185 protein-coding genes, 1 tRNA gene and 1 riboswitch (1 of these 187 only partly in view) are annotated in these 192,204 nt (G+C 68.7%); of the genes, 116 read left to right on the top strand and 70 right to left on the bottom strand.

Translation table 11 applies throughout. From position 1 onward, the window contains the following. Positions 1–370 precede the first annotated feature (370 nt). On the top strand, positions 371–2,254 hold the full coding sequence (gene htpG, locus AC1KAT_RS07370; protein WP_480324274.1) for a molecular chaperone HtpG: 1,884 nt from the start codon (positions 371–373) through the stop codon (positions 2,252–2,254). Positions 2,255–2,259: 5 nt separating this feature from the next. Here htpG and AC1KAT_RS07365 read toward each other — a convergent pair whose 3' ends face one another. The 3 genes from AC1KAT_RS07365 to AC1KAT_RS07355 are packed head-to-tail and all read right to left on the bottom strand — an operon-like array spanning position 2,260 to position 4,959. Beyond that, the gene (locus AC1KAT_RS07365; protein WP_480324272.1) at positions 2,260–3,309 is read right to left on the bottom strand and encodes a serine/threonine protein kinase; all 1,050 of its coding nucleotides are present in this window, start codon (positions 3,307–3,309) and stop codon (positions 2,260–2,262) included. Between the two features lie 28 nt (positions 3,310–3,337). Beyond that, a complete protein-coding gene (locus tag AC1KAT_RS07360; protein ID WP_480324270.1) occupies positions 3,338–4,132 on the bottom strand; it encodes a DUF2726 domain-containing protein in 795 nt (264 codons plus the stop codon). A gap of 44 nt (positions 4,133–4,176) precedes the next feature. Next, positions 4,177–4,959, bottom strand: a complete 783-nt coding sequence (locus AC1KAT_RS07355; RefSeq protein ID WP_480324268.1) for an N-acetyltransferase family protein — start codon at positions 4,957–4,959, stop codon at positions 4,177–4,179. 263 nt (positions 4,960–5,222) lie between these two features. Here AC1KAT_RS07355 and rplM point away from each other — a divergent pair, with 263 nt between their 5' ends. The 5 genes from rplM to erpA all read left to right on the top strand — a co-directional run bounded on the left by rplM (position 5,223) and on the right by erpA (position 7,869). Then, positions 5,223–5,651, top strand: a complete 429-nt coding sequence (rplM, locus tag AC1KAT_RS07350) for a 50S ribosomal protein L13 (protein WP_480324266.1) — start codon at positions 5,223–5,225, stop codon at positions 5,649–5,651. 9 nt (positions 5,652–5,660) lie between these two features. Beyond that, positions 5,661–6,053 carry a 30S ribosomal protein S9 gene (rpsI, locus tag AC1KAT_RS07345; protein WP_480324264.1) on the top strand — a complete coding sequence of 131 codons (393 nt, stop codon included), beginning with the start codon at positions 5,661–5,663 and terminating at the stop codon, positions 6,051–6,053. 286 nt (positions 6,054–6,339) lie between these two features. Further along, complete coding sequence (locus tag AC1KAT_RS07340) at positions 6,340–7,002, top strand: DUF6776 family protein (RefSeq protein WP_480324262.1); 663 nt, start codon at positions 6,340–6,342, stop codon at positions 7,000–7,002. Positions 7,003–7,049: 47 nt separating this feature from the next. Further along, on the top strand, positions 7,050–7,466 hold the full coding sequence (locus AC1KAT_RS07335; RefSeq protein WP_480324260.1) for a bactofilin family protein: 417 nt from the start codon (positions 7,050–7,052) through the stop codon (positions 7,464–7,466). A gap of 31 nt (positions 7,467–7,497) precedes the next feature. Next, positions 7,498–7,869 (top strand): iron-sulfur cluster insertion protein ErpA, encoded by a 372-nt coding sequence (gene erpA, locus AC1KAT_RS07330; protein ID WP_480324258.1) that lies wholly within the window; start codon positions 7,498–7,500, stop codon positions 7,867–7,869. Between the two features lie 63 nt (positions 7,870–7,932). Here the strand turns inward: erpA and AC1KAT_RS07325 are convergent, their stop codons facing one another. Both AC1KAT_RS07325 and AC1KAT_RS07320 read right to left on the bottom strand, forming a co-directional pair. Then, positions 7,933–9,051 (bottom strand): anhydro-N-acetylmuramic acid kinase, encoded by a 1,119-nt coding sequence (locus AC1KAT_RS07325; protein ID WP_480324256.1) that lies wholly within the window; start codon positions 9,049–9,051, stop codon positions 7,933–7,935. Between the two features lie 42 nt (positions 9,052–9,093). After that, complete coding sequence (locus AC1KAT_RS07320; protein WP_480324254.1) at positions 9,094–10,479, bottom strand: peptidoglycan DD-metalloendopeptidase family protein; 1,386 nt, start codon at positions 10,477–10,479, stop codon at positions 9,094–9,096. 225 nt (positions 10,480–10,704) lie between these two features. Here AC1KAT_RS07320 and tyrS point away from each other — a divergent pair, with 225 nt between their 5' ends. Together tyrS and dtd are read left to right on the top strand one after the other, a co-directional pair. Beyond that, a complete protein-coding gene (tyrS, locus tag AC1KAT_RS07315; RefSeq protein WP_480324252.1) occupies positions 10,705–11,973 on the top strand; it encodes a tyrosine--tRNA ligase in 1,269 nt (422 codons plus the stop codon). Between the two features lie 10 nt (positions 11,974–11,983). Beyond that, on the top strand, positions 11,984–12,427 hold the full coding sequence (gene dtd, locus AC1KAT_RS07310; RefSeq protein ID WP_480324250.1) for a D-aminoacyl-tRNA deacylase: 444 nt from the start codon (positions 11,984–11,986) through the stop codon (positions 12,425–12,427). Positions 12,428–12,493: 66 nt separating this feature from the next. Here the strand turns inward: dtd and AC1KAT_RS07305 are convergent, their stop codons facing one another. Continuing rightward, the gene (locus tag AC1KAT_RS07305) at positions 12,494–13,483 is read right to left on the bottom strand and encodes a tripartite tricarboxylate transporter substrate-binding protein (RefSeq protein WP_480324248.1); all 990 of its coding nucleotides are present in this window, start codon (positions 13,481–13,483) and stop codon (positions 12,494–12,496) included. 107 nt (positions 13,484–13,590) lie between these two features. Beyond that, positions 13,591–14,256: a TetR/AcrR family transcriptional regulator gene (locus AC1KAT_RS07300; RefSeq protein ID WP_480324246.1), complete on the bottom strand. Its 666-nt coding sequence runs from the start codon at positions 14,254–14,256 to the stop codon at positions 13,591–13,593. Between the two features lie 95 nt (positions 14,257–14,351). On the opposite strand from AC1KAT_RS07300, the gene AC1KAT_RS07295 reads away from it, so the two are divergent. The 14 genes from AC1KAT_RS07295 (at position 14,352) to AC1KAT_RS07230 (ending at position 25,448) form a co-directional block, all read left to right on the top strand. Further along, positions 14,352–15,281 (top strand): ABC transporter ATP-binding protein, encoded by a 930-nt coding sequence (locus tag AC1KAT_RS07295; RefSeq protein WP_480324244.1) that lies wholly within the window; start codon positions 14,352–14,354, stop codon positions 15,279–15,281. Further along, a complete protein-coding gene (locus AC1KAT_RS07290; RefSeq protein WP_480324243.1) occupies positions 15,278–16,060 on the top strand; it encodes an ABC transporter permease in 783 nt (260 codons plus the stop codon). Before AC1KAT_RS07295 ends, AC1KAT_RS07290 begins: the two co-directional genes overlap by 4 nt. Before the next feature lie 27 nt (positions 16,061–16,087). Then, entirely contained in the window at positions 16,088–16,357 is a 270-nt protein-coding gene (locus AC1KAT_RS07285) for a BolA family protein (protein ID WP_480324242.1), read from the top strand. An 83-nt stretch (positions 16,358–16,440) separates the two neighbouring features. Next, the gene (gene murA, locus AC1KAT_RS07280) at positions 16,441–17,706 is read left to right on the top strand and encodes a UDP-N-acetylglucosamine 1-carboxyvinyltransferase (RefSeq protein WP_480324240.1); all 1,266 of its coding nucleotides are present in this window, start codon (positions 16,441–16,443) and stop codon (positions 17,704–17,706) included. Continuing rightward, complete coding sequence (gene hisG, locus AC1KAT_RS07275) at positions 17,703–18,344, top strand: ATP phosphoribosyltransferase (RefSeq protein WP_480324238.1); 642 nt, start codon at positions 17,703–17,705, stop codon at positions 18,342–18,344. The genes murA and hisG overlap by 4 nt, the downstream gene beginning before the upstream one ends. 37 nt (positions 18,345–18,381) lie before the next feature. Then, on the top strand, positions 18,382–19,707 hold the full coding sequence (hisD, locus tag AC1KAT_RS07270) for a histidinol dehydrogenase (RefSeq protein ID WP_480324236.1): 1,326 nt from the start codon (positions 18,382–18,384) through the stop codon (positions 19,705–19,707). Beyond that, entirely contained in the window at positions 19,704–20,774 is a 1,071-nt protein-coding gene (gene hisC / locus AC1KAT_RS07265; RefSeq protein ID WP_480324234.1) for a histidinol-phosphate transaminase, read from the top strand. The genes hisD and hisC overlap by 4 nt, the downstream gene beginning before the upstream one ends. A gap of 19 nt (positions 20,775–20,793) precedes the next feature. Continuing rightward, complete coding sequence (gene hisB / locus AC1KAT_RS07260) at positions 20,794–21,381, top strand: imidazoleglycerol-phosphate dehydratase HisB (RefSeq protein ID WP_480324232.1); 588 nt, start codon at positions 20,794–20,796, stop codon at positions 21,379–21,381. A gap of 79 nt (positions 21,382–21,460) precedes the next feature. Beyond that, on the top strand, positions 21,461–22,108 hold the full coding sequence (gene hisH / locus AC1KAT_RS07255; protein WP_480324230.1) for an imidazole glycerol phosphate synthase subunit HisH: 648 nt from the start codon (positions 21,461–21,463) through the stop codon (positions 22,106–22,108). A 51-nt stretch (positions 22,109–22,159) separates the two neighbouring features. Then, a complete protein-coding gene (gene hisA / locus AC1KAT_RS07250; RefSeq protein ID WP_480324228.1) occupies positions 22,160–22,906 on the top strand; it encodes a 1-(5-phosphoribosyl)-5-[(5-phosphoribosylamino)methylideneamino]imidazole-4-carboxamide isomerase in 747 nt (248 codons plus the stop codon). 141 nt (positions 22,907–23,047) lie between these two features. Continuing rightward, positions 23,048–23,809, top strand: coding sequence for an imidazole glycerol phosphate synthase subunit HisF (gene hisF / locus AC1KAT_RS07245; protein WP_480324226.1), 762 nt, complete (start codon positions 23,048–23,050; stop codon positions 23,807–23,809). Next, positions 23,806–24,510 (top strand): 16S rRNA (guanine(966)-N(2))-methyltransferase RsmD, encoded by a 705-nt coding sequence (rsmD, locus tag AC1KAT_RS07240; RefSeq protein WP_480324224.1) that lies wholly within the window; start codon positions 23,806–23,808, stop codon positions 24,508–24,510. Before hisF ends, rsmD begins: the two co-directional genes overlap by 4 nt. Positions 24,511–24,537: 27 nt before the next feature. Next, entirely contained in the window at positions 24,538–25,038 is a 501-nt protein-coding gene (gene coaD, locus AC1KAT_RS07235; RefSeq protein WP_480324222.1) for a pantetheine-phosphate adenylyltransferase, read from the top strand. A 143-nt stretch (positions 25,039–25,181) separates the two neighbouring features. After that, complete coding sequence (locus tag AC1KAT_RS07230) at positions 25,182–25,448, top strand: YfhL family 4Fe-4S dicluster ferredoxin (protein ID WP_480324220.1); 267 nt, start codon at positions 25,182–25,184, stop codon at positions 25,446–25,448. 5 nt (positions 25,449–25,453) lie between these two features. On the opposite strand, the gene pth is transcribed toward AC1KAT_RS07230, so the two are convergent. The 7 genes from pth to AC1KAT_RS07195 all read right to left on the bottom strand — a co-directional run bounded on the left by pth (position 25,454) and on the right by AC1KAT_RS07195 (position 31,546). Then, on the bottom strand, positions 25,454–26,077 hold the full coding sequence (pth, locus tag AC1KAT_RS07225; RefSeq protein WP_480324219.1) for an aminoacyl-tRNA hydrolase: 624 nt from the start codon (positions 26,075–26,077) through the stop codon (positions 25,454–25,456). A 242-nt stretch (positions 26,078–26,319) separates the two neighbouring features. Further along, on the bottom strand, positions 26,320–26,961 hold the full coding sequence (locus AC1KAT_RS07220; protein WP_480324217.1) for a 50S ribosomal protein L25/general stress protein Ctc: 642 nt from the start codon (positions 26,959–26,961) through the stop codon (positions 26,320–26,322). 99 nt (positions 26,962–27,060) lie between these two features. Beyond that, positions 27,061–28,023 (bottom strand): ribose-phosphate pyrophosphokinase, encoded by a 963-nt coding sequence (locus AC1KAT_RS07215; protein WP_480324331.1) that lies wholly within the window; start codon positions 28,021–28,023, stop codon positions 27,061–27,063. 126 nt (positions 28,024–28,149) lie between these two features. Further along, positions 28,150–28,226 (bottom strand) — tRNA-Gln (locus AC1KAT_RS07210). 47 nt (positions 28,227–28,273) lie between these two features. Next, positions 28,274–29,146: a 4-(cytidine 5'-diphospho)-2-C-methyl-D-erythritol kinase gene (ispE, locus tag AC1KAT_RS07205; protein WP_480324329.1), complete on the bottom strand. Its 873-nt coding sequence runs from the start codon at positions 29,144–29,146 to the stop codon at positions 28,274–28,276. Between the two features lie 10 nt (positions 29,147–29,156). Continuing rightward, positions 29,157–29,702, bottom strand: a complete 546-nt coding sequence (locus tag AC1KAT_RS07200; protein ID WP_480324215.1) for an outer membrane lipoprotein LolB — start codon at positions 29,700–29,702, stop codon at positions 29,157–29,159. After that, entirely contained in the window at positions 29,699–31,546 is a 1,848-nt protein-coding gene (locus AC1KAT_RS07195) for a tetratricopeptide repeat protein (RefSeq protein WP_480324213.1), read from the bottom strand. The genes AC1KAT_RS07200 and AC1KAT_RS07195 overlap by 4 nt, the downstream gene beginning before the upstream one ends. 61 nt (positions 31,547–31,607) lie before the next feature. On the opposite strand from AC1KAT_RS07195, the gene mutM reads away from it, so the two are divergent. The 3 genes from mutM to mutY all read left to right on the top strand — a co-directional run bounded on the left by mutM (position 31,608) and on the right by mutY (position 35,592). Further along, the gene (mutM, locus tag AC1KAT_RS07190; protein ID WP_480324211.1) at positions 31,608–32,423 is read left to right on the top strand and encodes a bifunctional DNA-formamidopyrimidine glycosylase/DNA-(apurinic or apyrimidinic site) lyase; all 816 of its coding nucleotides are present in this window, start codon (positions 31,608–31,610) and stop codon (positions 32,421–32,423) included. 134 nt (positions 32,424–32,557) lie between these two features. Next, positions 32,558–34,534, top strand: coding sequence for a dynamin family protein (locus AC1KAT_RS07185; RefSeq protein ID WP_480324209.1), 1,977 nt, complete (start codon positions 32,558–32,560; stop codon positions 34,532–34,534). Then, positions 34,531–35,592, top strand: coding sequence for an A/G-specific adenine glycosylase (mutY, locus tag AC1KAT_RS07180; protein ID WP_480324327.1), 1,062 nt, complete (start codon positions 34,531–34,533; stop codon positions 35,590–35,592). Before AC1KAT_RS07185 ends, mutY begins: the two co-directional genes overlap by 4 nt. Positions 35,593–35,614: 22 nt before the next feature. Here the strand turns inward: mutY and lnt are convergent, their stop codons facing one another. Both lnt and AC1KAT_RS07170 read right to left on the bottom strand, forming a co-directional pair. Next, complete coding sequence (gene lnt, locus AC1KAT_RS07175) at positions 35,615–37,219, bottom strand: apolipoprotein N-acyltransferase (protein ID WP_480324207.1); 1,605 nt, start codon at positions 37,217–37,219, stop codon at positions 35,615–35,617. A 5-nt stretch (positions 37,220–37,224) separates the two neighbouring features. Further along, positions 37,225–38,118 carry an HlyC/CorC family transporter gene (locus AC1KAT_RS07170; RefSeq protein ID WP_480324205.1) on the bottom strand — a complete coding sequence of 298 codons (894 nt, stop codon included), beginning with the start codon at positions 38,116–38,118 and terminating at the stop codon, positions 37,225–37,227. 198 nt (positions 38,119–38,316) lie between these two features. Between AC1KAT_RS07170 and AC1KAT_RS07165 the strand changes: the two genes are divergently transcribed. From AC1KAT_RS07165 to hslU, 5 genes are all read left to right on the top strand, one after another. Continuing rightward, positions 38,317–39,357, top strand: a complete 1,041-nt coding sequence (locus AC1KAT_RS07165; RefSeq protein WP_480324203.1) for a CobW family GTP-binding protein — start codon at positions 38,317–38,319, stop codon at positions 39,355–39,357. Between the two features lie 511 nt (positions 39,358–39,868). Continuing rightward, positions 39,869–40,363 carry an RNA polymerase-binding protein DksA gene (dksA, locus tag AC1KAT_RS07160; protein ID WP_480324201.1) on the top strand — a complete coding sequence of 165 codons (495 nt, stop codon included), beginning with the start codon at positions 39,869–39,871 and terminating at the stop codon, positions 40,361–40,363. 48 nt (positions 40,364–40,411) lie between these two features. Next, complete coding sequence (locus AC1KAT_RS07155) at positions 40,412–42,136, top strand: hypothetical protein (protein ID WP_480324199.1); 1,725 nt, start codon at positions 40,412–40,414, stop codon at positions 42,134–42,136. Between the two features lie 247 nt (positions 42,137–42,383). Further along, complete coding sequence (gene hslV / locus AC1KAT_RS07150) at positions 42,384–42,920, top strand: ATP-dependent protease subunit HslV (RefSeq protein WP_480324197.1); 537 nt, start codon at positions 42,384–42,386, stop codon at positions 42,918–42,920. Between the two features lie 128 nt (positions 42,921–43,048). Beyond that, positions 43,049–44,383: an ATP-dependent protease ATPase subunit HslU gene (gene hslU / locus AC1KAT_RS07145; protein WP_480324195.1), complete on the top strand. Its 1,335-nt coding sequence runs from the start codon at positions 43,049–43,051 to the stop codon at positions 44,381–44,383. 127 nt (positions 44,384–44,510) lie between these two features. On the opposite strand, the gene AC1KAT_RS07140 is transcribed toward hslU, so the two are convergent. Further along, positions 44,511–45,281 (bottom strand): type III pantothenate kinase, encoded by a 771-nt coding sequence (locus AC1KAT_RS07140; protein WP_480324193.1) that lies wholly within the window; start codon positions 45,279–45,281, stop codon positions 44,511–44,513. Between the two features lie 49 nt (positions 45,282–45,330). Then, complete coding sequence (locus AC1KAT_RS07135; protein ID WP_480324191.1) at positions 45,331–46,050, bottom strand: hypothetical protein; 720 nt, start codon at positions 46,048–46,050, stop codon at positions 45,331–45,333. A 394-nt stretch (positions 46,051–46,444) separates the two neighbouring features. Here AC1KAT_RS07135 and AC1KAT_RS07130 point away from each other — a divergent pair, with 394 nt between their 5' ends. Continuing rightward, positions 46,445–46,957: a hypothetical protein gene (locus AC1KAT_RS07130; RefSeq protein ID WP_480324189.1), complete on the top strand. Its 513-nt coding sequence runs from the start codon at positions 46,445–46,447 to the stop codon at positions 46,955–46,957. Further along, positions 46,954–48,621, top strand: a complete 1,668-nt coding sequence (locus AC1KAT_RS07125; RefSeq protein ID WP_480324187.1) for a GMC family oxidoreductase N-terminal domain-containing protein — start codon at positions 46,954–46,956, stop codon at positions 48,619–48,621. The genes AC1KAT_RS07130 and AC1KAT_RS07125 overlap by 4 nt, the downstream gene beginning before the upstream one ends. A 108-nt stretch (positions 48,622–48,729) precedes the next feature. Here the strand turns inward: AC1KAT_RS07125 and AC1KAT_RS07120 are convergent, their stop codons facing one another. The 3 genes from AC1KAT_RS07120 to AC1KAT_RS07110 all read right to left on the bottom strand — a co-directional run bounded on the left by AC1KAT_RS07120 (position 48,730) and on the right by AC1KAT_RS07110 (position 52,391). Continuing rightward, positions 48,730–51,042: a hybrid sensor histidine kinase/response regulator gene (locus tag AC1KAT_RS07120; RefSeq protein ID WP_480324185.1), complete on the bottom strand. Its 2,313-nt coding sequence runs from the start codon at positions 51,040–51,042 to the stop codon at positions 48,730–48,732. 51 nt (positions 51,043–51,093) lie between these two features. Then, a complete protein-coding gene (locus AC1KAT_RS07115; protein WP_480324182.1) occupies positions 51,094–52,023 on the bottom strand; it encodes an AraC family transcriptional regulator in 930 nt (309 codons plus the stop codon). Between the two features lie 77 nt (positions 52,024–52,100). Then, on the bottom strand, positions 52,101–52,391 hold the full coding sequence (locus AC1KAT_RS07110; RefSeq protein ID WP_480324180.1) for a hypothetical protein: 291 nt from the start codon (positions 52,389–52,391) through the stop codon (positions 52,101–52,103). Positions 52,392–52,580: 189 nt separating this feature from the next. Here AC1KAT_RS07110 and AC1KAT_RS07105 point away from each other — a divergent pair, with 189 nt between their 5' ends. Both AC1KAT_RS07105 and AC1KAT_RS07100 read left to right on the top strand, forming a co-directional pair. Further along, the gene (locus AC1KAT_RS07105) at positions 52,581–53,195 is read left to right on the top strand and encodes a histidine phosphatase family protein (protein WP_480324178.1); all 615 of its coding nucleotides are present in this window, start codon (positions 52,581–52,583) and stop codon (positions 53,193–53,195) included. Positions 53,196–53,327: 132 nt separating this feature from the next. Continuing rightward, complete coding sequence (locus tag AC1KAT_RS07100) at positions 53,328–54,608, top strand: tetratricopeptide repeat protein (protein ID WP_480324176.1); 1,281 nt, start codon at positions 53,328–53,330, stop codon at positions 54,606–54,608. 22 nt (positions 54,609–54,630) lie between these two features. Here the strand turns inward: AC1KAT_RS07100 and AC1KAT_RS07095 are convergent, their stop codons facing one another. Then, a complete protein-coding gene (locus tag AC1KAT_RS07095) occupies positions 54,631–55,500 on the bottom strand; it encodes a DUF72 domain-containing protein (protein WP_480324174.1) in 870 nt (289 codons plus the stop codon). Between the two features lie 128 nt (positions 55,501–55,628). Between AC1KAT_RS07095 and sugE the strand changes: the two genes are divergently transcribed. From sugE to AC1KAT_RS07080, 3 genes are all read left to right on the top strand, one after another. Continuing rightward, the gene (sugE, locus tag AC1KAT_RS07090; protein ID WP_480324172.1) at positions 55,629–55,943 is read left to right on the top strand and encodes a quaternary ammonium compound efflux SMR transporter SugE; all 315 of its coding nucleotides are present in this window, start codon (positions 55,629–55,631) and stop codon (positions 55,941–55,943) included. A gap of 119 nt (positions 55,944–56,062) precedes the next feature. Next, the gene (locus AC1KAT_RS07085) at positions 56,063–56,254 is read left to right on the top strand and encodes a hypothetical protein (RefSeq protein WP_480324170.1); all 192 of its coding nucleotides are present in this window, start codon (positions 56,063–56,065) and stop codon (positions 56,252–56,254) included. Further along, positions 56,251–56,559, top strand: a complete 309-nt coding sequence (locus AC1KAT_RS07080) for a hypothetical protein (RefSeq protein WP_480324168.1) — start codon at positions 56,251–56,253, stop codon at positions 56,557–56,559. Before AC1KAT_RS07085 ends, AC1KAT_RS07080 begins: the two co-directional genes overlap by 4 nt. A 12-nt stretch (positions 56,560–56,571) precedes the next feature. Here AC1KAT_RS07080 and AC1KAT_RS07075 read toward each other — a convergent pair whose 3' ends face one another. Together AC1KAT_RS07075 and hrcA are read right to left on the bottom strand one after the other, a co-directional pair. Continuing rightward, positions 56,572–56,958 (bottom strand): hypothetical protein, encoded by a 387-nt coding sequence (locus AC1KAT_RS07075; RefSeq protein ID WP_480324166.1) that lies wholly within the window; start codon positions 56,956–56,958, stop codon positions 56,572–56,574. A gap of 35 nt (positions 56,959–56,993) precedes the next feature. Then, on the bottom strand, positions 56,994–58,010 hold the full coding sequence (hrcA, locus tag AC1KAT_RS07070; protein WP_480324164.1) for a heat-inducible transcriptional repressor HrcA: 1,017 nt from the start codon (positions 58,008–58,010) through the stop codon (positions 56,994–56,996). A gap of 83 nt (positions 58,011–58,093) precedes the next feature. On the opposite strand from hrcA, the gene AC1KAT_RS07065 reads away from it, so the two are divergent. The 17 genes from AC1KAT_RS07065 (at position 58,094) to ligD (ending at position 81,405) form a co-directional block, all read left to right on the top strand. Then, on the top strand, positions 58,094–58,969 hold the full coding sequence (locus AC1KAT_RS07065) for an NAD kinase (RefSeq protein ID WP_480324162.1): 876 nt from the start codon (positions 58,094–58,096) through the stop codon (positions 58,967–58,969). 205 nt (positions 58,970–59,174) lie between these two features. Further along, on the top strand, positions 59,175–60,884 hold the full coding sequence (gene recN, locus AC1KAT_RS07060; protein ID WP_480324160.1) for a DNA repair protein RecN: 1,710 nt from the start codon (positions 59,175–59,177) through the stop codon (positions 60,882–60,884). Next, the gene (rapZ, locus tag AC1KAT_RS07055; RefSeq protein ID WP_480324158.1) at positions 60,881–61,798 is read left to right on the top strand and encodes an RNase adapter RapZ; all 918 of its coding nucleotides are present in this window, start codon (positions 60,881–60,883) and stop codon (positions 61,796–61,798) included. Before recN ends, rapZ begins: the two co-directional genes overlap by 4 nt. A gap of 8 nt (positions 61,799–61,806) precedes the next feature. Next, on the top strand, positions 61,807–62,439 hold the full coding sequence (locus AC1KAT_RS07050) for an LON peptidase substrate-binding domain-containing protein (RefSeq protein WP_480324156.1): 633 nt from the start codon (positions 61,807–61,809) through the stop codon (positions 62,437–62,439). Between the two features lie 82 nt (positions 62,440–62,521). After that, positions 62,522–62,800 carry a hypothetical protein gene (locus AC1KAT_RS07045; protein ID WP_480324154.1) on the top strand — a complete coding sequence of 93 codons (279 nt, stop codon included), beginning with the start codon at positions 62,522–62,524 and terminating at the stop codon, positions 62,798–62,800. A 133-nt stretch (positions 62,801–62,933) separates the two neighbouring features. Beyond that, positions 62,934–63,854 carry a glycine--tRNA ligase subunit alpha gene (gene glyQ, locus AC1KAT_RS07040; RefSeq protein ID WP_480324152.1) on the top strand — a complete coding sequence of 307 codons (921 nt, stop codon included), beginning with the start codon at positions 62,934–62,936 and terminating at the stop codon, positions 63,852–63,854. A gap of 2 nt (positions 63,855–63,856) precedes the next feature. Further along, complete coding sequence (gene glyS / locus AC1KAT_RS07035; RefSeq protein ID WP_480324151.1) at positions 63,857–65,998, top strand: glycine--tRNA ligase subunit beta; 2,142 nt, start codon at positions 63,857–63,859, stop codon at positions 65,996–65,998. 23 nt (positions 65,999–66,021) lie between these two features. After that, positions 66,022–66,606, top strand: a complete 585-nt coding sequence (gene gmhB, locus AC1KAT_RS07030; protein ID WP_480324150.1) for a D-glycero-beta-D-manno-heptose 1,7-bisphosphate 7-phosphatase — start codon at positions 66,022–66,024, stop codon at positions 66,604–66,606. Further along, the gene (locus AC1KAT_RS07025; RefSeq protein ID WP_480324149.1) at positions 66,606–67,352 is read left to right on the top strand and encodes a lysophospholipid acyltransferase family protein; all 747 of its coding nucleotides are present in this window, start codon (positions 66,606–66,608) and stop codon (positions 67,350–67,352) included. The genes gmhB and AC1KAT_RS07025 overlap by 1 nt, the downstream gene beginning before the upstream one ends. Positions 67,353–67,363: 11 nt before the next feature. Beyond that, the gene (locus AC1KAT_RS07020) at positions 67,364–68,302 is read left to right on the top strand and encodes a M48 family metallopeptidase (RefSeq protein WP_480324147.1); all 939 of its coding nucleotides are present in this window, start codon (positions 67,364–67,366) and stop codon (positions 68,300–68,302) included. Positions 68,303–68,436: 134 nt separating this feature from the next. Continuing rightward, on the top strand, positions 68,437–69,867 hold the full coding sequence (locus AC1KAT_RS07015) for a sensor histidine kinase (protein ID WP_480324145.1): 1,431 nt from the start codon (positions 68,437–68,439) through the stop codon (positions 69,865–69,867). Beyond that, on the top strand, positions 69,857–70,513 hold the full coding sequence (locus AC1KAT_RS07010; RefSeq protein ID WP_480324143.1) for a hypothetical protein: 657 nt from the start codon (positions 69,857–69,859) through the stop codon (positions 70,511–70,513). The genes AC1KAT_RS07015 and AC1KAT_RS07010 overlap by 11 nt, the downstream gene beginning before the upstream one ends. 13 nt (positions 70,514–70,526) lie before the next feature. Continuing rightward, positions 70,527–71,885 carry a sigma 54-interacting transcriptional regulator gene (locus tag AC1KAT_RS07005; RefSeq protein ID WP_480324141.1) on the top strand — a complete coding sequence of 453 codons (1,359 nt, stop codon included), beginning with the start codon at positions 70,527–70,529 and terminating at the stop codon, positions 71,883–71,885. Between the two features lie 272 nt (positions 71,886–72,157). Next, on the top strand, positions 72,158–73,702 hold the full coding sequence (locus AC1KAT_RS07000; protein WP_480324325.1) for a glucan biosynthesis protein G: 1,545 nt from the start codon (positions 72,158–72,160) through the stop codon (positions 73,700–73,702). Beyond that, positions 73,699–75,849: a glucans biosynthesis glucosyltransferase MdoH gene (gene mdoH, locus AC1KAT_RS06995; RefSeq protein ID WP_480324139.1), complete on the top strand. Its 2,151-nt coding sequence runs from the start codon at positions 73,699–73,701 to the stop codon at positions 75,847–75,849. The genes AC1KAT_RS07000 and mdoH overlap by 4 nt, the downstream gene beginning before the upstream one ends. A 518-nt stretch (positions 75,850–76,367) precedes the next feature. Then, entirely contained in the window at positions 76,368–78,794 is a 2,427-nt protein-coding gene (locus tag AC1KAT_RS06990) for a catalase (RefSeq protein WP_480324137.1), read from the top strand. Positions 78,795–78,804: 10 nt separating this feature from the next. Further along, positions 78,805–81,405, top strand: coding sequence for a DNA ligase D (gene ligD / locus AC1KAT_RS06985; RefSeq protein ID WP_480324135.1), 2,601 nt, complete (start codon positions 78,805–78,807; stop codon positions 81,403–81,405). Positions 81,406–81,931: 526 nt separating this feature from the next. Here the strand turns inward: ligD and AC1KAT_RS06980 are convergent. Genes AC1KAT_RS06980 through AC1KAT_RS06955 form a run of 6 tightly spaced genes read right to left on the bottom strand, consistent with a single transcriptional unit; the run spans position 81,932 to position 87,785 of the window. Next, on the bottom strand, positions 81,932–82,126 hold the full coding sequence (locus AC1KAT_RS06980; RefSeq protein ID WP_480324133.1) for a DUF2905 family protein: 195 nt from the start codon (positions 82,124–82,126) through the stop codon (positions 81,932–81,934). Further along, entirely contained in the window at positions 82,123–83,241 is a 1,119-nt protein-coding gene (locus AC1KAT_RS06975; RefSeq protein WP_480324131.1) for a class I SAM-dependent methyltransferase, read from the bottom strand. Before AC1KAT_RS06975 ends, AC1KAT_RS06980 begins: the two co-directional genes overlap by 4 nt. A gap of 39 nt (positions 83,242–83,280) precedes the next feature. Then, a complete protein-coding gene (locus AC1KAT_RS06970; RefSeq protein ID WP_480324129.1) occupies positions 83,281–84,246 on the bottom strand; it encodes a helix-turn-helix transcriptional regulator in 966 nt (321 codons plus the stop codon). A 24-nt stretch (positions 84,247–84,270) separates the two neighbouring features. Beyond that, positions 84,271–85,221, bottom strand: a complete 951-nt coding sequence (locus AC1KAT_RS06965) for an XdhC family protein (protein ID WP_480324127.1) — start codon at positions 85,219–85,221, stop codon at positions 84,271–84,273. Positions 85,222–85,224: 3 nt separating this feature from the next. After that, on the bottom strand, positions 85,225–87,318 hold the full coding sequence (locus tag AC1KAT_RS06960; RefSeq protein WP_480324125.1) for a xanthine dehydrogenase family protein molybdopterin-binding subunit: 2,094 nt from the start codon (positions 87,316–87,318) through the stop codon (positions 85,225–85,227). Next, positions 87,315–87,785, bottom strand: coding sequence for a (2Fe-2S)-binding protein (locus AC1KAT_RS06955; RefSeq protein WP_480324123.1), 471 nt, complete (start codon positions 87,783–87,785; stop codon positions 87,315–87,317). The genes AC1KAT_RS06960 and AC1KAT_RS06955 overlap by 4 nt, the downstream gene beginning before the upstream one ends. A gap of 206 nt (positions 87,786–87,991) precedes the next feature. Between AC1KAT_RS06955 and AC1KAT_RS06950 the strand changes: the two genes are divergently transcribed. The 4 genes from AC1KAT_RS06950 to AC1KAT_RS06935 are packed head-to-tail and all read left to right on the top strand — an operon-like array spanning position 87,992 to position 90,836. Beyond that, positions 87,992–88,780, top strand: coding sequence for an SDR family oxidoreductase (locus AC1KAT_RS06950; RefSeq protein WP_480324121.1), 789 nt, complete (start codon positions 87,992–87,994; stop codon positions 88,778–88,780). Between the two features lie 9 nt (positions 88,781–88,789). Next, complete coding sequence (locus AC1KAT_RS06945) at positions 88,790–89,188, top strand: dihydroneopterin aldolase (protein WP_480324119.1); 399 nt, start codon at positions 88,790–88,792, stop codon at positions 89,186–89,188. Continuing rightward, positions 89,188–90,129: a tRNA 2-thiocytidine(32) synthetase TtcA gene (gene ttcA / locus AC1KAT_RS06940; protein WP_480324117.1), complete on the top strand. Its 942-nt coding sequence runs from the start codon at positions 89,188–89,190 to the stop codon at positions 90,127–90,129. The genes AC1KAT_RS06945 and ttcA overlap by 1 nt, the downstream gene beginning before the upstream one ends. A 59-nt stretch (positions 90,130–90,188) precedes the next feature. Beyond that, positions 90,189–90,836, top strand: a complete 648-nt coding sequence (locus tag AC1KAT_RS06935) for a DUF4136 domain-containing protein (protein ID WP_480324115.1) — start codon at positions 90,189–90,191, stop codon at positions 90,834–90,836. A gap of 12 nt (positions 90,837–90,848) precedes the next feature. Here AC1KAT_RS06935 and AC1KAT_RS06930 read toward each other — a convergent pair whose 3' ends face one another. After that, positions 90,849–92,147: an MFS transporter gene (locus AC1KAT_RS06930; RefSeq protein WP_480324113.1), complete on the bottom strand. Its 1,299-nt coding sequence runs from the start codon at positions 92,145–92,147 to the stop codon at positions 90,849–90,851. Between the two features lie 139 nt (positions 92,148–92,286). Continuing rightward, positions 92,287–93,051, bottom strand: a complete 765-nt coding sequence (locus AC1KAT_RS06925) for an SDR family oxidoreductase (protein ID WP_480324111.1) — start codon at positions 93,049–93,051, stop codon at positions 92,287–92,289. Positions 93,052–93,235: 184 nt separating this feature from the next. On the opposite strand from AC1KAT_RS06925, the gene AC1KAT_RS06920 reads away from it, so the two are divergent. Then, positions 93,236–94,117: an SDR family NAD(P)-dependent oxidoreductase gene (locus AC1KAT_RS06920; protein ID WP_480324109.1), complete on the top strand. Its 882-nt coding sequence runs from the start codon at positions 93,236–93,238 to the stop codon at positions 94,115–94,117. Between the two features lie 274 nt (positions 94,118–94,391). Here the strand turns inward: AC1KAT_RS06920 and AC1KAT_RS06915 are convergent, their stop codons facing one another. Next, a complete protein-coding gene (locus tag AC1KAT_RS06915) occupies positions 94,392–95,270 on the bottom strand; it encodes an alpha/beta fold hydrolase (RefSeq protein WP_480324107.1) in 879 nt (292 codons plus the stop codon). A gap of 147 nt (positions 95,271–95,417) precedes the next feature. Between AC1KAT_RS06915 and yajC the strand changes: the two genes are divergently transcribed. Genes yajC through AC1KAT_RS06895 form a run of 4 tightly spaced genes read left to right on the top strand, consistent with a single transcriptional unit; the run spans position 95,418 to position 101,117 of the window. Continuing rightward, complete coding sequence (gene yajC, locus AC1KAT_RS06910) at positions 95,418–95,744, top strand: preprotein translocase subunit YajC (RefSeq protein WP_480324105.1); 327 nt, start codon at positions 95,418–95,420, stop codon at positions 95,742–95,744. A gap of 58 nt (positions 95,745–95,802) precedes the next feature. Next, the gene (gene secD / locus AC1KAT_RS06905; protein WP_480324103.1) at positions 95,803–97,686 is read left to right on the top strand and encodes a protein translocase subunit SecD; all 1,884 of its coding nucleotides are present in this window, start codon (positions 95,803–95,805) and stop codon (positions 97,684–97,686) included. 29 nt (positions 97,687–97,715) lie between these two features. Beyond that, entirely contained in the window at positions 97,716–98,756 is a 1,041-nt protein-coding gene (secF, locus tag AC1KAT_RS06900) for a protein translocase subunit SecF (protein WP_480324101.1), read from the top strand. A 45-nt stretch (positions 98,757–98,801) separates the two neighbouring features. After that, positions 98,802–101,117, top strand: a complete 2,316-nt coding sequence (locus tag AC1KAT_RS06895) for a DUF1631 family protein (RefSeq protein ID WP_480324099.1) — start codon at positions 98,802–98,804, stop codon at positions 101,115–101,117. 73 nt (positions 101,118–101,190) lie between these two features. On the opposite strand, the gene AC1KAT_RS06890 is transcribed toward AC1KAT_RS06895, so the two are convergent. The 3 genes from AC1KAT_RS06890 to AC1KAT_RS06880 all read right to left on the bottom strand — a co-directional run bounded on the left by AC1KAT_RS06890 (position 101,191) and on the right by AC1KAT_RS06880 (position 104,068). After that, complete coding sequence (locus tag AC1KAT_RS06890) at positions 101,191–101,643, bottom strand: Smg family protein (RefSeq protein WP_480324097.1); 453 nt, start codon at positions 101,641–101,643, stop codon at positions 101,191–101,193. A gap of 77 nt (positions 101,644–101,720) precedes the next feature. Then, positions 101,721–102,848: a DNA-processing protein DprA gene (gene dprA / locus AC1KAT_RS06885; RefSeq protein WP_480324323.1), complete on the bottom strand. Its 1,128-nt coding sequence runs from the start codon at positions 102,846–102,848 to the stop codon at positions 101,721–101,723. A 50-nt stretch (positions 102,849–102,898) separates the two neighbouring features. Then, positions 102,899–104,068, bottom strand: a complete 1,170-nt coding sequence (locus tag AC1KAT_RS06880; protein ID WP_480324095.1) for a LysM peptidoglycan-binding domain-containing protein — start codon at positions 104,066–104,068, stop codon at positions 102,899–102,901. 279 nt (positions 104,069–104,347) lie between these two features. On the opposite strand from AC1KAT_RS06880, the gene def reads away from it, so the two are divergent. The 8 genes from def (at position 104,348) to pyk (ending at position 111,276) form a co-directional block, all read left to right on the top strand. After that, entirely contained in the window at positions 104,348–104,857 is a 510-nt protein-coding gene (def, locus tag AC1KAT_RS06875; protein WP_480324093.1) for a peptide deformylase, read from the top strand. A gap of 29 nt (positions 104,858–104,886) precedes the next feature. Further along, positions 104,887–105,849: a methionyl-tRNA formyltransferase gene (gene fmt, locus AC1KAT_RS06870; protein ID WP_480324091.1), complete on the top strand. Its 963-nt coding sequence runs from the start codon at positions 104,887–104,889 to the stop codon at positions 105,847–105,849. 56 nt (positions 105,850–105,905) lie between these two features. Next, positions 105,906–106,748 carry a zinc metalloprotease HtpX gene (gene htpX / locus AC1KAT_RS06865; protein ID WP_480324089.1) on the top strand — a complete coding sequence of 281 codons (843 nt, stop codon included), beginning with the start codon at positions 105,906–105,908 and terminating at the stop codon, positions 106,746–106,748. Positions 106,749–106,849: 101 nt separating this feature from the next. Next, positions 106,850–107,269, top strand: a complete 420-nt coding sequence (locus tag AC1KAT_RS06860; protein WP_480324087.1) for a hypothetical protein — start codon at positions 106,850–106,852, stop codon at positions 107,267–107,269. A gap of 64 nt (positions 107,270–107,333) precedes the next feature. Further along, a complete protein-coding gene (locus AC1KAT_RS06855) occupies positions 107,334–108,050 on the top strand; it encodes an AzlC family ABC transporter permease (protein ID WP_480324085.1) in 717 nt (238 codons plus the stop codon). Continuing rightward, positions 108,047–108,376, top strand: coding sequence for an AzlD domain-containing protein (locus tag AC1KAT_RS06850; RefSeq protein ID WP_480324083.1), 330 nt, complete (start codon positions 108,047–108,049; stop codon positions 108,374–108,376). Before AC1KAT_RS06855 ends, AC1KAT_RS06850 begins: the two co-directional genes overlap by 4 nt. A gap of 61 nt (positions 108,377–108,437) precedes the next feature. Continuing rightward, on the top strand, positions 108,438–109,664 hold the full coding sequence (locus tag AC1KAT_RS06845; RefSeq protein WP_480324081.1) for a phosphoglycerate kinase: 1,227 nt from the start codon (positions 108,438–108,440) through the stop codon (positions 109,662–109,664). A 181-nt stretch (positions 109,665–109,845) separates the two neighbouring features. After that, positions 109,846–111,276 (top strand): pyruvate kinase, encoded by a 1,431-nt coding sequence (gene pyk / locus AC1KAT_RS06840; protein WP_480324079.1) that lies wholly within the window; start codon positions 109,846–109,848, stop codon positions 111,274–111,276. 34 nt (positions 111,277–111,310) lie between these two features. On the opposite strand, the gene AC1KAT_RS06835 is transcribed toward pyk, so the two are convergent. Then, positions 111,311–112,063: a DUF481 domain-containing protein gene (locus tag AC1KAT_RS06835; protein ID WP_480324077.1), complete on the bottom strand. Its 753-nt coding sequence runs from the start codon at positions 112,061–112,063 to the stop codon at positions 111,311–111,313. A 194-nt stretch (positions 112,064–112,257) separates the two neighbouring features. Between AC1KAT_RS06835 and AC1KAT_RS06830 the strand changes: the two genes are divergently transcribed. Continuing rightward, positions 112,258–113,484, top strand: a complete 1,227-nt coding sequence (locus AC1KAT_RS06830) for a threonine ammonia-lyase (protein WP_480324075.1) — start codon at positions 112,258–112,260, stop codon at positions 113,482–113,484. A gap of 21 nt (positions 113,485–113,505) precedes the next feature. On the opposite strand, the gene AC1KAT_RS06825 is transcribed toward AC1KAT_RS06830, so the two are convergent. Continuing rightward, the gene (locus tag AC1KAT_RS06825; RefSeq protein ID WP_480324073.1) at positions 113,506–114,537 is read right to left on the bottom strand and encodes an ATP-binding protein; all 1,032 of its coding nucleotides are present in this window, start codon (positions 114,535–114,537) and stop codon (positions 113,506–113,508) included. Positions 114,538–114,814: 277 nt separating this feature from the next. Between AC1KAT_RS06825 and fba the strand changes: the two genes are divergently transcribed. The 3 genes from fba to AC1KAT_RS06810 all read left to right on the top strand — a co-directional run bounded on the left by fba (position 114,815) and on the right by AC1KAT_RS06810 (position 117,984). Then, complete coding sequence (fba, locus tag AC1KAT_RS06820) at positions 114,815–115,879, top strand: class II fructose-bisphosphate aldolase (RefSeq protein ID WP_480324071.1); 1,065 nt, start codon at positions 114,815–114,817, stop codon at positions 115,877–115,879. Between the two features lie 70 nt (positions 115,880–115,949). Beyond that, a complete protein-coding gene (locus tag AC1KAT_RS06815; protein ID WP_480324069.1) occupies positions 115,950–116,858 on the top strand; it encodes a phosphoribosylaminoimidazolesuccinocarboxamide synthase in 909 nt (302 codons plus the stop codon). Between the two features lie 4 nt (positions 116,859–116,862). Next, complete coding sequence (locus tag AC1KAT_RS06810) at positions 116,863–117,984, top strand: hypothetical protein (RefSeq protein ID WP_480324067.1); 1,122 nt, start codon at positions 116,863–116,865, stop codon at positions 117,982–117,984. Positions 117,985–118,039: 55 nt separating this feature from the next. Here AC1KAT_RS06810 and AC1KAT_RS06805 read toward each other — a convergent pair whose 3' ends face one another. Continuing rightward, the gene (locus tag AC1KAT_RS06805; protein WP_480324065.1) at positions 118,040–118,984 is read right to left on the bottom strand and encodes a tetratricopeptide repeat protein; all 945 of its coding nucleotides are present in this window, start codon (positions 118,982–118,984) and stop codon (positions 118,040–118,042) included. 147 nt (positions 118,985–119,131) lie between these two features. Here AC1KAT_RS06805 and purE point away from each other — a divergent pair, with 147 nt between their 5' ends. From purE to AC1KAT_RS06785, 4 genes are read left to right on the top strand one after another with little or no spacing between them, the layout of a single operon-like run. After that, a complete protein-coding gene (gene purE / locus AC1KAT_RS06800) occupies positions 119,132–119,596 on the top strand; it encodes a 5-(carboxyamino)imidazole ribonucleotide mutase (RefSeq protein WP_480324321.1) in 465 nt (154 codons plus the stop codon). Then, positions 119,593–120,756: a 5-(carboxyamino)imidazole ribonucleotide synthase gene (locus AC1KAT_RS06795; protein WP_480324063.1), complete on the top strand. Its 1,164-nt coding sequence runs from the start codon at positions 119,593–119,595 to the stop codon at positions 120,754–120,756. Before purE ends, AC1KAT_RS06795 begins: the two co-directional genes overlap by 4 nt. Positions 120,757–120,781: 25 nt before the next feature. After that, a complete protein-coding gene (locus AC1KAT_RS06790; RefSeq protein WP_480324061.1) occupies positions 120,782–121,762 on the top strand; it encodes an L-threonylcarbamoyladenylate synthase in 981 nt (326 codons plus the stop codon). 31 nt (positions 121,763–121,793) lie between these two features. Continuing rightward, positions 121,794–122,738 carry an SGNH/GDSL hydrolase family protein gene (locus AC1KAT_RS06785; RefSeq protein ID WP_480324059.1) on the top strand — a complete coding sequence of 315 codons (945 nt, stop codon included), beginning with the start codon at positions 121,794–121,796 and terminating at the stop codon, positions 122,736–122,738. A gap of 18 nt (positions 122,739–122,756) precedes the next feature. On the opposite strand, the gene AC1KAT_RS06780 is transcribed toward AC1KAT_RS06785, so the two are convergent. Then, positions 122,757–123,035 (bottom strand): SemiSWEET family sugar transporter, encoded by a 279-nt coding sequence (locus AC1KAT_RS06780; protein WP_480324057.1) that lies wholly within the window; start codon positions 123,033–123,035, stop codon positions 122,757–122,759. Further along, complete coding sequence (gene dacB / locus AC1KAT_RS06775) at positions 123,032–124,498, bottom strand: D-alanyl-D-alanine carboxypeptidase/D-alanyl-D-alanine endopeptidase (protein ID WP_480324055.1); 1,467 nt, start codon at positions 124,496–124,498, stop codon at positions 123,032–123,034. Before dacB ends, AC1KAT_RS06780 begins: the two co-directional genes overlap by 4 nt. Before the next feature lie 66 nt (positions 124,499–124,564). Here dacB and tsaB point away from each other — a divergent pair, with 66 nt between their 5' ends. The 5 genes from tsaB (at position 124,565) to AC1KAT_RS06750 (ending at position 130,745) form a co-directional block, all read left to right on the top strand. After that, complete coding sequence (gene tsaB / locus AC1KAT_RS06770) at positions 124,565–125,278, top strand: tRNA (adenosine(37)-N6)-threonylcarbamoyltransferase complex dimerization subunit type 1 TsaB (protein WP_480324053.1); 714 nt, start codon at positions 124,565–124,567, stop codon at positions 125,276–125,278. Positions 125,279–125,375: 97 nt separating this feature from the next. Continuing rightward, the gene (rimI, locus tag AC1KAT_RS06765; RefSeq protein WP_480324051.1) at positions 125,376–125,903 is read left to right on the top strand and encodes a ribosomal protein S18-alanine N-acetyltransferase; all 528 of its coding nucleotides are present in this window, start codon (positions 125,376–125,378) and stop codon (positions 125,901–125,903) included. Further along, entirely contained in the window at positions 125,890–126,720 is an 831-nt protein-coding gene (locus AC1KAT_RS06760) for a uracil-DNA glycosylase (RefSeq protein WP_480324049.1), read from the top strand. The genes rimI and AC1KAT_RS06760 overlap by 14 nt, the downstream gene beginning before the upstream one ends. Before the next feature lie 115 nt (positions 126,721–126,835). Continuing rightward, entirely contained in the window at positions 126,836–129,268 is a 2,433-nt protein-coding gene (locus AC1KAT_RS06755) for a putative bifunctional diguanylate cyclase/phosphodiesterase (protein WP_480324047.1), read from the top strand. A gap of 43 nt (positions 129,269–129,311) precedes the next feature. Continuing rightward, entirely contained in the window at positions 129,312–130,745 is a 1,434-nt protein-coding gene (locus AC1KAT_RS06750; protein ID WP_480324045.1) for a hypothetical protein, read from the top strand. 19 nt (positions 130,746–130,764) lie between these two features. Here AC1KAT_RS06750 and glmU read toward each other — a convergent pair whose 3' ends face one another. Continuing rightward, on the bottom strand, positions 130,765–132,144 hold the full coding sequence (gene glmU / locus AC1KAT_RS06745) for a bifunctional UDP-N-acetylglucosamine diphosphorylase/glucosamine-1-phosphate N-acetyltransferase GlmU (RefSeq protein ID WP_480324043.1): 1,380 nt from the start codon (positions 132,142–132,144) through the stop codon (positions 130,765–130,767). A 49-nt stretch (positions 132,145–132,193) separates the two neighbouring features. Here glmU and AC1KAT_RS06740 point away from each other — a divergent pair, with 49 nt between their 5' ends. Further along, entirely contained in the window at positions 132,194–133,027 is an 834-nt protein-coding gene (locus AC1KAT_RS06740; RefSeq protein WP_480324041.1) for a DUF6279 family lipoprotein, read from the top strand. Positions 133,028–133,070: 43 nt separating this feature from the next. Here the strand turns inward: AC1KAT_RS06740 and fusA are convergent, their stop codons facing one another. Then, positions 133,071–135,113 (bottom strand): elongation factor G, encoded by a 2,043-nt coding sequence (gene fusA / locus AC1KAT_RS06735; RefSeq protein ID WP_480324039.1) that lies wholly within the window; start codon positions 135,111–135,113, stop codon positions 133,071–133,073. 437 nt (positions 135,114–135,550) lie between these two features. Here fusA and AC1KAT_RS06730 point away from each other — a divergent pair, with 437 nt between their 5' ends. Beyond that, complete coding sequence (locus AC1KAT_RS06730) at positions 135,551–136,717, top strand: GGDEF domain-containing protein (RefSeq protein ID WP_480324037.1); 1,167 nt, start codon at positions 135,551–135,553, stop codon at positions 136,715–136,717. 18 nt (positions 136,718–136,735) lie between these two features. Here AC1KAT_RS06730 and AC1KAT_RS06725 read toward each other — a convergent pair whose 3' ends face one another. Beyond that, a complete protein-coding gene (locus AC1KAT_RS06725; protein WP_480324035.1) occupies positions 136,736–137,683 on the bottom strand; it encodes a LysR family transcriptional regulator in 948 nt (315 codons plus the stop codon). A gap of 92 nt (positions 137,684–137,775) precedes the next feature. Between AC1KAT_RS06725 and AC1KAT_RS06720 the strand changes: the two genes are divergently transcribed. After that, positions 137,776–139,275, top strand: a complete 1,500-nt coding sequence (locus tag AC1KAT_RS06720; protein WP_480324033.1) for an MFS transporter — start codon at positions 137,776–137,778, stop codon at positions 139,273–139,275. A 4-nt stretch (positions 139,276–139,279) separates the two neighbouring features. Here AC1KAT_RS06720 and AC1KAT_RS06715 read toward each other — a convergent pair whose 3' ends face one another. Further along, complete coding sequence (locus AC1KAT_RS06715; protein ID WP_480324031.1) at positions 139,280–140,725, bottom strand: DHA2 family efflux MFS transporter permease subunit; 1,446 nt, start codon at positions 140,723–140,725, stop codon at positions 139,280–139,282. 61 nt (positions 140,726–140,786) lie between these two features. After that, complete coding sequence (locus AC1KAT_RS06710; protein ID WP_480324029.1) at positions 140,787–141,215, bottom strand: VOC family protein; 429 nt, start codon at positions 141,213–141,215, stop codon at positions 140,787–140,789. Between the two features lie 117 nt (positions 141,216–141,332). On the opposite strand from AC1KAT_RS06710, the gene AC1KAT_RS06705 reads away from it, so the two are divergent. Further along, positions 141,333–142,022 carry a winged helix-turn-helix transcriptional regulator gene (locus AC1KAT_RS06705; protein WP_480324027.1) on the top strand — a complete coding sequence of 230 codons (690 nt, stop codon included), beginning with the start codon at positions 141,333–141,335 and terminating at the stop codon, positions 142,020–142,022. Between the two features lie 21 nt (positions 142,023–142,043). On the opposite strand, the gene AC1KAT_RS06700 is transcribed toward AC1KAT_RS06705, so the two are convergent. From AC1KAT_RS06700 to AC1KAT_RS06685, 4 genes are all read right to left on the bottom strand, one after another. Next, positions 142,044–142,616, bottom strand: a complete 573-nt coding sequence (locus AC1KAT_RS06700; RefSeq protein WP_480324025.1) for a YceI family protein — start codon at positions 142,614–142,616, stop codon at positions 142,044–142,046. Positions 142,617–142,744: 128 nt separating this feature from the next. After that, on the bottom strand, positions 142,745–143,086 hold the full coding sequence (locus tag AC1KAT_RS06695) for an H-NS histone family protein (protein WP_480324023.1): 342 nt from the start codon (positions 143,084–143,086) through the stop codon (positions 142,745–142,747). A 322-nt stretch (positions 143,087–143,408) separates the two neighbouring features. After that, a complete protein-coding gene (locus tag AC1KAT_RS06690) occupies positions 143,409–143,933 on the bottom strand; it encodes a hypothetical protein (protein ID WP_480324021.1) in 525 nt (174 codons plus the stop codon). After that, on the bottom strand, positions 143,930–144,133 hold the full coding sequence (locus AC1KAT_RS06685) for a hypothetical protein (RefSeq protein WP_480324019.1): 204 nt from the start codon (positions 144,131–144,133) through the stop codon (positions 143,930–143,932). Before AC1KAT_RS06685 ends, AC1KAT_RS06690 begins: the two co-directional genes overlap by 4 nt. 214 nt (positions 144,134–144,347) lie before the next feature. Between AC1KAT_RS06685 and AC1KAT_RS06680 the strand changes: the two genes are divergently transcribed. After that, complete coding sequence (locus tag AC1KAT_RS06680) at positions 144,348–144,998, top strand: CDP-alcohol phosphatidyltransferase family protein (RefSeq protein WP_480324017.1); 651 nt, start codon at positions 144,348–144,350, stop codon at positions 144,996–144,998. Between the two features lie 3 nt (positions 144,999–145,001). Here the strand turns inward: AC1KAT_RS06680 and AC1KAT_RS06675 are convergent, their stop codons facing one another. Then, a complete protein-coding gene (locus tag AC1KAT_RS06675; protein ID WP_480324015.1) occupies positions 145,002–145,775 on the bottom strand; it encodes a glutathione peroxidase in 774 nt (257 codons plus the stop codon). A 90-nt stretch (positions 145,776–145,865) separates the two neighbouring features. On the opposite strand from AC1KAT_RS06675, the gene trhO reads away from it, so the two are divergent. The 4 genes from trhO to AC1KAT_RS06655 all read left to right on the top strand — a co-directional run bounded on the left by trhO (position 145,866) and on the right by AC1KAT_RS06655 (position 149,005). Beyond that, positions 145,866–146,684, top strand: coding sequence for an oxygen-dependent tRNA uridine(34) hydroxylase TrhO (gene trhO / locus AC1KAT_RS06670; RefSeq protein ID WP_480324013.1), 819 nt, complete (start codon positions 145,866–145,868; stop codon positions 146,682–146,684). A gap of 18 nt (positions 146,685–146,702) precedes the next feature. Beyond that, a complete protein-coding gene (locus AC1KAT_RS06665) occupies positions 146,703–147,584 on the top strand; it encodes a pseudouridine synthase (protein WP_480324011.1) in 882 nt (293 codons plus the stop codon). 62 nt (positions 147,585–147,646) lie between these two features. Continuing rightward, a complete protein-coding gene (locus AC1KAT_RS06660) occupies positions 147,647–148,519 on the top strand; it encodes an alpha/beta fold hydrolase (protein WP_480324009.1) in 873 nt (290 codons plus the stop codon). 66 nt (positions 148,520–148,585) lie between these two features. Continuing rightward, complete coding sequence (locus AC1KAT_RS06655; protein WP_480324319.1) at positions 148,586–149,005, top strand: secondary thiamine-phosphate synthase enzyme YjbQ; 420 nt, start codon at positions 148,586–148,588, stop codon at positions 149,003–149,005. A 21-nt stretch (positions 149,006–149,026) separates the two neighbouring features. Here AC1KAT_RS06655 and AC1KAT_RS06650 read toward each other — a convergent pair whose 3' ends face one another. Next, positions 149,027–150,175 carry an acyltransferase family protein gene (locus AC1KAT_RS06650; protein ID WP_480324007.1) on the bottom strand — a complete coding sequence of 383 codons (1,149 nt, stop codon included), beginning with the start codon at positions 150,173–150,175 and terminating at the stop codon, positions 149,027–149,029. Next, positions 150,172–151,212: an NAD(P)H-dependent flavin oxidoreductase gene (locus tag AC1KAT_RS06645; RefSeq protein WP_480324005.1), complete on the bottom strand. Its 1,041-nt coding sequence runs from the start codon at positions 151,210–151,212 to the stop codon at positions 150,172–150,174. The genes AC1KAT_RS06650 and AC1KAT_RS06645 overlap by 4 nt, the downstream gene beginning before the upstream one ends. 83 nt (positions 151,213–151,295) lie before the next feature. Here AC1KAT_RS06645 and AC1KAT_RS06640 point away from each other — a divergent pair, with 83 nt between their 5' ends. Further along, the gene (locus AC1KAT_RS06640) at positions 151,296–152,228 is read left to right on the top strand and encodes a DUF6929 family protein (RefSeq protein WP_480324003.1); all 933 of its coding nucleotides are present in this window, start codon (positions 151,296–151,298) and stop codon (positions 152,226–152,228) included. A 19-nt stretch (positions 152,229–152,247) separates the two neighbouring features. On the opposite strand, the gene AC1KAT_RS06635 is transcribed toward AC1KAT_RS06640, so the two are convergent. After that, a complete protein-coding gene (locus AC1KAT_RS06635; RefSeq protein ID WP_480324001.1) occupies positions 152,248–153,780 on the bottom strand; it encodes a methyl-accepting chemotaxis protein in 1,533 nt (510 codons plus the stop codon). A 276-nt stretch (positions 153,781–154,056) separates the two neighbouring features. Here AC1KAT_RS06635 and AC1KAT_RS06630 point away from each other — a divergent pair, with 276 nt between their 5' ends. The 3 genes from AC1KAT_RS06630 (at position 154,057) to AC1KAT_RS06620 (ending at position 156,724) form a co-directional block, all read left to right on the top strand. Further along, entirely contained in the window at positions 154,057–154,743 is a 687-nt protein-coding gene (locus AC1KAT_RS06630) for a hypothetical protein (RefSeq protein WP_480323999.1), read from the top strand. A gap of 149 nt (positions 154,744–154,892) precedes the next feature. Then, positions 154,893–155,627, top strand: a complete 735-nt coding sequence (locus AC1KAT_RS06625; protein WP_480323997.1) for a GH12 family glycosyl hydrolase domain-containing protein — start codon at positions 154,893–154,895, stop codon at positions 155,625–155,627. Between the two features lie 140 nt (positions 155,628–155,767). Continuing rightward, positions 155,768–156,724, top strand: a complete 957-nt coding sequence (locus tag AC1KAT_RS06620; protein ID WP_480323995.1) for a GAF domain-containing protein — start codon at positions 155,768–155,770, stop codon at positions 156,722–156,724. Positions 156,725–156,793: 69 nt separating this feature from the next. Here the strand turns inward: AC1KAT_RS06620 and AC1KAT_RS06615 are convergent, their stop codons facing one another. Beyond that, positions 156,794–157,537 carry a lipase secretion chaperone gene (locus AC1KAT_RS06615; RefSeq protein ID WP_480323993.1) on the bottom strand — a complete coding sequence of 248 codons (744 nt, stop codon included), beginning with the start codon at positions 157,535–157,537 and terminating at the stop codon, positions 156,794–156,796. A gap of 830 nt (positions 157,538–158,367) precedes the next feature. Here AC1KAT_RS06615 and AC1KAT_RS06610 point away from each other — a divergent pair. Beyond that, positions 158,368–159,363: a hypothetical protein gene (locus tag AC1KAT_RS06610; RefSeq protein ID WP_480323991.1), complete on the top strand. Its 996-nt coding sequence runs from the start codon at positions 158,368–158,370 to the stop codon at positions 159,361–159,363. Positions 159,364–159,384: 21 nt separating this feature from the next. On the opposite strand, the gene AC1KAT_RS06605 is transcribed toward AC1KAT_RS06610, so the two are convergent. Then, positions 159,385–159,912, bottom strand: coding sequence for a chemotaxis protein CheW (locus AC1KAT_RS06605; protein WP_480323989.1), 528 nt, complete (start codon positions 159,910–159,912; stop codon positions 159,385–159,387). A 259-nt stretch (positions 159,913–160,171) separates the two neighbouring features. Between AC1KAT_RS06605 and AC1KAT_RS06600 the strand changes: the two genes are divergently transcribed. The 5 genes from AC1KAT_RS06600 (at position 160,172) to AC1KAT_RS06580 (ending at position 164,903) form a co-directional block, all read left to right on the top strand. Continuing rightward, positions 160,172–160,378 (top strand): DUF3606 domain-containing protein, encoded by a 207-nt coding sequence (locus tag AC1KAT_RS06600; RefSeq protein WP_480323987.1) that lies wholly within the window; start codon positions 160,172–160,174, stop codon positions 160,376–160,378. Positions 160,379–160,430: 52 nt separating this feature from the next. Continuing rightward, on the top strand, positions 160,431–161,681 hold the full coding sequence (locus tag AC1KAT_RS06595; RefSeq protein ID WP_480323985.1) for a PQQ-dependent sugar dehydrogenase: 1,251 nt from the start codon (positions 160,431–160,433) through the stop codon (positions 161,679–161,681). Positions 161,682–161,695: 14 nt separating this feature from the next. Continuing rightward, complete coding sequence (locus AC1KAT_RS06590; RefSeq protein ID WP_480323984.1) at positions 161,696–163,162, top strand: superoxide dismutase family protein; 1,467 nt, start codon at positions 161,696–161,698, stop codon at positions 163,160–163,162. A 31-nt stretch (positions 163,163–163,193) separates the two neighbouring features. Beyond that, complete coding sequence (locus tag AC1KAT_RS06585) at positions 163,194–164,330, top strand: mechanosensitive ion channel family protein (protein WP_480323982.1); 1,137 nt, start codon at positions 163,194–163,196, stop codon at positions 164,328–164,330. A gap of 114 nt (positions 164,331–164,444) precedes the next feature. Beyond that, entirely contained in the window at positions 164,445–164,903 is a 459-nt protein-coding gene (locus AC1KAT_RS06580; protein ID WP_480323980.1) for a host attachment protein, read from the top strand. A 15-nt stretch (positions 164,904–164,918) separates the two neighbouring features. On the opposite strand, the gene AC1KAT_RS06575 is transcribed toward AC1KAT_RS06580, so the two are convergent. From AC1KAT_RS06575 to AC1KAT_RS06555, 5 genes are all read right to left on the bottom strand, one after another. Further along, complete coding sequence (locus AC1KAT_RS06575; RefSeq protein WP_480323978.1) at positions 164,919–165,257, bottom strand: DUF2845 domain-containing protein; 339 nt, start codon at positions 165,255–165,257, stop codon at positions 164,919–164,921. Positions 165,258–165,314: 57 nt separating this feature from the next. Continuing rightward, complete coding sequence (locus AC1KAT_RS06570; protein ID WP_480323975.1) at positions 165,315–165,827, bottom strand: anthrone oxygenase family protein; 513 nt, start codon at positions 165,825–165,827, stop codon at positions 165,315–165,317. Then, on the bottom strand, positions 165,824–166,234 hold the full coding sequence (locus AC1KAT_RS06565) for a hypothetical protein (RefSeq protein ID WP_480323973.1): 411 nt from the start codon (positions 166,232–166,234) through the stop codon (positions 165,824–165,826). Before AC1KAT_RS06565 ends, AC1KAT_RS06570 begins: the two co-directional genes overlap by 4 nt. Positions 166,235–166,304: 70 nt before the next feature. Further along, positions 166,305–166,904, bottom strand: a complete 600-nt coding sequence (locus AC1KAT_RS06560) for a Crp/Fnr family transcriptional regulator (protein ID WP_480323971.1) — start codon at positions 166,902–166,904, stop codon at positions 166,305–166,307. Continuing rightward, the gene (locus AC1KAT_RS06555; protein ID WP_480323969.1) at positions 166,888–167,148 is read right to left on the bottom strand and encodes a hypothetical protein; all 261 of its coding nucleotides are present in this window, start codon (positions 167,146–167,148) and stop codon (positions 166,888–166,890) included. Before AC1KAT_RS06555 ends, AC1KAT_RS06560 begins: the two co-directional genes overlap by 17 nt. A 177-nt stretch (positions 167,149–167,325) precedes the next feature. Between AC1KAT_RS06555 and AC1KAT_RS06550 the strand changes: the two genes are divergently transcribed. Further along, positions 167,326–167,598: a GlsB/YeaQ/YmgE family stress response membrane protein gene (locus AC1KAT_RS06550; RefSeq protein ID WP_480323967.1), complete on the top strand. Its 273-nt coding sequence runs from the start codon at positions 167,326–167,328 to the stop codon at positions 167,596–167,598. A gap of 88 nt (positions 167,599–167,686) precedes the next feature. Beyond that, positions 167,687–167,929, top strand: coding sequence for a hypothetical protein (locus AC1KAT_RS06545; protein ID WP_480323966.1), 243 nt, complete (start codon positions 167,687–167,689; stop codon positions 167,927–167,929). A gap of 74 nt (positions 167,930–168,003) precedes the next feature. Here AC1KAT_RS06545 and AC1KAT_RS06540 read toward each other — a convergent pair whose 3' ends face one another. Both AC1KAT_RS06540 and AC1KAT_RS06535 read right to left on the bottom strand, forming a co-directional pair. Further along, on the bottom strand, positions 168,004–168,456 hold the full coding sequence (locus AC1KAT_RS06540) for a hypothetical protein (RefSeq protein ID WP_480323964.1): 453 nt from the start codon (positions 168,454–168,456) through the stop codon (positions 168,004–168,006). Positions 168,457–168,529: 73 nt separating this feature from the next. Further along, positions 168,530–168,961, bottom strand: coding sequence for a signal peptide prediction (locus tag AC1KAT_RS06535; protein ID WP_480323962.1), 432 nt, complete (start codon positions 168,959–168,961; stop codon positions 168,530–168,532). 71 nt (positions 168,962–169,032) lie between these two features. Between AC1KAT_RS06535 and AC1KAT_RS06530 the strand changes: the two genes are divergently transcribed. After that, a complete protein-coding gene (locus AC1KAT_RS06530; protein ID WP_480323959.1) occupies positions 169,033–169,644 on the top strand; it encodes a cysteine hydrolase family protein in 612 nt (203 codons plus the stop codon). Between the two features lie 114 nt (positions 169,645–169,758). After that, positions 169,759–170,298 carry a hemerythrin domain-containing protein gene (locus AC1KAT_RS06525; protein ID WP_480323957.1) on the top strand — a complete coding sequence of 180 codons (540 nt, stop codon included), beginning with the start codon at positions 169,759–169,761 and terminating at the stop codon, positions 170,296–170,298. 99 nt (positions 170,299–170,397) lie between these two features. Here AC1KAT_RS06525 and AC1KAT_RS06520 read toward each other — a convergent pair whose 3' ends face one another. From AC1KAT_RS06520 to AC1KAT_RS06490, 7 genes are all read right to left on the bottom strand, one after another. Next, entirely contained in the window at positions 170,398–170,796 is a 399-nt protein-coding gene (locus tag AC1KAT_RS06520) for a carboxymuconolactone decarboxylase family protein (RefSeq protein ID WP_480323955.1), read from the bottom strand. Between the two features lie 55 nt (positions 170,797–170,851). After that, the gene (locus AC1KAT_RS06515) at positions 170,852–176,629 is read right to left on the bottom strand and encodes an excinuclease ABC subunit UvrA (protein WP_480323953.1); all 5,778 of its coding nucleotides are present in this window, start codon (positions 176,627–176,629) and stop codon (positions 170,852–170,854) included. A gap of 98 nt (positions 176,630–176,727) precedes the next feature. Continuing rightward, on the bottom strand, positions 176,728–177,951 hold the full coding sequence (locus AC1KAT_RS06510; RefSeq protein WP_480323951.1) for a DUF3089 domain-containing protein: 1,224 nt from the start codon (positions 177,949–177,951) through the stop codon (positions 176,728–176,730). Positions 177,952–178,075: 124 nt separating this feature from the next. After that, on the bottom strand, positions 178,076–178,795 hold the full coding sequence (locus tag AC1KAT_RS06505; RefSeq protein ID WP_480323949.1) for a helix-turn-helix domain-containing protein: 720 nt from the start codon (positions 178,793–178,795) through the stop codon (positions 178,076–178,078). A 224-nt stretch (positions 178,796–179,019) separates the two neighbouring features. After that, positions 179,020–179,826, bottom strand: coding sequence for an AraC family transcriptional regulator (locus AC1KAT_RS06500; RefSeq protein WP_480323947.1), 807 nt, complete (start codon positions 179,824–179,826; stop codon positions 179,020–179,022). 135 nt (positions 179,827–179,961) lie between these two features. After that, positions 179,962–181,149, bottom strand: coding sequence for an extracellular catalytic domain type 2 short-chain-length polyhydroxyalkanoate depolymerase (locus tag AC1KAT_RS06495; protein WP_480323945.1), 1,188 nt, complete (start codon positions 181,147–181,149; stop codon positions 179,962–179,964). 124 nt (positions 181,150–181,273) lie between these two features. Continuing rightward, on the bottom strand, positions 181,274–182,479 hold the full coding sequence (locus AC1KAT_RS06490) for a YbfB/YjiJ family MFS transporter (RefSeq protein ID WP_480323943.1): 1,206 nt from the start codon (positions 182,477–182,479) through the stop codon (positions 181,274–181,276). Positions 182,480–182,646: 167 nt separating this feature from the next. Between AC1KAT_RS06490 and AC1KAT_RS06485 the strand changes: the two genes are divergently transcribed. The 9 genes from AC1KAT_RS06485 to AC1KAT_RS06445 all read left to right on the top strand — a co-directional run. Continuing rightward, positions 182,647–183,519 carry a transglutaminase-like domain-containing protein gene (locus AC1KAT_RS06485; protein WP_480323941.1) on the top strand — a complete coding sequence of 291 codons (873 nt, stop codon included), beginning with the start codon at positions 182,647–182,649 and terminating at the stop codon, positions 183,517–183,519. Positions 183,520–183,576: 57 nt separating this feature from the next. Next, positions 183,577–183,672, top strand: a riboswitch (S-adenosyl-L-homocysteine riboswitch). Positions 183,673–183,758: 86 nt separating this feature from the next. After that, on the top strand, positions 183,759–185,186 hold the full coding sequence (ahcY, locus tag AC1KAT_RS06480) for an adenosylhomocysteinase (protein ID WP_480323939.1): 1,428 nt from the start codon (positions 183,759–183,761) through the stop codon (positions 185,184–185,186). A 164-nt stretch (positions 185,187–185,350) separates the two neighbouring features. Further along, positions 185,351–186,109, top strand: a complete 759-nt coding sequence (locus AC1KAT_RS06475) for a TlyA family RNA methyltransferase (protein ID WP_480323937.1) — start codon at positions 185,351–185,353, stop codon at positions 186,107–186,109. A 94-nt stretch (positions 186,110–186,203) separates the two neighbouring features. Further along, complete coding sequence (metF, locus tag AC1KAT_RS06470) at positions 186,204–187,046, top strand: methylenetetrahydrofolate reductase [NAD(P)H] (RefSeq protein WP_480323935.1); 843 nt, start codon at positions 186,204–186,206, stop codon at positions 187,044–187,046. A 264-nt stretch (positions 187,047–187,310) separates the two neighbouring features. Next, a complete protein-coding gene (locus AC1KAT_RS06465; RefSeq protein ID WP_480323933.1) occupies positions 187,311–187,940 on the top strand; it encodes a ubiquinone biosynthesis protein in 630 nt (209 codons plus the stop codon). Positions 187,941–188,021: 81 nt separating this feature from the next. Continuing rightward, positions 188,022–190,244: a flotillin family protein gene (locus tag AC1KAT_RS06460; RefSeq protein ID WP_480323930.1), complete on the top strand. Its 2,223-nt coding sequence runs from the start codon at positions 188,022–188,024 to the stop codon at positions 190,242–190,244. 88 nt (positions 190,245–190,332) lie between these two features. Continuing rightward, positions 190,333–190,593, top strand: coding sequence for a hypothetical protein (locus tag AC1KAT_RS06455; protein WP_480323928.1), 261 nt, complete (start codon positions 190,333–190,335; stop codon positions 190,591–190,593). Positions 190,594–190,669: 76 nt separating this feature from the next. Further along, positions 190,670–191,224: a TFIIB-type zinc ribbon-containing protein gene (locus AC1KAT_RS06450; protein ID WP_480323926.1), complete on the top strand. Its 555-nt coding sequence runs from the start codon at positions 190,670–190,672 to the stop codon at positions 191,222–191,224. Between the two features lie 23 nt (positions 191,225–191,247). Beyond that, on the top strand, positions 191,248–192,204 hold the 5' end (the start) of the coding sequence (locus AC1KAT_RS06445) for a DNA repair ATPase (RefSeq protein WP_480323924.1). The gene runs 4,227 nt beyond the window's last position; 957 of the gene's 5,184 nt are visible here — the first part of the coding sequence; it begins with the start codon at positions 191,248–191,250; its stop codon lies beyond the right edge, outside the window.

The raw sequence follows: 192,204 nt of genomic DNA, 5'->3' as shown, positions 1-192,204 counted from the left end.
ACAGTGAAACGCCTCAGCGCCGATGATAGTGCGGATTCCCGTGTGAAAGTAGGACATTGTCAGGCTATTAATTGAATGCCCCCATCACAGCAGTGATGGGGGCATTTCTCATTGGGCAATGATTGCTTCAATTTGAACTTCGGCTTGGTCTTCCTTGTGAATACCTCTGGGCGGTGGTAATTCGAAGCGTCCGCCTATGCCTTGGCTCGGTGGAGTAATTCAGATCGTTGCCGATCCCTTGTGATGAGAAGGCTCAGTAATTTAGATTGCCGCTATGCTTGTCTTCCCGAGTTCATGTGGAAGTGGAAGAAGGGATTGAAGTCGAGGACTCCGTCCATATATCCCTGCCACCTCACTCTCAACCTGCACCATGGACACGCAAACGCTCCCCTTCCAGGCTGAAGTTCAGCAGATCCTCCATTTAGTTACTCATTCACTGTATTCCAACAAGGAAATATTCCTTCGTGAACTGATCTCGAATGCGTCAGATGCGTGCGACAAACTCCGGTTTGAGGCATTGAATGCTCCGAATCTGTACGAAAACATTCCGAACCTGGAGGTTCGGGTTAGTTTTGACAAAGAGCGGCGGACCCTGACGTTTCGGGATAACGGCATCGGTTTGTCTCTTGATGAGGCTGTTGCCAATCTCGGGACGATTGCCAAAAGTGGCACGAGAGACTTCATCGCTCAACTCAGCCAAGACCAGAAGCGCGACGCGCAGCTCATCGGCCAATTCGGCGTTGGCTTCTACAGCGGCTTCATCGTCGCGGATCGGATCACTGTCGAGTCTCGGCGGGCGGGCTTGCCTGACGAGGCGGGCGTGCGGTGGTCCTCCGACGGCTCGGGCCAGTTTGAGGTCACTCCCATCACCCGATCCGAGCGTGGTACCGATGTCATTCTTCATCTGCGAGAAGGCGAAGACGAGTTCCTGAGCACTTGGAAGCTGCGGTCCATCATCAGCAAGTACTCCGACCACATTTCGCTCCCCGTCTTGATGCGGAGGGAGGAATGGGACGCCGAAGCCCAGGCGCAACAACTTCGAGACGAGTGGGAGCCTGTGAACAAGGCTGCGGCGCTTTGGACTCGCAGCAAGGCGGAGATTACGCAAGAGCAATACGAAGATTTCTACAAGCAGATCAGCTACGACAGCGAGCCGCCGCTTGCCCTGACCCATAACCGCGTCGAAGGGCGAAGCGAGTACACGCAGCTTCTCTACGCTCCTAAGCACCCGCCGTTTGATCTGTGGAACCGCGACAAGCGTGCCGGTGTGAAGCTGTACGTGAAGCGCGTCTTCATCATGGATGACGCCCACGCGCTGATGCCGGCCTATCTGCGCTTTGTAAAGGGTGTGATCGACAGCGCCGACCTTCCGCTGAACGTTTCTCGAGAACTGCTGCAAGAAAGTCGCGACGTAAAAGCGATTCGCGAAGGATCGACCAAGCGTGTCTTGGGAATGCTTGAAGCGCTGGCGAACAGTGACGACGCGGCAGAGCGCGAAAAGTATGCGAAGTTCTGGGCTGACTTCGGAAGCGTGCTGAAGGAAGGGATCGGTGAAGACCCCGCGAATCAAGAGCGTCTGACAAAGCTGCTTCGCTTTGCCTCCACCCATGCCGACGAAGGCGTTGCGTTTGCCGACTACCTCGCGCGCATGAAGGACGGGCAGGAGGCGATCTACTACGTCACCGCTGACAGCTTGGTGGCGGCAAAGAACAGCCCTCAGCTCGAAGTCTTTCGAAAGAAGGGCATCGAAGTTTTGCTACTCGTCGATCGAGTCGACGAATGGATGCTCGCGCACCTCTTCGAGGTAGAGGGCCGCCCGCTGCAGAGCATCGCCAAGGGCGCGGTCGATCTCGGCAAGTTGCAGGACGAAGAAGAAAAAAGGCAGACCGAAGCCGCCGCTAACGAGTTCAAGGACGTATTGCAGCGACTTGGCGACGTGCTCAAGAACCGAGCCAAAGAGGTGCGTGTCAGCACACGGCTCGTCGACTCCGCGGCATGTCTGGTCGTCAGTGAGGGCGACATGAGTGGACACCTCGCCCGCTTGTTGAAGCAAGCCGGGCAAAAAGCGCCAGTGTCGCTGCCCACGCTAGAGGTGAATGTGGACCACCCGCTGGTGCGCCGCCTCGAACGCAGCGAGCACTTCGATGACCTGGCCCAGATCCTCTTTGACCAGGCGGTGTTGGCCGAGGGCGGCCAATTGGAAGACCCTGCTGCCTACGTGAAGCGAATCAATGCGTTGTTGGTGGGCGCTTGAGCTGCTCAGTGCTCGAAATCGTCGGGTGATGGGTTCGACTCGGGCTCGATCAGTTGGAGCTGTTCGCGCAGCCGCTCGGTCTGATCGGCCCAATATGCGGCGGTCCCGAACCATGGAAACGCGGCCGGGAACGCTGGATCGGCCCATCGGCGAGCCAGCCATGCGCTGTAGTGAATCATCCGCAGGCTTCGCAGGGACTCGATCAGCTGCAGTTCGCGGCGATCGAAGGCCATGAAGTCTTCGTAGCCCGCGAGGATGTCTGCCAGCTCGCGCTGAGCGGACTGCGGATCACCGGAGAGCAGCATCCAGAGGTCTTGCACTGCGGGGCCGTTCATGGCGTCATCGAGATCCACGAAGTGGGGCCCCGCGTCCGTCCACAGCACGTTTCCGAGGTGGCAGTCGCCATGAAGGCGAATGCGCGAGATCTCACCCACCGCCGCAAACTTTCGCTCGATGGCGTCGAGCAAGCGATCCACGACGTCGCGCCAAGAGGCCTGTTGGCTGGGGGGAATGAGGTCTGAGCCAGTGAGGAACTGGTGGGGTTCGCGCCCATGTGACTGGGGCGACAGGCTCACGCGATGCGTGAATCGATTGCGGGCTCCCACCGCGTGAAGCCGCCCGATGAAACGCCCCAGGCGCTCAAGGGTGTCTGGCTCTTCGAGTTCGGGCGCGCGGCCGGCGTGGCGATTCGACACTGCGAACCGGTAGGTTGACGCAGCCGTGTCGAAGGCCATGAGGGTGCTGGTCGTCAGTCCCCGGGTCAGGATCAGAGGCGGAACGACGGGAATCTCGGCGCCGTGCAATTCCAGAGCGAAGTCGTGCTCTTCGAGAATTTGCGCGTCCGACCAGCGGTGCGGCCGGTAGAACTTCGCCACCACGACGCGGCCGTCCTCCAGGAACACTTGGAACACCCGGTTCTCGTACGAATTGAGCTGCAGCAAGCGGCCATCGCCGCGCAGCCCGACGGTGTCGAGGGCGTCGAGGACGACGTTCGGCGTCAGGTCGGCGTAGGGGGCCTCGGTCGTTGCGAGGGGCGATCGTGGCGCTTCGGTCATTCCCGCATGGTACGCGGGGCACGTCAGCTCAGTGCTGGGGCAAAGGGCTCAGCCGAGGGGGTGCTTCGTCCACCACGACGGCAGCGATTTCATCGGTGCCGGGACGCGCCGCGCCGCTCATGTCGGGGTTGCTTCCAGGCAGTGTCGAGAAGTCGCTGCTGCCGAAGCCATCGAGGCGGCTGTCAGGCGCAAAGAACGAGTCCTGAAAGAGCGTCGAGTCTTGCCAAAGGGCGCTGCGCTCGGCGCGACGGTTGGCGACCGTGCTGGCCAGCGTGTCACGGGCTTGGTGCAGGCTGGGTGCCGGCGCCGGTTGAGGGGCTCGTGAAGCCGCCCCGCTGTGTGGGACCAGCAATTGCAGTTCGGCCGTGGACGGCAGATGGTCGGACGGGCAGCGCAGGTAGCGCACCCGGCATGCCTCGAGCACCGATTGCTTGATCTGCAACACGCGCCGCGAGTTGTTGCGGTCGCTCTCGAGATCGACGGCAGCCAGCACGCGACCATTGGCGCTGCACACGGCGAAGGTCACGTGATGGGCCCCCAGCAGGTCGTACCAGTACCGCACCGTGGTCGGGTCGAGGGGCTGGCAAAAGCGAACGAGTGGGAGCTTCGACAGGATGATGTGGTGGGGCAAAGCCTCACGCAGCAAGCGGTAGATGCGTCGCTCTTCGGTCGTGAACACGGGGCGCGCGGTCAGTGCCCAGTCGGTGGGCAATGGCTGCGCCGACGGCGGGCGGCGGCGACTGAACGCCCAGATCGCGAGCACGACCAACGCCAGCGCGGCTGCGGCGAGGACGAAACTCTGGGGTTCGATGTCGATGTTCACGAGCGTGGTGAGGGGGTTGAAGCAGAAGGGGCTGCGGGCCGATCCTATCGGTCACCCTTCCCCGGTGAATCCCCAGTTTGAGTGTTTGCCGCGGCGGGCGGCCCACCCAAAGCGGCGGGTTCGGTCACCGGGGGATCGCCAGCCTGCGTTGTCGCCGCGGACCAGGTGGACCAGGCCCGCTGGGCTTCAAGCGCATGCCGCTTCCAGCGGTAATTGAACTCGGCGGCCTGCTCTTCGACCATCTCGCTGACATGGGTCGCGACGTTCTCGGCTGGCAATTGCAGCCAAGCCTCGGAGTCGGGGCCATCGCGCTGCACCGTGGCACCGGCGTTGGCCGCGATCTTCAACATGGCTCCGTTCTCACTGAGCGCGTGAATCAGCATGCGCTCACATCCGCGATTGCGTGCGTGCAGGACCGCACGGTCGAACAGCCGTGCGCCATAGCCACGCCCCCGCGCCTCTGCCCTCACCGAGACGCCGAACTCCGCCATGTCGGGGTGGGACTCTGTTTTCGGCAGGAGGGCGAGGTGCGCCACGGCGAGCAACTGGAGCCGCCGGTTGAAGATTCCGAAGAGGTCGTCGCGCTCGAAATCCAGTGACATAACGTAACGCCCGATTTGCTCGTCGGTGATCGGGTGGCCGAAACGCAGGTAGCGATCGCGTTCATTCAGCGCAAGCAGGTGTCGGCCGATGCGCTCCCGATGACCAGGGCGCAACTGGCGAATCGGCACCCACTCAATGAATGAACGCACCGCCGTCCGCCACGCGGCCAGCGCAGACCAAGGCCAATCGGCCGCGTGATTGCCGGAGTTGCGCGGGGTGTTCATGGTGCTGCAGCGGCGAAAAAATCCAGTTTAGTGTTCTTGCGGTCGCCTCGAGGTGACGCAGCGCAGGCTTGGGTGTTGTCCATTCGGAGGGGCTTCGTGCATAATCGCGGGCTTTCCCCGAAACGGCTCTGGGGAATCGTGCGTCCAGACAAGTTCGGATGGTCGCGCGGCGTGTGCCTAAGAGGCCGCCTTTCACAAGCGGCACCGAACGCATCGCAACGAGCCTTGTTGCCCGCACCCGCGGGCTCATTGAAAGAAACCTCATGAAGACCTTCAGCGCCAAGCCGGCCGAAGTGACGCACGAGTGGTTTGTGATTGACGCCACCGACAAGGTGCTCGGACGTGTTGCCAGCGAAGTGGCACTCCGTTTGCGCGGCAAGCACAAGGCCATTTACACGCCTCACGTCGATACCGGTGATTTCATCGTCGTCGTCAACGCAGACAAGATCCGCGTCACCGGCAACAAGGCCAACGACAAGGTGTACTACCGTCACACGGGCTTCCCGGGCGGCATCTACGGCACCAAGTTCAAGGACATGCAAGCCAAGCATCCCGGCCGCGCGCTGGAGAAGGCCGTCAAGGGCATGCTGCCCAAGGGCCCGCTGGGCTACGCGATGGTGAAGAAGCTGAAGGTGTACGCCGGTGCCACGCATCCGCACACCGCCCAGCAGCCCAAGGCGCTGGAAATCTAAGGAGCGGTGATGATCGGAAACTGGAATTACGGAACCGGCCGCCGCAAGTCGTCGGTCGCTCGTGTCTTCATCAAGAAGGGCACGGGCCAGATCCTCGTCAACGGCCGCCCGGTCGAGCAGTACTTCGGCCGCCAAACGTCCATCATGGTCGTGCGTCAGCCGCTGGTGCTCACTGCCAACGACGCTGCCTTCGACATCAAGGTCAACGTGCACGGTGGTGGCGAATCGGGTCAAGCCGGTGCCGTCCGCCACGGCATCACCCGCGCCCTGATCGACTACGACGCGGCGCTCAAGCCCGAACTGAGCCGTGCCGGCTTCGTGACGCGCGATGCGCGTGAAGTCGAACGTAAGAAGGTCGGTCTTCACGGCGCTCGCCGCCGGAAGCAGTTCAGCAAGCGCTGATCCACCTTTGCGCGCGGCCCGGTTTCGTCGGGCAACGGGCAACAAAAAGCCGCTCATCGAGCGGCTTTTTGCTTTTCCTTTGAGCGTTGGCGAGATGCGCGCGGCGCATGCTTACGCCTGCAAGGTTTGCTCACTCGGTGGCTGAGGGCGGCTTCTAGAATCCGCCTCAACGCCCCGCCATGGGGCTTGTCGGCGGGCCACTTCTGCGCCTTGCCTCACCCAGGAGCCCAACCGCCCCATGCGCTGGAAGTTGCTACGCCGCCGCTTGTCGATCAGCGCCCCGCGCATGATCGTGCGCAGCCACTTGCCGTGGCCCTTGCGCTGGGCGGTCGCGGCGCTCGCGCTGGGTTTCTCGGCGGCGCTGGCGCTGTGGGCCTTCGAGATGGGCAAGACCCTGGCGGGCCTCGATCGCGGCGCCAAGGCCGAGTTGGCCCAACTTCGCGAAGAAGTCGCCAAGCTGCGTGACGAGCGCGAGGGCGCACAGTCGATCGCCAACACCGCCGAGAGCCTGTTGAAGGCGGAGCGCGCGGCGCAGGACAAACTGGTGCAGCAACTCAAGCAGCTCGAAGCCGAAAACGTGACGCTGAAAGCGGATCTCGGTTTTTTTGAGCGTTTGCTGCCGGCGGCGAGCAGCGATGGCCTCAACGTGCGTGGCCTGCGCGCCGATATTCCGTCGCCGGGGCAGTTGCGCTTTCAAGTGCTGGTGATGCAGATTGGCAAGACCTTGCCCGAATTCACCGGCCGGTATGAAATCGTGCTCAGTGGCAGCCAAGGCGGGCGACCCTGGACGCTGACTCAGCCGGGCGGCCCGCGGCCCCTTCAGGTCAAACAATCGCTGCGGCTCGAAGGAACGATCGAACTGCCAGAAAACGCCGTGGTCAAACAGGTGCACCTCAAGGTGACCGACAGCCAGGGCAACATCAAAGCCAGCCAGACGGCCAAGGTCTGAACGCCTGCAGGGCGGCGTGGTTGGCCCTCACCCACCGGAGACACACCATGTTCGGCAAAAAGAAAGCGCCCGCGATTCGCACCCTGATCGGCGAAGGCACCGTGATCGTCGGCGAATTGCGTTTTTCGGACGGTCTGCGCATCGATGGCGAAGTCCAGGGCGACGTCATCGCCACTGGCGAACGTTCGAGCATCCTCGTGATCAGCGAAAAAGCCCGCGTCGTGGGCCAGGTGCGGGCCGGCCACGTGATCATCAACGGCTCGGTGACAGGACCGGTGCTGTCGAGCGAACTGCTCGAGCTGCAGCCCAAGGCCAGCATCGTTGGTGACGTGAGTTACCAGTCGCTCGAAATGCACCAAGGCGCCACGATCAACGGCGAAATCCGCCCCCTGCAGCAGTCGGGCGACGATCGCCCGGCATTGAAATTGGCCTCGACCAGCGTGGCGGCCGCAGCCGGCGGATAATCGGGCCAGTTTTGTCTCAGGAGCCACTCTCATGACCGCAGTCGCCGCACAACTTTCCCCGCTGGATGCGCCCCCCGTGCCCCTGGTCTTCACCGATAGCGCGGCGAACAAGGTCAAGGAACTGGTGGACGAAGAGGGCAACCCTGAACTGAAGCTGCGCGTCTTCGTGCAAGGCGGCGGCTGCTCGGGCTTCCAGTACGGCTTCACCTTCGACGAAATCGTCAATGAAGACGACACGCAGATGAACAAGAACGGTGTGACGCTCTTGATCGACGCGATGAGCCTGCAGTACCTGGTCGGCGCCGAGATCGACTACAAGGACGATCTGCAAGGCGCCCAGTTCGTCATCAAGAACCCGAACGCCACGACCACCTGCGGCTGCGGTTCGAGCTTCTCGGTCTGATCCTCCGCCGCATGCCAAAGCAAAGGCCGCCCTCGGGCGGCCTTTGTCATGAGCGGTGGGCTTCTATCCGGCGGGGTAAAGCGCTCCCAGCACCCGGGGCCCCGCCGCGCCGGTGACGGTGCTCAGGTTTCCCGGCAGGCGGTGCGTGTGCCGGTACGCCAGCCAGGCGAAGGCGGCCGCCTCGACGTGCTGCGCGGGTAGCCCGCGGGCGTCGGTCGGCGCGACCTGCACACCGGGCAGCAGATCGGCCAGGCGCTGCATCAGGTGCGTGTTCAGCGCGCCGCCCCCGCACACCAGCAGTTCGCGGGCATCCGCCGCGTGCCGGTGGATGTCGTCGGCGCAGGTGCGTGCGGTCAGCTCGCACAGGGTGGCTTGCACGGCCGCCGGTGACACGGGCTGGGCGAAGCGCTTCAGCTTGTCGTCCAGCCAGCCGGGGTTGAAGAGGTCGCGGCCGGTGCTCTTGGGGGCGGGCAGCGAGAAGAAGGGCTCGTCGAGGAGACGGGCCAGCAGTTGGGCATCGACCTGGCCACTGGCCGCCCACGCGCCGCCAGCGTCGTAGGGGCGGCCGAGGTGCTGCTGGCACCAGTGGTCCATCAACACGTTGGCTGGGCCGCAGTCGAAGCCGCGCGTGGGTTGGTCCGGGCGCAGCACCGTGAGGTTGCTGATGCCGCCGAGGTTGAGCACGGCGCCGGTCTGGCCGGGTCGGGCGAACAGTGCGTGGTGAAAGGCGGGCACGAGTGGCGCGCCCTGGCCCCCGGCGGCGATGTCGCGCCGGCGGAAGTCGGCGATGACGTCAATGCCGCTCAGCTCGGCCAGCAGCGCCGGGTTGTCGACCTGGCAGGTGTAGCCGAGGCCGTCTTCGATGCCGGGGCGGTGGCGCACAGTCTGGCCATGGCTGCCGATGGCACGTACGGCGGTGGCGGGTGTCTCGCTCGCGCCCAGCAGGTCGGCCACGACCTGCGCATACAGCCGCGCCAAGTCGTTGGCGGCGAGGGCTGCGCGGTGGATTTCGTTGTCGCCGGGGGTGTTGAGGGCGAGCAGCGTGTCTCGCAAGGGGCCCGCAAAGGGCCGGTAGGCGTGGCTGCGGACCGACAGGTGCCCGGCGGCGTCGAAGGCGGCGAGCACGCCGTCCACGCCATCGAGCGAGGTGCCCGACATCAGCCCGATGAAGAGTTCAGACATCGGGCGATGGTGCCCGGCGTGCCTCGCGGCACACCTGGGGATTCACTCGGCGCGGGCGGTGAGGGCGCTTGCGTGCGCGGCAGCTGCTTGCAACTGGCCGCGCAGCCCCTGGGCGGCCACTTCGAATTGCGTGCGTGCCGCTGGCGACAGCACGATGGCTTCGGAGGCCTTGGCGATGACCATCGGGTCTTTGTGCTCGCCCTTGACCTTGACCTCGAAGTGCAGGTGCGGGCCGGTGGCCCAGCCGGTCGAGCCGACCGCGCCGATGCGCGCACCCTGTTCAACGGACTGGCCCTTGCGCACGTCGATGCGGCTCATGTGCGCGTACAGCGTCGTGTGGTCGTTGGCATGTCGGATCTGCACCACGTTGCCGTAGCCGTTCTGCCAGCCGGCGAACTCGACCACGCCATGTCCCACCGCGCGGATCGGCGTGCCGGTCGGTGCGCCGTAGTCCACGCCCAGGTGGGCGCGCCAGGTCTTGTGGATGGGGTGCAGGCGCATCGAGAAGCCCGAGGTCACGCGCGAGAACTCCATCGGGCTCGACAGGAACGCGCGGCGCTTGCTCTGGCCGTCGAAGCCGTAGTAGCCGCCCTTGCCGTTGGTCGGGTCCGTGAACCACACCGCCGCATGCGTTCGGCCGTTGTTGATGAACTCAGCGGCGAGCACGCGGCCCGAGGCCTGGTTCCAGGTGATGGGTTCACCGTCGGCGGTCAGCGCTTCGTAGACGACGCTGAAGGTGTCGCCCCGGCGCAGTTCGCGACGGAAGTCGATGTCGGTCGAGAACATCTCGGCGATCTGCGTGGCCACCGGGTCGGGCAGCCGGGCCTCGTCGGTCGCGGCGAACAGCGAGCTGTGGATCGTGCCGCCACCCAGGCGCACTTCGGCTGCAAGCGGCGCGGTTTCGACCTGCGCGATGAAGCTGTTCTCGAAGCGCGTGATGCGCAGGCGCGAGAAGTGGGTGTTGAACTGCTCGGCACGCTCGGCCGGGTAGCGGGCGACCAGTTCGTCGAGCTGGCCCGCCTCGCCGATGCGCACCTGCACCATCTTGCCGGCCCGGCCTTCGAGCAGGCGGCGGGCGGTCTTGTCGCTGCGCAGGAAAGCGGCGGCGCCCAGGTCGGACACGTTCAGCCGTTGCAGCAGGCTGTCGGCGGTGTCGGTGCCGCGCGTGAGGTCGTTGCGGTAGAGCTGCAGCGAGTGGTCGGCGAGCGCGTCGAGCTGTGTATCGAGCGGTTCGGTCGTGACGATTTCCGTCACCATGCGCCGTGGCAGGTCGGCCGCGTCGGGCGCCATGGGCGCAATGCCGAAGGCCGTGACACCGAAGCCGGCCAGTCCGACCACGACGGCCGAGACAACCGCCCGGTGGTGGCGGTGCAGGAACTGAAGGGTGCGTTCGCCGAAACGCGCCGCGGCGCGGTCAAGAGGATCCAAGGAGCTCAATTGTCAGAGGGGCCGAACGGCCCGAGTGTCAAGCGCGCCTGGGGGAGGCGAGCGCTTGGGGTCTGTCTTGATGCCGGCAGGCGTCCTCTAGAATCGAGCGACGCTGCGGGCCCCTGAGTGCTGGGTGGCGGCAGCCAGCCGGGGTAATGAGTCAGTATACCGACCGCCTGTTCCGTGCCCTGCGGAAAATCCCCCAGAAATTTCCGAATTCACGCCATGTCTCAGCCCTCTTCGGTGGCGCCTCGTCCGCCCGTTTCGTCGGCCCCTTCTCTTGCCCATCCGGTGACCGACAAGGTCCGCGAGGCGCTGGCCGTTTCGCGGCGCGGCGTTGACGAGCTGTTACCGGAAGCCGAGTGGGTGGCCAAGCTTGCCAAGTCTGAAGCAACGGGCGTGCCATTGCGCGTGAAGCTCGGGCTGGACCCGACCGCCCCCGACATCCACATCGGCCACACGGTCGTGCTGAACAAGCTGCGCCAGTTGCAGGACCTGGGGCACACGGTCATCTTTCTGATCGGCGACTTCACTTCGATGATCGGTGACCCGTCGGGGCGCAACACGACGCGCCCGCCGCTGACGCGCGAGCAGATCGAGGCCAACGCCGAGACCTACAAGACGCAGGCCTACAAGGTGCTCGACCCGCAGCGCACCGAGCTTCGCTACAACTCCGAATGGAGCGACCCGCTGGGCGCGCGCGGCATGATCCAGCTCGCCTCGCGCTACACGGTCGCGCGCATGATGGAGCGCGACGACTTCACCAAGCGCTACAAGGCCGGCACGCCGATCAGCGTGCACGAGTTCTTGTACCCGCTGATGCAGGGCTACGACTCGGTCGCGCTCAAGAGCGACCTCGAACTCGGCGGCACCGACCAGAAGTTCAACCTGCTGATGGGCCGCTCGCTGCAGAGCGAATACGGCCAGGAGCCGCAGTGCATCCTGACGATGCCGCTGCTCGAAGGGCTCGACGGCGTCGAGAAGATGTCCAAGAGCAAGGGCAACTACATCGGCATCACCGAAGCGCCGAACGACATGTTCGCGAAGCTGCTGAAGATCAGCGACGAGCTGATGTGGAAGTACTTCACCCTGCTGAGCTTCCGCAGCGAGGCCGAGATCGCGGCCCTGAAGGCCGAGGTCGAGGGCGGGCGCAACCCGAAGGACGCCAAAGTGATGCTCGCCAAAGAGATCACCGCGCGCTTCCATGGCGCGGCGGAGGCCGACTCGGCGGAGCAAGACTTCATCAACCGCTCGAAGGGCGGCGTGCCAGACGTGATCCCTGAGGTGTCGCTCGGCGGCGCGCCGCTGGGCATCGGTGCCTTGCTCAAGCAGGCGAACCTGGCGCCATCGACCAGTGAGGCCAACCGCCTGATCGACGGCGGCGGTGTGCGCGTGGACGGTGCCGTGGTCAGCGACAAGGGCCTGAAGCTTGGCGCCGGCACCTACGTCGTGCAGGTCGGCAAGCGCAAGTTCGCCCGCGTGACGCTCGCTTGAGCGTGCGGCCGTGATCGCGTTGATCCAGCGGGTGCGCGAGGCCCGCGTCGAGGTGGCGGGCGACACGGTCGGCGCCATCGCCCAAGGCCTGCTGGTGCTGGTGTGCGCCGAGCCTGGCGACACCGAGGCGGTGGCCGATCAGCTGGTGGCCAAGCTGCTGAAGCTGCGCATCTTCTCGGACGACGCCGGCAAGATGAACCGCAGCGTGGTCGATGTGCAGGGCGGCTTGCTGGTCGTCAGCCAGTTCACGCTGGCCGCGGACACGAGCGGCGGCAACCGGCCCAGCTTCACCGGCGCTGCGCCCGCCGAACAGGGGCGACGCCTCTACGAACGCGTGCTCGCCTCGGCACGCGCGCAGCACGGGCCGGTCGAGGCCGGGCGCTTTGGCGCGGACATGCAGGTGCACCTGGTCAACGACGGGCCGGTGACCATCCCGATGCGACTCGTGGCCTGACGCTCGCGCGCAGCCCCTATCAAAAAGGCCGCCCGAGGGCGGCCTTGGCATTGGCACGCGGTGCGCTCAATCGGCGTACTGACCGGCCGCCTTGATGATCGGCGTCCACTTGGCGATCTCGCCAGCGACGAACTTCTTGTGGTCGGCGCCGTTCACCCGCGCGTCGGCCGCCACCACGGCGCCGAGGCCTTCCTGGCGCTTGATGAAGCCTGGGTCCTTGAGGGCAACCTTCAGCGCGGCATTCACCTTGTCGAGCACGGCCTTCGGCGTGCCCTTGGGCGCGTACAGCGCATGCCAGATGGTGACGTTGAAGCCCTTGAGGCCCGACTCGTCGAGCGTGGGCAACTTGGCCAGCGCCGGCGTGGTCAGCCGCTTGGGCGTGGTCACGGCCAGGGCCTTGATCTTGCCGGCTTCGATTTGCGCGGTGGTGTTGGTGGTCTGGTCGCACATCAGATCGACCTGGCCGCCGAGCAGGTCGTTCATCGCCGGGTTGGTGCCCTTGTACGAGATCGTGGTGATGTCGAGCTTGAGCGCCGTCTGCAGCAGCAGCCCGCACAGGTGCGAGGCCGAGCCCAACCCGGCGTTGGCGAGGTTGGCCTTGCTGACGTTGGCGCGCAGCCAGGTGTTCAACTCGGTGAAGCTGTTGACGGGCAGGTTGGCGCGCGTCACCACGGTCATCGGCACTTCGTTGACGAGGCCGAGGTACTCGAAGTCGTCGAGCGGCTTGAACTGCAGGTTGCGGTACAGCGCTGGCGAGGTGGCCATGCCGATGTGCGTGAGCAGCAGCGTGTAGCCGTCGGGCGCGGCGCGTGCGGCCTTGGTGGCGCCCAGCGTGCCGCCAGCGCCGCCGACGTTGTCGATGATGATGCTCTGCGCACCGAGCGGCTTGCGCATGGCCTCGGCGAAGTCGCGCGCCACCGTGTCGGTCGGGCCGCCGGCCGCGAAGGGCACGATGATCGTGATGGGTTTGTCGGGGTACGCCGCCTGGGCGTGTGCAGGGGCTTGCACAGCCCAGGCGCCGAGGGCGGCGAGGCTGGCGATGAGGGCGCTTTTCATGGGTGTCCTTTCCAACGAAGCATGTGTTTCTTGTAGGTGTCGGGCCATGCTAGAGAAGCCCATCCCACAAGGCATGGAGGAAAGTACGTAGCCGCCCCAAGAGCACGTCAATCGTGTCGATAAGTGCCGGCCAATGTCATCAGATGCGCATGCGATTCGGGGCTCAGATGCGGCCCCAAAAGATGCAGCACATGGAAGGCGCCGCGCAGCAACGCACCCTCGGCGCGATCGGGTTCGAGCGCATGGCGCGGGTCGCGGACGTACTCGAAGCTGAGCCAGTAAGTGAGCACGACCACCATCGCGGTGGCGAGGGGTTCGGCCTCGTCGCGCGGCAGGCGGATCGCCCCCCCGGCGTTCAGTCCGCCGAGCAGGCGCTGCATGGCCTGCGACTTGTCGGCAAGCATCTGCTGGACGTGCGTCTCCAGATGTCGGTTCTTCGACAGCAGGTCGTTGAGGTCGCGGTACAGAAAGCGGTGCTGCCAGATGCGCTCGAAGAGCATGTGCAGAAAGAGCCACGCGTCTTCGACGTGTCGCACGTCTTCGGCCGCGTTGAGCAGGGTGGACAGCTCGATGCGGTAGCGGTCGAAGATCGCATTGATGAGCGCGTCTTTCGACGGGTAGTGGTAGTAGAGGTTGCCGGGGCTGATGCCCAGGTCGGCCGAGATCAGCGAGGTCGAGACATTCGGCTCGCCGAAGCGGTTGAAGAGCACGAGCGTCGCGTCGAGGATGCGCTCGGCGGTGCGGCGGGGCTTCTTGGTCGGGCGGGTCGTCATCGGGAGCGGGCGCGATTGAAGGGCGATTCACGCTAGCACCACGCGGTGACGCGTCCCAGCGAGAAAGCCCGCGCCTGCCTAGAATCGCGCGCTCCATGCCGGCCATCTCTTTCCAACACGTCAGCAAGACCTACACCGGCGCGGGCCGCACGGTGCAGGCCCTCAACGATGTCAGCTTCGACATCGAGGCCGGTGAGTTCTTCGGACTGCTCGGGCCCAATGGCGCCGGCAAGACGACGCTCATCAGCATCCTCGCCGGCCTGTCGCGCGCCAGCACCGGCCGGGTGGCGGTGCACGGCCACGACGTGGTGAGCGACTACGCGGCCGCGCGCCGGCAGCTGGGCATCGTGCCGCAAGAGCTGGTGTTCGACCCCTTCTTCAGCGTGCGCGAAACCCTGGTCATCCAGAGCGGCTATTTCGGCGTCAAGAACAACGGCGCGTGGATCGACGAGCTGCTGCACGGCCTGGGCCTGGCCGACAAGGCACACGCCAACATGCGGCAGCTGTCGGGCGGCATGAAGCGCCGCGTGCTGGTGGCGCAGGCGCTGGTGCACCGCCCGCCGGTGATCGTGCTCGACGAGCCGACGGCGGGGGTCGATGTGGAGCTGCGCCAGACGCTGTGGCAGTTCGTCGCCAAGCTCAACAAGGCCGGCCACACGGTGCTCTTGACCACCCACTACCTCGAAGAGGCCGAGGCCTTGTGCGGGCGCATCGCCATGCTCAAGCAGGGCCGCGTGGTCGCGCTCGACCGCACCTCGGCCCTGCTGGCCGGCACCGCGAGCACCATGCTGCGCTTCAAGCTGGACACCGCGCTGCCCGAGGCCCTGGCCGCGCAGTCGCGCGTCACCGGGCGCATCGTGCAGGTCAAGGCGCACGACGCGGCCGAGGTCGAGCAGATCCTCGCCACGCTGCGCGCCGCCGGCTGCCAACCCGAAGACCTGGAGATCGGCCGCGCCGACCTGGAAGACGTGTTCCTCGAAATCATGCACGGCGAGACCGTGCCGCGCGTGGAGGCCCCGGCATGACGAGCGAGGTGCGTTTCAACGTTTTCTCGGGCACGCGCACGCTGCTCTACAAAGAGATGCTGCGGTTCTGGAAGGTCAGCTTCCAGACCGTGGCCGCGCCGGTGCTCACGGCGGTGCTGTACCTGTTGATCTTCGGCCACGTGCTCGAAGACCACGTGAAGGTCTACGACAGCGTCGGCTACACGAGCTTCCTAATCCCGGGCCTGGTGATGATGAGCGTGCTGCAGAACGCCTTCGCCAACAGCAGCAGCTCGCTGATCCAGAGCAAGATCAGCGGCAACCTCGTCTTCCTGCTGGTGACGCCGCTGTCGCACTGGGCGTGGTTTCTCGCCTACGTGGGCGCGTCCGTGGTGCGCGGCCTCGTCGTCGGCGCGGGCGTGATGCTGGTCACCGTGTGGTTCGCGCCGCTCAGCTTCGCCGCGCCGGGCTGGACGCTCGTCTTCGCCATCGCCGGCGCCGCGATGATGGGCGCGCTGGGGCTGATCGCCGGGTTGTGGGCCGAGAAGTTCGACCAGATCGCGGCGTTCCAGAACTTCATCGTGATGCCCATGACCTTTCTGTCGGGCGTGTTTTATTCGGTGAAGTCGCTGCCAGCGTTCTGGCAGGGCGTGAGCCACCTGAACCCGTTCTTCTACATGATCGACGGCTTCCGGCGAGGCTTCTTCGGTGTGAGCGACGTGTCGCCGTGGACGAGCCTCGCCGTCGTCGGTGCCAGCCTCGCCGTCGTGTTCGCGCTGGCGCTGCACCTGCTGCGCACCGGCTTCAAGATTCGCCACTGAGCCCGCTGACGGATAATCCCGCCCACCATGGCCGACCCCACCCCCGACGAAGTCCGGCGCTACATCGCGCAAGGGCTGCCCTGCGAGCACCTCGAGGTCGAAGGCGACGGGCGGCACTTCTTCGCCACCATCGTGTCGGCCGAATTCGAAGGCGCGCCCCGCATCCGCCGCCACCAGCGGGTCTACCAGGCCCTGGGCGATAGAATGCGCGAGCAAATCCACGCGCTGTCCATGAAGACGCTCACCCCCGCTGAATGGGCTGCCCGCCCCGATTCGGCCCCCACCCACCACCATTGAACTTCGCCGCGGTGTTCACCGCGGCTGGCGAGCCTGCGCCAGCGGGTTCGATGGCCGTGTGAGCACTGGGCACGCCCACCCTCATGGACAAACTCCTCATCCGCGGCGGCCGCTCTCTGAAGGGCGAAGTCGTGATCTCGGGCGCCAAGAACGCGGCGCTGCCCGAGCTGTGCGCCGCGCTGCTCACCGCCGACACAGTCACGCTCTCGAACGTGCCGCGCCTGCAGGACGTGAACACCACGCTCAAGCTGCTGCGCAACATGGGTGTCGTGGCCGAGCGCAGCGAGACCCAATCCGACGTGGTGACGCTCAACGCCGCCAACCTCACGCTGCGCGAGGCCCCGTACGACCTGGTCAAGACCATGCGCGCGTCCATCCTGGTGCTGGGGCCGCTGGTGGCGCGCTTCGGCGAGGCCAAGGTGTCCTTGCCCGGCGGTTGCGCCATCGGCTCGCGTCCGGTGGACCAGCACATCAAGGGCCTGCAGGCGATGGGTGCCGAGATCGTCGTCGAGCACGGCTACATCGTCGCCAAGGCCAAGCGGCTGAGGGGCGCGCGCATCACGACTGACATGGTCACCGTGACCGGCACCGAAAACCTGCTGATGGCCGCCGCGCTGGCCGAGGGCGAGACGGTGCTCGAAAACGCCGCGCAAGAGCCCGAGATTCCCGACCTGGCCGAGATGCTGATCGCCATGGGCGCGAAGATCGAAGGCCATGGCACCAGCCGCATCCGCGTGCAGGGCGTCGAGCGCTTGCACGGCGCCGCGCACCGCATCGTGCCGGACCGCATCGAGACCGGCACCTTCCTGTGCGCCGTGGCCGCAGCGGGCGGTGAGGTGGTGCTGAAGGGCGCGCGCGCCGACCACCTCGACGCCGTGATCGACAAGCTGCGCGAAGCGGGCGCGACCATCGAGTCGGGCGACGACTGGATCCGCGTCCAGAGCGCCGGTCCCGGCGCGATGCGCAGCGTGGGCTTTCGCACCCGCGAGTACCCGGGCTTCCCGACCGACATGCAGGCGCAGTTCATGGCGCTCGATTGCATCGCGCAGGGCAGCGCCAAGGTCACCGAGACCATCTTCGAAAACCGCTTCATGCACGTGACCGAGCTGATCCGCCTGGGCGCGAAGATCGAGATCGACGGCCACACGGCGGTGATCCACGGCGTGCCCAAGCTGTCGGGCGCGACCGTGATGGCGACCGACCTGCGTGCCTCGGCCAGCCTCGTGATCGCCGGCCTGGTGGCCGAGGGCGAGACGACGGTGGACCGCATCTACCACCTCGACCGCGGCTACGACCAGATGGAAGCCAAGCTGCGTGGCATCGGCGCAGACATCGAGCGCATCAAATGATCACCTTAGCTCTGTCCAAGGGACGCATCTTCGACGACAGCCTGCCGCTGCTGAAGGCCGCCGGCATCGAGGTCGCCGAAGACCCCGAAAAGTCGCGCAAGCTCATCATCGGCACCAACCGGCCCGACGTGCGCGTGGTGCTGGTGCGGGCCACCGACGTGCCGACCTACGTGCAGCACGGCGGCGCCGACATCGGCGTGGCGGGCAAAGACATCCTGCTCGAACACGGCGGCCAGGGCCTGTACCAGCCGCTCGACCTGCAGATCGCCAATTGCCGCCTGAGCGTGGCCACGCGCGCCGACTTCGACTACGCGGCGGCCGTCAAGCAGGGCTCGCGCATCCGCGTGGCGACCAAGTACACGCAGTGCGCACGCAACCATTTCGCCGACAAGGGCGTGCACGTGGACCTGATCAAGCTCTACGGCTCGATGGAGCTCGCCCCGCTGACCGGCCTGGCCGATGCCATCGTCGATCTGGTGTCCACCGGCAGCACGCTGAAGGCCAACCACCTGGTCGAGGTCGAAGAGATCATGAAGATCTCGGCCCGGCTGGTCGTGAACCAGGCCTCGCTGAAGCTCAAGCGCGAACCGATCCGCCAGTTGATCGACGCGTTCGAGTCGGCCATTCCGAAGTCCTGACATTCCCCTGATTCCTCCACAGCTCAACCCCGACACCATGAGCGTCAACCTCCGCACCCTCGCCACCACGTCGCCGAACTTCGAGACCGAGTTCCGCCACGTGCTGCATTGGTCGGACGAGACGGACCATGCGATCGAAGAGCGCGTCGCGGCCATCCTCGGTGATGTGCAAAAGCGCGGCGACGCGGCGGTGCTCGAGTACACGCAGCGCTTCGATGGCCTGCAGGCCGGGTCGGTGGCGCAGCTCGAAATCACGCAGGCCGAACTGCAAGCCGCGTTGAACGGCCTGCCCACCGTGCAGCGCGCGGCGCTCGAAGCCGCCGCGGCCCGGGTGCGCGACTACCACCAGCGCCAGCTCGACGCCTGCGGCCGCTCGTGGTCGTACCGCGACGCCGACGGCACGCTGCTCGGCCAGAAGGTCACGCCGCTCGACCGCGTCGGCATCTACGTGCCGGGTGGCAAGGCCGCCTACCCGTCGAGCGTGCTGATGAACGCCATCCCTGCGCATGTGGCGGGCGTGCCTGAAATCATCATGGTCGTGCCCACGCCCAAGGGCGAGCGCAACGCGCTGGTGCTGGCCGCCGCGGCCGTCGCGGGCGTGAGCCGCGCCTTCACGCTGGGCGGCGCCCAGGCCATCGGCGCACTGGCCTACGGCACGACCACTGTGCCGGCGGTGGACAAGATCACCGGCCCGGGCAACGCCTACGTGGCCAGCGCCAAGCGCCGCGTGTTCGGCAAGGTCGGCATCGACATGATCGCGGGGCCGAGCGAAATCCTGGTGCTGGCCGACGGCACGACGCCGGCCGACTGGGTCGCGATGGACCTCTTCAGCCAGGCCGAGCACGACGAGCTGGCGCAGAGCATCCTGCTGTGCCCCGACGCGGCCTACATCGCCGAGGTGCGGGCCGCCATCGAGCGCCTGCTGCCCGAGATGCCGCGCCGCGAGGTCATCCGCGCCTCGCTCGAGGGCCGCGGCGCGCTGATCCACACGCGTTCGATGGAAGAAGCCTGCGAGATCAGCAACCGCATCGCGCCCGAGCATCTGGAGGTCAGTTCGCGCGACCCGCACCAGTGGGAGCCGCTGCTGCGGCATGCCGGCGCGATCTTCCTCGGCGCCTTCACCAGCGAAAGCCTGGGCGACTACTGCGCCGGCCCGAACCACGTGCTGCCGACCTCGGGCACCTCGCGCTTCTCGTCGCCGCTGGGCGTGTACGACTTCCAAAAGCGCAGCAGCCTGATCGAAGTGAGCGAAGCCGGCGCGCAGGTGCTGGGCCAGATCGCGTCGGTGCTGGCGCATGGCGAGGGCCTGCAAGCGCACGCCCGCGCCGCCGAGATGCGCCTGAAGAACGGAGGCGCACGATGAGCAAGTATTGGAGCGAGATCGTCCGCACGCTGACGCCCTACGTGCCGGGCGAACAACCCAAGATCGACGGGCTGGTGAAGCTCAACACCAACGAGTGCCCGTACCCGCCGAGTCCGAAGGTGGTGGCAGCCATCGCCGCGCAGAACGGCGACGGCCTGCGCCTCTACCCCGACCCGCAGGCCACCGCGCTGAAGGTGGCGATCGCCCGATACCACGGCCTGACGCCCGAGCAGGTGTTCGTCGGCAACGGCTCCGACGAGGTGCTGGCGCATGCCTTCATGGGCCTGCTCAAGCACGACGCGCCGCTGCTCTACCCCGACATCTCATACAGCTTTTACCCGGTCTACGCGAAGCTCTACGGCATCGAGACGCGCGAGCTGCCGCTCGATGACGCGTTCGCCATCCGCGTGGACGACTACCTCGCGGCTGGCCGCAACGGCGGCGTGATCTTCCCGAACCCGAACGCGCCCACGGCCATCGGCCTGCCGCTGGCCGAGGTGAAGCGCCTGCTGCAAGGCAACCGCGACTCGGTGGTGGTGATCGACGAGGCGTATGTCGATTTCGGCGGCGAGTCGGCCGATGGGCTGGTCAACGAATTTCCGCAACTGCTCGTCGTGCGCACGCTGTCGAAGTCGCGCGCGCTGGCCGGCCTGCGCGTCGGTTATGCGTTGGGCCACCCCGACCTGATCGAGGCGCTGGTGCGCGTCAAGGACAGCTTCAACTCCTACCCGCTCGACCGCCTGGCGATTGCCGGCGCAGTGGCGGCCATGGACGACGTGGCCTGGTTCGACGACACCACCCGCCGCACCCTGGCCACGCGCGATCGCATGGTCGCCGGCCTGGTGTCGCGTGGCTTCGAGGTGCTGCCCTCGGCCGCCAACTTCGTGTTCGCCCGCCGCCCTGGCAGCGACGCCGCCGAGCTGGCCGCTGGCCTGCGCACCCACAAGGTGCTGGTGCGGCATTTCAAGAAGCCCGAGCGCATTGCACAGTTCCTGCGCATCAGCGTGGGCACCGAATCGCAGACCGACGCCTTGCTGGCCGCGCTCGACGCGGTGCTGGGCCGCTGAACCCCTTTCGAGAATCGCCATGCGCACCGCCCAGGTCACCCGCAACACCTCCGAGACGCAGATCACCGCGTCGATCAACCTCGATGGCACCGGCACGGCCAAGCTCGCCACCGGCATCGGCTTCTTCGATCACATGCTTGACCAGATCGCCCGCCACGGGCTGATCGACCTCGACATCGACGCCAAGGGCGACCTGCACATCGACGGCCACCACACCGTCGAAGACGTGGGCATCACGCTCGGCCAGGCCTTCGCGCAAGCGGTCGGCGACAAGAAGGGCCTGCGCCGCTACGGCCACGCCTACGTGCCGCTCGACGAGGCGCTGTCGCGCGTGGTGATCGACTTCTCGGGCCGCCCGGGGCTGCACATGCGCGTCAATTTCAAGAGCGGCATGGTCGGTGGCTTCGACACGCAGCTGGCCTACGAGTTTTTCCAAGGCTTCGTGAACCACGCCGGCGTCACGCTGCACATCGACAACCTGCACGGCGACAACGCCCACCACCAGTGCGAGACGATCTTCAAGGCGTTTGCGCGCGCGTTGCGCATGGCGCTCGAGATCGACCCCCGCGCGGCCGGCGTGATCCCTTCCACCAAGGGGTCTCTGTGATGAAGCCCCCGCGCTCACGTCGTTCGCAGCCCCCCGAGGGGGCACGCAACGCCCTTGGGACGGCCCGGCGGGAGTTGCCATGACCAGCACCGTCGCGGTCGTCGATTACGGCATGGGCAACCTGCGCTCGGTGTCGCAGGCCGTCGCGCACGCGGCCAACGACGCAGGCGTGAAGGTCATCGTCACCGCCAACCCCGAAGAAGTCTTCGCGGCCGACCGCGTGGTGCTGCCCGGCCAGGGGGCGATGCCCGACTGCATGCGCGAGCTGCGCGAGTCGGGCCTGCTCGAAGCCGTGCTCGACGCCGCGGTGCGCAAGCCGCTGATGGGCGTGTGCGTGGGCATGCAGATGCTGCTGACCCGCAGCGAAGAAGGCCCGACCGAGGGGCTGAACCTCATCCCGGGCGAGGTCGTGAAGTTTCGCCTCGAAGGCCAGTTGCAGCCCGACGGCAGCCGCTACAAGGTGCCGCAGATGGGCTGGAACCGCGTCGTGCAGGCGCGCCCGCATGCGCTGTGGGCCGACATTCCCGATGGCGCGTACTTCTACTTCGTGCACAGTTTTCACGCCCATCCGGCCGACCCGCGCCACAGCGTGGGTGAAACCGACTACGGTGTGCGCTTTACCTGCGCCATCGCGCGGGATAACATTTTTGCCACTCAGTTCCACCCCGAGAAGAGCGCGGCGCACGGCTTGGCCCTGTACCGCAACTTCCTGCGTTGGAATCCCTGAACCCCCCGACCGTTCGTTCCGCGGTCTTCATTCATCACCACTGCCTCGGCCATGCTGCTGATCCCCGCGATTGACCTGAAAGACGGTCAATGTGTCCGCCTCAAACAGGGCGACATGAACGACTCCACCACCTTCGGCGAAGACCCCGCAGCGATGGCCCGACGATGGGTTGACGCCGGCGCGCGTCGGCTGCACTTGGTCGATCTGAACGGCGCTTTCGCCGGCAAGCCGGTCAACGAGGCGGCCATCAAGGCCATCCTCGCCGAGGTGGGCGACGAGATCCCCGTGCAGCTCGGCGGGGGCATCCGCGACCTCGACACCATCGAGCGCTACCTCGACGACGGCCTGAGCTTCATCATCGTCGGCACCGCCGCGGTCAAGAACCCGGGCTTCTTGAAAGACGCTTGCAGCGCCTTCGGGGGCCACATCATCGTGGGCCTCGACGCGAAAGACGGCAAGGTCGCCACCGACGGCTGGAGCAAGCTGACCGGGCATGAAGTCATCGACCTCGCCAAGAAGTTCGAGGACTACGGCGTCGAAGGCGTGATCTACACCGACATCGGTCGCGACGGCATGCTCACCGGCATCAACATCGACGCCACCGTGAAGCTCGCGCAGGCGCTGACCATCCCGGTGATCGCCTCGGGCGGCCTGTCCAATCTCGCCGACATCGAGCGGCTCTGTGCGGTCGAAAGCGAAGGCGTCGAAGGCGTCATCTGCGGTCGGGCGATCTACACGGGCGACCTCGATTTCGCGGCGGGGCAGAAGAAGGCGGACGAACTCAACGGCGGCGTCTGAGCGTCTCTGGCGCCCGCGTCTGTCGGGCCCGAGGTTCACCGCAAAGATGCCAAGAACGCAAAGTAGAAACTCCTTCTTGGCGACCTTTGCGTTCCTTGCGGTGAAAAGACCGTCGCCAACCACCGCTCTCACCAACCTCCCATGCTCGCCAAACGCATCATCCCCTGCCTCGACGTCACCGGCGGCCGCGTCGTCAAGGGCGTCAACTTCGTCGAGCTGCGTGATGCCGGCGACCCGGTCGAGATCGCGGCGCGCTACAACGAGCAGGGCGCCGACGAGCTGACCTTCCTCGACATCACTGCCACCAGCGACGGGCGCGACCTGATCCTGCACATGATCGAGGCGGTGGCCTCGCAGGTGTTCATCCCGCTCACGGTCGGCGGCGGTGTGCGCACCGTCGATGACGTGCGCCGCCTGCTCAACGCGGGCGCCGACAAGGTCAGCTTCAACTCGGCGGCGGTGGCCAACCCGCAGGTCATCAAAGACGCCTCGGCCAAGTACGGCGCGCAGTGCATCGTCGTCGCCATCGACGCCAAGGGGCGCGAAGATGGCTCGGGCTGGGACGTCTACACCCACGGCGGCCGCAAGAACACCGGCATCGACGCTGTGCAGTGGGCCCGTCAGATGGCCGAACACGGCGCGGGCGAGATCCTCCTGACCAGCATGGACCGCGACGGCACCAAGATCGGCTTCAACCTGCCGCTGACCCGGGCCGTGAGCGATGCGGTGAGCGTCCCCGTGATCGCCTCCGGCGGCGTGGGCACGCTCGAACACCTGGCCGAAGGCATCCAGATCGGCGGGGCCGATGCGGTGCTGGCCGCGAGCATCTTCCACTACGGGCAGCACACGGTGGGCGAGGCCAAGGCGCTGATGGCCAGCCGGGGGATTCCGGTCCGCCAATGAGCCGGTCGCGCCTGAAGCACCTGTCGCTCGACCGCCTGCCCGAGATTGCTGCGCAGCCACCGCGCGCGCCCGAGCCCAACAAGCCGGCCCGGGCCAGCGCTTCGGCCCCACGCGAGGTGCGCCTGATCGGCGGCCAGTGGAAGCGCAGCAAGCTGCCGGTGCTCGACGCCGAAGGCCTGCGCCCCACGCCCGACCGCGTGCGCGAAACGCTGTTCAACTGGCTCGGGCACGACCTGTCGGGCTGGCGCTGCCTCGACGCCTTTGCCGGCAGCGGTGCGCTCGGCTTCGAAGCCGCCTCGCGCGGCGCCGACGAGGTGGTGATGGTCGAGCGCGACGCGCGCCTGGTGAAATCGCTCCAGGCGGTGCAAGAGCGGCTCAAGGCCACGCAGGTGCGCATCGAGGCCTCCGACGCCCTCGGGTGGATGGCGCGCAGCGCGCCGGCCTCGTTCGAGCTGGTGTTCATCGACCCGCCCTTTGCCGCGCAGGCCTTCGAGGCGGCCGTGCGCGCGGCGCAGCGGGTGGTGGTGCCCGACGGCTTCATCTACCTTGAAGCCGACCGGGCCTTCGACGCGGCGGCCTTCGATGCCGGCCTGCGCCTGCACCGCCACGCGCGTGCCGGCGCGGTGCATTCGCACCTGTTTCAGCGTGCGAACGCGGCTGGGGCTGCGGGCTACACTCCGCCCGAAATTTCACCCGCCTGACGCATCGGGCACAGCCAAGGAAACCGCGTGACCTCTGCGACCCGCCTGACTGCCGTCTACCCTGGCACCTTCGACCCGATGACCTCGGGCCACGAAGACCTGATGCGCCGGGGCAGCACCTTGTTCGAGCGCCTGATCCTGGCCGTGGCCACCGGGCATCACAAGAAGACCATGTTCTCACTCGCCGAGCGACTCGAAATCGCGCAAGAGCTGGCCGCCAAGTACCCCAACGTCGAGGTGATCGCCTTCGACGGCCTGTTGAGCGAATTCGTCCGGCACCACGGCGGCAAGGTCGTGGTGCGTGGCCTGCGCGCCGTGAGCGACTTCGAATACGAATTCCAGATGGCCGGCATGAACCGCCACCTGATGCCCGAGGTCGAGACCGTCTTCCTGACGCCCAGCGACCAGTACCAGTTCGTCTCGGGCACCTTCGTGCGCGAGATTGCCACCCTGGGCGGTGATGTCTCGAAGTTCGTGGCACCCTCGGTGCTCGACCGGCTGAAGCGCCGCGTCAAAGCCGGCCCCTGATCCGCACTGTTTTCGAGAGATCCGTCATGGCAATCATGATCACCGACACGACCGGCGGGCTTTCGCAACGCATGCGTTGCGCCGCCGGGCGCGGCAAGCGCCCGCAAGCGCTTGCCGTATTCGTCGGAGCGTAGGAGGCCCCCATGGCGCTCATGATCACCGACGAATGCATCAACTGCGATGTGTGCGAGCCCGAGTGCCCGAACCAGGCCATCTCGCTCGGCGCGGTGATCTACGAGATCAACCCCGCCAAGTGCACCGAGTGCGTCGGCCACTTCGACGAACCGCAGTGCGTGCAGGTCTGCCCGGTCGCGTGCATCCCGGTGAACCCGCAGCACATCGAGTCCAAAGACAGCCTGTGGGCCAAGTACCGCCAGCTGCAGGGCGACCCGCCGGCGAACGGCTTCTGAGCCGCTCAGGCGTCCGACGGCGGCGCCTCGGGCTTGGGCGGCTTCGGTCGCGGTGGCTTGGCGTTGATCTTCATCGTTGCGCGTTCCATGCTGCCATCGAGGATCAGGTCCAGCGCCGTGATCGTCTTGCGGATGCTGTCTTCGATCGCCTCGCGCGCCTCGGGCTTGGGCTTGCGCAGCACGTAGTCCACCACTTCTGACTTCACGCCCGGGTGGCCGATGCCGATGCGCAGCCGCCAGTAATCGGGCGTGCCGAGTTGCGCGTGGATGTCGCGCAAGCCGTTGTGGCCGGCGTGGCCGCCGCCTTTCTTGAACTTCACCTGGCCCGGCAGCAAGTCGAGCTCGTCGTGCGCGACGAGGATCTCGTCCGGCGAGATCTTGAAGAAGCGTGCCAGCGCCGCCACCGACTTGCCCGAGAGGTTCATGTAGGTCTGCGGCTCCAGCAGCCACAGCGGCCCGGCCTCGCCGGGGCGATTCACCCGGGCGACCAAGCCGAAGTAGCTGCGGTCGGGCGAGAGCGAGGTCTTCAGCTCGCGCGCCACCGCGTCGATCCACCAGAACCCGGCGTTGTGGTTCGTGGCTTCGTATTCCGGCCCGGGGTTTCCGAGGCCCACCAGCAATCGAATCATGGGGCGGGATTATCCAAGTGCTTCGGGTCGGGCGGGTTGAGGTGATCGACAAGGCTTCACCGCCAAGACGCAAAGGCCGCCCAGAACGCAAAGCGCAATTCCCTCTTGTCGAACTCTGCGTTCTTGGCGGCTTGGCGGTGAAAAGACGGCGAGTGCACTCCGAACGCCCATGTACCGCACAAACGAAAAAGCCCCGCCGAAGCGGGGCTCCCGAGGGGCCTTGTCTCCAAGCCCGTGTCGGTTTATTTCTTGTTTTGCTTTTCGGTCTTCTTGCCCTTCGTGGGGGCGGCCTTCGGCGCGGCGGCAACCACCGGCGCTTCTTCTTCCTCGACAGGCATCGAGGTGGACACGATCACCGGGTTCGGCTTGCCTTGCGTGACGACCTTGATGCCGGCGTCCAGCTTCAGGTCGTTGACGTGCAGGGACTGGCCCTTGGCCAAGTTGCCCAGGTCCACCGTCAGGAACTCGGGCAGTTGCGAAGCCAGGCACTGGATGCGCAGTTCGGTGGCCACGTGGTTCACCAGGCACTTGTCGGTCTTGACGGCCGGCGAGTTTTCTTCGTTGATGAAGTGCAGCGGCACCTTCTTCGTGATCTTGGTGGTCGCATCGACACGTTGGAAGTCGATGTGCAGCACGATCTGGCGGAACGGGTGCATCTGGTAGTCACGCAGCAGCACCTGCTCGGTCTTGCCGTTCAGTTCCATCTCGAGGATGGACGAGTGGAACGCTTCCTTCTTCAGTGCGTGGAAGAGGGCGTTGTGATCCAGCTCGATGTTGGCCGGCGTGCCGGCGCCGTAGACGATGCCCGGCACCTTGTTGGCCAAGCGCAGGCGGCGGCTCGCTCCGGTCCCCTGCAGCTTGCGCTCAAAAGCGACAAATTTCATGGTTGGCTCCAAAAATGGAAGACGCCCGCGACCAGGCGTCTGAAACGGCCTTGCGGCCGGTGGATGCGGCGGTCGATGCTTCGACCGTCGCGTTGCGGATCAGAAGTTGTTGTTCTGCTCCGCGAACAGGGAGGTCACCGATTCACCGTCGGAAATGCGGCGGATGGTCTCGGCGAACAGGAAGGCCACCGACAGCTGGCGCACCTTCGAACATTGCTTGCCTTCGGGGCTGAGCGGAATCGTGTTGGTGATGACGACTTCGTCGAGTGCCGAACCCTTGATTCGCTCGATTGCCGGGCCCGAGAACACCGCGTGCGTGCAGTAGGCGTAGACGCTTTTCGCACCGCGCTCTTTCAGCACCTCGGCCGCCTTCACCAGCGTGCCGGCAGTGTCGATCATGTCGTCCATGATCACGCAGTTGCGGCCGTCGATCTCGCCGATGACGTGCATCACCTCGGACACATTGGCCTTCGGGCGGCGCTTGTCGATGATGGCCAGGTCGCAGCCGAGCTGCTTGGCCAGCGCGCGGGCGCGCACCACGCCGCCGACGTCGGGCGACACGACCACGAGGTCGCTGTAGCGCTTGCTCTGCAGGTCGGACAACAGCACCGGCGACGCGTAGATGTTGTCCACCGGGATGTTGAAGAAACCCTGGATCTGGTCGGCGTGCAGGTCCATCGTCAGCAGGCGTTCGACGCCCACCGCTTCGAGCATGTTGGCGACGACCTTGGCGCTGATGGGCACGCGCGTCGAGCGCGGCCGGCGGTCTTGCCGGGCGTAGCCGAAGTAGGGGATGACCGCGGTGACCCGCCGTGCGGAGGCGCGCTTGAGCGCGTCGACCATGATGCACAGCTCCATCAGGTTTTCATTCGTCGGCGCACAGGTGGGCTGGACGATGAAGATGTCGCGGGCGCGCACGTTCTGCTGGATCTCGATGGCGACTTCGCCGTCGGAGAAGCGACCCACCGAGGCCTTGCCCAACTCGATGCCGAGGTGGGTGGCGATCTCTTGCGCCAAGGCCGGGTTGGCGTTGCCGGTGAACAGAACGGTGTTGAAGAGCACATTCCCTCCGTCGAGGCTTTGTCGCGGTGCGTCAGAAGACACGCAGCACCTTATCGGTCAGCCCCGGTGTGCCCCTCGGCAGAGTTGCTCGGGCACCGGGAATCGAGCATCAAAGAAAGAAGAATTTGGCAGGGGAGGAAGGACTCGAACCCTCGAATGTCGGAATCAAAATCCGATGCCTTAACCAACTTGGCGACTCCCCTACACCGGTCGATTGCCGGCTTGCGCCTGCAACCCACCTTCAACTGGCTCAGTCGAACGTCCAACCCGCAAGCGGATGGGCACTCAGACTGCGGCACATCCGCCCCACCCAGCCCGGCGGAAGATCTGCCGGAAGCGTCGCCATGGGGTTGGCGTCTGTGCCTGCTCTTGCGAAGACCGCGCTGCCTGAGCCTGTCATGCGGCTGTTGCCGAATGAGGCCTGCAGCAGGTCGGCGGCTTGCGCCACCTGGGGGCATTGGCGTTCGGCGGGGGGCTGCAAGTCGTTGCGACCAAACCCTGCCAGAAGCTGCGAAATGCCTTCCTCCGCAAGAAAGCCCGCGAGTATAGCAGCCTTGGTGTCGCGTACCAAGTCCGGGCTTGAAAAGATGCCACGCGTTTCGATGGCCTCGGCGGGCTTGAGCACCGCCAGCCACATCGGCGGCAGCTCCAGTGGGGTGAGTTTTTCGCCGATGCCTTCGACCCACGAGTTGCGCCCACCGAGGAAGAAAGGCACGTCGGCGCCGAGGCGCAGGCCCAGCGCGAGCAGCCTCGCTCGCGGCCAGTTCAGGCCCCACAGGCGGTTGAGCGCCAAAAGCGTCGTGGCCGCGTCGGAGCTGCCGCCGCCCATGCCCGCGCCCCAGGGCACTTGCTTGTCGATGGAGAGGTCGGCGCCGAAGTTGGTGCCCGACTCGGTCTGCAGCAGGCGCGCGGCGCGCAGACACAGGTCGTCGTCGGGCAGCGTGGCACCCAGGTCGTGGCGATGCAGTTGGCCGTCGCTGCGGCGTTCGACGTGCAGGGTGTCGATCCAGTCGATCAGCACGAACACCGACTGCAGCAGGTGGTAGCCGTCGTCGCGCCGGCCGGTGATGTGCAGAAAGAGGTTCAGCTTCGCCGGTGCCGGCAGGTCGTACAGGGCGGTCAGGCTCATCGGGTCAGGGCGTGTCGATGCGGGCGCGCACGGTGACGGCCGGCGGCTGCGCGCGCTGGGCGACGACCCAGCCTTCGTCGAAGCGGGCCAGGTCCACGGCCCAGCCGAGTTGCTGAAAACCGCCGCTGGCGGGCTGGCTGGGTGCGCCGGCCCAGGGGCGGCCGCGCAGCCAGTCGAAGAGCGCGGCCACGGGCAGGCTTTCGCCGAGCATTTCGCGGGTCAGCGCGTCGAGGTCGTCGAAGGCGGTTTCGCCGGCAGGGGTGACGAGCCAGGCGCGTTGGTCGGCCCAGCGCGCCTGGGCCATCACCGTGCCCAGCGGCGAGGCGAGGTTGAGGCGGCCGGCGCGGGGCGTGCCCTGCAACTCGAAGCTGCCGCTGAGCGACTGGGCCGCAGCGCCGGGGCTGGCATCCACGCGCACGGCGAGGCGGCCCGAGATGCTGTCGCCGGCGGGGGGCGCGTCGGCACCCAGCGTGGCGCAGCCGCTGGCGATCACCACCAGCGGTGCCAGCAGCCAGCGACTGGCCGCACGGCGCAGGCCGGCGCCGGTCACAGGCTGGCCCGCAGGCGCGTCAGGGTTTCGCGCAGCACGTCATTGGCAGCGTCGCGCTGCTGGGCTTCGCGCCACACGCGCCGGGCCTCGTCGCGCTGGCCCATCACCCACAGCACCTCGCCCAGGTGCGCAGCGATCTCGACATCGGGTCGCGAGCGGTAGGCCTGTTGCAGCAGGCGCAGGGCTTCGTCGTGGTTGCCGAGGCGGAACTCGACCCACCCGAGGCTGTCGGTGATGAAGGGTTCGCCGGGCGCCAGTTCGAGCGCCTTGCGGACCAGCGCGCGCGCTTCCGGCAGGCGCTGGTTGCGATCGGCGAGCGAGTAGCCGAGCGCGTTGTACGCGTGGTGGTAGTCGGGCTTGAGCGCGATCACGCGGCGCAGCAGGCGCTCCATCTCGTCCATGCGGTTGAGCTTCTCGACGATCATCGATTGCTCGTACAGCAGATCGACATCGTCGGGGAACTGCTGGTTCGCCTTGGTCAGCACCGCCGAGGCCTCGGCCCAGCGCTTCACGTCGCGCAGCAGGTGGGCTTCGGCGACGAGCTTGGCGCGTGCGTCTTCGGGCGCCTTCTCGGGTACGCGGCGGATCAGCTCGCGCGCTTCTTTCAGCTTGCCCTGCTTGGCCATCAGCAAGGCGCGGCGCGATTGCACTTCGAGCGCGCGGTCGGGGTTCTTGACCTTGGCCAGCCAGGCTTCGGAGCCAGTGAAGTCGCGTTGCTGCTCGGCCAGGCGCGCCAGCAGCAGGTAAGCCTGGATCAGGCCCTGGTCGGGCGAGGTGGCCACGCCGTCTTCGTCGTCCCCGTCGTCGCTGCCTGGGGCGATCAACTGGGGCGCTTGCGGGCCCGCGGCAGCGCGCTCTTTCTCGGCGAGGTCCACATAGCGCAGCAGCGCGGCCTGCGCTTCCTTCGGGTGCTTCAGTTCGAGTTCGAGCGCGCCCAGCGTGAGCCACGGGGCGGTGCGCTCGGGCTCCAGTCGCGTGACCTCTTTCAGCGCCTCGACGGCCTCGGCATACCGTTGGGCCGTGCTCAGCACCCGCACGTGGACGAGCCGGATCGGGACGTTCTTCGGCGCGGCCTGCAGAAAGCCCTGCACCAGCGGCTCGGCCGCGGGCGTGGTGCCCAGCAGTTCGAGCGCCAGCAGCGCCGCGGCTTCGGACGCCGGCTCTTGCGAATGCGCCAGGCGCGCCAGCTCGAGCGCACGCGGGGCATCGCCCGCCGCCAGCGCCGCGCGGCCCAGCGCCGCGTTGGCGGCGGCGCGGGTGTCGGGCGATTGCAGCGGGGCCTGCAGCACGCGTTCGAGCACCTGCAGTGCTTGTTGCTTGTCGGTGTTGCGCGCAAACAGGGTTGGCAGCGAGCCGATGGTGGCGTTGCGCTCGGCCCGCGGGGTGATGCGCAGCAGCGCCTGCAGCGGCTCGATGGTCTCGACCCACAGGCGCTGGCTGAGCAGCACCTGCAACTGCACCTGCAAGGCGTCACGCGACTGCGGGTAGGCAATGCGCCAGGCCTTGACCGCTTCGATGGCGCGGTTGAGCGACTGCCCCATCAGCGCCACCTGCACCGCGCGCCGGAAGACCGGCTCTTCGCGCGTGCGCCGGGCGGCGTCGAGGATCAGCGGGTAGGCAGCGGCCGCGTTGCCGGCGCTCAATTCCATCTCGCCGATCAGCAGTTGATGGAACAACTCGGCGTCCATCGCCGATCGGGTGATCGGCTCGGCCGCCGCGGCACTCGCAGCAGTGGCTGGTGGTGTCGGCTGCTGTGCCAGGGGGCTGCCGTGGACCGCAGCCAGCAGGCTGGCCATCACAAGGGCAGTGCGCACCACGCCGAAACGGAAAGGAAGGGCCGACATCGATGCTGCTCCAGAAGGTCCGAACGATTCTAGGAGAGGCCCCCGCCGGGATAATTCCCCGATGCCCGAGTTACCCGAGGTCGAAGTCACACGCCGGAGCTTTGCGCAACGCATCGCCGGCGCCCGCGTCACCGCCGTGCGTGTCGGCAAGCCCTTGCGCTGGCCGCTCGGCTGCGATCCGCAGGCGCTTGTCGGCCAGACCGTGGGCGACGCCACCCGGCGTGGCAAGTACCTCTGGCTGCCCTTGTCGGACGGCGGCCTGCTGATGCACCTGGGCATGTCGGGCTCCCTGGCCTTCGGCGATCCCGCCGGCGCGCCCGGCCCGCACGACCACTTCGACCTCGTCACCACGCGCGGCAGCCTGCGGCTCACCGACCCGCGCCGCTTCGGGGCCGTCGTGTGGTCGCGCAGCCAGGTCGACGACCCGGCGGCGAAGCTGCTGCTAGGGCTGGGGCGCGAGCCCTTCGATGCGTCGTTCACCGGGGCCTACCTGCACGAGTCGCTGCAGCGGCGGCGCGTCGCGGTGAAGCAGGCGCTGCTGGCTGGTGACATCGTGGTCGGCGCCGGCAACATCTATGCGTGCGAGGCGCTGTTCGCCGCCGGCATCGACCCGCGCACGCGCAGCGACTGCATCAGCCGGCCGCGCGCCGAGCGCTTGGCCGCAGCCGTGCGCGACACGCTCGCCAACGCGCTGGCGCTGGGGGGATCGACGCTGCGCGACTTCCGCAATGCGCACGGCATGGCGGGTGAATTCCAGCTTCAGGCGCGTGTGTACGGGCGTGAACGTGAACCCTGTCACGTTTGTGGTGGGCCGATCCGGCGCATTGTTCAGGGGCAGCGTTCGACCTTCTTCTGCCCCACCTGCCAGCGTCGCTGATCGGTTCAAAGTGGGCGGATAGCCGAGCGCGTCACAAACATCAACGCGGGGTGACGATATGTTTCGGAGGCCCTTTGCAGAGGGGCCATCGGCTACCATCGTTTTCATTTTCCGGCGGGCCGGTGGATTCAGGCATGGCGTCCTCTTTTGCAAGCAGTCTCGACGAACTGAGCCAGTGGCGGGCCACGCTGGGCCGTCGCATCGACGACCTCGCCCGCTTCCTCTCCGAGCACGACCTCGCCGACCCCGCGGCCACCGAATCGCTCGACAGCCTGCGCCGCCGCCTCTCGGGTGAAAAGCTCGTGGTGGCCTTCGTCGCCGAGTTCTCGCGCGGCAAGTCCGAGTTGATCAACGCGATCTTCTTTTCAGACACCGGCCGGCGCATCCTGCCGGCCACGCCGGGTCGCACGACCATGTGCCCGGTCGAACTGGGCTACGACGCCGAAGAGCCCCCCGCGCTCGCGCTGCTGCCCATCGCCACCCGCCTCGAAGGCCTGTCGCTCACCGAGTTGCGCGACCAGCCGCGCGCCTGGAAAACCGTGCCGCTGAACGTCAACGCGGCCGACGAACTCTCGGCCTCGCTCGAAGAGGTCAAGCGCACGCAGTTCGTGTCGGTCGATGAAGCCCGTGCACTCGGCTTCTGGGACGACGAAAACGCCGCCGACAACCCGCCCATGGGCGACAACGGCCTCGTCGAGGTGCCGGCTTGGCGCCACGCGATGATCAACTACCCCCACCCGCTGCTCAAGCGCGGGCTGGTGGTGATGGACACCCCGGGCCTCAACGCCATCGGCGCCGAACCCGAGTTGACGCTGAGCCTGCTGCCCTCGGCTCACGCCACGGTGTTCATCCTCGCGGCCGACACCGGCGTCACCAAGAGCGACCTCGCCATCTGGCGCGACCACCTCGGCGCGCAGGCGCTGGCGAGCTTCGTGGTGCTCAACAAGATCGACACGCTGCTCGACCCGATGGCCACGCCCGAGCAGGTGCGCGAGCAGATCGAGCAGCAGCGCGTCAACACCGCCCGCACGTTGGAGATGCCGCTGGAGCGCGTCTTCCCGCTGTCGGCGCGTCAGGCCCTGAGTTCGCGTGTCGAAGGCGACCAGAAGGGGCTGGCCGACAGCCGCCTGCTCGACCTCGAAGCGGCGCTGGGCGAACAGCTGCTGCCGCAACGCCGCGAGGTGCTGCAAGACCTGGTGCTCGACGCCGTGCAGCGCATGGACGCGCAGGTGGCGCGCCACCTCGGCGACCGCCGCCGCCAGACCGCCGAGCAGATGCTCGAATTGCGCGGCCTGCGCGGCAAGAGCGGCGCGCGCGTGCGCATGATGCTCGAACGTGTCGATGCCGAAACCGCCGAATTCGAGCAGTGCACCCAGCGCCTGCAGGCCATGCGCACCGTGCACGCCCGCATGCTGAAGAACGCGCTGGTCGATCTGACCAGCGACAAGGTGCGCGAAGAGGTCGCCGAGATGCAAACCGCGATGAGCGCGAGCATCCTGAACCTGGGTGCGAAGAAGTCCTTCATCGGGCTGTGCAACCGGCTGCGCGACCTGCTCAAGCTGAGCCAGGTGCGCGCCGGCGAAATCCGCGACATGCTCGACGCCTCGTTCACGCTGCTCAACAGCGAGTTCGGCTTCAGCCTCGCGGTGGCCAAGGCGCCCGACCTCGAGCGCTTCATCCGCGACCTGACGCTGATCGAGCGCAACTACGTGCAGTACCTCGGGCTCACGCAGGCGCTGCGCCTGTCGCAGCCGAAGTTCCTCGACCAGTTCCGCCGCATGCTCATCAGCAAGCTGCGCGTCGTGTTCGAAAACGCCAGCAGCGAACTCGAACTCTGGAACAAGACCGCCTCGGCCCAGGTCGATTCGCAGCTGCGTGAGCGCCGCCGGGGCTTCCGCCGCCGCCGCGAAGCGCTCGAACGCATCCAGCAGGCCTCGGGCGACCTGGAGCAGCGCATCGCCGAGATCGAGGCGCAAGACGCGCAGTTCCAGCGCCTGCAGGCGCACAGCGCCGAGCTGCTGCAGCGCGTGCGCGAGCATGCCTCGTCGTCGCCCGATGCCGAGCGCCTGAGCGGCGAAGAAGCCATCAAGCGCATCGCCGCTCAAGCCTGATCCGCTTGGCGCCCCCAAGCGAAGCGCATTTCGCGCCGCGCCTCGTCGCGTGGCAGCGCACGCACGGCCGGCACACGCTTCCGTGGCAGCAGACCCGCGACCCGTACCGCGTGTGGCTGTCCGAGATCATGTTGCAGCAGACGCAGGTCTCGACCGTGCTCGGCTACTACGCGCGCTTTCTCGAACGCTGTCCCGACGTGCGGGCCCTCGCCGCGGCGACGCAAGACGAGGTGCTCGCGCTGTGGAGCGGCCTCGGCTACTACAGCCGTGCGCGCAACCTGCATGCCTGCGCGCGGGCGGTGGTCGAGTTGCATGGCGGTGAATTTCCGCGCAGCGCCGCGCAGTTGCAAACCCTGCCCGGCATCGGCCGTTCGACGGCGGCGGCGATCGCGGCCTTCTGCTTCGGTGAGCGGGTCGCCATCCTCGACGGCAACGTCAAGCGCGTGCTGGGCCGCTACCTGGCCTTCGAGGGCGACCTGGCCAGCAGCGCGCAAGAGCGTGTGCTGTGGGCCAGGGCCGAGGCCCTGCTGCCCGACGCCGGCATCGAAGCCTACACCCAGGGCTTGATGGACCTGGGCGCGACGATCTGCCTGCCGCGCGCCCCGCAGTGCCTGCTGTGCCCGGTGACGGCCGACTGCGCAGGCCGCGCGGGCGGCGCGCCCGAGCGCTACCCGATCAAGACCAAGAAGCTGAAGCGCAGCCAGCGCGACAACGCCTGGCTGTGGCTCGTGCAGGGCGAGCGGCTGTGGCTGTGCCAGCGGCCCGACTCCGGCGTGTGGGCGGGTCTGTGGAGCCTGCCCGAGTTCGATGCACCCGGCAGCCTCGAGGCCTCCTGCGCCGACTGGCCCGGTGCCGGCGAGGCGCTGCCCAGCTTCACGCACGTGCTGACGCACCTGGACTGGACGCTGCGCCCGGTGCGCTGGGTGTTGCCGGACGACACGCGAGCGGCGGTGCTCGAAGACATTGCGGCGCGCTGGCCCAGCGGGCGCTGGTTCACGCGCGACGAGGCCCTGGCCTCGGGTCTGCCTTCACCGCTGCGCAAGTTGCTGGCAGGCTGAAGGGCTGACCCGCGCGGGCGCGTCAGTCGTCTTCGCGGCGGCGCAGCGGCACCATCAGCAGCACGATGGCGCCCACCACCGCGAGCAGCGGCCACAGGCCGTACTGCGACACCCACCAGGCGTAAGGCGTGAGGCCCTCGCGGCCGGTCACCTCGGCGTCGAGCACGCCGCGCGTCAAGACGGGCAACTGGTGCGTCACCTTGCCGGTGTGGTCGATCACGGCCGTGGTGCCGGTGTTGGTGGCCCGCAGCATGGGGCGCTGGAATTCGAGCGCGCGCATGCGCGAGATGTGCAGGTGCTGCTTGAGCGCGATGGTGTCGCCGAACCAGCCGATGTTGCTGAGGTTGGCGAACATCGTCGGCGCGGTGGTCATGTCGGCGAAGCGTGCGGCCAACTCTTCGCCGAACAAGTCTTCGTAGCAGATGTTCGGTGCGATGCGCTCGCCGCGGAAGACGAACGACGAGGCCCTCAGCGGCCCGCGGTTGAAGTCGCCCAGCGGGATGTTCATCAGGTTGGTGAACCAGCGAAAGCCGCTCGGGATGAACTCGCCGAAGGGCACCAGGTGGTGCTTGTCGTAGCGGTAGAAGCCGCCGAGCTGCAGCCCGGTGTCTTTCGAGATGCCGACCACCGAGTTCGTGTAGCCGGTCTCGAAGCTGCCGAGCGGGCGGCCGATCAGCGCGGCCTGTTCGCCGCGCTGGAAGCGGCGCTGCACCGGGTCCCAATATTCCTTGGGCAACTGGTCGGGCAGCAGCGGCACCACGGTCTCGGGGCCGATGACGAGGTCGCCCTTCGCCGCGATGAGCTCACCGGCCGCCCAGGCCAGGCTCATGGGCAGGTGCTCTTCGGCGAACTTCTGGTCTTGCGGCACGTTGGTCTGCAAGAGCGTGACGCGCAGGGTGCCGGTGGGGCGTGTGTAGCTCGGCGGCTTGACCGCAGCGAGCGTGACGAAGGCGGCGATCACCACCAGCCCGCCGACCATGCCGCTGGCCACGCCGTACTGCGCGCTGCGCATGCCCAGCACCAGGGCGGCCGACAGCAGGGCCGCGACCGCGCCAATGCCGTACACGCCGATCCACGGAGCCAGCATCGCCAGCGGACCATCGACGTGCGCATAGCCGCTGGCCGCCCACGGGAAGCCCGTGAACAGCACGCCGCGGGCCAGTTCGGCCAGCAGCCAGCAGGCCGCGAACAGCGGCACGTCGAGCACCGTGCGGTGGCGGCGCATGCGGGCGAAGAGCGCCATGGCGATCGCCAGGTACAGCCCGAGGAAGGCGCTCAGCGCGAACACCGCCGAGCCGGCCAGCACCGGCGACAAGCCGCCATAGCGGTTCATGCTGATGTAGAGCCACCAGGCGCCGGCGGCGACCCAGGCCGTGCCGAAGGCCCAGCCCAGCGTCGCCGAGCGCAGCGTGCTGGCGCGGCTCACACGCCAGGCGAGGCCCGCGACGCACAGGATCTGCAGCCACCAGGCCTCGGTGTAGCTGGTGGCCACGCTGCTGGCGGCGCCGGCGGCCAGCACGAACAGCAGGTCCATCAGGAAGAGCACCGTGTCGATGCCGGCATTGCGCAGCTGGGCCACCCGAGACGACGTGGATCGGTTGGAAAAGCTGCGTTGTGCGTTCGTCATCGTCTTCAAGCTCCTTCGGCCCCGAGGGCGGCTTCTGGCGCACGGGTCACCTTGAACCAGCGCACGGCACCGCCGCGCGTGAGCATCACGGTGAACACCAGGTGGCCCACCGTCACCGACTCACCCCGGCGGGGCACGCGACCGTGTTCATGGGCGACCAGGCCGCCGATCGTGTCGAAATCGCTCATTGGCAGATCGACCGAGAACGACGTGTTCACCGCCTCGATCTCGGTGTCGCCGGCGACGCGGTGGCTGCCGTCGGCCAGCGTGTAGATGCCCGACTCGCCGTCTTTCTCGTCGAACTCGTCTTCGATCTCGCCGACGATTTCTTCGAGCACATCTTCGATGGTGATGAGCCCGGCCGTGTTACCAAATTCATCCACCACCAGCGCCAGGTGGCTGCGGTTGGAGCGGAAGTCGCGCAGCAGCTCGTTCAGACCCTTCGACTCGGGCACGAAGACCGCCGGGCGCAGCAGGGTGCGCAGGTTCAGCTCGGGCGCGCGCTGCAGCTTGAGCAGATCCTTCGCCATCAGGATGCCGATGATGTTGTCGCGGCTGCCCTCGTAGACCGGGAAGCGCGAGTGCCCGGTGTCGATCACGCCCCACAGCAACTCGTCGTAGGGCGCCTCGATGTCGAGCATGTCCATGCGCGGGGCGGCCACCATCACGTCGCCGGCCGTCAGATCGGCCATGCGGATCACGCCTTCGAGCATCATCCGCGACTCGGGGGCGATCAGCTCGCGCTGCTCGGCGTCGGCCAGGGTCTCGATCAACTCGTCGCGCGAGTCGGGGCCGGGTGAGACAAATTCGATCAGCCGTTCGAACAGGCTGCGCTTGTCGGCCTGAGGGGCATGCTTGTCGGAACCTTTGTAGGGGCGACTGGGGGTGGGGTCGGACATCGCGCCAGGGCGGAAGGCTCAGAAGGGGCCAAAGCTTAACAGGCAGCGCTGCGCCACCCAGCCGCCGTCCCCGGGGCCCGTCACCTGCTTGACAGGTGTGCTACGGTGCCTCTTGCACCGTGCCGTCGCGGCCCCATCTCATGCGACCGGCCGCATCGCCCCACTTTCACTACCCATCTCTATATAGACAGGCGTCCCATGAGTCTCATCCCCGCCACCATCCTGACCGGCTTCCTGGGCTCCGGAAAGACCACCCTGCTCAAGCGCGTGCTGACCGAGACGCACGGCCAGAAGATCGCCGTGATCGAGAACGAGTTCGGCGACGAGAACATCGACAACGAGATCCTCGTGCAGGACAGCGAAGAGCAAATCATCCAGCTCAACAACGGCTGCGTCTGTTGCACCATCCGCGAAGACCTGCGCTCGACGCTGGCCACGTTGGCCGAAAAACGCCGCAAGGGCGAGCTGAAGTTCGACCGCGTCGTGATCGAGACCACCGGCCTGGCCGACCCCGGGCCCGTCGCCCAGACCTTCTTCATGGACGACGAGATCGCCGAGACCTACCTGCTCGACTCCATCCTGACCCTGGTCGATGCCAAGCACGGCCAGAAACAGCTCGACGACCGGCAAGAAGCGCGCCGCCAGATCGGCTTCGCCGACCAGATCTTCATCAGCAAGACCGATCTGGTGGACGAGACCGAAGTCGATGACCTGGTGCACCGCATCAAGCACATGAACCCGCGCGCGCCGCAGCGTCGCGTGAATTTCGGCGACGTGCCCATCGCCCAGGTGTTCGACCTGCGCGGCTTCAACCTCAACGCCAAGCTCGAAATCGACCCCGACTTCCTGAACGACGGGCACGGCCACGGGCATGACCACCACCACGACCATGACCATGAACATGGCGAGCACTGCGACCACCCGCACCACCACGCGCACGACGACGACGTGAAGTCTTTCGTGTTCCGCTCCGACAAGGCCTTCAACCCGGCCAAGCTCGAAGACTTCCTCGGCGCCATCGTGCAGGTCTATGGCCCCAAGCTGCTGCGCTACAAGGGCGTGCTCAACATGAAGGGCAGCGACAAGAAGGTGATCTTCCAGGGCGTGCACCAGCTGATGGGCAGCGACCTCGGCCCCCTGTGGGCCAAGGGCGAAAAACGCCAGAGCAAGATGGTGTTCATCGGCATCGACCTGCCGCGTGAGATCCTGCTCCAAGGCCTGGAGCAGTGCCTGGTTTGAACCACCCCGTGATCCGAAGGATCGTGGCTACAATCCGCGCGCCCAATGTCGGCTGCGGGGCCTCCGAGCATCGTCTTCAGGCGCCCCGAAGCGGGTATAACCCTGGTACCCCTGCGAGGAGACCCCTGTGAGCAAGACGACGGCCAAGCCAGCAAGCGCAACCAAGGCACCTGCCAAGAAAGCGGCGCCCGCTGCGAAGCCCACGGCCAAATCGCCCGCCCCTCCCTCCTCGAAGACCGCCATCAAAACAACCCCCACCAAGACGCCCGCCAAGCCCGCTGCCAAGGCCGCGCCCCCTGCAAGCCCTGCGCCGAAGGTGGCAGCCAAGCCGGTGGCTGCGGCCCCTGCCCCGACCGTGGCGGCGCCGGCCCCGAAACCTGTCAAGGTGGCACAACCCAAGATGTCCGCGGCAGCTCGGGCCTCGGCCCTGGCATCCACCCCAGCGCCGGTGCCCCCGCCCACGTCGCGATTTGCAGACCGTTTCGCGCCGCCGCGTCCCCCGACCCGTCAGATGAACTCTCTCTTGATCGATACCCCGAAGCCCGAACACAAGGCCGACCCGAAACTGGCCAACGCCTGGAAGACCAAAGCCGGGCGCGACCTCACCGAAGCCGAAATACTCGCCATGCCCGAGAGCGAGTACATGAACGACAAGCAGCTCGAGTTCTTCCGCCTGAAGTTGCAGGCGCTGAAAGACGACCTGCTCAGCAACGCCGGCCAGACCACCGAGCACCTGCGCGAAGACACCTCCATCGTTCCCGACCCGGCCGACCGCGCCACCATCGAGGAAGAGCACGCGCTCGAGTTGCGCACGCGTGACCGCGAACGCAAGCTGCTGAAGAAGATCTCGCAGTCGCTCGGGCGCATCGAGGCCGGTGACTACGGCTTCTGCGACGAAACGGGCGAGCCCATCGGCCTGGGCCGCCTGATCGCCCGCCCGACCGCCACGCTGTCGCTCGAAGCGCAGCAGCGCCGCGAGCTCAAGCAGAAGATGTTCGGGGACTGACGCGCACGCCGCGTCGATCCCTCGCACCGCACCGCAACGCGCCCGCCCATGTCGGACCCGAAAGACGGCACCAGCTTCTTCCGCAAGGTGGTCAAGTTCGTGGCCAACCCGGCCACGGACTGGGCGCAGCTGTCCCAGCCCACCGACGAGTCCCGCGAGAGCGAGTACGCAAAGTCGGAACTGAAGGCGATGATCGAGCGCAAGCGGCGCAACGATTTCGTGCGCAAGCGCGAATTCGACATGCTGCGCAAGGTGCGCCGTGAGGGCCTGACGAGTGAGCAGCTGGCCGCGCTGGGTGGCTCGTCGCGGCTCGATGACTCCGAAGCGCGCATGCCCGAGAGCGGCGCCAAGCCCGACAGCGGTGTGAAGGCCAAGATCGACGAGATCGAGCAGCAAATGGTTGGCGACGGCCTGGCTGCGCCCTCGCGTCGCACCCCGGCGTTCTACGACGCCCCCACGCAGCCGGCCGCGATGGGCTACGCCAAGACCGAGCCCGACCGGGCCGGGGGCGGGGCGGCCACCGCGCCGGCGCCGCTCACGCCCGTGCCGCCCCCGCCGGGCAAGGAGCGTGACGCCACCAAGGTCACCGCCGTGATGGGCCCGGGCATGTCTCCGTTGTCACCGATGGGTACGCAGCCCACGGCCATCGACATCGCCCCGCAGTACCCGCAAGAGCAGAGCGAGATCGCGCACGACCCCGAGTTGGACGAGGCCGTGATCGCCTTCGCCAACGCCGATTTCGAAACCTGCGAGCAGTCGTTGTCGTCCTTGACGGCGGCCGGCGGTCAGCGGGCCGAGCATGCAGAGACGTGGCTCGCGCTGTTCGACCTGTACCGCGCCATCGGCCAACAGCAGAAGTTTGAAAGCCTCGCGCTCGACTATGCGCAGCAGTTCGGCTGGTCGGCACCGCAGTGGTTCTCGATGCCGCGGCTCGTGGCCGAGGCGGCCGCGGCCGAAGAGCGCGCCCCGCGCGCGCGCGCAGAAAGCCAGGTGGGTTGGTCGAGCCCGGCCATCATCGACGCCGATGCGGTGGCCCGCCTGCGCTCGCAGACCTTGCAGATGCCGCTGCCCTGGGTGTTCGACTGGAGCGCGCTCGAAAGCATTGACGCCGAAGGCTGCGCCAAGCTCTCCGAGCTGTTCCGCGGCTGGATGGGCGACAACGCGCTCGACATGCGCTGGAACGGCGGCGAGCACCTGTTGCAGGTTCTGCAAGACGCTGCGCCGACCGGCGTGCGCGACGCCGACCCCGTGTTCTGGCAACTGCGCCTCGACGTGATGCGCATGGCCAACCGGCCCGACCAGTTCGACGAAACCGCCATCGACTACTGCGTGACCTACGAGGTGTCGCCGCCGTCGTGGGAATCGGCCGCCTGCCAGGTTCGCATCAGCGGCGGCTCGAACACCAGCACGCAATCACCGCCGATGTCGGTGGTGAGCGACGTTTCGACAAGCTTCCTCGAATCGCAGATCGCCGAAGAGCCGGCCACCGTGCAGGTGGCGGGCGTCGAACTCTCGGGCCAGTTGGTCGGCGACATCAGCGGCACGCTGAACAAGATGACCGAAGAGCTGGGTGCGGCGACCATCGTCAACGTGTCCTGTGCCCGCTTGATCCGCGTGGACTTCATCGCCGCCGGTGACCTGCTCAACTGGGTGCTGGCACGCCGCGGCGAGAACCGCGCGGTGAGCTTCTCCGACTCGCACCGCCTGGTCGCGCTCTTCTTTGGTGCCATGGGCATCAACGAGCACGCCAAGGTCAAGGTGCGCTTGGTTTAGCCTTCCGCCCTGGCACTGAGACGCCTCGGCCCCACCGAGCCCGGGCTCGGTTCTTTCACCGCCAAGACGCCAAGCAAAACAGCCAAGGTCGCAAAGACTTCCTCAAAGAAATTTCTTTGCGTTCTTGGTATTCCCTTGGCGTCTTTGCGATGAAAAGACCGTGACACCTGCACCCTTGGTGTCCAAGCGCTCGTTTTCTTTTGACTCCCGGGCTTGAACCCGCCGGACTCACCCGAATCTGTTTCTGATGGACCAATATCACGGCACGACCATCCTGAGCGTGCGGCGCGGCAACGTCGTTGCCATCGGTGGCGATGGACAAGTCACGCTGGGCAACGTTGTCGTCAAGGCCACGGCCCGCAAGGTGCGCAAGCTGTACCGCGACCAGGTGCTCGCCGGTTTCGCGGGCGCGACCGCCGACGCTTTCACCCTCTTCGAACGTTTCGAGGCCAAGCTCGAAAAGCACCAGGGGCACCTGGTGCGCGCGGCCATCGAGCTGACCAAGGACTGGCGCACCGACCGCGTGCTGCGCCGGCTCGAAGCCATGCTGGCGGTGGCCGACAAAGACGCCTCGCTCATCATCACCGGCAACGGCGACGTGCTGGAGCCCGAAAAGGGCATCGTCGCCATCGGCTCGGGCGGCTCGTATGCGCAGGCCTCGGCCATCGCGCTGCTGGAACACACCGAACTCGCCCCGCGCGACATCGTCAAGCGCTCGCTCGAAATCGCGGGCGACCTGTGCATCTACACGAACCAGAACCACATCATCGAGACGCTCGACTGATGGCCGGAATGGCGCCCTCGACCGCCGCGCTCCCCAGCCGATCCCCGAGGGGATGCGGGCCGGCTTGGAGCGGCCTGGCGCTCGGCGCGCGCCGCTGAGGAATCTTCCCGTTTGAGAAAGGCTTCGCCATGAGCGCGATGACCCCGCAAGAAATCGTCTCCGAACTCGACCGCCACATCGTCGGCCAGGCCGCGGCCAAGCGCGCCGTGGCCATCGCTCTGCGCAACCGCTGGCGCCGCCAGCAGGTCGATGAAGCGCTGCGCGCCGAGATCACGCCCAAGAACATCCTGATGATCGGCCCGACCGGCGTCGGCAAGACCGAGATCGCGCGCCGCCTGGCCAAGCTGGCCGATGCGCCCTTCATCAAGGTCGAGGCGACCAAGTTCACCGAGGTCGGCTACGTCGGCAAAGACGTCGATTCGATCATCCGCGACCTGGTCGAGATGGCCGTCAAGCAAGAGCGCGAACACGCGATGCGCCGGCAGCGCACGCGCGCCGAAGACGCTGCCGAGGACCGGGTGCTCGACATCCTGGTGCCGATGCCGCGCAGCGAGTTCGGCCTCACCGCCAGCGCGCCACCCGCCGACAACACCGCCCGGCAGGTGATGCGCAAGCGCCTGCGCGAAGGCGCGCTCGACGACAAGGAAATCGAGATCGAGGTCGCCGACCCCAAGCCCACGCTCGAAATCATGAGTCCGCCCGGCATGGACGAGATGACCGAGCAGCTCAAGGGCATGTTCGCCAACCTCGGCGGGCAGCGGCGCAAGGCACGCAAGCTCAAGATCGCCGAGGCGATGAAGCTGCTGGTCGATGAAGAAGCGGCCAAGCTTGTCAACGAGGACGAGATCAAGCAGCGCGCCGTGACCAACACCGAGCAGAACGGCATCGTCTTTCTCGACGAGATCGACAAGGTGGCCTCACGCAACGAGGTCGGCGGCGCCGACGTGTCGCGCCAGGGCGTGCAGCGCGACCTGCTGCCGCTGGTCGAGGGCACGACGGTCAACACCAAGTACGGCATGGTCAAGACCGACCACATCCTCTTCATCGCCTCGGGCGCGTTTCACCTGAGCAAGCCCAGCGACCTGATTCCCGAGTTGCAAGGCCGCTTTCCGATCCGCGTCGAGTTGGGCTCGCTGAGCGTCGATGACTTCGAGGCCATCCTCACGCAGACGCATGCCAGCCTGGCCAAGCAGTACGAAGCCTTGCTGGCGACCGAGGGCGTGACGCTCGACATCACGCCCGGTGGCATTCGCCGGCTGGCGCAGATTGCCTGCGACGTGAACGAGCGCACCGAAAACATCGGCGCACGTCGCCTCTCGACAGTGATGGAGCGGCTGCTCGACGAGATCAGCTTCGACGCGCCCAACCGCAGCGGGCAGACGGTGACGCTGGGCTCTGAGGACGTCGATGCCAAGCTGGGTGAACTGGCGAAGAACGAAGACCTGTCGCGCTACATCCTCTGAAGGCGCATATCTTTCGACGGTGCGAGCACATCGTGCGTCGGCGATGCTCGCCGTACCTGCGTACGACTGATCTTCTCGACGCCAGCTGAGCCCGCTCGGGGCGACATCTTCACGCGTTCAGTGGCAATCAGAGCGCCAGCCGGTGCGACTGCAGTTCGAGCAGGCCTTCGAAGATCAGCGTGTCCACCGTTTCGAAAGGCAGGTCGGTGATGCCGGCCAGCTTGACGGCTGCACCGCCGGTCATCAGCAAGGCCGGTTCTTGGCCCGCGTGCGCACGCAGCTTGGCGTGCATCCGTTCGACCGCGCCGGCGATGGCGTTCGCGCCGCCGCTCATCAGGGCGTCGCTGGTGTTGGTGGGAAAGTCCACCACCTCGCCAGTCGGTGCCTTGAGGCCGGCAGTGCCCATCTCAAGCGCTCGAAGCATCAGCCCGAAGCCGGGCAGGATGAGCCCGCCCAGGAAGCGGCCGCTCGCGTCGATGGCATCGACCGTGACGGCCGTGCCCACCATCACCACCAGCACCGGGCGCGGCGTGGCGCCATGCGCACGCATGCGGTGCCAGGCGCCGATGGCGGCGACCCAGCGGTCGGTGCCGAGCCGATTGGGGTGGTCGTAACCGTTGATCACGCCGGCCGCGCAGGCCGAGGGCACGACCCAGCGCGGATCGATGTCCCAGATTTCCATCTGCTCTTCGACGCGACGGCGTACGCCTTCGCCGGCCACCGCGCAACCGAGCATGCTGCCGGGCGGCTTGAGGCGCTTCCAGTCGGTGTCGGCCAGGTCGTCGATGGTTTCGAGAAACACGGCGCCGTGCGCCAGCAGCGGCGCGCCCGGCAGGGGCGCCGCGTACTGCGCCCACTTGAGGCGCGTGTTGCCGATGTCGATGGCGAGAAAGCTCATTCAGCCGTGAGGTGAGGGCCCGGGTGCGTGTGCTGCGGGCCGGGGCGTGTCACGCGAAGGGCATGGGCATGGACTGCACCGCATGCGTGTGCAGCAACTCGCGGGCCCGCTCGATGGTCTGTGCGGCCCACAGCCCCTTGTTGGGTTTGGTGATGCGTTGCTCGACCTCGTCGAGCAGGGCTTCGAGGTTGTCGCGCGAGCGCGCCCGGCGCAGCCGCAGCATCGTCAAGGCGCCGGCCACCGGTGCTTCGGCGCGTACGGCGCGCAGCAGCACGTCGCGCGCTTCTTGCAGCAGGCCTTCGAGTTCGCTCAGGGGCGTGAGGTCGGAGTGCGGCATGCCGAGCGTCGAATCGGTCATCAGCGACGACTCGGGCTGCAGCGTGAGCGACGGGGGCAGCAGGCTCACGACGGAGTCGGGGGCGGGTGCGGGCTCGATCGGTGCCGCACCGGTGCTGGCGGCGGGTTCGGGTGGTGTGGACGGGACGGGGGAAGGCTCAGCCGTGGCGACCGCGGCTTCGGATGCGGCGGCGAGGGGCGCCTCGGGCGAGGGCGCCGCTTGGGGCAGGGCGATCAGGCCGAGCGCGACGAGTTCGTCGAAACAGGTCTCCGCGGCCCCCGCCTGGCTGGCCATCTGCCGCACCAGGGCCTCGTCGCGCCGGCCGTCCACCAACAGCAGCACCGTGCGGTGCCGCTGGCTGAGCTTGCGCTGGCGGCTGCTCAGTTCGGTGACGCCGTCGGGCGTCTTGAAGGGGATCTGGGGGCTCGGCACGGGGCGCTCCGTCGGGGTCGACGCAACCCAGGGGGGCTGCGGTGGGCGGGATTGTGCAGTGAAACGTTCCCTGCTAACCACCCGGGGCGGGTTGCCCTGACGCCCCCACCTGAGGGAGCGGGTTCGCCCCCGGGGCTGATCTCTGTCAAGCCCTGCGGCGCGCGCGAACCCCTCGTTTCGGTGTTCTTGCACGCGGCGTCACAAGTCGGCAACGCCATTCATGGTTTTTGTAATGAAACGTTGCCACACCCCCTGTTTTCCCCAATTCCTGAGGTTTCCCCGGGGCGTGCGGTCACATGGCTTGCATAGCATTTGTACAACCGTGCAATCGTGCGCGGCGTTTGCGGACCGTTCCACCGCCGCCTCGGAGGCCGGTTCGAACCTGGAGGAAGCAATGTTGAAACGAAGAGAGGTGCTGGTCACAGGTGTGGCCGGCGGGTCGCTGTGGGCGGCTGGTGGTCTGGGTCTTGCCCAGGCTCAGGTCATCCCCCCGGTCTCGGCGCTCGATGAAGCGTCGCTTGCCATCATCCGCGTGTGGGCGCCAGTTGTGCTCGGCAACGGGGCCTTCCCGACCGATGCAGCCGCCCGTACTGCCGCGATCGCCGTCACGGCTCAACGTGCCGGTGAGGTCGTGAGCAACTACCCCCCGCTGAACAAGGCCACGATCATCGGCCTGTTCAACACGCTCAAGCAGGGTCCGCAGATCTTCAACCCGGCCTTCCCCGCGACTTGGGAAGCCATGCCCGCCTCGGCGCTGGTCGCGCTGCTGGAAGGGCTTCGCGTGAGCACCGTCGCCAGCCAACGCGGCATCTTCAGTGCGCTGATGGGCATCATCCCGAACGGGCACTACTCGAACCCCGTTAACTGGCCCGCGATCAACTACCCCGGACCCCCGAGAATCGTATGAGCACGCCCCAAATCATCCCCATCCCGTCGCGCAAGCCCACCGACCCGTGGGTCACTGGCCCCCGTTACTACGGCTGGAAAGTCACCAACGCCTCCACCCTGACTGCCGACCAAGCCATCACGGCTGACGTCTGCATCATCGGCACGGGCGCGGGCGGTGGCATGACCGCCGAAATGCTCGCGCTGTCCGGCCTGAAGGTCGTGATCATCGAAGAAGGTGGCCTGCAGTCGTCCACCAACTTCAACATGAAGGAATCGGACGCCTACCCGGCGATGTACCAAGAAAACCTCGGCCGTCGCACGGTCGATGGTGGCGTGGGCATCCTGCAGGGCCGTACCGTCGGTGGCGGCACGGTCGTGAACTGGGCGACCAGCTTCCGCACGCCGGCTCCGGTGCTCAGCCACTGGGTCAACAACTACGGCATGGCCGGCTACAGCCGTGCAGAACTGGACCCCTGGTTCGCCGCCGTCGAAAAGCGCCTGAGCATCAAGCCCTGGGGCGGTGCGGCCAACGGCAACAACCAAGTGCTGTCGCGCGGTCTGACCCGCCTGGGCCTGAAGTGGGGCGTCATCTCCCCGAACGTCAAGGCCTGTGCCAACCTCGGCTATTGCGGCCTGGGCTGCCCGATCAACGCCAAGCAATCGACCCTGGTCGCTTCGCTGCCGGTCGCGATGGGCAAGGGCGCTCGCCTGTACCACCGCCTGCGCGCCCAGAACTTCGTGTTCAACAGCGCCAAGACGCAGATCACCTCGCTGGTGTGCGACGCGCTGGACCCGTCCGGTCTGTCGCCGAGCGGCCGCAAGGTCACGATCACGGCCAAGCACTACGTGCTGGCCGCGGGCGCGATCAACGGCCCGGCCCTGCTGCTGCGTTCGGCCGCGCCGGACCCGCACGCCACGCTGGGCAAGCGCACCTTCCTGCACCCGAGCCCCTCGGTCGGTGGCATCCACCCGGGCCAGATCAAGGCCTGGGAAGGTCTGCCGCAGTCGGTCTACTCCGACCACTACCTGGACAACAAGCCGCTGACCGGCGAGTTGGGCTGGAAGCTCGAAGTGGCCCCGCTGCACCCGGTGCTGGTCGGCGTGTCGCCCGCGTTCTTCGGTGACAACCACCTGAACGTGATGCGCAACTACGACAAGTACGCCTCGGTGATCTCGTTCATCCGTGACGGCTTCAACGCCGACAGCCCGGGCGGTCAAGTGGTTCTGCGTGCCGACGGCTCGCCGGCGGTGGACTACCCGCTGACGCCCGCCTACTTCGACACGGTGCGCAAGGCCATTCGCAGCCAGGGTGAAGTGCAGTTCGCTGCCGGCGCCACGCGCGTGTTCATCGGCCACCTGGACGCCAGCCCCCTGGGCTACGGCAGCCTGGCCGAGTTCAACGCCGCGCTGGATTCGCTCCAGATGGTCAACGGTCGCGTGCGCCTGAACTCGGCGCACCAGATGGGTGGCTGCGGCATGTCGTCGGACCCGACGAAGGGCGTGGTCAACACCAAGGGCCGTCACCACCAGATCACCAACCTGTCGGTGCACGACGGCTCGGTGTTCCCGTCGGGCATCGGCACGAACCCGCAAGAAACCATCTTCGCGATGACCGCTCGCAACACGCGCATCCTCGCGTGGGAAGTGTTCGGCAAGTACAACGCCAAGATGCAAGGCCAGTGATCGTTGGCAGGGCCGGCTTCGCGCCGGCCCGCGTCCCACGGTTCACCCCGACGCCCGGCCCTGCCGGGCGTTTTTCTTTTGGGCGCCAGCCTTCTGCTTTCGCGCGGCTCAGCGGTCTCGGGCTGCGGGCGGCACCGGGGAATCGGTGCGCCGCCGACCGCGCAGCCAGGGCCCCAGCTTGCCGGCCAGTTTTTCGACCGTGCAGGGCTTGGAGAGGTAGTCGTCCATGCCACTCACCGTGCACTGCTCGACGTTGCTGGCGAGCACGTTGGCGGTGAGGGCGACGATGGGCAGCCGTTTGCGGCCGAGGCTCGCTTCTTCGAGGCGCCAGGTGCGGGTGACGTCGTAGCCCGACATGCCCGGCAGCATGCAGTCCATCAGCACGGCGTCGAAGCGCCGCTCGCGCAGGCTGCGCAGGGCGTCTTCGCCATCGACGACGATTTCGCAGGTGCAGCCCAGGTTGGCAAGTTGCGCCTCGACGACCAGCGCGTTCACCGGGTTGTCTTCGACCACCAGCACGTGGCCGTTCAGGTGCGAAGGCCGCACGTCGGTTGGACTGGACACGGCCGAGACCAAGGGGGCTGAGCCGCTGTCGATGAAGGCGGTGGGCGCGGTGTCCTCGACCTCGGGTTCGGGCTCGGGCCGCGTGTTCGACACCGGCAGGTCCAGCTCGAACCAGAACGTGGTGCCCTGCCCGGGTGTGCTGTCGAAGTCGAGTTTGCCGCCCATCATGCGCACGAGGTGGTCCGAGATGGTGAGCCCAAGCCCGGTGCCGCCGAAGCGCTTGCCGATGCTGGCGTCCGCCTGCGCGAAGGGTCGGAAGACGCGGTCGCGTGCCTCGGGAGCGATGCCCACGCCGTGGTCCTGCACCTCGAAACGCAACCGGCAATGGGTGCCGGGCGCCCCTTCGCAGCGCATCGCCAGCAGCACGGTGCCGGTGTGCGAGAACTTGATTGCATTGCCCACCAGGTTGACCAGCACCTGGCGGATGCGGCCCAGGTCGCCCACCAGCGCGTCGGGCACGCGGTCGTCGATCTCGGGGCGCAGGCGCAAGCCCTTGGACTGCGCATAGCTGCCGAACAGGTCGGACAGGCCACCCATCATCGCGCGCGGCGAAAACGGGGCGGGTGCGAGCTGCAGTTCGCCCGCTTCGATCTTCGAGAGGTCGAGGATGTCGTTGATGATGCTCAGCAGCGTGCGGCTCGATCGCATCAGCACGTCGGCGAGGCGGCGCTGTTCGTCGCCCAGCGGCATGCGCGTCAGCAGGTCGGCGGTGCCGAGGATGCCGTTCATCGGCGTGCGGATCTCGTGGCTCATGGTGGCCAGGAAATCGGATTTCGCACGGTTGGCGGCATCGGCGGCTTCGCGCAGCCGCGCGCTCTCGGCCATCTCGTGTTCCCGGCGCATCAGTACCCGCACCAGCATGGCGACGCCGAGTGCGACAAACAGTGCCGAGGCGGCCGCGAAGCCTCCGATGGTGGCGGCCTGGCGCCGCCATCCCGCCAGGAAGACGCTGTCGCGAGCCGCCACGGCGATGCCGAGCGGAAAGGTGTCGAGCGTCTGGAACGAGAACAGCACGCCTTCGCCGCGTGCGGCGTCCCAGGCGTCGGCGGGCGTTCGTGGCGGGGCGAGGAACATGGGCGTCTCTTCGCCGAACACCAGCCGGGCGTACGAGCCGACGCGCGCCATGGGGCCGCCCAGCAGGTGGTCGTCCATCGGGCTGCGCGCCATCACCGTCAGGTCGCTGCGCAGCAGCGTGGTCGCGGTGGCGCCTGCGCGCTCGTCGCGGCGGTCCATGCGCACGGTGTTGTAGAAGCCCGAGAGGTACTCGGACGACAGGCCGACCTGGGCCACGCCGATGAAGCGCCCATCGGCCGACTTGAGCCGGCGTGACAGGTGGAAGGTCCAGCGGCCGTTGTGCCGGTTGCGCACCGGGGCCGAGATGTAGGGCTGCGTCAGGCGGTCGTCGAGCTGTGCGAGAAACGCCTCGCGTGAGCTGAAATTCTGCGGGGGGGCTGGGTGGTGGCGCGAGTAGGCGAGCAGCTCACCGTCGGCGGCGAGCAGCGACACGACCTCGATGGCCTGGAAGCTCTGCTGGCGGGCGCGCAGTTTTTCGTGGGCATCGCGGGTGGCGAAACGTTCGCGCAGGGCGTCGGCGTCGGCGAGGCCTTCCTGCGCCACCAGTTGCACGACGCTGTCGAGCACGAAGTCGGCGCCGGCCAGCACCTGGTTGGCATGCGCGGCCAGCGAGAAGGCGTGGTCTTCGACCGCGCCCTGGCCCACCTGCAGGGCCTGCTGGCGCAACTGCCAGATGGCATAGCCCGCCATCACGACGACCGCCGTGACCAGCACGCTGCCGATGGTGAGCGCGAGCCAGCTGGCCGGACGGCCGTGCAGCCAGTGCATCCGCGTGGTTGACATGCCACTGCGCTCCATCGCGCCGGTGGCCATGAACTGGCTCTGTGCGGCGCGTCAGTTGGTTGAGGAACCGGCCTGAGCCTCGGGCCGGTCCCTCCCTCCGAGGTGCGGCGATTGTGGTGCCGGGGGGGGCGAATCCACAAGGGCGCTCGCGAGCCAGGCGCGCGGTGCCGCGCCGAAGTGGGCCGTGAAGGCGCGCGACAGCGCCGAGGCGCTGCCGTAGCCCAGCTCGTCGGCAAGGGATTTGAGTGCGCGCCCGCGCAGCAGCCCCTGGCGGGCGAGCGACAGGCGCCACTGCGCCAGGTGCGCCATCGCCGTGCAGCCGAGCACCGCGCGGAAGGTCGGTGCGAACACGCTGCGCGAGAGTCCGGCCTCGCGCGCCAGGGCGGCGAGCGTCCAGGCTTCGCCGGGTCTGTCGTGCATGGCGGTCAGGGCCCGGGACAGCGCCGGGTGCGCCAAGCCCGCGAGCAGGCCGGTGGCGGGCGCGTCGGGCTGCGCCATCGACCAACGCAGCAATTGGATCAGCAGCACCTCGAACAGCCGGTCGGCCAGAAGCCGTTCACCAGCCTGCACCGCATCGGCCTCGTCGAACAGCAATTGCAGCGTCGGCGCCAGCGGCGGGGCCTCGTCCAGCGGCACCTGCATCAGCGGCGGCAGTGCCTGGTACAGCGGGTGTTGCGTGCCGCCTTGAAAGCGCACCGAGGCGCAGACCAGGTCGCAGGGGGCGTCCCGCGCGATGACGAAGTCGTGGTCGAGCGGGCGGGGGTAGAACACGAGCGTGGGCCGGTCGAGCGCGACGAGCGCGGGCACGCCGGGCAACGGCACGCGGTGGCGCAGCGTCAGCCGACCGGCCCGCAGCACGTGCAGAAAGCCCATGCCCCGCTCGGCCCCGTAATGCGACACCCCGCACAGCGGCCCGGCCTGGAACATCGAGGTGCTGACGCGAAAACGCTCGAAGAGGATCGACAGGCGGTTGAGCGTCATCGGCACGGGCAAGGCAAGGGCGGCGAAAGCCCGAGGCTAAAGCCAAGCGACGCGGCTCGCCGCCCGCGGGGGACTGCTCAATGCGGCTTGTGCGGCCGCTTGAACGACTTGGGCTTGTAAACGTTGCCTTCCCAGGTGCCGTCGGCGCGGCGCTCGCGCGCCCGGCGGATGGCTTCGTCGGCAATGCGCGCGGCGGTACGCCGCGAACGCGGCCAGCGCCAGGCGCTCATCACCCCGCTGCGCACCGCCCGCAGCGCACGCCGAGCGGCGGCATCGACGCGTGCCTGCTGCGACGCGCTCAGCCACAGGCGTGCGAGCAGCAGCACGCACACGAGGAGAACGGAACCGGCGAGCAGGGCTTGAAACACGGTGGCACCCGAGGGCGAAAGGGCGGTGCGCCCATGGTAGTCGCGCGTCCCCCGCATGGGCATGGGGCATTGCCCAATGGCCTTGTTGCCAGGCGGCACAAACGCACGCCGATGGGGCGGGCGAAGCCGTGAGGCGCGGGCGGGGCCGGACACACAATCGCTGGGTTGCCACCCCGCGCCCCCCGCACCATGACCCTCGTCCTCGTCCGCCACGGCGAAACGCTGTTGAACGTCGCCCGCACCCTGCAACCGGCCGACACCCCGCTCAGCCCGCGCGGCCTCGCGCAGGCGCGTGCGGTGGCGCAGCGCCTGGCGGGGGTGGGGCTCGGTGCTGTGCTCAGCAGCGACCTGCCGCGTGCGCTGCAAACCGCGCAGGCCATCGGCGCGGCCTGCGGCCTGCCGGTGCAGGCCTCGCCGCTGCTGCAAGAGCGCAACTACGGCGACCTGCGCGGGCGCAGCTACGACAGCCTCGGCTTCAACCCACTCACCCTGGCCGAGGCGCCGCCGGGGGGCGAATCGGCCGAGGCCTTTGCCGCGCGCGTGGCCGACGCCTTCGCCTGGATCGTCGAGATGCGCGCCGCCTGCGGGCGCCCGGTCGCGGTGGTTTCGCACGGCCTGGTGATCCACGCGATGCTCGCGCGACACGTGTGCTTCGCCGACGGGGTGAGCCTGCCGGCCCGCATGGGCAACACCTCGGTGACCGTTGTGCAGGCCGACGCGCCGCACACGGTCGAACTGGCCGACTGCACGCGCCACCTCGATGCGCTGACGCGTGACGACGCGGCCAGCCTCTCGGGCGGCTGACAGTTCCCGGCCCGACACCGAGGCACCCCCGCTTGGGGGCCCCCGTCGAAAACCGCATCCGACGCGCGGGGTGATCCGTCTGAAGGGACCGGCTGGTACGCAGCCGTTCCAACCACTTCAGAGGACTTTTCCATGACCCGCCAAGATGCCCAGGGCAACGCCCACACCCACGCCAGCGCCAGCACGCTCGACCGCTACGAGCAGGCGCTGCACCAACTGCGCTGCTACGTCGGCGACCCCGTCGCCACGCTCGACACGGCCCTGGCCGATGAGCCCGGCTTCGTGATGGGCCACGTGCTGCACGGCTACCTGCAACTCGTCGGCGCCGAGCCCGGGGGCGTGCCGGTGGCCTTGGCCGACCTGGCCCGCGCCCAGGCCCTGACTTGCAACGACCACGAGGCCGCGCACGTGCAGGCGCTCGGCCTCATGGCCCAGGGCCGCTGGCGGCAGGCCGCGCAGGTGCTCGAAGACATCGCCATCGCGCACCCGCACGACGGCGTCGCCTTGCAGGTCGGCCACCTGAGCGACTTTCTGCTCGGCGACTCGCGCATGCTGCGTGACCGCATCGCCCGCGCGCTGCCGGCCTGGTCGCCGCGCATGCCGGGCTACCACGCGCTGCTGGGCATGCACGCCTTCGGGCTGGAGGAATGCGGCCAGTACGAACGCGCCGAAGACACCGGCCGCCGCGCCATCGAGCTCGAACCACTCGACGCCTGGGCGCAGCACGCCGTGGCGCACGTGTTCGAGATGCAGGGCCGCCGCTCGCAAGGCATCGCGTGGATGCGTTCGCGCCAGCCGCAGTGGGCCGAGAACAACTTCTTCGCCGTGCACAACTGGTGGCACCTGGCGCTGTACCACCTGGGGCTGAACCAGATCGACGAGGTGCTGGCGCTCTACGACGGGCCCATCGCCGGGCCGCAGTCGCCGCTGGCCTTCGACCTCACCGATGCGTCGGCCCTGCTGTGGCGGCTGCACCTGCGCGGGGTCGACGTGGGCCCGCGCTGGCAGGCGGTGGCCGACCGCTGGGCGCCGATGGCCGATGCCGGCTGGTACGCGTTCAACGACGCGCACGCGCTGATGGCCTTCATCGGCGCCGACCGGCCGCGCCTCGTGCAGGCCGTGCTCGACGCGCAGCAGCGCGTGCTGCGCGAAGGCGGCGGCGACAACCTCGCGTTCACCCGCGACGTGGGCCTGCCGCTGTCGCAGGCGCTGGTGGCCTTCGGGGCTGGCGACCACGCGCGCTGCGTCGAGCTGTTGCGGCGCGTGCGGCCCATCGCGCACCGCTTCGGTGGCAGCCACGCGCAGCGCGACCTGATCGACCTGACGCTGATCGAAGCCGCCCGGCGCGGCGGGCACGACGCGCTGCTGCGGGCTTTGCTGTCCGAGCGGGCCCTGGCGCGCGACGAGGCCTGAACGGCGTTGCCGCCGGCGTGGCTCAGCCCGCGTCGGCCGGCGGCTGCCAGCCCAGCCGTTCGAGCAAGGCCATCGCAGCAGCCGGCGCGCGCTCTTTGGCGCCGTTGATGAAGAAGACGAACACCTCGCGCGGCGTGGCGGGGGCCGTGGTCGCGTCGTTGGCCTCGACCCGCGGCAGATCGGCCGGCTGCCCGCCGGCCGCCCAGGTGCGCGCGGCCTCGGCCCACTGGTCGAGCGCCTTCGGGCCGTAGCCCGCGCTGAACTTCGCGTCGGCACGCATCAGCCGCGCGTAGACGAAGTCGCCGGTCAGGTCGGCGAACGAGGGGTGCTCGTCCGAGTCGGTGAACACCGTGGTGACGCGGTGCCGTCGGGCAAGCGCCAGGTACTCGGCGGTCTTGAAGCTGTCGTGGCGCACGTCCAGCACGTGGCGCAATGGCAGGGCATCGGCGCTGGCCGGCAAGAGCTGCAAAAAGGCCTCGAAGTCGTCGGGCTCGAAGCGCTTGGTGGGCGCGAACTGCCAGACGATGGGGCCGAGCTTCGGGCCGAGTTCCGTCAAGCCGCTTTCGACAAAGCGCGAGATCGACTCGCCGGCTTCGGCCAGCACGCGCCGGTTGGTCGTGTAGCGCGAGGCCTTGAGCGAGAAAACAAAGTCATCCGGCGTTTCGTCGCGCCACTTGGCGAAGGTCGCGGGCTTCTGGGTGCTGTAGTAGGTGCCATTGATCTCGATGGCCGAGACATGCCGGCTGGCGTACTGCAGCTCGCGGCTGTGCGGCAGGCCCTTCGGGAAGAAGTTGTCGCGCCAGGGTTCGTAGGTCCACCCGCCGATGCCCACGCGGATGCGCTCCCCACGGGTGCTGCCGCCGCTGTTGCCGACGCTGCGTTTGCCTGCCATCGCTGCCCCTTGTCGCCCAGAGCGCGCGATCATGCCCGAGCGGGTCTTGGGTGGTTGCCGCGCCACACCGAGCCCCTGCGGCCGGCGCGCCTAGAGTTGCGCCCCTTGCTATGTTTTGTGGATGCGCCATGTCGTGGACCTTGCTTTTCATCGCCGGCTTGCTCGAGGTCGGCTGGGCCCTCGGGCTCAAGACCACCGAGGGCTTCACGCGGCCCTGGCCGACGGTGTGGACGGTGTCGGCGATGGTCGCCAGCGTGGGTCTGCTCGGGCTGGCGCTGCGCGAGCTGCCGGTGGGCACGGCCTACGCGGTGTGGACCGGCATCGGCACGCTCGGCACCGCCCTCTTCGGCATCGTGCTGATGGGCGAATCGGCCTCGCCGATGCGGCTGCTGTGCCTCGCGCTGGTGGTCGTCGGCATCGCAGGTTTGAAGCTCGCCGGCTGATGTAGGTCAACTCCTACGTGCGTGGGTTGTGCCGCCTGATGGCACACCACCGCGTGCTCGGCGCACCATCTCGTCACGCGTTCGCTGAAGGGGCGGACGCACGAGAGACGGAGGCCGCCATGGCAAGCGATACGAACTGGGTGGAAGACGTGCGGCGCTGGTACGAGGCCTCTCGGGCCGTGCGCCCCGGCGACCGCCCGGCCGCGGCGGACGAGCTTGAATCCGAACTCGGCTACGAAGCGGCCAACCCCATGCTGCAGGCCGCCCACTGGCCCGACACGCAGGCCATGGTCAAGGACTTGCCGCAATGAGCAACGCCTTCGCCCTGCGCGTGCCCGATACCCGCGTCGGCCGCGCGGACGTTCACGCGGCACGCTGGACGGCGTTTGGCGTGCTGGTCGCCCTGGCGCTGGTGTTTGCGTTCTTCTTTCGCATGGAAGAAAGCGTGGCGCAAAGCGAGGCGCAGTCGGTGGCCGATGCGGCCTGGACGCAGCGCCACTGGCAGTGCTCGGCCCTGCCGGTGATGAAGCAAGGCGCCTGCGAGGCGCAACTCGCGGGTCAGGCGACCGCGCATCCGCTGCTCAGCGAAGCAAGCCGGCTCGATACGGTGCAGTGATTCGCGGCGCGCTCAGCGCGCCAGCCAGACGATCACGCCGGCGAGCGTCACCACCACCCCTGCCCCCGCCACCAGCAAGAGCCGCGTGCGCACCCGCAGCACGTCGATGGCGCGCACCACCTGCGCGTTCTGCTCGGCCAGCGATTCGATCAGCGCCGCCGAGGCCTGCTGCTGCTCGGTGAGGGCGCTGAGTCGTTGTTCCAGTTGATGGATGCGCCGTTGCGCCAGCGCGAGCGGGTCGTCACCGGGCGTGTTGACCGGCGGCGTGGCGTCGGCCGGCGGTGGCGCGGTCTCTTGCGTTCGCGCGAAGAACTTGCGCGCACCCTTGGCCAGGGCCGGTGCGGCTTCGATCACGTCGCCCCAGGGGATGACTTTCAGTGCGGTGATCCAGCCGACCATGCGGGGCTCCTGATGTGCCCGGGGCGGGCCGTTGGCTACTTCTGGCTCAGCGCGTTGCTGACCATGCGCGCGGTGATGTCCACGATCTGGATCATCCGGTCGTAGGCCATGCGCGTGGGGCCGATGACCCCGAGCGTGCCGACCAGCTGGCCGTTGACTTCGTAGGGTGCCGAGACGACGGAAAGTTCCTCGAAGGGCACGACCTTGCTCTCGCCACCGATGTAGATGCGCACGCCCTCGGCGCGGCTCGACACGTCGAGCAGGCGCATCAGCTGCGTCTTCTGCTCGAACAGGTCGAACAGCTTGCGCAGCGAGCCCATGTCGTTCGACAGGTCTTGCACCGCGAGCAGGTTGCGTTCGCCCGAGATGACCACCTGCTCGGTGTCTTGCTCGGCCTCGCTGCCGGCCTGTACGGCGGCCTGCATCAGCGCCGCGATCTCGCCGCGCAGCGACTCGACCTCGGTCTTCAGGCGCTCGCGCACCTCTTCGATGGTGAGGCCCGCGTACTGCGCGCTCAGGTAGTTGCTGGCCTCGGTGAGCTGGCTGTGCGAATAGTCTTGGGCGGTCAGGATGACCCGGTTCTGCACGTCGCCGTCGGGCGCGACGAGGATCACCAGCACCCTCCGCTCGGACAACCGCAGGAACTCGATGTGGTGGAACACGCTCGCCTTGCGCGGTGCGGTCACCACGCCAACGAAGCTCGACAGGTTCGACAGCAGCTGCGCCGCGTTGGCGATCACGCGCTGGGGCTGGTCGGGGTGCAGCTGGGTCTCGATGGGCGACGCGGCCGACGCGAGGTTCAGTGGTTGTGCGGTCAGCATCGTGTCCACGAACAGGCGGTAGCCGCGTGCGGTGGGGATGCGACCCGCGCTGGTGTGTGGGCTTGCGATCAGTCCCAGCTCTTCGAGGTCGGCCATCACGTTGCGGATGGTCGCGGGCGACAGGTCGAGCCCTGAGGCCCGCGACAGCGTGCGCGAGCCGACGGGCTGGCCATCGGCGATGTAGCGCTCAACCAGCGCTTTCAGCAGGGTCTTGGATCGCTCGTCGAGCATGGGGCGGATTGTAGGTTTCAGCGGCCCGCCATGAGGCCCGTGATGACACAGACTGCGAGGGGTGCTGTGGTGTAATTCTGCGCATGCCAACCCGCTTCCGTCATGCCGCGCTTGTGGGCAAATACCAGGCTCGCGGCATCCGCGGCGTCCTGGAAGAGATCGCGCATTTCCTCGCCCGCCAAGGGCTCGAGGTGTCGTTCGAACGCGAGACGGCGCAAAACACCGGCATCGCCGACTACCCCGCGCTCAGCGCCATCGAGATGGGCCGCCAGTGCGACCTGGCCATCGTGGTCGGCGGCGACGGCACCATGCTCGGCATGGCCCGCCAACTGGCGCATTCGGGCATCCCGCTGGTGGGCATCAACCAGGGGCGGCTGGGCTTCATCACCGACGTGTCCATCGAGCGCTTCGCGCAGGCGCTCGCGCCCATCATCGCGGGCGACTACGAAGAAGAGCACCGCACCATGCTCGAAGGCGGCGTGTGGCGCGATGGTGAACTCATCTACGAAGGCTTCGCGGTCAACGATGTGGTGGTGAGCCGCAGCGCGACGTCGAGCATGGTCGAGCTGAAGGTGGACATCGGCACCGAGTTCGTCGCCAACCTGCGCGCCGATGGCGTGATCGTGGCCTCGCCGACCGGCTCGACGGCCTATGCGCTGTCGGCGGGCGGGCCCATCCTGCACCCGGGCATCGCGGGCTGGGTGCTGGTGCCGATCGCACCGCACGATTTGTCGAACCGGCCCATCGTGCTGCCCGACACCGGCGAGATCACCATCGAGGTCGTGGCCGGCCGCGACGCCAGCGCGAATTTCGACATGCAAGGCCTCGCCAGCCTGCTGCTCGGCGACCGCATCACCGTGCGCCGCTCGCCGCACCAGGTGCGCTTTCTGCACCCGCGCGGGTGGAGCTACTACGCGTCGCTGCGGGGCAAGTTGCATTGGAACGCTGGAACCATATGAAGCCCCCACGTCGCTTCGCTCCGCCTTGCAGGCCGCACCGGGCCAGGAGGCCCGGTCCCTCGACAGGCGTGGACAGCCCTCAGGGCTGTCCACGTCCGGTCTCGGCCCCCCGAGGGGGCGCCACGGGTCGGCCGGCAGAGCCGGTCCTCGCGTGTTGCTTGATGTGCGCTTCGCTTCGCTTGCGCGGTGCGTGGGGAGAACTCCTGTGCTGAGGCGCTTGTCTTTGCGTGACTTTGTGATCGTCACGCAGTTGGAGGTCGATCTTCAGGGCGGCTTCAGCGTGCTCACTGGCGAGACGGGCGCGGGCAAGTCCATCCTGATCGACGCCTTGCAGCTCGCGTTGGGAAGCCGGGGCGATTCCGGGGTGGTGCGCGAGGGCAGTGCGCGGGCCGACATCACGGCCGAATTCGATGTGCCGGCGAGTCTGGTGGGCTGGCTTGATGACGCCGGCTTCGAGCCGGGCGACACCTTGTTGCTGCGGCGGGTGATCGACGCGCAGGGCAAGAGCCGCGCGTGGGTCAATGGCAGCCCGGCGACGGTGGCGCAGTTGCGCGAAGCGGCCGACCACCTGGTGGACATTCATGGCCAGCACGCCTGGCAAAGCCTCACGCGGGCGGCCTCGGTGCGCGGGCTGCTCGATGCCTATGCGGGCACCGACACCTCGGCGCTCGGTGCCGCCTACAGCGCGTGGAAGGCCGCCGGCGATGCGCTCACGCAGGCGCAGGCCGCGCAATCGAGCCTCGAGCGTGAACGCGAACGCCTCGCGTGGCAGATCGGCGAGGTGGACAAGCTCGCCCCCGGCGCCGACGAGTGGGACGAGCTCAACGCCGACCACCAGCGCCTGTCGAACGCGCAGTCGCTGATGGACGCCGCGCGCACCGCGCTCGATGCGTTGAGCGAAGCCGACACCAATGCCGATGGCCTGACCTCGCGCGCGCTCGACGCGCTGCAAGACGTGTCGGCCTTCGATGCCCGCCTGGCCGCCGTGGCCGAGGTGCTGCACAGCGCGCAGGCACAGATCGAAGACGCGGCGCACACGCTCAACGGCTACCTGCACCACGCCGAGCTGGAGCCCGAGCGCCTGCGCGAACTCGACGAGCGCCTGTCGGCCTGGATGAGCCTCGCGCGCCGCTACCGCCGCACACCGGCCGAGCTGCCGGCGCTGTGGGCGCAGTGGAAAGACGAGCTGAAGGCGCTCGACGCCGCGACCGACCTCGACGCGCTGACCCAGGCCGTGCAGGCCGCCGAAGCCGCCTACCGCGCCGAAGCCAAGAAGGTGTCCAAGCAGCGCGCCAGCGCCGCGCCGCAACTTGCCGCTGCCGTCACGCAGGCCATGCAGCAACTGGGCATGGCGGGCGGGCGCTTCGAGGTCGCACTCACGGCCCAAGACGCACCACAGAGCTTCGGCCTCGAATCGGCCGAGTTCCTGGTCGCGGGCCATGCGGGCAGCACGCCCCGGCCGATGGGCAAGGTGGCCTCGGGCGGTGAGCTGTCGCGCATCGCGCTGGCCATCGCCGTCACCACCAGCCAGTTGTCGCATGCAAACGGCGAAGCGGCCGGCACGCTGATCTTCGACGAGGTCGATTCGGGCGTGGGCGGGGCCGTGGCCGAAACCGTGGGCCGACTGATGAAGCAACTGGGCCGCGACCGCCAGGTGCTGGCCGTGACGCACCTGCCGCAGGTGGCGGCCTGCGCCGACCACCACTTCGTGGTCGCCAAGCTGTCGTCGCCCGAGGGCACGCGCAGCGACGTGCAAGGCGTGCAGGGTGAGGCCCGCGTCGGCGAAATCGCGCGCATGCTGGGCGGCGAGCGCTTGTCGGGCACCAGCCTCGCGCATGCACAAGAGATGCTGTCCGTGGCCGCCGAAGCGGGGGCCGCCGCCGGCAACGGGCGCACCACCGGCAAACGCAAATGATCACCGCGCCGGCACCGCTCGACGCTGTGGCCGCACCGCACGAGGTGGTGCTGGTCACCGGCATCTCGGGCTCGGGCAAGTCGATCGCATTGCACGCGCTCGAAGACGCCGGCTTCTTCTGCGTGGACAACCTGCCGCCCGAGCTGCTTCGCGAATTCGTGCGGCTCGAACGCGCGCGCTCCGAGCGCCGCGTGGCCATCGCGGTGGACGTGCGCAGCGCCGGTTCGCTGCCGCACCTGCTGCCGCTGATCGAAGAGCTGCGCGGCGAAGGCGTGGTGATCCGCTCGGTGTTTCTCGACGCGAACACCGACGCGCTGGTGCGGCGCTTTTCCGAGTCGCGCCGCCCGCACCCGCTCACGCCACGCGAAACCTCGCCGGGCCATCCGGGCGAAGGCCACCATGCGCTGGTCGAAGCCATCGAGCTCGAACGCGAGCTGCTGTCCGAGCTGCGCGAAGTCTCGACCGTGCTCGACACCAGCCAGCTGCGCCCCGCGCAGTTGCGCCTGTGGGTGCGCGACCTGGTGCGGGCCAACGCGCATTCGCTCACGCTGGTGTTCGAGTCGTTCGCCTTCAAGCACGGCGTGCCGCGCGACGCCGACTTCGTGTTCGACGTGCGCGTGCTGCCCAACCCGTACTACATCCGCGAACTGCGCGCGCAGACGGGCCGCGACGCCGGCGTCATCGACTACCTCGAACAGCAGCCCGAGGTCGGCGAGATGCTGCAGCAGATCGAGGCCTTCATTGCACGCTGGCTGCCCGCGTTCGAGAACGACCAGCGCAGCTACCTCACCGTGGCGATCGGCTGCACCGGCGGCCAGCACCGCTCGGTGTACTTCACCGAAACCCTCGGCCGGCGTTTTGCCGACCGAAGCGTTACCCTCGTCCGGCACCGCGAACTCGACGCCCGCGATTGAACCCCCGCATGTCCTCTTCATCCGCCGACACGTCTGCGCTGTTCCAGCTGCCCCTCTTTCCGTTGCAGGCCGTGCTCTTCCCGGGCGGGCTGCTGAAGCTGAAGGTCTTCGAGGCGCGCTACCTCGACCTCATCGGCAGCTGCCTGCGCGAGGCCCAGCCCTTCGGCGTGGTCGGCCTGCGCCAGGGCGCCGAGGTGCGGCAGACGGGCGAATCGATCGCGCTCGAAAGCATCGGTGTCGTCGCCGAGCTGATCGACGTGGACAGCACGCAGCCCGGCATCCTCAACGTGCAGTGCCGGGGCACGCACCGCTTCGACGTGACATCGACCGCGCAGCAGGACGACGGGCTGTGGGTCGCCCGGGCCCGCGCCATCGCCGACGACCCGGCGGTGCTGCCGACCGACCCGATGGTCGAGACCGTGCGCGGCCTCGCCAACGCGATCGCCACGCTCAAGCGGCAGGGCACCGAGCCGTTCCTGAAGCCCTTCCAGTTCGACAACGCGGGCTGGGTCGCCAACCGCTGGTGCGAGATCCTGCCGATCTCGCGCGCCGCCAAACAGAAGCTGATGGAACTCGACGACCCCGCCGTGCGCCTGCAACTGGTGGACGAGTTCTTGCGCAGCAAGGGTGTGGTGCAGTGATCGCCTGATCGCCCGGGGCCGGCGGCGTCGCCGGTAACGCTCGGTCACGGGGCCGTGGGTGCGCGTGGCCACAATGGCGCCCATGCGCAAAGCCACCGTCACCTCTGCCCTCGCCATCGCCGGCCTCGTTGCCCTGGCCTTCGTCACCAACCCGTCGGCCGACAAGCACCGCGCCGAGATCCGCAAGGCCATGGCCGACCGCAGCCCGGTGGCCGGTTTGCTCGGCCTGGGTGCGCTGACCGCGTTCGTCTCGACCTACCACCCGCTGGGCGTGGCCTCGTACACCACGGTGGACGGCCGGGTGGTGTCGGTGGGGGCCTTTGGCCTGGTGTTCGTGCGCTCGCTGCAGCCCAAGTCCTGAGGCGCGCGGCCGGCGCCTTGCGTCGGCGCGAACACGGGCGGGCCCGGCCTCTTGCTCGCGCAGGTGGCAAGAACACCCGGGGCAGGCGCCACTGCCACCTAAAATCGCCCGTTTCCCACGCGACCCGAGCACCATGCTGACCTTCCAGCAAATCATCCTGCGCCTGCAAGACTATTGGGACCGCCAGGGCTGCGCGCTCTTGCAGCCCTACGACATGGAAGTCGGCGCGGGCACCAGCCACACCGCCACCTTCTTGCGCGCGCTGGGCCCCGAGCCCTGGAAGGCCGCCTACGTGCAGCCCAGCCGCCGCCCCAAAGACGGCCGCTACGGCAACAACCCGAACCGCCTGCAACACTACTACCAGTACCAGGTGGTGTTGAAGCCGGCACCGGCCAACATCCTCGACCTGTACCTCGGCTCGCTCGAAGCGCTGGGCTTCGACCTGCAGAGCAACGACGTGCGTTTCGTCGAAGACGACTGGGAGAACCCCACGCTCGGCGCCTGGGGCCTGGGCTGGGAGGTCTGGCTGAACGGCATGGAGGTCACGCAGTTCACCTACTTCCAGCAGGTCGGCGGCATCGAATGCCGGCCCATCACCGGTGAGATCACCTACGGCCTCGAACGCCTGGCCATGTACCTGCAAGGTGTGGACAGCGTCTACGACCTGAAGTGGACCGACACGCTCAGCTATGGCGACGTGTACCACCAGAACGAGGTCGAGCAGAGCACCTACAACTTCGAGCACAGCGATGTCGAGTTCTTGCTCGGCGCGTTCGCCAGCCACGAGAAGCAGGCCAAGCACCTGATGGAACAACAACTCGCGTTGCCGGCCTACGAGCAGGTGCTCAAGGCCGCGCACAGCTTCAACCTGCTCGATGCGCGCGGCGCGATCAGCGTGACCGAACGGGCCGCCTACATCGGCCGCATCCGCAACCTCGCCCGCAGCGTGGCGCAGAGCTACCTCGACAGCCGCGCGCGGCTGGGCTTCCCGATGGCCCCGAAGACGTGGGCCGACGAGGTCGTCGCGCAGATCAACAGCAAGAAGGCGGCTTGAGCATGTCCACCACCAAGAACCTGCTCGTCGAACTCTTCGTTGAAGAGCTGCCGCCGAAGTCGCTGAAGAAGCTGGGTGAAGAGTTCGCGCGGCTGCTGAGCGATGGGCTCAAGGCGCAAGGCCTGGCCACCGAGCACTCGGCGGTCACGCCGTTCGCATCGCCCCGGCGCCTCGCGGTGCAGATGAGTGCGGTGCGCGCGCAGGCCGACGACAAGGCCCAGTCGCAAAAGCTGATGCCGGTGAGCGTGGCGCTCAACGCCGAAGGCCAGCCGACCCCGGCCTTGCTGAAGAAGCTCGCCAGCCTGGGGCTCGATGCCGCGGTGCTGCCGCAACTCAAACGCCAGCCCGACGGCAAGGCCGAAGCCCTGTTCTTCGACAGCATCGCCAAAGGCGCAACCTTGGCCGAGGGCCTGCAAAAGGCGCTCGACGAGGCCATCGCCAAGCTGCCCATCCCGAAGGTCATGCAGTACCAGTTGGCCGACGGCTGGAGCAACGTGCACTTCGTGCGCCCCGCGCACGGCCTGGTCGCGCTGCACGGCGCCGACGTGGTGCCGGTCACCGCGCTGGGCCTGAGCGCCGGCCGTGAGACGAAGGGCCACCGCTTCGAAGCCAGCGTGGACCCGGTCGTGCTGCAAAACGCCGACCACTACGCGCAGCAGTTGCAAGAGCAAGGCGCGGTGATCGCGAGCTTCGAGCACCGCCACGCCGAGATCGTTCGCCAGCTGCAGCACGCGGCCGGCCAACAAGGCCTCACGCCCATCGACGACGCGGCCCTGCTCGACGAGGTGACGGCGCTGGTCGAGCGGCCCAACGTGCTGCTGTGCCAGTTCGAGAAAGAGTTTCTCGACGTGCCGCAGGAATGCCTGATCCTCACGATGAAGGCCAACCAGAAGTACTTTCCGCTGCTCGACGCGCAGGGCAAGCTGACGAACAAGTTCCTGATCGTCAGCAACATCCGCCCGGCCGATGCCTCGCGGGTGATCGGCGGCAACGAGCGCGTGGTGCGCCCGCGCCTGGCCGATGCGAAGTTCTTCTTCGACCAGGACCGCAAGAAGACGCTGGCCTCGCGCGTCGAAGGCCTGGGCCGCGTCGTGTACCACGGCAAGCTCGGCACGCAGGGCGACCGCGCCGAACGCGTGCGCCAGATCGCGCACGCCATCGTCAACCTGTGGCGCCTGGCCATCGTGCCCTTCACGGTCGATGACAAAGACCACTTCGACGTGCTCGACAGCAAGGTGCAAGAGGCCGCGCGACTGGCCAAGACCGACCTGCTGACCGACATGGTCGGTGAGTTCCCCGAGCTGCAAGGGATCATGGGCGGCTACTACGCACGCCACGAGGGCCTGCGCGACGGTGTGGCCATCGCCATCGAAGACCACTACAAGCCGCGCTTCGCCGGCGACGCGCTGCCGCGCAACCACACCGGCACCGTGCTCGCGCTGGCCGACAAGCTCGAAACCCTGGTCGGCCTGTTCGGCATCGGCCAGTTGCCGACCGGCGACAAAGACCCGTTCGCGCTGCGCCGCCACGCGCTGGGCGTCGTGCGCTTGGCTGTCGAAAAGCACCTGCCGCTGGACCTGGGCGCGCTGATCGACGCGGCCGTGCCGGCCTTCGGCGAGCTGATCCAGAACCCGCGCGACGCCTTGCTCGGCTTCTTCGACGACCGCCTCGCCGGCATGCTGCGCGAGCAGGGCTACAGCGCGCAAGAAGTCGATGCGGTGCTGGCGCTGCGCCCGCGCCTGGCCGAGGTGCCGCGCCACCTGGCGGCGGTGCGCGCCTTCGCGGCCCTGCCCGAAGCCGCGGCGCTGGCGGCGGCCAACAAGCGTGTCGGCAACATCCTCAAGAAAGCCGAGGGGGCGGTCGAAGCCACGGTGGACACCGCGCTGCTCGGCGAAGCCGCCGAAGCCGCGTTGTACGCCGCGCTGGTGCAGGTGAAGCCTGCGGCCGACGCCGCCTTCGAGCGCGGCGACCACACCGCGTCGCTGCAGGCGCTGGCGGCGCTTCGCACGCCGGTCGATGCCTTCTTCGACCAGGTCATGGTCAACGCCGAAGACCCGAAGCTGCGCGCCAACCGGCTGGGCCTGCTGGCCACGCTGCATGCCGCGATGAACCGCGTGGCCGACTTGTCGAAGTTGGCCACTTGAGCACGCGACCCGAGGCACGCACGATGAAACTCATCATCCTCGACCGCGACGGCACCATCAACGAAGACCGCGACGACTACGTGCGCTCGCCGGAAGAGTGGACGCCGCTGCCCGGCGCACTCGAAGCCATCGCGCGGCTCAACCACGCCGGCTGGCACACCGTGCTGGCCACCAACCAGTCGGGCCTGGGCCGGGGCCTGTTCGACATGGCGGCGCTGAACGCCATGCACGCCAAGATGCAGGCCATGCTGGCCAAGGTCGGCGGGCGCATCGACGCGGTGTTCTTCTGCCCGCACACGCCCGACGAGAACTGCACCTGCCGCAAGCCGCTGCCGGGGCTGATCGAGCAGATCGGCCAACGCTACGGCGTGGACCTGCGCACCGTGCCCATCGTGGGCGATTCGCTGCGCGACCTGCAGGCCGGCGCGGCCATGGGCTGCAAGCCGCACATGGTTCGCACCGGCAAGGGCGCGTCGCTCAACGAGGCCGAGGTGCTGCGCGACGTGCCCGGCACCGTCTTCCACGACGACCTGCCCGCGTTCGCCGAACACCTGATCCAGCAAGACCGCGCCGCCCGGGGCCTGACGACCTCGGAGGGGCTGGAGTGATGGCGCCCTTGTCTGCGTTGTTGTCCGCGGTGCGCTCGCTGTTGTTCGTGGTGTGGATGGCCGTCACGGTCATCCCCTGGGCGCTGGCCGTGCTGGTGCAGTCGATCTTCGTGCGCGGGGCGCCGGTCTACTGGTGGTGCGCCGGCTGGCTGCGCTGCGCCATCTGGGGTTGCCGCGTCATCACCGGCGTGAAGGCGCGGGTGCAGGGCATGGAGAACCTGCCCGATGGCCCGGCCATCCTGCTGCCCAAGCACCAGTCCACGTGGGAGACGTTTTTCTTCCCGACCCTGATGCCCAAGCCGCTGTGCTACGTGTTCAAGCGCGAGCTGCTGTACGTGCCCTTCTTCGGCTGGGCCATGTCGCGCATCGACATGATCCACATCGACCGCAGCAAGCGCGCCGAAGCCTGGAGCCGCGTCGCCGAACAAGGCCGCAAGCACATGGCCAACGGCAACTGGGTGATCATGTTTCCCGAGGGCACGCGCGCGCCGCGCGGCGGGCAGGGCACCTACAAGATTGGTGGCACACGGCTCGCGGTGACCACCGGGGTCCCGGTGATCCCGATCGCGGTGACCTCGGCGCGCTGCTGGCCGCGCAAGTCCTTCCTCGTGCGGCCGGGGGTGGTCGATGTGTCCATCGGCAAGCCGATCCCGTCTGCCGGGCGTGAGGCCGACGAGCTGATGCGCGAGGTCGAGGCCTGGATCGAAGCGGAAATGCGCCGCCTCGACCCCGAGGCCTATCAATAGAATTCGCGGCCATGTCACGCGCGCCCGGTCCCGACGCCCCGCAGCTTTCGCTGTTCGATGAACCGGTGTCGGCGCCCCCCGCCGCAGGGCCTGCCGAGCGGCCCAGCCCGGTGCCGCGGGTGGCCCGCCCGGCGCCCCCCACGCCTGAACTGTTGGCCACGCCGGCCGCGCCCTTGCTCGCGCCGGCCGTCTTTCGGCACCCGCAGGCGCAGCGCGAGATCCGCCTGCGTGAGCACCTCGTGGCCTACGCCTTTCGCCGCGCGCGCCGCCGCAGCATCGGCTTCGTGGTCGGCTCCGACGGCCTGAGCGTGGCTGCGCCGAAGTGGGTCAACGTCGGCGATGTCGAAGCGGCCCTGCGCGAGAAGGCCGACTGGATTCTTCGCAAGCTGCAAGAGCAGCAAGAGCGCTCGCAACGCCTGCAGGCCGCCAAGGTCGATTGGAAAGACGGCACTGGCATTCCCTTCCTCGGCGAGACGGTGATCGTGGTGCTCGACGCCCGTGCCGGCAAGGCCGGCGCGGTGCTCAACACCGACGCGACGGCGCTGCCCGGCGTGCCGCGCCTGACGCTGCACGTGGGCCTGCCGCACACGGCCACGCCCGAGCAGATCCGCGACGTGGTGCAGAGCTGGCTGCAGCGCCAGGCCAAGCGCATCTTCGAAGAGCGCTGCAGGCATTTCGCCGCGCAATTGGGCGTGCGCTACACGCGGCTGTCGCTGTCGTCGGCGCAGACGCGCTGGGGCAGCGCGAGCGCCAACGGGTCGATCCGGCTGAACTGGCGCCTGATCCACTTCGCGATGGCGACCATCGACTACGTGGTGGCGCACGAGCTGGCGCACCTGCGCGAGATGAACCACAGCCCGCGGTTCTGGGATGTGGTGCGCTCGGTGATGCCGGATTACGAGCGGGCGCGTGGGTCGTTGAAGGACGATGTGTTGCCGGTGTTTGACTGAGGGCTGAGCGCTGTCGAAGTGCCGCTCTGGCATTCATCGACCGTTCTTTCGCTGCATGAAGGCCCGCGCCGGGTTTCGCCTCGCAAGCCCTTGTGGCTCCAGCCCCGCCGCCACCCTCGGCACAATCGCCGCCGATGTTCAGCCTGCACCGCTATTCCTTTCGGCAACTGCTGCTGGTCGCTTTTCTGTTGATCGCGGCGTTGCTCGGGGCGGCGTCGTTGCGGGGGCTGGTCACGCTTGAAGGCCTGCTTCAGCGCAGCAGCGCGGGGGCGCGTGAGGCGGTGGCTTCGACGGCCACGGCGCAGCAGTTGGCTGAGCGCAGCGTGACGATGGAGCGGGCGGCGCGGCAGTACCTGGTGCTCGATGACCCGGGGCTGCGCCAACGCTTCGACGATGCGGCGCGCGAGGCGCTCGAAGCGCTGAACCGCTTGAACGACCCGCGCATTCCGCCGCAGCCGGCGCAGGCCTGGCGGCAGGCGCTGGACACGGTGCAGGCGCAGCTGCGCGGCCCCGCCAACACGCTGCGGGTGCGCGAAGCGACGCTGACGGCGGCGTTTCGTGACATCGAGGCGCTGAACGAAGCCCTGGCCGAGCAGGTGCGCATCGCGGCCGAGGTGCGCAACCAGGCGCTGCTGAACGAGCTGGAGGCGGGGCGCCTGCAACTCGGGCGGCAGGTGCTCGCGGCCATCGCCGTGGCCATCGTGCTGGCGCTGGGCTTTGGCGTCTGGCTGGCGCGGCCGCTGAAGCGGGTCGAGACGGCCATCGTCGGCCTGGGTGAGAACCGGCTCGACGAGCCGATCGAGATCCGCGGGCCCGACGACGTGCGCATGATCGGCCGCCGGCTCGAATGGCTGCGCCTGCGGCTGGCCGAACTCGACGCCGACAAGGCGCGCTTTCTGCGCCACGTGTCGCACGAGTTGAAGACGCCGCTGGCGGCACTGCGCGAAGGCGTGGCGCTGCTCGAAGACGGCGTGGCGGGCACGCTGAGCGACGACCAGCGCGAGGTCGCGCGGATCTTGCGCGACAACGCGGCGCTGCTGCAGGCGCAGATCGAAGACCTGCTGCGCTTCAATGCCGCGGCCTTCGAGGCGCGACGTCTGAGCCGCCGCAAGACCGAGCTGGTCGCGCTGGTCGGTGACCTCGTGAACCAGCAGAAGCTGCAGTGGCAGGCGCGCCAGTTGCGCGTGCAGGTCAACGGCCGGCCGCTGTGGGCCGAGGTCGATCCGGACAAGCTCGCCACGGCCTTGGGCAACCTGCTGTCGAACGCGATTCGCTTTTCACCGGTGGGGGCTACGATCCGCTTTTCGGTGAGCAGCCTGCCCGGGCGCGCGTGCATCGACATCGTGGACGCAGGCCCGGGAATTGCCTCTGCCGACCGGGCGCGCGTCTTCGAGCCGTTCTACCGCGGTGAACGCCAGCCGCGGGATGCCCCGCGCGGCAGCGGCATCGGCCTGTCCATCGTGCAGGAATACATCACCGCACACGGCGGGCACATCGAATTGATGCCCGAAAGCCCCAGCGGCTCCGGTGCCCACTTTCACATCGAGCTTCCGCATGCCTCCTGATTTGTCGTCGCGCTCCCTGTCTGCTTCGCCGCCGCGCTGGGCGGTGGCCTGGGTCGCTGCTTCGCTGCTCGCGCTGGCCTCGTGCAGCGCGCTGATGCCGCCTCCGCCGGCGCCTGCGCCGGCCCCGCCGCCGGTCGAGGCCCCCCCGCCGCCGCCGCCACCTCCGCCGCCGCAGGTCGACCCGGCCGATGTCGCCGCACGCCGCCTGCTGGCGTACCACGAGCTGATCCGACAGATGCCCGCCCCCGAGTTGGCGGCCGAGCTGACGCGCTTGAATGCGCACGTGGCCGCCACCGCCTCGGCCGCATCGCCCGCCGTGGTGCTCGAACTGGCCATGCTGCTGGCGCAGGCGCGCAGCCAGGGCGTCAACGGGGGCGACCTGGGCCGAGCGATCGCCTTGCTCGACCCGGTGACGCGTTCGAGTGCGCCTGAGCTGAAGCCCTGGCAGCCGCTCGCGCGGCTGCTGCAGGCGCGCTTGGTCGAACAGCGCAAGCTCGAAGAGCAGGTCGAGCGCCAGGCGACGCAGCTGCGTGAGGCGCAGCGCAACGTGCAGCAGCTGAACGAAAAGCTCGAAGCGCTCAAGGCCATCGAGCGCAGCCTGAATGCCCGGCCCGGGGCCGCGCCCGCGGTGCCGACCAAGCCATGAGCTGATCCCACGCATGGCCAACCTGCTTGTCGTAGACGACGACCCCGACCTGCTCAAGCTGCTGTCGATGCGCCTGGGCGCCGCCGGCCACCGCGTCACGGCGGTGGGCTCGGCCGAAGACGCGCTGGCGCAGCTGGCGGCCGCGCGCCCGCAGTTGGTGGTGAGCGACGTGCGCCTGCCCGGGCGCGACGGGCTCGCGCTGTTCGACGACATCCGTGCGCGGCACCCGTCGCTGCCGGTGATCTTGCTGACGGCGCACGGCACCATCCCCGACGCCGTCGAGGCCACGTCGCGCGGGGTGTTCACGTACCTCACAAAACCCTTCGACGGCAAGGCGCTGCTGGAGAAGATCGACGAGGCCTTGTCGCTCGCCGCGCCCGAGCCCACGCCGCACGGCCAGACCGACGAGGCCTGGCGCGCGCCCATCGTCAGCCGCTCGAACACCATGGCCGAGTTGCTGGCGCAGGCCAAGATGGTCGCGGCGTCGGATGCAAGCGTGCTGATCCACGGCGAAAGCGGCACCGGCAAAGAGCTGCTGGCCCAGGCCATCCACCAGGCCAGCCCGCGCGCCGGCAAGCCCTTCGTGGCCGTGAACTGCGGGGCCATCCCCGAAGCGCTGCTCGAATCCGAACTCTTCGGCCATGTGAAGGGCTCGTTCACCGGCGCGGTGGCCAACCACCGGGGCCTGTTTCAGGCGGCCGACGGGGGCACGCTCTTTCTCGACGAGATCGGCGACATGCCGCCCGCGCTGCAGGTCAAGCTGCTGCGCGTGCTGCAAGACCGCGCCGTGCGGCCGGTGGGCTCGCACCACACCAGCCCGATCGACGTGCGCATTCTTTCGGCCACGCACCGCGACCTCGATGCGGCGATGGCCGAGGGCCAGTTCAGAGAAGACCTGTTCTACCGGCTCAACGTGGTGGCGCTGTCGCTGCCGCCGCTTGCGCAGCGGCGTGAAGACATCCCGCTGCTGGCCAACCACTTTCTCGCCAAGCTGGCGCGCAAGTACGGCAAGCGCGTCAACGGCTTCGCACCCGAGGCGCTGAAGGCGCTGGCCACGGCGCACTGGCCGGGCAACGTGCGCCAGCTGCACAACGTGGTCGAACAGGTGAGCGCGCTGGCCACCACGCCGCTCATTCCGTTGGCCTTGGTGCAGCGCGCGCTGCGGGTGCCCAGCGTCGAGGTGCTGAGTTATGCCCAGGCCCGCGAGCGCTTCGAGCGCGACTACCTCGTGGGCCTGCTCAAGCTCACCGACGGCCATGTCGCCGACGCCGCCCGGCTGGCCGACCGCAACCGCACCGAGTTCTACCGCCTGCTGCAGAAGCACGGGCTGACGCCCGGGCTCTTTCGCGGCGACGGGCCTGTCGCCGACTAGCGACATGCACAAAATCCAGGTGCATCAACCACTTGGCGCAGATCGACCCGTGGCTTGTCGCTGATCGGCGACGCTTCGGGCCCGAAAACCGGGGTCGATCTGCCAAATAGCACCGGTGTTCGCCTGCTTGCCGTTGATTCATAACGGTTTTTTTGTGGTGGCACGGGCGTTGCGCAAGAGAGGTTCGACTTCACTGTGAAGGAGGGCCCGTTTTGCACCTGTCCGAGGTTTCATCCACCCACCGCCCCCCGGCCGCGCTGTCGCGGCATGGCGTGTTCTGGTGGCTGCTGCAAGTGGCGGTGCTGGGCGTGCTGGCCCTCGCGGCGCGCTGGGCCGACGCAGCCCCGACGAACCGCTTCGATTTCGACGACGTGGCGCGGCGTGCCCAGCAGGTCGCCGCCAAGGCCTATGTGCCCACGAAGGACACGCTGCCCGCCGAGCTGAAGAAGCTCAGCTACGACCAGCACCGCGACATCCGCTTCAACCCCGAGCGCGCGCTCTGGCGCGACCAGAAGCTGCCTTTCGAACTGCAGTTCTTCCACCTCGGCTTCTTGCAGACGCAGCCGGTGCAGATCCACGAGGTCACGCCGCAGGGCGTGAAGCACGTCGCCTTCGATGCGCGCGACTTCCACTACGGCAAGAACACGCTGAACCCTGCGAAGTGGGGCGACGTGGGCTTCGCAGGCTTTCGCATCCACCACGCGCTCAACACCCCGGCCTACAAGGACGAACTGGGTGTCTTTCTCGGTGCGAGCTATTTCCGTGTCTTGGGCAAGGGCCAGCTCTACGGCCTGTCGGCGCGCGGCCTGGCCATCGACACCGTGGGCGGGCAGGGCGAAGAGTTTCCGCGCTTCACCGAGTTCTGGATCGAGCGGCCCACGGCCAAGAGCAGCACGCTCGTCGTGTACGCGCTGATGGACTCGCCGCGTGCCGCTGGCGCCTACCGCTTCGAGCTGAAGCCCGGCGACGAGACCGTGGTCGAGGTGCGCTCGCGCCTGTACCTGCGCGCGGGGGCCAAGCCAGCCATCGCCACGCTGGGCGTCGCGCCGCTCACGAGCATGTTTCACCACGGCGAGAACCACCCGCGCGCCGACGAGTTTCGCCCCGAGGTGCACGACAGCGACGGGCTGATGATGGTGTCCGACGACGGCGAGTGGCTGTGGCGACCGCTGCTCAACCCCCGCCAGCCCCTGGCCACCTCGTTCGCCATGCAGGGCGTGAAGGGCTTCGGCCTGATGCAGCGCGACCGCCACTTCGCCAGCTACGAAGACGTCGAGGCGCGCTACGAGCGCCGCCCCAGCGCCTGGGTCGAACCCATCGGCGCGTGGGGCCCGGGGCGCGTCGAGCTGCTGCTCTTGCCGGCGCCCGACGAGACGCACGACAACGTGGTCGCCTACTGGGTGCCCGACAAGTTGCCGGCCGCCGGTCAGCCGCTCGACATCGCCTACCGCATGCGCTGGCAGGGCAATGCCCAGCAGCGCCCGCCCAACGGCTGGACGGTGCAGTCGCGCGTCGGTGCCGGCTACGGCGGGCTCAAGCCGGGCGAGCAGCAGTACGTCATCGACTTCGCCGGCCCCGCGCTCGATGCCTTGCCGGCCGGCGCCACGGTGAAGCCCGTCGTCAGCACCGGCAGCAACGCCCGGCTCGTCGAGACCAACGCCTACCGCAACGACGCCACCGGCCAATGGCGCATGACGCTGCGCGTGCAGCGCCTCAACCGCCAGCAGCCCGTCGAGTTGCGCGCCTTTCTTCAACACGAACGCCACGCCCTGACCGAGACATGGACCAGCATCATTCAGCCGGAACCCGCGCCATGAGCGGCCGCAGCATGCCGCCGATCTGCCGCAGCTCGATGGTCGCCACGCCTTGGCGCGGCTTCTTCGCCAGCCTCGGCGACGCCGTGCGCCTGGTGCTCGCGCGTGCGCTCGGGCTCGTGCCGACACCAGCTCCGCAGGCCCTCGAACCCTGGCAGCGCGCCGCCACGCGACGCCGCCGCGCGCTGCTGGTGGGCGTGGCGCTGTCGGCCATCGGCTCGACCACGCTGCTCACGCACGTGTTGCCGGTGTACGAGAACCACGCCCTGCGCACGGCGCAGATCGTGCTCTTCGGCCTGTTGTTCGCCTGGGTCTCGGCCGGCTTCGTGACCGCGATGATGGGCTTCTGGGTGCAGTGGCGCGGTGACAAGCACGCGCTGTCGGTCAAGTCGGTGCTGCACCAGCCGATCCATTCGGATGCGCGCACCGCGCTCGTCATGCCCATCTGCAACGAGCACGTCGCCACCGTTTTCGGCGGGCTGCGGGCCACGCTCGAATCGCTGGCCGCCACGGGCGGCTCGCGCCTGTTCGACGTGTACGTGCTGTCGGACACCAACGATCCCACGCTGCGCGCGGCCGAGTTGGCCGCCTGGGCGGAACTGCGCGCCGCGTTCGGCGAGCACGGCACGCGCATCCACTACCGCTGGCGGCAGATCCGCACCAAGCGCAAGGCCGGCAACGTGGCCGACTTCTGCCGGCGCTGGGGCAAGAACTACCGCTACATGGTCGTGCTCGACGCCGACAGCGTGATGAGCGGGGACTGCCTGCTCAACCTCGTGCGCCTGATGGAAGCGAACCCGAAGGCCGGGATCATCCAGACCGCACCGCAGGCCAGCGGCCAAGACACCGTGCATGCGCGCGCGCAGCAGTTCGCCGGCCGGGTCGCCGGGCGGCTGTTCACGGCGGGCATGCAGTTCTGGCAACTCGGCGAGTCGCACTACTGGGGGCACAACGCGATCATCCGCGTCGCGCCCTTCATCGCGCACTGCGCCTTGGCACCGCTGAAAGGGCGCGGCGGGCTGAGCGGCGACATCCTCTCGCACGACTTCGTCGAGGCCGCGCTGATGCGTCGGGCGGGCTACCACGTGTGGCTGGTCACCGACATCGCCGGCAGCTACGAGCAACAGCCACCCAACCTGCTCGAAGAGCTGCAACGCGATCGCCGCTGGTGCCAGGGCAACCTGCAGAACGCGCGCCTGATGGCCGAGCCCGGCCTGCATGCCGTGCACCGCGCGATGCTGTTCACCGGCGCGATGGCCTACCTCTCGGCCCCGCTGTGGATGGGCTTCGTGCTGCTCGGCGGTGCGCTGTGGCTCTTCGGCGGCTACACGATTTTCAACCCGGCGCGCGCGCTGCCGGCCGAGATGATCGGCCTGTGGATCCTGACCCTCATGATGCTGGTGCTGCCCCGCGTGCTCGGGGTGGTGACCCTCGTCCTGCGGCGCGAGCAGGCGCAGTACGGCGGCACGGCGGCGCTGGTGAAGAGCGCGGTGCTCGAAGGCGCGCTGTCGGTGCTGCAGGCGCCGGTGCGCATGGTGGCGCACACGCTCTTCGTCGTGGTTGCATTGACCGGCCTGAAACTGCACTGGAAGTCGCCGCCGCGTGAAGCCAGCGACATCGGCTGGGCCGACGCGGCACGGCGCTTTGCCCCCATCGTGGCCGCGGTCGGCGCGCTGGTGGTGGCGGCCTTGGCCATCGAGCCGGCGGCCGCGCTGTGGCTCGCACCCGTCGGCCTGCCCTTGCTGCTGGCGGTGCCCCTGACGGTGTGGACGAGCCGCGGCGATGTCGGCTCGCGGGTGCGTGCCTTCGGGCTGCTGCTCACACCCGAAGAGACGTGGACGCCCTCGGTGCTGCGCCAGGCTGCGTTGCACGCCCGGCGCGCGTCGCCGGTGCCCGACTGGCGCGAGGCAGTCACCGACCCTTGGCTCTTCGACGTGGTGCGCTCTGCGATGGGGCCGCGCAACACCTCGTGGGGCAGCCGGGGGCTGGCGCGGCGCCGCATGATCCGTGGGTTGATCCAGAGCCAGGACACGGACCGGCTGAGTGCCTCGGAGCGCATGCGCTTGCTGAGCGAGCCGCAAGCGATCGTGCGCTTGCGGGATCAATTGGCGGCGAATGTGGGGTTGGTGCCGGGGCGGCGGCGGGCTTGAGTGCGCGAATCGTTGGGGGCAAGGGGCAAAGCCCCAACCGCATTTCACCCCGCGCGAAGCGCCAGACCTAGGCCCCGTAGAGGCGTCGAGAAGCGCAGGGCTTGAGGGCGGCGCGCGTGAGCGCGCTTCCACCTCTGACTTCGCCGACTGTTCGACTCGCAGTGACCGAAGGGAACGGAGGGAGTTGTCGGCGACCCGCCCTCAAGACCGAGCATCGCAGAGCAGTCCCGCGCAGCGGGACCGCCGGCCCCGGGGCCGTTTCTTGGCCCACCTTCTTTCTGAAAGAAGGTGGGTCGGCTGCCGGGCCGAAACCCCGGCGCCGACTTCCGTGTGGGGAAGAACGAACCCACACACCGCCAACGGTGCAGGGCCCCGCACACCCGTCGTCATGGCTCCGGGCACATCGCTTGCCCTCTCGTGCTCAAGGCCGCAACCCGTGGCCGATGCCTGGCCTCTGCCCACCCGCAGGGGCCGGACTGCCGCGCGCATCGCGCCGACACGACCCGAGCCGAACGACCATGCCTTCTCGCAAATCCACGCCGCCCCTTCTTCATGCCGAGCCGTTGGGCTCGGTGCTCAGCACCGTCAGCGGGCCTTCGACCGCGATGCCACCCGACATCGCCAATGCGGCACCCGGTGTCTTGCCCGACCTGGTGGCGAAGTTCAGTGCGTCGGCAGAACTTGCCGCAGCCGTCGCCTGGAATGACAACAAGGCCCACGAATACGGTGACGACGCCGCGCGCCAGCCGCGTGAGGGCCTGACGGCCGAGCCATCCGACCCGCTGGCGGGGGCGAGCACGGTCACCGAGGCCCAACCGTCGGACAAGGTGGGCGCTGGTGTCGCGCCGATCGGCCTCAACCACAGCATCGAGTCGCTGGACCGCGTGCGTGCCGACGGCACGGGGCAGGCGCTCACCACCAACCAAGGCGTGGTGATCGCCGACAACCAGAACTCGTTGAAGATCGGCCTGCGCGGGCCGACGGCGCTCGAAGACTTCATCCTGCGCGAGAAGATCACGCACTTCGACCACGAGCGCATCCCCGAGCGGGTGGTGCATGCGCGCGGCTCGGCGGCGCATGGCTACTTCGAGAGCTACAAGTCGCTGACCGAACTGACGCGGGCCGCACCGTTTCAAGAGGCGGGCAAGAAGACGCCGGTGTTCGTGCGCTTCTCGACCGTGGCCGGTGAACGCGGCTCGGCCGACACCGTGCGCGACGTGCGCGGTTTTGCCGTCAAGTTCTACACCGAGCACGGCAACTGGGACCTGGTCGGCAACAACATCCCGGTGTTCTTCATCCAAGACGCGATGAAGTTCCCGGACCTCGTGCACGCGGTCAAGCCCGAGCCGCACCACGGCATGCCGCAGGCGTCGAGCGCGCACGACACCTTCTGGGACTTCGTCTCGCTGATGCCCGAATCGACCCACATGCTGCTGTGGCAGATGAGCGACCGCGCCATCCCGCGCAGCTACCGCACCATGCAGGGCTTCGGCGTGCACACCTTCCGCCTCGTCAATGAACGCGGCGAGTCGGTGTTCTGCAAGTTCCACTGGACGCCGCTGGCCGGCACGCATTCGCTCGACTGGGACGAGGCCGTGCGCATCAGCGGGGCCGACCCCGACTTCCACCGCCGCGACCTGTGGGAGTCGATCGAGTCGGGCGCCTTCCCCGAGTACGAGTTGGGCCTGCAGGTCTTCAGCGAGCAGCAGGCAGAAGCCTTTCCGTTCGACGTGCTCGACGCGACCAAGATCGTCCCCGAAGAGCTGGTGCCCGTGGTGCCGGTGGGCAAGCTGGTGCTCAACCGCAACCCCGACAACTTCTTCGCCGAAACCGAGCAGGTGGCCTTCTGCACGGCGCACATCATCCCCGGCATCGACTTCAGCAACGACCCGCTGCTGCAAGGGCGCATCCACTCCTACCTCGACACGCAGATCTCGCGCCTGGGCGGGCCGAACTTTCATGAGATCCCGATCAACGCGCCCATCACGCAGGTTCACAACAACCAGCGCGACGGCATGCACCGGCAGGCCATTCACCGGGGCCGTGTCAGCTACGAACCCAACTCGCTCGGCGGCGGCTGCCCCTTCCAGGCCGGCGCCACGAAGGGCTTCATGAGCGTGCCCGAACGCTTCAGCAGTGTGGACAAGGTGCGCGGCAAGCCCGAGCGCTTTGCCGACCACTACTCGCAGGCCACGCTGTTCTGGACCAGCCAGAGCAGCATCGAGCAAGAGCACATCGTCAACGCCTTCCGCTTCGAGCTGACCCGCGTGCAGGTGCAAGCCATCCGCGAGCGCGTGGTGGCCATGCTGGCCAACGTGCACCCCGACCTTGCGGGCGGTGTGGCGCGTGGGCTCGGCATCGAGGTGCCGCCGCCCATGCCGCTGGCGCTGAGCCTGCCGCCGGCGCAGTACGCGCCGTCACCGGCCCTGTCGTTGTTCTACCGGCCGGGCGATGGCTCGATCAAGGCGCGGCGCATCGCCATCCTGGTGGCACCCGGTGTCGAGGCCGCATCCTTGCGCACGCTCTATGCCGCGCTGATCGCACGGGGGGCGGTGCCGCGCTACGTGGGCGCGCAGCTCGGCGCCATCGCCACCGCGGGCGAACCGCTGCACGTCGAGGCGACGATGGAGACCATGCCCTCGGTGCTGTACGACGCGCTGATCCTTCCCGACGGGCAAGCGGCCATCGACGCACTCGCCACCACGGCGCACGCGGTGGCGTATGTGAAAGAGAGCTTCAAGCACGGCAAGCCGCTGCTGGTGCTGGGCGCGGGCGAACACCTGCTGGCCGCGGCGGGCGGCTCGGCGCGTTTGTCGAGCGGTCACGCCGACCCGGGTGTGGTGCTCGGCACCGCGCCGACGGTCGAATCGGTGATCGACGCGTTTGTCGAAGCGGTCGCCTTGCACCGACACTTCGTGCGATTGAGCGACACCCCGCCCGCATGACCGTTCCGGGATGGCCGACGACAAGCTCCAGCGCTATCGCCAGAAACGCGACTTCGCCATCACGAGCGAGCCGCAGGGCGGGCGCGCGTCGCCTCAGGCGCTGAGCTTCGTCGTCCAGAAGCACGCCGCGCGCCGGCTGCACTACGACTTCCGGCTCGAACTCGACGGCACGCTGCTCAGCTGGGCCGTGCCCAAGGGCCCGAGCCTGGACCCCGCCGACAAGCGCATGGCGGTGCACGTCGAAGACCACCCGCTCGACTACGCCGGCTTCGAAGGCGTGATCCCGCCCGGCCAATACGGCGCAGGCACCGTCATCGTGTGGGACCGCGGCACCTGGCTGCCCCAGGGCGACCCGCGCGCGGGCTACCGGGCCGGCAAGCTGAAGTTCGAGTTGAAGGGCGAAAAGCTCTCGGGCCACTGGACGTTGGTGCGCATGCGGGGCCGGGGCGCCGAGAAGCAGGAACCTTGGCTGCTGATCAAAGAGCGCGACGAGGCGGCCCGGCCCGCGGCCGAGTTCAACTTGGTCGAGGCCTCGCCCGACAGCGTGCTGACGGGGCGCTCGCGCACGCGGGCGCCCGCCGCGAAGCGCACCGCCACCCGCGGCAACAGCACCGACAAAGCGGCCCGGGCCAGCCCGGGTCGGACCGCCGCCAAGGGCCGGCACGGAGCCTCGGCGTGGCCGGCCGGAGCCAAGCGCGCGGACCTGCCCTTGAGCCTGGCGCCGCAGCTGGCCACGTTGGTCGATGCGCCGCCGGCCGGCGAGGGCTGGCTCTACGAGATCAAGTTCGACGGCTACCGGCTGCTCGCGCGCATCGACGGCGACGACGTGCGGCTGTTCACCCGCAATGGCCACGACTGGACCGCCAAGCTCAAGGGCTTGGCTCGAGAGGTGAAGGCGCTGGGCTTCGCCTCGGCGTGGCTTGATGGCGAGATCGTCGTGCATGGCCCGAGCGGCGCGCCCGACTTCCAGTTGCTGCAGAACGCGTTCGATGCGGCTCGCACCGAGGCCATCCAGTTCTTCGTGTTCGACCTGCCCTTCTGCGATGGCCACGACCTGCGCGAGCTGCCACTGAGCGAGCGGCGCCGCCTGTTGCGCGAACGGCTTGCGCTGGCGCCGCAACCCCGCGTGCACTTCAGCGAAGACTTCGAAGCCACGCCGCAAGACCTGCTGCACAGTGCCTGCCAGATGCAGATGGAAGGCGTGATCGGCAAGCGCGCCGACGCGCCCTACCGCAGCGGGCGAGGCCGCAGCTGGGTCAAGCTCAAGTGCACGCAACGCCAAGAGTTCGTCATCGGCGGATTCACCGCACCCAAGGGCTCACGCAATGGCTTCGGTGCCCTGATGCTGGGCGTGCACGACGAAGCCGGCCGCCTGCGCTATGCCGGCAACTGCGGCACCGGCTTCAGCGAGCAGAGCCTCGCGCGCCTGAGTGACAAGCTCGATGCGTTGAAGACCGCCGCCTGCCCCTTTGAGCCTCGGCCGCCGTCCACGGTGCGTGGGCACTGGGTCAAGCCCAAGCTGATGGCCGAGGTCTCGTTCGCCGAGTGGACGCAGGGCGGCCATGTGCGCCAGGCCGTGTTTCACGGCTTGCGCGGCGACAAGCCGCCGCGTGCCATCACGGTCGAGCAGGCCCAGCCCACGCCCGAGGCGGCGGCCGCAGCGAAACAGAAGACGAAAGCAGGCGCCGCCACGGCGGCCTCGACGCGTGCGCCCTCGCTCGGCGGCATCAAGCTCACCCACCCCGAGCGGGTGGTCGATGCCTCGACCGGCATCACCAAGCGCGAACTCGCCGAGTACTACGCGCGCGTGGCGCCGCGCATGCTGCCGCACCTGAAGGACCGGCCGGTCTCGTTGGTGCGCGCACCCGATGGCATCGGTGGCGAGCTGTTCTTCCAGAAGCACGCGCAGCGCATGCGCTTTCCGGGCATCACCCTGTTGCCCGCCGAACTCGACCGCGACCACGACCCCTTGCTCGCCGTGCCCACGCGCGAGGCGCTGCTCGGTTGCGTGCAGATGAACGTGATCGAGTTGCACACCTGGAACGCGACCGCCCGGCGCATCGAACAACCCGATCGCATGACCTTCGACCTCGACCCCGGCGAGGGCGTGCCGTGGCCGCGCATGCAAGAGGCCGCGACCCTGGTGCACGCGCTGCTCGACGAGTTGCAGCTCGACGCCTTGCTCAAGACCAGTGGTGGCAAGGGCTTGCACATCGTCGTGCCCTTTGCGCCGCGCTGGGGCTGGGCCACGGTGAAGGCTTTTTCGCAGGCGGTGGTGGTGCATCTTGCGCAGACGCTGCCGCAGCTCTTCGTCAGCAAGAGCGGGCCGAAGAACCGGGTCGGCAAGGTCTTCGTGGATTACCTGCGCAACGGGCGGGGCGCGACCACCGCGTGCGCGTGGTCGGCGCGGGCGCGGCCGGGCATGGGGGTGTCGGTGCCGGTCGATTGGTCGGAGCTGCCCTCGCTCACGGGTGGCGCGCACTGGACGGTGCGCACGGCGCCCGAGCGGCTGCAGCTGGACGACCCGTGGGGCTCGAGGGTGAAGAGCCGCAAGGGCTTGGCGGCGGCGATGCGGGCGCTGGATTTCTTGCCACCGGCGGGGGAGGCGTGAGGGCCCCGCATCCTCATCTGCCTGCCGTTTGTCCCGTCTCGATCCCGTTCGCCTACCTCCCCATCCGTTCGGATTGAGCTTGTCGAATTCCTTGCGCGGGTCGTGGCATGTGGGTTCTTTCTTCCCTGCACGGAAGTCGGCGCCGGGATGTGCGCCCGGCAGCGCACCTACTTTCTTTCGAAGAAAGTAGGCAAAGAAGGGGCCCCGGGGCCGGCGGTCCCGCTGCGCGGGACTGCTCTGCGATGCTCGGTCTTGAGGGCGGGTCGCCGACAACTCCCTCCGTTCCCTTCGGTCACTGCGAGTCGAACAGTCGGCGAAGTCAGAGGTGGAAGCGCGCTGCGCGCGCCGCCCTCAAGCCCTGCGCTTCTCGACGCCTCTGCGGGGCCGGGGTCAGGCGCTTCGCGCGGGGTTGAATGCAGAGGGGGCTCTGCCCCTTGCCCCCAAGCTGGGCTCACGCTCTGAACTTCGCTGCGCTCCGTTCTGCCCGACCTGATGTGTCGAAGGCTCGCGGAGATCTTGCCGCGGCTCACACCACCTTGCTGATCGCCAGGGCCAGCAGGCTCAGCAGCACGCTGCTGGCGAAGGGCAAGAAGAAGTCGCGCCCGAACAGCCGAAAGCGGAAGTCACCCGGCAACCGGCCCAGGCCGCGTTTTTCGAGCCAGCGGTAGAAGCCCTGGAAGACCAGCAGCACCAGGAAGATCAGCAGCAGCCAGCGGATCACAGCCGATGCGTCCGGTCGCCGTTCACGAAGCCCAGTGGGGCGTGCATGAAGGTCGGGTCGGCGCCGCGTGCGAAGCCGATCACCTTGAAGAGTTCGCCCATCTCGTGCTCCATCAGCAGTTTCTGCGCGGGGGCGATCACGCGCGGGTCGGCCCCCTGCAGCGCATCGAGCAGGCCGCAGTTGATGAGGAAGTGTGCCTGGCTGGTGTAGCCCAGTACGTCGAGCCCCGCGTTCTGGCCGGCCAGTGCGATGCCGGTGAAGTTGACGTGGGCGGTGATGTCTTTCAGCCCCACGTCCACCAGCGGGTCGGGGTCGGCGCGGTGGCCCTGGTGGCACATCAGCGTGCCGCCGTGGCGCTGCGGCAGGTAGTACTCGGCCTCGGGAAAGCCGTAGTCGATGAAGAAGGCCGCGCCGCGCACCAGCCGTTCGGCCAGCGTGGCGATGAAGGCCTCGGCCTGGGGGTGGACCTCGGTGACGGTGCCCGGCACGAACGGCGCCTCGACCGGCGGGCGCAGGGTGGTCGCGCGGTCGGCCCAGGCGAACCGATTGCCCGCGCTCGACACACCGCGTTCGAACCACTGCGCGCCGTCGAAGTGCAGCAGTTGCACCGGCATCGCGTCGAGCACCTCGTTGCCGACCACCACGCCGTGCATCGTGTCGGGCAGGGTGTCGATCCACTGCACACGCGCGCCGAAGCGGGCCAGGCGTTCTTGTTGCCGCGCCCGCAGGCTGGCCGACAGATCGACGATCACGTAGCGCGCGTCGTCATGGCCTTGCGCGGCCAGGCCGTCGAGCACCTGCTCGGCCAGTGCGCCCGAGCCGGCGCCGAACTCGTACACCGTGTCGGCCTCGCACGCGGTCAAGGCCTGGGCGAGCTGCTTCGAGACGGCGCGCCCGAACAGCGGCGACATCTCGGGCGCGGTGACGAAGTCGCTGCCCGACTGCGGCATCGCGCCGAACTTGCGGCTGTCGTTGGCGTAGTAGCCCAGGCCCGGCTCGTACAAGGCCATCGCCATGAAGCGGTCGAAGGGCAGCCAGCCCCCGGCCTGGGCCAGGGCCTGTTCGATGCGCGCGGCGAGGCTCGCCGAAAGGCCCGGGGCGGGGGGTGAAGACATCGGCGGATTGTAGGAAGCGCCGTGCGGGGCGCGCCGCGTTCAGCGCCTGGCGAATTCGGCGCGGTAGCCGGCGGGGGTGAGGCCGCTGCGCTGGCGAAATTCGCGCGTGAAGTGCGACTGGTCGGCGTAGCCGCACAGAAAGCCCACCTCGGACAGCGCGGCCTCGCTGTGGATCAGCCAGCCGCCGGCCGCGCGGTAGCGGGCCTCGGCCAGCAGCGGGCGAAAGCCCAGGCCGGCCTGCTGCAGGTGGCGCTGCAGGTGGCGCGTCGAATGGCCGAGCGAACGGGCCAGCGTGGCCAGCGGCGGCGGCGCGGTGAGGTGCTGGCTCAGCTGCAGGTAGGCGGCGCGTGCGGTGTCGGGCCAGGTCGGGTCGGGCTGGGCCGGCGGTGCGTCGGCCGGTGGGGTCGCAGTGGCGTGGTGGCCCTGCCAGCGGATGCACCACGTGTGCGTGGCCTGCGCCGCGCAGGCGGCGTCGAGCGCGGCGGCATCGGCGCTCGGGTAGACCGGCGCGCCGCCCGCATGGCCTTGCACGCCCTGCAGGCCGATGGCCTGCAGAAAGCCGATCAGCACGCCCAGCACCACCAGATCTTCGGCGGGCAGCGGGGCGGTGCCGGCTTTCAGCGACACGTGGCGCAGGTGGAGCGACTGTGCCTCGGCCGCCAGCAGTTGCACTCGGTGGCGCGAGTGGATGTAGCGCTCCAGCCGCTGCCAGCGCTGCACCAGGTCGGCGGCGTCGCGCGCGCTGGCCAGTGCGCGGTGCGTGGGCTCGTGCGTGAAGCGGTGCACGCCGCGCCCGAGCAGCGCCAGGCAGCCGAGGCCGCCGTGCTGCACGGCGTGGGACAGCAAGGCGCGTTTGGTGTCGAGGCCGATGGCGGCCTGGGCGCCGGTGTCGTCGCCCGGCGGCGCGGGCAGGCCCAGTTCGAGCAGGCCTTGGCGCAGCACGCGGCCCATCGCGGCGCTGGCGAAGTCGCTGCTGTCGATGCGTTCACGGGGTGGGCGGGCCATGGGGCGATTCTGTTCTGCGCCGGGTCAGCCGCTCAGCGGGTGGTGCCGCGCTTGCACCAGCCCGGCCACGATGCTGACCGCGATCTCGCCCGGCGTCTTGCCGCCCAGCCGCAGCCCCACCGGCCCGTGCAGCCGCGCCAGGGCTTCGGGCGAGAGGCCGAAGTGGTCCGCCAAGCGCTGCTTGCGGGCCGCCTGGTGGCGCACGGAGCCGAGCGCGCCCACGTAGAAGGCGGGCGAGTCCAGTGCGTCGATCAAGGCCAGATCGTCGAGCTTGGGGTCGTGGGTCAGCGCGACGATGGCGGTGCGCGCATCGGGGGCGAGGGCCTGCACGGCGTCGTCGGGCATGCCGGGCAGGCGGTCCACGCCGGGCGGCCAGCCGTCGGTGGCGTGGGCCTCGCGCGGGTCGCACACGAGCACGTGAAAGTCGATCAACTGCGCCATCTGCGCGACGGCACGGGCCACGTCGCCGGCGCCGATCAGCAGCAGCCGCCAGCGTGGGCCGTGGGGCACGGTGAACTGGGTGTCGCTGAGCACCAGCGCTTGGTCGCGCGGGGCGGGGCGCACTTCGACGCGGCCGCTGCGCAGGTCGATCGTGCGGGCGACGAGGCGGCGCGCCTGCACGTGGCCCAGCACCTCGGCCACCCAGCGGGCATCGGCCACCGGCTCTTCGACCAGGCGCAGCGTACCACCACAGGGCAGGCCGAAGCGGGCGGCTTCGTCACGCGTGACGCCGTAGGTGACGAGGCCGGGGTGCGTGGGCGTGTGCATGCGCCGGGTGCGGTCGATGAGCTCGTCTTCGACGCAGCCACCCGAGACCGAGCCGCTCACCCGGCCGTCGCCGCGCACGGCCAGCATGGCGCCGGGCGTGCGGGGCGCGCTGCCCCAGGTCTGCACCAGGGTGTAGAGCGTCACGCGCTGCGCGTCGGCGCACCAGCGTTGCACGTCGCGCAGCACCTGCAGGTCGAGGCTGTCCATGGGTCAGCGCAGGGCCAGCGTGTCGGGCGCCACCGGCAGGCGCTTCACGCGCACGCCGGTCGCGTCGCAGATGGCGTTGGCGATTGCGGCACTGGCGGCGACGATGGCGGTTTCGCCCGCGCCGCCGGGGGCGTCGCCGGTATCGACCAGATCGACCACCAATCGCGGCACCTGGTCGAAGCGCGGAATGGGCGACTCCGCAAAGCTCGCCGCGGCCACCTGCCGGTCGGCCACGGTCAGCTGCTCGACCAGCACCATGCCCAGGCCCCACACGAGGTTGCCTTCGCACTGCGCGCGCACCTGTCCGGGGTGGATGACACGGCCGCAATCGTGGGCGCACCACATCGTGCGCACGCGCACCTCGCCGTCGGCCGACACCTCGACCTCGGCCACCACGGCGGCGTAGCTCGTGCCCTTGTAGATGCCGCAGGCGACGCCCCGGCCTCGGCGCAGGGCGGGCGACGTTGATGGAGAGCGCGGCGCACCCCACCCCGCCACCTGCGCCACGCGCGTCAGCACGCGCGCGAGGCGTGGCTCGTCGATGTGCGCCAGCCGAAAGGCCACCGGGTCGGCGCGGGCGTGGCGTGCGCACGCGTCGATCACCGACTCGATCACGAAGCAGTTCGGCCCCGCGCCCAGGCCGCGCCACGGGCCGGTGAACACCGGCAGGCGCACGAGCGCGAAGCGCGTGTCACGCGTGGCGGCGCGGTAGGGCAGGGTGGCACCGCGCGCCACGCCGTTGTCGCCGATGACGTCGGCCACGCGTTGCATCCACGGCGGCATGGCCGCGTTGGTGAAGAGGATGTGGCTGCTGACGAAGCGGTGCCACCAGTGCTGCACGCGCCCGTCGTGCAGCCGCACGCGCACGCGGTGGCTCGACGGCGTGCGGTGAAAGCCCTGTTGAAACTCCTGCGCGCGCGTCCATTGCACCTTCACCGGCTGCCCGCTCGCACGCGCCAGCACGGCCGCTTCGAGCTCGACGGTGCAGATCGTCTTGCCCCCGAAGGCCCCACCCACCCGCTGCGCGTGCACGGTGACCTGCGTGTCGCGCAGGCCGAAGTGTTTCGCCATCACGTCGCGTTGGTAGAACGCGTCCTGGTTGCCGACCCACAGCTGCAGGTGGCCGTCGGCGCCGAACTCGGCCACCGCCGCGCGGGGCTCGATGGCAGCGTGCGCGGCGAGCGGGATGTCGAAGCGCAGGTCGATGTCCCAGCGCGCGCCCTCGGGCGCCGCCTCATCGTGCACCGCGTGCGGCAGCCGTGCGCTGCGTGCGAGGTGCCCGTCGATGTCGATCAAGGCGGGCACGGTGTCGGCGTCGAGCGTGCCCTCGACCTGCCACTGCGCGTTGAGCGCTTGCTCGATGCGATCGAGCGCACCCGGCGTGCGGGCCACGATTCCCAGGCCTTCGCTGCGGCCTTGCAGCAGCAGCGGGTCGCGCACCAGGGCCACGAAGCCCGGGGTGGCGCGCGCGGCGGCCTGGTCCATCGCATGCAGCGTGGCGTGCAACTCGGGCGAGGCCGGCGCGCGCAGCACGCGGCCGAAGCACTGGCCCGGCCGGCGCACATCGGCCACGTACAGCGGGCGGCCCTGCACGATGTCGAGGCCCTGTTCGATGGGCACGGCGCGGCCGACGTGCGCGCCCGGCCGGCCGCTGAAGGCTCGCAGCGCCGAAGCGGGCCGCTCGTGCGCCTTCAACTCGGCTTGCGAGACGCCGGCTTCGAGCGCGTCGCGCAGCAGCGCGCAGGCCTGGGCCAGCGGCAGGGCGAAATCTTTCACCGAGTCGCTGCCCACGGTGGCGCGCACGCGGGCGATGTCGCGCGTGCTGGGCAACCGGGCGTCCACGCGGTCCCAGGGCACGCCGAGCTCGTCACAGGCGATCTGCTTCAGCGCGGTCACGATGTTCTGGCCCATCTCGACACGCGGAATGAACAGCGTGAAGCGCCCGTGTTCGAAGCGCACCCAGCCCATCGCGTCGCCCAGCGTCGGCGCGGGGCGCTTGGGGATGACGGGCAGCGCGCAGCCGGCGAGAAAGGCCACCGTCAGCGCGCCCCCGCTGGCCTGCAGAAAACCCCGGCGTGACAAGGCCGGCGCGCTCATGCCGCGCCTTTCTGGGCCTGGACCACCGACACGATGGCTGCCTTGACCCGCGCCTGCGTGCCGCAGCGGCACAGGTGGCCGCTCATCGCCTGGTCGATGGCCTCGGGCGTGGGGGCGGGGTCGGCGCGCAACAAGGCCGCCGCGCCCATGACCTGCCCGGCCTGGCAGTAGCCGCACTGCGGCACCTGGTGGTCCACCCAGGCCTGCTGCACCGGGTGCAGGCGCCCGTCGGCGCCGGCCAGCCCCTCGATGGTGGTGACGGCGCGGCCGCCGAGCGCCGCCACCGGCAGCAGGCAGCTGCGCGTGGCCTGGCCGTCCACCCACACCGTGCAGGCACCGCACTGGCCCAGCCCGCAGCCGAACTTGCTGCCCACCAGGCCCAGGTGCTCGCGCAGCACGTGCAAGAGGCGGTCGTCGTGCCACTCGGGCGGCAGCGCGTGGGTGTGTCCGTTGACGTCGATGTTCATGGCGGCTCCTTGTCGTGGCGGCAGCTTGCCGGGCCGCGCACGGGGCGTATAGAACGAACGCGCCAAAACCGGCACGGCGCTGGCATGCCCCCGGGCGATGGCGCGGGCGGGGTGGCCGATACACTGCCGGGCCTGTCGCCGCGCCGCCCTGCGGCCTGCCGGCTTCACGGTTCTGCGTCACCCCTTTCTGCGTCAACCCCTCCTCCATGACCTCGATGCCCCCGCGCCCCGTCGTGCTCGTCACCGGTGCGGCCCGCCGCCTGGGCCGCGCGATGGCGCTCGACCTCGCGGCGCAGGGCTTCGACGTGGCGCTGCACTGCCGCCATTCGCGCGACGAGGCCGAGGCCACCGCCGGCGAGGCGCGTGCCGCCGGTGCGCGCGCGCTGGTGTTCGCGGCCGACTTGGCCGACGAGCCCGCCTGCCGCGCGCTCGTGCCCCAGGTGCTGGCCGCCTTCGGCCGGCTCGACGCCGTGGTCAACAACGCGTCCACCTTCGAATACGACAACCCCGAGCGCTTCAGCTACGCCGCGATGGACGCCCACTGGCGTGCCAACACCGCGCCGGCCGTGCTGCTGGCGCAGGCGCTGCACGCGCATGTGCGGGCGCGGCAGGCGCAGGGCTGCGTCGTCAACCTGATCGACCAGAAGCTCTGGAACCCCAACCCCGATTACTTCTCGTACACGCTGTCGAAGGCCGCCCTGCAGGCCGCCACCGTGATGCTGGCGCAGGCGCTGGCCCCCGAAGTGCGGGTCTGCGGCGTCGCGCCGGGGGTCACGCTGGTGTCGGGGGCGATGAGCGAGGGAGAATTCGCGGCTTCGCACACGTTGACGCCGCTGAAGCGCTCGTCCACCCCCGATGACGTGGCCCGCGCGGTGCGCTTTCTCATCGAGTCACCGGCGATCACCGGCACCACGCTGCTGGTCGATGGCGGCCAGCACCTGCAGGCGCAGCCGCGCGACGTGATGTTTCTTGCCAACCCGTCGAAAGACGTTTGAAGTTTCCGCATGCACACCCTGCTGACCCAACCGAGCCTGATGGATTGCCGCCGGCTCTTTTTGCGCGACTACGAGGTGTGGATCAACATCGGCGTGCACGACTTCGAAAAGCGCGGCGAGCAGCGCGTGCTGATCAACGTCGATCTGTTCATCCCGCTGGCGGTCTCGACGCCCAAGGCCGACGAACTGCACGAGGTGGTCGATTACGACTTCATGCGCCGCACCATCGCCGAGCGCGTGAAACAAGGCCACATCCATTTGCAAGAGACGCTGTGCGACGACGTGCTCGCGCTGATGCTCACGCACCCGCACGTGCGGGCGGCGCGCGTCTCGACCGAGAAGCCCGATGTCTACCCCGACTGCGAAGCGGTGGGCTGTGAAGTGTTTGGAATGAAAGAGGTGCCCTGATGGATGCGGTGATCAACACGCCGGCAGCGACTGCGACGAACGCCGACGAGAAGGCGCACGCCTTCCAGATGAACAAGCTCAGCAAGCGCCTGCACCGCCAGGTCGGCCAGGCGATCGCCGACTTCAACATGATCGAAGACGGCGACAAGGTCATGGTCTGCGTGTCGGGCGGCAAGGACAGCTACACGCTGCTTGAAATCCTGATGAACCTGCGCGAGCGCGCACCGATCAAGTTCGACCTCGTCGCGGTCAACCTCGACCAGAAGCAGCCCGACTTTCCCGAGCACGTGCTGCCCGAGTACCTGGCCCGGGTGGGCGTGCCCTTCCACATCGAAAACCAGGACACCTACTCCATCGTCAAGCGCCTCATCCCCGAGGGCAAGACCATGTGCAGCCTGTGCTCGCGGCTGCGCCGGGGCATCCTGTACCGCGTGGCGGGCGAACTGGGCGCGACCAAGATCGCGCTCGGCCACCACCGCGACGACATGCTGCAGACGCTGTTCATGAACATGTTCTTCGGCAGCAAGATGAAGGGCATGCCGCCCAAGCTGGTCAGCGACGACGGCAGGAACGTGGTCATCCGCCCGATGGCCTACGTGGCCGAGACCGACGTCGAGCAGTGGGCGCGGCACCGGCAGTACCCGATCATTCCGTGCACGCTGTGCGGCAGCCAAGAGGGCGCCCAGCGCCAGCAGATCAAGGCCATGCTGCGCGATTGGGACAAGCGCTTCCCCGGCCGCATCGACAACATGTTCACGGCGCTGGGCAACATCGTGCCCTCGCACCTGATGGACCGGAACCTCTTCCCCTTCACGACGATCCAGGCCACAGGCGTGCCCGATGCCGCTGGCGACGTGGCCTTCGACGAAGACGAGGTCTGCGCGCCGCCCAAGGGGGCGGCCGGCCCTGCCGACGTCTCGGTCATTCAATTGAAGCTCTGATGGCGGGGTCGTCCACACGCTGAACCCTTCAGCCGACGGTCGTTCATCCGAGATCCCGAATGCGCACCCAGCCTGCCCGTTTGATCGCCGTCCTGCTGGCCGCCGCCGCGCTGAGTGGCTGCGCGGCGCTCAACACGGTCGAGAGCGATGTGTCCACCTTCGCCACCTGGCCCGCGCAGCGGCAGGCCGGCACCTACGCCTTCGAGCGCCTGCCCTCCCAGCAGGCGCGGCCGCAAGAGCAAGACCAGGTCGAGGCCGCGGCCCGGCCGGCCCTTGAGAAAGCCGGCTTTCGCCCCGCGCCCGAGGGCACGGCGGCCGACGCCAGCGTGCAGGTCGGCGTGCGCGTCACGCGCATCGACCAGCGCCTCTACGACGACCCGTTCTGGTGGCGCGGCGGCCTGTACTACTCGCGCTGGAACCGCGGGCCGTTCTGGGGCCCGCACATGAGTTTCCAGTTCGACACGCCGCGCTACGCGCGCGAGGTGGTGGTGCTGATCCGCGACCGGCAGAGCGGCCAGCCGCTGTACGAAGCGCGCGCCGCGAACGACGGCAACAGCGCCGGCTCGATGCCGCTGCTGGGCGCGATGTTCGAAGCGGCGATGAAAGACTTCCCGAACACCGGCGTCAACCCACGCCGCGTGAACGTGGTGCTGCCCTCGGGCGCACCGCCGGCGGCTGCGGCCTCGGCGCCGGCACCGGCGAAGTAGCCGCGAGCGGGTTCAGCCGGCCGCCGCCTCGCGCTCGCCACGCGCGATGTCGATCGGCCGCAGCAACAGCAGGCCCGCGATGAAGAACACCGCCGTACTCAGGATCGCCACGCGGTGGTTGCCCGCGGTGACGAGCGTGATCACGCCATAGGTCAGCGGCCCCACGATGGCTGCCAGCCGCACCGCGAAGGTCCACAAGCCATAGAACTCGGCGCGGCGGCTCTCGGGGGCGAACAGGCCCACCATCGCGCGCCCGGCCGACTGGCTGGAGCCCATGCACAGGCCCGCCACCACGGCCGCGGCCCAGAACAGCGGCGGCGAGGTCGCGGCAAAGGCCAGCAGCGTCATCACGACCCAGCCGATCAGCGTGAAGGCCAGCGCGCGTTTGTGGCCGAGCCGGTCTTGGCCGTAGCCGAAGAAGAACGCGCCCACGGTGGCCGCGATGTTCACGAGGAACACCAGCATCATCGTGTCGGCCTGCTTGAAGCCCATGGCCTGCTCGGCGTAGATGGCGGCCAGCGCGATCACCACCGAGATGCCCGCCTGGTAGCAGGCGTTGCAGGCCAGAAACCAGCTCAGGTCGCGGTAGCGCCGCGCCTCGCGGGCCGTGGTCGCCAGGCGGCGCAGCGCGGCCACGAGGCCGGCGTCTTGCGCGTTCGCGGCGATGGGCACGGCACGCTCTTTCAGCAGCGCGAAGGTGGCCAGCGAGGCCGCACCGTACAGCGCCGCGGTGATGAGCATCGTGACCGGCACGAACGAGGTCGCCGGCTCACCGCGCGCCTGCGCCGCCAGCACATAGGCCAGGCACAGGCCCAGCGCCAGCATGCCGCCCAGGTAGCCGAGGCTCCAGCCCCAGCCCGACACGCGGCCGTAGGACTCGACCTTGGCGATCTCGGGCAAGAAGGCGGCGATCAAGGACTCGCCGTAGGCATAGGCCACGTTGGACACCAGCATCGCCGCCACCGCCAGCCACAACTGCCCGGGCCCGGCGAAGGCCAGCGCGCAGGTGCCGACGACACAGGCCGTGGTGGTCAGCGCCAGCAAGCGCTTCTTGGCCGCACGCAGGTCGGCGAAGGCGCCGAGCGCGGGCGAGGTCAGCATCACGATCAGGCTGCTGACGGCGAGCGTGAGCGTCCACGCCATCGTGGCCCAGCTCGCGCCTTGCGCCACCACGCCCACGAAGTAGGCGTTGAACACGGCCGTGAGCACCACCGTCGTGTAGCCCGAGTTGGCAAAGTCGTACATCGCCCAGCCGAACACCTCGCGTTTCTTCACGCCTTCGTTCAGGGCTTGCTGCGGAAACCAGGCCATCGTGTCCCCTCGTTGTGGTCGTGTGCGACGAAGCGCGGGGCAGTGTAGGCGTGGGGCGTGACGGGCCGCCCCATGAAAAACGCCAACCCGCAGGTTGGCGTTGAGCTGGGGCGTCGGTGCGACGAAATCTTCGCCCTCGTCAGATCGTGGCGCCGCCGTCCACCACGATGGTCTGGCCGGTCATGAACGAACCAGCGGCCGACGCGAGGAAGACCGCCGCGCCGGCGATCTCGTCGGGCTCGCCGATGCGGCGCAGCGGCGTGGTCGAGGTCGAGCGCTTCAGCGTCTCGGGGTTGTCCCACAGCGCCTTGGCGAAGTCGGTCTTGACCAGCCCCGGCGCGATGCAGTTGACGCGGATGTTGTTCGGGCCCAGTTCGACCGCGAGGTTGCGCGCGAGCTGGAAGTCGGCCGCCTTCGAGATGTTGTACGCGCCGATCACCGGCGAGCCGCGCAGGCCGCCGATCGACGAGACGATGACGATGGCGCCGTCTTTGCGCTCGACCATCTGCGGCGTCACGAAGCTGATGAGCCAGTGGTTGGCGATGACGTTGTTCTCGAGGATCTTGCGGAACTGGTCGTCTTCGATGCCGGCCATCGGCCCGTAGTACGGGTTGCTCGCGGCGTTGCACACGACGATGTCGATCTTGCCGAGCTGGCGGGTGGTTTCATCGACCAGGTGCTTCAGGTCGTCCTTCGACGAGATGTTGGCCGGGATCGAGATCGCCGTGCCCGCGCCGTGCTGCGCGTTGATGGCGGCGGCCACTTCGGCGCAGGGTTCGGGCTTGCGCGACGAGATCACGACCTTGGCGCCTTGTTCGGCCATGCGCTCGGCGATCGCCTTGCCGATGCCGCGCGACGAACCCGTGATGACGGCCACTTTGCCGGCCAGCGAGAACAAAGACATGGTGTTCCTCTTCGATGAGTTGTAGGGGGCGGGCGGCCCGGGGCCGCAGCGGGCCGTGATTTTCGACCAGCGCCGGCGCGCGGCCCAGCACGTTGGCGACATCGGCTTCTGGCACAGTGGCGGCCGCGCTCGCGGGCAGGTCGCCGGCGGGCATCACAACACGGCAACAGCAGGTGAGATTTCCATGAGCAGCATTCGTTTTGACGGCAAGGTCGCCCTCGTCACCGGCGCAGGCGGCGGCCTGGGTCGCCAGCACGCACTGGCACTCGGCGCGCGCGGCGCGAAGGTGGTGGTCAACGACCTGGGCGAAGGCGCCGACAAGGTCGCCGACGAGATCAAGGCCGCCGGCGGCGAGGCGCTCGCCATCCGCAGCTCGGTGAGCGACTTCGAGGCGGTGCAGGCCATGGTCAAGCAGGTGGTGGACACCTGGGGCCGCGTGGACATCCTCGTCAACAACGCGGGCATCCTGCGCGACAAGAGCTTCTCGAAGATGGACATGGCGGACTTCCGCCTCATCGTCGATGTGCACCTGATGGGCTCGGTGTACTGCACCAAGGCCGTGTGGGACCTGATGCGCGCACAGGGCTACGGCCGCATCGTGATGACGACCTCGTCCTCGGGTCTATTCGGCAACTTCGGCCAGTCGAACTACGGCGCGGCCAAGATGGCGGTGGTCGGCCTGATGCAGACGCTGTCGCTCGAAGGCGCGAAAGACAACGTGCGCGTCAACTGCCTCGCGCCCACCGCCGCCACCGCGATGACCGAAGGCCTGATGCCGCCGGCGATGCTCGAAAAACTCAAGCCCGAGGCGGTGACGCCGGGGCTGCTGTACCTCGTGAGCGAAGACGCGCCGACGCGCACCATCCTGTGCGCCGGCGCCGGCACCTTCGAGCGCGCCTACGTCACGATGACCGGTGGGGTGCACATCGGCATCGCACCCGATGCGCCTGAGCAGGTGGCTGCGCAGTTCGAAGCCATCTCGGACCGCGACAACAACGAGATCGTGCCCGAGGCCGGCATGGCCCAGGGCCGCAACGAGATCGGCTTGGCGATGCGGTCGGTCTGATTTTTTGTGGGTTGGAGGGACGGGGTGGTGGGGCTCGGTCTTTTCACCGCCAAGACGCCAAGAACGCCAAGGACGCGAAGAAAAGCAAGGGAAGGGATCCCCAGCGAAGAAAGCCAAGAGCGGAGCCACGCAAGAGAAGGGCGCCGGGCAAGAAAAGAGCCCAGGCCCTTCCGTCTTTGAATTCTTTCTTGGCGACCTTGGCGTTCTTGGCGTCTTGGCGGTAAAGAAACCGCCCCCCACCACCGACAACCCCGCCGAGACGCGCCGGATCCCCTCAGCGCACGAAGCGCTGGGCCAGCCACGCGAGCAGGTCGCCGATGACCTGCTCGCGGTTCGTTTCGTTCAGCACCTCGTGCCGTGCACCCGGGTAGACGGTCTCGGTCACGTCCACCAGGCTGGCCGCGCGGTAGCGTTCGGCCAGGGCGCCAAACCACTTCAAGTGGCCGTTGATCGGGTCCTGGTCGCCGGTGACCAGCCACACCGGCAGGCCGCTCGGCACCTGCTTCAGCGCGTCCGCATCGGCGAGCAGCCGCGCGCTGGCACCGAGTGAGCGCATCGAAGCGGTGTTGAGTTCGAAGCCGCACAGCGGGTCGGCGATGTAGGCATCCACCTGGGCCGTGTCGCGGCTCAGCCAGTCGAAGGGCGTGCGGGCCGGCTCGAAGGCCGCGTTCGCCTGGCGCACCGCGGGGTCGTGCATCGCGGCCTGGATGCGCAGGTCGAGCGCCGCGCTGCCGCTGAGCACCAAGCCGTCGATGAGTGCGCCGTGCGTGAGGGCGAACTGCTGGGCGGCGAACGAACCCATGCTGTGCCCCAGCAGCACGAGCGGCACACGGGGGTGCTGCTCGCGCAGATGGCGCGCGAGCGCGGCCATGTCCTCGCTCAGCGCGGCGAAACCTGCGCTGCCGAAGTCGCCCAGCTGGCCGGCCTGGGCGGCGGCGGCGCCGTGGCCGCGGTGGTCGTTCGCGTAGACGGTGTGACCGGCGGCGGCGAGGGCCCTGGCCACCGGGTCGTACCGAGCGGCGTGCTCGCCCATGCCGTGAGCAATCTGCACCACCGTGCGCGGTGGCGTGGTGCTCGGCCAAGCCTGCACGTTGATGCGGTGGCCGTCGTGCGCGGCGAGGGAAAACGCGGGGGTCGGGAAGGGAACTTTCATCCGCCGAAGTATCCCTGCGACACCCGCGCGCGGCCTGCCGCTACGGGTTCGCCCGGACACGCCTGGCGGGCATAATTCCTGGCTTTCCCCCTGCGGGCCGGGCCTTTGCGCGCGGCCCCGCTTCACCGCTCCACGCAAGGATTTTCCGTGTTCATCTCAGAAGCATTCGCCCAGGCCGCGCCGGCCGCCACCGGTGGGTCCGGCCTCGGCATCGAGCAGTTGTTCATCTTCGGCGGCCTGTTCGTCGTCATGTACTTCGTGATGATTCGTCCGCAGATGAAGCGTCAGAAAGAACACAAGGCCATGATCGACGCGTTGGCCAAGGGCGACGAAGTCGTCACCTCAGGCGGCGTGCTGGGCAAGGTCGCCAAGCTGGGCGAAACCTTTGTCCACCTCGAGGTCGCCAACGGCGTCGAGATGCAGGTGCAGCGCACGGCCATCGTGCAGGTGCTGCCCAAGGGCACGCTGAAGTAAGCCGTCCCGCCTTCCAACCCTTCGAGATGCGTCGGGCCGGGCCCGCGAAAGAGGTCTCATGAATCGCTACCCCTGGTGGAAGTACACGATCCTCGCGATCGCGCTGCTGTTCGGCCTGCTCTACACCTTGCCGAACTTCTTCGGCGAAGCCCCCGCCGTGCAAATCAGCAGCGGCAAGGCCACGATGAAGGTCGATGGCGCCCTGGTGCCTCGCGTCGAAAGCGCGCTCAAGCAGAACAGCATCCCGTTCGACTTCGTCGAGTTCGACGGCAACTCGGTGCGCGCGCGTTTCGGCGACCCCGAGACGCAGTTGAAGGCCAAGGACGCGATCAGCAAGGCGCTCAACCCGAACGCCAACGAGCCGCAATACATCGTGGCGCTGAACCTGCTGTCGCGCTCGCCTCGCTGGCTCACCGCCATCAACGCCCTGCCCATGTACCTGGGTCTCGACCTGCGCGGCGGTGTGCACTTCCTGATGCAGGTGGACATGAAGGCTGCGATCACGCGGCGCATCGACTCCACGGCCGGCGACATCCGCACGCTGCTGCGTGACAAAAACCTGCGCCATGCCGGCGTGTCGCGCGATGGCAATGCGGTCGACGTGCGCTTCCGCGACGCGCAGACGCTGCGCGCAGCGGTCAACCTGCTGTCGAGCGAATTGCCCGACATGCTGTGGACCGAAACGCCCGAGGGCACTGACTTCAAGCTGCGCGGCGTGCTCAAACCCGACGCCGCGCTGAAGGTGCAGGACACGGCGATCACGCAGAACATGACCACGCTGCACAACCGCGTCAACGAACTCGGCGTGGCCGAGCCGGTGATCCAGCGCCAGGGCATCGACCGCGTGGTCGTGCAACTGCCGGGGGTGCAAGACACCGCGAAGGCGAAAGACATCCTCGGCCGCACCGCCACGCTCGAAGTGCGCCTGGTGGATGACAGCGCCGAAGCGAACGCCGCGGTGTCGGGCTCGGGCCCCGTGCCCTTCGGCACCGAGCGCTACGCCGAACGCGATGGCCGCCCCATCATCGTCAAGCGCCAGGTCATCCTGACCGGCGAGAACCTGGTCAACGCGCAATCGGGCTTCGACCAGCAGACGCAAGAGCCCGAGGTGCAGCTCACGCTCGACGCCAAGGGCGCGCGCATCTTCAAGGACGTCACGCGCGAAAACATTGGCAAGCGCATAGCCATCATCCTGTTCGAAAAGGGCAAGGGCGAGGTCGTGACTGCGCCGGTGGTACGCAGCGAAATCGGCGGCGGGCGCGTGCAGATCTCGGGCGCGATGACCACGTCCGAGGCCAACGACACCGCGCTGCTGCTGCGCGCCGGTTCGCTGGCCGCACCGATGGAGATCATCGAAGAGCGCACCGTCGGCCCGAGCCTCGGCGCCGACAACATCTCCAAGGGCCTGAACAGCGTGCTGTACGGCTTCCTGGCGGTGGCCGCGTTCATGTGCATCTACTACCTGTTGTTTGGCCTGTTCTCGTCGCTGGCGCTGGCGTTCAACCTGCTGCTGCTGGTGGCGGTGCTGTCGCTGCTTCAGGCCACGCTGACGCTGCCCGGCATGGCCGCCATTGCGCTGACGCTGGGCATGGCCATCGACGCCAACGTGCTGATCAACGAGCGGGTGCGTGAAGAGCTGCGCAACGGTGCGGCGCCGCACACGGCGATCAACGCCGGCTACGAGCGCGCGTTTGCCACCATCCTCGACTCGAACATCACCACCTTGATCGCCGGCATCGCCCTGCTGGCCTTCGGCTCCGGCCCGGTGCGCGGCTTCGCGGTCGTGCACTGCATCGGCATCCTGACCTCGATGTTCTCGGCCGTGATGTTCTCGCGCGCGCTCGTGAACCTCTGGTACGGCCGCCAGAAGAAGCTCAAGAGCGTCTCGATCGGGCAGATCTGGAAGCCCGCGGCCGAGCCCGCTGGTGAAGCCCGCGCCTGATTCGCGCACAAGAACGACAAGGAATCGAGATGGAGCTTTTCAGAATCAAACGGGACATCCCGTTCATGCGTCACGCGATGGTGTTCAACATCATCTCGTTCGTGACCTTCCTGCTGGCGGTGTTCTTCCTGATCACCCGCGGCCTGCACCTGTCGATCGAATTCACCGGCGGCACGGTGATCGAGGTGCAGTACGCCCAGTCGGCCGAAATCGACAAGGTGCGCCACACGGTCGAAGGCCTGGGCTTCGGCGAAGTGCAGGTGCAGAACTTTGGCACCTCGCGCGACGTGCTGATCCGACTGCCGGTGCGCGGCGACGTGAAGCAGGACGAGGTGCTCAAGCGCGTGTTCGGCGCGCTGTGCACGGCCGAGGGCGGCCAGGTCTCGGTGGTCGCCCCTGCGGCGGGGGCGGCGGCCGACGCGGCCAGCCACGAGGTGTGCTCGGTCAACGGCGCGATGCGCATCGAGAAGAAGCGCAACGAGTTCGTCGGCCCGCAGGTCGGCAAGGAGCTCGCCGAAGACGGTGCCAAGGCGCTGGCCTTCGTCGTGATCGGCATCATGATCTACTTGGCCTTCCGCTTCGAGTGGAAGTTCTCGGTCGCGGCCATCGTCGCCAACCTGCACGACGTGATCATCATCCTGGGCTTCTTTGCCTTCTTCCAGTGGGAGTTCTCGCTCTCGGTGCTGGCGGCGGTGCTGGCGGTGCTGGGCTACTCGGTCAACGAATCGGTCGTGATCTTCGACCGGATCCGTGAAGCTTTCCGCAAGTACCGCAAGATGGACACGGCGCAGACCATCGACCACGCGATCACCAGCACGATGAGCCGCACCATCATCACGCACGGCTCGACGCAGCTGATGGTGCTGTCGATGCTGATGTTTGGCGGGCCAACGCTGAAGTATTTCGCGATCGCGCTGACCATTGGCATCCTGTTCGGCATCTATTCGTCGGTGTTCGTGGCGGCCGCCATCGCGATGTGGCTGGGCGTGAAGCGCGAAGACCTGGTGAAGTCGAATCCGACCAAGGACAACGTCGATCCGGACGACCCCAACGCTGGGGCCGTGGTGTAGAGTCAAGCCATCCCCTCACCGCGCGAACACGAGCACCTTTCCCTCATGGCGACCGCTGCCGATTCGTTGGCCCTGGCCGCCCAAGCGCGCCGGTCTTACGTGGAGCGCCTGCTCCACGGCATGCCGGGTGTGGTGCAGGCTGTGGAAGACGGCGCCAAGCAGTTGCTCACGCAACCTGCCGAACACACCCTGCAGTACAAGCGCCGCGAGTTGGCGATGGACCTGCGCAAGTGCGCACCGGCCTGGACGCAAGGGGTCGTCAACGCATTGCGCACGGCGCTGGTGAGTGGCTCGGTCTCGGCCACCCGGCCCGAAGACCTGCCCGCGCCGGGGCGCATGCCGGCGATGTCGCTGGTCGATGACGACACCATCGAAGTCGAGATCCTCAGTTCGCGCCTGGCGCTGTCCATGATGGACCGCGCCTCGTGGGAGTTCACCGACCTGCGTTCGCGCATGTCCGCGCTCGAAAAACGCGGCGAACTCGACGCCAACGACGTGCTGCGCCCGCATGTGTTGGCGCGCCTCGTCACGAGCGCCTGGCGCACGGCCGGCCTGAGCCAGGAATGGTGGCGGCTGCTGCAGCCGGTGCTGCACGAAGAGTTCTCGCACTTCGCCGAAGAGGCGTACCACGAGACGAACCGCTGGTTGATCCAGCAGAACGTGTTGCCCGAGATTGACCTGCGGCCTTTCATTCGGCGCACCCGCTCGGCGCCGGGCGGCATCGGCCCGGGCGGATTGGGCACGTCGGGTGGGGCGCTTCCCGGCGCGGGCGGTACGGGTTCCGGTGCGGCCACCGGCACCAGCGGCTTCGGCAACAGCCGCAACGTCGGCGAAGAAACCCGGCTGATGACACGCGCCGGGGGCTTCACCCGCGGGGCCGATCATGCCGAAGCGGTGCTGGGCCGGCTCAACCGTTTGATCGGCCGGCAACTGCCGGGCTTCGCGGGCACCGCCCCGATGCCGGCATCGGCCGAACTGAAGGCGGCCATCACCGAGGCGCAGCAGGGCATTCAGCGGCGCCTGGTCGTGACCGGCACTGGCAAGCCGGGCGGTGACTCGGTCAGCACGCCGGCCCTGCTCGAAGAACTGCACCAGCGCAAGCAGGCGCTCAAGAAGGCCGCGACCTCGCCGGTCGAGCGCGCCACGATCGAGATCGTCGCGTTGCTGTTCCAGAGCATCCTGACCGAAGAGCGCATCCCGGCCGCGGTGCGCGTGTGGTTCGCGCGCCTGCAGATGCCGGTGCTGCGCGTGGCCGTCAGCGAGCCCGATTTCTTCGCCACCGTCGATCACCCGGCGCGTCGCCTGATCGACCGCATGGGCGCGTGCGTGATGGGGTTCGATTCGACCAGCCGCGCGGTGGGCGACACGCTCGAAAAAGAGATCAAGCGGGTGGTACAGGTGGTCGAGGCCTACCCCGACACCGGCCGGCGCGTCTTTCAGACCGTGTTGACCGAGTTCGAGAAGTTCCTGGAGCACTATTTCAAGAACGAGAACGAGGCGACGCGCAAAGGCGTGTCGCTCGCCCAGCAGGTCGAACAACGCGAAACGCTCGCGATCCAGTACACGATCGAGTTGCGCAAGATGCTCAACGAGGTGCCGGTGCAAGAAGGCGTGCGCGACTTCCTGTTCCAGGTATGGGCGGACGTGATGGCCATGGCGGCCGTCAAAGGCGGCGGGCCGCAGAGCGACGAAACCAAGGCCATGAAGCGCGCGGCAGCTGACCTGATCTGGTCGGCGAGCGCCAAGGTGTCGCGCGAAGAGCGCGCCGAGGTCATCCGCCGGCTGCCGCCGCTGCTGAAGACGCTGCGCGAAGGCATGGACGTCGCGGGCCTCAGCACCGAGAAGCAGGACGAGCACATCCAGAAGCTCAACAACTCGCTCGCCGCGGCCTTCACCGCTAAGGCTGCGGCGATCCCGCACGAGCGGCTCGAAGAGCTGATGCAGCGGCTCGAGACCTTGGAAGAGCTGCTCCCCGACACCGCCGACATGGAAATTGACGAGTCGCTGGTGATGGACTTGTCCGGCCACGAGAGTGCCGAACTCGAAGTGGTGGGCGAAGGTGGATCGATGCCCACGCCGGCCATGCTGGCCTGGGCACGCGAACTGAATGTCGGCGGTTGGTACATGCTCGACTACCGCAACCGCAATGAGGCCGTGCAACTGGCGTGGCAGGGCATGCGCAAGCAGCTGATGCTGTTCGTGTCGCCGAATGGCCGGGGCATCCTGTTTCAGCAGCACCGCCTGGCGGCCTTCCTTCAGGCCGGCCTGCTGGTGCCGGCGCAAGACGAATCGCTCACGGTGCGTGCCACGCGCAGTGCCCTGGCCAAGCTCGATGTCGACCCAACGCGCCTGCTGAACTGACGGGTGTCCGCGGCCGAAAGCAAAAAGCCGCCCTGAGGCGGCTTTTTTGTGGGTGCGAGGTGGGGGACTCCGCTTACTGGATCACGCGGTCTTCTTCGGCGACGAACAACTCGTCGAGGATCAACGCGTCGGGCTCTTCGCCGAGGCTCCAGAACACCATCAGCACGATGATCTTCAGGTCTTCGAGGTCCACCGGGCCACCGGGGATGGCAGTGGCGCGGTCCACGACCATCTCGCGCATCGGCGGGGGGAGCACGCCAGCCGATTCGAGAAAGCTGACGAAGCTGATCGAGTCGATGCCCAGGTGCTCTTGCTCAGCCGGCGAATAGACCCGCATGCTGCCCGGGCGTTGTTCACCGGCGTAGGACTCGGCGGAACTCGCCAAGCCGTCCAGCCAAGTGAGTGCTTCCTCGATCTCATCGGACTCGAATCCCACCGCCGAGAGCTTGCGCGTCAGTTGCGCGTGGTCGGGGCAGGCGTCGGGTCGCCAGTAGTTCTCGTACAGGTAGACAAGTACATCAAACATGCGAACCACTATACCCCACGGGTTCGCGGGCAGGGTGTGGAAAAGCCCCGATCCGGTGTGCGCCGCCGGCCGGATTTTCAAACGGCCGTGCGGCGCTGAAACAGCTGCCCGGGCAGGCGTGCCACGCGCCCGTCCAACTCCAGTTCGAGCAGGCGGATGTTGAGCGTGGCGGCCGATTCGCCGGTGCGAGCGACCAGCGCCTCCAAGCTCACCGGGTCATGCCCCAGGGCGTCGAGCAGGAGGGCGTGGTCGCTGGTCGAACCGGCGTCCATGTCCAGCGGCAGGGCGGTCTGGGCCGGGGGCGTGCTGCCCCAGCGCAACTCTTCGAGGATGTCCGACGCCGTTTCGACGAGCTTGGCACCTTGCTTGATCAGCGCGTGGCAGCCCTTCGATTGCGGCGCGTGGATCGAGCCCGGGATCGCGAACACCTCGCGCCCCATCTCAGCCGCGAGGCGCGCCGTGATCAGCGAGCCGGATTGCAGCGCCGCTTCGACCACCAGCGTGCCGCGCGCCAGACCGGCGATGAGGCGGTTGCGCTGTGGGAAGTTCTGCTGCAGCGGCGGCATACCAAGCGCGTACTCGCTCAGCAGCAGGCCCTCTTCGGCGATGCGGTGGGCCAGGGCCAGGTGCCGTTTGGGGTAGACGCGATCGAGCCCGGTGCCGACGATGGCGATGGTGCTGCCGGCGCCGTCGAGTGCGCCGTCGAGTGCGCCTTCGTGGGCCGCGCCGTCGATGCCCAGTGCGAGGCCTGACACGATGGTGAGGCCGGCGCGGCTCAGGTGGGCGCTGAAGGCACGCGCGTTGTCGAGGCCCTGCGGTGTCGGGTTGCGGCTGCCGACAACGGCCAGCGATGGGGCCGCCAGCAACTCGAGACGACCTTGGGCCAGAACGCTGAGCGGCGGGTCGGCCGTCTGCAACAGCGCGGCGGGGTAGTGCGGGTCACCGAGGGCGACGAAGGCGCGCTGACCGGGTGCGGTCGCGAGCCACGCGAGCGTGGTCTCGGTCAGTGCGGGCAGGCGCTCGGGCGCGTCGGCAAGCTTCTTGGCGAGGGCGCTGCTGACCACCTGCTCACGCGCGGTGGATGACGCATCGAAGACGGCCTGCGGCGAGCCGAAGGACGCCAGCAGCCGGCGCGCCGCATCGCGGTGGCCGCCGGGCAAGGATTCGCTCAGCCGCAGCCAAGCGGCGAGTTCCTCGCGGTCGATCACAGAAAGGGCGGCAGAGTGCGGGTCGCCGGGCGTTCAGCGAACGCCGGTCACGGCTGCGTGTAGCGGTCGCCGACGCGCACGGGCTCTTGCACGTTGAGGATCAGCGCATAAGACATGCGGTTGAACACGCGGAAGACGAACAGCAGGCCATGGCGCTCGTCGGGCAGCTTGAGCGTCGGCCGGTTGGCGTCGGTGCGGTCGATCACACGTTGGCCGTCGCGCCACAGCGCCAGCACGTGGCCGGTTTCGAGGCCGTCCTGGGCGCCCTTGTTCAGCGCGACGATCTGGTTCTGCCCGGCGGTGATGGCTTCGCCGTAGATCGAGACGATCTGGCCCGCGATGGGCGACTTGGGCGCGCGCGGCACATAGTTGATGAACTCGCGCGAGGGCACCGGCGCGAGGCGGTCGCCGACCATCGCCTCTTGTCGGATGCTCGTGATCGCGAAGGTGTCGGGCACCGTGTCGTTGGTGTTTGCAGCGCCGGTGCCATCGCCCCGGCGCACGAACTGCGTCGTGCCCAGGTAGGCGGCTTCGAAGCCCAGCACCTGCTTGGTGGTCGGGTCGACCAGCGGGCGCGGGTTGCGGAAGAGGCGGAAGCTGCGGTTGTTGCCCAGGTTGCCGCGCACGTAGGCGGTGTCGCCTCGCGACAGGAGCACACGACCTTCCTGGGCGGCGACGATGCGCGGGGCCGATTCGAGCTCGTTTTGCTCGTAGATCACCGCTTCGTTCAGGAAGGGCTCGATCAGGTTCAGGTCGATGGACGGGATGCCATCGGCGCTCATGTTGCTGCGGATGCGCGGCGACAGGCGCACGGTGCCGCCTGGTGTGCCTTCGAACCCTTGTGCGACCTTCAGGCGGGCGCGCCCGTCGCTCTTCTCGAGCACCAGGATCTGTCCCGGGAAGATCAAGTGCGGGTTGCGGATGTCGTCGAGGTTCATGCCCCACAGCTCGGGCCAGCGCCACGGACTCTTGAGGAACATGCCCGAGATGCGCCACAGCGTGTCGCCGCGCTTGACGGTGTAGCTGTCGGGGGCGTTGTCGGCGATTTCAGACAGTGGCACGCCCGCGGCCGACACCTGCTGCGCGGTGTCGCGCTGCTTTTCGGTGATCGGGAAGTTGACCGCGGAAGCCAATCCGGCCACACCACTCAGACCGAGTGCCAGCGCTCCAACAAGGGCCCGGCGGGGAAAGGGGGCGGTGCGGCTGCTTCGAATCATGGGACGGGGTCTCCGGGCGCGGACGCAGCACAATTGCTGCTTTGCGGTTGCGGGGCCGAAGCGCCAGACGCGGCAGAGAATCGCGGCTGCGAATCGGCGAAAATCTTCAATCGATTTCGCAGATTCTGCCCCTAAACCCTTGATATCGCAACGAAAGTGACCTGCTGATACCTTTGTGATGAAAGCCATCACAGGCGCGGGCGTTGCGTCGTGTCCACAGCCTCGGGCAATCCCGAACGGCCTTGCCGCCATGCCCGCTGTGCCCCCGAGAAATAAGTCATGTCCAAGCTGAACATTCTTTGTTATCCCGACCCTCGGCTTCATACCGTGGCCAAACCTGTGGCCGAAGTCGATGCGCGCATCCGCCAGCTCGTGGACGACATGCTCGAAACCATGTATGCCGCCGATGGCGTGGGCCTGGCCGCCACGCAGGTGGACGTGCACGAGCGGGTGATCGTCATCGACACCTCTGAAGAGCGCAACGAGCCGCGGGTACTGATCAACCCCGAGCTGGTGTTCAAGAGCGACGAGATGGCCCTGGGCGACGAAGGCTGCCTTTCGGTGCCGCAGGTGTACGACAAGGTTCAGCGGCATGCCAAAGTACGCGTTCGCTCACTCAATCGTGACGGCGAATCCTACGAGTTCGACGCCGAAGGCCTGCTCTCGAAGTGCGTCCAGCACGAGATGGACCACCTGCTGGGCAAGGTCTTCGTCGAGTACCTCAGCCCGCTCAAGCGCGACCGCATCAAGACCAAGATGGTCAAGCGCGCCCGCGAGATGCAGCGTTGAGCGCGGCAGGGCCTGCGGGCGACACCGCCATGCGCGTCGTTTTTGCAGGCACGCCCGAGTTCGCCCAGGTCGCGCTGGCCCGACTGCACGGGGCCGGATTCACCGTGCCGCTGGTGCTGACCCAGCCCGACCGCCCGGCCGGGCGCGGCATGAAGCTGCTGCCTTCGCCGGTGAAGGCGTTCGCGCTCGAAAACGGCCTGCCGGTGGCCCAGCCGCGCAGCCTGCGGCTCGACGGCAAGTACCCCGACGACGCCCAGGCCGCCCGCGAGGCGCTGCTGGCCGCGCGGCCCGACGTGATGGTGGTGGCGGCCTATGGGCTGATCCTGCCGCAATGGGTGCTGGACCTGCCGCCACGCGGCTGCCTGAACATCCACGCCTCGCTGCTGCCGCGTTGGCGCGGGGCGGCGCCGATCCACCGGGCGATCGAGGCGGGCGATGCGCGCACTGGCATCACCATCATGCAGATGGACGCCGGGTTGGACACCGGCGACATGCTGCTCGTCGAAGCGCTCGACATCGCGCCCACCGAGAGCACCGCGCAGTTGCACGACCGGCTGGCCGACCTGGGCGGGCGCCTGATCGTCGAGGCGCTGAGGTCCATCGCCCACGGCGGCCTCACCCGCACGCCACAGCCGGCCGAAGGCGTGACCTATGCGCACAAGATCGAGAAACGCGAAGCGGCCATCGACTGGGCCTTGTCTGCGGACGTGATCGAGCGCCGCATCCGCGCCTTCGACCCCTTCCCGGGCGCGACGGGCGTCATCGGCGGCGAGACGGTCAAGCTCTGGCGCGCCGAGCGGGCCGCGGCGAGCGGCGCACCGGGCCAGGTGTTGCAGGTGTCGCCCGACGGCATCGTCGTGGCTTGCGGGCAGGGCGCCTTGCGCCTCACCGAATGCCAGCGCCCGGGTGGCAAGCGCTTGCCGGTGCGGCAGTTCGCGGCTTCGGCGGCCGAGTGGCCCGGCCAGTGTTTCGAGGCGGCGCTGCGCGATTGAACTCCGCCCGCCCGGCCGCATCTGAGGCTTCGTCCAATTACCGGGGGATCGACCACATGTTCAATCTGATGAAGACGACCATCTTGATGGCGGCCATCACCGCGCTGTTCATGGCGATCGGCGCCATGCTCGGTGGCCGATCGGGGATGATGCTGGCGCTGGCCGTGGCCGTCGGCATGAATTTCTTCAGCTACTGGTTCTCGGACAAGATGGTGCTGAAGATGTACAACGCGCAAGAGGTCGATGAGTCCTCGGCGCCGCAGTTCTATCGCATGGTGCGTGAGTTGGCCGAACGCGCGCAGCTGCCGATGCCGCGCGTGTACCTGATCAACGAGAACGCGCCCAACGCGTTCGCCACCGGCCGCAACCCCGAGCATGCGGCGGTCGCGGCGACCACCGGCATCTTGCGCGTGCTCAATGAGCGCGAACTGCGCGGCGTGATGGCGCACGAGCTCGCGCACGTGAAGCACCGCGACATCTTGATCAGCACCATCAGCGCGACCATGGCCGGCGCGATCTCGATGCTGGCGAACTTCGCCATGTTCTTTGGCGGGCGCGACAGCGAAGGCCGGCCGCACAACCCCATCGTGAGCATCCTGGTGATGATCCTGGCGCCGCTGGCGGCCAGCCTGATCCAGATGGCAATCAGCCGTGCCCGCGAATTCGAGGCCGACCGCGGCGGCGCCGAAATCTCGGGCGACCCGCAGGCCCTGGCCAGCGCGCTGCAGAAGATCCAGCGCTACGCGCAAGGCGGCGTGCCGATGGAGGCCGCCGAGCGCCACCCCGAGACAGCGCAGATGATGATCATGAATCCGCTGTCGGCCGGTGGCCTGCGCGGTCTGTTCTCCACCCACCCCTCGACCGAAGAACGGGTGCAACGGCTGCTGGCGATGCGCTAACCTCTGCGGCTGTGCTGCTCACGCGGCACAGCCAACAGGCCACCTGCCTCAAGGGCAGGCGCTCACTGCCGATAACCATGCAGACACCACGCGCCCTCGCCATGCCTCGCTTTGCCCTCGTCGCCGCTGCCTTTGTCGCCTGTACCGGACTTGCCGGGTGCGACATGCTGGGCATGGAATCGGCCGACAAGGTGGCCGCCCAGCGCGACGCCGAAGGCCGCGCCATCGGTGGCGCCTGCCGCCACGCCAACCGCGCCATCGAAGACTGCTACTCGCTCAACAAGAAGGCCGACAAAGCGGCGGTCTTTGCGGGTTGGCGCGACATGAACGACTACATGCGCGAGAACAAGCTCGACCCCGTGCCCCCACAACTGGGTCCGGGCGCGGCCAAGGGCGAGAGCAAATCGGCCGAGGCCAAGTCCGACAGCAAAGCCGAGGACGACAAGGGCCTGGACAAGAGCGAGGCCGTCGTGGTGGACAAGGCCGACACCAAACCGGCGAGAAAGTCCGCCGACCAATGAGGCCCGGGCCCGCCGGGCCCTTCGCGCTGCCGCCCGCTCGCGGCGCTCCATCCACCCCCCCGCCATGCCGTCGCCGCTTCGCGCCCTGCTTCGCCACCCCGAATTTCGTCGGGGCGCGAAAGAGATGGTGTGGGTGATGCCAGGCATTTCGGCCTGGGGGCTCGTGACGGGCGTGGCGATGGTCAAGGGCGGGCTCTCGCTGCCGCTGGCGCTGTTGATGAGCTTCACCGTCTTTGCCGGCAGCGCGCAGCTGGCGGCCGTGCCGCTGATGGCCGTGGGCGCGCCGATGTGGGTGATCTGGGCCACGGCGTTTTGCGTGAACCTGCGCTTCGTGATCTTCAGCGCCCAGTGGCGGCCTTACCTCATGCACCTGCCGCGCCGCTGGCGACTGCTGTGCGGCTATTTCGCAGCCGACCTGACCTACGTGATGTTCATGAAGCGCTTTCCGCTGCCTGAACCCGAAGGGCCGCAGGCCGAGTACTTCGCGGGCGCGACCACGGCCAACTGGCTGTGCTGGCAGGTGCCGGCGCTGGCGGGCATCGTGCTCGCGGACGTGATCCCCACGCACTGGGGCCTGGGCTTTGCCGGCGTGCTGGCGTTGCTGGGCCTGACGTATTCGATGGTGCGCGACCGGGCGACCGCCTTGTCCGCGGTGGTGGCGGGCGGGGCGGCCGTGGCGGCGTTCGCACTGCCGCTGAAGCTGCACATCGTGGTGGCGATCGCCGCGGCGGTTTCGGCCGGGCTGCTGTTCGAGCGCGCCGGGCGCGGGGGCGCGCGATGAGCACCCTCGACGCCTTTCTCACCATTTGCGGCCTGGCCGTGATTTCGGTCGTGACGCGCGGCTTCTTTTTGTTCTCGGACCGCGAATGGGTGCTGCCCGGATGGGTGCAGCGGGGCCTGCGTTTTGCGCCGCTTGCAGCCCTGGCCGCCGTGGTGGCGCCCGAGGTGCTGATGAGCGAGGGCGTGCTGATCACCACTTGGCGCGACGCGCGGCTCTTCGCCGTGGCCGCCGCGACGGCCTACTACGTCTGGCGGCGCGGGCTGCTCGGCACCATCGTCACTGGCATGGCGGTGCTGGTGCCCATGAAGTTGCTGCTCGGCTGGTGAGCGGGCTCCTAGAATCGGTGGGATTTTTCCGGCTTTCCTCGACCCTCTTGCAGACCCTCCCATGAACGTCCTCCGCTTCGAAGACCTGGTGGCCCAAGGCCGCGCCAACGGCAAACGCGTGTTCATCCGCGCCGACCTCAACGTGCCGCTCGACGACGCCGGCCGCATCACCGAAGACACGCGCGTGCGCGCCTCGGTGCCCTGCATCGAGCTCGCCTTGAAGGCCGGTGCGGCGGTGATGGTCACCTCGCACCTGGGCCGCCCGACCGAAGGCGAGTTCAAGCCCGAGGACTCGCTGGCGCCGGTCGCCAAGCGCCTGGGCGAGTTGCTGGGACGCGAGGTGCCGGTGGTCGCCCACTGGACCGACGGTGTCAAGGTCGCGCCCGGCCAAGTCGTGTTGCTCGAAAACGTGCGCGTCAACAACGGCGAGAAGAAGAACAGCGAAGAACTCAGCAAGAAGATGGCCGCGCTGTGCGACATCTTCGTGCACGACGCCTTCGGCACCGCGCACCGCGCCGAGGCATCGACCTACGGCATCGCGCAGTTCGCGCCCATCGCCTGCGCCGGCCCGCTGTTGGCGGCCGAGATCGACGCCGTCACGAAGGCGCTGGCCAGCCCGAAGCGCCCGCTGGTGGCCATCGTGGCCGGCAGCAAGGTGAGCACCAAGCTGACCATCCTGAAGGCGCTGTCCGAGAAGGTCGATGGCCTGATCGTCGGCGGCGGCATCGCCAACACCTTCTTGCTGGCTGCGGGCCTGCCCATCGGCAAGTCGCTGGCCGAGCCCGACTTGGTGAACGAAGCCAAGGCCGTGATCGAGGGCATGAAGGCGCGTGGTGCGGCGGTGCCCATTCCCGAGGACGTGGTTTGCGCCGATGTCCCCGAATGGTTCGCACCCGATCGGTTCGGGGAGTTCCTGTCGAAGGCGGCGCCGGTCATCAAAGCCGTTGCGGACGTCGGTGCGAATGACATGATCCTCGACATCGGCCCCAAGACGGCTGCTCGATTGGCAACGCAACTCAAGTCGGCTGGCACCATCGTCTGGAACGGTCCCGTCGGCGTGTTCGAGCAAGACGCCTTCGCCCACGGCACCGAGACGCTGGCCCGCGCCATCGCCGAATCGAGCGCCTTCAGCATCGCCGGCGGTGGCGACACGCTCGCGGCCATCGCCAAGTACGGCATCGAGAAAGATGTCGGCTACATCTCGACCGGCGGCGGCGCCTTCCTCGAAGTGCTGGAAGGCAAGACGCTGCCGGCGTTCGAAATCCTGCAAAAGCGCGCGCAGGCTTGATCTTTTTCTGAGTTGCCTCAGGCTGTTCGGGTTTACCGTTCGGCCTGAGGTATCGAAGGCCCGTGAGGGGTTTCGATACCTCAGCCTGAACGGAACCGGTGGTGTGCGAGCGAGGGGCTCGACGCCATGAGCCGGTTCTCTCTCATCCCCTTGCTCTCGACTTCTTCCGGAGTTCGCCCCGATGCCCCGTGCCACCAAGATCGTCGCCACCCTCGGCCCCGCGTCCAGCTCTCCCGAAGTGCTGGAGCGCATGCTGCGGGCCGGCGTCGATGTCGTCCGCCTGAACTTCTCGCACGGCACCGCGCAAGACCACATCGAGCGTGCGCGGCTGGTGCGCGAGGCGGCCAAGGCGGCGGGCAAAGAGGTGGCCATCATGGCCGACCTGCAAGGCCCGAAGATCCGCGTCGGCAAGTTCGAGGGCGGCAAGATCATGCTGGAGGCCGGCAAGACCTTCGTGCTCGACGCCGCGCTGAAAGAGCTGGGCACCCCCGAGCGGGTCGGCCTTGACTACAAAGAGCTGCCGCGCGACGTGCGCCCGGGCGACACCCTGCTGCTCAACGACGGGCTGCTGAAGCTGACGGTCGAACTGGTGAAGGGCGACGAGGTGCACACCCGCGTCGTGATCGGCGGTGAGCTGTCCAACAACAAGGGCATCAACAAGGCCGGCGGCGGCCTGACCGCGCCCGCGTTGACCGCGAAGGACATGGAAGACATCAAGACCGCGATGAGCATCCAGTGCCAGTACCTCGCGGTGAGTTTTCCGAAGAGCGCAACTGACATGGAAATGGCGCGCCAGCTCGCCAACGTCGCCGGCGAACCCTGGAAGCACAAGCCCGCGCTGATTGCCAAAATCGAACGCACCGAGGCCATTCCGGTGCTCGACCAGATCTTGAAGGCCAGCGACGGCATCATGGTCGCGCGCGGCGACCTGGCCGTCGAGGTGGGCAATGCGGCGGTGCCGGCACTGCAGAAACGCATGATCAAGATGGCGCGCGAGATGGACCGCACGGTCATCACCGCGACGCAGATGATGGAGTCGATGATCGTGAACCCGGTGCCCACGCGTGCCGAGGTGAGCGACGTGGCCAACGCGGTGCTCGATGGCACCGACGCCGTGATGCTGAGCGCCGAGACGGCCGCCGGCCGCTACCCGGTCGAGACGGTCGAGATGATGGCTTCGGTGTGCGTCGAGGCCGAGAACGCCGAAGAGATCTCGCTCGATTCGAGCTTCACCAACAAGACCTTCGGCCGCATCGACCAGTCGATCGCGATGGGCGCGCTGTTCACGGCCTACCACCTGGGCTGCAAGGCCATCCTCGCGCTGACCGAGTCGGGCTCGACGGCGCTCTTCATGAGCCGCCACAAGATCCACGTGCCCATCTTCGGCCTGACCTCGCAGGTGGGCAGCCAGCGCCGCATGATGCTGTACCGCAACGTGATGCCGGTGCTGATGCCCAACTACACCGACCGCGACGAGGCCTTGAAACACGCCGAAGCGCTGCTGGTCGAGCAGGGCGTGCTCAAGCCCGGCGACACCTACGCCATCACCTGCGGCGAGCCCATGGGCTACCCGGGTGGCACCAACATGCTGAAGGTCTGCCGGGTCAACTGAGCGGTTCGCGCGCGCCGCCGCGCCTCAGTTCACTTCAGTTCAGCTTGATGACGATGCCGGTGAGGAAGGTCGCGTCGCCGCGCTTCACGCCCGAGCCCGGGTCGCTGTTGTGGCGGTAGATCAGCCCGGTCGACAGGCTCATCGACGCGGTCATCGCCACCGACAGCCCTGCGTCCAGCACCCAGCGGTACTCGCCTTTGTTTCGCAGGTCGGGATAGACCTCGACCTTCTGCCGCAGCACCGTGCTCGGTGTGAGCCGGTGGTTCGAGTTCTGGCTGATCAGCATTTCGGTGCGGCCGTACTTGGTGCGCAGTTCGTCTGACACCGTGGTCGGCGTGGCGTAGCGGTCGTTGGTGTATCCGAAGCCGAGGATGGCGTCCCAGGTGTGCTTCTCGTTGCGCACCAGGTGGCGACCGAGCCCGCCGTAGGCCGACAGCCGCGACATCAGGTTGGCGGGCTTGTCGCGCAGGGCGTCGAGCTTGCCGAAGCCGAACACGTCGCGATTCAGGTCGCGGTCGTACTGCGTGCTGCCGGCCAGGCTGGCGGCGCTGATGCCGGTGGTGTTTTCGGCATAGAAGGCGCGGCCAAGCAGCGTCCACTTGCTGTGGTCGGTGAGCTGGATGGCTTCGCCGTTCAGGCTGACGCTGCTCGACTTGGTGTTGCCGGTGACGATGGTGGTCGAGATGCCCGCGATGGCACGCATCACGCCGTCGGGCTGCACCTGGATCTGGCCCCACCCGGCCACGGGCAGCATCGACAACAACAGCAAGGCAACTACAGACCGCATCGGCAGGGGCTCCAGGGGAATTCAGGGCGGGAAGGGGGTGTGTGCGGGGCGCAAAAGGCCGCAGGCATCGCGCCCGGCAGCGGGCACTATAGAAAGTGCACCGACAACCCCGGGCCGCGTCGGACTATTGCCGAGGTGCGCGCGCAAGCGGGCGCGTGATTTTTCCGCCCCGAAACCGGCCCGCGCGTTCCAGAATGGCCGCCATGAGTGCACCTTGCCCCGTGACCTTCGCCGACATCGAAGCCGCTGCAGAACGTGTGCGCGGCGAGGTGGTCGAAACGCCGTGCTGGCCCTCGCGCACGCTGGGCGAAATCGCCGGCTGCGAGGTCTTTCTCAAGTTCGAGAACCTGCAGTTCACCGCCTCGTTCAAAGAGCGCGGCGCCTACAACAAGATCGCGCAGCTGAGCGCCGACGAGCGCGCGTGCGGCGTGCTGGCGGTGTCGGCCGGCAACCATGCGCAGGGCGTGGCGTACCACGCGCAGCGGCACGGTATTCCGGCCACCATCGTGATGCCGCGGTTCGCCTCGCCAGTGAAGGTCGAGCGCACGCGCGGCTTCGGTGCCGAAGTGCTGCTGCAGGGCGACACCTTCGACGACGCGCGGCGCATCGGCCTGCAACTGGCGCAAGAGCGCGGGCTGGTGCTGATCCACCCTTTCGACGACCCGGCGGTCATTGCCGGCCAGGGCACGGTGGGGCTGGAGATGCTGCGCCAGCGGCCCGAACTCGACACGCTGGTGGTGGCCATCGGCGGTGGCGGGCTGATCGGCGGGATCGCGCTGGCCGCGCGTGCGCTCAAGCCCGGCCTGCAGATCATCGGCGTGCAGACCGAGCGCTTCCCGGCGGCCTGGAACCTCAAGCACCACGGCGACCGCGAGACCGGCCAGGCGACGATCGCCGACGGCATCGGCGTCAAAGCGCCCGGCGTGCTGACCGCACCGCTGATCGACACGCTGGTGGACGACGTGCTGCTCGTCGCCGAAGACGAGATCGAGCAGGCCATCGTGATGCTGCTCGAGATCGAGAAAACCGTGGTCGAAGGCGCCGGCGCGGTCGGCCTCGCCGCGCTCTTGCGTCACCGCGCGCGCTTCGCGGGCCGCAAGGTCGGGCTGGTGCTGTGCGGCGGCAACATCGAGCCGCTGGTGCTGGCCGAGATCATCCAGCGCGGCATGGTCAAGTCGGGCCGGCTCGCGCGTTTGCGCTTCGACGTGCGCGATGTGCCCGGCGCGCTGGCGCAGGTCGCCACCTTGCTGGGCGAGCTGGGCGCGAACATCGAAGAGGTGCAGCACCAGCGCGCGTTCAACTCGCTGTCGGTTGAACGCGTGCAGATCGACGTGGTGGTGCACACACGCGGCGAAGAACACATCGCGCAGATCCTCGGACGCATGCGCGCCGAGGGCTACCGGGTGGACATCGCGGACTGAGTCCGGGGCCCTGGTCGCGGCTCAGCGCCCTTGCCGAACGCTCTCGACCAGTGCCGCGATCGACGCGTTCATGTTGACCGGCACGAGCTGCACCGCCGAACCTTCATGCGCCACCTGCGCCTGCACGCGGAAAAGTTCGTCTACGAAGCTGTGGCCGACATGCGTGAGGCCGTGAAAGTCCACCTCGGCGCGATCGAATTGGTGCAGGCGCGCGGCGACGCGGCGGGCCTGGGCGCGCGACTCGAGGCTGTCTTGCGCCGAGGTCATCAGGCGCAGCGGCACCACGGTGCGGTCGAATCCGGCGCTGTGTTCGCCCACGCTGTGCGAGCGCATCACCGCGTCGAGCGTGCGCGTCGTGTCGAGGGCGATGGCGGCATAGACCGAGGTGCCGGTGTGCTGCAGCGCGCGCCCCGGGCGCCAGGCGCCGGCGTCCCAGTCGCGGCGCTGGAAGGCCACGCGGTTGGCGTGCAGGTCGAACACGTCCGCCAGCCGCGAGGTGAAGAACAGGCCGCGCCCGGTGTGGCGCTCGGGCTGGCTGGTGAGCTTGCCCTTGCTGAGTTCGAGCATGGCGAGCGTCGGGTCGTCGAGCGCGAAGGCCTGGTGGATGCGCTCGAAGAGGCCGCAGCCATCGTCCGACACCAGCAACTGCACGTGCGCGGGCGTCTGCCGCACCGACACGGTGACGGCCGTGCCGCCGCTGTGGTCCACGGCGTTGTTGAGCAGCTCGCAGAAGATGTGCTGCGTGATGCGGCGCACCTCGGGCGGCAGCGCCAGGTGCGGGGCGAAGTCGCGCCGCCAGGGGATGTCTTCTTCCAGCCCGTCGAGCGCGTAGCGGCGCACCACCTGGCGCAGCATGCCGGGCTGGTAGAGCGGCTTGCGCACCGTGCCCTGGCGCGTGAGCCAGTGGGTGTCGATCAGGCGCTTCAAGGCTTTTTGCGCGGTCGCGCGCGTCACGCCCAGGTGTGCGGCCAGCGCCTCGGCCAGGTCGTGCGGGTGCTGCGCGACGGCGGGGGTGATCCATTGCGTGAGGGCGTTGAGGTCGATGCGGGCCATGCGGGGCTCCTTCCAGGTGCGCCGATCAGAGAGTCGCCAGTGTCGGCCGACGCCCCTCGCGCTTGAGCGAGAAAAGAGGGGCTTTTGCGGCCCATTCCCCAGCCGGCCCGGGCATTGCCCCCGCAGTCCGGGAGGGGCCATCGCCGGGGCGCCGAGGGGCCGCTGGCTACAATCGCTGGAGTTTTGCGCGCCTTTTGCCGGCCACCGGTGCTCATCTGCACTGCGCTCGCGCCGCCCACGCGCCCCACCGGTTTTTCACTTCCTCGGGGATAGCTCCATGCCACTCGTGTCAATGCGCCAACTGCTGGACCACGCCGCCGAGTGCGGTTACGGCATTCCGGCTTTCAACGTCAACAACCTCGAACAAGTGCAGGCCGTCATGCAGGCCGCCGATGAAGTCGGCGCCCCGGTCATCCTGCAAGCCAGCGCCGGTGCCCGCAAGTACGCCGGCGAGGCCTTCATCAAGCACCTGATCCAGGCCGCCGTCGAGGCCTACCCGCACATCCCCCTGGTCATGCACCAGGACCACGGCCAGTCGCCCGCCATCTGCCAGGGCGCCATCGACCTGGGCTTCGGCTCGGTGATGATGGACGGCTCGCTGCGTGAAGACGGCAAGACCCCGGCCGACTTCGCCTACAACGTCGATGTGACCCGCAAGGTCGTGCAGATGGCCCACAAGGTCGGTGTCACGGTCGAAGGCGAACTCGGTTGCCTGGGCAACCTCGAAACCGGCGACGCCGGTGAAGAAGACGGCATCGGCGCCGAAGGCAAGCTCGACCACAGCCAGATGCTGACCGACCCCGAAGAAGCCGCCGTCTTCGTGCGTGAAACCCAGCTCGACGCGCTGGCCATCGCCATCGGCACCAGCCACGGCGCGTACAAGTTCTCGCGCAAGCCCACGGGCGACATCCTCGCGATCTCGCGCGTCAAAGAGATCCACAAGCGCATCCCCAACACGCACCTCGTGATGCACGGCTCGTCGTCGGTGCCTCACGACCTGCTGGCGATCATCAACCAGTACGGCGGCAAGATCAAAGAGACCTACGGCGTGCCGGTCGAAGAGATCCAGGAAGCCATCAAGCACGGCGTGCGCAAGATCAACATCGACACCGACATCCGCCTTGCGATGACCGGCGCGGTGCGCAAGTTCATGGCCGAGAACCCCGAGAAGTTCGACGCCCGCGAGTGGCTCAAGCCCGCCCGCGAAGCCGCCAAGGCCATCTGCAAGCAGCGCTACGTCGAGTTCGGCTGCGAAGGCCAGGCCGGCAAGATCAAGCCGCTGACGCTGGTGCAGATCGCGCAGAAGTACCAGCAGGGCGAACTGGCCCAGCTCGTCGCCTGATCGGGCATCGCTTCTTTCCTTCGCATCCCAACCCGGCTTCGGCCGGGTTTGTCTTGAACGAGCCGGCCGCATGACGATTGCCCTTCTCGAATCCACGCTGGCCTCGCTGCCGCTTCTGGCGCGCGGCAAGGTGCGCGACAACTACGCGGTGGGCAACGACCGCATCCTCATGGTGGCGAGCGACCGGCTCAGCGCCTTCGACGTGATCATGGGCGAGCCCATCCCGGGCAAGGGCGCACTGCTCACGCAGATGGCGCTGTTCTGGTTCGCCAAGCTGCACGGCATCGTGCCCAACCACCTGACCGGCGACGAGCCGACCAGCGTGGTCACGCCGGCCGAGCGCGCGCAGGTCGAGGGCCGCTCGATGCTGGTCAAGCGGCTCAAGCCGCTGCCGGTCGAAGCCGTGGTGCGTGGTTACCTCGCGGGCAGCGGCTGGTCCGAGTACCAGGCCAGCCAGTCGGTGTGCGGCGTGAAGCTGCCCGCCGGGCTGTCGAACGCGAGCCAGCTGCCCGAACCCATCTTCACCCCGGCCACCAAGGCCGAGATGGGCGACCACGACGAGAACATCTCGTTCGATCGCATGGAAGGCATCGTCGGCCCCGACCTCGCCCGCAAGGTGCGCGAGGTGTCGATCGCGCTCTACAAGACGGCGGCCGACTTCGCGCTGACCAAGGGCATCATCATTGCCGACACCAAGTTCGAGTTCGGGCTCGACGCCGACGGCACGCTGACGCTGATGGACGAGGTGCTCACGCCCGACTCGTCGCGCTTCTGGCCGGTCGAGGGCTACGAGGCCGCGTTCAAGGCCGGCAAGAACCCGCCCAGCTACGACAAGCAGTTCGTGCGCGACTGGCTCGAACAGGCCCGCGTGAACGGCGAACCCTGGAACAAGCAGGCCCCGGCCCCGGCGCTGCCGGCCGACGTGGTGGCGAACACCGCCGCGAAGTACCGCGAAGCACTGCAACGACTGACCGGTTGATCCCATGAGCAGCTCGCGCCTCCTGACCCGCCTCGACGCTGCCATCGCCGCGGCGCAATCCCCGGTCAAGGCCGACTGCCTGCGGGCTGAGCGCGCCGGCTACCTGGCCCGCCTGGGCCGGCTCGACGAAGCCCGGCAGGTGCTCTCGTCGCTGCACATGCAGTACGCGAGCCACCCGCATGCGGTGATGAGCGCCTGGCTCGCGCTGGCCGACGGCCTGCTGAGCTACTACAGCGACATGAGCCAGATGGCGCGCGACAAGATGCGCCGCGCCTACGCGCTGAGCGGTGCCGCCCGCGAGCTGCAACTGCACGCGCTGGCGGCGGCCTGGCTGTCGCTGATGGACTTCGTGCACCACGACTTCGACGCGCTCGGCAAGCACGTCGCCGAGACGCTGCAATTCGCCGCACCCGACAACCACGCGGCACTCGGCCGCGTGACCATGCTGATCGGGCAGGTCTACCACTTCGCGGGCCGCTTCGACCTGGCCCAACCCTGGTACGTCAAGGCGCGCCAGCACGCCACCGCCGAAGGCGACGACACCACGCAGGGCGCGGTGATCCACAACATGGCCTGGCTGCATGCCAACCAGTCGCGCCACACGCTGCTGCGCGGCGCGCCCGAGTCGGGCCAGGCGATGCGGCAGGCCGCGCTGGGCGCGCAGTCGAGCCTGAACTTCGACGCCATGCTGGGCGTGACCTCGCTCGATTCGCTGGTGCCGATGCTGCGCGCGCAGGTGCTGTCACTGCAGGGCGAATGGGCGCCGGCGCTGGCGCTCTTTCAGGCGCACCTCGACGAAGCCGTCGCCCAGGGCCTGGGCCGCATGCAGGCCAACCTGCGCGCCGAGATGGCCTGGTGCCGCCTGCAGCTGGGCGAGCTTGACGCGGCCCGCAGCGACGCGCGCGCGGCCATCCAGGCGCTCGACGACGACTGCGACATCGACGACCGGGCCGCCACGCACACGCGGCTGGCCAAGCTCTACGAAGCGCTGGGCGACGACGAATCGGCGGCGCGCCACGCCAAGCAGGCCCCGCTCGACTGGGAAAAGCACGAGGCCGACCAGGCCTGGGCCATCGCGACGCTCGAAAAAGCGCTCAACGTCAAACACGACGCCAAGCCCGCCTGAGCGGCCGCCGCCCTCCCGGGCGGCAGGGTGGCGGGCCCGTCCCGCCGCCCGTGCCTCAGAACAAGGCCATGCTCAGCTTGCGCCGGTACTGATCGACCACCGGGTCGGCCGGCGCGGTGTTGATCTTGCCGGCCACTTCGAGCGCGCCCTTGGCCGGCGCCGCTTCGGCTTTCGGCGCCGGGGCGGGCTTGGTCATCAATTCGAGGATCGCCACGTAGGTCTTGCGCGCGAGTTGGTCGCCCCAGGCCTTGTCGCGCATGACGATTTCGAGCAGCTCGTCCATCGCCTGCGTGAAGCGCTGGGCGGCGAAGTGCGTCTGCGCCAGTTCGTAGCGCGCGTCGAAGTCGCGCTTGTTGGCGGCGATGGCGGCCTGAAGTTCAGCCTCGGGCCGGGCGGACGCGGCCTTCTCTGCGGCGGCCAGCCACAGGCCGGCGGCGGCCAGCCGCGCGTCGAGCAGCACCTTGCCGGCCACCGGCTCGAAGGCGCGGCGGGCGTCGTCCACGCGGTGGGCCATGAGCAGCGCGCGCAGGTAGTCGTAGCGCGCGGTGTCGTTGGCGGGGTCGATGGCGACGGCTTCTTGCAGCTTTTCGAGCGCGCTGTCGGCGTCGCCTTCGGCCAGCAGGGCCTCGGCTTCGGCCAAGTCTTCGTCGGCGGCCATCTCGTCCGCTGAGGGCACGTGCTTGTCGAGGAACTCACGCAGCTTGGCTTCGGGCAGCGCGCCGACGAAGCCGTCCACCGGCTGGCCGCCCTTGAACAGCACGCAGAACGGAATGCTGCGCACGCCGAACATCTGCGACAGCTGGCCCGAGATCTCGGGCTGCTCGTCGGCGTTGAGCTTGGCCAGCTTGAAGCGCCCGGCGTAGGCGACTTCGAGCTTTTCGAGCACCGGCGTCAGCGCCTTGCAGGGGCCGCACCACGGGGCCCAGATGTCGAGCAGCACGGGTTGCTGCATGGAGGCGCCGATCAGCTCGGTCTCGAAGTTTTGAATCGAAATGTCCATCGTCACAAGCTGCGGTTGGGCCGGGGTGTCGGGCGGGTTTCGGGGCCGGTTGCGTGGGGCGGGGCCCGGGGCCTCGCCGCCTACAATCCGCGGTCTTTCATGCACCTGGAGCGAGCCTTGAGCAGCGCCCCCGTGGTCGGCGTGGTGATGGGGTCCAGCAGTGACTGGGACACCCTGCGCCTCGCGACCGAAATTCTCGCCGAGTTCGGCGTTCCCTTCGAAGCGCGCGTGGTCTCTGCCCACCGCATGCCCGACGACATGTTCGCCTACGCCGAAAGCGCGGCCGCACGCGGCCTGAAGGCGATCATCGCCGGCGCGGGCGGCGCGGCCCACCTGCCGGGCATGCTGGCCGCCAAGACGACGGTGCCCGTGCTGGGCGTGCCGGTGGCCAGCCGCCACCTGCAAGGCGTCGATTCGCTGCACTCCATCGTGCAGATGCCCAAGGGCATCCCGGTCGCCACCTTCGCCATTGGCACGGCCGGCGCGGCCAATGCGGCGCTGTTTGCCGTGGCCATGCTGGCCAACGAGCAGCCGGCCCTGCGCGCGCAGCTCGACGCCTACCGCGCCAAGCAGACCGAGGCCGCGCGCGGCATGTCGGCAGATCTGAAATGACGCGTGGCTTCATCGCCCCCGGCGCGACCCTCGGCGTGATGGGGGGCGGCCAGCTCGGCCGCATGTTCGTGCACGCCGCGCAGCAGATGGGCTATTTCACCGCCGTGCTCGACCCCGACGCGGCCAGCCCCGCCGGCCTGGTGTCGCACCAGCACGTGAAGGCCGACTACCTGGCGGCCGACGGCCTCGCGCAACTCGCGCAGCACGCGCAGGCCATCACCACCGAGTTCGAGAACGTGCCGGCCGCCGCGCTGCGCACCCTGGCGGCAACCCGCCCGGTGGCGCCTTCGGGCGAGGCCGTGGCCGTGTGCCAGGACCGCGCCGCCGAGAAGGCGCATTTCGTGGCCTGCGGCGTGCCCTGCGCCCCGCACGCGCGCATCGAGACGCCCGCGCAACTGGCGGCGGTCGCGGCCGACCTGCTGCCCGGCATCCTGAAGACGACCCGCATGGGCTACGACGGCAAGGGCCAGGTGCGCGTGCGCACGGCGGCTGAACTGGCCGCCGCCTGGGACGACCTCCAGCGCGTGCCCTGCGTGCTCGAGAAGATGCTGCCGCTCGCCTTCGAGGTGAGCGTGATCGTCGCGCGCTCGGCCGCGGGCGAGGTGGTGCACTTTCCGCTGCAGCAGAACCTGCACCGCGACGGCATCCTGGCCGTCACGCAGGTGCCGGCGCCCGACCTCACGCCGGCCGTGCAGCAAGAGGCCATCGCCGCCGCCGAGAAGATCGCCGCGACGCTGGGGTACGTGGGCGTGCTGTGCGTCGAGTTCTTCGTGCTGGCCGATGGCCGCGTGGTCGCCAATGAGATGGCACCCCGCCCGCACAACTCGGGCCACTACACGCTCGACGCCTGCGACGTGTCGCAGTTCGACCTGCAGGTGCGTGCGCTGGTCGGCGCGCCCCTGGTCGCGCCGCGCCTGCACTCGCCGGCCGTGATGCTCAACCTGTTGGGCGACTTGTGGTTCGCATCGGGCGATGTCGCACAAGAGCCGCCCTGGGCGGCCGTGCTCGCGCTGCCCGGCGTGCACCTGCACCTGTACGGCAAGACCGAAGCGCGTCGTGGCCGCAAGATGGGCCACCTGACCGTGACCGCCGACACGCCGGCGCAAGCTCGCGAGGTGGCCTTGCGGGCAGCCGCCGTGCTGGGCCTGCCGGCGTTCTGAGTTCGTTCGCGCGAACGTATTGCCTGTGATCCTCGACAGCCACGACCCCAGCGCCCTGGCGCGAGCCGCCGACGCCCTGGCGGCCGGTGAGCTGGTGGCGATGCCCACCGAGACGGTCTACGGCCTGGGCGCTCGCGCCGACGACGACGCGGCGGTGGCGAAGATCTTCGCCGCCAAGGGCCGTCCGGCCGACCACCCGCTGATCGTGCACGTGGCCGATGCGGCCGACGCGCAGCGTTTCGCCGCGCACTGGCCCGAGGTCGCGCAGCGTCTCGTCGCGAGCTTCTGGCCCGGGCCGCTGACGGTGATCGTGCCGCGCGTCTCCGACCAGGCCGCCGCCGCCGCCGGCGGGCAGTCGAGCATCGGCCTGCGCTGCCCGGCGCACCCCGTCGCGCAGGCGCTGCTGCGTGCGGCGCGCGAGCGTGGCGTGCCGGGCGTGGCCGCGCCGAGCGCCAACCGCTTCGGCCGCATCAGCCCGACCAGCGCGGCGCACGTCGCGCAAGAGTTCGGTGACGACCTGCTGGTGCTCGATGGCGGCGCCTGCCAGGTCGGCATCGAATCGACCATCGTCGATTGCACGCGTGCGCACCCGGTGCTGCTGCGCCCTGGCGTGCTGACGCCGGCCGAGATCGAGGCCGCGGCCGGCGAGCCGCTGCGGGCACGCGACGAGGCCGCGCCGCGCGCCTCGGGCACGTTGGAGGCGCACTACGCGCCGCGCGCCAAGCTGCGGCTCTTGAGCACCCCGGCGCTGCAGGCGGCCTTCGATGTCATGGGCAACTCGGCGCCGAAGCTGGGCGTATATTCCCGCAGCGCCTTGCCGGCCCTGCCGGCGGGTGTCGTGCAACGGCGCATGCCGGCCCTCGCGGCCGATGCGGCGCACGAGTTGTTCGCGGTGCTGCGTGAACTCGACGACCAGCACCTGCCTCTGATCTGGGTCGAAGAACCGCCGCCCGGTCCCGAATGGGACGGCGTGCGCGACCGCTTGCAGCGTGCCGCCGCGTCGTGAGCGCCGCCCCCCGCCTTTCTGTGGAGTGTTGATGAATTTCCCCCGTGCTTTTCTCGGTCTCGCCCGTGCCGGCGTGATCTCCTCGGCCGCTGCGTTGCTCGCTTCGTGCGGCGGCGGCGACCAGGTCGAGCGTTTCGCCCCCGAGCGCCTCATCGTCTTCGGCGACGAGCAAGTGGCGGTCGAACCGAGCGGTGACAAGTACACCGTGAACGCGCTGGCCTCGGGCTCGGCGACCGCGCGCGATTGCGTGGCCTACCCGCTGTGGCCGCAGGTGCTGGCAAGCGCCTACGGTTTCGTGCTCGACCGTTGCAACCCCGGCAACGTGGGCACGCGCAGCCGCCTGTACGTGAACACGGGCGAGAACAACGCCGTCGACGTGCAGGCGCAGGTGGACCGCTTCCTCGCGTCGGCCGACGCCCCCTTCGGGACCAAAGACCTGGTGGTCGTGTCCGCCGGCACCAACGACATCGTCGAAGCGCTGTCGGCCCCGAACCCGGCCGCGGCGGTCGAGCAGGCCGCCACGGCGCTGGCCTTGCAGATCAACCGCATCGTCAATGCCGGGGCCAAGGTGGCCTTCAGCTCGGTGCCCAACGTCGGCTCGTCGCCCTGGGGCCGCGACGCGAGCCGCAGCGCGGCGCTGACCGAACTGACCGTGCGCTTCAACACCACGCTGCGCTCGACCGTCATCAACGATGGTCGCCGCCTCGCGCTGATCGACGCTTACGAATCGGTGCGCCAGGTGACGATCAACCCGGCGCTGCAGAGCTTCACCAACGCCACCGACGCACTGTGCGCCAGCGTGACGCTGACCGCTCCGAGTGCTCCCAGCACGACCTGCACCAACGCGGCGGCAGACCTGGTGCCGGGCGGCTCGCCGTCCACCTGGCTGTGGTCCGACAACCTGCGCCTGAGTCCCGCTGCGCACGGCCGCGTCGGCGTGCTGGCGGCCGACCGCGTGCGCAACCACCCGTTCTGAGCGGGCGCCCGCGCGGCCTCAGCGGCGCGGCGGCAGCACCAGCTTCATCACGACAATGGTCAGTGCCAGCAGCAACGTGATGCTGTTGGCGATCATCAGCGGCCACGCCCGCAGCAGCACGCCATAGGCCAGCCACAGCGCGATGCCCAGCGTGAACAGCGAGTACATGCCGAGCGAGATGCCGCTCACGTCACGCGTGCGCAGCGTCAGCCACACCTGCGGCACGAAAGCGGTCGTGGTCAGCGTCGCGGCGGCATAACCCAGCCAATCGATCCACGCCGGGGCCATGGCGCTCATTCGCCGGGCCCGGGCAGTTCGCCTTCGAGCCCGGCCCACTGCACCACCGCTTCGAGCACCGGGCGCGAGAAGCGCGCCCGCGGGTGGTTCACGATCGCGACGACCACGTAGCGCTTGCCGCTTGGGCCGAGCACGTAGCCGGCCAGCGCCATGACACCGCTGTCGGGCATCGAGCCGGTCTTGATGTGCGCGCGGCCGAGCGGCGTGTTGCGCGAGCGGCGCATGGTGCCGTCCACCCCCGTCACCGGCAGCGAACTCACCAGCTCGGGCATCGTGGGTTCGGCCCACGCCTTCAGCAGCACGCGCGCCAGCAGATCGGCGCTCATGCGCGTGGCCAGCGACAGGCCCGAGCCGTTGTCGATGACGGCGCTCTCGACCGCGCTTTCGCCGTGGTGCTGGACCAGCCACTGCCGCACCACCTCGCGCGCGCTGTCGGGCGAACCGCTGCCGCGCTGTGCCAGGCCGAGCGTGAGGAACAGGTGCTGCGCCATCACGTTGTTGCTGAACTTGTTGATGTCGCGCACCACCTCGGCCAACGCCGGTGAGGTCGCGGCAAAGAGCGGTGGCGTGCCGGGGGCCGTGCCTTCGCGCACCCGGCCGTGCAGCTTGCCGCCCATCTCGGCCCACAGGCCGGCGAGCGCGCGCTCGGTGTAGCTCTTGGGGTCGGCGTAGGCCACCGACCACGTGCGCTCACCGCAACTCGTCGAATACGCGCCGCCGACGCGCACCACGGCCGGGTCGGCGAACTCGGCCTTCAGCGCGCCGCGCCAGTCTTCGCATGTGCCATTGGTGAGCGCAACCTGCGCGTCGAGGCGCACGCCGGCGAGCGGTGGGTCCATCGTCACCAGCGCCTGCCTGCGCCCGGCATCGGGCGTGAAGGTGAGCAGGTAGGACTTGTAGTTGATCAGCAGCGCATCGGCCTGCACGTTGTAGGGCCGCAGCGCTTCGCCGTCGAACTGCCCCGGCGGCACGTCGGGCACCGTGAAGGCGCTGCGGTCGAAGACGATGTCGCCGCGGATCTCGCGCACACCGAGCTGCTGCACGCGGCGCAGCAGCGTCCACAGGCGTTCCATCACCAGCTTGGGGTCGCCGTGGCCCTTGATGATGAGGTCGCCGTCGAGCACGCCGTTGGCGAGCGTGCCCTGCAGCCACACCGGGGTGGACCAGTTGTAGGCCGGGCCCAGCAGTTCGAGCCCGGCGGCCGTGGTCACGAGCTTGGTCAGCGAGGCCGGGTTCATCGGCACCTGCGCCTGCCAGCGCAGCCGGGGGCGCGGGGCGTTCACCTCTTGCACCACGACCGCCAGCGCCTGCCGGGGCAGCTTGGCGCGGTCGAGCGCGATGTCCACCTCCAGCGGCAGCGGCGAGGCGGCCATCGCCGGCCCCTGCCATGCGGCGCTTGTCAGGGCGACCACCAGGGCGCCCATCGGCGCCCACGCGGCGCGCCAGCTTGCTTGTCGAGTCATCGCGGGATGATCGCATGCAGCCCCTCGCGCGGCCGCTGGCGAGGGCCCCGCCGGTAGACTCCCGGGATGCCCACGCTCTTGTGCTTCGACACCTCGACCGAATCGGCCAGCCTCGCGCTGACCGGCCCGGCCGGCGAGTGGACGCGCGAGATCGCCGGCGGCGCCCAAGCCTCGGCCAGCCTGGTGCCCGAGGTGCTGGCCTTGCTGGCCGACGCGGGCCTCACGCTGGCGCAAGTCGATGCCATCGGCTTCGGCCGCGGCCCGGGCGCCTTCACCGGCCTGCGCACCGCGTGCTCGGTGGCGCAGGGCCTGGCCTTCGGCGCCGGCAAGCCCGTGCTGCCGCTCGACAGCCTGATGCTGGTCGCCGAGGACGCGCGCCGGCAACTGCCGCCGGCCGAATCACTCGAACTCTGGGTGGCGATGGACGCGCGCATGGGCGAGGTCTACGCCGCGCCCTACCGCTGGCAGTCGGGCCGCTGGGCTGCGCTCGATGCGCCCCGGCTCTACGCGCCCGCCGCGCTGAACACGCGCTGGGGCGAACCCGGCTGCGTGGCTGGCTCGGCGCTCAATGCATTGACCGATGCGCTGGTCGTGCCATCGGACGCGCAGCGCGTGCCCCTGGTGCTGACCCGCGCCTCCGCGCTCGCCGCCGTCGCGCGCCAGGCCTGGGCCGACGGCGCGGCGGTCGATGCCGCCTTGGCCTTGCCGCTCTACGTGCGCGACAAGGTCGCCCAGACCACGGCCGAGCGTGCCGCGGCCCGTGCCGGGGCTGCTGCATGAGCGCGCGGGTGCAGCGGGCCGAGCGCCGGGCCGCCCCCAAGCCGGCCCGCATCCCCTTGGGGGATCGGCCGACGTCCTCGTCGGGCGAGGGGCGGTCATGAGCGCGGTGCTGCGCGACGAGCGGTTGCTGTTGCCGATGACCTCGCGGCAGCTCGATGCGGTGCTGGCCATCGAGAACGTGGCCTACGACTTTCCGTGGACGCGCGGCAACTTCATCGACTCGCTCGCGGCCAGCTACCCGGCCCGCGTGCTGTACGGCGCGCAGGGTGAACTGCTGGGTTACCTGGTCGCGATGGAAGGCGTCGAAGAACTGCACCTGCTCAACATCACCGTCGCACCTGAGGCGCAACGCCGCGGTCACGCAGTGTTCATGCTGGACGAACTGGTCGAGTTCGCGCGCGAACGCGGCGCGCGCCAGATCTGGCTCGAAGTGCGCCAGAGCAACCAGCGCGCTCGCCGCATCTACGAACGCTACGGCTTTCGCCCCGTGGGCGTACGGCGCGGTTACTACCCGGCCGACCGCGCCACGCACCCCACGGGCCGCGAAGACGCGGCGGTGATGAGCTTCGACGTGGCCCCGGCCGCAACCGCAACCCCCGACACGCGCGACCATGGCCTGGACTGAACGGCAGATCGCCATGCTCGATGCGATGGGCATCCACCTGCCCCTCGCCCGGTCGGCCGAGCCCGCCGAGGGGGTGGCGGCGAGCGCCGAACCGCCCGCGTCACCGCCCGTGTCCGTACCGGCCGCCGTGCCATCGCCGGCGAGCCGCACGCCCGCAACGGCCCCCACCGCTGCGCCCGCCGTGCCGGTGCCAATCGTCGCCCGCGACCGCATCACCGGCACCGAGCACATGGACTGGCCGGCCCTGCGCCAGGCCGTCGCCGGCTGCACCGCCTGCAAGCTGTGCGAAGGCCGCACGCAGACCGTCTTCGGCGTCGGCCACGAGCGTGCGCACTGGCTGGTCGTCGGCGAAGCGCCGGGCGAACAAGAAGACCGCCAGGGCGAGCCCTTCGTCGGCAAGTCGGGCCAGTTGCTCGACAACATGCTGCGTGCGCTCGACCTCACGCGCAGCGTGCCGGACGATGGTTCGGCCGAGGCGCACCGGCAGGTCTACATCGCCAACACCGTGAAGTGCCGGCCGCCGTTCAACCGCAACCCCGAACCGGCCGAGCTGGCGCAGTGCGAGCCCTTCCTGATCCGGCAGATCCAATTGCTGCAGCCGCGCATCATTCTGGCGATGGGGCGCTTCGCGGTGCAGAGCCTGCTGCGCAGCAACGAACCCATCGGCCGCCTGCGCGGGCGCGTGCACCGCTACGAGGGCGTGCCGCTGGTCGTGACCTACCACCCGGCCTACCTGCTGCGCAACCCGGAAGACAAGGCCCGCGCCTGGGACGACCTCTGCCTCGCGCGCGAGACGCTGGCCGCGGCCGGCGGCTGATGCCGCGCATTCCCGGGGGCCGCGCCCCAGGGGTCACCGCTATGATCCCGCGCAGCGTCGTCTGCGTCGTTTGACGGGCTCTTCCACCACCGACATGCACGACAGCCGCCCCCCCATGCTTGCCCACGATCTGCCCGACGCAGACCGGCTGCCGTGCATGCTGCTGTTCGTGACGCCCGACGGCGCCGTGCTGCAGGCCAACCGCAGCTTCGCCGAATTCGCGGCCCAGCCCGCAGGCGCCCCTGGCGGTGGCGCGTGGCTGGCCTCGCTGGCCGACGACTCGCGCGCCGAACTGGCCCTGCTGCTGCCGCAGCGCCGCGACTTCACGCTCTGCCTGCGTTCGCCGATCGCGTCGATGGCCCCTGGCCTCGACGGCTGGATCGACTGCACCGCGCGCTGGCTGGTCGAGCGCGGCCACTACCTGCTGGTGCTCAACGACGTCACCGCCAACAAGCTCGCCGAGCTGTCGGCGCAGACGCGGGCCGAGCAGTTCCAGCTGCTGGCCGACAACGTGCCGGTGCTCATCTCTTACTTCGACGCCCGGCACCTGCGCTGCCTGTTCGCCAACAAGCAGTACGCGCAGACCTTCGGGCGCGACGAGCAATCCATCCTCGGGCTGACCGTCGCTGAAATCATCGGCGAAGCCGCCGCGCAGGTCATCCAGCCCCACGTCGATCAGGTGCTGCGCGAGAAGCGCGCCGTGTCGTACGAACGCGAACGGCCGCTCGACGCGGGCGGCTCGCAGTGGCTCGAAGTCAACCTCATCCCGCACCTCGACGCCGACGGCGAGGCGCAGGGCGCCTTCGTGCTCATCAATGACATCAGCCGCCACCGCGAGGCCGAGCGCGCGTTGCGCGAGTCCGAAGAGCGGCTCGACAAGTTCATGCGCGCCAGCGCCGAGGGCATCGTCTTCCACCGCGATGGCCAGGTGCTCGACGCCAACCCGCCGCTGTGCGCGCTGATCGGCTACACGCTCGACGACCTGCTGGGTCGGCGCACGCTCGATTTCATCCCGGCCGACGAGCAGCCCAAGGCGCTGGCCGTGATGACCAGCGGCAAAGAGGTCGCCTACGAAACCGCGCTGCTGCACAAGGACGGCCGCCGCCTGCCGGTCGAGCTGATCGTGCGCACGATGAACTACCAGGGCGAGCGCCTGCGCATGACCATCGTGCGCGACATCCGCGACCGCCACGCCGCGCAAGAGCGCATCCACTACCTGGCCCACCACGACGCGCTCACCGGCCTGCCCAACCGCACCAGCCTGATGGAGCGCCTGGGCCACCTGATCGTGGCCTCGCGCCGCGAAGACGCGCAGCTCGCGCTGCTGTTCATCGACGTCGATCACTTCAAGCGCGTCAACGACTCGCTCGGCCATCTGGCCGGCGACGCGCTCTTGCAGACGCTGTCGATGCGCATCACCGAGGCCTTGCGCACCACCGACGTGGTGGCGCGCTTCGGTGGCGACGAGTTCGTCGTGCTGCTGCCGCGCACGCTGCAACGCGCCGACGTGGCCGAGGTTGCGCAAAAGCTGCTGGCGGCGGTCGAGATGCCGTTCGGCATCGACGGCCGGTTGATGTCAGTCACGCCGTCGATCGGCATCGCGGTCTTCCCGCACGACGGGCACACCGCCGACGAGTTGATCAAGAACGCCGACACCGCGATGTACGCCGCCAAGGCGAAGGGCCGCGCCAACTACCAGTTCTTCAGCGCGCACATGGCCCAGTCGGCCTACGCCGCGCTGGTGCTCGAAAGCCAGCTCACGCAGGCGCTTGAACGCGGCGAGTTCGTGCTGCACTACCAGCCCCAGGTGCGCGCGCGCGATGGCGTGCTGGTCGGCGTCGAGGCCCTGATCCGCTGGAACCACCCCGAGCGCGGCCTGCTGATGCCCGACGCCTTCATTCCGCTGGCCGAACAGCAGCGCCTCATGCTGCCCATCGGCCAGTGGGTGCTGCGCGAAGCCGCGCGCTGCGCCAAGCGCTGGCAGCAGCAGCTCGGCGGGGCGGTCGTGCCGGTGGCGGTCAACCTGTCGTCGATGCAGTTCCAGGCCAGCGGCTTCACGACGCTGATCGAACAACTGCTGCACGAAGAGGGCGTCGATGGGTCGCTGATCGAACTCGAACTCACCGAGCGCATGCTGATGGACGACCTGCCCGAGGTGAAGCGCAAGCTGCACGAGCTGAAGGCCCTGGGGCTGCGCATCTCGGTCGATGACTTCGGCACCGGTTACTCGTCGCTCGCGCACCTCAAAGAGCTGCCCATCGACAAGATGAAGATCGACCGCAGCTTCGTGCACGACCTGCCCGAGCGCCAGGACTCGGCCGCCATCGCCCAGGCCATCGTTCAGATGGCCCGCGCGCTCGGCCTGGTGGTGATCGCCGAGGGTGTTGAAACGCAGGCGCAATGCGCGTTTCTTGCCACGCTGGGCTGCGACGAGCTGCAGGGGCTGTGGGTCGGCCGGCCGGTGGACGGAGAAGAGCTTCTGCGATTTGCGAAACAGAAAGTCGGCGCGATCGAAGAGGTTAAGGCGCTCTCACAAACGACAGCTTGAGAGGCGCCCGGTAGAGCTGCCCAGTGGCAAGCAAGAAAAGAACTTGAACGAAGAGGGAATGATGAGGAAGTGTTCGGCCTTCTGGGGTCTGGCCGTTGCGGCGTGTTTGGCTGGGTGTGCGCAGATTCCGACGCAAGCCCTGGATTCGAAATTGACTGCGGGCATGGCGGGCAGTTCAGTTGTTCATACGCAGCGTGCAAGGGCGCAATTCACCGCCATCACCCCCGGCAAAGCCGCTCTGGGCCTGGTCGTCGGCGGCTTGATCGGAGGCCTCATTGTCGAGGGCATGGCCGCCAAGCAAGGGAGCGAACTCGCCGACACCTACAAATTGCAAGACCCGGCGCAGCCCATCGGGGCTTCTTTGGCCGGTGCGTTGGCCCAGGCGCGTGCGATGCAGGCAAAGCTGCCGTCCACTGAGACAACTGGCGACGAAATCATGGACGTCGTCACCTCGGCGCCTGGGACGCCGTACGTGATCGATGTGCAGACGACGGGCTGGGGCATTCTGTTCCTGCCCTCGCAGCCGGGAAAGAGCTACGTTTGGTACAGGGCCAACGCCCGGCTGATCGACACCAAGACAAGAGCGGTGCTCGCCCAGAGCAGTTGTCGTCGCGACAAGGACGACATGCCGCCGGATGCCTACCCCAGCTATGACGACTTGCTCGGGGCACAAGCGGCTTTGCTGAAGCAAGAGCTTGCGGTGGCTGCTAAGCTGTGCGTGGACCATTTCCGCACTGCGCTCTTCCACATGCCGAGCCTTCCTGCCGATGCGGTGGTCATGCCAACCGGCGCAATGACGGCCAGCGTGGTCGCACCCGCTGCTGTGACGCCTCCTGTGACCCCGGTCGCAACGGCACCGGCACCACCCGCTGCGCTCGCGACCCGCCCGATCGAGGCGTCCGTGGCAGCGAGCGGGCTGAAGGTCGGTGACGCTGTGGAGTACCGAATCACCGACGGGCTCACCAAGAACGTGCGGACGGCGGTGTACCGTGTGGATGAAGTTCAGGGAGACCGCCTGATTTTCAACCAAGGTGCCCGGGTAGAGTCACTGGAAGGCGAGTTGCTGTCCATGGCGCAGATCGTTGGCGGAGACATGGACCGCGTCACGCCGCCGGGTGGCTGGGCCAAACGCGGCTTGACCACGGGAATGCGTTGGTCATTGAAATTCAAGAGTCCGGAAGGTGCCGACGTCGCGCCGACTTCCTATGAACTGACGGGATTCGTCTCCGGAAAGTCTACGTTGGAGACGCCGATGGGCCCACTGGAAGTGGTGAACCTTCGCTACACGGGGTGGGCGACACAGTTCCGTGCAGGAAGAAGCACCCAGGCCGAAGTGGCCTTGCAGGTGGCCTACTCACCGCTGCTCAAGCGCCCGGTTCGCTTTCAGTCGGAAGTGAACATGATCCCTCTCGCGGGAAGCCTCGCCGACACCTCTTCAAGAGAACTCACCGAGCTCGTGGCAATCCGCCGGCTTTGACGCCGGCAGCGCAAGAGGCTCAGCCGCCCGTCTTCTTCGCCGGCCGCACCCAGTTCGCCAGCGTCTCTTGCTTGGCACGAGAGACGGCCAAGGTGCCGGCCGCGACGTTCTTGGTGATGGTCGAGCCGCCGCCGATGGTGGCGCCGTCGCCCAGCGTCACCGGGGCCACCAGCACGCAGTTGCTGCCCACGTGCACGTCGTTGCCGATCACGGTGCGGTGCTTGTTCGCGCCGTCGTAGTTGGCGGTGATGCTGCCGGCGCCGTAGTTGACGCGTTCGCCCACCGTCGCGTCACCCAGGTAGGCGAGGTGGTTGGCCTTGGCGCCGTTCGCCAGCGTCGAGTTCTTCACCTCGACGAAGTTGCCGATGTGCACCTCGTCGCCGAGCTTGGCGCCGGGGCGCAGGCGCGCGAAGGGACCGATCAGCGAGCCGGCGCCGACGCTGGCGCCGTCTTTCGTGCCGTCGATGTGGGTGAAGGGGTGGATCACCACGCCCGCGCCGATCTGCGCGTGGCGGATGAAGCAGTTCGGGCCGATCTTCGCGCCGTCGCCCACGGTCACGTCGCCTTCGAAGACGCAGTTCACGTCGATCTCGACATCGCTGCCGCAGGCGAGCGTGCCGCGCAGGTCGAAGCGGGCCGGGTCGGCCAGGCGCACGCCGGCTTCCATCAGCGCGTCGGCCTGCATGCGCTGGAAGCGCCGTTCCAGGTCGGCCAGCTGTGCCGGGCTGTTGACGCCCAGCACCTCGGTGTCGGTCGCGGCCTGGGCGGCGACCACCGGCACGCCGTCGGCCACGGCCATCGCCACCACGTCGGTCAGGTAGTACTCGGCCTGCGCGTTGTCGTTCTTCAATTGCGACAGCCAGCGCTTGAGTTGCGCCGTGGGCGCGGCCATCACACCGGTGTAGACCTCGCGGATCGCGCGCTGCGCGGCCGAGGCGTCCTTGTGCTCGACGATGGCCTGCACCGCGTCGCCCTGGCGCACGATGCGGCCATAGCCGGTCGGGTCGCCGAGTTCGATGGTCAGCAGCGCGAGCTTCTGGCCGGCGCAGGCGTCGATCAGCCGTTGCGCCGTCTCGGCGCGGATCAGCGGCGTGTCGCCGTTGAGGATCAGCGTCACACCCTCGTCATGCAGCGCGGGCACGGCCTGCTGCACCGCGTGGCCGGTGCCCAGCTGCGGCATCTGCCGCACGAAGCGCAGGTGCGGCGCCTGCACGGCGGCCTCGACGGCGTCGGCGCCATGGCCGGTGATGACGATGGCGGCATCTGCCCCCAGGCCCGCCGTGGTTTGCAGGACATGCTGCAATAGGCTGCGACCGGCCAGTTGGTGCAGCACCTTGGGCCGGTTGGATTTCATGCGGGTGCCTTTACCCGCGGCCATGATCACGATGTCGAGCGCCATGCAACGTCCTTCGAAGAAGTCGCTGATTATCCTGTCGCTCGCGTGTTGCATGGCTGTGATCGCCTCGTGCACCGCGCTGCGTTTTGGCTACAACCAGGCGCCCGACCTGGCGTACTGGTGGCTCGACGACTACGTCGATTTCAACGACGCCCAAAGCCTGCGCACCAAGAGCGAGCTCGCCGCCTGGTTCCGCTGGCACCGTGCCGAACAACTGCCCGGCTATGCGCGCCAGCTCGACCAGGCCGCGCAGCAGGTGGTCGAACCCACCACGCCGGCCCAGGTGTGCCGCTGGTACGACGACATCGGCGTGCGCAGCGTGCCCGCCTTCGAGCAGGGCCTGCCTGCGCTGGCCGACCTGGCCCTCTCGCTCACGCCACAGCAGCTGAAGAACATCGCCCGGCGCTTCGAGAAGAACAACGACAAGTTCCGGTCCGACTACCTGCAGGCCGACCGCGACGACCGGCTCGACGCCGCCGTCGAGCGCTACGAAGACCGCGCCGAGATGCTGTACGGCGGCCTCGATTCGGCCCAGCGCGATCGCCTGCGCCAGCAGCTCGCGGCCGCACCCTACGACCCCGAGCTGTGGTTCACCGAACGCCGCGCGCGCCAGCAAGACCTGCTGCAAACGCTGCGCCGCCTGGGCGCCGAGCGCGCCACGCGCGAGCAGGCCCAGGCCGCGCTGCGGGTGCTGTTCGCCAACTTCCGCCAATCGCCCCGCGCCGCCTACCGCGCCTACCAGGACAAGCTCACGCCCTACAACTGCCAGCTGGCCGCCGAGCTGCACAACAGCACCACGCCGGCCCAGCGGCAGACCGCCGCGAAGAAGCTCCGCGGCTGGCAAGAGGACTTGCGCGTGCTGGCCGCGGCCCTCGCGCCGCAATGAAAAAGGGCGCGAACCTCGCGGTCCGCGCCCTCCGGGGCCCACGTCACGCGTGGGCGGTGCGCGCCATCGGCGCCAGCTCGTGCCGCTCGTAGCGCATCGAATACTGCGCGCGGCCTGACGACAGCGCGCGCAGCGAGCCGATGTAGCCGAACATCTCGGCCAACGGCACCAGCGCATCGACGACACCGAGCGCGCCGCGCTGGTCTTGTCCACGCACCAGGCCGCGTCGGCGGTGCAGGTCGCCGATCACGTCGCCGACGTGGTCGGGCGGTGTCACCACCTCTACGGCCATCAGCGGCTCCAGCACGCGCGCCTCGGCTTTGCCGGCCGCTTCGCGGAAGGCCGCCGCAGCCGCCAGCTCGAAGGCCAGCGTCGAAGAGTCACGCTCGTGGTGGCTGCCGTCCAGCAAGGTGGCGGCGAAGTCCACGCACGGGTGGCCCGACACGACGCCGGTCTGCGCCGCCCGGCGAATGCCCGCCTCGACGGCCGGGATGAACTCGCGCGGGATCGCGCCGCCCACCACCCGGCTTTCGAAGCGGATGCCTTCACCGCGCGGCAGCGGCTCGAAGCGCACGCGCAGCTCGGCAAACTGGCCGGGGCCACCGCTTTGCTTCTTGTGAACATGGTGCACCTCCACCGCCGTCGTGATCGTCTCTCGCAGGGCCACTTGCGGGCGGCCCACCGAGACTTCGACGCCATGTCGAGCCCGCAGGCGTTCGATGGCGACTTCGAGTTGCAGCTCGCCCATGCCCGACAACAAGGTCTGGCCGGACTCTGCGTCGTGCCGCACGCGCAGGCTCGGGTCTTCGCGCACGAGTGCCTGAAGTCCCTTGGACAAGCCCGCCTGGTCGCCCTGCGTCTTGGGTTCGACCGCCACGTGGATCACCGCCTCGGGCACCGCGATGGACTCCAGCGTCACCGGGTGCGCGGGGTCGCACAGGGTGTTGCCCGTGAGCGCGTCCCGCAGCCCCGCGATGGCGGCGATGTCGCCCGCGACGAGTTCGTCGCGTTCGATGTGGTCCTTCGCGTGCACCTCGAACAGGCGCGCCACGCGTTCGCTGCGACCGGTGTGCGTGTTGAGCACCAGGTCGCCGCGACGCACGCGGCCCCGGTACACACGCACGAAGACGCGCGAGCCGTGCTCGTCGCCCACGACCTTGAAGGCCAGCGCGGCAAACGGCCCGTCGGGGTCGCGTGCCGGCTCGCCTTCGCCGTGGGCGATGTCGCCCGGCGCCGGCAGGTACTGCACCACGGCGTCGAGCAGCGGCTCGATGCCCCGGTTGCGGAAGGCCGAGCCCGCCAGCACCGGCACGAGCGCGCCCGAGAGCGTGCCCTTGCGCAGGCAGCGTTGCAGCAGCTCCACCGGCAGCGCCTGGCCTTGCAGCCAGGCTTGCAGGGCCTCGTCGTCTTGCTCGACGGCGGCTTCGACCAGGCGCGCACGGTGGCGCAGCGCCTCGTCGCGCAGCGCCTCGGGCACGTCGGTCTCGGCGGGCGGTGCACTTGCGTCGTCACGCGCCCACACGAGGGCGCGCATCGTCAGCAGGTCCACCACGCCGACGAAGCCGGCCTCTTGCCCGATGGGCCATTGCAGCGGCACCGCGCGGGCGCCGAGCCGGTCTTCGATCATGCCGAGCACGCGCGCGAAGTCGGCGCCCGTGCGGTCGAGCTTGTTGATGAAGGCCAGCCGCGGCACGCCGTGCTGGTCGGCCAGGCGCCAGTTGGTCTCGGTCTGCGGCTCCACGCCGGCCACGCCGTCGAACACGACGACCGCGCCATCGAGCACCCGCAGCGAGCGGTTCACTTCGATGTTGAAGTCGATGTGGCCGGGCGTGTCGATCAGGTTGATCTGCGCGCCGTGCCAGTGCACCGTGATGGCGGCGCTGTCGATGGTGATGCCGCGCTTCTTCTCTTGCGGGTCGAAGTCCATCAGCGTCGTGCCGGCATCGACATTGCCGATGCGGTGGCTCTCGCCCGTGTAGAAAAGGATGCGTTCGGTGGTGGTCGTCTTGCCCGCGTCAACGTGGGCGATGACGCCGATGTTGCGCAGCAGGTGGCGGGGGACCGTTCTGGGGACGGGGGTGTTCATGGCGAATCTTTCGTGGTGCCTGAGGGGCCAGCCTCCGGCGGATTCGCCTGAAGGCTAGCGTGTGTGGGGCGCGAGGAATCGAAGGCCGAGGCCGAAGCACGAGCGCGCGCAGTCCGCGCTTCGGCGGACGTGAATCGTGGCAATCAGCTTGTCGTAGGTGCGCATGGCAAAGCCCGGAAAAACAAAAACCCCGGAGGGCGAAAGCCTGGCCGGGGTCTGAGTTTCAGAAACCGGAAGGCGCAACGCCTTCCGAATGCGATCGGAGGCGCTGTCAGGTGGCGGTGGTCGCCTGGGTCACACGGTGTTTGAACATGGGGGCGCGATTCTGAGCGCGCCTCGCGGGCTTGGCAAGTCCCTGCGCCTTTCGCCCATGTCATGGCAAAGCGGCGCGGCTCGTGCCACAGTGGCTGGCCGCTGCCGCACTGGGCCCTTGCCGCATGCCCCTCGACATCCAGACCATCCTCGTCGCCCTGCTCACGCACCTGGTGGCCACGGCGCTGGCGCTGCCGGTGATCATGGCCGGGCGCATCAGCCGGGCGGCCCGCTGCTTCCAGGCGGCGGTCGGGGTGCAGGCGCTGGGCTGGGCGGCCTTCCTGATGGCCACCCGCATCAACGACCGGCTCCTGTCCACGCTGTCGATCGCCTGCCTGAGCGCGAGCTTCGTGCTGCTGGGTGCGGCGCTGCAGGGTTGGATGGGCCCGCGCCCCGCCCGCCGTGTGCTGTGGGCGCTGGCGGTGCTGACGCCGCTCGGCTACGGCGCGCTGTTCGGCAGCTACCCGTGGCGTGTCGGCTGGTCGAACTTCGGCCTCGCCATGCAGATGGTGGTGCTGTGCGCGATGCTGGCCGCGCCCGCCCAAGACGCCAGCCGGCGCTGGCGCGGCCTGGTGGGCCTGTGCCTCGCGGTGCTGGCCCTCGTGACGGCCTGGCGCGGCGTGCTCGGCGCCTTCTTCACCGAGGCCTATCCCTTCTACCGGGCCACGCACCCGGTCAACGTGGCCGCGGCGCTGATGTACCACGTGGCGCTGGCGCTCACGACCCTGGGCCTGCTCGTGGCCTGGCGCGAAGAGGCCGAACGCGAGCTGCGCCGCCAGGCGCAGACCGACGGCCTCACTGGTCTGCTCAACCGCCCGGCCTTTGCCGAACGCGCGTCCGGACTGCTGGCGCACGCGCGGCGGTATGCCGAGCCGGTGTCGCTGGTGATGATCGACATCGACCACTTCAAGGCCATCAACGACACCCGTGGCCACGCCGCCGGCGACCGCGCGCTGGAGTCGATGGCCGAGGTGCTGCGCACCTGTGCGCGCAAGGGCGACCTGGTCGGCCGCCACGGCGGCGAAGAGTTCTGCGTGCTGATGGCCCATGCCGACGCGGACGACGCCGCGCGCTTCGACGAACGCCTGCGGGCGCGGCTGAAGGCCGGGGGCGACGGCACGGCCCTCGACTTCAGTGCTGGCAGCGCTTCGATGGCCGGCCGCGACGCGACGCTCGATGTGCTGCTGCGCGAGGCCGACGCGGCGCTGTACCGCGCCAAGGCACAGGGCCGCGCGCGCCTGGTGCAAGAGGCGCTCGAGCCCGCACCGCCGGTGTCGCTGCAACGCGCCTGATCGGCGGCTCCGGGTGGCTCAGGGCGGCGAAAAATTGGACGCCACCGGCCCCATCGCCGGCATCTGCCACATCGGGTCGTCGAGCACGCGCTTGGAGTGCTCGCGCAGCCACGCATGGGCCGGGTCGGCGGTGTGACGCGGGTGCCAGGCCAGCGCGACCGGCGCGGCCTGCAGCTTCAGCGGCAGCTCGAACAGCGTGAGGCCGAGCGGCGGGGCCATGCCCTGGGCGATGCGCGCCGGCACCGTGGCCACCAGCGACGAGCGCGAGGTGCTCACCAGCGCCGCGTACGAGTTGGTCACCGTCAGCGCCACGAAGCGCGACAAGCCGAGCTGCGTCAGCGCGTCGTCCACCGGCGAGTATTCGTGCAGCCGCGACATGATGGCCACGTGCCGCTCGGCGGCGAAGCGCTTGGCGGTGATGCGCCCCTGCAGCAGCGGGTGGTCGCGGCGCACGGCGCCGAGCAGGCGCTGCTCGTACATCACCAGCGACTCGATCTCGGGGTCTTTCTCGTGCAGCGAGCCGATGTCGAGGTCGATGCGCCCTTCGCGCAGCCCGCTCGCATCGACATGGCTCTCGGGCAAGAACTTCAGGCTGGCCAGCGGCATGACCTCGTGCAGCGCGACCGACAGCGCCGCACCGAACACCACCGCCATGCCGTCGGGCGCACGCAGCACGAACTGCCGCTTCACGCGCGCCAGGTCGCCGGCGGTGGGCGGCTCGACCAGGGCCTGCGCCTCGCGCAACAGCCGCCGCACGGGCTCGGCCAGTTCGAGCGCGCGCGGCGTGGGCACCAGCTTGCGCCCGGCGCGCACCAGCACCGGGTCGCCCAGCAGCTCGCGGATGCGCGCCAGCGTGTGGCTCATCGCCGGCGTGCTCAGGTGCATGCGCTGCGCGGCGGCGGTGACGCTGCCGGTGTCGAGCAGCGCGTCGAGCGCGCTCAGCAGGTTCAGGTCGAATGATTTCATCAGGTGAACATATCAGTTCAATACATTGCACTGTACAAACAAATGGTGCGCGACCACACTGCGCAGCCGTCCGACCCAGGAAGCGACCCCCCGTGCATTCGATGTCCCCCCGCCACACCGCCGTCACCTTCGCGAGCTTCGCCGTGATGCTGGTGCTGGCCGCGCTCGACCAGACCATCCTCGCCACCGCGCTGCCCAGCATCACGCAAGAGCTGCACGGTGCGTCGCAGCTCTCTTGGGTGTTCTCGACCTACCTGATCGCCTCGACGGTGGTCATTCCCCTCTACGGCAAGCTGGCCGACGTGTACGGCAGCAAGCCCATGCTGCTGTGGGCGGTGGGCCTCTTTTTGCTGGGCTCGCTGGCCTGCGGCCTGAGCACCAGCATGACCCAGCTCATCGCGGCGCGCGGCCTGCAAGGCGCGGGCGGCGGCGGCTTGATGACGCTGGCGATGCTGGGTGTGGTCGATCTCTACCCGGTCGAGCAGCGCGGCAAGTACCAGGGCCTGCTGGGCGCGTCGTACGGCCTGTCCACGATGTTCGGCCCGCTGGTGGGCGGCTACATCGTCGAACACGCCTCGTGGCACTGGGCCTTCTTCCTGAACGTGCCGTTCGCGCTGCTGGCCTTGGTGGTGCTGGCGCTGGTGTTTCGCCCGCCGCCCGCGCGCCACCCGCACCCGGTCGATTACCTCGGCGCGCTGCTGCTGGGCGGCGTGCTGGTGAGCCTGCTGCTGGCCACGCACCGCGAGTCGCCCGAAGGCGGCGGCATGGGTGCCCTGGCCGGGCAGATCGACCCGGCGACGATGTGGAGCTTGCTGGGCCTGGCGGCCGTGCTCGGTGCGGCCTTCATCGCGGTGCAGCGCCGCGTGGCCGAGCCGCTGCTGCCGCTGTCGATGTTTGCCAACCGCGCGTTCACGGCAGCCACGCTGGTCAGCGCGGCCAGCGGCGTGGTGCTGTTCGCGGCGGTGGTCTTTTTGCCGATCTACCTGCAAAGTGGCCTGGGCTATTCGCCTTCGGGCTCGGCCTGGCAACTGATGCCGGTGTCGGTGGGCATCACGCTCGGGGCCATCAGCAGCGGCCGCCGCCTGCGGGCCAAGGGCCGCGTGCGCGGTGCGGCGATGGCGGCGAGCGGGCTGTCGGCGCTGTCGTTCGTGGCGCTGGCGGCGCTGTTTCACTTCGCGCCCGATCGCGTCAACTGGATGTCGGTGTGCCTGTTCCCGATGGGCCTGGGCATCGGCACGCTGTTCCCGCTGGTGACGGTGGTGTCGCAGTTCAACGTGGCCCCGCGCATGATCGGCGTGGGCACCTCGACGCCGATCATGGTGCGCTCGCTCGGCGGCGCGCTCGGTGTCGCCGCGCTCGGCTCGCTGCTCGCGCAGGGCATGAGCGACTACTTTGCACGCGGTGTGTTCAGCAAGGCCAACCCGCTGGTCGATGCGTTCGCCAGCGGCATCGAGCCGGTCTATGCCGTGTGCGCGGGTGTGTGCGTGCTGTCGGGGCTGTTCGCGCTGCAATTGCCGAGGCAACTGGTGCGACCCGGCGCCGCCGAGGGGCAGGCCGTGCCCCCGCTCAAGCCCGCCGCCTCGGCCGGCTGAGGGCTCAGTGGCCGGCCGGCAAGGCGTCCGCAGGGGCGCGGCCGGTGGCCGGCTCCTTCATCAACCAGGTGCCCAACAGGGCGGCGGTCGCCGCGAATGCGGCGCCGATCATGAAGGCCACCGCATAGCCGCCGTTCAACGCAGCCGCTTGCGTGGCGCCGCCCGCCGCGAGCGATTGGGTTTGCGCCGCCGCCACGCTGGCGAGCACGGCCAGGCCGAGGGCGCCGCCCATCATGAACGAGGTGTTCACCACGCCCGAGGCCAGGCCCGATTCGCTGGGCGATACATCGCTCATCGCCGCCAGCAGCATCGGGTTGAACGCGATGCCGGCACCCAGGCCGAGCAGCAGCATGCCGGGCAGCACGTCGATGGCGAAGCTGCCTTGCACCGGCGCCCGCGCAAACAGCATCAGCCCGACCGAGGCCAGCAGCAGCCCGGCCGCGAGCGGCAGGCGCAGGCCGAAACGCATCACGAGCTTGGCCGACAGGCCCACCGAGAACGCGGCCATGATCAGGTTGGCCGGCAAGAAGGCCAGGCCCACCTGCATCGGCGTGTAGTTCAGCACCAGCTGCAAGTACAGCGCCGAGATGAAGAACCACGCGAACATCGCCGCGGCCCACAGCACGCCGGCGACGTTCGACGTCCACACGTTGCGCAGCTTGAACAGGCCGAGCGGCATCAGCGGGTGCTGCACGCGCGACTCGATGGCGATGAACACCGCCAGCAGCAGCGCCGCGCCGATCAGCAAGCCCAGCGTCTGCGCCGAGCCCCAGCCGGCCTCGTTGCCGTTCACCACGCCATACACCGCCAGCATCAACGAGCTGGTGACGGTGATGGCGCCGGCCACGTCGAGCTTCTCGCCGTGCGCGTGGCCGCGTGCGGCGGGCATCAGCATGAGGCAAAGCGCACACACGATCACGCCGATGGGCAGGTTGACGAGGAAGATCCAGTGCCAGCTGAGCGCGCCGGTCAGCAGCCCGCCCAGCAGCACGCCGATGCTGCCGCCGCCTGCGCACACGAAGCCGTAGATGCCCATCGCCTTGGCGCGATCGGCCGGCTCGGTGAAGAGGTTCATGATCAGCGAGAGCGACACCGCCGAGACCACCGCGCCGCCCAGGCCTTGCACCGCGCGCGCGGCGATCAGCAGGCCTTGCGTGTGTGCCACGCCACAAGCCAGCGAGGCCAGCGTGAAGAGCCCGATGCCCATCAGGAAGAGCCTGCGGTGCCCGTACAGGTCACCCAGCCGGCCACCGAGCAGCAAGAAGCCGCCGAAGGTCAACATGTAGGCATTGACCACCCACACCAGCGAGGTCTCGCTGAAGCCGAGGTCGGTGCGGATCGAGGGCAGGGCGACGTTCACGATGGTCGTGTCGAGCACGATCATCAGCACGCCCAGGCACAGCACCAGCAGCGCCCACCAGCGCGTGCGAGGGTCGTGAGACGAGGTCATCGGAAGCTTCCGTGTGTGAGGTTGAGGTCGGGCGACGCCGTCGGCGAGGAACGCCCAGTGGTCAGAACTGCAGCGGGATGTCTTTGCCGTTGATCAGCCACGAGGTGCCGAAACGGTCGACCACGGCGCCGAAGCGTTCTGCCCAGAACGTGGGCTCGAAGGGCATGCTGACCTGACCGCCTTCGGCGAGTGCGTTGAACACCCGCTCGGCTTCGGCGTTGTCGTCGTACGAGATCGCCAGCGAGACGTTGCCCTTGGTGCCGTCGAAGGGCATGCCGGGCGGTGTGTCGGACGCCATCAGGCGCATCTGGTCGTTCGACAGGCACGAGTGCATGACGAGCTGGTGCGTGTCGGCGGGAAAGTCTTTGCGCATCGGCGAATCGCCGAAGCTCATCAGGTCGAGCTTGCCGCCGATGACGCGCTCGTAGAAGCGCATGGCGTCGGCGCAATTGCCGTTGAAGGCGAGATACGGATCGAGACGAACAGACATGGCGAACCTCCGGCGGGTGGGTTGATCGAAATCAATTGAGTTGCAGCATAGCACTGCATAGTCCTAAATAACAACTAGAAGAAATCTCTGCAGGACTGAATGGATACACTCCCTGTCATGGTCACTTCACGAAACCCGCGACGCAGCTACGAAGACGGATGCGCCGGCGCGCACGCGCTCGACCTCGTCGGCGAACGCTGGGCCCTGCTTGTGGTGCGTGAACTGGTGTACGGCCCGAAACGCTTCACCGATCTGCGCACCGGCCTGCCGGGCATCAGCCCCAACGTGCTCACGCAGCGCTTGGACGAACTGGAGCAGGCCTCGGTCTTGCGCCGCCGCAAGCTGCCGCCGCCAGCCAGCACCTGGGTCTACGAGTTGACCGAGTGGGGGCAGGGCCTCGGGCCGGTCATCGTGGCGCTCGGCCGCTGGGGTGCGCGCTCGCCCACCCTGCCGCGCGACCACCCCTTGAGCGTCGATTCGCTGGTGATGTCGTTCACGGCCATGTTCGACCCGGCCGCGGCCGCGGGCTTCGCGGCCACCGTCGAGCTGCAGTTTGGCGACGACCGCTTCCAGCTTCGCGTGGCCGACCAACGCATCCACGCCGAACGGGGGGCGACGGGGCCGGCTCATGCCACGCTCACCGCCGAGCCCGGCGTGCTGGCGCAACTCGCATACGACGGACTCAAGTTCAACGACGCGGTGCGTGCCGGGCAGTTGGTCGTCGAAGGTGACAAGGCCATCGCCAAGCGCTTCTTCGGCTTGTTCTCGTTGCCCACGCCAGCCCCTGCGAATCCACCGCGCGAATGACGCCAGCGCCGCGCGCGCCGCTCAGTCGGCCGCCAAGGCCTCGACTTGGATGCGCAGATCCACGTTCATCTTGAAGCCGTAGAGCTTGCCGGCGTCGAGCCCGAAGTCGTCGCGATTGAAGGTGCCCGACGCGTCGGCGCCGCACAACTCACGTTTGTTGAGCGGGTGCGGAATGCAGCGGAAGCTGTGGATCTGCAGCGGCACCGGGCGCGACACGCCGCGCATCGTCAGCGTGCCGTCCACGCGGGTGGGCAGGCCCTTCGTGAAGGCGGTGATGCGGCCCTTGTAAATCGCGGTCGGGTGCTGGGCCGTGTCGAAGAAGTCTTTGCCGATGGCCCAGCGGTTGAGCTGGTCGTGGCCGAAGTCGATGCTCGACAGGTCGATCAGCAGATCGACCGAGCCTTCGCCGGTGGCCATGTCGAGCGTGACCTTGCCGGTCGTCTTGTTCATCTTGCCGCGCCATACCGAGATGCCGAGGTGGTCGGCTTCGAAGCTCGGGAAGGTGTGGGTCGGGTCGATCTCGTAATTCACCGGCGCCGCGAATGCGGCGTGGCACAGGGCGGCGGTGGCGAGCGTCAGCAGGGTGTTGCGCATGGGGCGTCTCCTTGGAGCGCCGCATTGTGGTGGCCAGGGTGGCCGAGGCACAAGCCTTCACCGGCGGCTTGCTGACGCCGCGTTGTCATGAGGCGCGCACCTCGCGGTGCGGCCTCACAGGCGGTGCGTCAGACCGCGAAGTCGTTCAGCGACTTGCCAGCGGCAATGGCATCACGCAGCCACTTCGGGCGCGGGCCACGGCCGCCCCAGACGTTGCCGTTCTCGTCGCGAAACTTGGCGGCCTGGCTGCCTGCCTTGGCTGTGCCGGCTTTGCGGCCCGGCTTGCGACCGGGCTTGCCGCGGGGCTTGGCTGCAGCACCGAGGCCCAGGTCGGCGGCGGTCAGGCTGTAGGCGGCAATCGCTTCTTTGATGCGGCTGATCACGCCGGCGATTTCTTTGCGCTTGAGCGATTCGGCTTCGCGTGACAGGGTCTCGATTTGCTTTTGCAGTTGAGCGTAGGTTTTGGTCATTGGGGTTGTGCTTTTTGAATGGTCACGGTTGGCGTGCCCCCCTTTGTTTATTGGCTCTTGCGGCCAATTCCCAACTCACACCGAAATGCCGAAACGGCCTATGCGGCGAATCGGCAGGCGCGCAAGTTATCACGAGAATGTGATCCTGGCGCGACCGGGGGCCATTTAATCCCAATGAATCGTTTGCAAATGCAAACGGGCGTTCATTCACAAAAACGCATTTGAAGGAATGAATTTGCCTTGCAATCCAACGAGGGCGCCCAAAGGGCCGATTCAATGGCGCGATTTGCATCCCCGTTCAATGCTGGGCGGTGCGCGCGATTCACCAAATGTGCTCGTCCACATCGCAAAGCGGGTCGGGTCCATACCCCGCATCGACGACCTGCCCCTGCGAGTCGATACCCACCTGAAACCACTGGCAGAACACCGCGTCGTAGCGGTACGACCAGATGTGCCGTTTCTGCCAGTGAATCCACATCACATGCGAAGGGCGGCCAATGCGTTGCAGTACCGAGGCGCGCGACTGTCCGGGTTGGATCTGTGCGAAGTGCTGTTCGGTCAGCACCTGTTCTGACGCGACGAGGCGCCCGCCTGCGTCGAAATCGAGCATGTAGGTGTGGCGGCCCATGGGCCCACGTGCGAATTCGAGACGGCGTCCGCCACCGGGCAATGGGTGCTCGCCCGTGCGCTGACCCATCTGCCGCTCGGCTTCGGCCAAGCCGGTGCCGGGTGCCAGGGTGGCGGGGCCATAGCCCGCGCAACCGGCCAGCGCCACGGCGGCCAGCAGCGCGGCGAGCGAATGGCCGATCGAGTGAGCGAGCGGGATGCGGGGGCGAGTCGGGGTCATTGTCTTCGTGCGAGGGCCAGTCCCTTGTTGGTGAGCGTCAGTCGGCCCTCGGCGTTGGTGGTGACGAGCCCCGCTTCGCACAGCCGCGCGGGCACGTGGTCGAGGATGGCGGTCTCGACCGACAGATTCTCGATTTCGAGGCGCTTGAGGGTCAGCATTTCATCGACCGTGGGGGCGAAGTCGCAAGACTCGGTGGGCATGGTGCACTCCTTGAACAACAGCGTCCAGACCGCAGCATCGCGCGCGCGGTCTGGCGTCACCATCGGCCATTGCCCAGTGCCCTTGTGCGTGGCGGCCTACACGCCGCCCCTCGGGCGTGGGCCGACGCTGCAGGGCGAATCCGCCATCGTCCTACAGCATCGGGCGCGGGGCTTTGTCAGCATCGTCCTTCTTGCAATGCAATGGAGTTGAGCCATGGCCCATGGACTTGTTCGCCCCGACCCGCGACCCCGGCCGCGCCACTTCTCGATGCTGCGCGACCTGCACATCGCCGACCTGCTGACGCTGGGCAACGCGGCTTGCGGCGTGGCCGCGGTGTTTCTTGCGATGGCCTTCATGGACACCGGCTCGACGCGGCAACTGCTGGCCGCCGCCGCGCTGGCGCCGGCGGCATTTCTGTTCGATGCGCTGGACGGTCATGTGGCGCGCTGGCGCCAGACGCAGTCGGCGATGGGCCGCGAGCTGGACTCGCTGGCCGACATCGTGTCGTTCGGCGTGGCACCGGCCGCGCTCGGCTACGCGGCCGGCCTGCGCGGCGGCTGGGACGTGGCTGTGCTGATCTTCTTCGTCTGCTGCGGTGTCGCGCGGCTCGCACGCTTCAACGTCACGGCCGAAAGCCTCTCGGCCGGGGCGGCCAAGGTGCCGTACTTCGAAGGCACGCCCATCCCCACCAGCATCGTGCTCACCGGCGTGCTGGCACTGGCGGTCTGGCAAGGCGCGCTGGGTGAGGACTTGTGGGGCGGCGCGTTCGAACTCGGCGCGTGGACCTGGCACCCGCTGTCGCTGCTGTTCGCGCTGTCGGGCTCGTTGATGATCAGCAAGACGCTGCACATCCCCAAGCCCTGACGCTCACGTCGTGGCGGGCTCGGCCGCGCGCTGCTTGAGCCATGCGGCCAGTTCGTCGGCGCCCCCGATGCACTGGCCGTTGATGAACACCTGGGGCACGGTGGTCGCCCCGGTCATCGCGCCGAGCGCGCGGCTGCGGATCGACGCCGGCAGGGGCAAGTCCACATACGGCAGCCCCGCGCCTTTCAGCAGGGCCTTGGCCTTGGCGCAGAACGCGCAGCCTTCGCGCGAGAGCAGGGCCACGCGGTCGGGCAGGGTGGCGCCGGGCGCCAGGTAGTGCAGCATGGTGTCGGCGTCAGACACCTTGAACGGGTCGCCGGGCTCTTGCGGCTCGATGAACATCTTTTCGATCACGCCATCGCGCACCAGCATCGAATAGCGCCACGAGCGGCGGCCGAAGTTCAGCTCGCTCTTGTCCACCAACAGGCCCATTTGCTCGGTGAACGCGCCATTGCCATCGGGCAGCAGGGTGATGTTGTCGGCCTCCTGGTTCTTGCCCCATTCCTCCATCACGAAGGGGTCGTTCACCGCCAGGCACACGATGCGGTCGATGCCGTGCGACTTGAACACCGGCGCCAGCTCGTTGAAGCGGGGCAGGTGGGTGGACGAGCAGGTGGGCGTGAAAGCGCCGGGCAGCGAAAACACGATGACGTTCTGGCCGGCGAAAAGCTCGTCGGTGCTGACGGTGGCCCAGTCGTCGCCCTGGCGCACGCGAAACTGCACGTCGGGAACGCGCTGGCCTTCGCGCTGAGGCAAGGGGGTGGCGGTGGTGCTCATGGGCGCTCCAATCAAAAGGGATGCAAACCGTGCCGGGCGGCAATCCATGTGCCCGCCCCGCGTATGCTCGCCGCCTCACCCGAGCTCTCGATGAACGCGCCCCTCTTCCACGACGCCTTCTACCGCTTCGTACGGCTGCCCGATGCACCCGCCGTCGCGCAGCGCCTGCGCGTGCTGACGCAGCGGCTCACCGGCAGCATCCTCGTCGCCGACGAAGGGGTGAACGCCACCGTGGCGGGCACGGCCGACGCGCTGGACGAGTTTCGTGAGGCCCTGGCCCTCGACCCCTGCTTCGATGGCCGTTTGACCGGCCTCATGTTCAAGCGCAGCGCCTGCCGCACGCCGCCCTTCGGCCGCATGCGCGTGCACCACAAGCCCGAGATCGTTGCGCTCGGGTTCGAGCACCCGCCGGTCGAGCTGGCCGCCGGCACCGCCGTCAGCCCCGCCGCGTGGCGCACGCTGATCGCGCAAGACGATGTGGTCGTCATCGACAACCGCAATGCGTTCGAGTACCGGCTGGGGCGTTTCAACGGCGCCATCGACCCCGGCGTCACGCACTTCAAGGACTTCCCGCGTTTCGTCGAGACGCATGCGCCGCGCTGGAAGGCCGAGGGCCAGCGCGTGGCCATGTACTGCACCGGCGGCATCCGCTGCGAGAAGACGGCCTCGTGGATGCAGCAGGCCCACGGGCTCGACGTGCTACAGCTCGACGGCGGCATCCTCCATCACTTTCAATCGCTGCCCGACGCCGAACGCGACTGGCAGGGCGAGTGCTTCGTGTTCGACAACCGCATCGCGCTCGACACGCGCCTGCAAGAGACCGGCACCACCGCCGAGCAGGTGTACGCTGGCGAGCCCGACGCCGCCTGGCGCATCGCGCGTGCGCAGCGCCTGGCCGATGCCGTGTGATGGGTGTGCTTGATCGCTATGCGTGAGGGCGTCGGCCCCAGCCGCGTCGCGCTGCCGCCCGGGCCGTGGCCGACGGTGTTCGACTTTCTCGTCGCGCGCTTCCCGGCCATCCCCGCAGCCGAATGGCGGCGCCGCATGCAAGCCGGTGAGGTGCATGACCCCAGCGGCGAGCCACTGGCGGTCGATGCGCCGTACCGCCCGCACCACCACGTCTGCTACTACCGCCAGGTGCCCGACGAAGCGCCCTTGCCGGTCGAAGAGCGAGTGCTGTTTCTGGACGAGCACCTGCTCGTCGCCGACAAGCCGCACTTCCTGCCCGTCACACCCTCGGGCCGCCACCTGCAAGAGACCCTGCTCGTGCGGCTGAAGCGCAAGCTTGGCCTTGACACGCTCGCGCCCGTGCACCGCATCGACCGCGAGACCGCCGGCCTCGTGCTCTTCACGCTGCGGCCCGACACGCGCGGCGCGTACCAGTCGGTGTTTCGCGAGCGGCGCGCCGAGAAAGGCTACGAGGCCATCGCCCCCTGGCGCGACGAGCTCGTGCTGCCGATGACCCGCCGCACACGACTCGAACCCGCGCCGCATTTCATGCAGATGCACGAGGTGCCGGGCGAGCCCAACGCCGAGACGCACATCGCGTTGACCGAACGGCGCGGCGCGCTCGCGCGCTATGCGCTGCGCCCGCGCACCGGTTTGCGGCACCAACTGCGGGTGCAGATGGCGGGCCTCGGCTTGCCGCTGGTGGGTGATCGCCTCTACCCGACGCTGCTGCCCGACGAACGCACCCCCGACCTCACGCGGCCGCTGGGCCTGCTGGCGCGCACGCTGGCCTTCACCGACCCCGTCACCGGTGAGGCCCGGCGCTTCGAGAGCGCGCTGCGGCTGGCCTGGCCGATATAGTGGTTCGGACCTTTCGCGCCGATCGCCCCACGCCATCGCCGACCCACCCAGGAGCCTTCCGCATGCCCCAGCCGTCGATGCCCCGCCGCCATCTCTTGCTGTCGCTCGTGGCGGGGGGCCTGGCCACCCAGTTGTCCGGTTGCGCCAAGGGCCGTGCGCTGCTGCCCACGTCGCGCAGCAACACCGTCACCGGCCCGGCAGGGGCGCTGCATGTGGACGACGGCGGCGCGGGCCCGGCGCTGCCGGTGCTCTTCGCCCATTCGTACGCCGGCTCCAGCGAGCACTGGGCGGCGCAGCTTGCCCACCTGCGGCCCTCGCGCCGCGCCGTGGCCTTCGACTTTCGTGCACACGGGCGCTCGCGCGCACCGGTGCCGCCGGCCTACGACGTGGCCGACTTCGCGCGCGACATCGCGGCCGTGGCCGATGGCCTCAAGCTGCAACGCTTCGTGCTCGTCGGCCACAGCCTGGGCGGCGCGGCGGCCAGCGCCTACGCCGGCCTGTACCCCTCACGCTTGGCAGGGCTGATGCTGGTCGGCACCCCCGGACGCACCCCACCCGACGTGGCCACGCAGACCCTCGCCGACCTGCGCAGCGACTACGCGAAGACCATGGACGGCTACTGGCAATCGCTGCTGCAAGGCGCCACCGCCGACAACGCCCGCCGTTTGCTCACGCAAGGCCAGCGCGTGCCGCGCGAGGTGGCGCTGCCGGTCATCGCGGGCGTGTTCTCGTTCGACCCCGTCGGCCCCTTGCGCGCCTATGGCGGGCCCACGCTGATCGTGGACACGTCCTCCGGCGGTTCACCCGACGCGCTGTTTCGCCAGGTGCCCGAACTGCCGCGCCGCGTGATGAGCGGCACCAGCCACTGGCCGCAGCTCGACAAGCCGCGCGAGTTCAATGCGCTGCTCGACGAGTTCTTGGCGCGTGTGCGCTGACGCTGGCTTTTCTGCGGCAACGTGCCCTTGCGCCGGCGCCACGAACACTCTGCGGAAGACCCCGTGCTGAGCCTCGCCTCCACCACCTTGACGCTGCGCACGCGCGGACGGGGCCTGGTCGAATTCACGTCCCGCGTCAGCGACTGGGTGGCCGGCACTGGCCTGAACGACGGCTTGCTGACCGTCTTCGTGCGCCACACGTCCGCCAGCCTGTTGATCCAGGAAAACGCCGACCCCGAGGTGCTGCGTGACCTCGAACGTTTCTTCGCACGGCTCGTGCGCGATGGCGACGCTCTCTTCGAGCACACGCAGGAAGGCCCGGACGACATGCCCGCGCATGTGCGCGCGGCGTTGACGCAGACGCACCTGGCCGTTCCGCTGATGCAGGGCCGGCTCGCACTCGGCACCTGGCAGGGCATCTACCTCTACGAGCACCGGCTGCGCGCCCACGAGCGGCAGGTGGTGCTGCAACTCATGGGTGCCTGAAGGGCGCCGCAGCGTTGCGGCTTACAACACGCGCCGCACGCCCGGCACGCGCAGCAACCAGCCGGCGAGCCAGAAGCTGATCGCGCAGCCGAGCGCGCCCGTCACGGCGAACTTCAGCAGCGGCGCCGCCGCCACCTCGCGCCACGCGAGCGCCACCCCCACCAGCACCGGCGTGTGAATCACGTAGACCGCATAGGCGCGCCGCCCCAGTCCATGCCACAGCGCTCGGGTGACGTCGATGCGTGTCTGGAACCACCGCAGCAGCGCGAGGATCACGCCCCAGGCGACAAAGGGCTCCCACAGCGCGTAGGTCAGCGCAAGGAAGGATGCGCCGCCCTGCGGCCGCCCATCGAGCCCGGGCACGTGCGGCGCCAGCAGCACGACCAGGCCGAACACCGGCAACGCGATCCACGCCACACGCCGCCAACGGCGGGCGAGCGCAGGCGGCGGCAGCAGCGACCACCCCCGCCGAGCTGCCATGCACCCCACGGCGAACAGCAGCACATAACCTGCAAAGTAGCCGAGCAGCAGTCCGCCCACCGGCTGGTCGATGGGCCACCACAGCCGCAACACGAAAGCCACCGCCCCGCAGGCAAGGGCTGCACCGAGCAGGGCCACGTCAGACGGAAAGCCGACTGTGTGGGCTGGCGCCAAGCCGTTCCACGGGTGCACGCGTTGCCACAGCCAAGCGCCGAGCGAGAACACCAGCAAGGCCTGCGCAAACCACAGCGGCCCGCTGATGAATGCCCCACGCTGCCAAGCGCCGAGCAGCGCCTCGATGAACCCGTCCCCCGCGCGCGCCTGCACCATCGCGGCGCTGACCGGACCGAGCACGAGTCCGAACACCAGCAACGGCAGGCCGAGCCGCAGCAGACAGTCGCGCATGAAGGCGGCTGTGCCTTTGCGCGCCAGCGCTGGCGGTGTGAAGTAACCCGCGATCAAGAAGAACAGGCCCATGAACCATGCCTGGTTCACCGTGCAGAAGTAGCTCAGCAGCAGCGACGACACGCGCTCGCTCGTCGCCACCTCGCGGTAGAACCAGCCGCCCGCGCCGCCATAGGTGATGGCCGCGTGGTGCAGCACGACCAGCACGACGGTGGCGCCCTTCAGCGCGTCGAGCCCAGCCACGCGCGGCGCGGCCTCGACCGGCGCGACTGGCGTGACCTTCACGCGAAGCCGCGCGCCAGTTCGCGGGTCAGTTCGGCGGCAGGAAGGGCTTTGCAGCCGCAGGCGTTCTGCCCCGACCACAGCGGCGAGAAGTCGCCCGAGCCCAGCGCCTCGGCCTTCGCGCGCAGCGGGGCGATGGCCGCAGTGGCCAGCGGAAAGGCCGGTGCTGCGTCGTTCAGCGGGCCCAGTTCGCGCATCAGGCGGTTCACGATGCCGCGCGCCGGCCGGCCGGTGAACAGCCGGGTCAGCGCGGTGTGCCGGGCGGCATCGCTTTGCAAGGCGGCGCGGTGCAGGGCGCTGGTCGTGGCCTCGGGGCACAGCAGGTAGGCGGTGCCGACCTGCACGCCGGCGGCGCCCAGGGCCATCGCGGCGGCCACACCGGCCGCGTCGGCAATGCCGCCAGCGGCGATCACCGGCACCCGCAGCGCGCGCACGAGCTGCGGCAAGAGCGCGAAGGTGCCCATCTGCTGCGACAGGTCGTCGCTCAGGAAGTGGCCGCGGTGCCCGCCCGCTTCCAGCCCCTGCGCGATGACCGCATCGACCCCCTGCGCTTCGAGCCAGCGTGCTTCATCGACCGTGGTGGCCGACGCCAGCACCTTCGCGCCCCAGGCACGCACGCGCCCCAGCAGCGCAGGGTCGGGCAGGCCGAAATGGAAGCTCACGACCCGCGGGCGAAAGGCCTCCAGCAACTCGGCCGATTGTTGAGTGAAGGGTGCGCGCCCCGGTCCGGCGGGAATTTGCGCCGCATCGATGCCGAACTCGGCGAAGTAAGGCGACAAGGCCTCGCGCCAGCGGGCCTCGTGGGCGGCATCGGGCTCGGGTGGCACATGGCAGAAGAAGTTGACGTTGACCGGCCGCCGTGTCTGCGCAGCGATTGCATTCAACTCTTGGCGCAAGCCGTCGGGCGTGAGCATTGCGCAGGGCAGCGAGCCCAGCGCGCCGGCTTCGCTGACGGCGATGGCCATCGCGCTGCCTTGCACGCCGGCCATCGGTGCCTGGATCAGCGGCATGTCAATGCCCAACAGTTCGGTGAGGGTCATGGTCGGGGCTTCCACGGGGGCATGGCAGGATCGTGCGAGCTTACCCTTCGCGTCCTTTTCTTCACGACCGAGACCCGCCCGGCATGCTCACCGTTCACCATCGCCGCAGCCTTCACCTGAGCGAAAACCAACACCCGCGCGGGCAGCGCCACCTGAGCGCCGCGAGCGGGCTGGTGCAGCACCGGGGCCGTTATTACGTGGTGTCCGACGACGAACACCACCTCGGGTGCTTCGACGGCGACGACGATGAAGCGCCCGTGCAGCTGTTGCGGCTGTGGCAGGGCGACCTGCCCGAGTCGAAATCGGCCCGCAAGGCGCTCAAGCCCGACCTCGAAGCGCTGCTGGTACTGCCGCCCACACCCGATGCACCCGACGGTGCGCTGCTCGCGTTGGGATCGGGCTCGAAGGCCAACCGACGGCGTGCGGCGCTGCTGCCGCTGGGCACCCAGGGCCGGCCCGATGAGACCGTGCGCGACCTCGACCTCTCGCCGCTGTATGCGCCGCTGGAGTCGAGCTTCAAGACGCTCAACATCGAAGGCGGCTTCGTGCTGGGCGACGAACTGCGCCTGCTTCAACGCGGCAACAAGGGCGACGCCCGCAACGCCTGCCTCGCCTACGGCCTGGCCGAGTGGCAGCGCTGGCTGGCCGACCCGCAGGCGGCCGCGCCGCAGCTGCGCAGCATCGAATTCATGGCCTTGGGCGACGTGGGCGGCGTGCCGCTCGGCTTCACCGACGGCACGGCGCTGGCCGATGGCGGCTGGGCCTTCAGCGCGGTCGCCGAGAACACGGCCGATGCCTACCTCGATGGCGCCTGCGCGGGCTCGGTGGTGGGGGTGGTCGGGGCCGATGGCGGCTTGCGCACCATGGCCGCGCTCGAAGGCCAGTGGAAGGTCGAAGGCCTGTGCGCCGCGCTCGACGGCCCGCGTGTGCGGCTGGAAATGGTCACCGACGCCGACGACCCGCGCGTGGCCTCGCAGTTCGTGACGGCGGTGCTGCCGCTGCCGAACGCGTCTTGATGGACCGGCGCTTCGTCCCTCAGGCCGCGAAGCGGAAGCGGCTCACCACCTCGGACAGGCGCTCGGCCTGCTGACGCAGGCTCGCGGCAGCGGCGGCCGACTGTTCGACCAGCGCGGCGTTCTGCTGCGTGGCCTGTTCGAGCTGGCCCATGGCGCTGCTCACCTGGCCGATGCCCTGCGTCTGCTCGCCGGTGCTGGTGCTGATGCGCGAGAGCATCTCGCTCACCTCGTGCACGCGGCCGACGATCTGGCCCATGGTCGCGCCTGCGTCGTTGGCCAGGCGGGTGCCGTGCTCGACCTTCTCGACGCTGGTGCTGATCAGGGTCTTGATCTCTTTGGCGGCCTGCGCGCAGCGCTGGGCCAGCGAGCGCACCTCGCTCGCCACCACGGCGAAGCCGCGCCCCTGTTCGCCGGCCCGCGCGGCTTCGACGGCGGCGTTGAGCGCGAGGATGTTGGTCTGGAAGGCGATGCTGTCGATCAGCCCGGTGATGTCGGCGATCTGCCGCGAGCTTTCGCTGATGTCGCCCATGGTCGCCACCACCTGGCCGACCACCTCGCCGCCCTGCGCCGCCACGGCACTGGCGTCGCGCGCCAGTTGTGCCGCCTGCCGGGCAGTGTCGGCGTTGTGGGCCACGTTCTCGGTGATCTGCGTCATCGACGAGGCGGTCTGTTGCAGGTGCGCGGCCTGCTCTTCGGTGCGCTGCGACAGGTCGGTGTTGCCCATCGCGATCTCGGCCGAGCCGGTGGCGATGTGGTCTGAACTGGCGCGCACGGTGCCCACGATCTGCGAGAGGCTGTCGCACATGCGGGCCATCGCGGCCATCACGCTGGCCTGGTCGCCGGGGCGCACCGGCACGCGCACGCCCAGGTCGCCACGCGCCACCGCGTTGGCCACCTCGGCTGCCTGCGCGGGCTCGCCGCCGGTGGCGGCCCACACGCTGCGCCGCGCCCACGCGCCCAGCAGCACCAGCAGGCCGGTCGTGCCGACGAAGAGGCCGCCGGCCGCCCACCACACGGTGCGGCCGGTGGCTTCGAACGATGCGATCGAGCGCTCGGCGAAGGTGGTCGAGGCCTGCACGGTCTGGTCCACGCCCGCGCGGTGCGCGAGGTAGGCCGTGTGGGCGCGTTGCAGGCGTTCGCCGGCCAAGGTGCGGTCGCCGGCCGCGGCGGCGTCGAGCACGCCGCGCGCTTCGCCAATGAAACGCAGTGCGGCTTCGTGCTGCGGGCCCAGCAGGTGGGTTTCGAGCCCGAGCGGCGGGTTGGCCTGCCAGTAGACGACGCGGGCCTCGTATTCCTTGCGGAGGCGCTCGGCCTCGGCGCGCGCGCGCTCGGCCGGCAGCGTGCCTTCGACCACCTGCGAGAGCACCAGCCGCAGCTCGATCAGGTACATGGGCGGCGGCAGGATGTCGGCCGTCACGTCCTTGGCGATGAAGGTGTGGCGTGCGGCGGTGCCGCTTTCGTGTTCGCCCCACAGCGTGGCGGCAGCCAGCAGGCCGGCGGCGGCGATGCCCGCGGCGATCAACAGCGTGAGCGTGTGTTTGAGCGATTTCATCGGGGACAGTTGAATCGGGCGGCGACCTTGTCATTGCACCAAGCGGCTCGCCGGCCGTGGGGGCTTGGGCGCTCACGTGCACCGCGATCCCGCGGCATATGCACGCTCCTCGAGGCCGCCGCGGGTCCCTAGCTTGCGCGGTGCGGGCCCCTAAGTCGTCCTGGCGCCTCCCTAGCCGGCGTCTTGTGCGGCGGGTGGCCGAGGTGAACAGTGACTTCGCGCCTTCGCCGTGAGCCATCACGGGGCGCACACACCATCACACCTCAGGAGGTACACATGAACACACTGCTCAAGACCCTCACGCAAGGCATCGTCACCACGGTGCTGGCCCTCGGGGCCACGCTCTCGGCCCAGGCGCAATCGACCACGACTTGTGGCGACGCGGTGAAGGCCGAGGTCGCCAAGGCGCTCGAAGGCGCCGCCCAGCTCAGCGAGGCCGAACAGCTGCGGCTGCAGGCCAGCCTGTACGACCAGTACAAATCGTGCGCGACGCAAGACGCGGCCTTGATCCTGCCGACCGACCCGTTCTTCGTCGCGGCCCGGCAGTGCGGCGCCCGCGTGGCCTACGTGGGCAGCCTCTTCTACGAAGAGATGCCCTGCTGTGGCTACGACCCGCAACGCCGCAGCTTCGCCTGCCCGGTGAAGGTCAAGCAGCGTTTCGGCTTCGGTCCCTCGCCGCTGCCCGGCAGCCGCGAATACGTGCTGCATTGCGTGGCCGACCCGGCCGGCAACTTCCGCCCGGTCGGGGTGGACAGCGTGCACCTGTCCAACAGCGCGTTCAACCCGCCGTGGCAGTTCGCGGTGGTGGCCAACGCGACGCAGAACCTGCCGCTGGTGCAGCCGATGAGCGGCCAACCGCGCCGCGCGCGCTCCATCCTCTCGTGGAACCTGCAACCCACCGGCTGCAACTACCAGCCCATCTGGGGCAACGTGCTCGAGTACACGGTGCGGCTCGACCAGTGAGCCTTGGCCGCGCTGCGCGTTGACCCGGATGACCGGCAGCGCATCGCGGGGCAGCATCAAGAAGGGGGCTTCGGCCCCCTTCGGCGCGTCTGCGGCCCGCAGGGGTCCGGTGGGCGCGGAACGACACCAACAACGACAGGAGACAAATCATGAAACGCACCTTCCTGCGCCGCGCCGGCGCCATGCTCGCGCTCGCCGCGATGCCGCTGTGGGCGAACGCTGCCACCTGGCAGTCCAGCGACCGCTGGGGCACTTGGACCCAAGGCGGCTACACGCTCTACAACAACATCTGGGGCAGCGGCTTCGGCCCGCAGACCATCTGGGCCAACTCGTACAGCAACTGGGGCGTGTGGGCCAACCACCCGGCCACCGGCGGCATCAAGTCGTACCCCAACGTCACCCGCGCCATCGGCAAGCGCATCAGCGCCCTCGGCACCTTGACCGCCACCGTGCGCGCGACTACGCCGGTCGGCGGAGCCTGGGCCTCGACCTTCGACATCTGGGACGTGGACCACCAGTACGAAATCATGCTGTGGCTCAACTACACCGGCACCCCCACCGGCGGTGGCAACGTCAAGCCGATCTCGTCGAGCTACGACGTCAATGGCAACGCGGTGCCGGTCTTCCGCAACGTCACCGTGGGCGGCTCGACCTGGAACATCTACCGCGGCTACAACGGCGCCAACCAGGTGTATTCGTTCCAGCGCACCACCAAGACCAACAACGTGACCATCGACGTGAAGGCGGTCCTCAACTGGCTGCGCGCCAGAAACTGGATGGGCGACGTGATGGTCGGCGACGTGCAGTACGGCTTCGAGATCACCTCCACCGCCTCGGGCGGCTCGAACTTCAGCGTCAGCAGCTACAGCGTCACCTCGCGCTGAGCGCTCTCTCAGATGGGGCGCGACGCGCACGAAGTCGGTGCGGCCCGCAACTTGCACCGCTGGCTGCTGCCAGCGGCGAGCCAGCCAGACGGTGTGGTGAATCGCCGCCGCGCCCCGTCACCTGAGAGAGAGAAGAACCCATGAAAACCTTCATCCGGGCCATCGAAGCCTGGACCCCGAGTGCCGACGGCACCCTGCTTGAATTCAGCACCGGGCTCTACGGCTCGGCAACCCAGTTTGGTGCGTTGAGCCGCACCCTGTGCTTCGGGCGCGGCGAAGGCCTGCCGGGGCGGGCCTGGGACGAAGGTCACCCGCTGCTGCTCAAGCAGTTCGAGGGCTCGTACTTCCGTCGCACGGCCGCCGCGCAAGACGCTGGCTTCACCTGCGCGATCGCGCTGCCGATCTTCAAAGACGAGGTGCTGACGGCCGTGCTGGTGATGTTCTGCGGCGATGCCGAGGCGCACACCGGCGCCATCGAGCTGTGGCGCAACGACCCGCGGGTGTCCACCGACATGACGCTGGCCGAAGGCTATTACGGCAGCACCTCGCAAGACTTCGAATCGCTGTCGCGCGACACCTTCCTGCCGCGCGGCGCCGGCTTGCCGGGCATGGCCTGGCAGCGCGGCGAGGCCGTCTTCATGAAAGAACTCGGCCAGGCGCGCGGTTTTCTGCGGGCAAGCGACGCCACCGGCGCCGGCCTGCAGCGCGGGCTGGCCCTGCCGTGTGCGACCCGCACCCGCGAAACCTACGTGATGGCCTTCCTGTCGGCCACCGCCACGCCGATCGCCCGGCGCGTCGAGTGCTGGGCGCCCGACGCCGCGCGCAGCCGGCTCGACCGCGTCTTCGGCTACTGCGAAAGCGCCGGCGCCCTGGCCGACAAGCCGGCTTCGGTGGCGCTGGCCGAAGGCGGCAGCGGCGAATCCGCCGGCGTGCTGGGCCGCGTCTTCGCCAGCGGCGTGCCAGCGCTGGTGCCCAACACGGCCGGCGAGGCCTCGCCGCTGGGCGCGGCGGCCGTGGCCGCCGACCTGGGTTCGCTGGCGGCGATTCCGGTCATCAGCGACGGCGTGGTCAGCGAAGTCGTCGTGCTGTACTTCTGAGCGCCTGATCGATCCCTCGATCGGCGGCAAGGCCCGGCGCCGTGCCGCGCGCCAGGCCTTGCCGCAAGCTCACTGCGCCGGTGCGCTGGCCGCACCCTCAGGCTTGGCCGGCTCGACGATCGAGTTGCGCTTGTTCTCGGGCAACTGCGCGCGCAGTTCGTCGAGGCGCTGCTTCTTCTGGTCGTAGCTGAGGTTGGGGTCTTGCTCGACGAGCGCGGCCTCCATCACCAGGCGGCCCACCCGCATCTCTTCGCCGAACAGCGCCTGCGAGGTCGCGGGGTCGAAGTTGCGCGCCTGGTTGGCCTGCATGCGCTGGAACATCGCGTCCACCGCGTCGCGCCCGGCCGGGATGCCGTGCGTCGTCAGGTCCTCGCGCGTGGCGCCCACGTAGTTCTTGTAGCCCTTGACCAGCTTGATGGCCTTCTCGGCGTCTTCACGCGGCAGGCCTTCGCGCAGCGCGCGTTCGAGCTTGGCCATGTCGGCATCGGTCGGTTGTTCGCCGATCTCCGAGAGGATCTGGTCCAGCTTGCCCTGCGTCTCGCTGTCGATGCGCAGCCCGCCGGCGTAGCCGATCTCGAACAGCCGGGCCGGGTCGAACTTCGTGCTCATCGGGTCGATGCCGCCCGAGACGCCTGAGGCCGCTCGCGATGCCGGCAAGGACGTGCCGCTGCTGCCCGGGGGAGCCGCGGCGATCACTTCGCTGGCGGGGGCCTCGGGGGCCGGCTCAGGCGCCAGCCAGAAGGCCAGGCCGACCAGCACGGCCGCGCCGGCGCCGATGGCCGCGTAGTGGGGGGTGGAAAGTTTGTCGAACATGGCTTGTCTCTTCCGGGTCTGTCTTTGTTTGATCGTCGGTGAGCCGGTGTGGGGCGTCCGGCGCGGCACAGCTTAACCGCCGCTCGCGTGGCCTGACACGCCCCTCGGGTTAGCCCGGGGTGCGTGCCGCCTTATCACGAAATCCGGCCTCGCCGCTTGTACATGCGCGTTAGGAATCCGCCGGTACCCAAAAATGGCCGCCTCGAAACAATGGCGGCACTGGTTCAGCGAACACAGCGGCACTCGGGCACGGCACCGGTCGCACCGCCACCAGCACCGAGGCGAGATGCGGCGGCAGGCGGCCGGCGCAGATGGCACCGGTTCCCCTCCCGGACTCACCCCTCTCTGGAGACACGATGAAGAAATTTGCCCTCAAGGCCACCGGGCTCGCAGCGACGCGGGCCTGCGTCGGCACGGCGCCCGCGCGATAGGCCGAAGGGCCGAAGGGCCGGACACGCGTTCGGTCCTTCGTTTCGCTCGATCCGTGCCGCCCGGGTCGACGGCCGGCAGTCGAACGCCGCCGCGCCGGTGCTCGCACGCGGACCCGTTTGCAGCGCCACCGCTCGACCCCGGCCGGCCCAGGTCGAGCCAAGCGCGGGCCCTGTACGCGCGGTTCTTGGCGCGCGCCGCTTTTTTTTTGTACTCGCCTCGCTGCGGGTGCACGTTGGTTTCATGGGTTGCGGGCCGGGGCGTCAGCTCCGTGCCCGCTCTTTTTTGTCACCCATCGGCGTAGGGCGCGGCGGCGCCAGCAATGATTCCTGACAATTGCGCAACATGCGCTTCAAAGGCCGTCGCCATGCTGCGTCGGCCTGTCTCACCCGGGAATCTCCATGCCTGCCTCGCCCCGCCTCGCCGCCCTCACCGTGGCCACATGCGCCGTCTTTGGCCTCGCCGCGTGCGGGGGCGGAGGTGACAACGCCGGCAGCGGCAGCGGGGGCTTCGACCCGGGTGACTCGCAACGGGTGAGCGCGGCCACCGCCACCGCGCAGAGCACAACGAATGCCTGCGCCAGCATCCGCCCGTTCTATTGGGAGCTGGGCGACCGCGACGCGGCGCGCGCCTCGGGGTCGGTCGGGGCCGGGTACGACGCCAACTCGTCGATGAACATCGCCTCGGCGTCGAAGTGGCTGTACGGCGCCTACGTCGCCCAGCGGCGCGGCGCGGCGGGCCTGAGCGCCAGCGACGTCTCCGCGCTCAGCTTTCGCAGCGGCTACACCGATTTCTCGTTCTGCCTGCCCGGGCACACGGTGGCGCAGTGCGCGGCCTACCAGAACAACGACGTCTACCACCCCGAGCATGCGGGCCTGTTCTTCTACTCAGGCGGGCACATGCAGAAGCACGCGGCCGACAACGGGCTCGGCACCTTCGACAACACCGCGCTGGCGAGCGAAATGCGCCGCCTGCTTGGCAACGACATCTCTCTCGGCTTCTCGCAACCGCAACTGGCCGGCGGCATGGTGACCACGCCGGCCGACTACGCGCGCTTTCTGCGCAAGCTGCTGCGCGGCGACCTGGCACTCGGGGCACAACTCGGTACCCAGTCGGTCTGCACGAACCCGGTCGCCTGCCCGACCCAGGCGGTGCGCACGCCGGCGCCCGTCAACGAGGTGTGGCGCTACTCGATCGGCCACTGGGTCGAGACCGACCCGAGCGTCGGCGACGGCGCTTTCAGCAGCGCCGGTGCGTTCGGTTTCTACCCCTGGGTGGATGCCTCGCGCACGACCTACGGCCTCGTGGCGCGTGAGGCGATGGCCGGCAGCGGCTTCGAGTCGGCAAGCTGCGGGCGCCTGATCCGCAAAGCCTGGGCGACCGCCAGCGTGCAGTGACGCCGGCCGGCGCCCGCCGGCTCAGGCCGAGGTGATCTCGAACAGCTCGTTGAGGTGCTGCATCCAGCTCACCATGTCGAGCAAGGTGAGCGGCTGACCGCGTGGTGTGCGGCTCTCGCCGATCAGGAAGCGTGGCTCGATAGGCCCGCTGGTCGCGTCGGCCGGGGCCACGCGCTCGGAGGGCAGGGCGAGCACATCGCCGACGGCATCGACCATCGCGCCGATGACCCGTTCGCCCACGTCGATGGCGACGATGGCGCCAGGGCTGCCGCGTTCGGGCTTCAGGCCCAGCGCGAGCCGCAGGTCGATCACCTGGGCGTGTTCGCCGGCGACCCACAGCGAACCGATGATGCACGCGGGGCGGTTGAACAACTGAACCGGCGGTTGCGGGTCGCGCACGTCAACGACACACCCCAGCGGCACGCCATAGGCGTGACCGGCCAGCGAAAGGGTCATCAGCTCGTGGTGCGCCGCAACGGCGCTGACATTCAGGGAGCGATCGGCCGCGAACAAGGCGTGGCCGAAAGGCAGGGGCAAGATCTCTTCCATGCAGGAAGCCTTTCCAGTGTCCGGTGATCCAGGATCTGCTCTCGGGTCGAGACACGGGCCCTCCACGCCGTCGGACTGCGTGGCCCGTCGGTCTCTCCTATGGTCCCCTCCGGTGTGTCCCGAAGGTGTCCCTCTTCCCGGCGCGAAGGGTAACGCAGGCATGCGCTTTGCCAAAAGCCCGTTTGCGTCCCCCACTTGCGGGTAGGGCGAAGGAATACCGCTATGCCGTTGCCCATGTCGCCCTGCCGAGCCCCTGTCCATGCTTGAGCCTGTGCCGCCGCTGCCCCCTGGCCCGCCCCATCCGGATGTGGACCTGAACCGTCCCGACGACCTCGCCTACTGGGTGGACCGCCTCGGTTTCAGCCGAGAAGCGATCACGCGCGTCGTCGAGATCGTCGGCCCCAGCGCCGGCGATGTGGCGGCCTACCTGCAGGAAGAGGGCCTCCCCGGCGACACCGCGAGCTGAGCCGGGCGCGTGATTTGCCGGCGCCGGTCAAGACCGTTTCTGGGAGCCGACCTTGCCTGTACGACGCCGACTGCTGACCGCCGGGTGTGCCGCCTTGCTGTTGGCCTGTGTGACCGGCCCGTTGATCGGGACGCCCTCGCCGGCGTTCGCGCAACTTCCGCCGGGCGACGGCCCCGCCAGCGCGACCGGCACCGTGCTCGATCCGACGCCGGTGCCCTTCAACGACGACCTGCTGGGCAAGCTCAGCGCGCCACCGGGTTTTCGCATCGCCGTGTTCGCCCGGGGCCTGCAGAACGTGCGCTGGATGCAGGTGGCCCCCAATGGCGACCTGTACGTCTCGCGGCGCCAGCAAGGCGACGTCTTGCTGCTGCGCGACACCAACCGCGATGGCGTGGCCGACGAGCAAAAGGTCGTCGCCCAGAACCTCAAGTTCGCGCACGGCCTGGCGCTGAAGGACCAGCGCCTCTACATCGTCACCGACAAGAAGCTGCTGGCGGCCGAAGTGCGCCCCGACGGCACGCTCGGGCCGCCGAGCACGCTGCTCGACGACCTGCCCGACGCCGGGCAGCATCCCAACCGCACGGTGGCGGTCGGTCCTGACGGCAGGATCTACCTGACGGTCGGTTCGACTTGCAATGCCTGCAGCGAAACCAACCCCGAGGCGGCCACGCTGCTGGTGGTGTCACCCGATGGCGCGGCCCGCACCGTGTTTGCGCGGGGCCTGCGCAACACCATCGGCTTCGGCTGGCACCCCAAGAGCGGCGCCTTGTGGGGCTTCGACCACGGCAGCGACTGGCGCGGCGACGACCAGCCGCCCGAAGAGCTCAACCACCTGCAGGCCGCGCGCGACTACGGCTGGCCCTTCTGCTACGGCAACCGCCAGGTCGATGTGCACAACCAGGGCGACCCGCCAAACACCAGCAAGGCCGAGTTCTGCTCCGCTACGGAAGCGCCGGCCTTGACGCTCACCGCCCATTCGGCGCCGATCGGCTTCGTCTTCTACACGGGGCGCATGTTTCCGGCCAACCACCGCCACGACGCCTTCGTCGCGCTGCGCGGTTCGTGGAACCGCTCGCAGCCCAGCGGCTACAAGATCGCCCGCGTGCGCTTCGACGCCAGCGGCCGACCCACGGCGGTCGAAGACTTCATCACCGGGTGGCTGCAGCCGCCCGCGGCCGGTTCCGGCAAGCGCCCCACGCGCTTCGGGCGCGTCGCCGGCCTGGCGATCGACAACGACGGTGCCTTGCTGATTGCCGAAGACGAGAACGGCGTGATCTACCGCGTCACCTTCGCCGGACCGTGAAACAGAGGCTTCGCATGAACGCATCCCCCTTCTTCCACCGCCTGGCCATGCATGCGATGCGGCAGGGCGCCTCGCTGGCCCTCGCGCTCGGCAGCGCCGCCGCCGTGGCGACCGAGCCTGCGCAGAACGCCTTCGCCGAATTGCGCGACGCCGCGGGTCGCAGCGCCGGGCGGGTGATGCTCGTGCGGGCCGGCGACGGCGTCGAGTTGCGCGTCAACGCCACCGGCCTCACACCCGGGCCGCATGGCTTCCATGTGCACAAGCACGGCGAATGCGCGCCGGCCCCCGACGCGGCCACCGGCAACCCGGTGCCCTTCGGGGCGGCTGGGCCGCACTTCGATCCGATGCAGACCGAGCGCCATGGCGGCCCCGAACTGCCGCCCGCGCAGGCGCACGGGGGCGACTTGCCCAACCTCGTGGCCGACGCCGAAGGCAAGGTACAGGCCGCGTTCAACACCGCCCGGCTCAGTCTCGCCCAGGGGCCACGTTCGGTGCTGGGGCGCAGCTTCATCGTTCACGACAAGGCCGACGACCACCACAGCAACCCGGCGGGCAACTCGGGTGCGCGCGTGCTGTGCGGGCTGATCGAGCCAGGCGTGCCCGGCGGCCTGACACCGGTGACCACGCGCCACACGCTGCCGGGGGCGAACGCCTACCCCGAGGGCGTGGCCTTCCATGTGGCAAGCGGCACCGCCTACGTCGGTTCGTCGACCGAGGGCCACCTGTACCGCCTCGACGCGGGGCGTGCACGGGCCGAAATCCTGTCGCTGGGTGGGTCGCCTGGGCGGCAGGTCGCGCTCGGCCTGCAGCTCGACGCCCACGAGCGCCTGTGGGTGGCCGGGGGGGCGACCGGCACCGTGGCCCTGGTCGATCGCCGCGACGGGCGCACGCTGCGCGTGCTGAAGACGCCCGCCTCGCCAGCGGGATTCATCAACGACCTGGCGATCACCGCCGAGCACGTCTACATCACCGACTCGGCGAGGCCGGTGATCTTTCGCGCGCGGCACGTGGCCAACGAGGCCCTGATCACGCTCGAACCCTGGCTCGACCTCGCGCGCACGCCGGTGCGCTACGACAACGGCACCAACTTCAACGGCATCGTCGCCAGCCCCGATGGCCGCTTGCTGCTCGCGGTGCAGACCAACACCGGCCAGCTCTGGCGCATCGACACCCGCAGCAAAGCCGTCAGCGAAGTGACGCTCGACGCGCCGCTGACACACGGCGATGGCCTGGTGCTGCGAGGCGACCAACTGCACGTGCTGCGCAACGCCGAGGGCGAGGTCGCCACCGTCGAGCTGGCGCGCAACTGGCGCCGCGCCAAGACGGTGCTGCGCGTGCGCGACCCGCGCCTGCGCTACCCGACCACCGCCGCTTGGGCGGGCGACGGGCTGTGGGTCGTCAACGGCCAGCTCGACAAGCGCCGGGCCCCGCCACCGCTCTTGCCCTTCGACGTGGTGAAGCTCGCCGCGCCCGCGCCCTGAACCGCAAGGCATGGTGACGGACCGGTTGCGGATGTGGCCCGACCTCAGCCCCTGGCTGCCCATGCTGGGTACCGCGCTGGCCGCGGTGCTCGTGGCGCTCGTCGTGCACCGCGTCGCGCGCTCGGTGCTGCGGCGGGTGCTGCGCTCACCCCTGCTGGCGGCGATGCTGCAACGCATCGACCGGCCCGCGCGGCTGCTGCTGCCGCTGATCGCGCTGCAGCTGGTGTGGCAAGGCGCGCCCAACAACCTGCCGTCGATCAACGCGCTGCGCCACATCAACGGCGTGTTGCTGATCGCCGCACTGACCTGGGGACTGATGGCAGCCGTGCGGGGCCTCGCCGATGGCGTGGTGGCGCTGCACCCGGCGGACGTGGCCGACAACCTGCACGCCCGCCGCGTGCAGACGCAGACGCGCGTGCTCTCGCGCATCGCGATGGGGGCTGTGCTGGTGGCCGGGCTGGCCTTCATGCTGATGACCATCCCTGGCGCCCGGCAGGTCGGCGCGAGCCTGCTGGCCTCGGCCGGCATCGCGGGCGTGGTGGCCGGCATCGCAGCCCGGCCAGTGTTTGGCAACCTCATCGCGGGGCTGCAGATCGCCTTGTCGCAACCGATCCGCATCGACGACGTGCTCGTGGTCGAAGGCGAATGGGGTCGCGTCGAAGAGATCACCGGCGCCTACGTGGTGCTGAAGATCTGGGACGAGCGCCGGCTCATCATCCCCTTGCAGTACTTCGTCGAGAAGCCGTTTCAAAACTGGACGCGCAGCAGCGCGCAGATCATCGGCACTGTCTTCTTGCGGGTGGACTACACGATGCCTTTGCAGCCGCTGCGCGATGCCGCCCAGCGTGCCTGTGCGGCATCGCCCGACTGGGACCGGCGCCTGTGCCTCTTGCAGGTGACCGACACCGACAGCGAACGCGGCATGCAGCTGCGCCTGCTGGTCAGCTCGGCTTCGTCGGGCCAGAACTGGGACCTGCGCTGCGCCGTGCGCGAAGCGCTGATCGACCTGATGCAGCGCGAGTACCCGCAGGCCCTGCCGCGCCTGCGCGCCGAACTCGGCGGCGAGCTGCGATCGAGCGACTCGGGCGAGCCTCCACCCGAACTGCCGCCCACCCCGCCCACAGCCCCCGAGCGCAGCGCCGCGCAGGCCTCGCCCGACGTGCGCTGAGGGCCGGGCACGTGCGTTGCCGCAACGCGGGCATGGCATGCACCGGACGCGCGGCAGCGGTGGCACACACCGCGAACACGCCGCCGTGCGTGCCCCAACCGCGAAGGAGATTCCATGACGACCAAGCAATGGGTGGTGGTGGCCGACGAGGCCATCGCCCGCATCATGTCCCTGCCCGAGCCCGCAGGTGACCTCGAAGAGGTCGAGACCATGACCGACCCCGGCGCCCACGCGCGCGAGGGCGAACGGCACCGAGACGCGCTCGGCCGGCGCAGCGGTGACGACCCGCGCATGGGCGGCAACGCCACCGAGTCGGCCGCCATCGAATCCGAGGCGCACCAAGCGGCACGCTTTGCCCGCCAGGTGGCCGATTACCTGACCCTGTGCGAACGCGAGGGCCGCTTCAGTGAGCTGACCGTCGTGGCCGCGCCGCGATTTCTAGGTTTGCTGCGCAAAGCGTTCAGCCCGCAGGTGGCCAAGCGCATCGTGACCGAAGTGCCGAAGGACGTGATCCACGAAAGCATGGGCGACCTGACGCGCCGGCTGTTCAAGTCGAACCTGCTGGGCGCCTGATCACGGCCGCCGCGTTCAGCGCACGCGGTCGCCGTAGCGGATGGACTTCAGCGCGCCCGACTCGAAGCGCAGGATGGTCATGAACTGGCCGCTGCCCGGGTTGTAGGTCCACTCGTCCACCGTTTCGCACACGCCCGAGGGGCGCGGCGCGTTCGGGCCTTTGAGTGCCTCGACCGGTTTGCAGAACGAGTCCATCAGCACCGGTTCGCCGCACTTGTGCAGCACCGCGGCCTTGGCGTCGCCGACCTGGGCCAGGTCGTTCTTGCAGCGCATGGTTTGCGCGTGGGAGGCAGGGGTGGCGGCAAGTGCCGCCAGGGCGACGGCCGCGAGCGCGGCGCGAGGCGTGTGGGTCATGCGGGGCTCTCCGGGCTTGAAGCAGCGCGCATCGTAGCCGCGGTGTCGCGCTTTCGCTCAGGCGGCACGGGGGCGTTCGCGCGGCCACGCGAGCATTGCCACCGCGGCGGCAAAGCACAGGGCCGACGCGACTGCGCGCAGCGTGTTGGCGCGGTTCCAGCGGTCGCGGGCCAGCGCCCAGTCGGCCGGTGGCGCGGCGGCGTTCCAGGTTGCCAGTGCGTCGTTGATCGGCACGTTCACCTGCCGCGTGACCCAGAACGCGGCCAGGAAATAGCCCGCACCGATCAACGCCCAGGCCCCGGCTCGCAGCCGCCGGCCACACGCGGCCGCGGCGGCGGCCGCGACAGCGGGCATCAGCACCGAGCCGACATAGACGCCGCCGAAGAGCGGGTTGCGCACCACGCGGTTGATGGCCTGCTGCGCGGTGATGTAGCCGCTGGCGTCGAGCTGGGCCAGGGCCGGCGCCACGTCGGCGGCGAAGGCGAAGAAGAAGCCCGCCATCAGGCCCAGCAGCACGACGGCCAACACCTCGACGGCGCTGCGGGCGATTTCTGGCGTCGTGGCGCTCATTGCGTGGCGGCCACCGAACGCAGCGGCGGCGTGTCGGTGCTGGTGCGCCGTTCTTCGAGCCACACGCGGGCGAGTGCCGCGAGCGTCGCCAGCACGCACAGGCTGCCGACGACGATCAGCGGCGCGAGGGCAGGGGCGGCCGGTTCAGTCCAGAACTTGTGCGGCCCGACCGAGGGCACGAAGGCCAACGCCGTCATCAGACCGACCCACAGCCCGGCGCGCTCGCGCACGACGAGCAGCCACATGCCGACTACGGCCGAGGCCATCACCGCGCCGAGGTAGGGACCGCGCCTGCCCGGTGGGTGCGGCTCGACGCCCGCGAGCATGGCGATGAACATCACGAGCGCCAGCACGAAGAGGCCCGCCAGCGCGGCGACGGCTCGGTGGGGGATGCGAGAAAGCGTCATGGCAGGCAACCGAAGTGGAAGAGGTGCCCGCATGCTAGGAAGGCCACCCCCGGCGCGCCTTAACAAATGTTCAGCCTTCGGCGTGCTTGAGCTTGCGGCGGATGCGTGAGAGCGAGACGTCGGTGAGGCCGAGGTAGCTCGCCAGTTGCGAAAGCGGCAGGCGCTCGGCAAGCTGCGGCTCGCGTTTGCACAGCTGCCGGTAGCGCGTGGCGCCGTCGAGTGCCAACAGGTCGTGTTCGCGCTGCAGCTTGTGCGTGATGAGCTGTTCGAGCATGCGCGTGCGCAGCGCATCCCAGCGCCCAGCGGCCTGCAGCGCGCCCTGGAAGGCGGCAGCCGGGGCCTTCCAGATGCGGGCCGGTTCGACCGCTGCGATGGCAAACAACGACGGCTGGCCAGCCATCGCCTCGGTGAGCGGAAACACCAGCGCGCCTTCGGCATGAAAGTTCTTGTTGAACTCCTTGCCGTCGCGGTCGATGAAGTACATGCGCAGGATGCCCCGCTCGACGAACAGCGCGTGCTGCCACAGCTCCCCTTGCCGCAAGGCCGGGGCGCCCTTGGCCACCGTGTGCAGGCCGAACAGCCCGAGCGTGCGCACGAGTGGCTCGCCGGTCAGCCCGAGGGCTTGCGCCAGCGCGGCCTGCCCCGCGGCCTCGTCAGCCACCGAGGGCATGGACGCCTGCCTGCGAATCGATGACGAAGCCGACCCGTTGCGCGGCGCACCACGCTTCAAGTTCGTCGCGCAAGACCGGCCACAGCGGCCGGGCCCAGTCGGGCGCCTGTTCGGCCCAGGCCTGCGCACTCGGCAGGCAGGCGGCGGGCACGCCCATCGGAAATTCGAGCACGAAGACCCCGCCCGGGCCGGTGCAAACCAGCTCTTCTTTCCACTGCGTGCGAAATTGAAAAAGGGGCTTCATGCGGGGGCGTGGCGGGCCGGGGCGGCGACAGCCGCAGGCTAACCCAGCGCGGCCAAACAACAGCCACCCCGGGTGGGGTGGGCATGCCGATTGCCGAGCAGGCGGGTGGGTGGACCGTCGTCGTCGTGGTCACCCCGATGTGCAACCTTTCAACCCCCTCAGCAAGGAGCTTTCATCATGGTCAACTTCATCGTTTGGCTGGTCGTCGGCGGCGTTCTGGGCTGGATCGCCAGCATGATTATGCGCACCGACGCGCAACAAGGGGTGTTCCTCAACATCATCGTCGGCATCATTGGCGCGGCACTCGCCGGGTTCGTGATCTCGCCGTTGTTGGGCATTCCCACGATCAACCAGGACACCTTCAGCCTGGCCGCGATGATGGTGTCGCTGCTCGGGGCGGTCATCCTCCTCGCCATCGTGAACCTCGTTCGCCGCGGTCGCGTGCGCTGAGGGCGCTTCACCAGGGGCCGGCGGCACGCCGCTTGCCCCTCCCGAATGCCCTGGCAATCTCGCCGGGGCGCATCTGAAGGAGTCGCAAATGGCAAACCAACAGCAATCCGGTCAGAACCAAAACCAGAACAAGCAACCGCAGCAAGACCAGCAGAACCAGCGCAGCGGTCAGCAGGACCAGCAAGGCGGCACCGGCCGTCAACAGGGCCAGGGCCAACAAGACCGGCAGCAGCAAGACCAGCAGAACCAGAACCGCGGCCAGCAAGGCGGCAGTGGTTCGCAACAGGGGCAGACGCCCCGCAACAACCCGGACCGCGACGAAGACATCTGATCGCGCCCGAGGCACGCTTCAAGGCAACGATCACCCGCCTCGGCGGGTGATTTTTTTGCCTGGCGGGTGCCGGTTCAGCGCTGGACTTGCGGCATGAACGACAAGTCCATGTGGTAGCGCGTCGGGCGTGCCGGGTCGATGTAGACCGGGATGCGGCCCCGGCCGATGAACTCGGTCGGGTCGAACCACAGGTTGACGCTCTTGTAGACGAACACGCGGTTGTTCGGCAGGTCGTGCCACTGGGCCACGATGCGCAGCGGGCTCTCGCCGTTCACTTCGAGCGCTTCGTTGACTTCCACGCGCTGGAAGCTCGCTTCGATCAAGCGGCCGTGCTGCCGCAGGTAGGCCTCTTCGCGCCGGGCCCAGGCGCCATAGGCGATCAGGCCGCCGCCGACCAGCGAGAACGCGCCCCCGAGCAAGGCGAGGATCCACACCCCTTCGCTGTCGAGCGCGAGCGCGCCGGCCAGCAGCACCAAGCCGATGGCGAGGAAGACGTGCTTGATGAGGGTGACGACGACGTGGTTCATGCGACGAAATGAGCCCGGTGACAACAACGAGGGCGCGAGGCTAACCGCGCAGCCCGCGCCGCCCAATCGCTCGTCAGAGGGAGCGGCGCGGCACTCGCAGCGCACGGCGCTGAGCCGCCAGCGAACGCGCCTGCACCTCGAAGGGGTTGTCGCGGTAGGCCTCGCGGCCGCGCAGCCACTGCCACAGGCCGCACAAGGCATAGGCCGGCAAGAAGGCGGGGCCCCAGCGTTCGTACTGCCGCACATGCACATGCTCGTGCGCACGGTGACGGCTCAATTCGACCTCGGTGATTGCGACGATCACGTGGCCCAGCGTGAGGGCGCGGTAGGGCAGGCGTTGTGCCAGGCGGCCGCAGGCGCCCGGGTGCTGGCGGTAGGTGAATTCGAGCGTGCCCTGCACCAGTTGGCAGCGCCCCCCGCTTGCCAGCACCACGCTGCCCAGCAGCACGCCGAGCAGCGAGTTGGGTGATGCCCACAGCAGCAGGCCGATGTTCATGAGCGTCATGCAGGGTGAGGCGTGTCGGGCCGATTGTCGAACCTTGCAGACCCGGGAACGCCGATTGCGCCAGACCGTGCATGGCCCGCTCCGCAGCTCCCCCATCACTTGCCACCGAGCGTGCGGCGGGTGGCACCGCGCTGCTGATCGTCGACATGATCAGCGACTGGGACTTCCCGGACGCGCAGCGCATGCTGCCGCGTGCGCGAGCCATCGCACCGAACATTGCCGGTCTCAAGCGGCGCTGTCATCAACGGGGTGTGCCGGTCATTTATGCAAACGACAACCATGGCCGCTGGCGCTCGGACTTTCGCCGGGTCACCGCGTCGTCGCGCGAGGGGCCTGGCGCCGACATCACCGACCTGCTGTTGCCCGACGAGGACGACTACTTCGTGCTCAAGCCGCGGCACTCGGCCTTCTTCGCCACGCCGCTCGACCTGCTGCTGCGGCACCTTTGCGTGCAGCGGGTGCTGGTGACCGGCGTGGCGGGCGACCAGTGCGTGCTCGGTACGGCCGTCGATGCGCACATGCACGGCCACGAGGTCGTGGTACCGCGCGACTGCATCGCGTCGATGACTGCTGCGCGCGACAAGCGCCTGCTTCAGCACCTCGATGAAGTGCTGAAGCTGAAGACCACCCCTTCGAAAAGCCTGCGTTTGCCCGCACCTCGGGGTGGCGGTCGGTCGCCATGAGCGCGCGTTGTAGGACATGTGCGCGTTCGATGTCGAAGGCCTTTCACCCGAGAGATGCACGGCCTACGCTGCGTGCTGAGATGACCCCATCCACCCACCGACAGGAGATTCCCCATGCCGAACACCGCGAAGAAAACCGCTGCCCCGAAGAAGACGCCGGCCGCCAAGAAGAGCGCATCGCCCGACGCGTACAAGCTGTTGAGCACGGACCACGCCGAGGTCAAGCAGCTGTTCAAGGATTACGAGAAGCTTGCCAAGGACGAAGCCGATGCTGACGAGCGCCAGGCGCTGGCGGAGCAGATCTGCACGATGCTGACCGTGCACGCGCAGATCGAGGAAGAGCTGTTCTATCCCGCCGCGCGCGAGGTGCTGAGCGAAGAGCAGCTCGACCTCATCGACGAGGCCGATGTCGAGCACGCCAGCGCGAAAGACCTGATCGGGCAGATCCAGTCGATGTCGCCCGATGACGAGCTGTACGACGCCAAGGTCAAGGTGTTGGGCGAGTACATCGACCACCACGTGAAGGAAGAAGAAAAGGAAATGTTCCCCGCGCTGAAGAAGGCCGGCCTCGACGCGAAGGCGCTCGCCCCCGAACTGATGACGCGCAAGGAAGAACTGATGGCCGAGTCGGGTCAGGCCGAAGAGGCGCTCTGACTTCCCCGGGGAGCCCCGCCGGCACCTGCCCGAGGGGCCGGGGCGTCAACGCCTCGGCCCCTCGCTGTTTCAGGGGTCACCCTGCGCTGCGCAATGCGGTCAGTCGGGCATCGGGTCGAACGACAGGCCCTCGGCGTCCATCCACTCGGCCGCCGCGCGAAACGCCGCCACGGCCGCCGGTGCCCCGGCGTAGGGGGCGACGTGCAGCAGCACCTCGCGCAGCTCCAGCAGCGTCGCGCCGTTGTTCAGCGCGCCGCGCAGGTGGCCTTTCAGCTCGTTCGTGTGGCCCAGCGCGGCCAGCATGGCCACGGTGCACAGGCTGCGCTGCTTGAGGTCGATGCCCTCGCGCAGCCAGGTCGAGCCCCAGGCGTGGTTGCTCACGTGGTCTTGCAAGGGCTGCGTGAAGGGCGTGGCATTGGCGAGCGCGCGGTCCACGAAGGCGTCGCCCATGACGTGGCGGCGTCGCTGTTCGCCGGGGGTGCGGTTGTCGGTGCTCATGCGGCCTCGGTCAAAAGCGAAGGGGGTTGAATTTTCTGCCGGTGCCAGTCGCGCCTCAAGCGGCCCGTTGCCGTGCCAGCACCGGTTGCAAGGCGGTGCCGGTGTGGCTGCGCGGCTCGCGGGTCAGTTGCCCCGGGTCCATCGCCGCGACCACCTGGCCGCCGTGGGCGCCGCCATCGGGGCCCATGTCGATCACCCAGTCGGCTTCGGCGATCACGTCGAGGTCGTGTTCGATCACGACCACGCTGTGGCCGCCATCGACCAGCCGGTGCAGCACGCGGATCAGCTTCTCGACATCGGCCATGTGCAGGCCGACCGTCGGCTCGTCGAGCACGTACAGCGTGTGCGGCGCCTTGTTGCCGCGCCGGGTCACGTCGTCGCGCACCTTGGTGAGCTCGGTGACGAGCTTGATGCGTTGCGCCTCGCCGCCGCTGAGCGTCGGCGAGGGTTGGCCAAGCGTCAGGTAACCCAGGCCCACGTCTTTCAGCAGTTGCAGCGGGTGCGCGATGTTGGGCATCGAGGCGAAGAAGTCCACCGCTTCATCGACTTCCATGCGCAGCACGTCACCGATGCTCTTGCCGCGCCAGCTGACTGCCAGCGTCTCGGGGTTGAAGCGCTGGCCGTGGCACAGGTCGCAGGGCACCTTCACGTCGGGCAAGAAGCTCATCTCGATGGTGCGCAGGCCCTGGCCTTCGCAGCCCGGGCAGCGGCCCTCGCCGGTGTTGAAGCTGAAGCGGTTGGGTGCATAGCCGCGTGCGCGTGCTTCGAGCGTGTCGGCGAAGAGCTTGCGGATCGTGTCCCAGAAGCCGATGTAGGTGGCCGGGCACGAACGCGGCGTCTTGCCGATGGGCGTCTGATCGACTTCGAGCACACGGTCGATCTGCTGCCAACCCTCGATGCCCTCGCAGTGCTGCCAATTGGGCTTCGCACCCCGCGTGTTGATGAACGCCAGGTTGGCCAGCAGCACGTCGCGTGCGAGCGTGCTCTTGCCCGAGCCGCTGACGCCGGTGACGGCGACCAGGCGCTTGAGCGGCACGTCGATGTCCACGTTGTTCAGGTTGTGCAGCGTCGCGTTGCGCAGTTGCAGCCTCGGCGCGTCGGCCACGATCTCGCGGCGCGGCTGGATCGGGTGCAGCAGCGGCTGCGCCAGCAGCCGCCCCGTCACCGAAGCGGCGTTCGCCGACACCTCGCTCACGCTGCCTTGCGCCACCAGCGTGCCGCCGCGTTTGCCGGCGCCGGGGCCGATGTCGATGATGTGTTCGGCGCGGCGGATGGTGTCTTCGTCGTGTTCGACCACCACCAGCGTGTTGCCCTTGTCGCTCAGTGTCTGCAGCGCGTTGAGCAGGATCTGGTTGTCGCGCGGGTGCAGGCCGATGGTCGGCTCGTCGAGCACGTAGCACACGCCCTGCAGGTTGCTGCCCAGTTGTGCGGCGAGGCGAATGCGCTGTGCCTCGCCGCCGCTGAGCGTGGGCGCGGCGCGGTCGAGCGTCAGGTAACCCAGGCCCACTTCTTCAAGAAATTCGAGCCGGCTCTTGATCTCGCTGACCACGTCGCGCGCGATCTCGGCGTCACGGCCCGTGAGGCGCAGCGACTCGACCCAGCGCCGCGCGTCGGCCACCGACCACTGCGCGATCCACGCGATCGAGTGCTCGTCGAAGGTCACCGCGCGCGAGGCCGGGTTCAGCCGCGTGCCCGCGCACTCGGGGCAGGGCTCGCCGGTCACGCCTTCGACCTCGGCCTCTTCGGACGGGAAGCTCTGCTCGCGGCCCTGGTTGTCGTCGGGCTTGACCGAGTCGTCGTAGGCTTTGCGCTGCTCGCGCGTCAGCGCGAGGCCGGTGCCCACGCACAGCTTGCACCAGCCGTGCTTGCTGTTGTACGAGAACATGCGCGGGTCGAGTTCGGGGTAGCTCGTGCCGCAGGTCGGGCAGGCGCGCTGCGTCGAAAACACCTTCACCTGGCCGACCTTGCGCGTGGGCGTGCCGGCCAGCATGGCGCCGCGCAGTCCGTCGAGCGGGTTCAAGAGGTGCATCACGCCCTTGCCGAGTTCGAGCGCCTTGGCCAGCAGGGCGCGCAGTTCGGCCTCGTTGTCGGTGCCGACGACGAGGTCGCCGACCGGCAGTTCGAGCGTGTGCTCTTTGAAACGGTCGAGGCGCGGCCACGGGTCCACCTTCATGAACTCGCCATCGACGCGCAGGTGTGTGTAGCCGCGGGCCTTGGCCCACTTGGCGAGGTCGTTGTAGACGCCCTTGCGCGCGACCACCAGCGGCGCGAGCAGGCCCACGTGCTGGCCCTTGTGGTCGCGAAGAATCTGCGCGGCGATGCTCTCGGCGCTTTGCGGCTTCACCGGTGTGCCGTCTTTCACGCAATGCTGGATGCCCAGCTTCACGTACAGCAGCCGCAAGAAGTGCCACACCTCGGTGGTCGTCGCGACCGTGCTCTTGCGCCCGCCGCGCGACAGGCGCTGCTCGATGGCGACCGTGGGCGGAATGCCGTACACCGCATCGACCTCGGGCCGGCCTGCCGGCTGCACGATGCTGCGCGCGTATGCGTTCAGCGATTCGAGGTAGCGCCGCTGGCCTTCGTTGAAGAGGATGTCAAACGCCAGCGTGCTCTTGCCCGAACCGGACACGCCGGTCACCACGCTGAACTTGCCGCGCGGGATGTCCACGTCGAGCGACTTCAGGTTGTGCTCGCGCGCGTTGACGATGCGAATCACTTCGTCGGCCGCGCGGCGCTCGTCGCGTTGCTGCTTGAAAACGTGTTGCAGCGGCCGGCCGTCTTCGGCCACCGGCGCGGCGAAGCCCATCGAACGCTCGTAGTCGCGCAGCGCCGCGCCGGTGTGCGAGCGCGGGTGCAGCTTCACGTCGTCGGGCGTGCCGACGCACAGCAGTTCGCCGCCGGCCTCGCCACCCTCGGGGCCCAGGTCGATCAGCCAGTCGGCCGCGCGGATGACGTCGAGGTTGTGCTCGATGACGACCAGCGAGTGCCCGGCTTCGAGCAGCTTGCGGAAGGCGCGCATCAGCTTGGCAATGTCGTCGAAGTGCAGGCCGGTGGTCGGCTCGTCGAACATGAAGAGCGTGCCCTTCTTCGCGAGCGACTGCCGGCTGGCGCTGGCGCTTTGCGCCGCTTCGGCCAGAAAGCCGGCGAGCTTCAGGCGCTGCGCTTCGCCGCCGCTCAAGGTCGGCACGGGCTGGCCGAGCTTCACGTATTCGAGGCCGACATCGACGATGGGCTGCAGCAGGCGGACCACCTCGCGGTCGTCGCGGAAGAGTTGCACGGCTTCGCTGACGGTCAGCTCCAGCACGTCGGCAATGCTCAGCAAGCCGCGCTCCGCCGGTCGCCGGGCCGCCCCAAGGCCGGCGGCGCCCCCTTGGGGGGCCGTGAGCGAAGCGAGCGTGGGGGCTCCGATCTCACCGGCGAGCCGGCGCTCGATCTTCACGTCGAGGATCTCGCTGCGGAAGCGCCGGCCATCGCAGTCGGGGCAGCGAAGGTACACGTCGCTCAGGAACTGCATCTCGACGTGCTCGAAGCCTGAGCCGCCGCAGGTCGGGCAACGGCCGTCGCCGGCGTTGAAGCTGAACACGCTGGCGGTGTAGCCGCGCTGCGCCGAGAGCGCGTCTTTCGCGAACAGCTTGCGGATCTCGTCGAAGGCGCCCACGTAGCTGGCGGGGTTCGAGCGTGCCGTCTTGCCGATGGGCGATTGGTCCACGAAGACCGTGTCGCTCAGCCAGTCGGCGCCCAGCAGGCGGTTGTGCGCGCCCGGGGTCTCGGTGGGCTGGCCGAAGTGGCGCGCCAGCGCCGGGTGCAGCACGTCTTGCATCAGCGTGCTCTTGCCCGAACCGCTGACGCCGGTGACGCACACCAGGCGCTGCAGCGGAAACTCGACCGTCAGGTCGCGCAGGTTGTGTTCGCGCGCACCTTCGAGAATCAAACGCGGCGTCGAGTCGGTGACGGGCCGCTTCATGCCCAGCCCGACCTGCTTGCGCGCACCGAGGTAGGCGCCGGTCAGCGTGTCCTGGCTGCGGATGGCCTCGGGCGTGCCGTCGAACACGATCTCGCCGCCGCGCTCGCCGGGGCCCGGGCCCATGTCGATCAGCCGGTCGGCGGCCAGCATCACCGCCGGGTCGTGTTCGACCACCACCAGCGTGTTGCCCGCGTCGCGCAGCCGGTGCATGGCCTCGACGATGCGGTTCATGTCGCGCGGGTGCAGGCCGATGCTGGGCTCGTCGAGCACGAAGAGCGTGTTGACCAGCGAGGTGCCCAGCGCGGTGGTGAGGTTGATGCGCTGCACCTCGCCGCCGCTGAGCGTGCGGCTCTGGCGGTCGAGCGTGAGGTAACCCAGACCCACGTCGCACAGGTACTTCAGCCGCGTGCGAATTTCATCGAGCAGCAGCTTCAGCGCCTCGTCGAGCATCGTGCTGGGCAAGGTCAGCCCGTCGAAGAAGCGACGGATGCGCTCGATGGACAGCAGCATCAGGTCGTGCACCGTGAGGCCGGGCAGGGCTTCGAGCTGCTGCCGCGTCCAGGTGGCGCCGGCCGGCAGCGAGCGCTTCGCGGGCGGCAGCACCGCGTCGGCGTCGGCCTTCGAGCCCAGGCGCCACAGCAGCGATTCGAGCTTCAGGCGCGCGCCCTGGCAGCTGGGGCATTCGGTGTAGCTGCGGTACTTCGACAAGAGCACGCGGATGTGCATCTTGTAGGCCTTCGATTCGAGGTACTCGAAGAAGCGCTTGATGCCGTACCACTGCTTGTTCCAGTTGCCCTTGAAACTGGGCGAGCCGCTGACGACCCACTCGCGCTGCGCCTCGCTGAGCTGCGACCATGCGGTGTCGCGCGGGATACCGGCCTCGCCGGCGTACTTCATCAGGTCGTCCTGGATCTCTTTCCACGCCGGGGTCTGGATCGTCTTGACCGCGCCGTTGCGCAAGGTCTTGCGCTCGTCGGGGATGACCAGGCCCCAATCGACGCCGATAACGCGGCCGAAACCCCGGCAGGTCTCGCAGGCCCCGAAGGCCGAGTTGAACGAGAACAGCGCCGGTTGTGGGTCGGCGTAGCGGATGTCGCTGTCGGGGCAGTGCAGGCCGGTCGAGAATCGCCAGAGGGTGGGTTCTTGCGCGACTTCCTCGGCGGGGGGCGAGGCATACACATTGACGCGCCCCATGCCCCGCCGCAGCGCCGTCTCGATGGCCTCGACCACGCGCACCTTCTCGGCGCCCTGCACGCGAAAGCGGTCGGCCACCACGTCGAGCACCTTGCGCGGGCCGGTCGGCGAAGCGACCTCGCGTTCGGCCTGCACCTTGGTGAAGCCGCTGGCGGCGAGCCATTGCTCGATTTCGTCGGCCGTCACCGAAGCCGGCAGTTCCACCGGGAAGGTCACCACCACGCGCGGGTCGTCGGCGGCCGTGCGGGCCACCAGTTCAGCGTAGATCGTCTCGGGCGTGTCGTGCCGCACCGGTTGGGCGGTCTGCTTGTCGAACAGCTCGGCCGCGCGCGCGAACAAGAGCTTGAGGTGGTCGTTCAGCTCGGTCATCGTGCCGACCGTCGAGCGCGAGGTGCGCACCGGGTTGGTCTGGTCGATGGCGATGGCCGGGGGCACGCCATCGACGCGGTCCACGGCCGGGCGGTCCATGCGGTCGAGAAACTGCCGCGCATAGGCGCTGAAGGTTTCGACGTAGCGCCGTTGGCCTTCGGCGTACAGCGTGTCGAACACCAGGCTCGACTTGCCCGAGCCGCTGGGCCCGGTGACCACCGTCATCTCGCCGGTGCGGATGTCGAGGTCGAGGTTCTTGAGGTTGTGTTGTCGCGCGCCGCGGATGCGGATGACTCCAGACGACATGGGGCGGGCTTTCGCAGGGCAAGGCGAAAGATTCTAGGAGCCGCCTCCTGCCACCCCGCTGTCAGGGGTCATGCGTCCAGCCTGCTGGACGCCGGGGTTCAGCGCGATTGCTTGGCGAAGGCTTCGACCTGCTGCGATACCACCTCGACGAGGTTGCCCATGGTCAGCTCCATCTCGGCCGTGTGCAGGCCCCATTCGGGCAGCACGCGGTGGCCGACGCGCACGTCGCCGGGGATGTCGATGCGCAAGGCCTTGGCCTCGGGCACGTGGTGCACGGCGAGGTAGCTGACCTCGGGCCGCGAGATGCACTCGGCCTGGGCCAGGCCCTTCAGGCCGACGTAGGGCGCGTCGTTGGAGGCGAGACCGGCGCGCTCGACCAGGTCGGCCGTGCGGCCGGTGCGGGTGATGAAGTACGAGCTGAGGTCGGCGCGGCCGCCGGCCAGCGCGGCCGGGTTGGTGCACGCCACCTCGGTGCTGTCGTTGCTGAGGCCGAAGCGCGAGTTGTCGGGCAGGGCCGCCGTCGCGCGGAACGACACGAACGCGATTGCGCAACCGGTCTGTGCGGGGGCGCGGCACAGCGGGGTCTGCTGCAGCGTGCCGCCGACGTCCTTGCCCCGGGGCACTTCGACATTGGCGCCGATCAGCAGGGCCGACACGAGTTGCTTGTGAACGGGCTTGCCTTCGATCTCTTCGCGCAGCAGGGCGCCCAGCAGGCGACCGCCCTGGGCATGGCCGATCAGCACGACCGGGCGGCCGCGGTTCTCGTGGCGCAGGTAGTGAGACCAGGCGTCGCGCACGTCCTTGTAAGGCAGCAGTTCGTCGATGGGCAGCGCGTCGCCCATCGTGCGCGCGCGCTGGCCGCGCAGCGTGACCTGGCGGTACAGCGGGGCGTAGGTGCGGCACACGGTGCTGAAGCGCGCGAGCTGGATCTCGGCAATGCGCTGTTCTTCGTCGCCCGGCGTCATGTCGGCATTGCCCTCGGCATCGCCCGACACGGTCGGGTAGACGTAGAAGCAGTCGGCCGCGGGCTGCGCCGGCCGCGTGGCGGTCTGGCGCACGCCCTTGGCGGGCAGCGCGACGAAGTTGGCCGTCAGGTCCACCGCGCACGCGTCGGCGCGGCCGGGGCGGCACAGCCAGTTCTCGCCGCGCGCGTAGTCGTTGGGCGGCACCTTGAGAGTGAAGGTCGAGACTTCGGGCGCCGCGGCGGGCGAGCCGTGGGCCTGCACCGCGAGGCTGCCGGCCAGGGCGCAGGCGCCGACGGCGGCGCGCAGGGCGGCACGGGCTGCGCGCGAAGGACGAAAAGCGATCAGGGGCGAGGTCATCGTGGAGGCCATCTCAGGACAGGTGGGTCAAAACAATCGGGAGCGTCGCCCAGGGGCGGCGCGGGAGAAAACGGCAGAGGCGCCAGTGCGTCCGCGGGCGGACGCCGGCCCCGGCGCTGCGGGCTCAGCGGAACACTTGCACCGCGCTGCTGCGCATGTAGGACGGGCTGACGCCGTAAAAGAGCCGCCAGGTGCGCGACAGGTGCGAAGAATCGCTGTAACCCGCCTGGTAGGCGATGTCGGTCAGCGTGAGCTTCTTCTCGGGCGCGAACAGCGGCCAGGCGCGCGCGTTGCGCAGCCAGCCCTGGTAGGCGCGCAGTGGCAGGCCGAGCGAGCGCTCGACCCGGTGCGCGAAGACGGAGGGCGACAGCCGGGCCGAACGCGCCAGCGCGTCGAGCGACAGGTCGAGGTTGGCGTCCATCAGGCGCAGCAGGTGGATGCCCTCGGCATCGTGCGTCTTGGCGTCGCAATGGTCGATGCGGACCGCCGAGACGATCTGGTTGAACAGGTCGAACGCCGCTTCGAGCGAGCCCTCGGTCGAGGCGACCTGCTGCAGCGCGTCGTCCCACGCGCTGAAGCGCTCGCGCCGCAGCACGCGCACGTCGTCGGCGAAGGCCTGGGCGAAGGCCGGGAAGGCCTTGTGCGAAGGCGCGATGTGCAGGCTGACCAGGGCCACCCCGCGGGCGTCGAGCGAGCGCAGCACCTGCGGCCCGACCACGGCCGCGCTGACCAGCAGCTCGTGCCCGGCTGCGCTCAGGCGGAAGGGGCGGCCGCAGGCGCTCAGCAGCACCACCGCGTACGGGCGGGCGGTGCGCGACGCGACCACGCCGTGGGATGTGTGCACGAAGCCCCGCGGGCCCAGCGTGTAGTGACGATCCGGTGGATGAACGGCCGCCGGATCGTTGTCTCTTCGATGCGGTTGCACGGTTAGCCTTCTGTGTGGCTTGAACGGGCGTGCACGTTAACCCCAGCAGGGCGAAGCACAACCTAGGGATGGCACGGAGCCGGGTGTCGCGCAGGCGTCAAGCTGGCCATTCCGCATGCTCGGCAGGGTTTTTGATAAGCCGCTCAACGAAACGACCGCACCTGCGTGCGCATGTAAGAAGGGCTGACGCCGTACAGGCGGTGCCAGGTGCGCGACATGTGGGCCGAGTCGCTGTAGCCGGCCTCGTGGGCCGCGTCGGTCAGCGAGAGGTCGTCGCGAAAGGCGAACAGCTCCCAGGCCACGGCGGTGCGCCGCCACGCCTGGTAGCTGCGAAACGGCAGCCCGAGCTGCGTGTTGAAGAGATGGGACACGCGCGCGGTCGGCAGCCCCACGTCGCGCGCGAGCGCCGCCAGCGGCCGCTCGAAGCCGGCGTCGAGTGCGTACAGCACCGCCGTCATCGCGGCATCGACCGACACACTCACCCCGTGGTCGAGCGGCACCGCCTGCACCACCTGCTCAAACAGGTGCCGCACCGCGGGCAGGTCCGGCGAAGCCCACACGATGTCACGCAGCGCGAGGTTCCAGTGCTCCAGATGGTCGCGCCGCAGCAGCTTCACCTGCCCGCCGCTCAAGAGGCTGAGCGCCGCGAAGCTCGGGTGGTTGGGCGCAATGTGGAAGGCCAGCAGCTCGATGCCGGTTGCGTCGAGTGAGCGCATCACCTGCGGGCCGACCAACGCGGCATCGGTCATCACGTCCAGCCCCTGCGCGCGCAGGCGGAACGGCCGGCCGCAGGCGCTGAGCAGGATCACTGCCTGCTGGCGCGCCGTGTCCATCGATCGCATGCGGTACGAGGCGTGCAGAAACCCCGCCGAACCGAACCAGTAGTGGCGGTCGGGCGGAAATTCGCCGGGCGTGGCGATTTCGGTGGTGGGCAACAGGCGGGCAGCCACGGGCGGGGTGTGCGCAGAAGCGTTCGGGCCTCGAACTTACCCCCGCGCACGGCCTTCCACAGCTAGGGATGACACGGCACCCGATCGCAGGGGTGCCACAAACCGCACGCCCGCCGCCGCCGGCGGCGGGCGGGCTCAGCGGCAACTGTCGGCCGCGACTTTTTCGTAGACGCCCGGGGCGGTCTGCCGCAGCGAGGCGCTGCCGAAGAAGTACCAGCCGAGTGGTTGGTTGCTGCCCAGCGCCCGCACCGTGCCCCACCAGAAATAGGCGCGCCCGGCGCTCACATGCGCCGCATTCGAGGCGGTGATGCAGGGTGAGGTCGGTGCGGGCGGCGTGGCCTCGCCCGACAGCCGGCCCACCATGGCGCGCACGGCGGCCATCTGCGGACCGGTCTTGCGCGCGTAGTCGGCGCGGTCGTAGCCCCACCAGTCCCAGCAGCCGTTGATGGCCGCGCTGCCCGTCTGCGGGTAGAGCAGCACGATGCGGTTGGTGTCGGCCCAGCGGTTGTAGCCGGTGCTGCGCACGTACTGCTCGCCCAGGTTGGCGGTGTTCTGCCGGCAGCCGTGGAACACGACGTGCAGGCGGCACGGGCTGGCTCCGCCCGCGCAGGCCTGCGGCACGTAGGCCCAGCCGGTGTCGGCCATGGCATGGCCCTGCACGAACTCGGTCTGGTCGAACTCGATGAACTGCCCGCCCAGCGCGCCGTTGTTGCGTGGCGCGAGCGGGCCGTGCAGGTGCTGGAGGATGTCGCCCGCCAGGTCCACGTCGCAGTCGTTGATGAAGGGCGTGCCCGTGGTCGCGCAGCTGCTGCCGGTGTCGTCGGTGACCATCGCGTGGCCAGCCGCCACGTCGTTGCGAAAAACGATGTGGGCCGCAGGCACGAAGTCGGCGTAGTACGAGCGCAGGTCGGTCATCACGCCGGGCTTGACCGTCGGGTCTTGCGTGCCACTGAAGAGGTAGACCTTCGAGGTCTGCAGCTTCTCGACCGGGTCGATCAATCCCTGCTGCGCCCAGGTGCGTGTGGTGCTGACGAGCGACGCGACCGGGATCGACGTGTTGTGCGCCATGCACCGCCCGGTGGCGTTGGCGAGCACGCCCTCGGCGCAGAAGTACGGCCCGCCCGCCACGACCCCGGCGCCCTTGCTGAAGGTGGCCGAATAGGCGACGTGCATCTGCACCGTCATGAACCCGCCCGAGGACAAGCCCGAGACGCTGACCTCGGCCGGGTCGATGGTCAGGGCGGGCAGCTTGGCGGGTTGCGCAAACGTGCTGCCGGCGAGCAGCAGCAGGGTGGCTGCGCAGGCGAGGGTGGGGCGTGACATGGCGGACCTCCTTCGCGGCGCTCGGTCGGCGACGCATCGGCGCAGTCTGTGCCGTGCCCCCGGGGCTGACAAGCTATCACTTAGGGATGGCCGGGCCTTGCGCCGGGCGAACGCTGGGTGCGTGTCAGGCCGAGGGCGCCGCGCCCACGGGGCGCTGAAAGAACGCCACCGCCGCGCCCACGGCGAGCACGCCGGCCGACACCGCCAGCCCGGCGCGCAGGCCACCGCTGCCGTCCGACAGCCAGCCCACCAGGCTGGGGCCGACGATCTGCCCGGCCGCGAAGACGATGGTGAACGCAGCGATGCCCCCCGGCCACGCGGCGGGCGGCGCGTTGTGCCGCACCAGCGCCGTGGTCGAGGCGACGACCGAGAGGAAGACCGCGCCGAACAGCGCCCCGGAGGCGAACACGGCGGCGGGATGCGCGCTCCATACCGGCAGCAGCGTGGCCAGCGCAAGCAGGCCGTTCAGCAGCCCCATCGACTCGCCGCCACGAAAGCGCTGCAGCAGCCGGGCCCACAGGAAGGACGAGGCCATCACCCCCGCGCCCAGCAAGGCATAGAAGGCGGTGACGAAGCCGCCGCCCAGACCCTGTTCGCGCAGCAGCGTGACGATGAAGGTCATGTAGCCGATGTAGCCCAGCCCGAACAGGAAGTACGAGCCCAGGCCGCCGAGGTACTGGCGCCATGCGAAGCCCACGCTGGCCGCGCGTTCGGCCGGGTGGCTGTCGAGCCGGCGCGTGGCGCGCGCGGTCACGGCCGTGGCGACCAGCGCCAGCACCCCGAGCGCCACCCAGGCCCCTTGCCACGCATGCGGGCGCGGCCACGCGACGACCGGCGGCACCAGCAGGGCCGAGGCGACGATGCCGGCTCCCGTGCCGCCGTAGTAGATGCCCAGCACCAGTCCGGGTGACAAGGTGGTGCCCACCGCCGGCAAGGTGCCCACCAGCCGCGCCGCGAGCAGCCCGCCTGAGACGAAGGTGGCGGCGCTGGCCACGCCGGTGACGAGGCGCAGTGCGTACAGGCCCGCGTCGTTCAACACAGCGCCGTGCGCGGCGAGCAGCAGTGCCGAGCCTGCGCTGCCGGCCAGCAGCACGTGCCGCGCATCGAAGCGGCGCAGCCACAGCGGCGCGAGCAGCGCGCCCAGCAGGTAGCCCGCGGCATTGGCGGTGTTCATCGCGCCGGCGGTGAGGTAGGTCCAGCCGAGGTCGGCGCGCATCGGCGGCAGCAGCAGCGCGTACGAAAAGCGCGCCAGTCCGAGCGACACGGCGGCGCCGAGCGCCAGGGCGCAGGCCACGCGCAGGGCGGCGGTGCGGGTCGCGGCAGGCGTCATCGGCGGCCGGTGGGTGAGCCGGAAGAACGGTTCATGCGGCGAGTCTTGCACAGGCACCGCCGTGGTGCCTCCTGCGGTCCTACCGCGGCATGCGACGCGGGCCGATGGCGACGCCCACGCGGCCGCAGTGCAATCACCGCCTTGTGTTTTCGACGAGGAGATTTCCCATGTCCGACGCCCTGTGCGAGCCGTCGCCCGCCGCCACGAGCGCCGAAGCCGCCGGCCACGCAGCCCCCTTCGAAGCGCCCGCGGGCGAGACCTTCGACATCGACTGCACCCTCGGCTACGAGGTGAGCGGCACGAGCGACTTCATTTTTCTCGTGCATGCCTTGCAGGGCATGGACCAGACCGTGCTGAACGAGTCGCTGGTGCTCACGCCCGAGCTGCCGCATCACGTCTACCAGGACCCGACCGTGCACCACCGCTTCCTGCGTGTGCACGCCGAGTCGGGCGCTTTCACGCTGCGCTACCGCGCCCAGGTGCGACGCGTGCCCGAACCGTTGGACCTGAGTGCGCCCGAGTGGCCGGTCGCCGACCTGCCCGAGCAGGTGTTGCACAACCTGATGCCCACGCGCTATTGCGAGTCCGACCTGCTGGGCCCGGCCGCCTGCAAGCTGTTCGGTGGCCTGCCGCAGGGTTTCGCCCGGGTGCAGGCAATTTCGGACTGGGTGCACGAGCACATCGAGTACCGCGTCGGTTCGACCACGCCCACCACGACCGCGCGCGATGTGTTCGTGCAGCGTGCGGGCGTGTGCCGCGACTTCGCCCATCTGGCCGTCACCTTCTGCCGGGCGCTCAACATCCCGGCGCGGCTGGTGGTGGGCTACAGCCGCTTCGACGAGCCGCCGCCCGATTTCCATGCCGTCTTCGAGGCCTTCGTCGGCGGGCGATGGGTGATGTTCGACCCCACGCGCCTGTCGCCGGTCGATGAAATGGTGCGCATCGCGGTTGGCCGTGACGCCAAGGACGTGGCCTTCGCGACGATCTTCGGCCCGGCGCGCATGGTGCAGATGGCGCCGTTGATCGAGCCCGTGGCCTGAGTACTTTTTCACGCCGGCGCCTGGAAATGCGCCGGCGCGCTGACTACAATCGCGGCTCTTTCCGAGGAGCGTTGCAAGGTGCCCCCACCCGTCAGTCGGGTTCGGCGTGGTCCCCCAGGCTCGGAAATCAGATTGCAACCGCGCTCACCCGCACGATGTGTCCTCGTGGGTGAGTGGTGATGTCCCCCTCCCTTTCGTTTCGGCGCGTCGCGCGGGTTCCTCTCACTCCTGGAGCCTGTATGAACGCTGTGCTGAAACCCACGAACGACCACGCCGTCGCCGACCTGTCCCTCGCCGACTGGGGCCGCAAAGAAATCAAGATTGCCGAGAGCGAAATGCCGGCGCTGATGGCCATCCGCGCCGAATTCGCCAAGACGCAGCCGCTGAAAGGCGCGCGCGTCACCGGCTCGCTGCACATGACCATCCAGACCGCCGTGCTGGTCGAAACGCTGCAAGCCCTGGGCGCCGACGTGCGCTGGGCCTCGTGCAACATCTTCTCGACGCAAGACCACGCCGCCGCGGCGCTGGCGGCCGTCGGCACGCCCGTCTTCGCGCACAAGGGCGAAACGCTGGCCGAGTACTGGGACTTCACCCATCGCATCTTCGAGTTCGGCGCCAAGGGCACCGAAGGCGAAGGCCCGAACATGATCCTCGACGACGGCGGCGACGCCACGCTGCTGATGATCCTGGGCAAGAAGGCCGAGAAGGACGCTTCGGTCATCGCCAACCCGACCAGCGAAGAAGAGACCTGCCTGTTCGCGTCGATCAAGGCCAAGCTCGCTGAAGACCCGACCTGGTACACGCGCAAGTCGGCCCAGATCATCGGCGTGACCGAAGAAACCACCACGGGCGTGCACCGCCTGAAGGAGATGAGCGCCAAGGGCACGCTGCCCTTCCGCGCCATCAACGTGAACGACTCGGTCACCAAGAGCAAGTTCGACAACCTGTACGGCTGCCGTGAGTCGCTGGTGGACGGCATCAAGCGCGCCACCGACGTGATGATCGCCGGCAAGATCGCCGTGGTGGCCGGCTATGGCGACGTGGGCAAGGGCTCGGCCCAGGCCCTGCGTGCGCTGAGCGCGCAGGTGTGGGTCACCGAGATCGACCCCATCAACGCGCTGCAGGCCGCGATGGAAGGCTACCGCGTGGTCACGATGGACTGGGCCGCCGACAAGGCCGACATCTTCGTCACCACGACTGGCAACAAAGACGTCATCACGCACGACCACATGAAGGCGATGAAGAACAACGCCATCGTGTGCAACATCGGCCACTTCGACAACGAGATCCAGGTCGCGTCGCTCGAAAAGTACGAGTGGGAAGAGATCAAGCCCCAGGTCGACCACGTGATCTTCCCCGACGGCAAGCGCATCATCCTGTTGGCCAAGGGTCGCCTGGTGAACCTGGGCTGCGGCACGGGCCACCCGAGCTACGTGATGTCGTCGAGCTTCGCCAACCAGACCATCGCGCAGATCGAACTGTTCACGCACCCCGACTCGTACGACATCGGCAAGGTCTACGTGCTGCCCAAGCACCTCGACGAGAAGGTCGCCCGCCTGCAGCTGACCACGCTGAACGCGCAGCTGACCGAGCTGACGGAAGAGCAGGCGGCCTACATCGGCGTGCCCAAGCAAGGCCCGTACAAGCCCGACACGTACCGGTACTGATCGACACGGCCCGCAAGGGCCGTTTCGATCTCGTCCCCGAGCCCCGTTCGGGCCGAGTCGATCGAAGCCTGCGTGCGCCACGGCCATCGCAAGCACTTCGGCAAGCTCGGTGCGAACGGGATCGGGGCCACCCGACGACAAACCCAACGGCACACGCCGAACCCATGCGCGCTGACCAACTGATCGTCCAACAAGGCCTCGCGCCCACCCGGTCCGCCGCACAGCGGTTGATCGAACGCGGCGCCGTGCGCTGGCTCGGCCCCAAGGGCTGGGCCGTGGTCAACAAGGCCGGACTCGACGTGCCCGACGACTGCGAACTGCAGGTCACCGACGACGCCGAGCTGCGCTTCGTGTCGCGCGGCGGCCTGAAGCTCGAAGGCGCGCTCAAGCACTGCAAGATCGACGTGACCGGCATGAGCTGCCTCGACCTCGGCCAGAGCACCGGTGGCTTCACCGATGCGTTGCTGCAGGCCGGTGCGGCGCAGGTCGTCGGCATCGACGTGGGCCACGGCCAGCTGCACCCGAAGATCGCGGCCGATGCACGCGTCGTCTGCTACGAGGGCTTGAACGCCCGCGACGTGGCCGGCACGCCCTTCGAGGCCGCGCATGCGAAACACAGCTTCGGTTTCGTCACCGCCGACCTGTCCTTCATCACCTCGACGCACGTGCTGCCGACGATGGTGGACTACCTCGCGCCGGGCGGTCACCTGCTGGTGCTGGTCAAGCCGCAGTTCGAGTTGCAGCCCGCGCAGATTGGCAAGGGTGGCATCGTGCGCGACCCGGCGCACTTCGCCGAAGTCGAGACGCGGCTGTGGCAGGCCTGCAAGGCGCAGGGGTTGAAGGTGCAGACCTATTTCCAGAGCCCCATCAAGGGCGGCAACGGCAACACCGAGTTTTTCGTCTGGGCGCGCTTGCCCGCTTGAAGATCCACGCACGGGCCGAGGGATTGAGCCCCTGGCGCCTGCCCGTCGATGCCCCCACGGGCCACGGGTGCGCTGCACGACCAAGAGGAATGCCATGAGTCAAACGAAGCTCCCCATCAGCCTCGAATTCTTTCCGCCCAAGACGCCTGAGGGCGTCACCAAGCTCGCCGCCGTGCGCCAGCAGCTGTATGCGCTGAAGCCGGAGTTCTGCTCGGTGACCTACGGCGCGGGCGGCTCCACGCAAGACGGCACCTTCACCGCGGTGCAGGCCATCCTGGCCGAAGGGGTGGACGCGGCCTCGCACTTCACCTGCATCGGTGCGAGCCGCGAGTCGGTGACCGAAAAGCTCGCGCAGCTGAAGGCCATGGGCGTGAAGCGCCTGGTCGCGCTGCGCGGCGATTTGCCCAGCGGCTACGGTGCCAGCGAACTCGGCGAGTTGCGCTATGCCAGCGACCTGATCGCGTTCATCCGCGAACAGTCGGGCGACGACTTCCACATCGAGGCTGCGGCTTACCCCGAGATGCACCCGCAGGCCAAGAGCCCGCAGGCCGACCTGGAGGCCTACGCCGCCAAGGTCAAGGCCGGCGCCAACTCGGCCATCACGCAGATGTTCTTCAACGCCGATGCGTACTTCCGCTTCGTCGATGAGGCGCGCAAGCTGGGCGCCGACATCCCGGTGGTGCCCGGCATCATGCCGATCACCAACTCGGCCGGCATCATCCGCTTCGCCGATGGTTGCGGCGCCGAGATTCCGCGCTGGGTGCGCCTGCGCCTGCAGGCCTACGGCGACGACATCGAGTCGATCAAAGCCTTCGGGCTCGACGTGATCAGCGCGCTGTGCGAACGCCTGCGCGCGGGCGGTGTTCCGGGGCTGCACTTCTACACGATGAACCAGAGCGCGGCCACGCTGGCCATCTGCGAGCGTCTGGGCCTCTGAGCGGCTGACTGAGCCGACGCTGACCCCGCCCGGACCCGTGCGCGTCACAAGCGCACGGTCTGCACGTGTCACCCCCGGCGGAGTGATGGACACCCCGCCGTGCGCTGCCTACGCTTGCGCCCTCGCGTCGCCTGCTGCGAACGCGGGTACAACCGATTACGAAGTTGAGGGTCCGCGCTAGTCCGTGGCCCCGCAACATCGGCAGACAATCGGCCGAGACGCACCGCATCGAGTGCATCGGGCGGATTCGACGAGGGAGTTCGGGTGACGGGTTTCATCGATGCCGCGGTGGCTTATCCCACCGCGATCTACACCGCACTGCTCGGTGTGGTCGTTTTCTATTGGCTGCTGGCGCTGGTCGGCCTGGTGGATTTCGAAGCGGGCGGGCTCGATGCCGACGTGCAGGCCGATGCCGCCGTCGATGACCTGGGCGCACTCGGCAGCTTCATCGTGGCGCTGGGCCTGGCCGGCGTGCCCTTCTCGTTCATCGTCAGCCTCACCGTCATCGTCGGCTGGACGCTCAGTTGCCTCGCCGGCATGTGGCTGCTGCCGCTGGTGCCCACCGCGCTGCTGCAAGCGGCCGCCGGCACGGCGGTGCTGATCGGTAGCCTGGGTGTCGCGCTGCTCATCACCGCGCAGGCGCTGCGCCCCTTCAAGCGATTGTTCGTGACCCACAAGGCCGTGTCCAACGCCGCGCTGGTGGGCCACGCCTGCCGCGTCACCACCACCCGTGTCGATGAGTCCTTCGGTTATGCCGAGGTGCAGCGCCGCGGCGCCGGGCTCAACGTGCGTGTCTGGGCGCGCACGCCGAATTCGCTCGTCCAGGGCTCGATGGCCCGCATCGCCGAATACGACGAGGCCCAGGGCCGCTACCGCATCGAGCCTGACCGCTGATCGACACCTTTTTTGCGGTGCGCCCCATGAGCGCGCCGCTGCCTGTGTTCACGTTTCCAAGCCGTTTCTGAGGGAGAGTCCATGACGCCGATCTTCGTTTCCGCCGGGTTGCTGGTGCTGTTCTTGTTGATGGGACTCGTGATGTTCGCGAAGTTCTATCGCAAGGTCGAGCAAGGCATGGCCTTGATCGTCAACAAGCTGAACGACCAGCCCGAGGTGACCTTCACCGGCGGCATGGTGCTGCCGATCATCCACAAGGCCGAGTTGATGGACATCTCGGTCAAGACGATCGAGATCGACCGCTCGGGCTCGCAGGGCCTGATCTGCAAAGACAACATCCGCGCCGACATCAAGGTGAAGTTCTTCGTGCGCGTGAACAACATGGCCGAAGACGTGCTCAAGGTGGCGCAGAGCATCGGTTGCGAGCGCGCCTCGAACCACGAGACGCTCGAAGAGCTGTTCTCCGCCAAGTTCTCGGAAGCGCTCAAGTCGGTCGGCAAGAAAATGGAGTTCGTCGATCTCTACCAAGACCGCGCGAAGTTCCGCGACGAGATCCTGGGGGCGATCGGCGCCGACCTCTCGGGCTACAAGCTCGACGACGCCGCCATCGACTACCTCGAACAGACGCCGGTGCACAAGCTCGATAGCAACAACATCCTCGATGCGCAAGGCATCAAGAAGATCACCGAGCTGACGGCCATCGAGCACGTGCGCACCAACGAGCTGCGCCGCAACGAAGAGCTGCAAACGAAGAAGAAGGACGTCGAGACGCAAGAGGCCTTGCTCGAACTCGAACGCCAGCAGGCCGACGCCACCGCGCGCCAGCAGCGTGAAGTCGCGTCGGTGAAGGCGCGCGAAGAGGGCGAGACCGCCAAGGTGCAGTCCGAAGAAAAGGCCAAGGCCGAGATGGCCCGCCTGCAAGCGGTGCAGCTGGTGTCGGTGCAGCAAGAGAACGTGCAGCGCGAAAAAGAAGTCGCCGAAAACAACCGCAAGCGTGCGGTGGCCATCGAAGAAGAGAAGGTCATCCGTGCCCGCGAGCTGGAGGTGGTGGACCGCGAGAAGGAAGTGACGCTGCAGCGCATCGAGAAAGACAAGGCCGTCGAGGTGCAGAAGAAGGCCATCGCCGATGTGATCCGCGAGCGCATCGTGGTCGAGCGCACGGTGGCCGAACAAGAAGAGGCCATCAAGGACGTGCGCGTGGTGGCCGAGGCCGACCGCACCAAGAAGTCCACGATCATCATGGCCGAGGGCCAGGCCGAAGAGAAGATGGTGATGGAGGTCAAGGCCGCCGAGGCGCAAGAACGCCGCGCCCGCCACAAGGCCGCCGAAGAACAGACGCTGGCCGATGCGCGCCTGAAGGTCGCCGAGCGCGAGGCCGAGGCCAAGAAGCGCGAAGCCGAAGGCGTCGAGGCCATCACCGCCGCGCCGGGCCTGGCCAACGCCAAGGTGCTGATCGCCGGGGCCGATGCGAAAGAGAAGCAGGGCCTCGTCGATGCGAAGGTCGAGCTGGCGCGTGCCGAGGCCGTGCTCAAGACGGGCCAGGCCACCGCCGGTGCCGTCGAAGCCAAGGCGCTGGCCGAGGCCTCGGGCCTGCGTGCCAAGTTCGAAGCCGAGGCCCAGGGCAAGCAGCAACTGGGCGTGGCCGAAGCGACCGGCCTGCGCGCCAAGCTGGAGGCCGAGGCCGAAGGCAAGCAGAAGCTCGGCATGGCCGATGTGACCGTGCGTGCGGCCGATGCCGACGCGGCGCTCAAGGCCGGCCAGGCCGATGCGCAGGTGGTCGAGGCGAAGTTCAAGGCCGAGGCCGAGGGCCTGCGCGAGAAGTTCGAGGCCATGAAGGCGATGGGCCCCGAAACGCGCGCCCACGAGGAATACCGCATGCGCCTGGAGATGGCGCACACCGAGACGCTCAAGGGCATCGAGGCGCAGACGCACATCGCCAAAGAGCAGGCCGAGGTGCTGGCCGCGGCGCTCACCAAGGCCAACATCGACATCGTCGGCGGCCAGGGCGACTACTTCGAGCGCTTCGTCAACGCCATCTCGGTGGGCAAGAACATCGATGGCACCGTCAACAAGAGCAACACGCTGCAGGTCGCGTTCAAAGACCAGCTCAGCGGCAAGCGCAACGCGGTCGATGACCTGCAAGGCCTGATCGGCGCGCTGGGCAGCTCGGCCACCGAGCTGCAAGAGCTGAGCGTCGCCGCGCTGTTGAAGAAGGTGATGACCGAAGGCAGCGAGACGCAGAAGGCGGCGCTGAACAACCTGTTGAGTGGCCTGGGCATCAAGCTGCCGGGAGTCGGCGCATGAGCGCGCAGGTCGAGCACCGGACCGCTCCCAAGCCGGCCTGCATCCCCTCGGGGGATCGGTCGATGTATTCATCGGACGAGGGGTTGTCATGACCATGAAAGAGTCCCGCGACTACCTGGAGCTGACCTACCGCTCGATCCAGTGCTTCGCCGACGACGGCAAGTTGCTGCCCGACGAGCTGGGCAAGCTGCTCGACATCGCCAAGCGCGATGGCGCCATCGACGCCAACGAGCGCCGCGTGCTGCTGTCCATCATCGGCCGGCTCACGCCCGAAGAGCTGACGCCCGAGATGCGCGAGACGCTGGCCGTCGTGCGCCAGCAGGTCGCGTTGTGGCGGCCGCCGGCTTGAGCAGCACCTGGCCCCGCTGCATCGCCCCCTGACCATCGAGCACAGGCGCTGCGGCGCCGACACGGAGACCTCTTCCATGTACGCAAGCCTTCGTTGCCGCTGCTTGCCCGAAGGCGCCGAGACCTTCGTCGCCGTCGAGCTGGCCCCCGAGCTGCAGGCCGTGCAGTGCCACAGCTGCTCGGGTGCGCTGCTGCACCTGAAAGACTGGCAGCACTGGCGCATCCATTCGCCGCAGCCGCTGCCGGTCGAGCCGCCCAGCACCCCGCAGGACAACGAGGCCGACGGCCGCGTGCGGCCGTGCCCGGTCTGCACCCGCCTGATGCAGCGCTACCGCGTCACCGTCGATGCCGACTTCTGCATCGACCGCTGCGCCGCGTGCCAGCTCGTCTGGTTCGACCGCGACGAATGGGCGGCGCTCGCCGACCGGGGCCTCAGCGGCCAACTGCGCAGCGTGCTGAGCGACGCCTGGCAGCGCCAGTTGCGCGACGACGAGGTGAGCGACCGGCGCGAAGAGGCGCTTCGGGCCCGCTACGGTGAGGCCTGCATCGACGAACTGGCGCGCATCCGCAACTGGCTCGACGCCCAGCCGCAGCGCGATGAGCTGGTCGCGCTGCTGCGCGCCGGCTGGTGAGTGGCCCGGGAGCCCCGACGACGATGGAATCCCCCGACCAGGCCGCTGCGGCGGTGCCCGAAGCCGCCGACGCCACCGAGCGCATGGTGGCCGAAAGTGGCAGCTACGACCTGCTGAAGCAGCGCCTCGCCGCGCAAGGCGACACGCTGCTCGCGCAGGCGCAGAAGCTCAACACCGCGCGGCTGAGCGAGTTCGGCCAGACCGAGCAGGCGCTCATCTTGCGCACCCGCGCGCGCACCGAGAACAACTGCGTCGCCCGCGACATCGTGCGCATCGGCGACCTGCTGATGTTCGGCTACAACGTGTTCATCGGGCTGCGCAAAGAGACGTCCGTCAGCGACGTGTTCGCGCTCTACCGCCTGCCGCCCGAGGGCGCCGACGAGCTCGAAGCCGTGCCGCTGGCCGGCAGCTTTCTCGACGACCCGCGCTTTCAGAACGACTTCCGCGAGCTGTACGCCTACTACAAGCAGGCCACGCTCACGCAGTTGCGTGTCACGGCCGACAAGCTGCTGGCGGCCTTCCAGATCGGCCAGCAGATCCACGACGTGCGTGTGTTCCGCTGGCACATCGAGCGCGATGGCTCGGTGCGCTACACCGACAACCGCGGCGAGCGCGACATCGCCTTGCCGCCCAGCCACGACTTCGAGTGGACCGTCACCACGCGCGAAGACCACATCGGCGGCAAGCACCCGCACATCAACATCCTCGACACCGTGTTCGTCGAGACGGTGGGCGGCGACCTCACGGTCAAGGTCGAGAACAACACCGAGACCGGCCTGGGCATCTACAGCGAGCCGGTCGACGACCGCACGCAGTCGCTGACCGACGCCGAGGTGGCCTACGCGAAGCTGGGCCTGTTGATCCTGCTGCGCGTGAAGCCGTACCGCGAGCAGACGCTGCGCTACCTCGTCTACAACACGCGCACGCAGAAGGTCGAGCGCATCGACGCCATCGGCGGCTCGTGCATCCAACTGCCCGAG

This window comes from Piscinibacter sp. PDB5-1, from assembly GCF_056676035.1.
The sequence above is the reverse complement of the archived record's forward strand: the minus strand, read 5'-3'. Positions and strand labels throughout refer to the sequence as shown.

Coding starts and splice junctions, on each gene's coding strand:
- AC1KAT_RS06920 (WP_480324109.1), top strand. CDS start 93,236: ATGAGCAGCATTCGTTTTGACGGCAAGGTCGCCCTCGTCACCGGCGCA.
- AC1KAT_RS06855 (WP_480324085.1), top strand. CDS start 107,334: ATGCCGTCGCCGCTTCGCGCCCTGCTTCGCCACCCCGAATTTCGTCGG.
- AC1KAT_RS06590 (WP_480323984.1), top strand. CDS start 161,696: ATGAACGCATCCCCCTTCTTCCACCGCCTGGCCATGCATGCGATGCGG.
- AC1KAT_RS06815 (WP_480324069.1), top strand. CDS start 115,950: ATGACGATTGCCCTTCTCGAATCCACGCTGGCCTCGCTGCCGCTTCTG.
- AC1KAT_RS06460 (WP_480323930.1), top strand. CDS start 188,022: ATGACGCCGATCTTCGTTTCCGCCGGGTTGCTGGTGCTGTTCTTGTTG.
- AC1KAT_RS07065 (WP_480324162.1), top strand. CDS start 58,094: ATGCCAACCCGCTTCCGTCATGCCGCGCTTGTGGGCAAATACCAGGCT.
- AC1KAT_RS06635 (WP_480324001.1), bottom strand. CDS start 153,780: ATGAAATCGCTCAAACACACGCTCACGCTGTTGATCGCCGCGGGCATC.
- AC1KAT_RS06675 (WP_480324015.1), bottom strand. CDS start 145,775: ATGAGCACCACCGCCACCCCCTTGCCTCAGCGCGAAGGCCAGCGCGTT.
- AC1KAT_RS07295 (WP_480324244.1), top strand. CDS start 14,352: ATGCCGGCCATCTCTTTCCAACACGTCAGCAAGACCTACACCGGCGCG.
- AC1KAT_RS06665 (WP_480324011.1), top strand. CDS start 146,703: ATGCGTGAGGGCGTCGGCCCCAGCCGCGTCGCGCTGCCGCCCGGGCCG.
- AC1KAT_RS06690 (WP_480324021.1), bottom strand. CDS start 143,933: ATGACCCCGACTCGCCCCCGCATCCCGCTCGCTCACTCGATCGGCCAT.
- AC1KAT_RS07220 (WP_480324217.1), bottom strand. CDS start 26,961: ATGAAATTTGTCGCTTTTGAGCGCAAGCTGCAGGGGACCGGAGCGAGC.
- AC1KAT_RS06630 (WP_480323999.1), top strand. CDS start 154,057: ATGAACACACTGCTCAAGACCCTCACGCAAGGCATCGTCACCACGGTG.
- def (WP_480324093.1), top strand. CDS start 104,348: ATGTCCAAGCTGAACATTCTTTGTTATCCCGACCCTCGGCTTCATACC.
- AC1KAT_RS07355 (WP_480324268.1), bottom strand. CDS start 4,959: ATGAACACCCCGCGCAACTCCGGCAATCACGCGGCCGATTGGCCTTGG.
- AC1KAT_RS06795 (WP_480324063.1), top strand. CDS start 119,593: ATGACGCGTGGCTTCATCGCCCCCGGCGCGACCCTCGGCGTGATGGGG.
- AC1KAT_RS06730 (WP_480324037.1), top strand. CDS start 135,551: ATGCCCCTCGACATCCAGACCATCCTCGTCGCCCTGCTCACGCACCTG.
- AC1KAT_RS07025 (WP_480324149.1), top strand. CDS start 66,606: ATGGCGCCCTTGTCTGCGTTGTTGTCCGCGGTGCGCTCGCTGTTGTTC.
- AC1KAT_RS06575 (WP_480323978.1), bottom strand. CDS start 165,257: ATGACCCACACGCCTCGCGCCGCGCTCGCGGCCGTCGCCCTGGCGGCA.
- AC1KAT_RS07120 (WP_480324185.1), bottom strand. CDS start 51,042: ATGTCAACCACGCGGATGCACTGGCTGCACGGCCGTCCGGCCAGCTGG.
- hslU (WP_480324195.1), top strand. CDS start 43,049: ATGAGCGCGATGACCCCGCAAGAAATCGTCTCCGAACTCGACCGCCAC.
- AC1KAT_RS07100 (WP_480324176.1), top strand. CDS start 53,328: ATGACCCGCCAAGATGCCCAGGGCAACGCCCACACCCACGCCAGCGCC.
- AC1KAT_RS06560 (WP_480323971.1), bottom strand. CDS start 166,904: ATGCCCTCGGTGGCTGACGAGGCCGCGGGGCAGGCCGCGCTGGCGCAA.
- AC1KAT_RS07305 (WP_480324248.1), bottom strand. CDS start 13,483: ATGAAAAGCGCCCTCATCGCCAGCCTCGCCGCCCTCGGCGCCTGGGCT.
- AC1KAT_RS07105 (WP_480324178.1), top strand. CDS start 52,581: ATGACCCTCGTCCTCGTCCGCCACGGCGAAACGCTGTTGAACGTCGCC.
- AC1KAT_RS06810 (WP_480324067.1), top strand. CDS start 116,863: ATGAGCAGCTCGCGCCTCCTGACCCGCCTCGACGCTGCCATCGCCGCG.
- AC1KAT_RS06950 (WP_480324121.1), top strand. CDS start 87,992: ATGACCTCGATGCCCCCGCGCCCCGTCGTGCTCGTCACCGGTGCGGCC.
- AC1KAT_RS06955 (WP_480324123.1), bottom strand. CDS start 87,785: ATGAACATCGACGTCAACGGACACACCCACGCGCTGCCGCCCGAGTGG.
- secF (WP_480324101.1), top strand. CDS start 97,716: ATGGAGCTTTTCAGAATCAAACGGGACATCCCGTTCATGCGTCACGCG.
- fmt (WP_480324091.1), top strand. CDS start 104,887: ATGCGCGTCGTTTTTGCAGGCACGCCCGAGTTCGCCCAGGTCGCGCTG.
- AC1KAT_RS06960 (WP_480324125.1), bottom strand. CDS start 87,318: ATGAGCGCGCCGGCCTTGTCACGCCGGGGTTTTCTGCAGGCCAGCGGG.
- fusA (WP_480324039.1), bottom strand. CDS start 135,113: ATGAACACCCCCGTCCCCAGAACGGTCCCCCGCCACCTGCTGCGCAAC.
- AC1KAT_RS06475 (WP_480323937.1), top strand. CDS start 185,351: ATGCGCGCTGACCAACTGATCGTCCAACAAGGCCTCGCGCCCACCCGG.
- AC1KAT_RS07125 (WP_480324187.1), top strand. CDS start 46,954: ATGAGCACGCCCCAAATCATCCCCATCCCGTCGCGCAAGCCCACCGAC.
- fba (WP_480324071.1), top strand. CDS start 114,815: ATGCCACTCGTGTCAATGCGCCAACTGCTGGACCACGCCGCCGAGTGC.
- AC1KAT_RS06830 (WP_480324075.1), top strand. CDS start 112,258: ATGGCCGCCATGAGTGCACCTTGCCCCGTGACCTTCGCCGACATCGAA.
- metF (WP_480323935.1), top strand. CDS start 186,204: ATGAGTCAAACGAAGCTCCCCATCAGCCTCGAATTCTTTCCGCCCAAG.
- AC1KAT_RS06725 (WP_480324035.1), bottom strand. CDS start 137,683: ATGAAATCATTCGACCTGAACCTGCTGAGCGCGCTCGACGCGCTGCTC.
- AC1KAT_RS06495 (WP_480323945.1), bottom strand. CDS start 181,149: ATGTCACGCCCCACCCTCGCCTGCGCAGCCACCCTGCTGCTGCTCGCC.
- AC1KAT_RS06455 (WP_480323928.1), top strand. CDS start 190,333: ATGACCATGAAAGAGTCCCGCGACTACCTGGAGCTGACCTACCGCTCG.
- AC1KAT_RS06895 (WP_480324099.1), top strand. CDS start 98,802: ATGGCGACCGCTGCCGATTCGTTGGCCCTGGCCGCCCAAGCGCGCCGG.
- AC1KAT_RS06935 (WP_480324115.1), top strand. CDS start 90,189: ATGCGCACCCAGCCTGCCCGTTTGATCGCCGTCCTGCTGGCCGCCGCC.
- AC1KAT_RS06780 (WP_480324057.1), bottom strand. CDS start 123,035: ATGAGCGCCATGGCCCCGGCGTGGATCGATTGGCTGGGTTATGCCGCC.
- AC1KAT_RS07010 (WP_480324143.1), top strand. CDS start 69,857: ATGCCTCCTGATTTGTCGTCGCGCTCCCTGTCTGCTTCGCCGCCGCGC.
- mdoH (WP_480324139.1), top strand. CDS start 73,699: ATGAGCGGCCGCAGCATGCCGCCGATCTGCCGCAGCTCGATGGTCGCC.
- AC1KAT_RS06930 (WP_480324113.1), bottom strand. CDS start 92,147: ATGGCCTGGTTTCCGCAGCAAGCCCTGAACGAAGGCGTGAAGAAACGC.
- hisF (WP_480324226.1), top strand. CDS start 23,048: ATGCTCGCCAAACGCATCATCCCCTGCCTCGACGTCACCGGCGGCCGC.
- AC1KAT_RS06845 (WP_480324081.1), top strand. CDS start 108,438: ATGAACGTCCTCCGCTTCGAAGACCTGGTGGCCCAAGGCCGCGCCAAC.
- AC1KAT_RS06620 (WP_480323995.1), top strand. CDS start 155,768: ATGAAAACCTTCATCCGGGCCATCGAAGCCTGGACCCCGAGTGCCGAC.
- ahcY (WP_480323939.1), top strand. CDS start 183,759: ATGAACGCTGTGCTGAAACCCACGAACGACCACGCCGTCGCCGACCTG.
- AC1KAT_RS06740 (WP_480324041.1), top strand. CDS start 132,194: ATGGCTGTGATCGCCTCGTGCACCGCGCTGCGTTTTGGCTACAACCAG.
- AC1KAT_RS06605 (WP_480323989.1), bottom strand. CDS start 159,912: ATGGAAGAGATCTTGCCCCTGCCTTTCGGCCACGCCTTGTTCGCGGCC.
- AC1KAT_RS06535 (WP_480323962.1), bottom strand. CDS start 168,961: ATGACGCTCATGAACATCGGCCTGCTGCTGTGGGCATCACCCAACTCG.
- AC1KAT_RS06975 (WP_480324131.1), bottom strand. CDS start 83,241: ATGTCTTCACCCCCCGCCCCGGGCCTTTCGGCGAGCCTCGCCGCGCGC.
- AC1KAT_RS06990 (WP_480324137.1), top strand. CDS start 76,368: ATGCCTTCTCGCAAATCCACGCCGCCCCTTCTTCATGCCGAGCCGTTG.
- AC1KAT_RS07045 (WP_480324154.1), top strand. CDS start 62,522: ATGCGCAAAGCCACCGTCACCTCTGCCCTCGCCATCGCCGGCCTCGTT.
- AC1KAT_RS06695 (WP_480324023.1), bottom strand. CDS start 143,086: ATGACCAAAACCTACGCTCAACTGCAAAAGCAAATCGAGACCCTGTCA.
- AC1KAT_RS07020 (WP_480324147.1), top strand. CDS start 67,364: ATGTCACGCGCGCCCGGTCCCGACGCCCCGCAGCTTTCGCTGTTCGAT.
- rimI (WP_480324051.1), top strand. CDS start 125,376: ATGAGCGCGGTGCTGCGCGACGAGCGGTTGCTGTTGCCGATGACCTCG.
- AC1KAT_RS07230 (WP_480324220.1), top strand. CDS start 25,182: ATGGCGCTCATGATCACCGACGAATGCATCAACTGCGATGTGTGCGAG.
- ligD (WP_480324135.1), top strand. CDS start 78,805: ATGGCCGACGACAAGCTCCAGCGCTATCGCCAGAAACGCGACTTCGCC.
- trhO (WP_480324013.1), top strand. CDS start 145,866: ATGAACGCGCCCCTCTTCCACGACGCCTTCTACCGCTTCGTACGGCTG.
- AC1KAT_RS07015 (WP_480324145.1), top strand. CDS start 68,437: ATGTTCAGCCTGCACCGCTATTCCTTTCGGCAACTGCTGCTGGTCGCT.
- purE (WP_480324321.1), top strand. CDS start 119,132: ATGGGGTCCAGCAGTGACTGGGACACCCTGCGCCTCGCGACCGAAATT.
- glyS (WP_480324151.1), top strand. CDS start 63,857: ATGTCCACCACCAAGAACCTGCTCGTCGAACTCTTCGTTGAAGAGCTG.
- AC1KAT_RS07080 (WP_480324168.1), top strand. CDS start 56,251: ATGAGCAACGCCTTCGCCCTGCGCGTGCCCGATACCCGCGTCGGCCGC.
- AC1KAT_RS07095 (WP_480324174.1), bottom strand. CDS start 55,500: ATGGCAGGCAAACGCAGCGTCGGCAACAGCGGCGGCAGCACCCGTGGG.
- gmhB (WP_480324150.1), top strand. CDS start 66,022: ATGAAACTCATCATCCTCGACCGCGACGGCACCATCAACGAAGACCGC.
- AC1KAT_RS06715 (WP_480324031.1), bottom strand. CDS start 140,725: ATGACCTCGTCTCACGACCCTCGCACGCGCTGGTGGGCGCTGCTGGTG.
- AC1KAT_RS07075 (WP_480324166.1), bottom strand. CDS start 56,958: ATGGTCGGCTGGATCACCGCACTGAAAGTCATCCCCTGGGGCGACGTG.
- AC1KAT_RS06510 (WP_480323951.1), bottom strand. CDS start 177,951: ATGACCTCGCCCCTGATCGCTTTTCGTCCTTCGCGCGCAGCCCGTGCC.
- hslV (WP_480324197.1), top strand. CDS start 42,384: ATGGACCAATATCACGGCACGACCATCCTGAGCGTGCGGCGCGGCAAC.
- AC1KAT_RS06490 (WP_480323943.1), bottom strand. CDS start 182,479: ATGACGCCTGCCGCGACCCGCACCGCCGCCCTGCGCGTGGCCTGCGCC.
- tyrS (WP_480324252.1), top strand. CDS start 10,705: ATGTCTCAGCCCTCTTCGGTGGCGCCTCGTCCGCCCGTTTCGTCGGCC.
- AC1KAT_RS06880 (WP_480324095.1), bottom strand. CDS start 104,068: ATGATTCGAAGCAGCCGCACCGCCCCCTTTCCCCGCCGGGCCCTTGTT.
- AC1KAT_RS06805 (WP_480324065.1), bottom strand. CDS start 118,984: ATGGACATTTCGATTCAAAACTTCGAGACCGAGCTGATCGGCGCCTCC.
- AC1KAT_RS07050 (WP_480324156.1), top strand. CDS start 61,807: ATGTCCTCTTCATCCGCCGACACGTCTGCGCTGTTCCAGCTGCCCCTC.
- AC1KAT_RS07285 (WP_480324242.1), top strand. CDS start 16,088: ATGGCCGACCCCACCCCCGACGAAGTCCGGCGCTACATCGCGCAAGGG.
- tsaB (WP_480324053.1), top strand. CDS start 124,565: ATGCCCACGCTCTTGTGCTTCGACACCTCGACCGAATCGGCCAGCCTC.
- AC1KAT_RS06615 (WP_480323993.1), bottom strand. CDS start 157,537: ATGTTCGACAAACTTTCCACCCCCCACTACGCGGCCATCGGCGCCGGC.
- AC1KAT_RS06760 (WP_480324049.1), top strand. CDS start 125,890: ATGGCCTGGACTGAACGGCAGATCGCCATGCTCGATGCGATGGGCATC.
- AC1KAT_RS06755 (WP_480324047.1), top strand. CDS start 126,836: ATGCTTGCCCACGATCTGCCCGACGCAGACCGGCTGCCGTGCATGCTG.
- AC1KAT_RS06570 (WP_480323975.1), bottom strand. CDS start 165,827: ATGAGCGCCACGACGCCAGAAATCGCCCGCAGCGCCGTCGAGGTGTTG.
- AC1KAT_RS06660 (WP_480324009.1), top strand. CDS start 147,647: ATGCCCCAGCCGTCGATGCCCCGCCGCCATCTCTTGCTGTCGCTCGTG.
- dacB (WP_480324055.1), bottom strand. CDS start 124,498: ATGACTCGACAAGCAAGCTGGCGCGCCGCGTGGGCGCCGATGGGCGCC.
- pth (WP_480324219.1), bottom strand. CDS start 26,077: ATGATTCGATTGCTGGTGGGCCTCGGAAACCCCGGGCCGGAATACGAA.
- rplM (WP_480324266.1), top strand. CDS start 5,223: ATGAAGACCTTCAGCGCCAAGCCGGCCGAAGTGACGCACGAGTGGTTT.
- AC1KAT_RS07325 (WP_480324256.1), bottom strand. CDS start 9,051: ATGTCTGAACTCTTCATCGGGCTGATGTCGGGCACCTCGCTCGATGGC.
- AC1KAT_RS06520 (WP_480323955.1), bottom strand. CDS start 170,796: ATGAGCACCGACAACCGCACCCCCGGCGAACAGCGACGCCGCCACGTC.
- AC1KAT_RS06545 (WP_480323966.1), top strand. CDS start 167,687: ATGGCAAACCAACAGCAATCCGGTCAGAACCAAAACCAGAACAAGCAA.
- AC1KAT_RS06485 (WP_480323941.1), top strand. CDS start 182,647: ATGTCCGACGCCCTGTGCGAGCCGTCGCCCGCCGCCACGAGCGCCGAA.
- AC1KAT_RS07340 (WP_480324262.1), top strand. CDS start 6,340: ATGATCGTGCGCAGCCACTTGCCGTGGCCCTTGCGCTGGGCGGTCGCG.
- AC1KAT_RS06785 (WP_480324059.1), top strand. CDS start 121,794: ATGAATTTCCCCCGTGCTTTTCTCGGTCTCGCCCGTGCCGGCGTGATC.
- ttcA (WP_480324117.1), top strand. CDS start 89,188: ATGGATGCGGTGATCAACACGCCGGCAGCGACTGCGACGAACGCCGAC.
- AC1KAT_RS06680 (WP_480324017.1), top strand. CDS start 144,348: ATGGCCCATGGACTTGTTCGCCCCGACCCGCGACCCCGGCCGCGCCAC.
- AC1KAT_RS07165 (WP_480324203.1), top strand. CDS start 38,317: ATGAGTCTCATCCCCGCCACCATCCTGACCGGCTTCCTGGGCTCCGGA.
- AC1KAT_RS07115 (WP_480324182.1), bottom strand. CDS start 52,023: ATGACGCTCAACCGCCTGTCGATCCTCTTCGAGCGTTTTCGCGTCAGC.
- mutM (WP_480324211.1), top strand. CDS start 31,608: ATGCCCGAGTTACCCGAGGTCGAAGTCACACGCCGGAGCTTTGCGCAA.
- AC1KAT_RS06945 (WP_480324119.1), top strand. CDS start 88,790: ATGCACACCCTGCTGACCCAACCGAGCCTGATGGATTGCCGCCGGCTC.
- AC1KAT_RS06890 (WP_480324097.1), bottom strand. CDS start 101,643: ATGTTTGATGTACTTGTCTACCTGTACGAGAACTACTGGCGACCCGAC.
- AC1KAT_RS06450 (WP_480323926.1), top strand. CDS start 190,670: ATGTACGCAAGCCTTCGTTGCCGCTGCTTGCCCGAAGGCGCCGAGACC.
- AC1KAT_RS06640 (WP_480324003.1), top strand. CDS start 151,296: ATGCTCACCGTTCACCATCGCCGCAGCCTTCACCTGAGCGAAAACCAA.
- AC1KAT_RS06600 (WP_480323987.1), top strand. CDS start 160,172: ATGCTTGAGCCTGTGCCGCCGCTGCCCCCTGGCCCGCCCCATCCGGAT.
- AC1KAT_RS06580 (WP_480323980.1), top strand. CDS start 164,445: ATGACGACCAAGCAATGGGTGGTGGTGGCCGACGAGGCCATCGCCCGC.
- AC1KAT_RS06915 (WP_480324107.1), bottom strand. CDS start 95,270: ATGAAAGTTCCCTTCCCGACCCCCGCGTTTTCCCTCGCCGCGCACGAC.
- AC1KAT_RS06705 (WP_480324027.1), top strand. CDS start 141,333: ATGGTCACTTCACGAAACCCGCGACGCAGCTACGAAGACGGATGCGCC.
- hisA (WP_480324228.1), top strand. CDS start 22,160: ATGCTGCTGATCCCCGCGATTGACCTGAAAGACGGTCAATGTGTCCGC.
- hisC (WP_480324234.1), top strand. CDS start 19,704: ATGAGCAAGTATTGGAGCGAGATCGTCCGCACGCTGACGCCCTACGTG.
- lnt (WP_480324207.1), bottom strand. CDS start 37,219: ATGACGAACGCACAACGCAGCTTTTCCAACCGATCCACGTCGTCTCGG.
- AC1KAT_RS07155 (WP_480324199.1), top strand. CDS start 40,412: ATGTCGGACCCGAAAGACGGCACCAGCTTCTTCCGCAAGGTGGTCAAG.
- AC1KAT_RS06700 (WP_480324025.1), bottom strand. CDS start 142,616: ATGCGCAACACCCTGCTGACGCTCGCCACCGCCGCCCTGTGCCACGCC.
- dksA (WP_480324201.1), top strand. CDS start 39,869: ATGAACTCTCTCTTGATCGATACCCCGAAGCCCGAACACAAGGCCGAC.
- AC1KAT_RS06825 (WP_480324073.1), bottom strand. CDS start 114,537: ATGGCCCGCATCGACCTCAACGCCCTCACGCAATGGATCACCCCCGCC.
- AC1KAT_RS06685 (WP_480324019.1), bottom strand. CDS start 144,133: ATGCCCACCGAGTCTTGCGACTTCGCCCCCACGGTCGATGAAATGCTG.
- AC1KAT_RS07195 (WP_480324213.1), bottom strand. CDS start 31,546: ATGTCGGCCCTTCCTTTCCGTTTCGGCGTGGTGCGCACTGCCCTTGTG.
- secD (WP_480324103.1), top strand. CDS start 95,803: ATGAATCGCTACCCCTGGTGGAAGTACACGATCCTCGCGATCGCGCTG.
- AC1KAT_RS06555 (WP_480323969.1), bottom strand. CDS start 167,148: ATGAAGCCCCTTTTTCAATTTCGCACGCAGTGGAAAGAAGAGCTGGTT.
- AC1KAT_RS06970 (WP_480324129.1), bottom strand. CDS start 84,246: ATGGCCCGCCCACCCCGTGAACGCATCGACAGCAGCGACTTCGCCAGC.
- rpsI (WP_480324264.1), top strand. CDS start 5,661: ATGATCGGAAACTGGAATTACGGAACCGGCCGCCGCAAGTCGTCGGTC.
- AC1KAT_RS06645 (WP_480324005.1), bottom strand. CDS start 151,212: ATGACCCTCACCGAACTGTTGGGCATTGACATGCCGCTGATCCAGGCA.
- AC1KAT_RS06610 (WP_480323991.1), top strand. CDS start 158,368: ATGCCTGCCTCGCCCCGCCTCGCCGCCCTCACCGTGGCCACATGCGCC.
- AC1KAT_RS06540 (WP_480323964.1), bottom strand. CDS start 168,456: ATGAACCACGTCGTCGTCACCCTCATCAAGCACGTCTTCCTCGCCATC.
- AC1KAT_RS07130 (WP_480324189.1), top strand. CDS start 46,445: ATGTTGAAACGAAGAGAGGTGCTGGTCACAGGTGTGGCCGGCGGGTCG.
- AC1KAT_RS06850 (WP_480324083.1), top strand. CDS start 108,047: ATGAGCACCCTCGACGCCTTTCTCACCATTTGCGGCCTGGCCGTGATT.
- glyQ (WP_480324152.1), top strand. CDS start 62,934: ATGCTGACCTTCCAGCAAATCATCCTGCGCCTGCAAGACTATTGGGAC.
- murA (WP_480324240.1), top strand. CDS start 16,441: ATGGACAAACTCCTCATCCGCGGCGGCCGCTCTCTGAAGGGCGAAGTC.
- AC1KAT_RS07005 (WP_480324141.1), top strand. CDS start 70,527: ATGGCCAACCTGCTTGTCGTAGACGACGACCCCGACCTGCTCAAGCTG.
- AC1KAT_RS06625 (WP_480323997.1), top strand. CDS start 154,893: ATGAAACGCACCTTCCTGCGCCGCGCCGGCGCCATGCTCGCGCTCGCC.
- AC1KAT_RS06710 (WP_480324029.1), bottom strand. CDS start 141,215: ATGTCTGTTCGTCTCGATCCGTATCTCGCCTTCAACGGCAATTGCGCC.
- sugE (WP_480324172.1), top strand. CDS start 55,629: ATGTCGTGGACCTTGCTTTTCATCGCCGGCTTGCTCGAGGTCGGCTGG.
- hrcA (WP_480324164.1), bottom strand. CDS start 58,010: ATGCTCGACGAGCGATCCAAGACCCTGCTGAAAGCGCTGGTTGAGCGC.
- hisB (WP_480324232.1), top strand. CDS start 20,794: ATGCGCACCGCCCAGGTCACCCGCAACACCTCCGAGACGCAGATCACC.
- AC1KAT_RS07300 (WP_480324246.1), bottom strand. CDS start 14,256: ATGACGACCCGCCCGACCAAGAAGCCCCGCCGCACCGCCGAGCGCATC.
- pyk (WP_480324079.1), top strand. CDS start 109,846: ATGCCCCGTGCCACCAAGATCGTCGCCACCCTCGGCCCCGCGTCCAGC.
- AC1KAT_RS07335 (WP_480324260.1), top strand. CDS start 7,050: ATGTTCGGCAAAAAGAAAGCGCCCGCGATTCGCACCCTGATCGGCGAA.
- hisG (WP_480324238.1), top strand. CDS start 17,703: ATGATCACCTTAGCTCTGTCCAAGGGACGCATCTTCGACGACAGCCTG.
- AC1KAT_RS06565 (WP_480323973.1), bottom strand. CDS start 166,234: ATGACGCTTTCTCGCATCCCCCACCGAGCCGTCGCCGCGCTGGCGGGC.
- AC1KAT_RS06525 (WP_480323957.1), top strand. CDS start 169,759: ATGCCGAACACCGCGAAGAAAACCGCTGCCCCGAAGAAGACGCCGGCC.
- AC1KAT_RS07085 (WP_480324170.1), top strand. CDS start 56,063: ATGGCAAGCGATACGAACTGGGTGGAAGACGTGCGGCGCTGGTACGAG.
- erpA (WP_480324258.1), top strand. CDS start 7,498: ATGACCGCAGTCGCCGCACAACTTTCCCCGCTGGATGCGCCCCCCGTG.
- AC1KAT_RS07290 (WP_480324243.1), top strand. CDS start 15,278: ATGACGAGCGAGGTGCGTTTCAACGTTTTCTCGGGCACGCGCACGCTG.
- AC1KAT_RS06860 (WP_480324087.1), top strand. CDS start 106,850: ATGCCTCGCTTTGCCCTCGTCGCCGCTGCCTTTGTCGCCTGTACCGGA.
- AC1KAT_RS07185 (WP_480324209.1), top strand. CDS start 32,558: ATGGCGTCCTCTTTTGCAAGCAGTCTCGACGAACTGAGCCAGTGGCGG.
- glmU (WP_480324043.1), bottom strand. CDS start 132,144: ATGGCGCTCGACATCGTGATCATGGCCGCGGGTAAAGGCACCCGCATG.
- AC1KAT_RS06515 (WP_480323953.1), bottom strand. CDS start 176,629: ATGTCGTCTGGAGTCATCCGCATCCGCGGCGCGCGACAACACAACCTC.
- AC1KAT_RS06835 (WP_480324077.1), bottom strand. CDS start 112,063: ATGCGGTCTGTAGTTGCCTTGCTGTTGTTGTCGATGCTGCCCGTGGCC.
- AC1KAT_RS06585 (WP_480323982.1), top strand. CDS start 163,194: ATGTGGCCCGACCTCAGCCCCTGGCTGCCCATGCTGGGTACCGCGCTG.
- AC1KAT_RS07365 (WP_480324272.1), bottom strand. CDS start 3,309: ATGACCGAAGCGCCACGATCGCCCCTCGCAACGACCGAGGCCCCCTAC.
- AC1KAT_RS06965 (WP_480324127.1), bottom strand. CDS start 85,221: ATGGACAGCCTCGACCTGCAGGTGCTGCGCGACGTGCAACGCTGGTGC.
- hisD (WP_480324236.1), top strand. CDS start 18,382: ATGAGCGTCAACCTCCGCACCCTCGCCACCACGTCGCCGAACTTCGAG.
- AC1KAT_RS07140 (WP_480324193.1), bottom strand. CDS start 45,281: ATGAGCTTTCTCGCCATCGACATCGGCAACACGCGCCTCAAGTGGGCG.
- AC1KAT_RS06530 (WP_480323959.1), top strand. CDS start 169,033: ATGGCCCGCTCCGCAGCTCCCCCATCACTTGCCACCGAGCGTGCGGCG.
- hisH (WP_480324230.1), top strand. CDS start 21,461: ATGACCAGCACCGTCGCGGTCGTCGATTACGGCATGGGCAACCTGCGC.
- AC1KAT_RS07170 (WP_480324205.1), bottom strand. CDS start 38,118: ATGTCCGACCCCACCCCCAGTCGCCCCTACAAAGGTTCCGACAAGCAT.
- rsmD (WP_480324224.1), top strand. CDS start 23,806: ATGAGCCGGTCGCGCCTGAAGCACCTGTCGCTCGACCGCCTGCCCGAG.
- rapZ (WP_480324158.1), top strand. CDS start 60,881: ATGATCACCGCGCCGGCACCGCTCGACGCTGTGGCCGCACCGCACGAG.
- AC1KAT_RS06925 (WP_480324111.1), bottom strand. CDS start 93,051: ATGTCTTTGTTCTCGCTGGCCGGCAAAGTGGCCGTCATCACGGGTTCG.
- AC1KAT_RS06550 (WP_480323967.1), top strand. CDS start 167,326: ATGGTCAACTTCATCGTTTGGCTGGTCGTCGGCGGCGTTCTGGGCTGG.
- htpX (WP_480324089.1), top strand. CDS start 105,906: ATGTTCAATCTGATGAAGACGACCATCTTGATGGCGGCCATCACCGCG.
- htpG (WP_480324274.1), top strand. CDS start 371: ATGGACACGCAAACGCTCCCCTTCCAGGCTGAAGTTCAGCAGATCCTC.